At 47.6% G+C, this 213,726-nt stretch carries 190 protein-coding genes, 1 tRNA gene, 3 rRNA genes and 1 other RNA gene (1 of these 195 cut by a window edge); 124 read left to right on the top strand and 71 right to left on the bottom strand.

Annotated elements, in window-relative coordinates; all coding sequences use genetic code 11:
• The first annotated feature begins 482 nt into the window (after window positions 1–482).
• The 4 genes from rpmH (at window position 483) to mnmE (ending at window position 4,159) form a co-directional block, all read left to right on the top strand.
• Window positions 483–617, top strand: a complete 135-nt coding sequence (gene rpmH, locus F0U83_RS16920; protein ID WP_138985914.1) for a 50S ribosomal protein L34 — start codon at window positions 483–485, stop codon at window positions 615–617.
• A gap of 32 nt (window positions 618–649) precedes the next feature.
• Window positions 650–1,027 (top strand): ribonuclease P protein component, encoded by a 378-nt coding sequence (gene rnpA, locus F0U83_RS16915; RefSeq protein ID WP_138985913.1) that lies wholly within the window; start codon window positions 650–652, stop codon window positions 1,025–1,027.
• A gap of 13 nt (window positions 1,028–1,040) precedes the next feature.
• Window positions 1,041–2,711 carry a membrane protein insertase YidC gene (gene yidC / locus F0U83_RS16910; RefSeq protein ID WP_138985912.1) on the top strand — a complete coding sequence of 557 codons (1,671 nt, stop codon included), beginning with the start codon at window positions 1,041–1,043 and terminating at the stop codon, window positions 2,709–2,711.
• A gap of 80 nt (window positions 2,712–2,791) precedes the next feature.
• Complete coding sequence (gene mnmE, locus F0U83_RS16905; protein ID WP_138985911.1) at window positions 2,792–4,159, top strand: tRNA uridine-5-carboxymethylaminomethyl(34) synthesis GTPase MnmE; 1,368 nt, start codon at window positions 2,792–2,794, stop codon at window positions 4,157–4,159.
• A 16-nt stretch (window positions 4,160–4,175) separates the two neighbouring features.
• Here mnmE and yghU read toward each other — a convergent pair whose 3' ends face one another.
• From yghU to F0U83_RS16850, 11 genes are all read right to left on the bottom strand, one after another.
• On the bottom strand, window positions 4,176–5,021 hold the full coding sequence (gene yghU, locus F0U83_RS16900) for a glutathione-dependent disulfide-bond oxidoreductase (protein WP_138985910.1): 846 nt from the start codon (window positions 5,019–5,021) through the stop codon (window positions 4,176–4,178).
• A gap of 153 nt (window positions 5,022–5,174) precedes the next feature.
• On the bottom strand, window positions 5,175–6,518 hold the full coding sequence (locus tag F0U83_RS16895) for a hypothetical protein (RefSeq protein ID WP_138985909.1): 1,344 nt from the start codon (window positions 6,516–6,518) through the stop codon (window positions 5,175–5,177).
• 8 nt (window positions 6,519–6,526) lie between these two features.
• Window positions 6,527–7,507: a serine/threonine protein kinase gene (locus tag F0U83_RS16890; protein ID WP_138985908.1), complete on the bottom strand. Its 981-nt coding sequence runs from the start codon at window positions 7,505–7,507 to the stop codon at window positions 6,527–6,529.
• A 48-nt stretch (window positions 7,508–7,555) separates the two neighbouring features.
• Window positions 7,556–8,449 carry an EamA family transporter gene (locus F0U83_RS16885; RefSeq protein ID WP_246077562.1) on the bottom strand — a complete coding sequence of 298 codons (894 nt, stop codon included), beginning with the start codon at window positions 8,447–8,449 and terminating at the stop codon, window positions 7,556–7,558.
• Window positions 8,450–8,494: 45 nt separating this feature from the next.
• Entirely contained in the window at window positions 8,495–9,493 is a 999-nt protein-coding gene (locus tag F0U83_RS16880) for an adenosine deaminase (RefSeq protein ID WP_138986650.1), read from the bottom strand.
• A gap of 66 nt (window positions 9,494–9,559) precedes the next feature.
• Window positions 9,560–10,642: a BMP family ABC transporter substrate-binding protein gene (locus F0U83_RS16875; protein ID WP_138985907.1), complete on the bottom strand. Its 1,083-nt coding sequence runs from the start codon at window positions 10,640–10,642 to the stop codon at window positions 9,560–9,562.
• 30 nt (window positions 10,643–10,672) lie between these two features.
• Window positions 10,673–11,176, bottom strand: coding sequence for a xanthine phosphoribosyltransferase (gene gpt, locus F0U83_RS16870; RefSeq protein WP_138985906.1), 504 nt, complete (start codon window positions 11,174–11,176; stop codon window positions 10,673–10,675).
• A 97-nt stretch (window positions 11,177–11,273) separates the two neighbouring features.
• Complete coding sequence (locus F0U83_RS16865; RefSeq protein ID WP_138985905.1) at window positions 11,274–12,638, bottom strand: 8-oxoguanine deaminase; 1,365 nt, start codon at window positions 12,636–12,638, stop codon at window positions 11,274–11,276.
• Between the two features lie 73 nt (window positions 12,639–12,711).
• A complete protein-coding gene (locus tag F0U83_RS16860) occupies window positions 12,712–13,638 on the bottom strand; it encodes an ABC transporter permease (RefSeq protein WP_138985904.1) in 927 nt (308 codons plus the stop codon).
• Between the two features lie 4 nt (window positions 13,639–13,642).
• The gene (locus F0U83_RS16855; protein ID WP_138985903.1) at window positions 13,643–14,737 is read right to left on the bottom strand and encodes an ABC transporter permease; all 1,095 of its coding nucleotides are present in this window, start codon (window positions 14,735–14,737) and stop codon (window positions 13,643–13,645) included.
• Window positions 14,738–14,746: 9 nt separating this feature from the next.
• A complete protein-coding gene (locus F0U83_RS16850; RefSeq protein ID WP_138986649.1) occupies window positions 14,747–16,312 on the bottom strand; it encodes an ABC transporter ATP-binding protein in 1,566 nt (521 codons plus the stop codon).
• A gap of 339 nt (window positions 16,313–16,651) precedes the next feature.
• On the opposite strand from F0U83_RS16850, the gene F0U83_RS16845 reads away from it, so the two are divergent.
• The 15 genes from F0U83_RS16845 to F0U83_RS16775 all read left to right on the top strand — a co-directional run bounded on the left by F0U83_RS16845 (window position 16,652) and on the right by F0U83_RS16775 (window position 31,714).
• Window positions 16,652–17,839 carry a urate hydroxylase PuuD gene (locus tag F0U83_RS16845; RefSeq protein ID WP_138985902.1) on the top strand — a complete coding sequence of 396 codons (1,188 nt, stop codon included), beginning with the start codon at window positions 16,652–16,654 and terminating at the stop codon, window positions 17,837–17,839.
• A 102-nt stretch (window positions 17,840–17,941) separates the two neighbouring features.
• Window positions 17,942–19,543, top strand: coding sequence for a GMC family oxidoreductase (locus F0U83_RS16840; protein ID WP_138985901.1), 1,602 nt, complete (start codon window positions 17,942–17,944; stop codon window positions 19,541–19,543).
• Between the two features lie 722 nt (window positions 19,544–20,265).
• Complete coding sequence (mnmG, locus tag F0U83_RS16835) at window positions 20,266–22,164, top strand: tRNA uridine-5-carboxymethylaminomethyl(34) synthesis enzyme MnmG (protein WP_138985900.1); 1,899 nt, start codon at window positions 20,266–20,268, stop codon at window positions 22,162–22,164.
• Complete coding sequence (gene rsmG, locus F0U83_RS16830) at window positions 22,164–22,793, top strand: 16S rRNA (guanine(527)-N(7))-methyltransferase RsmG (protein WP_138985899.1); 630 nt, start codon at window positions 22,164–22,166, stop codon at window positions 22,791–22,793. Before mnmG ends, rsmG begins: the two co-directional genes overlap by 1 nt.
• 2 nt (window positions 22,794–22,795) lie before the next feature.
• A complete protein-coding gene (locus tag F0U83_RS16825; protein WP_138985898.1) occupies window positions 22,796–23,602 on the top strand; it encodes a ParA family protein in 807 nt (268 codons plus the stop codon).
• A complete protein-coding gene (locus tag F0U83_RS16820; RefSeq protein ID WP_138985897.1) occupies window positions 23,595–24,479 on the top strand; it encodes a ParB/RepB/Spo0J family partition protein in 885 nt (294 codons plus the stop codon). The genes F0U83_RS16825 and F0U83_RS16820 overlap by 8 nt, the downstream gene beginning before the upstream one ends.
• A 182-nt stretch (window positions 24,480–24,661) precedes the next feature.
• The gene (locus F0U83_RS16815) at window positions 24,662–25,078 is read left to right on the top strand and encodes an ATP synthase subunit I (RefSeq protein ID WP_138985896.1); all 417 of its coding nucleotides are present in this window, start codon (window positions 24,662–24,664) and stop codon (window positions 25,076–25,078) included.
• A 16-nt stretch (window positions 25,079–25,094) separates the two neighbouring features.
• Window positions 25,095–25,931, top strand: a complete 837-nt coding sequence (gene atpB, locus F0U83_RS16810; protein WP_138985895.1) for a F0F1 ATP synthase subunit A — start codon at window positions 25,095–25,097, stop codon at window positions 25,929–25,931.
• A gap of 95 nt (window positions 25,932–26,026) precedes the next feature.
• Complete coding sequence (atpE, locus tag F0U83_RS16805) at window positions 26,027–26,263, top strand: F0F1 ATP synthase subunit C (RefSeq protein ID WP_138985894.1); 237 nt, start codon at window positions 26,027–26,029, stop codon at window positions 26,261–26,263.
• A gap of 62 nt (window positions 26,264–26,325) precedes the next feature.
• A complete protein-coding gene (locus F0U83_RS16800) occupies window positions 26,326–26,796 on the top strand; it encodes a F0F1 ATP synthase subunit B (RefSeq protein WP_138985893.1) in 471 nt (156 codons plus the stop codon).
• Window positions 26,797–26,808: 12 nt separating this feature from the next.
• Window positions 26,809–27,345 (top strand): F0F1 ATP synthase subunit delta, encoded by a 537-nt coding sequence (locus F0U83_RS16795; protein WP_138985892.1) that lies wholly within the window; start codon window positions 26,809–26,811, stop codon window positions 27,343–27,345.
• A 15-nt stretch (window positions 27,346–27,360) separates the two neighbouring features.
• Entirely contained in the window at window positions 27,361–28,905 is a 1,545-nt protein-coding gene (gene atpA, locus F0U83_RS16790; protein ID WP_138985891.1) for a F0F1 ATP synthase subunit alpha, read from the top strand.
• Between the two features lie 72 nt (window positions 28,906–28,977).
• On the top strand, window positions 28,978–29,841 hold the full coding sequence (gene atpG / locus F0U83_RS16785; RefSeq protein WP_138985890.1) for a F0F1 ATP synthase subunit gamma: 864 nt from the start codon (window positions 28,978–28,980) through the stop codon (window positions 29,839–29,841).
• A gap of 36 nt (window positions 29,842–29,877) precedes the next feature.
• Window positions 29,878–31,254 (top strand): F0F1 ATP synthase subunit beta, encoded by a 1,377-nt coding sequence (atpD, locus tag F0U83_RS16780; RefSeq protein ID WP_138985889.1) that lies wholly within the window; start codon window positions 29,878–29,880, stop codon window positions 31,252–31,254.
• A gap of 34 nt (window positions 31,255–31,288) precedes the next feature.
• Window positions 31,289–31,714: a F0F1 ATP synthase subunit epsilon gene (locus tag F0U83_RS16775; RefSeq protein ID WP_138985888.1), complete on the top strand. Its 426-nt coding sequence runs from the start codon at window positions 31,289–31,291 to the stop codon at window positions 31,712–31,714.
• Between the two features lie 59 nt (window positions 31,715–31,773).
• Here the strand turns inward: F0U83_RS16775 and F0U83_RS16770 are convergent, their stop codons facing one another.
• Window positions 31,774–32,514, bottom strand: coding sequence for a TrmB family transcriptional regulator (locus tag F0U83_RS16770; RefSeq protein WP_138985887.1), 741 nt, complete (start codon window positions 32,512–32,514; stop codon window positions 31,774–31,776).
• 112 nt (window positions 32,515–32,626) lie between these two features.
• Between F0U83_RS16770 and glmU the strand changes: the two genes are divergently transcribed.
• The 10 genes from glmU (at window position 32,627) to F0U83_RS16720 (ending at window position 47,254) form a co-directional block, all read left to right on the top strand.
• Window positions 32,627–33,991, top strand: a complete 1,365-nt coding sequence (gene glmU, locus F0U83_RS16765; RefSeq protein ID WP_211343595.1) for a bifunctional UDP-N-acetylglucosamine diphosphorylase/glucosamine-1-phosphate N-acetyltransferase GlmU — start codon at window positions 32,627–32,629, stop codon at window positions 33,989–33,991.
• Between the two features lie 11 nt (window positions 33,992–34,002).
• Window positions 34,003–35,829 (top strand): glutamine--fructose-6-phosphate transaminase (isomerizing), encoded by a 1,827-nt coding sequence (glmS, locus tag F0U83_RS16760; RefSeq protein ID WP_138985885.1) that lies wholly within the window; start codon window positions 34,003–34,005, stop codon window positions 35,827–35,829.
• Between the two features lie 178 nt (window positions 35,830–36,007).
• Window positions 36,008–38,842: a type I restriction endonuclease subunit R gene (locus F0U83_RS16755; protein ID WP_138985884.1), complete on the top strand. Its 2,835-nt coding sequence runs from the start codon at window positions 36,008–36,010 to the stop codon at window positions 38,840–38,842.
• Complete coding sequence (locus F0U83_RS16750) at window positions 38,842–40,191, top strand: restriction endonuclease subunit S (protein WP_138985883.1); 1,350 nt, start codon at window positions 38,842–38,844, stop codon at window positions 40,189–40,191. The genes F0U83_RS16755 and F0U83_RS16750 overlap by 1 nt, the downstream gene beginning before the upstream one ends.
• Before the next feature lie 368 nt (window positions 40,192–40,559).
• A complete protein-coding gene (locus F0U83_RS16745; protein ID WP_246077559.1) occupies window positions 40,560–42,131 on the top strand; it encodes a Fic family protein in 1,572 nt (523 codons plus the stop codon).
• A complete protein-coding gene (locus tag F0U83_RS16740) occupies window positions 42,132–43,622 on the top strand; it encodes a class I SAM-dependent DNA methyltransferase (protein ID WP_138985882.1) in 1,491 nt (496 codons plus the stop codon).
• A gap of 235 nt (window positions 43,623–43,857) precedes the next feature.
• Window positions 43,858–44,424 (top strand): DJ-1/PfpI family protein, encoded by a 567-nt coding sequence (locus F0U83_RS16735; protein WP_138985881.1) that lies wholly within the window; start codon window positions 43,858–43,860, stop codon window positions 44,422–44,424.
• Window positions 44,425–44,512: 88 nt separating this feature from the next.
• Window positions 44,513–44,863: a ribbon-helix-helix domain-containing protein gene (locus F0U83_RS16730; protein ID WP_138985880.1), complete on the top strand. Its 351-nt coding sequence runs from the start codon at window positions 44,513–44,515 to the stop codon at window positions 44,861–44,863.
• 93 nt (window positions 44,864–44,956) lie between these two features.
• On the top strand, window positions 44,957–45,691 hold the full coding sequence (locus F0U83_RS16725) for a 2OG-Fe(II) oxygenase (protein ID WP_138985879.1): 735 nt from the start codon (window positions 44,957–44,959) through the stop codon (window positions 45,689–45,691).
• Between the two features lie 75 nt (window positions 45,692–45,766).
• Window positions 45,767–47,254, top strand: a complete 1,488-nt coding sequence (locus tag F0U83_RS16720) for an FMN-binding glutamate synthase family protein (RefSeq protein WP_138985878.1) — start codon at window positions 45,767–45,769, stop codon at window positions 47,252–47,254.
• Window positions 47,255–47,282: 28 nt separating this feature from the next.
• Here the strand turns inward: F0U83_RS16720 and F0U83_RS16715 are convergent, their stop codons facing one another.
• Both F0U83_RS16715 and hexR read right to left on the bottom strand, forming a co-directional pair.
• Window positions 47,283–47,489 carry a PA3496 family putative envelope integrity protein gene (locus F0U83_RS16715; protein WP_246077557.1) on the bottom strand — a complete coding sequence of 69 codons (207 nt, stop codon included), beginning with the start codon at window positions 47,487–47,489 and terminating at the stop codon, window positions 47,283–47,285.
• A gap of 167 nt (window positions 47,490–47,656) precedes the next feature.
• Entirely contained in the window at window positions 47,657–48,541 is an 885-nt protein-coding gene (gene hexR, locus F0U83_RS16710) for a transcriptional regulator HexR (RefSeq protein WP_138985877.1), read from the bottom strand.
• Window positions 48,542–48,845: 304 nt separating this feature from the next.
• Between hexR and F0U83_RS16705 the strand changes: the two genes are divergently transcribed.
• The gene (locus tag F0U83_RS16705; RefSeq protein WP_138986646.1) at window positions 48,846–49,865 is read left to right on the top strand and encodes a TRAP transporter substrate-binding protein; all 1,020 of its coding nucleotides are present in this window, start codon (window positions 48,846–48,848) and stop codon (window positions 49,863–49,865) included.
• Between the two features lie 204 nt (window positions 49,866–50,069).
• On the opposite strand, the gene F0U83_RS16700 is transcribed toward F0U83_RS16705, so the two are convergent.
• The gene (locus F0U83_RS16700) at window positions 50,070–51,449 is read right to left on the bottom strand and encodes a TRAP transporter large permease (RefSeq protein ID WP_150036819.1); all 1,380 of its coding nucleotides are present in this window, start codon (window positions 51,447–51,449) and stop codon (window positions 50,070–50,072) included.
• The gene (locus tag F0U83_RS16695; RefSeq protein ID WP_138985875.1) at window positions 51,446–51,997 is read right to left on the bottom strand and encodes a TRAP transporter small permease subunit; all 552 of its coding nucleotides are present in this window, start codon (window positions 51,995–51,997) and stop codon (window positions 51,446–51,448) included. Before F0U83_RS16695 ends, F0U83_RS16700 begins: the two co-directional genes overlap by 4 nt.
• Before the next feature lie 171 nt (window positions 51,998–52,168).
• On the opposite strand from F0U83_RS16695, the gene F0U83_RS16690 reads away from it, so the two are divergent.
• From F0U83_RS16690 to F0U83_RS16670, 5 genes are all read left to right on the top strand, one after another.
• Window positions 52,169–52,774 (top strand): YjaG family protein, encoded by a 606-nt coding sequence (locus F0U83_RS16690; protein WP_138985874.1) that lies wholly within the window; start codon window positions 52,169–52,171, stop codon window positions 52,772–52,774.
• Window positions 52,775–52,833: 59 nt separating this feature from the next.
• Window positions 52,834–53,034, top strand: a complete 201-nt coding sequence (locus F0U83_RS16685; RefSeq protein ID WP_338036379.1) for a hypothetical protein — start codon at window positions 52,834–52,836, stop codon at window positions 53,032–53,034.
• 20 nt (window positions 53,035–53,054) lie between these two features.
• On the top strand, window positions 53,055–53,477 hold the full coding sequence (locus tag F0U83_RS16680) for a hypothetical protein (protein ID WP_138985872.1): 423 nt from the start codon (window positions 53,055–53,057) through the stop codon (window positions 53,475–53,477).
• A 207-nt stretch (window positions 53,478–53,684) separates the two neighbouring features.
• Window positions 53,685–54,674 (top strand): GTP-binding protein, encoded by a 990-nt coding sequence (locus F0U83_RS16675; RefSeq protein ID WP_138985871.1) that lies wholly within the window; start codon window positions 53,685–53,687, stop codon window positions 54,672–54,674.
• 6 nt (window positions 54,675–54,680) lie between these two features.
• Window positions 54,681–55,331, top strand: coding sequence for a DUF8082 domain-containing protein (locus F0U83_RS16670; RefSeq protein ID WP_138985870.1), 651 nt, complete (start codon window positions 54,681–54,683; stop codon window positions 55,329–55,331).
• Between the two features lie 10 nt (window positions 55,332–55,341).
• On the opposite strand, the gene F0U83_RS16665 is transcribed toward F0U83_RS16670, so the two are convergent.
• The gene (locus F0U83_RS16665; RefSeq protein WP_138985869.1) at window positions 55,342–56,295 is read right to left on the bottom strand and encodes an NADP-dependent oxidoreductase; all 954 of its coding nucleotides are present in this window, start codon (window positions 56,293–56,295) and stop codon (window positions 55,342–55,344) included.
• Between the two features lie 134 nt (window positions 56,296–56,429).
• On the opposite strand from F0U83_RS16665, the gene F0U83_RS16660 reads away from it, so the two are divergent.
• A complete protein-coding gene (locus F0U83_RS16660) occupies window positions 56,430–56,657 on the top strand; it encodes a hypothetical protein (RefSeq protein ID WP_138985868.1) in 228 nt (75 codons plus the stop codon).
• 8 nt (window positions 56,658–56,665) lie between these two features.
• A complete protein-coding gene (gene cysZ, locus F0U83_RS16655) occupies window positions 56,666–57,409 on the top strand; it encodes a sulfate transporter CysZ (RefSeq protein WP_138985867.1) in 744 nt (247 codons plus the stop codon).
• On the opposite strand, the gene phoR is transcribed toward cysZ, so the two are convergent.
• The 4 genes from phoR to F0U83_RS16635 all read right to left on the bottom strand — a co-directional run bounded on the left by phoR (window position 57,406) and on the right by F0U83_RS16635 (window position 60,947).
• A complete protein-coding gene (phoR, locus tag F0U83_RS16650) occupies window positions 57,406–58,695 on the bottom strand; it encodes a phosphate regulon sensor histidine kinase PhoR (RefSeq protein ID WP_138985866.1) in 1,290 nt (429 codons plus the stop codon). The genes cysZ and phoR overlap by 4 nt on opposite strands.
• Window positions 58,696–58,720: 25 nt before the next feature.
• Window positions 58,721–59,416 carry a phosphate regulon transcriptional regulator PhoB gene (gene phoB, locus F0U83_RS16645; RefSeq protein ID WP_138985865.1) on the bottom strand — a complete coding sequence of 232 codons (696 nt, stop codon included), beginning with the start codon at window positions 59,414–59,416 and terminating at the stop codon, window positions 58,721–58,723.
• Between the two features lie 76 nt (window positions 59,417–59,492).
• The gene (gene ubiA / locus F0U83_RS16640; RefSeq protein ID WP_138985864.1) at window positions 59,493–60,383 is read right to left on the bottom strand and encodes a 4-hydroxybenzoate octaprenyltransferase; all 891 of its coding nucleotides are present in this window, start codon (window positions 60,381–60,383) and stop codon (window positions 59,493–59,495) included.
• Between the two features lie 18 nt (window positions 60,384–60,401).
• Window positions 60,402–60,947 (bottom strand): chorismate--pyruvate lyase family protein, encoded by a 546-nt coding sequence (locus F0U83_RS16635; protein WP_170221675.1) that lies wholly within the window; start codon window positions 60,945–60,947, stop codon window positions 60,402–60,404.
• 100 nt (window positions 60,948–61,047) lie between these two features.
• Here F0U83_RS16635 and F0U83_RS16630 point away from each other — a divergent pair, with 100 nt between their 5' ends.
• A complete protein-coding gene (locus F0U83_RS16630) occupies window positions 61,048–61,623 on the top strand; it encodes a DUF1415 domain-containing protein (RefSeq protein ID WP_138985863.1) in 576 nt (191 codons plus the stop codon).
• An 11-nt stretch (window positions 61,624–61,634) separates the two neighbouring features.
• Here F0U83_RS16630 and F0U83_RS16625 read toward each other — a convergent pair whose 3' ends face one another.
• From F0U83_RS16625 to F0U83_RS16600, 6 genes are all read right to left on the bottom strand, one after another.
• Window positions 61,635–63,149, bottom strand: a complete 1,515-nt coding sequence (locus F0U83_RS16625; protein WP_138985862.1) for a diguanylate cyclase — start codon at window positions 63,147–63,149, stop codon at window positions 61,635–61,637.
• 187 nt (window positions 63,150–63,336) lie between these two features.
• Entirely contained in the window at window positions 63,337–64,071 is a 735-nt protein-coding gene (gene phoU, locus F0U83_RS16620; RefSeq protein WP_138985861.1) for a phosphate signaling complex protein PhoU, read from the bottom strand.
• Between the two features lie 58 nt (window positions 64,072–64,129).
• Window positions 64,130–64,963 (bottom strand): phosphate ABC transporter ATP-binding protein PstB, encoded by an 834-nt coding sequence (pstB, locus tag F0U83_RS16615; RefSeq protein ID WP_138985860.1) that lies wholly within the window; start codon window positions 64,961–64,963, stop codon window positions 64,130–64,132.
• Window positions 64,964–65,002: 39 nt separating this feature from the next.
• Window positions 65,003–66,691 carry a phosphate ABC transporter permease PstA gene (pstA, locus tag F0U83_RS16610; RefSeq protein ID WP_211343593.1) on the bottom strand — a complete coding sequence of 563 codons (1,689 nt, stop codon included), beginning with the start codon at window positions 66,689–66,691 and terminating at the stop codon, window positions 65,003–65,005.
• Between the two features lie 27 nt (window positions 66,692–66,718).
• Window positions 66,719–68,992 (bottom strand): ABC transporter permease subunit, encoded by a 2,274-nt coding sequence (locus F0U83_RS16605; RefSeq protein WP_138985858.1) that lies wholly within the window; start codon window positions 68,990–68,992, stop codon window positions 66,719–66,721.
• A 146-nt stretch (window positions 68,993–69,138) separates the two neighbouring features.
• Window positions 69,139–70,110, bottom strand: coding sequence for a PstS family phosphate ABC transporter substrate-binding protein (locus F0U83_RS16600; RefSeq protein ID WP_138985857.1), 972 nt, complete (start codon window positions 70,108–70,110; stop codon window positions 69,139–69,141).
• Window positions 70,111–70,315: 205 nt separating this feature from the next.
• On the opposite strand from F0U83_RS16600, the gene F0U83_RS16595 reads away from it, so the two are divergent.
• Window positions 70,316–70,699, top strand: a complete 384-nt coding sequence (locus F0U83_RS16595; protein WP_138985856.1) for an acyl-CoA thioesterase — start codon at window positions 70,316–70,318, stop codon at window positions 70,697–70,699.
• A gap of 15 nt (window positions 70,700–70,714) precedes the next feature.
• Here the strand turns inward: F0U83_RS16595 and F0U83_RS16590 are convergent, their stop codons facing one another.
• The 6 genes from F0U83_RS16590 to F0U83_RS16565 form a co-directional block, all read right to left on the bottom strand.
• Window positions 70,715–71,302, bottom strand: coding sequence for a DUF938 domain-containing protein (locus F0U83_RS16590; RefSeq protein ID WP_138985855.1), 588 nt, complete (start codon window positions 71,300–71,302; stop codon window positions 70,715–70,717).
• A gap of 3 nt (window positions 71,303–71,305) precedes the next feature.
• Window positions 71,306–71,872, bottom strand: a complete 567-nt coding sequence (locus tag F0U83_RS16585; protein WP_138985854.1) for a lysophospholipid acyltransferase family protein — start codon at window positions 71,870–71,872, stop codon at window positions 71,306–71,308.
• Between the two features lie 57 nt (window positions 71,873–71,929).
• Window positions 71,930–72,193, bottom strand: a complete 264-nt coding sequence (locus F0U83_RS16580) for a DUF3144 domain-containing protein (RefSeq protein WP_138985853.1) — start codon at window positions 72,191–72,193, stop codon at window positions 71,930–71,932.
• 91 nt (window positions 72,194–72,284) lie between these two features.
• Window positions 72,285–74,492: a DNA helicase II gene (gene uvrD / locus F0U83_RS16575; protein WP_138985852.1), complete on the bottom strand. Its 2,208-nt coding sequence runs from the start codon at window positions 74,490–74,492 to the stop codon at window positions 72,285–72,287.
• A 42-nt stretch (window positions 74,493–74,534) separates the two neighbouring features.
• Window positions 74,535–75,512: a homoserine kinase gene (locus F0U83_RS16570; protein WP_138985851.1), complete on the bottom strand. Its 978-nt coding sequence runs from the start codon at window positions 75,510–75,512 to the stop codon at window positions 74,535–74,537.
• A 4-nt stretch (window positions 75,513–75,516) separates the two neighbouring features.
• Entirely contained in the window at window positions 75,517–75,798 is a 282-nt protein-coding gene (locus F0U83_RS16565) for a DUF2782 domain-containing protein (protein ID WP_170221674.1), read from the bottom strand.
• A gap of 107 nt (window positions 75,799–75,905) precedes the next feature.
• Here F0U83_RS16565 and polA point away from each other — a divergent pair, with 107 nt between their 5' ends.
• Window positions 75,906–78,665 carry a DNA polymerase I gene (gene polA / locus F0U83_RS16560; protein WP_138985849.1) on the top strand — a complete coding sequence of 920 codons (2,760 nt, stop codon included), beginning with the start codon at window positions 75,906–75,908 and terminating at the stop codon, window positions 78,663–78,665.
• 186 nt (window positions 78,666–78,851) lie between these two features.
• Here the strand turns inward: polA and yihA are convergent, their stop codons facing one another.
• Window positions 78,852–79,508 carry a ribosome biogenesis GTP-binding protein YihA/YsxC gene (yihA, locus tag F0U83_RS16555; protein WP_138985848.1) on the bottom strand — a complete coding sequence of 219 codons (657 nt, stop codon included), beginning with the start codon at window positions 79,506–79,508 and terminating at the stop codon, window positions 78,852–78,854.
• 203 nt (window positions 79,509–79,711) lie between these two features.
• Between yihA and F0U83_RS16550 the strand changes: the two genes are divergently transcribed.
• The 15 genes from F0U83_RS16550 to pbpC all read left to right on the top strand — a co-directional run bounded on the left by F0U83_RS16550 (window position 79,712) and on the right by pbpC (window position 100,470).
• Window positions 79,712–80,314, top strand: coding sequence for a c-type cytochrome (locus F0U83_RS16550; RefSeq protein ID WP_138985847.1), 603 nt, complete (start codon window positions 79,712–79,714; stop codon window positions 80,312–80,314).
• A gap of 115 nt (window positions 80,315–80,429) precedes the next feature.
• Window positions 80,430–81,065, top strand: coding sequence for a thiol:disulfide interchange protein DsbA/DsbL (locus tag F0U83_RS16545; RefSeq protein ID WP_138985846.1), 636 nt, complete (start codon window positions 80,430–80,432; stop codon window positions 81,063–81,065).
• Between the two features lie 134 nt (window positions 81,066–81,199).
• Window positions 81,200–82,741: a GGDEF domain-containing protein gene (locus tag F0U83_RS16540; protein ID WP_138985845.1), complete on the top strand. Its 1,542-nt coding sequence runs from the start codon at window positions 81,200–81,202 to the stop codon at window positions 82,739–82,741.
• A 67-nt stretch (window positions 82,742–82,808) separates the two neighbouring features.
• On the top strand, window positions 82,809–84,437 hold the full coding sequence (gene ubiB, locus F0U83_RS16535; RefSeq protein WP_138985844.1) for a ubiquinone biosynthesis regulatory protein kinase UbiB: 1,629 nt from the start codon (window positions 82,809–82,811) through the stop codon (window positions 84,435–84,437).
• Between the two features lie 88 nt (window positions 84,438–84,525).
• Entirely contained in the window at window positions 84,526–84,912 is a 387-nt protein-coding gene (gene hisI, locus F0U83_RS16530) for a phosphoribosyl-AMP cyclohydrolase (RefSeq protein ID WP_138986644.1), read from the top strand.
• Between the two features lie 10 nt (window positions 84,913–84,922).
• Window positions 84,923–85,252, top strand: coding sequence for a phosphoribosyl-ATP diphosphatase (locus tag F0U83_RS16525; protein WP_138985843.1), 330 nt, complete (start codon window positions 84,923–84,925; stop codon window positions 85,250–85,252).
• Between the two features lie 60 nt (window positions 85,253–85,312).
• The gene (gene tatA / locus F0U83_RS16520) at window positions 85,313–85,549 is read left to right on the top strand and encodes a twin-arginine translocase TatA/TatE family subunit (RefSeq protein WP_138985842.1); all 237 of its coding nucleotides are present in this window, start codon (window positions 85,313–85,315) and stop codon (window positions 85,547–85,549) included.
• Between the two features lie 14 nt (window positions 85,550–85,563).
• The gene (gene tatB, locus F0U83_RS16515; RefSeq protein WP_138985841.1) at window positions 85,564–85,932 is read left to right on the top strand and encodes a Sec-independent protein translocase protein TatB; all 369 of its coding nucleotides are present in this window, start codon (window positions 85,564–85,566) and stop codon (window positions 85,930–85,932) included.
• The gene (tatC, locus tag F0U83_RS16510) at window positions 85,929–86,756 is read left to right on the top strand and encodes a twin-arginine translocase subunit TatC (protein ID WP_138985840.1); all 828 of its coding nucleotides are present in this window, start codon (window positions 85,929–85,931) and stop codon (window positions 86,754–86,756) included. Before tatB ends, tatC begins: the two co-directional genes overlap by 4 nt.
• Window positions 86,757–87,285: 529 nt before the next feature.
• Window positions 87,286–88,825, top strand: a 16S ribosomal RNA gene (locus tag F0U83_RS16505).
• Between the two features lie 237 nt (window positions 88,826–89,062).
• A 23S ribosomal RNA gene (locus tag F0U83_RS16500) occupies window positions 89,063–91,952 on the top strand.
• A 114-nt stretch (window positions 91,953–92,066) separates the two neighbouring features.
• Window positions 92,067–92,182, top strand: a 5S ribosomal RNA gene (gene rrf / locus F0U83_RS16495).
• Together the 16S, 23S and 5S rRNA genes form the textbook arrangement of a ribosomal RNA operon.
• A 176-nt stretch (window positions 92,183–92,358) precedes the next feature.
• On the top strand, window positions 92,359–93,135 hold the full coding sequence (gene fabI / locus F0U83_RS16490) for an enoyl-ACP reductase FabI (RefSeq protein ID WP_138988000.1): 777 nt from the start codon (window positions 92,359–92,361) through the stop codon (window positions 93,133–93,135).
• A 114-nt stretch (window positions 93,136–93,249) separates the two neighbouring features.
• Window positions 93,250–98,145, top strand: a complete 4,896-nt coding sequence (locus F0U83_RS16485; protein ID WP_138988001.1) for an alpha-2-macroglobulin family protein — start codon at window positions 93,250–93,252, stop codon at window positions 98,143–98,145.
• The gene (pbpC, locus tag F0U83_RS16480; RefSeq protein ID WP_138988002.1) at window positions 98,146–100,470 is read left to right on the top strand and encodes a penicillin-binding protein 1C; all 2,325 of its coding nucleotides are present in this window, start codon (window positions 98,146–98,148) and stop codon (window positions 100,468–100,470) included. It begins immediately after the preceding gene.
• Here pbpC and F0U83_RS16475 read toward each other — a convergent pair.
• The 4 genes from F0U83_RS16475 to F0U83_RS16460 form a co-directional block, all read right to left on the bottom strand.
• Window positions 100,460–101,242: a TSUP family transporter gene (locus tag F0U83_RS16475; protein ID WP_138988003.1), complete on the bottom strand. Its 783-nt coding sequence runs from the start codon at window positions 101,240–101,242 to the stop codon at window positions 100,460–100,462. The two genes, pbpC and F0U83_RS16475, sit on opposite strands and share 11 nt — an antisense overlap.
• A gap of 61 nt (window positions 101,243–101,303) precedes the next feature.
• Window positions 101,304–103,544, bottom strand: coding sequence for a putative bifunctional diguanylate cyclase/phosphodiesterase (locus F0U83_RS16470; RefSeq protein WP_138988004.1), 2,241 nt, complete (start codon window positions 103,542–103,544; stop codon window positions 101,304–101,306).
• On the bottom strand, window positions 103,534–105,174 hold the full coding sequence (locus F0U83_RS16465) for a PAS domain-containing sensor histidine kinase (RefSeq protein ID WP_170221850.1): 1,641 nt from the start codon (window positions 105,172–105,174) through the stop codon (window positions 103,534–103,536). The genes F0U83_RS16470 and F0U83_RS16465 overlap by 11 nt, the downstream gene beginning before the upstream one ends.
• Before the next feature lie 196 nt (window positions 105,175–105,370).
• Window positions 105,371–105,446, bottom strand: a tRNA-Phe gene (locus F0U83_RS16460).
• Between the two features lie 215 nt (window positions 105,447–105,661).
• Between F0U83_RS16460 and F0U83_RS16455 the strand changes: the two genes are divergently transcribed.
• Genes F0U83_RS16455 through F0U83_RS16385 form a run of 15 tightly spaced genes read left to right on the top strand, consistent with a single transcriptional unit; the run spans window position 105,662 to window position 118,422 of the window.
• Window positions 105,662–106,567 (top strand): type IV pilus biogenesis protein PilM, encoded by a 906-nt coding sequence (locus tag F0U83_RS16455; RefSeq protein ID WP_138988006.1) that lies wholly within the window; start codon window positions 105,662–105,664, stop codon window positions 106,565–106,567.
• Window positions 106,567–107,169: a PilN domain-containing protein gene (locus tag F0U83_RS16450; RefSeq protein WP_246077814.1), complete on the top strand. Its 603-nt coding sequence runs from the start codon at window positions 106,567–106,569 to the stop codon at window positions 107,167–107,169. The genes F0U83_RS16455 and F0U83_RS16450 overlap by 1 nt, the downstream gene beginning before the upstream one ends.
• Window positions 107,166–107,837: a type II secretion system protein M gene (locus F0U83_RS16445; RefSeq protein ID WP_138988008.1), complete on the top strand. Its 672-nt coding sequence runs from the start codon at window positions 107,166–107,168 to the stop codon at window positions 107,835–107,837. Before F0U83_RS16450 ends, F0U83_RS16445 begins: the two co-directional genes overlap by 4 nt.
• Window positions 107,830–108,156, top strand: coding sequence for a hypothetical protein (locus F0U83_RS16440; protein WP_150036818.1), 327 nt, complete (start codon window positions 107,830–107,832; stop codon window positions 108,154–108,156). Before F0U83_RS16445 ends, F0U83_RS16440 begins: the two co-directional genes overlap by 8 nt.
• 10 nt (window positions 108,157–108,166) lie before the next feature.
• Window positions 108,167–109,771 (top strand): pilus (MSHA type) biogenesis protein MshL, encoded by a 1,605-nt coding sequence (gene mshL / locus F0U83_RS16435; RefSeq protein ID WP_138988010.1) that lies wholly within the window; start codon window positions 108,167–108,169, stop codon window positions 109,769–109,771.
• 44 nt (window positions 109,772–109,815) lie between these two features.
• Entirely contained in the window at window positions 109,816–110,736 is a 921-nt protein-coding gene (locus F0U83_RS16430; protein ID WP_138988011.1) for an ExeA family protein, read from the top strand.
• Window positions 110,733–112,097 (top strand): tetratricopeptide repeat protein, encoded by a 1,365-nt coding sequence (locus F0U83_RS16425; protein ID WP_170221852.1) that lies wholly within the window; start codon window positions 110,733–110,735, stop codon window positions 112,095–112,097. The genes F0U83_RS16430 and F0U83_RS16425 overlap by 4 nt, the downstream gene beginning before the upstream one ends.
• A gap of 15 nt (window positions 112,098–112,112) precedes the next feature.
• Window positions 112,113–113,870, top strand: coding sequence for a GspE/PulE family protein (locus F0U83_RS16420; protein WP_138988013.1), 1,758 nt, complete (start codon window positions 112,113–112,115; stop codon window positions 113,868–113,870).
• Between the two features lie 3 nt (window positions 113,871–113,873).
• Entirely contained in the window at window positions 113,874–115,103 is a 1,230-nt protein-coding gene (locus tag F0U83_RS16415) for a type II secretion system F family protein (protein WP_138988014.1), read from the top strand.
• Between the two features lie 4 nt (window positions 115,104–115,107).
• Window positions 115,108–115,635 carry a type II secretion system protein gene (locus tag F0U83_RS16410; RefSeq protein WP_170221854.1) on the top strand — a complete coding sequence of 176 codons (528 nt, stop codon included), beginning with the start codon at window positions 115,108–115,110 and terminating at the stop codon, window positions 115,633–115,635.
• Window positions 115,636–115,686: 51 nt separating this feature from the next.
• The gene (locus tag F0U83_RS16405) at window positions 115,687–116,199 is read left to right on the top strand and encodes a type II secretion system protein (protein ID WP_138988016.1); all 513 of its coding nucleotides are present in this window, start codon (window positions 115,687–115,689) and stop codon (window positions 116,197–116,199) included.
• Between the two features lie 32 nt (window positions 116,200–116,231).
• A complete protein-coding gene (locus F0U83_RS16400) occupies window positions 116,232–116,735 on the top strand; it encodes a pilus assembly FimT family protein (protein ID WP_138988017.1) in 504 nt (167 codons plus the stop codon).
• On the top strand, window positions 116,716–117,222 hold the full coding sequence (locus tag F0U83_RS16395; RefSeq protein WP_170221856.1) for a type IV pilus modification PilV family protein: 507 nt from the start codon (window positions 116,716–116,718) through the stop codon (window positions 117,220–117,222). The genes F0U83_RS16400 and F0U83_RS16395 overlap by 20 nt, the downstream gene beginning before the upstream one ends.
• On the top strand, window positions 117,222–118,019 hold the full coding sequence (locus F0U83_RS16390; RefSeq protein ID WP_138988019.1) for a PilW family protein: 798 nt from the start codon (window positions 117,222–117,224) through the stop codon (window positions 118,017–118,019). Before F0U83_RS16395 ends, F0U83_RS16390 begins: the two co-directional genes overlap by 1 nt.
• Window positions 118,009–118,422 (top strand): hypothetical protein, encoded by a 414-nt coding sequence (locus F0U83_RS16385; RefSeq protein ID WP_138988020.1) that lies wholly within the window; start codon window positions 118,009–118,011, stop codon window positions 118,420–118,422. Before F0U83_RS16390 ends, F0U83_RS16385 begins: the two co-directional genes overlap by 11 nt.
• 19 nt (window positions 118,423–118,441) lie before the next feature.
• Here F0U83_RS16385 and pyrE read toward each other — a convergent pair whose 3' ends face one another.
• Complete coding sequence (pyrE, locus tag F0U83_RS16380) at window positions 118,442–119,083, bottom strand: orotate phosphoribosyltransferase (protein WP_138988021.1); 642 nt, start codon at window positions 119,081–119,083, stop codon at window positions 118,442–118,444.
• A 147-nt stretch (window positions 119,084–119,230) separates the two neighbouring features.
• On the opposite strand from pyrE, the gene F0U83_RS16375 reads away from it, so the two are divergent.
• On the top strand, window positions 119,231–120,004 hold the full coding sequence (locus F0U83_RS16375; RefSeq protein WP_138988022.1) for an exodeoxyribonuclease III: 774 nt from the start codon (window positions 119,231–119,233) through the stop codon (window positions 120,002–120,004).
• Between the two features lie 53 nt (window positions 120,005–120,057).
• On the opposite strand, the gene rph is transcribed toward F0U83_RS16375, so the two are convergent.
• The gene (gene rph, locus F0U83_RS16370) at window positions 120,058–120,828 is read right to left on the bottom strand and encodes a ribonuclease PH (RefSeq protein WP_276469561.1); all 771 of its coding nucleotides are present in this window, start codon (window positions 120,826–120,828) and stop codon (window positions 120,058–120,060) included.
• 103 nt (window positions 120,829–120,931) lie between these two features.
• On the opposite strand from rph, the gene F0U83_RS16365 reads away from it, so the two are divergent.
• Window positions 120,932–121,795, top strand: a complete 864-nt coding sequence (locus tag F0U83_RS16365) for a YicC/YloC family endoribonuclease (RefSeq protein WP_138988023.1) — start codon at window positions 120,932–120,934, stop codon at window positions 121,793–121,795.
• A gap of 213 nt (window positions 121,796–122,008) precedes the next feature.
• On the top strand, window positions 122,009–123,322 hold the full coding sequence (locus tag F0U83_RS16360; RefSeq protein WP_138988024.1) for an ATP-binding protein: 1,314 nt from the start codon (window positions 122,009–122,011) through the stop codon (window positions 123,320–123,322).
• 65 nt (window positions 123,323–123,387) lie between these two features.
• Here F0U83_RS16360 and F0U83_RS16355 read toward each other — a convergent pair whose 3' ends face one another.
• The 5 genes from F0U83_RS16355 to F0U83_RS16335 form a co-directional block, all read right to left on the bottom strand.
• Window positions 123,388–126,528, bottom strand: coding sequence for a DEAD/DEAH box helicase (locus F0U83_RS16355; protein WP_138988025.1), 3,141 nt, complete (start codon window positions 126,526–126,528; stop codon window positions 123,388–123,390).
• Window positions 126,529–126,615: 87 nt separating this feature from the next.
• Complete coding sequence (locus tag F0U83_RS16350) at window positions 126,616–127,443, bottom strand: ion transporter (RefSeq protein ID WP_138988026.1); 828 nt, start codon at window positions 127,441–127,443, stop codon at window positions 126,616–126,618.
• A 96-nt stretch (window positions 127,444–127,539) separates the two neighbouring features.
• Window positions 127,540–128,064 (bottom strand): HugZ family pyridoxamine 5'-phosphate oxidase, encoded by a 525-nt coding sequence (locus F0U83_RS16345; RefSeq protein ID WP_138988027.1) that lies wholly within the window; start codon window positions 128,062–128,064, stop codon window positions 127,540–127,542.
• A complete protein-coding gene (gene hutX, locus F0U83_RS16340) occupies window positions 128,061–128,468 on the bottom strand; it encodes a heme utilization cystosolic carrier protein HutX (protein WP_138988028.1) in 408 nt (135 codons plus the stop codon). The genes F0U83_RS16345 and hutX overlap by 4 nt, the downstream gene beginning before the upstream one ends.
• Window positions 128,469–128,476: 8 nt before the next feature.
• On the bottom strand, window positions 128,477–130,498 hold the full coding sequence (locus tag F0U83_RS16335) for a TonB-dependent hemoglobin/transferrin/lactoferrin family receptor (RefSeq protein ID WP_138988029.1): 2,022 nt from the start codon (window positions 130,496–130,498) through the stop codon (window positions 128,477–128,479).
• Window positions 130,499–130,635: 137 nt separating this feature from the next.
• Here F0U83_RS16335 and F0U83_RS16330 point away from each other — a divergent pair, with 137 nt between their 5' ends.
• Genes F0U83_RS16330 through F0U83_RS16320 form a run of 3 tightly spaced genes read left to right on the top strand, consistent with a single transcriptional unit; the run spans window position 130,636 to window position 133,231 of the window.
• Window positions 130,636–131,448, top strand: coding sequence for a heme/hemin ABC transporter substrate-binding protein (locus tag F0U83_RS16330; protein ID WP_138988030.1), 813 nt, complete (start codon window positions 130,636–130,638; stop codon window positions 131,446–131,448).
• Window positions 131,445–132,470, top strand: coding sequence for a FecCD family ABC transporter permease (locus F0U83_RS16325; RefSeq protein WP_138988031.1), 1,026 nt, complete (start codon window positions 131,445–131,447; stop codon window positions 132,468–132,470). The genes F0U83_RS16330 and F0U83_RS16325 overlap by 4 nt, the downstream gene beginning before the upstream one ends.
• On the top strand, window positions 132,470–133,231 hold the full coding sequence (locus tag F0U83_RS16320) for a heme ABC transporter ATP-binding protein (protein ID WP_138988032.1): 762 nt from the start codon (window positions 132,470–132,472) through the stop codon (window positions 133,229–133,231). The genes F0U83_RS16325 and F0U83_RS16320 overlap by 1 nt, the downstream gene beginning before the upstream one ends.
• Window positions 133,232–133,321: 90 nt before the next feature.
• On the opposite strand, the gene phbB is transcribed toward F0U83_RS16320, so the two are convergent.
• Both phbB and F0U83_RS16310 read right to left on the bottom strand, forming a co-directional pair.
• Window positions 133,322–134,065 (bottom strand): acetoacetyl-CoA reductase, encoded by a 744-nt coding sequence (gene phbB, locus F0U83_RS16315; protein WP_138988033.1) that lies wholly within the window; start codon window positions 134,063–134,065, stop codon window positions 133,322–133,324.
• A 4-nt stretch (window positions 134,066–134,069) separates the two neighbouring features.
• On the bottom strand, window positions 134,070–135,461 hold the full coding sequence (locus F0U83_RS16310; RefSeq protein ID WP_138988034.1) for a malonyl-CoA decarboxylase: 1,392 nt from the start codon (window positions 135,459–135,461) through the stop codon (window positions 134,070–134,072).
• 157 nt (window positions 135,462–135,618) lie between these two features.
• On the opposite strand from F0U83_RS16310, the gene F0U83_RS16305 reads away from it, so the two are divergent.
• From F0U83_RS16305 to F0U83_RS16265, 9 genes are all read left to right on the top strand, one after another.
• Window positions 135,619–136,056 carry a MaoC family dehydratase gene (locus tag F0U83_RS16305; protein WP_138988035.1) on the top strand — a complete coding sequence of 146 codons (438 nt, stop codon included), beginning with the start codon at window positions 135,619–135,621 and terminating at the stop codon, window positions 136,054–136,056.
• A 1-nt stretch (window position 136,057) separates the two neighbouring features.
• Complete coding sequence (locus F0U83_RS16300) at window positions 136,058–136,603, top strand: hydrolase (RefSeq protein ID WP_138988036.1); 546 nt, start codon at window positions 136,058–136,060, stop codon at window positions 136,601–136,603.
• Window positions 136,604–136,632: 29 nt separating this feature from the next.
• Complete coding sequence (locus F0U83_RS16295) at window positions 136,633–138,270, top strand: acyl-CoA synthetase (protein WP_138988037.1); 1,638 nt, start codon at window positions 136,633–136,635, stop codon at window positions 138,268–138,270.
• Between the two features lie 45 nt (window positions 138,271–138,315).
• Window positions 138,316–139,536 (top strand): ATP-binding protein, encoded by a 1,221-nt coding sequence (locus F0U83_RS16290; RefSeq protein ID WP_138988038.1) that lies wholly within the window; start codon window positions 138,316–138,318, stop codon window positions 139,534–139,536.
• Complete coding sequence (locus tag F0U83_RS16285) at window positions 139,533–140,162, top strand: response regulator transcription factor (RefSeq protein WP_138988039.1); 630 nt, start codon at window positions 139,533–139,535, stop codon at window positions 140,160–140,162. The genes F0U83_RS16290 and F0U83_RS16285 overlap by 4 nt, the downstream gene beginning before the upstream one ends.
• 100 nt (window positions 140,163–140,262) lie before the next feature.
• A complete protein-coding gene (gene gmk / locus F0U83_RS16280) occupies window positions 140,263–140,883 on the top strand; it encodes a guanylate kinase (RefSeq protein WP_138988040.1) in 621 nt (206 codons plus the stop codon).
• A gap of 56 nt (window positions 140,884–140,939) precedes the next feature.
• Window positions 140,940–141,152 (top strand): DNA-directed RNA polymerase subunit omega, encoded by a 213-nt coding sequence (gene rpoZ / locus F0U83_RS16275; protein ID WP_138988041.1) that lies wholly within the window; start codon window positions 140,940–140,942, stop codon window positions 141,150–141,152.
• Window positions 141,153–141,234: 82 nt separating this feature from the next.
• Entirely contained in the window at window positions 141,235–143,346 is a 2,112-nt protein-coding gene (locus F0U83_RS16270) for a RelA/SpoT family protein (protein WP_138988042.1), read from the top strand.
• A 150-nt stretch (window positions 143,347–143,496) separates the two neighbouring features.
• A complete protein-coding gene (locus tag F0U83_RS16265) occupies window positions 143,497–144,807 on the top strand; it encodes an HDOD domain-containing protein (RefSeq protein ID WP_246077802.1) in 1,311 nt (436 codons plus the stop codon).
• On the opposite strand, the gene F0U83_RS16260 is transcribed toward F0U83_RS16265, so the two are convergent.
• Entirely contained in the window at window positions 144,804–146,723 is a 1,920-nt protein-coding gene (locus tag F0U83_RS16260; RefSeq protein WP_138988043.1) for an ATP-binding cassette domain-containing protein, read from the bottom strand. The genes F0U83_RS16265 and F0U83_RS16260 overlap by 4 nt on opposite strands.
• Before the next feature lie 23 nt (window positions 146,724–146,746).
• Between F0U83_RS16260 and F0U83_RS16255 the strand changes: the two genes are divergently transcribed.
• Complete coding sequence (locus F0U83_RS16255) at window positions 146,747–147,238, top strand: TIGR02444 family protein (protein ID WP_138988044.1); 492 nt, start codon at window positions 146,747–146,749, stop codon at window positions 147,236–147,238.
• A gap of 78 nt (window positions 147,239–147,316) precedes the next feature.
• Window positions 147,317–148,012 (top strand): BamJ family beta-barrel-assembly machinery protein, encoded by a 696-nt coding sequence (locus tag F0U83_RS16250; RefSeq protein WP_138988045.1) that lies wholly within the window; start codon window positions 147,317–147,319, stop codon window positions 148,010–148,012.
• 45 nt (window positions 148,013–148,057) lie between these two features.
• Here F0U83_RS16250 and F0U83_RS16245 read toward each other — a convergent pair whose 3' ends face one another.
• Both F0U83_RS16245 and rsd read right to left on the bottom strand, forming a co-directional pair.
• A complete protein-coding gene (locus tag F0U83_RS16245; protein ID WP_138988046.1) occupies window positions 148,058–149,038 on the bottom strand; it encodes a WD40 repeat domain-containing protein in 981 nt (326 codons plus the stop codon).
• Window positions 149,038–149,511: a sigma D regulator gene (rsd, locus tag F0U83_RS16240; protein WP_138988047.1), complete on the bottom strand. Its 474-nt coding sequence runs from the start codon at window positions 149,509–149,511 to the stop codon at window positions 149,038–149,040. The genes F0U83_RS16245 and rsd overlap by 1 nt, the downstream gene beginning before the upstream one ends.
• 137 nt (window positions 149,512–149,648) lie before the next feature.
• Here rsd and F0U83_RS16235 point away from each other — a divergent pair, with 137 nt between their 5' ends.
• Entirely contained in the window at window positions 149,649–150,053 is a 405-nt protein-coding gene (locus F0U83_RS16235; RefSeq protein WP_138988048.1) for a flagellar basal body-associated FliL family protein, read from the top strand.
• Window positions 150,054–150,058: 5 nt separating this feature from the next.
• Here F0U83_RS16235 and gshA read toward each other — a convergent pair whose 3' ends face one another.
• The 3 genes from gshA to pyk all read right to left on the bottom strand — a co-directional run bounded on the left by gshA (window position 150,059) and on the right by pyk (window position 155,453).
• Window positions 150,059–151,624: a glutamate--cysteine ligase gene (gshA, locus tag F0U83_RS16230; protein WP_138988049.1), complete on the bottom strand. Its 1,566-nt coding sequence runs from the start codon at window positions 151,622–151,624 to the stop codon at window positions 150,059–150,061.
• Between the two features lie 83 nt (window positions 151,625–151,707).
• Entirely contained in the window at window positions 151,708–153,951 is a 2,244-nt protein-coding gene (locus tag F0U83_RS16225) for a Tex family protein (protein WP_138988050.1), read from the bottom strand.
• A gap of 65 nt (window positions 153,952–154,016) precedes the next feature.
• Complete coding sequence (gene pyk / locus F0U83_RS16220; RefSeq protein WP_138988051.1) at window positions 154,017–155,453, bottom strand: pyruvate kinase; 1,437 nt, start codon at window positions 155,451–155,453, stop codon at window positions 154,017–154,019.
• A gap of 186 nt (window positions 155,454–155,639) precedes the next feature.
• Between pyk and F0U83_RS16215 the strand changes: the two genes are divergently transcribed.
• Complete coding sequence (locus F0U83_RS16215; RefSeq protein ID WP_249042190.1) at window positions 155,640–157,844, top strand: ATP-binding protein; 2,205 nt, start codon at window positions 155,640–155,642, stop codon at window positions 157,842–157,844.
• 11 nt (window positions 157,845–157,855) lie between these two features.
• Window positions 157,856–159,232, top strand: coding sequence for a sigma-54-dependent transcriptional regulator (locus tag F0U83_RS16210; protein WP_138988053.1), 1,377 nt, complete (start codon window positions 157,856–157,858; stop codon window positions 159,230–159,232).
• Window positions 159,233–159,274: 42 nt separating this feature from the next.
• Here the strand turns inward: F0U83_RS16210 and F0U83_RS16205 are convergent, their stop codons facing one another.
• Window positions 159,275–160,888 (bottom strand): methyl-accepting chemotaxis protein, encoded by a 1,614-nt coding sequence (locus F0U83_RS16205; protein WP_138988054.1) that lies wholly within the window; start codon window positions 160,886–160,888, stop codon window positions 159,275–159,277.
• A gap of 358 nt (window positions 160,889–161,246) precedes the next feature.
• On the opposite strand from F0U83_RS16205, the gene F0U83_RS16200 reads away from it, so the two are divergent.
• From F0U83_RS16200 to F0U83_RS16180, 5 genes are all read left to right on the top strand, one after another.
• Window positions 161,247–162,230: a TRAP transporter substrate-binding protein gene (locus F0U83_RS16200; RefSeq protein ID WP_138988055.1), complete on the top strand. Its 984-nt coding sequence runs from the start codon at window positions 161,247–161,249 to the stop codon at window positions 162,228–162,230.
• A gap of 123 nt (window positions 162,231–162,353) precedes the next feature.
• A complete protein-coding gene (locus F0U83_RS16195; RefSeq protein WP_246077805.1) occupies window positions 162,354–162,938 on the top strand; it encodes a TRAP transporter small permease in 585 nt (194 codons plus the stop codon).
• Window positions 162,938–164,335, top strand: coding sequence for a TRAP transporter large permease (locus F0U83_RS16190; RefSeq protein ID WP_138988056.1), 1,398 nt, complete (start codon window positions 162,938–162,940; stop codon window positions 164,333–164,335). The genes F0U83_RS16195 and F0U83_RS16190 overlap by 1 nt, the downstream gene beginning before the upstream one ends.
• Before the next feature lie 143 nt (window positions 164,336–164,478).
• Window positions 164,479–164,979, top strand: a complete 501-nt coding sequence (locus tag F0U83_RS16185; RefSeq protein WP_138988057.1) for a hypothetical protein — start codon at window positions 164,479–164,481, stop codon at window positions 164,977–164,979.
• Window positions 164,976–165,971, top strand: coding sequence for an RluA family pseudouridine synthase (locus F0U83_RS16180; protein WP_246077807.1), 996 nt, complete (start codon window positions 164,976–164,978; stop codon window positions 165,969–165,971). Before F0U83_RS16185 ends, F0U83_RS16180 begins: the two co-directional genes overlap by 4 nt.
• Here F0U83_RS16180 and ilvA read toward each other — a convergent pair.
• On the bottom strand, window positions 165,963–167,480 hold the full coding sequence (gene ilvA / locus F0U83_RS16175; RefSeq protein ID WP_138988213.1) for a threonine ammonia-lyase, biosynthetic: 1,518 nt from the start codon (window positions 167,478–167,480) through the stop codon (window positions 165,963–165,965). The genes F0U83_RS16180 and ilvA overlap by 9 nt on opposite strands.
• 164 nt (window positions 167,481–167,644) lie before the next feature.
• Between ilvA and rpiA the strand changes: the two genes are divergently transcribed.
• Window positions 167,645–168,316, top strand: coding sequence for a ribose-5-phosphate isomerase RpiA (gene rpiA / locus F0U83_RS16170; protein WP_138988058.1), 672 nt, complete (start codon window positions 167,645–167,647; stop codon window positions 168,314–168,316).
• A gap of 70 nt (window positions 168,317–168,386) precedes the next feature.
• Here rpiA and F0U83_RS17360 read toward each other — a convergent pair whose 3' ends face one another.
• Window positions 168,387–168,512: a hypothetical protein gene (locus tag F0U83_RS17360; RefSeq protein WP_276469562.1), complete on the bottom strand. Its 126-nt coding sequence runs from the start codon at window positions 168,510–168,512 to the stop codon at window positions 168,387–168,389.
• A gap of 292 nt (window positions 168,513–168,804) precedes the next feature.
• On the opposite strand from F0U83_RS17360, the gene F0U83_RS16165 reads away from it, so the two are divergent.
• Window positions 168,805–171,663: a DUF748 domain-containing protein gene (locus F0U83_RS16165; RefSeq protein ID WP_138988059.1), complete on the top strand. Its 2,859-nt coding sequence runs from the start codon at window positions 168,805–168,807 to the stop codon at window positions 171,661–171,663.
• A gap of 11 nt (window positions 171,664–171,674) precedes the next feature.
• Here F0U83_RS16165 and F0U83_RS16160 read toward each other — a convergent pair whose 3' ends face one another.
• Window positions 171,675–174,131 (bottom strand): ABC transporter permease, encoded by a 2,457-nt coding sequence (locus F0U83_RS16160; protein WP_138988060.1) that lies wholly within the window; start codon window positions 174,129–174,131, stop codon window positions 171,675–171,677.
• Between the two features lie 2 nt (window positions 174,132–174,133).
• A complete protein-coding gene (locus F0U83_RS16155; protein WP_138988061.1) occupies window positions 174,134–174,823 on the bottom strand; it encodes an ABC transporter ATP-binding protein in 690 nt (229 codons plus the stop codon).
• On the opposite strand from F0U83_RS16155, the gene F0U83_RS16150 reads away from it, so the two are divergent.
• Genes F0U83_RS16150 through F0U83_RS16130 form a run of 5 tightly spaced genes read left to right on the top strand, consistent with a single transcriptional unit; the run spans window position 174,822 to window position 180,708 of the window.
• A complete protein-coding gene (locus tag F0U83_RS16150; RefSeq protein WP_138988062.1) occupies window positions 174,822–175,442 on the top strand; it encodes an arylesterase in 621 nt (206 codons plus the stop codon). The two genes, F0U83_RS16155 and F0U83_RS16150, sit on opposite strands and share 2 nt — an antisense overlap.
• Before the next feature lie 38 nt (window positions 175,443–175,480).
• The gene (locus F0U83_RS16145; protein WP_138988063.1) at window positions 175,481–176,107 is read left to right on the top strand and encodes a DUF2799 domain-containing protein; all 627 of its coding nucleotides are present in this window, start codon (window positions 175,481–175,483) and stop codon (window positions 176,105–176,107) included.
• Window positions 176,108–176,125: 18 nt separating this feature from the next.
• On the top strand, window positions 176,126–176,962 hold the full coding sequence (locus tag F0U83_RS16140) for a fumarylacetoacetate hydrolase family protein (protein WP_138988064.1): 837 nt from the start codon (window positions 176,126–176,128) through the stop codon (window positions 176,960–176,962).
• Window positions 176,963–177,013: 51 nt separating this feature from the next.
• Window positions 177,014–177,613 carry a hypothetical protein gene (locus F0U83_RS16135; RefSeq protein ID WP_138988065.1) on the top strand — a complete coding sequence of 200 codons (600 nt, stop codon included), beginning with the start codon at window positions 177,014–177,016 and terminating at the stop codon, window positions 177,611–177,613.
• Window positions 177,614–177,624: 11 nt separating this feature from the next.
• Window positions 177,625–180,708, top strand: a complete 3,084-nt coding sequence (locus tag F0U83_RS16130) for a M12 family metallo-peptidase (RefSeq protein ID WP_138988066.1) — start codon at window positions 177,625–177,627, stop codon at window positions 180,706–180,708.
• 84 nt (window positions 180,709–180,792) lie between these two features.
• Here F0U83_RS16130 and F0U83_RS16125 read toward each other — a convergent pair whose 3' ends face one another.
• Window positions 180,793–181,377, bottom strand: a complete 585-nt coding sequence (locus F0U83_RS16125; RefSeq protein WP_138988067.1) for a superoxide dismutase — start codon at window positions 181,375–181,377, stop codon at window positions 180,793–180,795.
• A gap of 250 nt (window positions 181,378–181,627) precedes the next feature.
• On the opposite strand from F0U83_RS16125, the gene F0U83_RS16120 reads away from it, so the two are divergent.
• On the top strand, window positions 181,628–181,909 hold the full coding sequence (locus tag F0U83_RS16120) for a hypothetical protein (protein ID WP_138988068.1): 282 nt from the start codon (window positions 181,628–181,630) through the stop codon (window positions 181,907–181,909).
• On the opposite strand, the gene nudE is transcribed toward F0U83_RS16120, so the two are convergent.
• Complete coding sequence (gene nudE, locus F0U83_RS16115) at window positions 181,906–182,457, bottom strand: ADP compounds hydrolase NudE (protein WP_138988069.1); 552 nt, start codon at window positions 182,455–182,457, stop codon at window positions 181,906–181,908. The two genes, F0U83_RS16120 and nudE, sit on opposite strands and share 4 nt — an antisense overlap.
• A 55-nt stretch (window positions 182,458–182,512) precedes the next feature.
• Here nudE and yrfG point away from each other — a divergent pair, with 55 nt between their 5' ends.
• The 4 genes from yrfG to F0U83_RS16095 all read left to right on the top strand — a co-directional run bounded on the left by yrfG (window position 182,513) and on the right by F0U83_RS16095 (window position 186,235).
• A complete protein-coding gene (gene yrfG / locus F0U83_RS16110; RefSeq protein WP_138988214.1) occupies window positions 182,513–183,172 on the top strand; it encodes a GMP/IMP nucleotidase in 660 nt (219 codons plus the stop codon).
• Window positions 183,173–183,174: 2 nt separating this feature from the next.
• On the top strand, window positions 183,175–183,567 hold the full coding sequence (hslR, locus tag F0U83_RS16105; protein WP_138988070.1) for a ribosome-associated heat shock protein Hsp15: 393 nt from the start codon (window positions 183,175–183,177) through the stop codon (window positions 183,565–183,567).
• A gap of 67 nt (window positions 183,568–183,634) precedes the next feature.
• Window positions 183,635–184,507, top strand: coding sequence for an Hsp33 family molecular chaperone HslO (gene hslO / locus F0U83_RS16100; RefSeq protein WP_138988071.1), 873 nt, complete (start codon window positions 183,635–183,637; stop codon window positions 184,505–184,507).
• Window positions 184,508–184,687: 180 nt separating this feature from the next.
• Complete coding sequence (locus F0U83_RS16095; protein ID WP_138988072.1) at window positions 184,688–186,235, top strand: phosphoenolpyruvate carboxykinase; 1,548 nt, start codon at window positions 184,688–184,690, stop codon at window positions 186,233–186,235.
• Between the two features lie 78 nt (window positions 186,236–186,313).
• Here F0U83_RS16095 and ppx read toward each other — a convergent pair whose 3' ends face one another.
• Window positions 186,314–187,834 (bottom strand): exopolyphosphatase, encoded by a 1,521-nt coding sequence (gene ppx, locus F0U83_RS16090; RefSeq protein WP_138988073.1) that lies wholly within the window; start codon window positions 187,832–187,834, stop codon window positions 186,314–186,316.
• A 177-nt stretch (window positions 187,835–188,011) separates the two neighbouring features.
• Between ppx and trxA the strand changes: the two genes are divergently transcribed.
• The 4 genes from trxA to F0U83_RS16070 all read left to right on the top strand — a co-directional run bounded on the left by trxA (window position 188,012) and on the right by F0U83_RS16070 (window position 192,396).
• On the top strand, window positions 188,012–188,338 hold the full coding sequence (gene trxA, locus F0U83_RS16085) for a thioredoxin TrxA (protein WP_138988074.1): 327 nt from the start codon (window positions 188,012–188,014) through the stop codon (window positions 188,336–188,338).
• Between the two features lie 204 nt (window positions 188,339–188,542).
• A complete protein-coding gene (gene rho, locus F0U83_RS16080; RefSeq protein ID WP_138988075.1) occupies window positions 188,543–189,802 on the top strand; it encodes a transcription termination factor Rho in 1,260 nt (419 codons plus the stop codon).
• A 67-nt stretch (window positions 189,803–189,869) separates the two neighbouring features.
• Window positions 189,870–191,357, top strand: a complete 1,488-nt coding sequence (gene ubiD, locus F0U83_RS16075) for a 4-hydroxy-3-polyprenylbenzoate decarboxylase (RefSeq protein WP_138988076.1) — start codon at window positions 189,870–189,872, stop codon at window positions 191,355–191,357.
• On the top strand, window positions 191,344–192,396 hold the full coding sequence (locus F0U83_RS16070; RefSeq protein ID WP_138988077.1) for a 2Fe-2S iron-sulfur cluster-binding protein: 1,053 nt from the start codon (window positions 191,344–191,346) through the stop codon (window positions 192,394–192,396). The genes ubiD and F0U83_RS16070 overlap by 14 nt, the downstream gene beginning before the upstream one ends.
• An 81-nt stretch (window positions 192,397–192,477) precedes the next feature.
• Here the strand turns inward: F0U83_RS16070 and F0U83_RS16065 are convergent, their stop codons facing one another.
• The 4 genes from F0U83_RS16065 to hemC are packed head-to-tail and all read right to left on the bottom strand — an operon-like array spanning window position 192,478 to window position 196,820.
• Window positions 192,478–193,728 carry a heme biosynthesis HemY N-terminal domain-containing protein gene (locus F0U83_RS16065; RefSeq protein ID WP_138988078.1) on the bottom strand — a complete coding sequence of 417 codons (1,251 nt, stop codon included), beginning with the start codon at window positions 193,726–193,728 and terminating at the stop codon, window positions 192,478–192,480.
• Complete coding sequence (locus tag F0U83_RS16060; RefSeq protein WP_246077810.1) at window positions 193,728–195,068, bottom strand: uroporphyrinogen-III C-methyltransferase; 1,341 nt, start codon at window positions 195,066–195,068, stop codon at window positions 193,728–193,730. Before F0U83_RS16060 ends, F0U83_RS16065 begins: the two co-directional genes overlap by 1 nt.
• On the bottom strand, window positions 195,065–195,895 hold the full coding sequence (locus F0U83_RS16055) for a uroporphyrinogen-III synthase (protein ID WP_138988079.1): 831 nt from the start codon (window positions 195,893–195,895) through the stop codon (window positions 195,065–195,067). The genes F0U83_RS16060 and F0U83_RS16055 overlap by 4 nt, the downstream gene beginning before the upstream one ends.
• Window positions 195,876–196,820 (bottom strand): hydroxymethylbilane synthase, encoded by a 945-nt coding sequence (gene hemC, locus F0U83_RS16050; RefSeq protein ID WP_138988080.1) that lies wholly within the window; start codon window positions 196,818–196,820, stop codon window positions 195,876–195,878. The genes F0U83_RS16055 and hemC overlap by 20 nt, the downstream gene beginning before the upstream one ends.
• 186 nt (window positions 196,821–197,006) lie before the next feature.
• Between hemC and argH the strand changes: the two genes are divergently transcribed.
• Together argH and F0U83_RS16040 are read left to right on the top strand one after the other, a co-directional pair.
• Entirely contained in the window at window positions 197,007–198,401 is a 1,395-nt protein-coding gene (gene argH, locus F0U83_RS16045; RefSeq protein ID WP_138988081.1) for an argininosuccinate lyase, read from the top strand.
• A 96-nt stretch (window positions 198,402–198,497) separates the two neighbouring features.
• Window positions 198,498–199,553, top strand: coding sequence for a GGDEF domain-containing protein (locus tag F0U83_RS16040; protein WP_138988082.1), 1,056 nt, complete (start codon window positions 198,498–198,500; stop codon window positions 199,551–199,553).
• Between the two features lie 37 nt (window positions 199,554–199,590).
• On the opposite strand, the gene F0U83_RS16035 is transcribed toward F0U83_RS16040, so the two are convergent.
• Both F0U83_RS16035 and F0U83_RS16030 read right to left on the bottom strand, forming a co-directional pair.
• Window positions 199,591–199,845, bottom strand: a complete 255-nt coding sequence (locus tag F0U83_RS16035) for a GlsB/YeaQ/YmgE family stress response membrane protein (RefSeq protein WP_138988083.1) — start codon at window positions 199,843–199,845, stop codon at window positions 199,591–199,593.
• An 85-nt stretch (window positions 199,846–199,930) separates the two neighbouring features.
• Entirely contained in the window at window positions 199,931–200,446 is a 516-nt protein-coding gene (locus tag F0U83_RS16030) for a glycine cleavage system transcriptional repressor (RefSeq protein WP_138988084.1), read from the bottom strand.
• A gap of 91 nt (window positions 200,447–200,537) precedes the next feature.
• Here F0U83_RS16030 and F0U83_RS16025 point away from each other — a divergent pair, with 91 nt between their 5' ends.
• A complete protein-coding gene (locus tag F0U83_RS16025) occupies window positions 200,538–201,449 on the top strand; it encodes an AEC family transporter (protein WP_138988085.1) in 912 nt (303 codons plus the stop codon).
• Between the two features lie 217 nt (window positions 201,450–201,666).
• Window positions 201,667–201,798, top strand: a complete 132-nt coding sequence (locus tag F0U83_RS17355; protein ID WP_276469563.1) for a hypothetical protein — start codon at window positions 201,667–201,669, stop codon at window positions 201,796–201,798.
• Here the strand turns inward: F0U83_RS17355 and F0U83_RS16020 are convergent.
• The 4 genes from F0U83_RS16020 to F0U83_RS16005 form a co-directional block, all read right to left on the bottom strand.
• Entirely contained in the window at window positions 201,795–202,391 is a 597-nt protein-coding gene (locus F0U83_RS16020) for a 5-formyltetrahydrofolate cyclo-ligase (RefSeq protein WP_138988086.1), read from the bottom strand. The genes F0U83_RS17355 and F0U83_RS16020 overlap by 4 nt on opposite strands.
• A 7-nt stretch (window positions 202,392–202,398) precedes the next feature.
• Window positions 202,399–202,576: non-coding RNA, 6S RNA (gene ssrS, locus F0U83_RS16015), on the bottom strand.
• A gap of 114 nt (window positions 202,577–202,690) precedes the next feature.
• Window positions 202,691–203,014, bottom strand: coding sequence for a cell division protein ZapA (locus tag F0U83_RS16010; protein ID WP_138988087.1), 324 nt, complete (start codon window positions 203,012–203,014; stop codon window positions 202,691–202,693).
• Complete coding sequence (locus F0U83_RS16005; RefSeq protein WP_138988088.1) at window positions 203,011–203,220, bottom strand: TIGR02449 family protein; 210 nt, start codon at window positions 203,218–203,220, stop codon at window positions 203,011–203,013. The genes F0U83_RS16010 and F0U83_RS16005 overlap by 4 nt, the downstream gene beginning before the upstream one ends.
• 180 nt (window positions 203,221–203,400) lie before the next feature.
• Here F0U83_RS16005 and F0U83_RS16000 point away from each other — a divergent pair, with 180 nt between their 5' ends.
• From F0U83_RS16000 to F0U83_RS15960, 9 genes are all read left to right on the top strand, one after another.
• Entirely contained in the window at window positions 203,401–203,997 is a 597-nt protein-coding gene (locus F0U83_RS16000) for a UPF0149 family protein (protein WP_138988089.1), read from the top strand.
• Window positions 203,998–204,014: 17 nt separating this feature from the next.
• The gene (gene pepP, locus F0U83_RS15995) at window positions 204,015–205,346 is read left to right on the top strand and encodes a Xaa-Pro aminopeptidase (protein ID WP_138988090.1); all 1,332 of its coding nucleotides are present in this window, start codon (window positions 204,015–204,017) and stop codon (window positions 205,344–205,346) included.
• Window positions 205,343–206,596, top strand: a complete 1,254-nt coding sequence (gene ubiH / locus F0U83_RS15990) for a 2-octaprenyl-6-methoxyphenyl hydroxylase (RefSeq protein WP_138988091.1) — start codon at window positions 205,343–205,345, stop codon at window positions 206,594–206,596. The genes pepP and ubiH overlap by 4 nt, the downstream gene beginning before the upstream one ends.
• A gap of 8 nt (window positions 206,597–206,604) precedes the next feature.
• Window positions 206,605–207,840: an FAD-dependent oxidoreductase gene (locus F0U83_RS15985; protein WP_138988092.1), complete on the top strand. Its 1,236-nt coding sequence runs from the start codon at window positions 206,605–206,607 to the stop codon at window positions 207,838–207,840.
• A gap of 170 nt (window positions 207,841–208,010) precedes the next feature.
• On the top strand, window positions 208,011–209,114 hold the full coding sequence (gene gcvT, locus F0U83_RS15980) for a glycine cleavage system aminomethyltransferase GcvT (protein ID WP_138988093.1): 1,104 nt from the start codon (window positions 208,011–208,013) through the stop codon (window positions 209,112–209,114).
• Window positions 209,115–209,138: 24 nt separating this feature from the next.
• Entirely contained in the window at window positions 209,139–209,531 is a 393-nt protein-coding gene (gcvH, locus tag F0U83_RS15975; protein WP_138988094.1) for a glycine cleavage system protein GcvH, read from the top strand.
• Between the two features lie 178 nt (window positions 209,532–209,709).
• A complete protein-coding gene (locus F0U83_RS15970) occupies window positions 209,710–210,906 on the top strand; it encodes a class I SAM-dependent rRNA methyltransferase (RefSeq protein WP_138988095.1) in 1,197 nt (398 codons plus the stop codon).
• A 23-nt stretch (window positions 210,907–210,929) separates the two neighbouring features.
• Complete coding sequence (locus tag F0U83_RS15965; protein ID WP_138988096.1) at window positions 210,930–211,967, top strand: NADP(H)-dependent aldo-keto reductase; 1,038 nt, start codon at window positions 210,930–210,932, stop codon at window positions 211,965–211,967.
• A gap of 200 nt (window positions 211,968–212,167) precedes the next feature.
• On the top strand, window positions 212,168–213,726 hold the 5' portion of the coding sequence (locus tag F0U83_RS15960) for a FecR domain-containing protein (RefSeq protein ID WP_138988097.1). It continues 49 nt past the right edge of the window; 1,559 of the gene's 1,608 nt are visible here — the first part of the coding sequence; it begins with the start codon at window positions 212,168–212,170; its stop codon lies beyond the right edge, outside the window.

Genomic DNA, 213,726 nt, shown 5'->3' with positions numbered 1-213,726 from the left:
AAAGTCTCCGTCGTCTCAAACCCGTTTAACCAACGCTTTACACTTAAGTAACTGTTATATGTGGGTGATTCTACATTGATCCACATCAGTTATCCACATACTAACAGAAATAATTTTTAGGTTTTATTTCAATATTTTTATTTATTGCCAAACAGGGTGGTTTTGTAGCCATTTACCAGCAAAAAAGGCTTATAAACAAACAATATACAGCCTATCAATAGACTTATACACAACATAAACATATGAAAATATTGAAATATTGATGTTATGAACATTTTTATTCAGAAATCATGTTAAAAATTGCCTTTTGCCACTCCCAGCACCAAAACCACTCACTCATAACAATTAATCGCGCACTCTTTGTAAAAAGCATTTGAAAAGGCCGTTCAAATTCTCTAGAATCTCGCGTCTTCATTTTTGCTCTGTAGGCTTCAGCCAGCTAATAACCGAGCACAGAAACAAGCGTTAAGTAGGACTGACTGATGAAAAGAACATTTCAACCAAGCGTTTTAAAACGTGCCCGTGCACACGGCTTCCGCGCTCGTATGGCTACAAAAAGTGGTCGCGCGATCATTAACCGTCGTCGCGCTAAAGGCCGTAAGCGTCTGTCTGCCTAATTTTAGGTATGCAGCCTGGTCTGGTTAATTAAATGACCGAATTCGAATATCCCCGACAGTTACGTCTGTTAACTGCCGGGGATTTTCAGTTTGTATTTGATAAGGCTTTAATTAAGGTACCGGATCAGAAGATTCTTATCCTTGCCCGCCCTAACGAACTCGGCCACCCGCGCCTTGGGTTTGTCATTTCTAAAAAAAATGTGCGCAGAGCAGTGAAACGTAACCGCGTTCGGCGTATCATTCGCGAGTCTTTTCGCCTGAATCAACATAATCTTCCTGCGGTCGATATGATCGTCTTGGCGCGCCCAGGGCTTGGAGATATGGAATCAGCTGACTTGCAGCCACTTATTAAGAAGTGCTGGTCAAGGCTGAATAAACGAGCGAAACAAACTCTTAACAAGCAAGATTAACGGTCCCAAACCTATGGATGTACAGCGAGTCATATTGGTTGCCGCACTGGCGCTTATCTCATACATGCTGGTATTGCAGTGGAATGAAGATTACGGCAAGCCACAAACGGCACAAGCGCCCGTAGCCTCAGTTTCTGCCTATGGCAGCAGCACAGCTGCAGCAAGTAGCGACAGCGACCTGCCAACCGCCGATAGCAAAACACCAGCAGATATCCCGGCGACAACCTCAAGTGTTAGTAATGCACAAGCCCAGTTAATCAGCGTTAAAACCGATGTTTTGGATGTGCTGATCGACACCAAGGGCGGCGACATCATTCAGGTTGCACTGCCTGCTCACAAAGCCAGCATCGATAGTGATCTGCCTTTTGTGCTGCTTGAGCAAACCGTTAACCGTGTCTATGTATCTCAAAGTGGACTCGTTGGCCCAAATGGCCCAGACGCGAATCCAGAAGGCCGCCCGACTTACCGCGCAGAAAAATCTGAATATGTGGTAGATGAGAGCGGATCTGTGAATGTCGACCTGACATTTACTGATAAACAAGGCGTACAGATCACCAAGCGCTACACCTTTACTCAAGGTGCTTACACCATCGATCTGAACTACATCATTAACAACCAATCTGCTGCACCTTTCCAAGCGAACCTGTTTGGCCAGATCAAGCGTGACCGTAGTGCCGACCCGAATGCCTCTACCGATATGGGTATGCAATCTTACTTAGGGCCAGCTTTCTCTACATCCGAGGAAAAGTATAGAGAGTATGACTTTGACAATATAGATGAAGCCCAGTTTAAACAGACGTCACAAGATGGTTGGGTTGCTATGGTACAACACTATTTTATTAGTGCGTGGATTCCCTCACCCGGGGCAGAGTACACTTACAGCAGCCGTAAACTACATGATAAATACATTGTTGGTTTTGTTTCTCCAGTTCTAAGCGTTTCACCAAGTGAAGAGAAAATTATTAGCGCTTCTTTCTTTGTAGGCCCTAAAGATGAAGAGCAAATGGAAGCCGCAGCCCCTGGAAGAGAGCTAGACCTAACTCTTGATTTTAGTTGGTTATGGTGGATTGCAACTCCTTTGTACTCTGTACTCAAGTGGCTATATGGCATACTGGGTAACTGGGGCTTGGCAATTATTAGCATCACTGTTCTTGTTAAAGCAGCACTTTTTCAGGTCAATGCGAAAGCCTTTAAATCAATGGCGAAGATGCGTAAGTTTGGCCCAGAGATGACTCGCCTGAAAGAACTCTACGGCGATGACCGCCAGAAGATGTCCCAAGCAATGATGGAGCTCTACAAGAAAGAGAAGATCAACCCGCTGGGTGGCTGTTTGCCAATTCTGGCACAGATGCCAATCTTCATTGCACTGTACTGGGTACTGATGGAAGCTGTAGAGCTTCGCCACGCTGAATTCCTCTACCTGACCGACCTTTCGGTAAAAGATCCATACTTCATCCTGCCAATCATTATGGGTGCGAGTATGTTTATTCAGCAGATGCTGAACCCGACACCGCCAGACCCAATGCAGGCGAAGATCATGAAGATGCTACCTATCATGTTTACGTTCTTCTTCTTGTGGTTCCCTGCTGGTTTGACGCTGTACTGGGTAGTGAACAACATTCTGTCGATCGCACAACAATATGTGATCAACAAACAGATTGAAGCGGCGCCAAGCGGATCATAAGATACGCATAGGCACCACGAAAAGGCTCCTGCGGGGGCCTTTTTCAATGGTAGCAACGCAAAAAGAGTAAGGGAGCCCCTATGAGCCTGACACCCCAAGACACCATTGCCGCCCAAGCCACTGCACCCGGACGAGGTGGCGTTGGTATAGTACGTGTATCAGGCCCGAAAGCGGCAGCCATTGCAGAGCAGATGCTAGGCCATCTACCTAAGCCCAGATATGCACACTATGGCGCATTCCAAGATGAACAAGGGCAGGAGCTGGATGAAGGGATCGCACTGTTTTTCCCAGGCCCTAACTCGTTCACTGGGGAAGATGTTCTAGAGTTACAAGGTCATGGCGGCCCGATCGTGATGGATTTTCTACTGCAACGGGTACAAGCGCTAGGGGCTCGTTTAGCGCGCCCGGGTGAGTTCTCAGAGCGGGCATTCCTTAATGATAAAATGGATTTAACCCAAGCAGAGGCCATTGCAGACCTGATCGACAGCGCCTCTCAACAAGCCGCACGCTGCGCGCTACGCTCATTACAGGGAGAATTCTCCCGGCGTATCGATACGCTAGTGGAGTCCCTGATTCAGCTACGTATTTATGTAGAAGCAGCCATCGACTTCCCCGAAGAGGAGATCGACTTCCTCGCGGATGGCAAGGTACTCACCGACCTAAACGGCATTATTACCAATCTCGAAGCGGTACAAAAAGAAGCCAAGCAAGGCAGCTTGATCCGAGAGGGGATGAGTGTGGTTATCGCCGGCCGCCCCAATGCCGGTAAATCCAGCTTACTCAACGCACTGGCAGGGCGAGAAACCGCTATCGTCACCGATATTGAAGGCACAACCCGAGATGTACTACGCGAGCATATCCATATCGACGGGATGCCACTGCACATTATCGACACGGCAGGCCTACGTGACGCACCCGATGAAGTAGAACGCATCGGTATTCAACGCGCATGGGAGGAGATCCAAAAAGCAGACCGTGTGCTCTTGATGGTAGACAGCACGAAAACCCACGCCGACGACCCCCATCAAATCTGGCCGGAATTTGTCGATAAGTTGCAAGATGACAGCAAGATCACCGTTATTCGCAACAAAGCCGACCTAAGTGGCGAAACCATCGGCATAACAGAAGCCCATGGCTACCCACTGATTCACCTATCAGCAAAAGCCGATCTAGGCGTTGAGCAACTACGCGACCACCTCAAACAATGCATGGGCTACCAAGCCACCACCGAAGGCGGATTTTTAGCCCGTCGTCGCCACCTAGAAGCACTCAATACCGCCCACCAACTCCTTGAAACCGGCCGTGAACAGCTAACATTCCATGGGGCAGGTGAACTATTAGCCGAAGACCTACGCCAAGCACAACACGCCCTTGGCGAAATCACCGGCCAGTTCAGCAGCGATGACCTGCTAGGGAGAATCTTTTCGAGCTTCTGTATTGGGAAGTAACATTCCGCTGAGTATGCTACTTTTCCAGATCTGAAGCACTGTGCCGTTCTGGCACTTGTTCGGACTCATCTCCCCACGTACGGTTCACTTTGCGGCCTCGAATGACGGCAGGGCGTTGTCCGATCTCAGCGGCCCATCGCTGTAGGTGGGTGTATTCATGGGCAGATAAAAACTCCGCCGCATTGTAAGCAGTACCTTGTACTAACGCGCCATACCAAGGCCAGATGGCAATGTCGGCAATCGTGTATTCATCTCCTGCGATATAGCGTCGTTCAGCTAGTGCCGTGTCCAGCACATGTAGCTGGCGTTTGACTTCCATCGTGAAACGATTAATGGGGTATTCAAACTTTTCTGGCGCGTAAACATAAAAGTGGCCAAACCCGCCGCCAAGGTAGGGTGCAGAGCCCATTTGCCAGAATAACCAGTTCATCACTTCGGTTTTGGCAGCGGTATCCGTTGGCAAAAACGCGCCAAATTTTTCGGCTAAGTAGAGCAAAATAGAACCCGACTCAAACACGCGAATTGGCGTATCGCCACTGTGATCCACCAGCGCCGGGATTTTAGAGTTTGGGTTAATATCCACAAAACCGCTGGAGAATTGATCCCCCTCACCAATACGGATCAGCCAGGCATCATATTCCGCGCCAGCGTGGCCGAGTTCTAATAACTCTTCGAGCATAATGGTCGCTTTCACCCCATTTGGGGTTGCCATGGAGTAGAGCTGTAGCGGGTGTTCACCAACGGGGAGTTCTTTTTCGTGAGTTGCTCCCGAGATTGGCCGGTTGATATTCGCAAACTGGCCACCGCTAGGCGCTTCCCATGTCCAAACCTTGGGTGGTGTGTAAGTCGTGGTGTCGCTCATATTGTTAACCTCTCAAAAAACCATCATGCTTACATTAGTAGACTCTACAGTAAGCCATTAGTCTCAGGGTTGCGAGGGACTAAACAGACAAATTTCATATCGGGAATAACAGCTTTATGGTTACCGGCCAACGCATGTGCACGGTAAAGGGTATTAAAACAGGCTAGCCTGTTCATAAAGATGCAGAAAAATAATCTGCAATAACAGAAACTTAATGCTAAAAAGGCGGTTTCTCATAAATAACGTGTAGTTACTGACATTGAAACGCCCCGCCAACGTCAAATGCATACCCGATAAGGGAGAACCAATCACCCCGCCTGACCAGCACATTAAAAAGGTCATTGCCAGCAGATCAGGTGATGTATCTAAATTCGCCAGCAAACCTCCTGCCGTGGCTATAGTGATAACCGGGTGTACTCCCATTATCGATAGGAGTAGCGAGATCACCAATAAGCCACAGGCATGCCAAGCACTAAACACAGTGAGGCCAAGTGAAAAATGCGTAGTGCTGACTAAAGCCCCAATCCCAACAGCAAGCACACCTGCCGAAAGAAACAGTAACAGCTCAGACCCTATGTTCGGGATTACATGCAATATATGATGCCGATAAGCCGAGAGCCCATGGGATGTTCCCCGTTGCTGAATCGAGATGCGCGCAAGCATAAGTAACGGCAGCAAAATAGACACCAATGAAATCAATGTCAGAACAGGAACTGTCGGTAGAAGAAAATGACCTATCATGATGAAAAGTGCTAGCAAAGAAGGGATCCATAGAGCAGAGAGATCCAACGGATAACCCTTAAAGGCTTCTATTTGCGCATCTTTCGCCATGTCAGATCCACCTATCCACAGAGCACAGACGGCTATAGGCAAACCCGCTAGCGCCAGAATAAACAGATGTGCGCCGGGTGAGTTCGTCAGGGCTACCCCCATGGCTGCAAAGAACGGCGACCAGAGCGCCGCTGTGCCAAACCCTCGCGAGAGGGTAGCGGCCTGTGTCATTGTTAATGGCTGTCGCTGGCTTAGACGCTCAGCCATAATCACCATCGCCGATATATTGATCACCGCGCCAAATAGATGAACGCCCAACAGGGTTTTCCAAAATGCTTTAACGCCTTGCGGCTCAGACCGTTCACCTTGCATCTGGGAGGCGGCCACTAATCTCAAGAAACTGACAGCCGCCAACATGGTGACCAAAGCCTGATTAGCACTGAGCGCTTTTAGCCAGAGGGTTATTGCATCAGCCTCAGACAACCCCCACAGTAAGCAACTAACGCCTACCAATAGCATCACACCGGATTGCAGCAACTGCATGCGCCGCACACGACTGAGCAGCAGTAATGCCGCTAACCAGCCACACAGCCCTGCCCACCAACTGGGTAGCGCATCGGTTAGCCCTGCCAGCACTGACAAGGTAATCATCAAAAACAACAAGCCACCCGCGAGGGGAAAGAAGCGCGGGCTTACCGGCTCTGTTTGGCTCTGAGAATGAGACACTCGCTACCTCAGCGTAACTTTAATACCGGCTCTTGCAGGGCAGAAAACTGCTCTCGCAACTGCAAGAGATGTTCACCCCAGTAACGCTCAGTATTAAACCAAGAGAAGTTGTGGGGGAAGGCGGGATCATCCCAACGGCGGGCAATCCAAGCAGCATAGTGCATCATCCGCAGTGTCCGTAGCGCTTCGATCAGATGCAGTTCCCGCGGATCAAAATCCGCAAACTCGTTATAGCCTTCGATCACTTCGCCGATTTGTAGTTGTTGCTGTTGGCGATCACCTGTCAGAAACATCCACACATCCTGTACGGCAGGTGCCATACGCGCATCATCAAAGTCGACAAAGTGAGGGGTATCGTCTCGCCAAAGTATATTGCCTGCATGACAATCGCCATGCACACGTATCTGTTTAACATCACCGGCACGCTTAAACGCACTATCGATTTCGCGAAGCAAGTCACTTGTAAGGCTATCGTAAGCATTCTTCAGCGTCGAAGGGATAAATTCCCGGCTGATAAAGTCAGCGCTATCGATGCCATAGCTTTGAATATCTAGCGTAGGCCGATGAATAAAGGGGCGAGATTGACCCACTTGATGAATTCGCCCAATGGTTCGCCCTAGCTGAAATTGGTGTTCTGGATCATCCAATTCGGGGGCTCGACCACCACGGCGTTCAAACAATGAAAAACGAAAATCCTGAAAACTAAACAGGCTTTCACCATTCGCTTGCTGCATCGGCGCAACAACGGATAGTTCTTGCTCCACCAGCTCATACATAAACTGGTGTTCCTCTTTTATCTGCTCATCGCTCCAACGCTCAGGCCGGTAAAACTTGGCAATCAGCGGCGTTTCTTCTTCGATTCCGACCTGATAAACCCGGTTCTCATAGCTATTGAGTGCCATGATGCGACCATCACTGAGATAGCCCAGTGATTCCACCGCATCGATCACGGTATCAGGGGTTAGTTCGTAAAAGGGCTGTTTATTCATGGTTAGATCACAACATCCAAAAGAAGAGCCGCCACAGTAACCTAAAGATTAAGCTGCCGCCAGACGGTCAATTCTGCGCTGCATTAAAATAGCCTGCACTACACCCGATAATATAATCAACAAACAGCCTGATATTTGTAGCCACGAAAGTGTTTGCGCAAACAGAATCCAGCCAAAACTCACCACGGCAATCGGCTCCATATAGGCGAGAGTGCCAAAGGTCGCGGCAGGCAACTCACGCAATGCAATCACGGCAAACAAAATAGCCAGAAAACCAGGCAATAAACCTGCTGCTAATAACCAGCCCCACTGGGTGCTATTAATCGGCTCAGCGTGTTGTAGCATCAAAGGCAGTATGCAAAGCGCGCCAACCATTAATTGGTACCAGCTGCGGGTATAAACATGAACACCGGCGGGGATTGTACGGTTCACCAAAATAAAGCCCGCATAGGTGAAGAGCGCCAATGCAGCGAAGCCTAATCCAACGGCGTCATCTGAGCCATCGCTAAATTCCAAGCGAAACTCCATCATCATGGCAAAGCCAAATAGCGCCAATAATATGAGTACGACGGAGCTACGATTGAGCCTTTCCCCCATAAAAAAATGAGCAACGATTGAAGCGGCTACCGGTGCGAGATAAACCATCATAATGGCATTCGCCATGCTGGTATAATTCATTGCCTGAACGTAGAAAACGATAAACGCTGCTAGAAACACGCCGTTTAATAAAACTTGCCACGACGGCCACTGTTTTAACAGGTGGGCTTTACGGGTCAGAAGCAGAAATAACAGCATCAAACCACCACCGAAAAACAACCGATAAAAGGTGATAGTTTCAGCACTCAGTTGCGCATATTTTGAGATAACACCGATGGTGCCCATCAAAATAGCGGACATAACCGCCATGACTAAGTAGGGCAGGCGACTACTGCTGTTATTCACTATTTCTATTCCATAGAGGAAGTGAGCGCTTACATCGATCCAAATTTACACGAATTGTGACTGGGTGCGAGTAATGTACTTCTGTTTATCACTATCGGGGAGGAAACTGGCACGAATACTATTAGCTGCTAACTGCTTCGCCTGTTCGCAGGTCAGATCTAAAGCATCATGGAGTGCCATAAAGTTCTCTACAAGATACCCACCAAAGTAAGCAGGATCGTCCGAATTAACAGTTACCATAACACCCCTGTCCAACATTTCTAGCAGGGTATGATGGCGCATCTCAGCAAATACTTTTAGGCGGGTATTGGATAACGGGCAAACGGTTAGAGGGATCTGTTCCTGAATCAATCTTTGCATGAGGCGTTCATCCTCAAACGCGCGAACCCCATGATCAATCCGATCAACCTTTAAAAGATCTAACGCGCCCCACACGTATGAAGGCGGGCCTTCTTCACCGGCGTGGGCAACCGCTTTAAAACCTTCGGCCCGAGCTTTAGCAAATACCTGTTGGAACTTCTCTGGTGGGTGCCCGAGTTCTGAACTATCCAACCCCACGGCGATAAACTTGTCGCCAAACGGTAAGGCCGCTTCGAAGGTGGCAAAAGCCTCCTCTTCAGATAGGTGGCGTAAAAACGAGAGAATAAGGTAACTGCTCACCCCTAGCTCCGCTTTACCCCGTTGCAGTGCATGATCAATTCCTCGGATCACCACCTCTATCGGGATACCTCTTTGCGTATGGGCCTGCGGATCAAAGAAAGGTTCTGTATGTACCACGCCTTGTGCTTTGCATTTTCGCAGGTATGCCCATGTCAGATCAGAAAAGTCCTCTTCGGTTTGCAGCACACTTGCACCCTGATAATAGATGTCGAGAAAATCCTGCAGATTACTAAACTGATAAGCGCGACGTACCTCTTCAACGGTTTGATAGGGCAGCTGGACGCTGTTGCGTTCTGCCAACTGCATCATGAGTTCGGGTTCAAGGCTGCCTTCTAGGTGCATATGCAGTTCAGCCTTGTGGAGTTGATGAATAAAGTCCTGCATACTCATAACGATCCTCCACTCATCATAAAGGGGCTGTAGCCCAGCCCCTCTGGTTCATTAACAATATTACTTAGGAATATCGCCTTTAACGCCTTCAATGTACCAGCTCATGCTCGCCATTTCGCCGTGTGGCAGAATCTCACCTTCAGCAACTTTCAGCTCACCGGCTTGGTTCTTAATTGGTCCTGTGAAGGGGTGGAAGCTGCCCGACTTGATAGCATCAATAATCGCTTGAGCTTCTGTAGCAACCTCTTCTGGGATATTCGTGAACTCAGGAATGACGATCTCACCTTCAGTCATGCCTCCCCAGTGATCTTCTGACTTCCACGTACCATCCATAACCTGCTGAGTACGTTTGATATAGAACGGAGACCATTCGTCAACCACAGATAGGATGTGAGCTTTAGGGCCAAAGCTAGACATATCAGATGCCTGACCTACCGCAAAGACGCCACGACGATCCGCCGCTTGCATCGCTGCTGGGCTGTCGGTGTGTTGCAAAATCACATCCACACCTTGGTCCATCATCGCGTTTGCCGCATCGGCTTCTTTACCTGGGTCGAACCAGCTGTTTACCCAAATAATTTTTAGCTCAGCTTCTGGGTTGTACTTGTTCAATGCCATCTGTACCGCGTTGATATCACGGATCACTTCAGGGATTGGGAAAGAGGCGATGTAACCAATCTTGTTCGACTTGGTAACTTTTGCAGCCACAAAACCTGCTACATAGCGGCCTTCATAGGTGTTAGAGATATAGGTACCGACGTTTTTCGCTTGCTTGTAGCCTGTTGCGTGCTCAAAGGTCACTTTTGGAAACTGCTTCGCTACTTTCAGCGTTGGGTTCATAAATCCAAACGAGGTTGTAAAGATCAGATCGTGACCCGTTTTGGCTAAGTTACGGATTACACGCTCAGCATCCGCACCTTCAGGTACGTTCTCAACATATGTGGTCTTCACTTTATCGCCAAAATGTTTTTCCACCGCTAGGCGCCCCTGATCATGCTGGTAGCTCCAACCATGGTCACCAATAGGGCCAACATAGACAAAACCCACTTTAAATGGATCAGCAGCTTGAGCGGATAGGGTTGCCGCCAGACCTAGGCCTGCCACTAGGCCCGTTAGGATTTTTTTTAACACCGGTTTTTTCATTTTATCGTCCTCGTTAAACAATCTTGTTTGTTAGCTATTGGCACGATCAGCCAGCGGCGTAGAAAAAGCATACTCCATATCCCATGGGAAACGAATCCACGTATCTTGGCTGACTTCCATAACGTAGGTATCCACTAAGGGGCGGCCCGCCGGCTTGGCATATAAGGTCACAAAGTGGGCTTTGGGTAACATCTCTCGCACGAATTTTGCGGTTTTTCCTGTATCGACCAGATCATCCACCAGCAGAAAACCTTCACCATCACCTTCAACGGACTTGAGTACATTCAGCTCGCCTTGGTGCATCGCAGCGTCTCCCTCTTTGGCTGCGCCATAGCTGGTTACACATACGGTATCAATCAAACGAATATCCAATTCTCGTGCCAATATTGCCGCCGGTACGAGCCCACCCCGGGTGATGGCAATAATGCCTTTCCAAGGGCCTAGTTCGAGCAAGCGCCATGAAAGGGCACGGGAGTTACGATGTAGCTCATCCCACGATACCGGAAAGTCTTTGCTATAAGGCAGGTGCGCCATAGATTGTTCCTCTTTTCAAATAAGCTTCGCGCCTGCCACTAAATCATGACAATAACGTGAATTAATGGACAAATCATAACCTAATAGTCAGGATTTTCTAGCCTAATAGTTTGCGAGCCAATGTTTTTGCAAGCCTTGTGTGCTCGGCCATCAGCGCATCAGGGTCTAGTCCAACAATAGCGCCTTCTTTAACTGTCCATTTCCCGGCAATCATCACACGATCTGCTTTATGAGCGCCACATAACAGCAGCGCGGCCAGAGGGTCATGACTGCCTGAGAATCTCAGTTCATCCAGCTTAAACATAGCAAGGTCTGCCTGTTTGCCGACCGCTAGTTCCCCAACATCCGAGCGCCCCAACACACGAGCAGAGCCCTGCGTCGCCCATCGGTATGCATCAAAGTGGATCACACCCGCAGATCCATAGCGTAATCGTTGCAGATAGAGTGCTTGCCTGACTTCCATGATCATATTGGAGCCGTCATTAGAGGCTGAACCATCGACACCTAACCCTACAGGCGAGCCGGCGGCTTCCAGCTCTTTACATCGGGCAATGCCTGAAGCCAGCATCATGTTGGAGGTAGGGCAGTGGCAAACACCTACGCCAGCGCCACCAAGACGATTGATCTCTTCATTATCAAAGTGGATGCCGTGTGCCAACCAAGTGCGGTTATTTAACCAGCCAACACTCTCTAAATAATCGACCGTGCGCATACCAAAGCGCTGTTGGCAAAATGCTTCTTCATCTAGAGTTTCAGCCAGATGCGTATGCAAGCGTACATCAAACGCTTCAGATAACGCGGCGCTGGCTTTCATAATCTCTGGGGTGACCGAAAAGGGGGAGCAGGGAGCCAGAGCGATTTGGATCATGGCGCCATCATTTCGCTGGTGATACTGCTTAATTAAGCGTTCGCTGTCATCCAGTATCTGTTGCTCAGTTTGTACAGTGGTCTGCGGAGGCAAGCCGCCATCATCCTCCCCTAAGCTCATCGAGCCTCGGGTGAACATGGCACGCATTCCCAGTGTATTCGCCTCTGCTACCTGCACATCAATGGCGTTTTCCATCCCTTCAGGAAAGAGATAATGATGATCTGCTGCTAACGTGCAACCCGATAACATCAACTCCGCCATCGCTAAGCGTGACGCTGATGCCAACATCTCTGGCTCCAATCCGGCCCATAGTGGATAAAGCGTCTTTAACCAAGGAAACAGCTCTTTATTGAGCGCATCAGGATAAGCGCGAGTGAGCGTTTGATAAAAATGGTGATGGGTGTTGATTAAGCCAGGTAAAACCACATGTTCCCGTGCATCTACTATTTGATCAACTGGCTCAGCAGGGGTGGCACCACGCGCCACTAACTCAACAAGGGTATCCCCTTCAATGACCAAACCAGCCTCCGCATTGACTTTCGAGTCAACTAATATAGCCAGAGGGTCTTTAATCCAAATACGCTGTGGTTTCATATATCTAATCTATATTTTTCAGGGTGGGTATAGCGGGGTTAGTTTACCCCGCTATGATTAGGCCATACTGATATCAAGAGCTAGCATGGAAAGGCTTACCTAACGACACCGGAGCAAACAGTTTGCTGCGGCTCTGATTGCGGGATAGCATCACCAACACAAATACCGTTGCGACATAAGGCAGCATTGCCAATAGGTTAGGGGAGACGGCAAAACCTAACCCCTGAGCGACTAAGTGCAAGATACTGGCTAAACCAAACAGGTAAGCGCCCAACAAGACACGCTCTGCACGCCAGCTGGCAAATACCACCAAAGCCAGCGCAATCCAGCCACGACCTGCCGTCATGTTCTCAGCCCAAAGTGGTGTATAGGCCAGTGATAGATAGCCTCCCGCTAAACCAGCCATCGCCCCCCCAAAGGCAACGGCTAAATAGCGCGTGCGCATAACGGGCAGGCCTATCGCATTCGCAGCATCGGGGTTCTCTCCAACCGCTTTAACAATCAATCCTGTTCGACTACTACGGAAGAACCAATAAACAGCAGCGAATAGCCCAAATGAGAGATAGACGATCAGATCCTGAGCAAACAGCATTTTACCAATGACAGGGATGTCGCTAAGAACAGGGATCGCAATCGCGTTTAAACCATCAATCGGCTTACCCACAAAATCAGACCCGATAAAAGCCGATAACCCCGTGCCAAAAATGGTAAGAGCAAGGCCTGTCGCCACTTGGTTTGCACTTAGCCCTAAGGCAATCACGGCAAATAGTTGAGACATTAAAATTCCAGCAATAATCGCCAGCATAAAACCAAAGAAGATATTACCGGTCAGTAAGGTGGCGATAAATCCTGCGACCGCACCCATCAGCATCATCCCTTCCTGCCCCAGATTTAGCACACCACTTTTTTCACAGACCATCTCCCCAAGGGCAACAATCAACAAGGGTGTTCCAGTACGGACCATGGCGTAAAGTACATTTGTTATCAGATCAATATCCATCGTCTTACTCCGCGCCTGCCACTGGGCTAGTCGATTTTTTTAACCAAGGAAATTTAATTTTGAAGCCGATCAACACATCACAGGCTAATAGATAAAAAAGCAACATGCCTTGGAAAAGGCCAGTGATTGCCAACGGCATATTTAACTCAATTTGCGCCATCTCGCCGCCCATATAGATCAAAGCCATTAATAAGCTGGCAAAAAGAATACCCACCGGATGTAAGCGCCCTAAGAACGCGACAATGATTGCTGCATACCCATAACCTGGGGAGATTTGTGGTACCAGCTGGCCTAAAGGGCCCGCGACCTCTCCAGCACCGGCTAATCCTGCAAGTCCACCACTGATCAGCAGAGTAATCCATATCAAGCGCTTATGCTTAAAGCCTGCCAGTTTTGCTGCACTGGCATCTAATCCCAGCACTTTAATCTGAAAGCCCATAAAGCTTTTCGCTAATAACACCCACACCGCCACTACAGCGAACAGAGCAAATAGGATACCGGCATGGATTCGCGTATCTTCTATCAGAACCGGCAGCAGCGAAGCTTCACCAAACATCGCCGATTCGGGGAAGTTAAAACCGTTAGGGTCTTTGAGCGGTCCATGTACAGAGTAGATCAACAAATTGAGCGCGATATAGTTGAACATGATCGTAGTGAGAATTTCGTTTGCATTGAAGCGGGTCTTCAGCCACGCAGCTAATAGCGCCCAAAGTGCCCCTCCGGCAATACCGCAGAGTAAGACAGCAGGTAAGGCCCAAAAGCTCTCTATTTCTGTGATATTGACCGCCAAAGCGCTGGCAGCCAAACCACCCATTAATAGTTGGCCTTCAGCACCGATGTTCCACACTTGTGCTTTAAAAACCACCGCTAAACCAATCGCACACAAGAGAATAGGAGCAGTTTTCACACACCACTCTGCTAGCCCGTAGGTATCAGAGATAGGGGTATACAGCATGGTTTTTAATGCATGAATAGGATCATGCCCTTGCAAATAGAAAAACACACTGCTGGTTAATAATGTCAGAACACCCGCCAATATCGGAGACAGGTAAGCCATTGTGCGGGAGTGCTCACCCCGTGGTTCCAATTTAAATAACATAGCGTCTCCTTAATGGGATACAGCGGCAGACGCCGTGTCTGGATCAAAAACACCAGCCATCCATTGACCTACCTCTTCAAGGCTTGTTTCAGGCGTTGGCTTGATGGGCGACAACTCGCCATCACAAATTGCGCACAAGCGATCAGATATCAGGAATAACTCATCAATATCTTCTGATACCACTAAAATTGCAGCGCCTTGATTACGCAATTCGATTAAGGCTTGGTGGATCGCGGTTGCTGCGCCAATATCTACCCCCCACGTAGGATGCGCCGCAATAAGAAGTTGGGGTTTTTGCATGATTTCACGCCCAATAATAAATTTCTGTAAGTTACCACCCGAAAGGCTCTTGGCATGGGTTTCACTATTAGGCGTCTTTACCTTGAACTGCTTAATAATCTTTTTGGCAAAGCTTTCTGTGCCAGCATGATCAATCATCCCTTTTTTCACTAGCCCGGTAAGAAAGCCGGTTAACAGAGCATTATCCTTCAGGCTCATATCCGGTACCGCCCCTCGTCCGAGTCGTTCTTCCGGAACGAAGGCCAACCCTTGGCGGCGACGCTGCTCTGGGCAAAGATGCCCTACTGGGCCTGATGGAAAATGAATAGCATCGTGGTTTTCAACCGTATCTTCACCGCTAAGCGCTGCTAACAACTCCTCTTGGCCATTGCCCGCCACACCCGCTATACCAACAATTTCACCGGCATGAACATCCAGATTGATATGTTTTAAATCAACACCAAAGGGATCATGGGAGATACGATTCAGGCCTCTAACTTGCAAAAAGACGTTCTGGCCCAGTACTTTCTCATAATCCATGCTGATAGGGGTTTCATCACCTACCATCATACGTGCCATGCTCGAAGGCTCTTCTTCTGATGGTATGCAAGCACCAGAAACACGCCCACCCCGCAAAATCGTGGCACGATGACAAAGTGCTTTTACTTCATTTAATTTGTGGCTAATAAATAGAATACTGCAGCCTTCTTCGGCTAACCGGCGCAAGGTTACAAAGAGGGTCGTGACTTCCTGAGGTGTTAAGACAGAGGTTGGTTCATCCAAAATCAATAAGCGAATGTCTTGCACTAAACAACGTACAATTTCGACACGCTGCCGCTCTCCTACCGACAGGGTATGAACAGGTCTTTCAGGGTTCAATGCCATACCGTATCGCGCTGATACGGTACGAATCTTTTCAGCTAATGCTTTTAGATCACGGGCTTCATCGCCCAATGCCAAAGCGATATTCTCGGTCACCGTGAGCGTTTCAAACAAAGAGAAATGCTGGAACACCATACCGATACCCATCTGACGCGCCTGGGCGGGATCTTTGATGCGAACTGGTTCACCTTCCCAGATCATCTCCCCAGCATCCGGTTTAACCACCCCATAGATGATTTTCATCAGGGTACTTTTACCCGCACCGTTTTCACCTAGCAATGCATGTATCTCACCGGGGCCGATGTCTAGGTCGACTCGATCATTTGCTAAACAGCCGGGATACTGTTTTGTAATACCTTTCATGACCAGTCGCTTTGGGCGGTCTGGTTTTATCTCTACCGAGGGAGTCTTCATTCGCGTCCTCATCTGACCATTAAAGCCGTTACGCGTTGTGGCTAGCCACCACACCTTTGCTCTTCAGTAGAAAGCAAATAACTGGCCATCTAGTCAAAAAATTATTCTTATTTTTGGGGCACAATGGCAGAATTAATGCAAAAGCTGACTAATAAGACAAGTTTTTGAGTAACTTAGCTAAATTTTCTGCATAATTAATTTGGCAGAAAATATCTAAAATTTATTAAAAAACAATTAGTTATTTACAAGCCATAGATGATAACAAGCCTTTTAATAAATCGGCCAGTGCACCTCAAAAACACATTTTATCATGATAGTGGCTCAAAATGAGGCAGGAAAATGGATCCTTACTTAAACGACTGGATCAGTTTATTACTACGTTTTTTGCACGTAGTCACCGCAATCGCCTGGATAGGGGCTTCCTTCTACTTCATTTGGCTCGATAACACCCTGCAAACACCTCCTAAATGGAAGCAAGACAAAGGGGTTAGTGGCGATCTATGGGCAATACATGGAGGGGGCTTTTATGAGGTCGCAAAGTATCGTCTTGCACCCGAACAGATACCTGACACCCTTCATTGGTTTAAGTGGGAAGCCTACAGCACATGGATCACCGGCTTTTTATTGCTTATTTTGATCTATTATATCGGCGCTGATGCTTACCTTATTGATCCTAACAAGGTGGACCTTAGCCAAACCACCGCTATCTTAATCAGCCTGACGACACTGGCAGGAGGCTGGGTTATTTATGAGGCTGCTTGTCGCTCTCCCTTAATCCAATCAGGCTTAGGGTTTGGCTTGGTGATGCTGGTGCTTCTCACGCTGCTCGCTTGGGGCCTAGACCACATATTTAGCGATAGGGCAGCTTACCTTCATATTGGCGCATTAATCGGTACCTGTATGGCTGCAAATGTACTGACCGTCATTATGCCCTCCCAACGGGCATTGGTAGCAGCGGTCGAGAAGGGTGAAACTCCAGATCCACGCTTTGGCCTCAATGCAAAGCGACGCTCAGTACATAATAATTATGCGACCTTGCCTGTACTTTTTATCATGCTAAGCAATCACTACCCTATGACCTATGGTCATGAGTACGGCTGGCTAGTGCTTGGTTGCATCATTCTGATCACCGCTTGGGCAAGGCACTTTTTTAATTTGCGCCACCAAGGCGTGGTGAAACCTTGGATTCTTATCTCAGCATTTGTGGCCTTTGCCGCACTTGCATGGGTATTGATGCCACAATCCACCGCACAAAACACAACGACTGAACGGCTTAGTGATCGTCAAGCTATCGCCCTGATTAAAGATAAGTGTGCTAGTTGCCATAGCCAATCTCCCAGCGACGATGTTTTCACCGTTGCGCCAGCCGGGGTTACTTATGATACAGAACAAGAGATTCTCAACTGGCTACCTCGCATTCAGGCTCGCGTGATTATGAGTAAAGATATGCCGTTTATGAACAAAACACAGATGACAGAGCTACAGCGGTCACAGCTCGCTGATTGGATAGCCAACAAGCTACCCTAGTCATCAAAAAGCAACATCACTCTGTTTTTATACACAAAAAATTGATACAAAGTTTCTAAGAATAAAAATAAAAATGCCATATATGGCTCAAAGGAACAGCATATGTACCCATGCGAATATCAAGCTGACTATATTATCGTCGGTGGTGGTTCTGCCGGTTGTGTAATGGCAAACCGCCTTTCAGCAGACCCTAATAACCAAGTTCTATTACTAGAGGCGGGTGGGACAGATAGCTATCCTTGGATCCATATACCGATCGGCTATATCTACACCATGAACAACCCTCGAACAGATTGGTGTTTCAAAACAGAACCCGATAAGGGCTTAAACGGTAGGGCACTTAACTACCCTCGCGGTAAAGTCCTCGGCGGTTGCTCCTCTATTAACGGTATGATCTACATGCGCGGCCAAAAGCAAGACTATGATCACTGGGCGAGCCTAGGCAACGAGGGGTGGAGCTGGGATGACGTATTACCTTACTTTTTAAAATCCGAAGATCATTATCAAGGAGCCTCGCCGATGCATGGCGCAGGCGGTGAGTGGCGTGTCGATCAGCAGCGGCTCTCTTGGGTAATTCTTGATAAGTTCCGCAGTGCTGCTGCTCAAACGGGTATACCCTCCATAGAGGATTTTAATACCGGCGATAACGAAGGTTTCAGTTACTTTCAGGTCAATCAGAAAAACGGCCAACGGTGGTCAACCGCTCGTGGCTTTTTGCAGCCAGTAAAGAATCGTCCGAACCTCACTGTTATTACCCATGCCCACGCAGATCGTCTGCATCTTGAAGGCAAAAAGGTGAAGGGGATTGCTTTTGATATTAAGGGCATTCCAAGTTATGCCAAAGCCCGAAAAGAGATTATTCTCGCCGCAGGGGCAGTGGCTTCGCCGGCTATTCTTGAACGATCCGGCATCGGCCATCCAGATTACTTAAGAGAAAAAGGTATTCACGTTTTACACCCATTACCTGGTGTAGGTGAGAACCTACAAGATCATCTTCAAGTGCGTGCAGTCTTTAAAGTATCTAACGCAACCACCTTAAATGAGCAAGCAAACAGTCTGGTTGGAAAAGTTAAAATGGCATGGAACTACGCGATACATCGTCGTGGTCCGCTAGCCATGGCACCTAGCCAATTAGGTGGCTTTGCCAAAAGCTCTACACACTATGAAACGGCTAACTTGGAGTACCATATTCAACCACTTAGCTGCGATAAGCTTGGAGACCCCTTACACCCATTCCCCGCTATCACCGCATCGGTTTGCAACTTACGACCAAAGAGTCGTGGTAGTGTCCATATCCGCTCTATCGACCCTTATGATCATCCTGTAATACAGCCTAATTACCTGAGTCATCCTGAAGATCAGCAAGTCGCCGCCGATGCTTTAAAGCTCACACGGCGTATCTGCCAAGCCGATGCTTTACAACCTTTTAAACCCGAAGAGTTTAAGCCCGGTATCGATATTCAGAGTGATGAAGCTCTCATCAAGGCTGCTGGTGATATAGCAACCACGATCTTCCATCCGGTAGGAACCTGCAGAATGGGGCAAGATGATAATGCCGTTGTAGACCATCAATTAAAAGTGAGGGGCTTGTCAGGCATTCGAATCGTTGACGCCTCCGTCATGCCTACAATCACCTCAGGAAATACCAACTCCCCCACAGTCATGATCGCAGAAAAAGCATCAGATATGATCCTTAACCCCTAAAGCCTGAATGTTGAGGGTATGTTCGTAGCACTGTGGACATATCCTTTCTTTTAAAAATCCACGATTTGTGGGGATAAAATACGAGTTATTCACAATTAAATTCACAAAAGATACTCACATTAAAACTTATATACAAAAGTAACTATTTGTTTTTAATGTTAAATTTATAGATACTCCAGAGTTATCCAGTGTTAACATCTCTCATTAGCGAAATACTACCTGAATAAGTGTAAAAATCAGTGGAAGCAAACTATCAACACTTTACACAGATTTATTCACACATTACTCCAACATCTATCCCTAACTTTTCATTAAATTATTTGCTTGTGCATAACATCTGTTTCAATAGGTGAAGTTATTCATAGTAAGGGTGTGTATAATTACCCCTGTGCATAAAGTGTTGTTTTACACACACCTTATAAACGGGTTAAGCAGTGTTGCTTGACAGCTTAAAGGCCTAGTTTTAAATCACATAAGATAATGTAATTAAAGGAATTTTATGGTTTATATACATAAAAGGCCTTACCTAATAATAACTACAATAACTATCTTATATATTTATTCATATATTCTTTCTTTTTATTAATAAGCAAAAAGACCAAAAATAACATTGATCATTTTTTATACATTTCTTCTACTTCACTTGCGCTGTATAATGCATTCCCCTTTTTCAGCCAAACTTCTGATTAAGAAGTAGATTCGATTTTAATTGAGGTAAGTGAGTGGACTATCCTGATCGTTTTGATGTCATTGTTATTGGTGGTGGCCATGCTGGCACTGAGGCTGCTTTAGCAGCTGCACGAATGGGTGCACAAACCTTATTGCTTACCCATAACATCGAAACCCTAGGGCAAATGTCATGCAACCCAGCCATTGGCGGTATTGGCAAGAGCCACCTTGTTAAAGAGATAGATGCACTTGATGGCGCAATGGCTAGAGCAACCGATAAGGGTGGTATTCAATTTAGGGTACTTAACTCCCGAAAAGGACCGGCTGTTCGTGCTACTAGGGCTCAGGCTGATCGTATTCTTTACAAAGCAGCAATCCGTGAAATACTCGAGAATCAAGTTAACCTGTCAATTTTCCAGCAAGCCGCAGATGATTTAATTGTTGAACAAGATCAAGTTAAAGGAGTGGTTACACAAGCAGGTATTCGCTTTTTTGCAGAGCAGGTGGTTCTAACCGCAGGTACCTTTTTAGGCGGTGTTATCCATATTGGTATGGATAATTACTCGGGTGGTCGTGCAGGTGATCCACCATCGATAGCCTTAGCTAAGCGGCTTCGTGAGCTACCATTTCGTGTAGAGCGATTAAAAACAGGTACACCACCGCGTATAGATGCCCGCAGCGTTGATTTTTCTGTGATGCAAGAGCAACCAGGGGATACGCCCACTCCGGTTATGTCCTTTATGGGTTCTTTAGCTGAACATCCTCGCCAAATCAGCTGTTACATAACACATACTAACGAGCGTACTCATGATATTCTGCGCTCAGGTTTAGATCGCTCCCCCATGTATACGGGAGTCATCGAAGGTGTTGGTCCTCGTTACTGCCCCTCCATCGAAGATAAAATTATGCGCTTTGCCGACAAGGATCAGCATCAGATTTTTGTCGAGCCAGAGGGTTTAACTACGAATGAGCTTTACCCTAATGGCATATCAACCAGCCTACCCTTTGATATTCAGTTAGCTGCGGTTCGTTCCATTCGAGGTTTTGAAAACGCACATATACTGCGCCCGGGTTATGCTATTGAGTACGACTTTTTTAATCCGCAAGATCTAAAACACACCCTAGAAACCAAACATGTCAATGGGCTCTATTTTGCGGGCCAAATCAATGGCACAACCGGATATGAAGAAGCTGGGGCACAAGGGCTACTGGCAGGACTCAATGCAGCAGCCAGAGCACTAGACAAAACCCAGTGGTACCCTCGCCGTGATGAAGCATATATTGGCGTCTTGGTTGATGATCTAATCACCTTAGGCACGTCAGAACCCTATCGTATGTTTACCAGCCGAGCTGAATATCGCTTGATTCTGCGTGAGGATAATGCGGATCTTCGACTAACAGAAAAAGGCCGTGAACTGGGCTTAGTGGGTGATGAACGATGGGCCGCTTTTTGTAAAAAGCGCGAGGCTATCGCTTTAGAACAACAACGTTTAAAGACCACATGGATACAGCCAGGCACACCAGAAGCTGAAAAAATCAAAGATAAGCTCTCTTCACCAATGACACGTGAGTACAATCTAGCTGATCTTATTAAACGCCCTGAACTTACCTATAACGATGTAGCCTGTCTAAAAGGGGAAGTCGCTTCTGATGATCCACAAGTTGCCGAGCAGGTTGAAATACAATTCAAATATGACGGCTACATAAGCCGCCAAGTTGATGATATTGAGCGAATGCGTCAGCAAGAGAATACCGCTTTACCTGAAGACTTCGACTACGATGGTGTGGGTGGGCTCTCTAATGAGCTGAAAAGTAAGTTACAACAGCAAAAGCCGGTGTCTATTGCTCAGGCAGCACGAATACAAGGAATGACACCTGCAGCGATCTCGTTACTGCTCATTCACCTGAAAAAGAGACAGATGGTTAAGAAGCAGCAGAAGGTGCAGGCTTAATGGATTTGACACAAGAGCGTGATCTACTGGTCAAGCATACGAATAATTTAGCATTGACGCTCACGGATGAGCAGATCGATAGTCTGATAACCTATCTGCAATTGCTCGTAAAATGGAATAAAGCCTATAACCTGACTGCAGTTAGGGATCCAGCGGAGATGGTATCCCGTCACCTGGTCGATAGCCTGAGTGTTTTACCTTATGTCAAAGGCCCCAGAATTATTGATGTAGGTAGTGGTCCGGGACTGCCAGGGATTCCATTAGCGATCTGTCGTCCTGATTTGGCGATAACGACGCTCGACAGCAATGGTAAAAAAACACGCTTTCAGAATCAGGTGAAAGTCGAAATGGGGTTGACGAACCTGACTGTGATCAACGGACGAGCGGAGCAATGTAGTGCCGAGCCTTTTAATGAAGTGATATCCCGTGCCTTTGCCTCAATCTCTGATATGATCCACTGGACAGCTCAGTTATGTCGCCCGGATGGTGTATTTCTTGCCATGAAAGGCGTCTATCCTGATGATGAACTGGCTCAGCTACCCGATATTTACGAAGTGAAAAACAGTTTTAATCTGGACGTTCCGGGGACAGAAGGTGCGCGGCATTTGTTGGTACTTGGGAGAAGATAACCTTGGCAAAGACTCTGACAGTTACAAACCAGAAAGGCGGCGTAGGGAAGACCACCACTTGTGTAAATCTGGCAGCTTCTCTGGCAGCAACAAAAAAGCGTGTATTGTTGGTTGATCTGGACCCGCAGGGCAACGCCACAATGGGAAGTGGTGTTGATAAGCATGAATTAGAAAATTCAGCGTATGAACTTCTGACAGGTCAAACAGAGATAAAAGATGCACTGATCACGGATACAGACGTTGGCTACCACGTTATCGGCTCCAATGGTGATTTGACAGCGGCTGAAGTGGAGCTTCTTCAGATGCCTCGCCGGGAGTTTCGGCTGAAAATGGCATTAGAGCAGGTGGCCGATGATTATGACTTTATTCTGTTAGACAATCCGCCTTCTTTGAATCTACTAACCGTCAATGCGTTAGCCGCTTCATCTGGTGTCATCATACCGATGCAGTGTGAATACTATGCACTGGAAGGGATTAGTGCATTGGTAGGAACGATTGATAAAATCAACAAACGACTCAATCCAGAGCTTAAAATCGAAGGGATCTTACGAACAATGTTTGATCCTCGCATGAGTTTAACAAAAGATGTTTCCAATCATCTGGTTGAGTATTTTGGTGATAAGGTCTATCGCACGGTAATTCCGCGTAATATCCGTTTGGCCGAGGCGCCTTCTCACGGATTACCGGCGTTACTTTATGATAAAAACTCTCGTGGTTCGATGGCTTACCTTGCGTTGGCTGGTGAACTCATCAGAAAAACCGCTCAAGAAAAGCAAAAAGCGCAGCAGGAAGAAGTAAAAAATGGTTAAAAAAAGAGGCTTAGGTCGAGGATTAGACGCTCTGCTAGCTGGCGTTAATAGTGAACCACAAGTTGCTGAAGAAGCGGAAGTGTCTGCTAATAACGGTGACGGCTATCGACTGATGTCAGTCCACAATATTCAACGTGGCCGTTATCAACCTCGACGAGACCTCGAACCTGCTGCATTAGAAGATCTGGCAAACTCTATCAAAGTACAAGGGGTAATGCAGCCGATCGTTATTCGCCCCATAGAGAACGGCCGTTTCGAAATTATTGCAGGCGAGCGTCGTTGGCGTGCCTCCCAAATGGCAGGTCTGGATGAGATACCCGTAGTCATAAAAGATGTACCCGATGAAGCTGCAATCGCTATGGCGCTGATCGAGAATATCCAGCGGGAAAACCTTAATCCAATGGAGGAAGCGATCGCTTTGCAGCGGCTTCAGGATGAGTTTGAGTTAACCCAGCAAGAAGTGGCTGACGCAGTAGGTAAATCCCGCTCTGCAGTCGCTAACCTGCTTCGCTTGATGAAGCTTAGTGATGATGTCAGAAAAATGCTGGAGTATGGTGATATTGAAATGGGCCATGCGCGAGCGCTTTTAGCGCTTGAAGATGAGCAACAAGTCGCAGCTGCCCAAGAGGTGGTTGGAAAAGCACTTTCTGTAAGACAAACAGAAGAACTCGTGAGAAAGTGGCAAGCTGGGGAGCCGATTAAACCGGCGAGACAACCCAAAGAGGTTAATCCACAACTGGAAGAAATTGCAGGTAACCTGTCCAAGCGTTTGTCTACAAAAGTTCAGATTAACCAAACATCCAAAGGCAAAGGTAAAATAACCATCGCATTTGATTCACCTGACAGCCTTGAGGCCATTTTACAAACATTGGGATGAGTAAAGGGCTGAATTAGGCTTTGCGCATGTTTTTCATTCTTTAGAGTGATCTTTGTTAAGACATTAGTGCAAAACCCCTATTGGTCGGTTGAGTCTGTGCCGTTTACCCCATATAATCGGCACGCGAATTAAGATGAGCTGCACCAAATTAGGTATAATGGGCCAAAAAATCGAACGTATCTGTGAGTGACGCTAAAGACACAGCACCTAAGAGCAAGTTTGTAAAACGAACTCATAAAAAGGTGGTTAGAATTTTCCAGATACAGGTAGCTTTTACGGTAGCTGTCGCTTTTTTAGCAGCGTTTTATAGTATTACAGCTGCGTATTCAGCCCTTTTAGGTGGTTTGTTGTACTTGTTACCTAATATCTTTTTTGCGTGGCGTGTCTTAAGCCGTCAGAGCAACACTCCTAGAGGAGTACTGGCGGATATGTATATTGGTGAAATATGGAAAATGGCGATAACGATCCTCTTGTTTGCGGTGATCTTTATCTTAGTTCCGACGGTGAGCCCATTTTCCTTATTTCTTACCTTTATTCTGCTGCATATATTGAACTGGTATTTGCAGATGAAGATAGATTACCGATTCCTTAAACTTTGAAACGAGAGAACTGAGAATGGCTAGTAGCGGCGACACAGTAACATCCTCAGAGTATATATCCCACCACCTGACGAATCTGACATTTGGCTATCATGAGCAAACTGACATGTGGCGCTTTGTCGATACCGCTAACGGTATCATGCCAGAGGATTTCGGATTCTGGGCAATTCACGTGGATACTATGCTCTGGTCTATCGGTCTGGGTCTGTTTTTCATATGGTTATTTAAGAAAGTTGCAAGTGCTGCAACGGCAGGTGTACCTGGTCGTATGCAAAACTTTGTCGAAACAATCATCGAATTTGTTGATGATAACGTTAAGAGCATCTTTCATTACAAAAATCCGGTTATCGCTCCTCTGGCGCTAACGATTTTTGTATGGATTTTCCTGATGAACCTAATGGATTTGGTGCCAATCGACTGGATTCCTTTCTTTGCCCAACAGATGGGCGTTGGCTACATGAAAATTGTACCAACAACCGATCCTAATGCGACTTTGGGTATGGCGTTCAGCGTATTTTTCCTGATCGTTTATTACAGTATCAAACAGAAAGGCGTTGGCGGATTTTTAGCAGAGCTTTCTTTCATGCCTTTAGGTAAGTGGTTCCTGCCATTTAACCTGTTCCTTGAGATTGTTGGTCTATTGGCTAAGCCAATCTCTCTGGCGCTTCGTTTGTTCGGTAACATGTATGCAGGTGAGATGATCTTTATCCTGATTGCATTGTTACCATTCTGGGCACAATGGTTGTTGTCTGTGCCTTGGGCAATCTTCCATATCTTGGTAATCACATTGCAGGCCTTCATCTTCATGGTACTGACAATTGTATACCTAGCTATGGCTCATGATGATCACTAAATAGTGTACGGGTTTAACTGAACTTTTACCTAAGCGTAAAGATTTAACTTTAACTTTGAAACTTTAACTTTGAAACTTTAAGTGGAGAAAAACTGATGGAAATGGCTAACGCTTTAGTATTCCTGGCTGCTGCAATCCTGATGGGTCTTGCTGCAATTGGTGCCGCTGTTGGTATCGGTAACCTAGGTGGCAAATTCCTGGAAGGCGCTGCGCGTCAACCAGAACTGGTACCTCTGTTACGTTCTAACTTCTTCATCGTAATGGGTCTGGTAGACGCGGTACCTATGATCGGTGTTGGTCTTGGCATGTACTTGATGTTCGCTGTTGCGTAACTCCCAGATAGAAATATCTACATTGAGTTATTACGTAATAATTAACAGCGAGAGGTAATGGCGTGAATATCAATCTAACCATCATTGGTCAGGCCATCGCATTCGCTATCTTCGTTATGTTCTGTATGAAGTACGTGTGGCCGCCGATTACGGATGCCCTAGCAGAACGTAAAAAGAAGATTGCAGAAGGTCTGGACGCTGCTGAACGTGCACAGCGCGATTTACAATTGGCACAAGAGAAAGCCGTTGAAAACTTGCGTGAGGGCAAAGAGCAAGCAGCCGCCATCATCGAACAGGCTAATAAGCGGGCTAACCAGTTAGTCGACGAAGCCAAAGAGCAGGCGCGCCTAGAAGCGGAACGCATCAAGGCAGCAGCTCAAGCAGAAATCGAACAGGAAGTTAACCGTGCGAAAGAATCACTTCGCTCACAAGTTGCTGTACTTGCAGTAGCTGGTGCTGAAAAGATTCTTGAAACTTCGGTTGACCAGGCAGCCCACGCTAAGCTGGTTGATAAACTGGCAGCGGAGCTTTAAGCGAGGTTTACGATGGCTGAACTCAATACAGTCGCTCGTCCCTACACAAAAGCTGCATTTGAGTTTTCTTTAGGTAAAGGAAACTTGGATCAGTGGTCCACCATGCTATCAACCGCTGCAGTTGTAGCCAGCGATAGTGAAATGGTCAGTGTATTGGGAAACCCTGCGCTTACGAGCGAGCAAAAAGCAGGCGTTATGATTTCAGTGTGCGAAGAATACCTGGATGAATCCGGTAAGAACTTCATCGCACTACTTGCTGAAAATCAGCGTTTGGGTTTGCTTCCAAAGATTAGCGCGCAGTTCGAGCAGCTCAAAGCCAATCAGCAGAAGTCTGTCGATGTCGACGTGACAACTGCTTATGAACTGGATGAGCAGCAGCAACAGAAATTAACTCAGGCACTCAGCGCTAAGCTGGGTCGAGACGTAAAACTCACTTCCAGCGTTGATCAATCAATTCTGGGTGGTGTGGTAGTACGCTCTGATGACCTGGTAATCGACGGCTCAGTTCGCGCCCGTTTGGCGAAACTAGCTGAAGCACTGAATTCCTGAGTATGAGGAATAACCATGCAGCAACTGAATCCATCTGAGATCAGCGAGATTCTCAAGAAGCGCATCGAAAAGCTGGATGTGTCTTCTGAAGCCCGTAATGAGGGCACTATCGTCAGCGTATCCGATGGTATCATTCTGATCCACGGTCTAGCTGACGTAATGTACGGGGAAATGATCGAATTCCCTGGCGGCATTTACGGTATGGCGCTCAACCTTGAGCGTGATTCTGTCGGCGCTGTAGTTCTGGGTGACTACCAAAGCTTGGTAGAAGGTATGACGGCGCGTTGCACAGGCCGTATCCTTGAAGTACCAGTAGGTCCTGGCCTGAAAGGTCGTGTTGTTGACGCATTGGGTAACCCAATCGACGGCAAAGGTCCTGTTGAAGCGGTAATGACAGACGCTGTTGAAAAAGTAGCACCGGGCGTAATCGCTCGTAAGTCTGTTGACCAGCCTGTACAAACAGGTCTGAAAGCTATCGACGCAATGGTACCGGTAGGACGTGGTCAGCGTGAGTTGATCATCGGCGACCGCCAGATCGGTAAATCGGCAATTGCGATTGACGCGATCATCAACCAGAAAGACACTGGCGTTACTTGTATCTACGTAGCCGTAGGTCAAAAGCAATCCACAATCGCAAACGTAGTACGTAAGCTGGAAGAGCACGGCGCAATGGATCACACCATTGTCGTTGCAGCGGGTGCCGCTGATCCTGCAGCAATGCAGTTCTTGGCTCCATACTCTGGTTGTACTATGGGTGAATACTTCCGTGACCGTGGTGAAGATGCACTGATCGTGTACGATGACCTGACTAAACAGGCATGGGCATACCGTCAGATCTCTCTATTGTTACGTCGTCCACCAGGACGTGAAGCATACCCTGGTGACGTATTCTACTTGCACTCTCGTCTTCTTGAGCGTGCTGCGCGTGTAAACGCTGAGTATGTAGAAAAGTTCACTAACGGTGAAGTTAAAGGTAAGACAGGCTCTCTGACTGCACTGCCTGTAATTGAAACCCAAGGTGGTGACGTATCTGCGTTCGTACCAACCAACGTAATCTCCATCACTGATGGTCAGATCTTCTTGGAATCGAGCCTGTTTAACTCAGGTATTCGTCCAGCGATCAACGCTGGTCTGTCTGTATCCCGTGTAGGTGGTGCAGCCCAGACTAAGATCATCAAGAAATTAGGTGGTGGTGTACGTTTGGCACTGGCTCAGTACCGTGAATTGGCGGCATTCGCTCAGTTCGCATCAGACCTTGACGATGCTACCCGCGCACAGCTGGAGCACGGTCAGGCTGTAACTGAGTTAATGAAGCAGAAACAGTACTCACCAATGTCTGTAGCTGAAATGGGCTTGAGCCTTTACGCTGCAAACGAAGGTTTCCTGAGTGGTGTTGAACTGAACAAAATCGGTGACTTTGAATCTGCACTGATCTCTTTCTTCAACAGCGAATATGCTGACCTGATGAAAGATGTCAATGATGGCGGTAAGTACAGTGATGAAATCGCTGCACAGTTCAAAGCAGGCATTGAGAAGTTCAAGTCAACTCAAACTTGGTAATCACTCGTTGAGTGCAGGTCTGCTTAATTAGAGAGCGGACCTTTACTAAGTTAAGGTTATATAGGCGGAACTATGGCAGTCGGAAAAGAGATAAAGACGCAAATTGCGAGTATCGGCAGCACACGTAAAATTACTAGCGCTATGGAAATGGTAGCAGCAAGTAAGATGCGTAAGGCTCAAGATCGCATGCAGTCTTCCCGCCCGTACGCTCGCAGTATCCGTGGTGTTATTCAGCATTTGTCAAAATCAAATCCTGAATACAAGCACCTATATATGCAGGACCGTGAAGCGAAGCGCGTTGGTTATATCATCGTTGCTTCTGATCGTGGTCTTTGTGGTGGTCTGAACGTTAACGCGTTCAAAAAGACAATCGCTAGCATGAAAGAGTTCAACGACAAAGGCGTCGAAATTGACGTTTGCGCGTTGGGGGCTAAAGCAGTTTCTTTCTTTAAGAACTACGGCGGAAATGTAGTAGCAGCTAAAACCCATATGGGTGATCATCCAGAAGTGGCTGATTTGATTGGTGCTGTGAAGGTTATGCTGGATTCTTTTGCAGAAGGTAAGCTGGATCGTTTGTACATTGTGTCTAACCAGTTTGTTAACACGATGACACAGAGCCCGCAAGTTGAACAGGTGCTTCCACTGAAAGCAGAAGATGATGATGAACTACTGAATCATCACTGGGACTATATTTATGAACCTGACGCAAAAGAATTGTTAAACGCTCTTCTTATTCGTTACGTTGAGTCCGAAGTGTATCAGGCAGTGGTTGAGAACATCGCTTGCGAACAGGCCGCGCGTATGTTGGCAATGAAAAATGCAACAGACAATGCCGGCAACCTGATTGATGAGCTTCAAATGGTTTATAACAAAGCTCGTCAGGCAGCGATTACTCAGGAAATTTCTGAGATTGTAAGTGGTGCTGCGGCAGTTTAATGCGGTGAACGGGTTAAAATTTAAGAGGATCCGAACATGAGTAGCGGACAAATTGTTCAGATTATCGGCGCAGTTGTCGACGTGGAATTCTCACGTGATAACGTACCGAAAGTTTATGACGCGCTGACCGTAAGCAAAACCGGTCTGACGCTGGAAGTTCAGCAACAGCTGGGTGACGGTGTTGTACGTGCGATCGCGATGGGTCAGACCGAAGGTGTGAGCCGTGGCTTAGAAGTAGAAAATACTGGTGCGCCAGTTTCTGTACCTGTTGGTACAGCAACACTGGGTCGTATCATGGATGTCTTGGGTAACCCAATTGATGATTGTGGTGAAATCGGTGAAGAAGAGCGTATGCCTATTCACCGTAAAGCACCAACCTATGCTGAGCAGGCAGCTTCTAATGAGCTACTGGAAACCGGCATCAAGGTAATCGACTTGGTTTGCCCATTCGCGAAAGGTGGTAAGGTTGGTCTGTTCGGTGGTGCCGGTGTAGGTAAAACCGTAAACATGATGGAGCTTATCCGTAACATCGCGATCGAGCACTCTGGCTTCTCCGTATTTGCGGGTGTAGGTGAGCGTACTCGTGAAGGTAACGACTTCTACTACGAGATGAAAGAGTCCAACGTATTGGACAAAGTATCTCTGGTTTATGGTCAGATGAATGAGCCACCAGGTAACCGTCTGCGCGTAGCGTTGACTGGCCTGACAATGGCTGAGAAATTCCGTGACGAAGGTCGTGACGTACTGTTGTTCGTAGACAACATCTACCGTTACACACTGGCAGGTACTGAGGTATCAGCACTGCTGGGTCGTATGCCTTCTGCGGTAGGTTACCAGCCAACTCTGGCGGAAGAGATGGGCGTTCTGCAGGAGCGTATCACGTCTACTAAAACTGGTTCTATCACGTCTATCCAGGCGGTATACGTACCAGCGGATGACTTGACTGACCCGTCTCCAGCGACAACCTTCTCTCACCTTGACGCAACAGTAGTACTGTCTCGTCAGATCGCAGAGCTGGGTATCTACCCTGCGGTTGACCCACTGGACTCGACTTCTCGTCAGCTAGATCCTCTGGTTATTGGCCAAGAGCATTACGATACTGCTCGTCAGGTTCAGGGTGTACTACAGCGCTACAAAGAGCTGAAAGACATCATCGCGATCCTGGGTATGGATGAGTTATCTGAAGAAGATAAGCAGGTTGTAACACGTGCGCGTAAGATTCAGCGCTTCCTGTCTCAGCCATTCTTCGTTGCAGAAGTATTTACTGGTTCTCCAGGTAAGTATGTTTCTTTGAAAGATACAATCAGCGGCTTTAAGGGCATCCTAGCTGGTGATTACGACAATCTTCCAGAGCAAGCGTTCTACATGGTTGGCGGTATTGAAGAAGCGGTTGAAAAAGCTAAGAGCATGTAATTGCGCTTGGTAAACCTTTAAAAAGGAAAACAACATGGCTATGACTGTTCATTGCGACATCGTAAGTGCTGAAGAAGAGATCTTCTCTGGTCTTGTCGAGTTCGTATCCGTAACAGGTAGCCTGGGTGACTTGGGTATCTACCCAGGTCACGCTCCGCTTCTGACGGAACTAAAACCAGGCCCTGTCGAAATGCGTAAGCAGGGCGGCGAACAGGATATCTTCTACGTATCAGGTGGCTTCATAGAAGTACAGCCTAACAAAGTCATCGTTTTGGCGGATACTGCATTACATGCAGGTGATCTGGATGAAGCGGCGGCTATTGAAGCGCAGAAGCATGCTGAACAAGCGATTGGAGATAAGCAGAGTGAGTTCGAATACGGACGCGCTGCTACTCAACTGGCTGAAGCGGCGGCTCAACTCCGTACGCTGCAGCAAATTCGCAAAAAGCTCGGTAAATAATACTGACGTCGTCGAGTATCTACTCGTAAAAAAGGCAGCTTAGGCTGCCTTTTTTGTGTCTAAAGTAATCGCCACAAGGTATCAAAGATAATCTTCTGGGCGCTGGCTACCTCTTTAGAGTCAATGACCACCGCTGTAGGGTAATTGTTTGATGCTAAGGAAATAATCGCGCATTTAGGAGGATAAATGGCAATGTAAGCGGCATCTACGGAGCCTTCTGTTTTAATCCATTTTCGTTCAGAAAGGTCAGCATCTTCCCCCCCATCACCAATCGCAATCACTTTTACACTAATGCCCTTTTGAATTCTTTGGGAGGTGTAGTTAGGGAAAGGGCGATACAGGTGTGATCGAATGGGCTTCGAAGAGAAAACAGAATAGTTCTTAGATTTATTTTTAGAAACACTACTCAGAATATCTCTAAGTACAAACTCAATGCCATCGTCTCCCTCGTAAAATTGAACATTAGCCGTCGAGAAATCAGGTTTTAGGTGGTTTAGTTCAGGAATAATAGACGACTTGAGTTGCGAAATAGCTTGTTCAAGGTGATGTTGTTTTTGTTCTGCAAGCTCTAGTAAAACACTAGGGTCTCTAGGTGAGAAAAGTCTACGTTTACCTTTGGGGAGATAACTTACAAGTCCTTTTTGCAGAAGACTTTTTAAAGCATCGTAAGTGGTTCCTCGGTTGATACCGGATTTGTCAGCTATTTGGCGAATAGGGCTTGGTCCGAGGCTGATCAACGCGCGATAAATAGCCATTTCGCGCTCATCAAGGCCTAGATGTTTAGGATCAAATTTAAACATTTGTCAAAAAATTCCTGACAAAAACTATTGTATCCGTGACTCTATCATATAGATTGGTCAAATTAATAAACAAACTGTAATTTTTTGATTTAGGCGTAACAGGTTAATTTCTATGACAACGGATATTGTGATTCTTGCAGCGGGGCAAGGAAGCCGGATGAAATCCGCTTTGCCCAAAGTACTTCATCCCATTGCCGGTAAGCCCATGGTTCAGCATGTTCTTGATCGAGCCAGAGCAATACAAGCGGCAAATATGCATCTGGTTATTGGTCATGGTGCCGAACAACTTCGTACAGCCCTACAGCACGAGTCCCTATCTTTTTCTCTTCAGGCTGAACAGCTCGGCACCGGTCATGCGGTTACACAGGCATTGCCTAACATTGACACAGCAGGGGTAACCTTAATTCTGTATGGTGATGTTCCCCTGACGCGAACAGAGACAATGGAACGGCTTATCACAGCTGCTCGTAAGGGACACTTAGGTTTATTAACTGTACACCTGAATGATCCGACAGGTTATGGACGAATTGTCCGTAATGAAGTGAATGATGTAGTTGCAATTGTCGAGCAAAAAGATGCGAATGCTGCCCAACTAGCTATAACAGAAGTTAATACCGGCATTATGGCGGTGCCTTCGCAGCGATTAGCTGAATGGCTTCCTCGTCTATCCTCTGAGAATGCTCAGGGTGAATACTACCTAACTGATATTATTGCTATGGCCTCAGAAGAGGGTGTGCAGATTGAAGCACAGCACCCTTATTGCGAAGAAGAGGTGCAAGGTGTCAATAACCGATTACAGCAAGCAGCCCTAGAACGATGGTACCAAAGCCAGCTCGCCAATGAGCTAATGTTAGCAGGTGCTACGTTGGCTGATCCTAACCGCATCGATATTCGTGGCTCAGTGAGCGTCAGTGGTGACGTCTTTATCGATATTAACGCGGTATTCGAAGGTGAAGTCGTGCTTGGAAAAGGGGTTATTATCGAGCCTAACTGCGTTATTAAAAACTGCGCCATTGGCGATCATACTCATATTAAAGCCAACTCCCATCTTGAAGATGCTGAGATCGCAGCACAATGTGATATAGGTCCATTTGCTCGTATTCGCCCAGGAACCCGTCTGGCGGATGGGGCAAAAGTTGGCAACTTTGTTGAAACTAAAAAAGCACAGATCGGTAAAGGTTCTAAAGTTAATCACCTCAGTTACATCGGTGATGCCACTATCGGTGAAAACACCAATATTGGTGCCGGTACCATTACCTGCAATTACGATGGAGTGAACAAATCTCTGACGGAGATTGGTGATAATGCATTTATCGGCTCAAATACGGCGCTGGTAGCGCCCGTTAAAGTAGGTAATGGAGCGACGGTAGGTGCAGGGTCGACGATTACCAAGTCGATAGATGATGACCAATTAGCGGTTGCCCGCGGTAAACAACGTAACCTTTCAGACTGGCAGCGCCCGGTTAAAAAATCTTAAGGAGAAGAACCATGTGTGGAATTGTTGGCGCAACGGCGGAGCGTTCAGTCGCAGGCATTTTGTTAGAAGGGTTACGCCGTTTGGAGTACCGTGGTTACGACTCAGCAGGCATGGCCGTGTGGGATGGCGCAGCCATTAACCGCTTACGACGCGCCGGTAAAGTGCAAGCGTTAGCTGATGCTTTGGATAGTCAACCATTAGAGGGTAGTTCAGGTATTGCACATACCCGATGGGCAACCCACGGGAAACCATTGGAGCATAATGCACACCCACATATGTCAGGTGATAAGCTGGCAGTGGTGCATAACGGCATTATCGAAAACTTCGAAGCGTTGAAACAAGAGCTGGTAGATGATGGTTACCTCTTCACCTCTGAAACTGATACCGAAGTAATCGCTCACTTACTTGATAGATCAGTTAAAACAGGTATTAGCCTGCTAGAGGCGGTAAACTCTGTGGTTGGCTTCTTAGAGGGCGCATTTGCCTTAGGAGTGATTCACCAAGAGCGCCCTGGTGAGCTTTATGCTGCACGAAAGGGAAGCCCGCTTGTTATCGGCGTAGGTATCGGTGAAAACTTTATCGCTTCTGATCAGTTGGCGCTTCTGCCGGTTACAGATCGTTTTATGTTCTTGGAAGAAGGTGATACTGCCTTGCTCACCCAAGAAAATATACAGGTATGGGATCGAACCGGTGAGATTGTAGAACGAAAAGTCAGCCGCTATGAACATGGCGTATCTGCAGCGGATAAAGGTGGCTTTAAGCATTACATGCTCAAAGAGATCTATGAACAACCCGCTGCTACGCAAGCCGCATTCCATGATCGAATCCAGGATGGATTAGTCAATGAGAACGTATTTGGCGAGCAAGCCGCTAAAATTTTTGATCAGGTAAAGCAGATTCAGATCATCGCCTGTGGCACCAGTTACCATGCGGGTATGATAGCCAAGTACTGGATGGAAGGCCTAGCAGGTATACCTTGCCATGTGGAAGTAGCGAGCGAGTATCGTTATCGTCCTGTGGTGATTCAGCAGGGCACACTGTTTATCTCTATCTCCCAATCAGGGGAAACAGCCGATACACTGGCCGCCTTAAGGGATGTGCAAGATCAGATCCTCGCTAGCCTAACCATCTGCAATGTCCCAGGAAGTTCACTGGTACGAGAATCAGACCTACACCTCATGACCAATGCTGGGCCCGAAATCGGCGTTGCTTCAACCAAAGCTTTCACCACCCAGTTAGTGGCATTACTCTTAACCACGTTGGTCATTGGGCGTCGTTTCTCACTAACCCAAGAGAAAGAACGCGAAATCGTTAACGCACTCCAGCAGCTACCCTCACTGATTGAGCAATCCATAGCTATGGATGCTGAGATTGAGGAGATGTCCCAAGCCTTTGCAGAGAAACACCATTCACTGTTTTTAGGTAGAGGCACCCTCTACCCTGTGGCAATGGAAGGCGCGCTCAAATTAAAAGAGATCTCCTATATCCATGCAGAAGCCTACCCAGCAGGAGAGCTGAAACACGGCCCGCTGGCGCTTGTTGATAAAGATATGCCGGTGGTAACCGTCGCCCCGCGTAATGACATGCTGGACAAGCTCAAAGCCAATCTTCAGGAAGTTAGTGCCCGTGGGGGAGAGCTGTTTGTTTTTGCAGGCTGCACACAAAATCTACAATCGGCAGAAGGGGTACACGTACTGGGTATGCCGGAGATTCCCGAAATACTTGAGCCAATCGTATACACCGTACCCTTACAATTACTGTCCTATCATGTCGCAGTATTAAAAGGCACGGATGTAGACCAGCCTCGAAACTTGGCTAAGTCGGTGACGGTAGAGTAGTAAGCCAAATGGCACAAGCGTAGAAACAAAAAGCTGTCATACTTACAAAAAAGCATCATACTCAGGAACTGAACTATTCTTGATAAAACAGGAATAGTTCAGTTGTTTCCCGCATAATTATATTTCATTCACAAAGTACCAAGCGTTCGAAGCCAATCAGTAAACAGGGACGTGAAATATGGTCAACCAAAACCCCGAACAAAAAGCCCGTGACCAAATAGATGCTTTGCTGACCCACGCGGGATGGGTTGTGCAGGATAAGAAAAAGATCGACTTTTCTGCCGCCACTGGCGTTGCAGTTCGGGAGTACCAGACCGATGTAGGCCCGGCGGATTATGTACTGTTTGTAGATAAACAGGCCGTGGGCGTGATTGAAGCCAAACCCGAAACCTGGGGCGAGAAGATCACCACCGTTGAAGACCAGTCCCAAGGGTATGCCAACGCTACGTTAAAGTGGGTGAATAACAGCCAGCCTTTGCGCTTTGTTTATGAAAGCACCGGTGTGATTACCCGTTTTACCGATGGTCTAGACCCACGCCCACGCTCGCGTGAAGTGTTTAACTTTCACCGCCCCGAAACCCTTGCCAAATGGCTTAAAGAAGCGCTCGTTAACCATAAAAGTCTACGCGGGCGTTTACAGGATTTTCCGCCCCTGATTAAAGAAGGCCTGCGTGATTGCCAGATAACCGCCATCACCAACCTTGAAGAGTCTTTCAAACAAGATAAACCCCGCGCGCTGGTACAGATGGCCACAGGTTCCGGCAAAACCTTTACCGCCATTACGGCCAGTTATCGCCTGTTGCGTGAGCCAGTCAGTGCCAACCGTATTCTTTTTTTGGTGGACACCAAAAACTTGGGAGAACAAGCCGAACAAGAGTTTATGAGCTTTGTTCCCAACGACGATAACCGCAAATTCACCGAGCTATACACCGTACAGCGCTTAAAAAACCAATACATCGCCAAAGATGCGCAAGTGTGCATCAGCACCATTCAGCGCATGTATTCCATCTTAAAAGATGAACCACTAGACGAAGCGCTCGAAGAACAAAACCCCGCCGAGCAATACACTCGCCCCAAAGAGCCGCTGCCGGTGGTGTATAACGAAAAAATCCCGCCGGAGTTTTTTGATGTCATCATCATTGATGAATGTCACCGCTCAATCTACAACCTGTGGCGGCAGGTGCTGGAGTATTTTGATGCCTATCTGGTGGGCCTGACCGCCACGCCGGATAACCGCACCTACGGTTTCTTCCGCAAAAACGTAGTGAGCGAATACGACCACGAAAAAGCCGTGGCCGATGGCGTTAACGTCGGTAACGAAATCTTTGTTATCGAAACCGAAAAAACCAAACAGGGCGGCAAGATAGAAGCGAAGCAACAGGTTGAGCGCCGCGAACGAACCACCCGCAAAAAACGCTGGGAGGCACAAGATCAGGATGAAACCTACAGCGCCAAACAACTAGATCGCAATATTGTAAACCCCGACCAGATTCGTACCGTGATCCGCACCTTCAAAGATGCGCTGCCGACGATATTCCCCGGTCGTAAAGAAGTACCCAAAACCCTGATCTTTGCAAAAACCGACAGCCACGCCGATGACATTATTCAGTGCGTGCGCGAAGAGTTTGGCGAAAGCAACCAGTTCTGCAAAAAGATCACCTACCGCGTTGCCAACGACAAAACCGACAGCGACGGTAGCGTACTGGAAAAAGGCGAAGACCCAAAATCGGTACTGGCCCAGTTCCGTAACGACTACTACCCACGCATTGCCGTAACGGTAGATATGATCGCCACCGGCACCGATGTCAAGGCGCTCGAATGTCTGCTGTTTATGCGCGATGTCAAAAGCAAAAACTACTTCGAGCAGATGAAAGGCCGCGGCACCCGCACACTGGATAAAGACAGCCTGAACAAAGTCACACCCTCTGCACCCAGCGCAAAAACCCACTATGTGATTGTCGATGCCATTGGCGTTACCAAATCGGTAAAAACCGCCAGCCAGCCACTGATAACCAAACCCAGTGTGTCACTCAAAGACTTAGCCATGGGCGTGATGATGGGGGCAAGTGACAGCGATACTGTGTCATCACTGGCAGGGCGCTTAGCGCGCTTAGATAAACAATTGGATGACAAAGAGCGCGCCCGCATTGCCGACAAAGCCGGTGGCACGCCACTGCTGGTCATTGTAGGAGAGCTGTTTAACGCCATTGATGGCGACCGTGTCGAGCAAAAAGCGCTGGAAATAACAGGCCAACCCGCAGGCACCGACCCCGGCGAAGAGGCTCGCAACCAAGCCCAGCATCAGCTGGTGAGCGAAGTTGCTAATGTGTTTAATGGCGAGTGGATTGAACTGATCGACTCGATCCGCCGTGATAAAGAACAAACCATTGTGCACGAGGATCTGGATAAATTAATTAAAGCCGAATGGGCGGGCGAAACCACCGAAAACGCCAAAGCCCTGACGCAAGCCTTTGCCGACTACTTGAGCGAAAACGCCGACCAGATTGATGCGCTAACCCTGTATTTCCGCACACCGGCACGTCGTAGCGAAGTCACCTATACACAGATCAAAGCGCTGCTAGATAAGCTTAAGCAAGACCGCCCCACGCTGGCACCCCTGCGTATTTGGCAGGCGTATGCCCATTTGGATGGTGTTTCTGAAAAAAGAGGTCAGGGTGAAAATCCGCTGACCGAACTCGCAGCACTGGTAGCATTGATTCGCCGTGTTTGTGGAATAGATCAGCACATCACCCCTTTTAGCAACACCGTAAGAAAGAATTTTCAGGACTGGATAATGAAGTACCACGCCGGTGGCAGTAATAAATTCAACGAACAGCAGATGCAGTGGCTGCACGCCATCCGCGACCATATCACCAGCTCGTTCCACTTTGAGCGCGATGATTTGGAGATGACCCCCTTCGATGCCAAAGGCGGCCTAATGGGCATGTACCAGCAGTTTGGCGACAATATGGATTGGGTGATTGAAGAGCTGAATCGGGAGTTGGTGGCGTGATGGAAAAGCAATTTCCTGCTAACTGGACTAAAGCAACTATTGGCGATTTGGCTAACTACGTTAATGGACGTGCATTTAAGCCAACCGAATGGAAAACTAATGGAAAGCCAATTATTCGTATCCAAAATTTAAACAAACCGGATGCTGTTTATAACTTTTCGGATCAGAGTCACGAAGATAAATATTCTGTGAAGAAAGGTGATTTACTATTTGCGTGGTCAGCTTCTCTTGGGGCACATATATGGAAGGGTGATGACGCTTGGCTCAATCAACATATATTTAATGTAATGCCTAAAAGCGGCGTAGATAAAAATTATATTTATTACCTTTTATCTAAAATTACAGCTGAGCTATATGCTAAAGCCCATGGATCAGGAATGGTCCATGTTACTAAGGGGAAATTTGAAGAGACTGAGGTTTTGCTTTCTCCAACTAACGAACAAAAACGAATCGTTGCTAAAATCGAAGAGCTGTTCTCCGAGCTGGATAACGGTATTGCCGCGCTAAAAACCGCCCGCGAGCAACTAAAAGTCTACCGTCAGGCCGTGCTTAAACACGCCTTCGAAGGCAAACTCACCGAGCAATGGCGTGAGGACAATTGTGTCGATAAAACATCTTGGCAGGCTATAACTATCAAGGACATATCACTTCTAGGGCCATCCAATGGCCGCTCGGTGAAAGATAAAGCTGGAGGTTTCCCGGTTTTAAGACTAACTGCGCTGAAAAATGGCAAATTAGACTTGAATGAGTTCAAGGAAGGAGCGTGGAATAAGGATGAGGCTCAGAATTACATTGTAAAAGAAGGTGATTTTCTTTTTTCTAGAGGAAATGGAAGTAAGCACCTTGTAGGGAGAGGTGGGTTAGTCACTGGCCCAATAATTGAAGTTGCATTTCCCGATACCATGATGCGCATAAGACTTGATAAAACGAAGGTCATACCTTCCTTTTTTAGTTACCTTTGGGAATCCAGATTAATAAGAAACCAAATAGAAAGTTCGGCTAGAACTACCGCTGGTATTTACAAGATAAATCAACAGCACGTAAAAAGTTTCATACTTTCTTTACCTTCACTTGTTGAACAGAAAACGACAACTGACATTATTGATAAAAAATTATCAGTTGTTGATGCTCAGTTGTATGCATTAGAGCAGCAACTTATGAAAGCCGAAACCCTACGCCAATCCATCTTGAAAAAAGCCTTTTCCGGTCAGTTAGTGCCGCAAGATCCAAACGACGAGCCGGCCAGTGAACTACTGGCACGTATCCAAGCCGAGAAAGCCGCTTCGGACGTAAAGGCGAAAAAGGCACCCGCAAAGCGTGGTCGTAAAGCAAAGGAGGCCAGCGAATAACTAAATGTCTAAGCTTGCTTTGTTTAGACATTTTTAGCTATTTCTAAACATTTATCCTGCTTAGTTATCTTTTAACTAACTGAAAAATAAAAGCTTTTAGAATGTATAAATGGTGGGTGGTTAGATTTTTTAGACATTTTAGGTTTCATATAGAGCCATCACTAGCCAAGAAATTTGCTTGACCGTTGTTTGACTGAAAGGCGTAAAAACATCTCTTAATATTAAAAAGTTAATCTAAATCAAAGGCTTATAAAAATAAATTTGTTTGACGGTTGTTTGATTGGCATTGCGACATGGTTGTTTTTGCTGTGAAGTAGAAACCGGCACGTAAGGAAATTTGCCGATCACTTAGAACTCAGGGTTATAAAATGGATAAAGGCACTATGACGATAAAACTGCCGATTAATATTGAGGATTTGCTGCATCGTCGCACGGTGGAAAGCGAACGGATTGAGTACAAGGAAGGTTGGAATCCGGAGTCTATCCTGCGTACGCTTTGTGCCTTCGCGAATGACTTTCACAATTTGGGCGGTGGTTATGTGGTGATCGGTGTGGCAGAACAGAACGGTCAGCCCGTGATGCCGCCCGTTGGCCTGTTACCGGAACAGATTGATGCGATCCAAAAAGAAATCTTAAACCTTGGGAACGCTGCAATCAGACCATCCTATCACCCGTTAACGGCCACCTATGAGGTGCAGGGCAAAACCATCCTGGTGCTATGGGCACCGGGTGGCGAAACACGCCCCTATAAAGCCAAAACCAGCCTGGGCAATAAAGCCGATTGGGCTTATTACCTGCGTAAACACACCAGCACAGTAAAAGCCTCGGGTGAGGATGAGCGGGAGTTATTAACCCTTGCGGCAACAGTGCCGTTTGATGATCGCTATCGTCAAAATGCGACTTTAAATGATCTATCCGCCTATTTGATGCGTGATTTTCTGCAAGATATTGGTAGTGAGCTACTTACAGAAGCCCGTGATCTAGACATGGAAACACTTGGGCGCCGGATGAACGTGGTAGGTGGCCCAACGGAAGCGGTTTTTCCTAAGAATGTTGGCTTGCTGTTTTTTAACGAGCATCCTGAGCAGTTTTTCCCTGCGACCCAAATTGACGTGGTGTATTTCCCTGAAGGGGCGGGTGGTGATCGCTTTGAAGAGAAAATCTTTAAAGGCCCGTTAGCTCGCATCACCCAAGATGCGCTTACCTACATCAATAATCTGTATCTAAAAGAAGGTGTGATTAAGCACGCTGATCGCCCAGAAGCTGAGCGCTTTTGGAATTTCCCGTTGGCGGCGATTGAAGAAGCGGTGGTGAATGCCGTGTATCACCGCTCCTATGAAATTCGTGAGCCGATTGAAATCCGTATTGATGGTAACGAACTGGTGGTGCTGAGTTTTCCCGGCCCTGATCGCTCAATTCGTCTAGAGGATTTGCAGGCGGGTAAAGCGGTCAGCCGCCGCTACCGTAATCGCCGTATTGGTGAGTTTTTAAAAGAGCTGGATTTAACTGAGGGCCGCTCGACAGGCGTGCCGAAGATCCTGCGTGTCATGCGCGCCAATGGCTCTCCAAAACCTGAGTTCGAAACCGATGATGAACGCAGTTACTTCTTGATTCGTTTGCCGATTCATCAGGCTTTTGTCGAGCCTGAAATACCGACTACCCCGGAAGTCACCGGGGAAGTCACCGGGGAAGTCACCGGGGAAGTCACCGATGACATGATTCGTCTGCTAATGCTTATGGAAGGCGAGATGACTCGACGAGAATTGCAGGCCAAAATAGGCCTAAAGCATGATGAACACTTCCGTGAAACCTATATTAAACCGGCTTTAAACGCAGGCTTTATCGCTATGACTGTGCCAGATAAACCCCAAAGCCGACTACAAAAATACCGTTTAACTGATTTAGGCAAGCAGGTGCTTGCGACTAAGGACAAACCTTAAATGAATACTGCTTCGATTATTTCCCGTGTTTGGAGTTTTTGCACCACGTTACGTGATGATGGCGTGGGTTATGGCGACTATCTTGAACAGCTGACTTATCTGATCTTCCTGAAAATGGCCGATGAGTATGCCAAGCCGCCTTACTCGCGTGATGTGGGTATTCCGGCCAAGTACAACTGGCAGGCACTGACCAGCAAAAAAGGCGCAGAGCTTGAGGTGCTGTATGTGGAACTGCTAAGGGAATTGGGTAAGCAAAAAGGGATGCTAGGGCAGATTTTTACGAAGGCGCAAAACAAGATTCAAGACCCAGCTAAGCTATATCGTTTAATTGATATGATCGACAGTACCAGCTGGCTTGTGATGGGGGCGGATGTCAAAGGCGATATCTACGAAGGGTTGCTGGAAAAGAACGCGGAAGATACCAAATCGGGTGCGGGGCAATACTTTACGCCACGGCCTTTAATCCGCGCGATGGTGGAGTGTGTTCGCCCAGAACCCAACAAAACCATTGCCGATCCTTCGTGCGGTACGGGTGGCTTCTTCTTGGCGGCTTATGACTTTCTTACAAACCCAGAAAACTACGCGTTAGATAAAGAGCAAAAGCAGTTTCTAAAGCACAGCACCTTCCATGGTAATGAGATCGTCGCTAACACGCGCCGTCTGTGTTTGATGAATATGTTTTTGCATAACATCGGCGAGATCGACGGTGAGAGCCTTGTATCCCCCAATGATGCACTGATCGCGGCCAGCCCAGTTAATGTGGACTATGTGCTGGCCAACCCGCCATTTGGTAAGAAAAGCGCCATGAGCTTTACCAACGAAGAGGGCGAGCAGGAAACCGATGAGCTAACCTACAACCGCCAAGATTTTTGGGCGACCACCTCTAACAAACAGCTGAACTTTGTGCAGCATATTCGCAGTATGTTGAAAACCACCGGTAAGGCAGCGATTGTGGTGCCGGACAACGTGTTATTTGAAGGTGGCGCAGGCGAAACCATTCGTAAGAAGCTGTTAGAAAATACTAATCTTCATACCATTTTGCGTTTGCCAACAGGAATTTTCTACGCCAATGGCGTTAAGGCGAATGTGCTGTTCCTTGATAATAAGCCAGCAAGTCCAGAGCCGTGGACGAAGGAAGTCTGGTTCTACGATTACCGCACCAATATTCACCATACGCTAAAGAAAAAGCCGCTGCGCTTTGAGGATTTGGCCGACTTTATTGCCTGCTACAACCCGCAAAACCCTGCTCAGCGCGAAGAGACGTGGCACCCAGAAAATAACCCCGAAGGCCGCTGGCGGAAATATCCTATTGAGGAGCTGCTGGCGCGGGATAAAACCAGTTTGGATATCTTCTGGCTAAAAGGCAAAAGCCTGACCGATTTAGATAACCTGCCTGAGCCGGATGAGCTGGCCGAAGAGATTATCGAAAATCTTGAGGCCGGTTTGAACAGCTTTCGGGAAGTGCTTAGCGGTCTATCTCTGAAAGAATAAAAACAGTGGATTGTTTTTAATTTCATTATGATGCCCTTTGCTAACCCATAAAAAGCCTAATTCGCTTCAACCGAGTTAGGCTTTTCTATCCCATATAGCTAATCTTTTTCCTCATATTACTCATGTAGTATTCCCGTAATACCTGTAATTCATATCTCCTTGTTATCTTTTCTATGCGTTAAGAGCGGTTGCTGTGTTGGCAACAGTGGTTTAGTCAAAGCATCGGAGTAACGATATGAATAATAAAAAGATTTTGATGATTACGGGTGACTTTACAGAAGATTACGAAACCATGGTGCCTTTTCAGGCGTTGATGGCGGTCGGCCATTCGGTTGATGCGGTGTGTCCCGGAAAGCGAAAGGGAGATACGGTGGTTACGGCGATTCATGACTTTGAAGGTGATCAGACCTACACAGAAAAGCGTGGTCATAACTTTATGCTGAACGCCTCTTTCGATGAGGTTGATGTGACTACCTATGATGCTTTGGTGATTCCGGGAGGCCGTGCTCCCGAGTACTTAAGATTAGATGCAACAGTTGTCGAGATGGTAAAACATTTTTTCGTGACGAATAAACCAGTGGCGGCAATCTGCCATGGTGCACAACTGCTGGCGGCGGCTGGGGTGCTTGAGGGCAAGCTTTGCTCTGCGTATCCTGCCTGTAAGCCTGAAGTTGTTAGTGCGGGTGGGCGTTTTGCAGAGATTGATGTTGCCGAGGCGGTAACAGATGGTAACTTAGTAACGGCTCCTGCATGGCCTGCTCATCCAGCTTGGCTCGCCCAGTTTATGGCTTTACTTAGCTGATAGCCATTGATAAGGGGTGTCGCAACCTGCCGCTGTCTCTGAGTGTGTGGGTTGCGAGATAACATAACGACTTAATGTGGGGGTATCGATGTGTAAGCTTTTTATTCAGGCTGATTCGAATCTTTGGACGAGTAGCACACGCTCGTTACGCGTCGATGGTATGGTGACCAGTATTCGTTTAGAGAACTATTTCTGGTCAGTGCTTGAAGCGATTGCGCAGCGTGATGATATGAATATCCCGCAGATGATTACGCGGCTTTATCATGAGTCGATCGATGCAGAGCACGATCTAGGTAACTTTACCTCTTTTCTGAGAGTCTGCTGTATGCGCTATCTGGCTTTGCAGGTCAGTGGTGATATACCCCTTGATCATCGTATCTCGATTGCTTCGTTGGATGCTCAGGAGATTTTATCCCGTGAACGTAAAGAGATTCACTGATGTGGATCGATCAAATAACGCTATCACTCTGTCTTTGTGCTAAAAAATCGTGTCTAATTTTCTAAAAGGGAACGATATTTAGGCGGCTGATCTATGGATAAACCTCTTCGGGATGATTTCAGACCTTCAAGGAACGAAGCGTGTTTTTGCAATAGTGGACTTCGATTTAAAAACTGTTGCGGCTCTTCGGCATCAAACCGGCAGCCCCCCTATGGGGTTGTTGTCATTGAAAACTTCTTATCTCCTGATGAATGCCAGGCGCTGGTGGTGCTGGCTAAAACGTTAGAGAGTGAGCGTTTAACTATTGTCGATTTAGAACACACCAATGAAGATGAAGTGGTTCGAAAAGTAGATGAAGGGCGTGTTACCGAAAGAGTTGATATGTCTGCACACCAGAGTCGTCTTGATCAATTCGTAAAGCAAGCGCTGCTGGAAGTGGTTGAGCCGCACGTTAAGGATAAAGTGAGCTGGTTTGAGCAGCCGCAACTTCTCAAATACAACCCCGGTGGGTTTTATCTGCCGCATGCTGACAGTGAAAATTTTGATGAAAGTAGTCAGCGCTGGAGAAAAGATTTAGATCGGGATATTAGTTTACTACTTTACCTGAATAGTGATTTTGAAGGTGGACATATCTCCTTTGAAAACTTCGGCTATAAGATTAAGCCCAAAGCGGGGATGTTGATCTTTTTTCCATCAGATAGTCGCTATCTACATACAGCGGAAGCGGTGACGGAGGGAGTGCGTTACGCGATTGTTAGTTGGTCATCGTTATTGAGTTCGCCTAAAGTGAGACGATCACCACCACCTGATGCTATTTCGCTGATATGAAACTAAAAATTCGCTGTTTTATGTGATTACATGCTAGCTTTAGTAGATAGATCATAGCGTTTTGGAGTTTTAGCCGTGAACGATACCCTTACCTCATTTGCCATTAACTTTATCGCGACCGTTGGTATTATTTTCTTGATTGTCGTAGCCGGTTTATTACTCACGGCGGCCGTCATGTATTGGCAAGATAAGCATCAAACATCGCAGACTATTCGGCGTAACTACCCACTTATCGGACGTTTTCGTTACCTCTTTGAGCACTTAGGTGAGTTTTTTCGCCAGTACTTTTTTGCAATGGATCGGGAGGAGCTACCCTTTAACCGTGCGCAAAGAAGCTGGGTTTATCGTGCCGCGAAGAATCTTGATAACACCATCGCATTTGGCTCGACGCGTGATCTGCGCCGCCCAGGTACTTACTATTTTCTTAATTGCCCATTTCCTACGTTGTCCGAAGATTCAGCACAGTCGCAGCCGATGCGTATCGGACCTTATTGTGAACAGCCTTACGATGCTCCCTCTTTTTTTAATATCTCAGGTATGAGTTATGGTGCTCTCTCTAAGCCTGCGGTTCAGGCACTATCTTATGGTGCAGCGAAAGCGGGCTGCTGGATGAACACAGGGGAAGGTGGGTTATCGCCTTTTCACCTTGAAGGTGGGTGTGACATTGTTTTTCAGATTGGTACAGCCAAATACGGTGTTCGTGATTCAGCAGGGAATCTGTCGGATGACAAATTGAGAGAAAAAGCGGCGATAAGCCAAGTGAAGATGTTTGAGATCAAGCTTTCTCAAGGAGCAAAACCGGGTAAGGGTGGCATCTTGCCCGCCGAAAAAGTAAGTAAGGCGATTGCCGAAATTCGCGGTATTCCAGAAGGGCAGCCGTCAATCAGTCCAAATCGCCATGCGGATATCGCCTCTATTGATGATTTACTGGATACCGTAGAGCGAATTCGCCGAGTGACCGGTAAGCCCTGTGGTTTTAAACTGGTGCTAGGCACGACAGATTGGCTGGATCAATTCTGTGAAGCCGTAATTAAACGAGGCGTTGAGCGAGCTCCTGACTTCATTACGCTAGACAGTTCTGATGGTGGCACGGGCGCCGCCCCTATGCCGCTGATGGATAATGTCGGTTTGCCAGTACGTGAGAGTTTGCCGATTCTTGTTAATAAATTGGCACAACATGAGTTACGAAGTCGGATTCGTGTCATTGTGTCCGGAAAAATGATCAACCCGACAGATGTGGCAGCGGCTATCTGTATTGGTGCTGATTTTGTGGTTAGTGCCCGAGGGTTTATGTTCGCGCTAGGGTGCATACAGGCGCTGCAGTGTAATAAGAACACCTGTCCTACAGGTATCACCACCCATGATCCAGACTTACAGCAGGGCTTGGTCCCTGAGGTAAAAGCGGAAAGGGTTTTCCATTTCCACCAGAATCTGGTTCATGAGGTTGAAATGATCGCCCACTCGTGTGGAGTTCCAGAGCCGCGACAACTTAAACGTCATCATGCGGCACTGGTATTAGATGGCGGACGTTCTGTACCCCTCAATATTATCTACCCTGATTGATAAACCTTCAGGGTTTCAGGCAGGGTAGCTAGATATCATCAAACCAAGCTTCCCTGTCTATCTCTTTGGATAAACGAACCTCTTCACGGTGGGCTTCTATGGCTCTTCGGGCCGCTAGTAATCGCTTTGACGCTTGCTGCTTGTTGCGGATTTTTTCCTCTTCCTCAAAACCGATCAATGTATCAATAACCTCGATCTGTACATGACTCAGGGTGGCTGTTTTTTGATTCAGCATAATATCTCAACCTCGCGCTATACAATGAGTTAAAGCACTGAGGATCGTTAGCCTCAGTAAACTCAAGAGACATCAACAACTCTTTTTTAACTAAAAATTGGTCAGATTTCAACCAGTGAGGAATATAGCGAGGGGAAGTTGCAGTTTTGTTAAAGCTAAAACGGAGATTAGATATTATCTGGGCGGCGTGTAAGCATCCGTCTGTCATTCTGTCGTAAACTGCGTAGGCTGCGCTTAATCGTTTTAAGGTGATCTAGCAGTGCTGGGCCTAAGCGCATAGCTACGCCTACCGCTAATACATCAATTACCACTAAGTGAAGAACCCGTGAAGACATTAATGTACTGAGGTCTTTATCTTCTTCTACATCAATATGGATGGGCAGTGTAGCCAGTTCAGCTAGCGGAGTGTTGCTTGGGCACAATGATATGACGGTTGCGCCGGTATCGCGCACTAGCTTGACCGTATGCAAAAGATCTTTTGTTCGCCCTGTTTGGGATATAGCGACAACGACATCCCCCGGAACCATCGATACCGCGGAGATTGTTTGCATATGTGGATCGGAATAAGCGGCAGCAGAAATTTGCAGTCGATAAAACTTATGCTGCGCATCACTACAAACAGCAGCAGAGGCACCAAATCCATAAAACTCAATCCGCTTTGCTTTAACAAGAGCGTCAATGGCGCTTTCTAGCGTGTTGGGTTCTAGTTGGTCGCGGATGTGGATCAGATTTCCGATCATAGAATCAAAAATCTTTTGTTTAAACTCGGATACCGTATCTTTGGAATCTAATGAAAACTGCTCAAAACTGGCGTTACTGGCAAGCCCTTGGGCTAGCGTCAGTTTAAAGTCCTGAAAGCCATCGTAATGTAAAGCACGGCAAAAGCGTACGACGGTAGGTTCGCTGACATTCGCTTCAGAGGCTAAGTCAACAATCCGCATGTGAATGACATCCTGAGGATTCGCCAAAACAAAGTCCGCGACCTTCTGCTCTGACTTGCGAAGCTTTGGGCGCGCATCGGTAATGGATTTTAGTAAATTTGCAGAGTTCAAGTACGAATCTCATTGGATAGTGTCATTGTTAAGCAAGTATAACAACGAAACAAGTGACAGGGTAATTTTACAAAAAATCTTATTTGTCAGAATAGGTTAGGCGTATCTTGTTGGCATGGGTGATAACTTCTGGGTATTACCACGTACGTAATAAAAGAGCTGTTCCGAGTCATTGCAGGGGCTTATAGTGCATGCTATGTTCAATCCGCTATACTCATTAAAAACAATAAAGGGAGTAGACCTAGTGAAGCGTCGTTAATTTCTTAAAAGTGCTGGAGCTGCGACGGTAGCAACCGGTGCTCTAATGTCTACGGCTGCCAAAGCTGCGCCAGAATTTAAATGGAAAATGGTTACCACCTGGCCAAAAAACTTCCCTGGTCTGGGAACAGGTGCTAACAATCTAGCAAAACTGATCGGTGAGATGACCGGTGGCCGTGTACAGGTAAAAGTATACGGAGCGAAAGAACTGGTAGGTGCATTGGAGATCTTCGATGCGGTATCACGTGGAACCGCTGAAATGGGGCATGGGGCCTCATATTATTGGAAAGGTAAGAGTCGTGCTGCTCAATTTTTCGCTGCTGTACCTTTCGGTTTGACTGCTCAGGAAATGAACAGCTGGTTGTACCATGGCGGCGGAATGGAGCTATGGGAAGAGATCTATGCTGAATTTGGCTTGGTCCCAGGCGCTGCGGGTAATACTGGTGTGCAGATGGGCGGTTGGTTCAACAAAGAAATTAATACTGCTGACGACCTGAAAGGTCTGAAAATGCGTATCCCAGGTTTAGGTGGCGAAGTGCTTAAGCGTGCAGGCGGTACCCCTGTCCTGTTGCCAGGTGGTGAGATCTTCCCATCTTTACAGTCTGGTGCAATCGATGCCACAGAGTGGGTAGGTCCTTACAATGATGTAGCGTTTGGTCTGCACAAAGCGGCTAAATACTACTACTACCCAGGCTGGCATGAGCCAGGTACAACGCTGGAATGCTTTATCAACAAAGAAGCGTTTGAAAAGCTGCCTGCTGATCTGCAGATTATTGTACGTAATGCGATTCGCGTTGCTAACCAAGATATGCTGGCGGACTTCACAGCGAAGAACAACCGTGCGTTGGAGCAGTTGGTAAACGAGCACAATGTTGAATTGCGTAAGTTCCCTGATGAAGTGCTGCAGAAGCTCAAAGATCTGTCTGATAAAGTCGTATCTGAAGAAGCTGCGAATGATGAGAAGACAAAGAAAGTATTCGACTCGTTTGTTAAGTTCCGTGATCAGGCGACCAAGTGGCATCAAGTTTCTGAACAGGCATACTTGAACGCACGTAACCCGCTGTAATAGGTTACCTGTTGAGAGTTTAAACGCTCTCTTACAGTCCTTTAAAAACCCTGCCTTGGCAGGGTTTTTTGCGTTTGAGCGACCACCCAACAGACCTAACGAGAAGAATTATCTGCGATATCCAACTCACGTATTGTATCGCATATAAAAAAATACCCGCATCGAACGATGCGGGTATTTAAGTTAGTTATCAGGTTTTATCTATCAGCCATAGACGACTTCAGGCAGCCAAGTTGCCAAGCTTGGCCACAAGGCAAGGAGTCCCAGCATACAGAGCTGAATAATGATGAAAGGTACAACACCCCTATAAATCTGCATCGTACTAATAGACTCAGGCGCCACACCGCGAAGATAAAAGAGTGCAAAGCCAAAGGGTGGTGTCAGGAAGGAGGTCTGTAAGTTCAGAGCAATCATAATGCCTAACCAGACAGGATCGAGCCCCATTGCCAAAAGAATTGGGGCAACGATGGGAACAACCACGAAAGTGATCTCAATAAAGTCTAAGAAGAAACCTAAAAGGAACATCACCAACATAACGACGGCCAGTGCACCCCATACACCACCAGGCAGGTCGGTTAGGAAGTCTCTCACCATATCATCGCCACCGAATCCGCGGAAAACGAGAGAAAAGATAGAAGCACCCACCAATATGATGAATACCATAGAGCTGACTTGCGTCGTAGAGCGCATCACTTCTTGCAGTACGCTGAGGGAGAAGCTGCGTTTAGCCATAGAAAGAATGATAGCACCAACGGCACCAACCGCGGCTGCTTCGGTTGGTGTCGCTAGACCACCAAGAATCGAGCCTAGTACCAAGCCGATAAGAAGAATCGGGGGAAATAGAACGGTAAGCACTTTACCCCAGATATTTTCAACTGCATCGCGCTCCTCTTGAGGGATAGCAGGGACGGAACTGGGAGATACGACAGCCTTAAATATAATATAAAGGATATAAGCGACTACCAGTAATAAGCCAGGAATCAAGGCACCCAAAAACAGATCACCAACGGTCACGGTTTCAGGTGAGAAAATCCCTTGGTCGATTTGCGATTGCTGGTACGCTGAGCTGATCACATCGCCCAGTAAAACTAAAACGATAGACGGTGGAATAATCTGTCCCAGCGTACCGGAAGCACAGATCACCCCGGTCGCAACTTTAGGATCATAACCACGACGTAGCATGGTAGGTAGTGATAGAAGCCCCATGGTCACAACGGTTGCTCCCACAATCCCTGTGCTGGCGGCTAACAGCATACCTACGACTGTTACGGATATACCTAAACCACCTCGCATAGGCCCAAACAAAATGGACATCGTATCTAGCAGCTCTTCCGCTATCTTCGACTTCTCCAGCATAACGCCCATAAAGACAAATAGAGGAACGGCGACCAGTACCTCGTTGTTCATAACGCCGAACAACCGGTTGGGAATCGCCTCAAGGAACACACTATCAAAATGCCCTGTTAAAGCACCGATACCCGCAAAGACAAGACCTGTACCTGCCAAGGAGAAAGCAACCGAGTAGCCCATTAATAAGACAAAAACGGCAGCAAGGAATAGAAATAAAGAAAGGTACTCAATCATATTGCATGCTCCGTGACATCTTCTTCAAGCAAATGCCCCTGTCCGGATAGCACGAGTATACAGCGGAACAATTCAGCGATACCTTGCAGCACCATTAAGATGGGCATCGCAATTAAGGCGGATTTCAGTATATAGCGGTACTCAATACCTCCAGCTTCCTGAGAGCCTTCCATAAGAGACCAAGAGGTTGCTACATATTCCCATGAGATATAGCCAATAAATAAGGTCACAGGGAAAAGCAAAAAGAGGATACCGATGATATTGATAATCGCTTTACCGCGCTCACTGAGCGGCCGGTAAAAGATATCAACGCGTACATGTCCATCATGCTTTAGGGTATACGCGGCCCCTAATAGGAAGACAAAACTATGCATGTAGATAATCGATTCTTGAAGCGCGATGTTACCGGTTTCGAACACATAGCGCATGACAACAATGACAAAAGTAACAATAACCATCAGTAGGGTCAGCCAGGATATGATCCGGCCAGTCCATTCACTGAGACTATCGAGTAGTCTGACGCTCAGACTTAGAAAATTGCTCTGCATTATTCTTCTCGTTCTGGCAAGTTTGTTAATAAAGTGGTCACTGATCAAAAGTATAACAACAATATCCCGTTATATTTATCCGTATTTCCACCGGTTTACTACGCAGGAAGGCTGCAAAATCATTGAAAAGGCTTACAATAGGCCTAGTTAACCATCAACACGGGACCTGACATGACAGATAGATTGCCAGTAGAGTCGCAACTGCGTTCATTGGATCATAAGAAGTTAGCTGCTTACTGTGCAGCATTGACCGAACGGCAGTTTCCTAATTTTGCACTCTTTAGCAAGCTGGTGGAGTTTGGTGACTTCAAACAGCTGGAAACCATTCTGGATGGTGTCTGGCAGTCACTGATACCTGGTGGTGCTCAAATGAACTTTGAGGTGCAGTTGGATAAAGTAGAAGCCAACATGCCTGACCTTGATACTTTTGAAATGTATGGCGCTTCACCTGCATTGGATGCCGTGGTCTCTCTCTACTCTACGCTGGTATGCATCCTAGAAGCGGATGTTGATGAAGCGGTAGCCGTTGGTAATGTATCCCGAGAGTGTGTCGCGATGTTTATTGAGGTTTCAGAAGGTGATGATCAGATGTCGGATGAGGAGATCATCCGGTTTATTACCAATCATGAACTGATGCTCCAGGAAGATGAATTTCAAGAAGAAGTTGTTGAGCGTCTCACCCAGGTGAAGCAAATGGACAAAGCGTTTATTCAAAACTTGAGAGTGCTCGCTCGTAATGAGGGCGTTAGTAATATTGGAATTAGTGACGACGCCTAATGTTAAAACTTGGACTCACGTTATTGATAATACCTTGCCTTGCATTAATGGGGGGGTATATGTATGAACAATCATTGGTGGACGATTGTTTGGATATAGGTGGTTCTTTTGACTACCAAAATCTCATGTGTGATATGCAAAATAAACAGCCGTTTATACCCTATATGGCACGTTACCCTCTGTTTGTGAATGGGGGAATGCTGTTATCCGTATTGGGTGTTTTTATGACCGTAATTGGGCTTTATAGACCTCGCAGATAAAGCTATAGGGATATCTAACTTTGAAAAAAATACTGCTTATCTCTCTGGGTATTATCGTCGTGCTAAGTGTGTTGGGCTGGCTCAACCGGGAAAGCTGGCTGGCAGACTTTAATGCAGACCGTGCTTACCAAACAGCGGAATTTAAAAAAAGCGGTAGGCTGTTTGGGCAAGAGAATGACCAACAGGCATGCTTAGATAAAACCCTTCACTCGTTTGATGGCTGTTTAGGATTTAGTTGTACTGTTAATCAAGGTATTTTTCTTAGAGCTTGCCTTAGTGTAGCCAAAGCAAGCCCGGATTTCTGTGAAGGCGTGCCGCCTTATCGTGAGAAGCCAACAGAAGATGATAAATCTTGGGCTAAATATTATTGCTGGGACCGTAATATCCGTGGAGAAGGGTGTCGCTTGTTAATGAAACAGCAACAGTTTTTTTGTAGCCAATAAGTAACAGTTTTTGTGCTTTTACAACCTATGTTGACACTTATTTCACTAAGAACTTCATTTCTTTAGACTTATAGGCTATTTTTTAATCTCTGCTGAATAACACTTCTTGCAGAACACTGACGCGATTTCAATTGAGTGAGCGCGTTCACACAATAATAATATTAGCTGCTTTCGTTCGCCCAAGAACGAATCGCAGGGCTGCTGCGCATGGACTATCATAAATTACTCTTTATTGGCCCAGTAGGGGCAGGTAAGACTTCCGCTATTCGCTCGATAAGCGATGAGCATAAGAATATCGAAACAGAAGCAAAAGCTTCTGACATGACGGGCTTAAGAAAGGCGACCACTACGGTTGCAATGGACTATGGATCGCTCACACTCAGTGATCAGGAAGTGGTTCAGCTTTATGGCACGCCGGGACAGGCTCGTTTCAAGTTTATGTGGGATTTACTAGCGAACAACCTAGCTGCAGATTGTGCTGGTATTGTGTTTCTAGTGGATAACACACGCAATTATCCCATGAAGGACTTACGCTACTATGCCCATGAGTTCTCTGAGTTAATTGCTCGAAAACAAGTCATCGTGGGGGTAACCCGCTCAGACTTAAGGGACCACCCAACACTGCTGGAGTACGAACAAACATTGCAGGAGATGGGTATCGATGCGCCAGTTCGTTTTATCGATGCACGCCGGGCGGGCAGCGTATTACCTCTGGTTGAGGAGCTACTCAGAGGGAAAACAGAGTATAGCGAATGGTCGGAACTGATCAATCAAGCAGCGCAAAGGGATAGCGAGATAACCTTTGATGAAGTGGAGGAGGAAACGGACGACACCCACTTTGCTATTCAGGAATATCTGGGAGAAGAGGTCGTAATGAAGGACTCTATCATAGATGATGTAATGAACTTTAAGGGTGTCCGTGGCGCTGTTTTGACAGATGAAATGGGCGATATCGTCACCTCTTCCATTGAAACTAGCGAGGTGAATGACTTTGTTGGTTTTGTTGCTGGTGTTGTCAAAGTATTTGAAGAGGTTTCGGATCTCGGGCAAGTTCAAAGTATTATTTTGAAAAGCAATACAGAGGATAACCTATCGGTTTTCTTAGGCGGGGAGCAGGCTCTGGGAATTCAGTCTTCAAACCGGGTATCGGTAAGAGCATTAAAGCAGCAAGTTGATGACTTGTTGCAATGGGGCTGATGAGATATGGATAAAATACTGAAAGACTTAGAACTTTTTGGTGGTATCCATCATAGCTTCATACTCAAAGGCGATGAAAAGCAGGCATCGACCTTCCCAGATATTTTGGAAGAAAATATGGTGGGAGCTTGCCGTGTTATCAACCAGATTTTTATGGCGGTTGAAGGCATGGGTGGGGACCATAAAGAGATCAATATCGAGTTAGAAGAGAACCTATTGATTGGTTATCACGTCGCAGATGAAACCATCTTGGTATTGTTAACCGATAAAGATGTGAACTTAGCGTTGATCAATACCAGTGCACGTTCAGCTTTGCCGAAAATAGCTAAGCAGGTGCTTTCTCCTCAGGCAAGTGAGCCGCCTGTGGTACAAGCACAAGCAGGGGGTAATACGGCTAAAGCGGCAAGACCACAATCCGAGGCCGAGTTGCGAGCGTTAATGGATCAGCTACAAGAAGGTTTAGCTGAGTTTATCGGGCCAGCAGCGGGTATAGTATTTGATGAGGCTTATGAGCAATGGAAAGCACAGCATGGTGTTTATCGAAATAAAATTGCTGAGCTGATTAAAGTGTTGGCGGTTGAAATAGATGATAAGGCTGATCGTAGTCGCTATCTACAATCAGCCGTTAATACCGTGCGAAGCTTCTCAAGCCGATAAAGGTAATACGCTATAGCGTTGGCTGGGATACGGTTAAAACGACCTTGCCTCGGGTATGTCCTGAGGCAATATCCTTGAACGCTTGTGCCGCTTCTGAAAGAGAGTAACTTGTGGCTAGGTGCATTTTTAACTCACCTTCTGCTACTAAGCTTGCCAGTATGGATAACTGTTGGGCATTAGGTTCTACTCGAATGGGTAAAACCTGTTTGCCTTTCGCCTGACCTGCGGCAATTACCGCATCTTTTGTAACGCTAGGTAGCGTCACTAAGCACCCACCCTCAGCCAGATATTCAACTGCGTCGATACCTGTATCACCACCGACACCATCGATAATAAGATCAAAGCGACGATCACCACTCAGGCTGTCCGCTTGGTGATAGTCTAACACTTCATCGCATCCAATAGATGTTAGGAAGTCATGATTGCTTGAAGAGGCCGTACCGGTAACATGAGCACCTTTCCATTTGGCTAGTTGAACCGCTAGGTGCCCAACGCCACCAGCGGCAGCGATAATTAGAACCTTTTGTTTAGGCTTAAGTGCTCCTTTATCGAAGAGCGCTTGCCAAGCCGTTAATCCCGCTAGCGCTAATCCACCCGCCAGTTTTAAGTCAACCGAGGGTGGGAGCAAAGAGATCTGTTCGGCAGGCACGGCAATCTGTTCGGCGTAACAGCCAGCGGCTTCGGGAAAGCGTACGAAACCAAATACACCATCATCAGAGGTAAAGCCACTCACGTCGCTCCCACAGGCAATCACGTGCCCTGAAAACTCCCAGCCTGGTACAAAGGGAAGGTCACCAATAAAGGGTGCTGCTCCGCCACCGCTACAGGTCTTCCAATCAATGGGGTTAACCCCAACGGTATGCGTTTGTACAAGGACCTCTCCAGCTTTCAGCTGGGGTTCGGAGATATCCTCATAAACTAATGACTCAGGACCACCAAAAGCATGTATACGAATCGCTTTCATTATTATCACCTGTTTGAAAAATAGGGAACTGCGGCCAAAGTGGCAATGTCACAGAGACTAACGTTGCAGCTTGAACAAAGCAATTCTGGTAGGCTAGTTGCCTCACATTTGGGGATATTTGTAAGAGAGCATTTATGTACTATCTAGCAATACTAGAAACGATTCTGTTTTGGGGCGGCCTGCTGGTTTTTTTAGTGTCGTTGGCGATGTACGCCGGGAGAACGAAAGACTTCAAGTCTTTAATCATGTTTTGGCAACCGACCATTGCTTATAACGTCGTGGAATTCAAAGTTAACCGCACCGGCTTAGGTATGATGTTGATCGCCATTGTGATTCGATTTGCAGTGCATTTTTTAGCGTAGGAGAAAAAATGAAAGGTAATCCTGTTAAAGGTAGTGGTTATTTACTGAGAGGCTTCAGTATGCTTCCTGAACCTGGTATTCGACGTTTTGTACTGATTCCCATGATCATCAATATCTTTCTCTTTTCCGGTGCGATCTGGCTCTTGGTGAATGAGTTTGATGGATGGGTTAACTTTTGGTTGTCGAAACTGCCTTCTTGGTTATCTTTTTTAGATTGGCTCTTGTGGCCGTTATTTGCATTGCTGGTTTTGGTTTTTGTTTATTACGGTTTCTCATTAGTCGCGAATCTTATTGCTGCGCCTTTTAATGGTTTTCTTTCTGAAAAAGTAGAGAAAATGAAGCGTGGTGCAGTGATGCAGGACGAGGGTTGGAAAGGGCTAATTGCGATGATCCCTAGGGCTCTGCAGCGTGAGTTGGCGAAAATGGCTTATTACATTCCACGATTGTTTTTACTGCTGATCTTCAGTTTTATTCCGATCATCAATGTGATTGCGCCTTTTCTTTGGTTTCTTTTCGGAGCTTGGATGATGGCAATTCAGTATTGTGATTATCCGATGGATAACAACAAGGTGAGCTTCCGTCAGATGAAGATAATGCTGGCCGAAAGGCGACTGACATCTGTCAGCTTTGGCGCATTGGTTCAGTTGGGAATGATGATTCCTTTAGTTAACTTGATTGTTATGCCAGCGGCGGTGATTGGGGCAACACTCTATTGGATTGAGGAACATGTTGAGCGAGCAAGCGCTCACTAATGGGTTGTCAGCATGTCCACAGGGAAGTGGCAGATAAACGTGCTGCCATAGCCAATTTTACTCTCTATGGTTAGGCGAGCGCCGTGCCTTTGCAGGGCATGTTTGACGATCGCCAGCCCTAAGCCTGTTCCCCCAGTAGAGGATGAACGGCCCTCATCCACACGATAAAAGCGCTCAGTGAGTCTTGGGATGTGAATGGAGTCAATCCCTAAGCCATCGTCTGAAACGGAAACATGCCCACCCTCTAGATCAACCCACCACCGGATGGTTATATGTCCATTTTCCGGAGTATAGCGCACAGCGTTAAACACCAAGTTTGAGAAGGCGCTGTGTAGTTCTTGAGCTTGGCCTAGCAGGTCGTGATTCGATTCGACTTCTAGTGAAATTGTATGATGCTTATCACCGGAAAGTAGGAGAGCATCAGTACGAATAGCCTCTAAGACTTTATGAATATGAATAGGGTTCTCATCCGGTATATGCTGGCTGGCTTCTAGGCGAGATAGCAGTAACAAGTCAGCAACCAGGCTTTCCATGCGTGTAGCTTGTATTTGCATTTGCGTCAGAGCGCGATTCATCGGTTTGGGCAGCTCTTGGTCTAAGAAGGTTTCAAGATAGCCACGGATAACGGTGAGTGGGGTGCGAAGCTCATGGGAGGCATTGGCAACAAAGTCCTGACGGGTCTGCTCCAGTCTCACTAGGCGTGTTATATCTCGGGCGACCAACAGACGGTCGCTGATACCAAACTCTGTAATATGGTATTGCAGTACTAATTCACTATTGATGGGGCTAGATAGCTGCAAAGGCTCTTCATAGTTACCTTTTCGATAATAACGTATAAAACGAGGGTCTCTAAGCAAGTTCATAACTGGCTTACCCCGGTCTGATACGGATTTTAAGCCTAGTAAGTGATCTGCAGAACGGTTCCACCACTCTAAATTATTCTGATTATCAATAATTACGACAGCATCCGTTAGCGCTGAGGATGATTGTTGGAAACGGACGATGACATCCTTTAGTTCCCTAGTCCGTTTTTTATAACGTTTTTGTAAGCGTGCGAGATCATCAAAAATATCGCCCCAGTGGCCTGTAGCTTCTGGAGGGGAAGGTTCACTAGAGTCGTGTAGCCAGCTTTGAAGTTTTTCCATATGGCGAATTTGAATGGTTGCCCATATCAGCAAACCAATAACCAACCCCCAGCTCATAGAGCCTACAGCGAGGCCTAATGTAGCGGTAACCACCGTGATGATAAGCAAGCTACTTATAGCGGCATGTCGGGATTTTTGCATTGATTAGCAACGTCCTAGCGAAAAATCAGGCAACTTGTGTAGAAAAACGATAGCCTGTTCCTCGAACTGTTTGTACCAAGTGGTCATGTTGAGCGCCTAAAGCTTTACGCAGTCGGCGGATATGTACATCTACGGTACGTTCTTCAACATAAACATTCCCTCCCCATACCATATCTAATAACTGGCCACGGGAGTAGGCACGATCTTGGTGGGTCATAAAGAACTGTAGCAGACGAAACTCAGTCGGGCCAAGCTCTATTGGTTTTTCGTTAGCGGTTACTCTGTGTGAGATAGGATCAAGGGTTAGGCCCTCGACAGATACGGGCTCTTCTATTCCTTTTGGTGTTGCTCTACGTAGAACGGCTTTAAGTCGTGCAACCAACTCGCGAGGAGAGAAAGGCTTAGTGATGTAGTCATCTACGCCTGCTTCCAGCCCTTTAACTTTGTTTTCTTCCTCACCTTTTGCGGTAAGCATAATAATAGGGATATCAGCGGTGACTTCATCTTTGCGCAGTCGGCGAGCCAGTTCGATACCACTCATGTTGGGCATCATCCAATCCAGCAGAATCATATCGGGCTTTTGATCTACGATCATGGCATGTGCTTCTTGGGCACTCTCTGCTTCCAGACAGTCATAACCGGCCATTTCGAGAGCTACCGCGATCATTTCCCGGATGGGTGCTTCGTCATCGACGATAAGTACTTGTTTGCTTGCAGACATATTAGCCGCCTCTACGCTTAAAATAAGACGGGAGTATTACAAACATTTTTTATGACAATAATGTTACAGGGTGATACTAAATTGTCATATAGTGAATCAATATACCGACAAATACGACCATTCCTGCATAGTGATTATTTAAAAAGGCTTTAAAACATGCCTCGCGCTCGCGACTCCGAATTAGCCACTGTTGGTAGCAAAAGAGTCCAGCTGCTACAGCAACGCCAATATAGTAGGGCAATGATATGGACAACTGTAGGCCTACGATGACCAAAATAACGAGGGTTAATATCTGAAGTATACCGACAATGAGCTTATCTAAATCGCCAAACAAAATGGCTGTTGATTTGACGCCAATCTTTAGATCATCATCACGATCCACCATGGCATACATCGTGTCGTAGGCAATCGTCCAAAGAATTTTTGCAATATAGATTAACCAGGCGATGGTAGGTACGTCTTCACTGACGGCGGTGAATGCCATTGGGATCGCCCAACCAAAAGCGGCACCAAGGACCACTTGGGGAAGGTGGGTGTGGCGCTTCATAAAGGGATAAAGTGATGCCAGAAATAGGCCGCCAAAGGACATGGCTATTGTCATTGTATTGGTGAATAACACCAAAATAAACGCGCTTATCATTAAAAAGGCAAACAGCGCTAAGGCTTCTTTGCTACTTATTTTACCTGTTGCCAAGGGGCGTGCGGCGGTGCGTTTAACATGGCCGTCAATCTTTCGGTCGGCAAAGTCGTTGATCACGCAGCCGGCTGAACGAGTTAGGAAAACCCCACCGATAAAGATGATTAGCAGTTTGATGTCGGGGACGCCATCTGATGCAATCCATAGTGCCCATAAAGTAGGCCATAGCAGCAAGTAACTACCAATGGGGCGATCAAATCGTGTGAGATCGATATAAATTGCCAACCGTTCTCGTAAAGACAGTGAAGAATTAGCGTGAGTATCTTCCATGGTTTTTACCTAAGAGACTTATGGGCGGTAGTTTACCTGCTCCAGCGCTGGGAGAAAAACCTCGCACACTAATAATGGCTTGCCTGACAGATAAAACTTTGAGCGGCGAGCCCACACGGATTGATCTTCAGGAAGGGATAAGCGGCTGATCTCTAACGGCCCTCGTTTCATGGTAGGGTCTCTAAAAAGTACGCTACCCAGAGAGCGCGAACCGACATGATTGAGTTGGCGCTCTTTACCTGTGAGTGTTGATGCCGGAATCACTGATCGGGCATACACCCAGGTTTGTTCTTTGCCCATCAGGCGAACTTCACGAATCAGGGCGAGTTGTCGAAAAGAGATGCCCAACGCTGATGCTTCCGAGCGGGTAGGTCTTGCCCATCCTTGTCGCACCACTTCGACCCTAAAGTGCCCTTCACTGGCTTGAATCAAATGCTGGGTTAGTGATGCTCGGTCTGTTAACCAGCGCTGCCAGCAAAGTGGCGCATGAATACGGCTTAAGCGCCTTAACGCTGTCCAACGCGTATCAAAATTCATCGATGTCAGAGCTGTAGGGATTGGCACAACGACTTCCTTATACAAACTGTTATTTATTTTACCCTTATCTGCCGTGAAACAATATCTTAGTCTGGCACGATGACATTGATTCAATTAGGATGCGGACATGCAAAATCAAAGTTCTCTATACACAGTTGAAGAAGTCGAAGCACTGACCCGCCAGTGGGTTGAGACCATGGTCGTTGGGTTGAATTTGTGCCCGTTTGCTGCGCCTGTCGTTAAAAAAGATACGTTGCGTTACGCCGTCACAGAGGGACAATCCGAAGAGGACTTAGCCCATGCTTTCTTATCTGAGCTGGAAAAGATCCAGAAAGCCAACGAAGTCGATATAGCGACCTCGTTAGTGATTATGCCCAAGGCCTTGACCGACTTTTATGATTATTTGGATATGTTGGCGGTCTTTGAAAATCTATTGAAAGTGTCTGGTTTGGAAGGCACATTTCAGTTAGCAAGCTTTCATCCCAACTACCAGTTTGCAGGTGTTGCAGCAGAGGACTTGAGTCATTGGACTAATCGCTCCCCTTTTCCTATGGTGCATATTATCAGGGAGGGGCAGATGGAGAGAGTGTTGGCTCATTACCCAGATCCAGATGCTATCCCTGAGCGTAATATTAACCTTCTGCGGGAGTTAGGTCGTGAAGAGCTTATCAAGCGCTTTCCCCCTTTTGCAGAGTATACCTAGGCACTCGTCTTTCACGCGGCAACAATGACGCAGTTTCTGGTCGATTTTTTCCCCTTATAGAGCGCTTTGTCAGCAAGCTCCACTAGCTCATGTGGGCTGTTAGCGGAAGAGGGCACCATCGTAGCAGCACCTTGGCTGACAGTAACCACTAAGCCTGTACTGGAACGATCATGCGTGATACCTAGCGCCATCACTTGATCCCGTATGGCATTCGCGACCTTTTTCGCGCCAGCTTTATCGGTATCAGGAAGTAAGACAACAAACTCTTCCCCACCATAACGACACACGGCATCATGGGAGCGATTGACGACACTGGCCATTGTGGTTGCCAGGCGGCGCAAGCAGCTATCACCGGCTAAATGGCCGTAGCGGTCGTTAAAGGCTTTAAAGTGATCGACATCGACCATAATGAGCGAGAGAGGCTGCCGTGTTCGGGAGCTACGTCGCCATTCCATCTCCAAAATTTTCTCAAACTCGCGACGGTTATTAACGCCCGTTAAGCCATCTATACGTGCAGAACGCTCTAAAATATCCCGGGAGCGTTTCAGCTCCAGCATCATGCGAATTCGGGCACGTACGATCCCCGCTACCCGACCCTCAATAATGTAATCCGATGCGCCATTAGCATAAGCTTGCAGTTCTAATTGGTCATCGTTTGGTGCACCAATTAAGGCGATGGGGATAAAGGCATTGTGAATCTTTTGAATGAGTCGCTGGCACATCAATAGGTTGTTAAGGCCATCATCATTGGCATGAATCAGTATAAGGTCCGGTGTTTGTTCAGGGGATTCTAGGTGCTGCTTTAAATCTTGAAGGGATGCAGGTAACAGCAGGTTATAATCGGCACGTAGTGCATCCATCACTTGCCATACAGGCGAAATACCATCGCTTGCGAAAACGGCAATGTTGTGGCGATCCGAGTATTTCTGACTCTGACGAGAATCAAATTCGATTTGACTATCGCTGCCTTGTAAAAACGCCTGTAACTCTTCTGTTGAGGCAAGGCCGATCAGTTTTCGTTTATCTGGCGCTAAGATAACAGGCACTTTTGATTGTGTTGAGATACTTTCCCACGCATCTTGCCACTCATCTAAGATCTCCTCGCACTCCATATCGATAGAAAGCTCGGTGGGTAATCCTGCTTTTTCCAAGCACTCAAAGATAACGGTAGGGCTAGCGATATCCAGTCCATCCACCCATAGGGCTTTATAGAAAAGGTCACGAAACACAAAAGCTTTGTCGGAGTTTATTTGTTCAGCGGCGATAACACATAGAATAGCAAAACGGCTATCGGGGCGTTCAGGCGGCAACGCAATGGCAACATCATTGGCATAGCTGCGCACAGAAAAGACATCACTCGCCAGCTCCGTTAACATGTCCGGAGTATTGCCGTAAAGACCGATATCCTGTGCGTGCTCCACTAGGCGATACTCGACCTGATCAAACAGCTCTAGCTGTTTCAAACGCTCGTGGAGTGCGTAGCTATAGGGGCAGTTTAGATCCCCATAAACAATATATCGACTCATCGTTAGGACCTTAGCTCATGTTGTTATTCTGATCGCTGGTCTAGATGTTATCGGCAAACAGATCTAAAACTTTTGGAGAAACGAGGCGAGCTTGATGGGGGGGGGAGATGAGCTTACAAGCCCTTATAAGAAATATGAAAGCGGCCGGCAAATAACCGGCACGCTTTATTGCAAGGTATGCAGGTAGCTATTGGTCGTCGTCGCTAACACCAATGGTCTGCTTCATTTCTGAAAGTGATTGGTGGCGTACATCTGTGCCGCTAACCAGATAGATCAAATGCTCAGCCATATTACGGGAGTGGTCGCCTATACGCTCCAGACTGCGTAGTACCCATATAACATTTAGACAGCTAGAGATGGCGCGAGAGTCTTCCATCATATAGGTCATCAATGAGCGCATTGCGGTACGGTATTCTTGATCAACGGCTTTGTCCTGCTTAGCAACATGGTAAGCCATTTCTGTGTCATTACGGGCGAAAGCCGTAAGCACATCTTTTACCATAGAGCGGACAAGGTTACCGATGTGGCGGATCTCTTGGTAGCCGCGTTGGGATTCACCTTCTTCCACCAGCTCAATCGCATGGCGGCAGATACGACTGGCTTCATCACCCATACGCTCCAGATCGTTGACGGCTTTTGATATCGCAACAATCAGGCGTAAATCGCTAGCAGCGGGTTGGCGACGAGCAATAATGGTGGTGCAGCGCTCATCGATCATCAGCTCCATTTCATTGGTCTGCTTGTCAACACGGCGCGATTGCTCTGCGAGCTCTGCGTCTCCTGTTAGGAGGGCTTCAATGGCGTCATGAACCTGACGCTCAACAATACCACCCATCGTGAGAAGTTCGGTACGGATCTGCTCCAGTTCATCATTGAACTGTTGAGAGATATGGGTAGAAAAGTTGTCCTTATTGAGTTCCACGATTTTGGTACTCCGTCATATTAGTTATTTTACAGACTGCAATTAGAGAGAACAGCGCTTAGCCGTATCGTCCTGTAATGTAATCTTCGGTCTGCTTCTTCTCTGGATTGGTGAACAGGGTATCGGTTACACCAAACTCAATGAGATCACCCATATACATGAAAGCAGTATAGTCTGAAACACGTGCTGCCTGTTGCATGTTGTGGGTTACGATAACAATCGTGAAGTCGTTCTTCAGCTCATGGATGAGCTCTTCAATCTTCAGCGTGGAAATAGGATCCAGAGCAGAAGCTGGCTCATCAAGCAGCAAGACCTCAGGTTTTACCGCAATGGTGCGAGCGATAACCAAACGTTGCTGCTGACCGCCCGACATACCTAACGCACTCTCATGCAATCGGTCTTTGACTTCTTCCCAGAGCGCTGCAGATTTGAGCGCCCATTCGACGGTTTCGTCAATTTCACGCTTTTTGTTGATGCCTTGAATACGTAAACCGTACGCAACATTTTCATAGATCGATTTGGGGAAAGGGTTAGGCTTTTGGAAAACCATACCCACGCGACGGCGTAAGTCAGCCACTTCGACCGTACGATCATAAATATTGTTGCCATCAAGAAGAATCTGCCCCGTAATGCTGCAGCCATCTACCAGGTCATTCATACGATTAAAGCAGCGCAGCAGGGTGGATTTACCACACCCAGATGGGCCGATAAAAGCGGTAACGCGCTTCTTCGGTATATCCATGTTAATGCCGTGCAGTGCTTCTTTATCATCATAAGCTAAGCGCAAGTCTTTAACTTGCAGCGTTGTCGTTTCAGTGCTCATGCTCAAATTACGAGATTCACGCTGCAACGAGGAGATATCCATGCCGTGAGTTTTAGCGTTCGTGGTCATCTTCATTTAAACCTTTTCAAAGTTATTCGTTTAACAGCGTTACATTTCAAGCGATTTGTATTTTTCGCGCAGGTGGTTACGTATCTGTACTGCCGAGATGTTTAACAGTGCAATAACCGCCACCAATAACAGAGCTGTTGCATACACCAAAGGGCGTGCGGCTTCTACGTTGGGGCTTTGGAAGCCTACATCATAGATATGGAAGCCTAGGTGCATAAATTTCTGATCCAAGTGTAAGAACGGGTAGTTTCCATCCAAAGGCAAGCTTGGTGCTAATTTAACGACGCCAACCAACATCAGAGGAGCAACCTCACCGGCAGCACGGGCAATAGCAAGGATAACACCTGTCATCATAGCGGGGCTGGCCATCGGTAACACCACTTTCCAAAGTGTTTCAGCTTTTGTTGCCCCTAGCGCTAGTGATCCTTCACGGATAGCACGAGGAATGCGGGTTAAGCCTTCTTCAGTAGCAACGATAACCACAGGAACCGTAAGCAGCGCCAGTGTGATCGAAGCCCACATAAGTCCACCGGTACCAAAGGTTGGTGACGGTAATGCTTCAGGGTAGAAGAGGCGGTCAATATTTCCACCCAAGAAATAGACAAAAAAGCCTAAGCCAAATACACCATATACAATGGAAGGTACGCCAGCTAGGTTGTTCACTGCGATACGGATCAGGCGAGTCGTGAAGCCTTGCTTCGCATATTCTCGTAGGTAAACCGCAGCAATTACCCCAAAAGGCGTAACCATAACTGACATGATGATTACCATCATGACTGTACCAAAGATTGCAGGGAAGATACCGCCTTCTGTATTGGCTTCGCGAGGCTCGTCAGACACAAATTCCCAGATTTTGCTGGCATAGTGTCCAAGCTTATCGCCAATACTCATATCGTTAGGGCGAAATGCCCGAACAATTTTCGCGACAGAGATGGTTATCGTTTGGCCGCCAGAAACCTCAGCCTCGATGCTGTCACGATTGATCTCATTATAAAGTGCCAACAGTTGGCTTTGCAGGCCTTCATACTCGGCATTGAGCTGATTACGTTGTGCTTCTATTTTTGAATAGGGAGCAGGGTCATTAACCTCTTTCAGTGTTAAAGAGCGCTCCTGTAAGCGTAATCTTTCAATCTCATGGTTGATGGCACCAATTTCATGTTTTTCGATCTTGTAGATCTCTTCATGGATCGATAGTGCGCGATCAATGCTGGCTTCAAAGGCTTCCCACAACGCTAGGTGCTCGGGTGTTTTTTCATAGCCATCATACTGCTTAACAATCGTATCGCCTTCTCTAAGCGCACGCAGATAACCATAAAAATTACCCCATTCACGTCTTTCTGCCGCAAACAACATCTCTGGATAGGCTTGCTCAGACAAGTTGTTTGCTAATACCCAAGTAAAGTCGGTGCCGCCAACGTCTCGGTTACCTACCTTCATCAGGTTACGGCGCATAAACTCCATACCCTCAGGGACATTAACGCCTACATCACGCAGTTGTTCTGCTGGTACGTTTTCAGAGTCAACCACTTCGCCAATGACGCGGGTTTTCTGATCATTTACGCTGTATGTGGCTTGCAAGATATCGGCAGGCCAAAAGTGCCCTAAACCTCGAACAGCGATCAAGGCCAACAAACCGACCACCATGATAATACAGATGGCGACAGCCCCGGCGTTTAACCAAACCCATGGTGAACCGGACTTCGTCCATTCAGTAAAAGAGACTTTCATCGTCTTTATTCCTCAAACATCAATGGGTTACAGTGAACCGTACTTTTTACGTAAATGCTGTCGTACCAGCTCTGCCAAGGTGTTCACAACAAAGGTGAACAGGAAGAGCACAAAAGCAGCAAGGAACAGAATTCGATAGTGAGTACTACCCACTTCTGATTCAGGCATCTCAACCGCGATGTTGGCGGCTAGGGTGCGCATACCTTCAAAAATATTCATATCCATGATCGGTGTATTACCTGTTGCCATAAGTACGATCATGGTTTCTCCGACAGCGCGCCCCATACCAATCATCAGCGCTGAGAAGATACCTGGGCTGGCAGTTGGAAGCACAACGCGAGTCAGTGTTTGCCAAGGTGTTGCACCAAGCGCTAATGAGCCGTAGCTCAAATGTTTAGGCACTGCAAAGATCGCATCCTCTGTAATAGAGAAGATGGTAGGAATAACAGCAAAGCCCATGGCAATACCGACAACCAATGCGTTACGTTGATCGTAGGGAATACCCACTTCGTTGCTGATCCATAGGCGCATATCGCCGCCGAACATTAACACTTCGATACCGTCTGCTACCGATAAGCTAAAGAGTGTAGCAAGGATGACAACAGGGACAAGGAGTGCTGCATCCCAGCCTTCAGGAATCAGAAAGCGGATACGATTAGGAACTTGTGCCCAAACAAACCCGAATGCCACAATGGCAATGGGGACAAGCAGGATTGTGACAAAAATACCGGCGAGCTGGTCTTCCATGAACGGTGCTAGCCAAAGACCGGCTAAGAAACCTAAGATAACCGTCGGAAGTGCTTCCATCAATTCGATAAAAGGCTTCACCTTGCGACGCATAGCCGGGACCATGAAGTAAGCGGTATAGATGGCACCACAAATAGCTAAAGGCGTTCCGAGAAGCATGGCATAAAAAGCTGCTTTCAAGGTGCCAAATGCCAATGGCATTAAGCTATATTTAGGTTCGAAGTCGTTATTAGCGGCAGAGGATTGCCAAATAAACTCAGGTTCTTCATAGCCTTCATACCAGACTTTTTCCCAAAGAGCAGACCATGAAATATCAGGGTGCTCGTTATGTATTGCCCAGAGGCTCATGACGCCATTCTGTTCTAATAACAAGGCATTAGAGCGAGGTGCATAAGCGATACGATCAGCAATTGTTTGCGTGATGGTTTCTGTTAATGACTTACGTGCAGCCGTTGTGTTGAACAGTCTTAGTGTGCCGTCGGCGTCTAATGAAGCAAACCCTTTACGGCGATGTTCAATAGCCATATCGACGATTGGGCTTTCGCCACCTTCAAACTCACGAATTCTTGTCAGTTTCCAGTCGGTTGCTTCGTCCCGAACAAGGAACCATTGAGAAATCTTTCCATTAGAATCACCAATCAGGACAGCGTTACCACCCAACAACATTTGGAAGCTTGTGATTTCCCCTTTGGTTACCTCAAGTACTTGAGTGGTTTGTGGCCCGCCTTGTGCTTTGAGGTCAACTACGGCAAGTTTGCTTTTCCCTGCGATCATTAACCAACGACGGTCTGGGAATAACAGTAGATCTTGTGCTTTAAGGTTAAACGACGGTAGCGTGTCGGTTTCTGAGGAAACGTCTACTTCACCCGTCATCATATTTTCTTCTACGGTAAGTTGGGTCTGCTGCAGACCTGTTTCGTCTCCGCCTACGAAGTTCCAGCTTTCCTCATTATGGGAAACACTAAGTAACTTAAGTGGCTTGTCACCAACTTTGATGGGGGCTTCCCCAACAGGGTATTTAATGGATGGGGTAATAAGACGTACGCCGTTCGGGTAGGTCGACTTATAGTCGTGCTTAAGTACCAGCGCTTCACCGTTACTAAAACCCAAAGCGAAAAGATGCTGAGCCTCTGAGATAACCGCGTGGCTCTCGATACGGCTACCGGCAGGAAGCTTAATCTGTTGCTTTTGGATAGTTTCCCCAGTGCGAACATTGAAGAATATCACTTCCCCTGAATCGGAAACACGCAAGCCAATCTCTGCTTGCTCTTCCATCGCTAGATAAAGTGTCTTACCTGTACCAGGGGCAGCATAATCTTCAATCTGCTGTTCGTTTACTTTCCACTTTTCTATCTGAGCTGATTGGAAAAGGGGAGCCACTTCATACAGGAGATAGAAAAATATCAATAGGATCGCAATGATGACGCTAATGCCGCCAAACGCGATACCCATGGTAGCCAGTTTGTCCTTCAATGCTCGCACCTTACGCAAACGTTTCTGCGCAGGGGTATTGAAGTCTATCTGAGGAGGGTTGGATGTGTTTTCAATACTCATGGGAGTTTCAGTCCTAGTGGATCCATGATGACAGTGATCGCAAGGATAAAGTCTTTATGTGACACTAATATTACAGTGCGTTATAAACGCCAAAAGGGAGTACCTTTCGGCACTCCCTGCGTCAGCGATTGTCGCTGGTTTGAGTCTTATAGACCCAAATCAGCCATCTGCTTCTCTACTACTTTCGCAGGCAGAGGGATGTAGCCATCTTTGACGACTACTTCCTGACCTACTTTAGCCATTACCATTTTCAGGAACTCACGCTCCATAGGTGGCAGTGCTTGGCCAGGCTTTTTGTTCACATAAACCCACAAGAAGCGAGACAGTGGGTAAGTACCATTTACAGCATTTTCAGGCGTTGCTTCTACGAATGCATCACCTTCTTTTTTCGCTAATGGCAAAGCGCGAACAGATGAAGTTTTATAACCGATACCTGAGTAGCCTAGGCCGTTCAGGGATGTAGAAATTGACTGTACAACCGAAGCTGAACCAGGCTGTTCGTTTACATTGTTTTTGAAGTCGCCTTTACATAGCGCTTTGGATTTGAAGTAACCGTACGTGCCTGATACAGAGTTGCGACCGAACAGCTGAATGCTCTTGTCAGCTAATGTTCCTTCAACACCTACTTGGCCCCAAGTTGTAGCATCTTCAGTAGCTCCGCACTTACGCGTAGAAGAGAAGATTGAGTCAACCTGTGGAATTGATAAGCCTTTGATTGGGTTATCTTTATGAGCGAAAACCGCCAAGGCATCAATTGCTACGGCAACCGGTGTAGGCTTATAACCGAATTTCTTCTCGAATGCTTCGATCTCTTTATCTTTCATCTTACGAGACATTGGACCCATGTTAGAGGTACCTTCAGTCAGCGCAGGAGGAGCAGTTGAAGAGCCTGCAGCCTGGATCTGAACGTTCACGTTTGGATACATACGTTTGAACTCTTCAGCCCAAAGAGTCATCAGGTTCGCCAGCGTGTCAGAACCAACGCTAGACAAGTTTCCGGAAACACCAGAAGCTTTAGTGTAAGTTGGTAGATTCTGATCCAGTAGATCAGCAGCGTTAGCAGTCAGGCAGGTAGCTGTCATAGCTACAGCGGCGAATAACTTCTTCATTGGTTTCATCACTTGCTCCAAAGAGACAATGGGTTTAATAAATGGAATGAGCGTAATATAGGGCGGGTTTGTGACAAGAATGTGACAGCGGCATCGATATTATATGTGGAGCTTTATAAAAAGATCGGTTTTTGATGCGGCTCGTTTAGACTTTCGTATAGAATCCAATATCTATGTTAGCCCATAAAAATAGCAAAGTGGCGTCTGTAACCATATGAATGATGAAATAGAATTAACGCCGACAGGCGAGTTAACGCTCAAGCGCCCGGCTGATCATACAGCGACGAATATGTTTGGTGATGTTTACGGCGGTTGGGTTGCATCACAGGTGGTGCTTGCTGCTGAGATGCGAGCAGGCCGGGATACCGCCGGTCGTGTAGCAACCGTGTCCGTGGGTGAGATGGAGTTTATGTCGCCGGTGCTTGTCGGTACGGTTCTAAGTTTCTATACCGATCGTATTGAAACAGGGAGCAGCTCTATCCGTATTCGTATCGAGGTGTGGGGGCGTTGTCCTGATGGGCGTGCGCTAAGAAAAGTTACCGAAACAGAGTGTGTGCAAGTAGCGATTGATGAAGAAGGGCATATTCGCACCATCTGATGTAACTTTTGGCGATTATCCGCGCTTAAATACCAAAAGCTGATTATTGGCGGGCATGGAAATATCAGTGTTTAAGGTAAAGCCTTGTTGTTCAGCTAGCTGTGTTATTACGTTGATATCACGAATTCCACTGAGAGGGTCTCGTGCTTTAAGCCATTGATCAAACTGTGCATTGCTGGTCGATGTATATCGGCCTTGGTAGCGAAAGGGGCCATACAGAAACAGTCTTCCAGAAGCATGAATAGCTTTTCCTACGCCGAGAAACAGGTTTTCAACGGCACTCAAGCTCATAATATGCAGTGTATTCGCTGTAAAGAGCGCATCATAGTGGTTATCAGGCCAATGGTGGTTAACATTCAGAGTGTAAGGTTCAAGAATGTTTTTGTGTCGGTGCTCTTTCAGGTTTGTCTGCAATGCCGCTAAATAGGGAGCCTGCTCTGTCGGCTGCCAAAAAAGGTGCGGAAACCGCTTAGAAAAAAAAAGGGCATGCTGTCCTGAGCCGCTGCCCACTTCAAGGACTGAGCAGATATCCGACAGATAGACAGATAAAGCATCAGCAATGGGTTCTTTATTGCGCTCACAAGCTTCGCTAAAGTTCAGCATCCATCACAACTCTTCAAATGGGCGATAAAATTCGCGGATCTCCACCATATCTGCATCGTAACTACCGCTGGTGTTGATAATTTTTCCGATGCCTGCGCAACGATTTTTATAATCCACAAAGCCTAATGCTAAAGGAACACCGGCCCCATGGGCAATATGATAAAAGCCAGACTTCCAAGCTCGCACTTTTGCGCGAGTGCCTTCCGGTGCCATCATAATACGTAGTTCTGAGTATTGGGCAAATGTTGCTACGGTGGCGGCCACCATATTATTCGACTGAGAGCGATCCACAGGTATGCCGCCCATCCAGCGCATGAGCCCTCCAAAAGGGAAGCGGAAAATGCTGCTTTTACCAACCCAATGCAAGCTGGTATCGAGTGAGAAGGCGACCATTAAACTGACAGGCATATCCCAATTTGTGGTGTGAGGGGCTGCAATGATCACACATTTTTGGAGTTCTTTAGGAATCCCCCCCGTGACTTTCCAGCCGAATAGCTTAAGTAAAAACTGCGATAGCCCCCTCAAAAGTGGACGGGCTATCGGGGAGTTAAACATCGTGCGGGTTTGCATAGCCGGAAGCCTTATAATAGAGCCGTCGCTGTCTTCCTGACTTGTGACGCGGAATTATCAGCTAGCTTTCGCGGCTGCTTTTTTAACCTCTTGAATATAGGTGAGGTTCTCTTTATAGCGAGCAGCTACTTTGTCGACCCCTGCCTGTTGGAGATAGCCTTGATCTCCAGCCACGGTATAGGTGGTGTAAATGCCAGATGCACTCATCAATGCGGCGGCAATAAGCTCAATGTCGTGTCCTTTATCTTTTAGCTGGTTGGCGAGATCGATAAATTGAGTGGTTACTTTGTTGTGTTCGTCGCGGGTATTTTTTTTAGCCAAAATGGTCACCAGTTGCTTCTTAAAAAGAAAATAAATATAGGTTAGGCAGAATTGTCTCTGAAATGTTCATGCTTTGCCACTATCTTAGGACCTAAGCGGGTTCTAGTTTAGCAAAGCCCAGCACCAGCCATTTCATACCTTCGCTGTCAAAGTTGACTTGCACGCGAGCCTTTGGGCCGTTGCCTTCGCAGTTTAATACGATGCCTTCACCGAAGATCGGGTGGCACACTCGCTGCCCGATATAGATAGGTGGAGTGCCATCGTCCTGCTGCACGTTATTGAATAAACCGTTAGACGAGTTGCTATAGTCATTGCGTGCGGTCATTGGTCGACTCACCGTTGCGTTAAGACGAACCTCTTCCACTAATTCCAGAGGTATCTCTTGGATAAAGCGCGATGGACGGTTGTAGTTATCTTGGCCATGCATACGGCGTGCTTCGGCATAGGTAAGAAACAGCTTTTGCATGGCGCGAGTGATGCCTACGTAGCAAAGACGGCGCTCCTCTTCCATACGCCCCGGCTCTTCTGCCGACATGCTGTGGGGGAATAGTCCCTCTTCCATTCCGGCCAAAAAGACCAAAGGGAACTCCAGCCCTTTGGCTGAGTGTAAGGTCATCAGCTGGACGCTGTCTTGATGATCATCAGCTTGCGCTTCGCCAGCATCAAGGGCTGCCTGATCAAGGAATGCGGAGAGTTCAGTAACATTTTCCTCTTCTGCCGTGGCTTCCCACTGACTAGTAAACTGTTTGGCGGCGTTGATCAGTTCTTCCAAGTTTTCTAGGCGGGACTGAGCTTTGTCGCCTTTCTCTTTCTTGTGGTGCTCGATTAGCCCGCTAAGTTGAATCGCATGGTCTGTCAGTTCGTGTAACGAGGTGCCCGTGGATTCGGTATCGATCCGATTGATAATATCTAAAAACGCCTGCAGTGCAGAAAGCGCACGTGCGGGTAGTTTTTTGTACTCTACCACTTCATTGGCGGCGCGCCACATGGGGATATTTTCTGTTCTGGCTTGTTCGCGAACAACTTCAATCGTTCGCGTGCCAATACCGCGAGTAGGAACATTAATAATACGTTCCATAGCGGTATCATCATCGCGGTTAGAAACCAATCGTAAATAGGCAAGTGCGTTCTTGATTTCAAGGCGATCATAGAAACGATGGCCGCCATAAATGCGGTAAGGCACGCCACTGCGGATCAGCGCTTCCTCTAAGACCCGTGATTGGGCATTGGAGCGGTAAAGAATAGCTGACTCTGCGCGAAGACTCCCGTTCTCTACCCATTTCTGAATTTGCCCGACAATAAAGCGGGCTTCATCTTGCTCATTGAAGGCTGAGTAGAGGGATATTTTTTCGCCATCTTTACCCTCGGTCCAGAGTTGTTTGCCCAAGCGTCCGCGATTGTTTGCGATAACCGCGTTGGCCGCTTCCAAAATCGTTTGAGTGGAGCGGTAGTTTTGTTCTAATCGAATAACCTCGGCACCAGGGAAGTGCTCCGGTAAATTTTGGATATTTTCAATGCGGGCGCCACGCCAGCCATAAATGGACTGATCGTCGTCGCCAACCGCCATCAGTTTACGATCATTGCCCGTCATTAAACGTAGCCATGCGTACTGAATAGCATTGGTATCTTGGAACTCATCTACAAGGATGTAGCGAAAACGTTCCTGGTAGTGACGAAGCAATGTTGGATTATGATCTCTCAAAAGCTCAAGGCAACGAAGTAGAAGCTCGCCAAAATCGATCATGCCGCCACGATCACAGGCGTCTTCATAGGCCTCATACATGCCGATCATCATCTTATCGTAGGGGTCGCCGGTTCGCTCGATATGTCGGCTGCGCAGCCCTTCATCTTTCTGTGCATTGATGTACCACTGAAACTGACGAGCAGGCCAACGGTTCTCGTCCAGATTCATCTCTTTGCAGAGTCGCTTGATCAGGCGTAGCTGGTCTTCGCTATCCATAATCTGGAAGTTCTCATTAAGCCCTGCGTCACGCCAATGAGCACGTAACAAGCGATGAGCAAGCCCGTGAAAGGTGCCGACCCACATGCCGTGTGGGTTAACGCCAAGTAGCTCTTCAATACGACCACGCATTTCTCTAGCGGCCTTGTTGGTGAACGTTACCGCCATAATGGAATAAGGTGACATACCCTCGGTTTGTACTAACCAACCGATGCGATGCACCAATACGCGGGTTTTACCTGAACCTGCACCGGCCAATACTAAGAGGTTTTGTACAGGTGCTGTTACAGCAGCCCGTTGCGCGTCGTTTAAACCATCAATGATTGCTGTAACGTCCATCCGCTTGAGGTGATTCCTGTATGAGTGAGTGAACTACCCGCATTAGCTGGGTAGACTTGAAGGGTTGGCGATGCGCTGGAGTAAGATGCGTTTGAGTTCACCGGGATCTTTAATCACCATGTCACTGCTTTCGCGTCCTGCCTGCTGTACGCCGTAGGCTGGGATGAGACGGGAGAGCCAGAAACGCATAGCGGCAGTACGGGTCATCTGTGGCCAAGCTTTGTGCTCGTCATCGGTGAAAGGCCGCTCGGTTTTATAAGCATCTAACAGCGCTTGTTCTCTTATGGTATCAATACTGCCATCCGGTAAGGTGCACCAGTCGTTGGCGACAATGGCCAGATCGAACAAAAGAAACGCTGTCGCGGCGTTGTAAATGTCTAAAATGGCAGAGACTTGAGATCCGTCGAACAGTGCGTTGTCGTGAAACAGATCACCATGAACAATCCCCATGGGTAACCCCCAAGGTTGTTCACGAAGTTCGTCAAACAGACGTACTTCCTGAGTCAACAATTCACCATCTTCAGGGCTAAGAAAGCGTTGAATGGTTTGGCTTTCCCGTCGCCACCAAAATACACCGCGATGGGCTTGTCTACGCAGGTAAAAATGTTCAGCAGCCAAATGGAAGCGTGCCAAGTGCCCTCCAATAGAGGCGCAGTGCTCTGCTGTGAGCTCAGTTTGGGCCACATGGTGGCCGCTAAAACGTGGTTGCAGCATGGCCGGGCGGTTGTGAATCTTCTTGAGCGCAATACTGTTTTTGTCTTGAAACGGTGCAGGAACAGGAATGCCTTTACCTGCTAACCAAGTGGTTAACTCAACAAAGAATGGCATCTCTTCCATGCCAAACTCTTCGAATAGTGTGAGCACATACTCCGTTTGCTGAGATTTCTGCGCCAGCGTTACAAAGTAGTTGGTATTTTCAATACCCCCTTCAATGCCTTTAAACGAAACCAACTCTCCCAAATCAAATTGAGAGAGTAGGTTTTTCATGTCACTTTGTGAGAGTTGTGTATATACAGCCACGATATTACCAGCGGAAAATAACCCATTTAGGGATCAATAGTGTGGATTCTTCAACACGCGTCATGGAGTCGTGCCCTTCAGAAGGGACCAGATAGTAGGGCTTTCCTACCGCAGGTACCACCTTAATTTCTTGTAACACGCCATTGATTCGATATTCATAATAAGTGTTATCGTCTTGGTGATGGATACGAATATCCGGCTCACCTTCTTCCGGATCTCCGGGTAAGCCAGCAGCCCAACTGCTTAGTGACAGTAAGAGGCCGAGTGTAAAAAGTAACTGTTTCATCATTCCTTCCTTTTGCCATTGGTCTGACAGCTTCAGATTGACTATGATTGTGGGCTGGGATAATCGCTCTGTAAAGCATCCCGGATAACTTAACTGATGGATTGAACATGACTCAGCCAGCTTCCCCCCTTATTTTAGTCGACGGATCTTCCTATTTGTACCGAGCCTTTTTCGCCTCTCAGCAAGCGGATTTACGTACCAGTGACGGTCAGCCTAGCGGCGCTATTCGGGTAGTTACTTCCATGCTAAGAAGCCTGATTAACGCCTATCCCCAAGGTCGAATAGCGGTGGTGTTTGATGCTAAGGGTAAGACATTCAGAGACGAAATTTTTGCTGAGTATAAAGCCCATCGGCCACCGATGCCGGACGATTTACGCGCTCAAGTCGATCCCATCCATCAGATTATACGCGCAATGGGGTTGCCGCTCATCATTGAAGACGGAGTAGAGGCGGATGATGTTATTGGCACCATGGCGCGTCTGGCGAGTGCGCAGGGCTGTGAAACGATCATATCCACGGGCGATAAAGATATGGCGCAGCTGGTGGATGAGCATGTCACACTTATCAATACCATGAATAATACAACGCTGGATGTTGCAGGCGTTGAAGAGAAGTTTGGTATACCTCCTCATTTGATTATTGATCTCCTCGCACTCATGGGGGATAAAGTTGACAACATCCCAGGTGTTCCAGGTGTTGGTGAAAAAACGGCATTGGCTCTGCTGCAGGGTATCGGGGGCATCTCTGAGCTGTACTCGCGCTTAGGTGATATTGAGGGCTTAGGGTTTCGTGGTGCCAAAACGATGGCTAAAAAGCTCGAAGAGCACCGTGAGGCTGCTGAGCTATCTTACCGGTTGGCGACAATCAAAACCGATGTGCCATTAGATTTTGATTTGCCTGATATTGGTATGCCTTGCCAAGATAAAGACGCCTTATTAGCGCTTTTTAAAACCTACGAATTCCGCAGCTGGGTACAAGAGCTAGAAAGTGGTGTGACAGGTGCTGGTGCTGCTAGTACCGCAGAGGCTGAAGCACATACAGCACCGCAAGGACCGAGTGACTTGCGCTATCAAGTTGTGACCGAACAGAAGGCGTTAGATGAGTGGCTCGCTCGCTTAGCGTCTGCCGAGTTATTTGCCTTTGATACGGAAACGGACCGCTTAGATTATATGGAAGCGGAGCTAGTCGGTGTTTCCTTTGCGATCGAAGCGGGTGAAGCCGCTTATGTACCGCTAGCTCATGACTATGTGGGTGCTCCAGAACAGCTGGATCGTAATGATGTGCTAGCCCAGTTAAAGCCTTTGCTGGAAAGTGATACTCACAAAAAAGTGGGCCAGCATATTAAATTCGATATGAATGTTTTAGCACGCTACGGTATTACTTTGCGCGGTGTCGCTTTTGACACGATGTTGGAATCCTATGTGTTGAACTCTACAGCAACACGCCACGATATGGACAGTCTTGCCGATAAGTATCTGGGGGTAAAAACGGTTAGTTTTGAGGAAATTGCGGGCAAGGGTAAAAAGCAACTGACATTCAACCAAATTGATCTAGAGCAAGCAGGGCCCTATGCCGCAGAAGATGCCGATATTACCTTGCGGCTCCATCAAACCTTGTACCAGCAACTCAGTAGCGAACCTTCCCTAGAGAAGGTATTTATTGATATAGAAAAACCTTTGATCCCTGTGCTCTCAGGCATGGAGCGTCAAGGTGCGCTGGTGGATGCGAACCTGTTGGGTAAGCAAAGTGTAGAGATAGAACAGCGGCTCACAGAACTAGAGCGTGAAGCCCATGATATGGCGGGTAAAGTCTTTAATTTAGCCTCGACCAAGCAGTTACAAGAGATTCTGTTTAACGAGCTTAGCCTGCCGGTATTGAAGAAAACGCCAAAAGGTGTGCCATCAACCGCAGAAGAGGTGTTGCAAGAACTTGCGCTGGATTACCCGTTGCCGAAGCTGTTGCTGGAGCACCGCAGTCTAAGCAAGCTTAAATCGACCTACACCGATAAATTACCATTAATGATTAATGGGCGAACGGGGAGGATACATACCTCCTATCATCAGGCGGTGACCGCAACAGGGCGGCTTTCGTCAACTGATCCGAACTTACAAAACATTCCCATTAGAACGTCTGAGGGTAGACGTATTCGTCAAGCGTTTATTGCGCCAGAAGGGTACCAGCTTGTGGCGGCTGACTATTCACAGATTGAATTACGCATTATGGCGCATCTATCCGGTGATAAAGGTTTGCTAAACGCATTCTCCCAAGGCGAAGATATACACAAAGCAACGGCATCAGAAGTATTCAAAACAGCGATCGAGCAGGTGACCTCTGAGCAGCGCCGCAGCGCTAAAGCGATCAACTTTGGTTTGATCTATGGCATGTCTGCATTTGGCTTGGCGAAGCAGCTGGGTATAGGAAGAAACGAAGCGAAAGAGTATATCGAGCATTACTTTGCGACGTATCCCGGTGTTCAGCATTATATGGAAGATATTCGCGAAAAAGCCAAGACACAGGGCTACGTTGAAACGGTTTTTGGCCGCCGTTTATATCTACCGGGAATTAGCGCTCGAAATGCGATGGTTAGACAAGCGGCTGAACGAACAGCAATCAATGCACCGATGCAGGGCACCGCGGCGGATATTATTAAACGCGCAATGATTTTAGTCGATGCTTGGCTACCAGAAAGTCATTTTGATGCGCGTATGATCATGCAAGTTCATGATGAGCTGATTTTTGAAGTAAAATCGGATCAAGTTGTTGAATTTAAAGATACTGTCGTTGCAAAAATGCAATCGGCGGCAGAGCTATCCGTGCCCTTAATCGTTGAAGCGGGAAGCGGAGATAATTGGGATCAGGCGCATTAAATAAAAAAATTGTATTTTTTTTGAACAATTGGGGAACTAAGGAGAAATACAGGTGGTCAATAATAAAACACATCCTGGAGTTCCCCTTCATATCAGTATTCAGTGATGTGTGTGAATTGTGTTGCAGGACGCCTTGCCCCCAGCTAAAGCCTTCCCCTTCAGTGCTTTATCTGGGGGCTTATTTTTTTAAGCTTCTGATTGCTCGTGATCTTCCTCGCTTACGGCTGGCAACGTGAGCCAGTTATCTAGCTGGCGGCTCAGGCTATCAATGCCTGTACGCTTTAATGCAGAAAACAACTGAATAGTCACCTTATCGCCGAGAATATCCGTTAGTTCTTTTCGCAGCTTCAATAAGGTTGACTGAGCAGGCCCTTTTTTCAATTTGTCGGCTTTAGTCAACAAAACGTGTAAGGGGACCTCAGTTGATTGACACCACTCCACCATCATTTCGTCAAACTCTTTCATGGGGTGGCGTATATCCATAACCAATACAACGCCTCTTAAGCTGTAACGCTGTTGCAGATACTGATCAAGATGCTTCTGCCAGTGCTCTTTCATGGCGATAGGTACTTTTGCATAGCCATAGCCAGGTAGATCGACTAATCGACATCCCTCAACATTCAGATCAAAAAAATTGATCAGCTGTGTTCGGCCGGGGGTCTTGGAGGTCCTCGCCAGTTTTGTATTGTTAGTGAGTGCATTAATTGCACTGGATTTACCCGCGTTGGAACGGCCCGCAAACGCAACTTCAGCCCCGGTATCTTCTGGACACTGGCTCAGTTTACTGGCACTGATCAGGAAGCGAGCAGCGTTGTAATGGATTGTTTTCTGGTTATCAGTCATAGACTTTAGGTTACCGAATGGGAGTGGTTACACATTAACCGTTCCAGTTTGTGTGGATATTAAGTTATAATGCCGCCAAATTTTACCCGTGAATAGAGTCGACCTCTAGTGGCTGGGCATAATAAGGTTTCCGGTTTGTACTGATATCAACCATGAATCGGTGCAAGCATCCATTTTTTGAATGACAAGAGTCTGGGTTAATCATGAACAAACTACTGATCAGCTTACTGTTAACCTTAGGTATAACTGGTATGGCGAATGCGGCTGGCGATGCAGCAGCCGGACAAGGAAAAACAGCTGTATGTGCAGCGTGTCACAGCGCTGATGGCAACAGCATGATTGCTAACTTTCCAAAACTGGCGGGCCAGCATGAATCTTATCTGCTCAAGCAGATGAAAGATATCAAAAGCGGTGCGCGCCCAGTGGTTGAGATGACGGGCTTACTGGATAACCTGAGTGATCAAGACTTAGAAGATATTGCTGCATACTTTAGTAGCAAGAAAATTCAGGGTGGTAAAGTTGCTAAAGATCAGTTGGAACTAGGTCAGCAAATTTACCGTGCTGGTTTAGCGTCTAAAGCGGTTCCTGCATGTACAGCGTGCCATGCAGCTAATGGGCAAGGCATGTCAGCAGCGGGCTTCCCAGGATTAAGCGGCCAACATGCAGCTTACTCCGAAAAGCAGTTGAAAGACTTCCGCGTAGGTGCTCGTAATAATGATCCGCAAGCGATGATGCGTGACATTGCAGCGAAGCTGAGTGATGTTGAAATTAAAGCTGTTTCAAGCTACTTGCAAGGTCTTTACTAAGCCTGATAGATAGCGAGGAAAAGGCAGCTTGAGCTGCCTTTTTTTATGTTTTCCTGAACCCTTTTAGTTTGCAGCGGTCACAGGAAAAAATAGAAATTCATTGGAGTACTAGGTTATGTGGAAGACATTATTGTCTGCTTTTTTATTTCTAGGTATGAGTTTGTCTGCCCAAGCTGCAGAGAACGAGTATGTGGCAGGGCAGCACTATATTGAGCTGGAAACGGCGGTAAGAACAGCTGACCCTTCTAAAGTTGAGGTGACGGAGATGTTTGGCTACCCGTGTCCTCACTGTAATACATTTGAACCTATGTTAAATGCATGGCACCACAAACAAGCTGACGATGTTGACTTTAAAAGGGTTCCTGTTGTCTTTGGCCGTAGCTGGGAGCCGATGGCGCGTGCTTATTACACGGCTGAACTTTTGAAAGCCGTTGATAAAACACACCAGCCGATGTTCGATGCAGTTCATCTACAAAAAAAGCGCTTTCGTAACGCGGAAGAGTTAGCTGACTTTTATGCTAGCTTAGGGGTTGATAAGGAGAAGTTCGAAAAAACCTTTAACTCCTTTGCTGTGAACACTAAGCTTGGTCAGGGCGACTCAAAAGTGCGTAGTTATCAGGTAGACGGTGTTCCATCGTTGGTTGTTAATGGCAAATACCGCATAACGGCTGCTACCGCTGGTGGGCAAAAAGAGATGTTAGATGTTGTAAATTATCTTGTTGAAAAAGAGCGTGCTGCATTGGAAAAGTAACCTTTTCGAATCAGTAGACTGAGCCGCCCATCGAAAGATGAGGCGGCTTTTTTGTGTAACAAGTATTTCGCTGGTTCGATGGAGATCTTTGATCTACCATTAATAGAAGTCTTATCAGACACAGGACATAGGGTGTGAGTAAGGAACAAATCGACTGGAAAAAGAAGTATAAAGAAGCTGCGATGGAGCTGGAACGGTTGGAAAACAGCCGAGAAGGTGAGTTGCTAAGGCTGGCTATTTCCCAGTTAATGATCGGACTGCAGGGCCAATCTCCTGATCTGGATAAAGCATTAGTGCTTTTACGTTCCTCTCTTCATGATGAAAAAGCACCCATCAGTCGTAAAATTTTGACGCCCGTTGAGCGAAGTATACGCAGTTTGGACGCATCAAGGGAGTCATCATCAAAAGCCCTGCTTGATGTGTTACACAGATGGCTGCTGAGTATCAAAAAAGCTTTGAATGCAGAGTCGCCGCTTAGTGATAAATTGCTTGAGCTTGAAAGAAGCGTCGCGGGGGCCTCTGAATCACTCTACCAGTTACCGGGTTTTATTTCTCAGCTTGTTGAGTTGCAGAGTGAACTGATATCCATTGGGCACACACCTGCAGAGGGCAGCGAGGCATCAGGCGAGGATACAAGTGTTCAGCTAGAGATGATAGCTGATGAGCTACTGCAGCTGGTCGGTGTGCTGAACTTAACAACTGATGGCCGTAGAGCAGCGGATGATCTGTCGCGCAAGATTGATAAAGGGATTTCCATTGCTGATTTGGCGCCTATACTGACGCGTATCTGTGAGTTGATTCAGCAAGCGACTGATGCCAGTCAAGAGGATTTCGAAAGCTACCTTCTCAACCTGAACTCCCAGCTGGCTGAAGTGCAGGGCTTTTTGCAGGAGAGCCACTCAGAGCAGCAAGTCTCCAGCATTGCGCATCGTGAACTCGATTTACAGGTCAGGGCGGATGTAGGGCAGATCCATCAGGCGGTTGAGGATTCTAATGACTTGAGTGAGCTTAAAGTATCGGTGTCCCGTCAGTTGGCGGGTATTGTGAAAGCGATGGATCACTTCAAGCAGGGAGAGGAACAAAGGGATAACCGCTTGCAGAAGCGTTACGATGACTTGATGGCGCATGTGACTGAAATGGAAGAGGAAACCCGTCGCGTTAAGGCGCACATGGAGGAGGAGCGTCAAAAGGCGCGAACGGATGCACTTACAGGGTTACCCAATCGCGCCGCTTATGATGACCATATGGCGAAAGAGTTTGAACGCTGGAGTCGTTATCAACAAAGCTTCTCTGTCGCGATAGGGGATTTGGACTTCTTTAAAAAGGTAAATGACACCTATGGTCACTTAGCTGGCGATAAGGTGCTCAAGTTAGTGGCGCGGGTGTTATCAAAGAATTTACGTACATCAGACTTTATTGCTCGTTTTGGCGGTGAAGAGTTCGTTGTACTCATGCCTTCCACAACCGCTGAAGAGGGCGCGCGTGCCATCGATAAGCTGAGGGCATCCATCAGTAAAAGTCCGTTTAACTTTCATGGCAAGCCTGTCACGATTACGATGTCCTTCGGTATCACACAAACACAGGACGCTGACACGCCGGACGACCTGTTTGGTCGGGCTGATAAAGCACTCTATGAGGCCAAACAGAAAGGCCGGGACCGCGTTTGCATTGCCTAGGCTTTACCTAGGCTTCAGGAAAGGGCAAACTTGTGGCCGCTGATCAGCTGTATATAGGATAGTTCCAGTGCGACGCCTTTCCCGTAGTTTTAAAATCGCTCATACTTTTGTTCGTTATCGTCTAGATACTTTCTTCGAGGAGTTGCCACTCCCTTGGTATCTACGAATGTTGCTTTACCTGATGCCGTGGCGTTATCTGGTTAAAGCTGAGCTGCCTAGAGGTGTTCGGTTACGCCTCGCGCTAGAGTCGTTGGGCCCTGTTTTTATCAAGTTTGGGCAGATGTTATCTACACGGCGAGACTTATTGCCCGATGATATAGCAAATGAATTAAAGCGATTACAGGATAATGTGCCACCCTTCGCCGGCAAAGATGCACAACGCATTATCGAAAAAGCCTTGAATCAACCCGTTTCGCAGCTTTTCTCTGCATTTGACGTGGAGCCTATGGCGTCGGCGTCGGTAGCGCAGGTACATAAATCAACGTTGCTAGATGGCCGTGAGGCTGTTGTAAAAGTGATTCGACCTGGAATTGACAAAACCATCCGCAAGGATATCGCCTTACTTTATACCCTAGCTCGTGCAGTACATGCCGCATGGCACGAAGGGCGAAGACTAAGGCCCGTAGAAGTAGTAATAGAGTATGAACAAACGCTGATTGATGAACTGGATCTTCGTAAAGAAGCGGCAAATGGATCACAACTACGTCGTAATTTTGAGTCATCCGACATACTTTATGTGCCAGAAATCTACTGGGATCTAACGCGGCAAAATGTGTTAGTCATGGAACGTATTCACGGTATACCGGTAGCCGAAGTTGAGCAATTGGTTGCGCAAGGGACTGATCTTAAGTTGCTAGCAGAGCGGGGCGTTGAAATATTTTTCACCCAGGTATTTCGCGATAGCTTTTTTCATGCTGACATGCATCCGGGGAATATTTTTGTATCCCGAACAACACCCTATGATCCAAGATATATCGCGGTAGATTTCGGTATAATTGGCTCGCTAACCGCAGAAGACCAAAATTATCTTGCGCGTAATTTCCTTGCCTTTTTTACGCGTGATTACCGCCAAGTCGCCCAGCTACATATTGATTCGGGTTGGGTGCCTGCTAATACGAATGTGACAGCATTTGAAACTGCGATTCGTAGTGTTTGCGAGCCTATTTTCAACAAGCCACTAAAAGATATCTCTTTTGGCCAGGTATTACTCGGTTTATTTCAAACGGCGCGGCGCTTTAATATGGAAGTGCAGCCCCAGCTTGTGCTCCTTCAGAAAACGTTACTCAATATCGAGGGACTCGGGCGACAGCTGTATCCTGATTTAGATCTTTGGCAAACAGGAAAGCCGTTTCTGGAACAATGGATGAAAGATCGGGTTGGTCCTAAAGCGGCTTATCAGGCGGTGAAAACTCAGGCTCCAGATTGGCTGGATAAAATGCCCCATGTGCCTCAATTGGTGTTTGATGCTTTGGCGCAGATTAAGAATCAGCCTTACACAGAGCATCAACGTGCAGTGGAGCAGCAAGCCAAGAGAGAGGCAGAGCGAAAAACACGCCGCAACAAACGGGTAGCAGCGTGTATGATTATTGTGATGGGCTTATGGTTTGGGCACGATGGCGCACGCGAATGGATGGATAATTTAGCGCCTATTGGCTGGGCTTTAGGTGGTCTTGCGGTGTGGCTGCTGGCCGGCTGAATTTAGGGGTGTGCGTAGTTTATGGGATGGAGCTTACTTACCTGATCCGGTATGCTTGCAGGCACTAGAGAGAATAGAGATTAAGGCGATGACCGACAATTGGCTCAAGCAAGTTAAGTGGGATGAAAAAGGCCTTATTCCGGCGATAGCCCAAGACTTCCAGACAGGCAAAATTTTGATGGTTGCGTGGATGAATGAAGAGTCATTGAAGTTGACGGTGGAAGAAAACCGGGCTATTTACTGGTCACGCTCCCGAAATCGCTTATGGCGAAAAGGGGAAGAGTCTGGGCATGTACAAGTATTACACGAGGTGCGCTTGGATTGTGATAGCGACGTGTTACTTTTACAGGTTGAACAGAAGGGCGGGATCGCCTGTCATACAGGCAGGGAAAGCTGTTTCTATAGCGTCTTACGCGAAGGTGAGTGGCAGCCGGTCGATCCGGTGCTAAAAGATCCTCAAACGATTTATAGTTGATAGGTTAACCATGAGTGAAGTTTTAACCCGTTTGGGCGATATTCTCGAGGCGCGTAAGGGTGCAAGTCCTGATAGCTCTTATGTAGCAAGCTTGCATGCGAAAGGGCTTAATAAAATCCTAGAAAAGGTTGGCGAGGAGTCAATCGAGACGATTATTGCAGCCAAAGATGCAAAGGTGTCCGGCGATAATTCGGATGTCATCTACGAAACGGCGGATGTGTGGTTCCATACTTTGGTGATGCTTTCTCATTTGGGAGAGTCACCTCAGTCTGTTATAGATGAACTGTCTAGGCGCTTCGATATATCGGGTATAGAAGAAAAAGCATCCCGAAACAAATAGTAACTATCCCGTAAAGGGAGCTTTGTAGCCTGAGTGCTAAAACAACAAGAGGAATAAAAAATGGGTTTTGGTGGAATCAGTATTTGGCAGCTCGTTATTGTACTTGGCATTATCATTCTTTTGTTTGGTACTAAAAAACTACGCAATCTTGGTGGAGACGTTGGTAGTGCGGTGAAAGGCTTCAAAAAAGCCATGAAAGAAGAGCCAGAAGACGCGAAACAGTTGGAGCAGGATGATGCTACTTTTGATGCGGCAGAGAAGCCAGCAACAAAGCAGCAATCGACTGACCAGAAGTAAGCGGCTGCTCAGCGATGTTTGATATTGGCTTTGCAGAACTGTTGATGATTGCTGTGGTAGCGCTATTAGTGTTAGGGCCAGAGAAACTGCCTACCGCCATCCGGACATTAGGCTTATGGCTTGGTCGGGCCAAGCGGACAGTGAGTAGCATTCAAAGCGAGATATCCGAAGAGCTCAGAATAGAAGAGATGCGGCGCACGGCGGCCATCAAGAAAGAAGCCTTAGATAAGGAACTGAGCGAAATGAAGCAGCCCTTTGGTCAGGCCTTTGATGATGAATCGCCCCTATCCCAATCGGCTAAAGCTCCGGAAAGTGTTGAGCAATCAGACACGGCTTCCCCTTCGGTCGCTAAGGCCACACCAGATAGAACACAGAATACATGAGCATGCAGGAAAATAGCTTACCCGATCAAGATCAGGAACAAACGCTGGTTTCTCACCTTGTCGAACTTCGACAACGAATGATGAGAATTGTATTGATAGTGCTGGCCGTATTCTTAGGGCTCTTTTACTTTGCCAATGATCTTTACGAGTATCTATCTGCTCCCCTAACGGCTCTGTTACCCCCAGGGACCAGTATGATCGCCACGGACGTGACCTCGCCGTTCTTTGCGCCCTTTAAACTGACGCTCGTCACAGCCATCTTTGCTGCCATCCCTTTCATCCTTCATCAGGTATGGGGGTTTATTGCGCCGGGGCTATATAACCACGAAAAGAAAGTTGCTGTTCCGCTTTTGGTTTCTAGTATTTTTCTCTTCTATGCAGGTATTGCTTTCGCTTACTTCGTCGTGTTTCCGCTGATATTTGGATTCTTTACCAGTGTGGGTCCTGAAAACGTAGCGGTGATGACGGATATTAGTAGCTATCTTAACTTTGTGCTTAAGCTGTTCTTTGCATTCGGTATTGTCTTTGAAATCCCTATCGCTACGTTATTACTTATTTGGAGTGGCGCAACAACGGCACAGAGCCTGACATCAAAGCGAGCTTATGTAATTGTATGCTGTTTTGTTGTCGGTATGCTGCTAACCCCACCGGACGTTATTTCGCAAAGCCTCTTAGCTATTCCGATGTGGTTGCTATTTGAGTTAGGGATATTGCTCTCCAAGGTATTCGTAAGAAAATCAGAAGATGATGAGATGGATGAAGAGTTGGAGGCGGCCATTCAAGAAGAGAATGAGCAACATGATTCTCAGTCTAAAAATGATTAATCCTCATTGTGATTGGATCTGGTAAAGGCGCTCTAAGAGCGCCTTTACTGTTTTGTAAGATCGCTAGCCAATATTTCATATTTTTTACAACTTTTTGCGAATAAGGTGTTGACACTTTTTGGGGTGTCTGTAGAATGCGCACCTCTTCCGGCAGAGAGCGCCAAACTGGCGAACTTGGGCAGGAAGGGTTTAATAAATAAGTACTTGATAGTTAATGATTTTTAAGAACTTATTTGTTGAAAGCTAAGTCAAGCGTTGCAGCAAAATGATTCAAAAAAGTTGCAAAATAAAGGTTGACATTAGCGAGGCGCTCGGTAGAATATGCGCCTCACTTGAACGGCAAGTTCAAGCGCTCTTTAACAGATTGGTCAGATAATTCGTGTGGGCGCTTGCTAGGATGAAGCTACAAAAGCTTTATTCAGGTAAGCAACCAAGTGAATTCATTGAAACATACGTTTTATGAAGTAATTGTTAGCGAACCTGAGCTAGATTTGGTTACTGCTTCTTTGGAGTAGTGGCTACAGATTTTAAACTGAAGAGTTTGATCATGGCTCAGATTGAACGCTGGCGGCAGGCTTAACACATGCAAGTCGAGCGGTAGCATTTCTAGCTTGCTAGAAGATGACGAGCGGCGGACGGGTGAGTAACGCGTAGGAATCTGCCGAGTAGTGGGGGATAGCCCAGAGAAATTTGGATTAATACCGCATACGCCCTACGGGGGAAAGGAGGGGATCTTCGGACCTTTCGCTATTCGATGAGCCTGCGTGAGATTAGCTTGTTGGTGAGGTAAAGGCTCACCAAGGCGACGATCTCTAGCTGGTCTGAGAGGATGATCAGCCACACTGGGACTGAGACACGGCCCAGACTCCTACGGGAGGCAGCAGTGGGGAATATTGCACAATGGGGGAAACCCTGATGCAGCCATGCCGCGTGTGTGAAGAAGGCCTTCGGGTTGTAAAGCACTTTCAGCAGTGAGGAAAGGGTGTAGATTAATACTCTGCATCTGTGACGTTAACTGCAGAAGAAGGACCGGCTAACTCCGTGCCAGCAGCCGCGGTAATACGGAGGGTCCGAGCGTTAATCGGAATTACTGGGCGTAAAGCGCGCGTAGGCGGCTAAGTCAGTCAGATGTGAAAGCCCCGGGCTCAACCTGGGAATTGCACCTGATACTGCTTAGCTAGAGTACAGAAGAGGGTGGTGGAATTTCCTGTGTAGCGGTGAAATGCGTAGATATAGGAAGGAACATCAGTGGCGAAGGCGGCCACCTGGACTGATACTGACGCTGAGGTGCGAAAGCGTGGGGAGCAAACAGGATTAGATACCCTGGTAGTCCACGCCGTAAACGATGTCAACTAGCCGTTGGGGAACTTGATTCTTTAGTGGCGCAGCTAACGCGATAAGTTGACCGCCTGGGGAGTACGGTCGCAAGATTAAAACTCAAATGAATTGACGGGGGCCCGCACAAGCGGTGGAGCATGTGGTTTAATTCGAAGCAACGCGAAGAACCTTACCTACTCTTGACATCCAGAGAACTTTCCAGAGATGGATTGGTGCCTTCGGGAACTCTGAGACAGGTGCTGCATGGCTGTCGTCAGCTCGTGTTGTGAAATGTTGGGTTAAGTCCCGTAACGAGCGCAACCCTTGTCCTTATTTGCCAGCACTTCGGGTGGGAACTCTAAGGAGACTGCCGGTGACAAACCGGAGGAAGGTGGGGACGACGTCAAGTCATCATGGCCCTTACGAGTAGGGCTACACACGTGCTACAATGGCCGGTACAGAGGGCTGCAAACCTGCGAGGGTGAGCTAATCTCACAAAACCGGTCGTAGTCCGGATTGGAGTCTGCAACTCGACTCCATGAAGTCGGAATCGCTAGTAATCGTGGATCAGAATGCCACGGTGAATACGTTCCCGGGCCTTGTACACACCGCCCGTCACACCATGGGAGTGGATTGCACCAGAAGTAGATAGTCTAACCTTCGGGGGGACGTTTACCACGGTGTGGTTCATGACTGGGGTGAAGTCGTAACAAGGTAGCCGTAGGGGAACCTGCGGCTGGATCACCTCCTTAAACGATAAGCGGATTCCTAGCATAGCGTTCACACGAATTATCTGACTGAAAGTTAAAAGTGGTAAGTCATAGATTTTCTGATCATCAGATTGTCTATCGCTTAAAGCTTTTTGCTTTAACGCTCTTTAACAATGTGGATTTGATGAAATAAAGTCTTGTTTTTAAACAAGCGCCAAATATGGTGATTTTATCGTTACGAGAAAATCTGTTTCTTGTCCAAACGCCTTCGGGTTATATGGTCAAGTGACAAAGCGTGCACGGTGGATGCCTTGGCAGTCAGAGGCGATGAAGGACGTTGTAACCTGCGAAAAGGTTTGGGGAGCTGGTAAACAAGCTGTGATCCAAACATGTCCGAATGGGGAAACCCACCTATTTATAGGTATCTTTAAGCTGAATACATAGGCTTTTAGAGGCGAACCCGGGGAACTGAAACATCTAAGTACCCGGAGGAAAAGAAATCAACCGAGATTCCCTTAGTAGCGGCGAGCGAACGGGGACCAGCCCTTAAGCTGTGTTGTAGTTAGAAGAACGCTCTGGAAAGTGCGGCCATAGTGGGTGATAGCCCCGTATTTAAAAACTTATACACAGTGAAATCGAGTAGGACGGGACACGTGTTATCCTGTCTGAACATGGGGGGACCATCCTCCAAGGCTAAATACTCCTGACTGACCGATAGTGAACCAGTACCGTGAGGGAAAGGCGAAAAGAACCCCTGTGAGGGGAGTGAAATAGATCCTGAAACCGTGTACGTACAAGCAGTGGGAGCGGTTCTTGAGACCGTGACTGCGTACCTTTTGTATAATGGGTCAGCGACTTAATTTCAGTAGCAAGCTTAACCGTTTAGGGGAGGCGTAGGGAAACCGAGTCTTAATAGGGCGTATAGTTGCTGGGATTAGACCCGAAACCGAGCGATCTATCCATGGGCAGGTTGAAGGTTGAGTAACATCAACTGGAGGACCGAACCGACTACCGTTGAAAAGTTAGCGGATGACCTGTGGATCGGAGTGAAAGGCTAATCAAGCTCGGAGATAGCTGGTTCTCCTCGAAAGCTATTTAGGTAGCGCCTCGTGTCTCACCATTGGGGGTAGAGCACTGTTTCGGCTAGGGGGTCATCCCGACTTACCAACCCGATGCAAACTCCGAATACCAATGAGTGCAATCACGGGAGACACACGGCGGGTGCTAACGTCCGTCGTGGAAAGGGAAACAACCCAGACCGCCAGCTAAGGTCCCAAAGTTCTAGTTAAGTGGGAAACGATGTGGGAAGGCTTAGACAGCTAGGAGGTTGGCTTAGAAGCAGCCACCCTTTAAAGAAAGCGTAATAGCTCACTAGTCGAGTCGGCCTGCGCGGAAGATATAACGGGGCTAAAACTAGACACCGAAGCTGCGGATGCCATTTATGGCATGGTAGAGGAGCGTTCTGTAAGCCGTTGAAGCGGAAGCCGGGAGGCACCGTGGAGGTATCAGAAGTGCGAATGCTGACATGAGTAACGATAAGGGAGGTGAAAAACCTCCCCGCCGGAAGACCAAGGGTTCCTGTCCAACGCTATTCGAGGCAGGGTGAGTCGGCCCCTAAGGCGAGGCAGAGATGCGTAGTCGATGGGAAACGGGTTAATATTCCCGTACTTTTTATAACTGCGATGGAGGGACGGAGAAGGCTAGGCTAGCGCGGCGTTGGTTGTCCGCGTTTAAGGTAGTAGGTTTAGGACTTAGGCAAATCCGGGTCCTTTTAAGACTGAGAACTGATGACGAGCTCCCATGTGGAGTGAAGTAGTTGATGCCATGCTTCCAGGAAAAGCTTCTAAGCTTCAGGTTATAAAGAACCGTACCCCAAACCGACACAGGTGGTCAGGTAGAGAATACTAAGGCGTTTGAGAGAACTCGGGTGAAGGAACTAGGCAAAATGGTGCCGTAACTTCGGGAGAAGGCACGCCGCTGATGGTGATCGGATTTACTCCGTAAGCTGTTGGTGGTCGAAGATACCAGGTGGCTGCGACTGTTTATTAAAAACATAGCACTCTGCAAACACGAAAGTGGACGTATAGGGTGTGACGCCTGCCCGGTGCCGGAAGGTTAATTGATGGGGTTAGCTTCGGCGAAGCTCTTGATCGAAGCCCCGGTAAACGGCGGCCGTAACTATAACGGTCCTAAGGTAGCGAAATTCCTTGTCGGGTAAGTTCCGACCTGCACGAATGGCGTAACGATGGCCACACTGTCTCCACCCGAGACTCAGTGAAATTGAACTCGCTGTGAAGATGCAGCGTACCCGCGGCTAGACGGAAAGACCCCGTGAACCTTTACTATAGCTTCACAGTGGACTTTGACATTACTTGTGTAGGATAGCTGGGAGGCTTTGAAGCGTGTACGCCAGTATGCGTGGAGCCAATCTTGAAATACCAGCCTGGTACTGTTGAGGTTCTAACTCAGGTCCGTAATCCGGATCGAGGACATTGTGTGGTGGGTAGTTTGACTGGGGCGGTCTCCTCCCAAAGAGTAACGGAGGAGCACGAAGGTACCCTCAGGCTGGTCGGAAATCAGCCAATGAGTGCAAGCGCATAAGGGTGCTTAACTGCGAGACAGACACGTCGAGCAGGTACGAAAGTAGGTGCTAGTGATCCGGTGGTTCTGTATGGAAGGGCCATCGCTCAACGGATAAAAGGTACTCCGGGGATAACAGGCTGATTCCTCCCAAGAGTTCACATCGACGGGGGAGTTTGGCACCTCGATGTCGGCTCATCACATCCTGGGGCTGAAGCCGGTCCCAAGGGTATGGCTGTTCGCCATTTAAAGTGGTACGCGAGCTGGGTTTAGAACGTCGTGAGACAGTTCGGTCCCTATCTGCCGTGGGCGTTTGAGATTTGAGAAGAGTTGCTCCTAGTACGAGAGGACCGGAGTGAACGAACCTCTGGTGTTCCGGTTGTCACGCCAGTGGCATTGCCGGGTAGCTACGTTCGGACGGGATAACCGCTGAAAGCATCTAAGCGGGAAGCCCCCTTCAAGATGAGATCTCGCTGGGGCCTTGAGCCCCCTAAAGAGCCGTTTAAGACTAAGACGTTGATAGGCTGGGTGTGGAAGCGTTGTGAGGCGTTGAGCTAACCAGTACTAATTGCTCGTGAGGCTTGACCATATAACGCCAAAGGCGTGTGGAAGAGACAGAGTTGACGTAAAGAAGATAGAGTCCCATAGGGCTTGTGTTAGAGACAGGTTGTTATTCATCGAATCCGTATTGTGACAGTTTATGCTTGGCGACCATAGCGAGTTGGCCCCACCTGATCCCATCCCGAACTCAGTAGTGAAACGACTTAGCGCCGATGGTAGTGTGGGGTCTCCCCATGTGAGAGTAGGTCATTGCCAAGCGCCTTTTAGAGAACCCCGGTTACGCTGTAGCCGGGGTTTTTGCTTTTTGGGCTTATTTTTGCTGCGCTGCACATCCACCATTATTTTGTAATAAAAAAGTAAGCTTTTTGACTTGCGTGTCAGCTATGCTGATCTATATTGCATTGCAGCATTTATAATTTCTGTGGAGTTAATTAATGAGTATTCCCTTTTCATTAGAAGGAAAACGCGGCATCGTATTAGGTATCGCAAATCGTCACTCTATCGCATATGGATGTGCTGAGGTATTAAGTGAGCAAGGTGCTGAACTTTGTATTACATACCTGAATGAAAAGTCAAAATCTTTCGTTTCTCCACTTGCGGAGCAGTTGAATAGCCGTCTGTTTCTACCATGTGATGTGAGTAATCCAGGTGAGCTAGAGTCTGTGTTTAATGAGGCTGAAAAGGTGTGGGGGACAATTGACTTTGTCATCCACTCAATTGCATGGTCGCCGCTTGATGAGCTTCATGGCCGACTTGTTGATTCGACCTCTGAAGGGTTCAGTAAGGCGATGGATATTTCCTGTCACTCTTTTATTCGAGCATCACGTCTTGCCGAGTCTTTGATGAAAGAGAAGGGGGGCACCCTTATCACCATGACCTACTACGGTTCTGAAAAAGTGGTAGATCATTATAATATGATGGGGCCGATTAAGGCGGCTTTAGAGAGTTCAGTTCGCTATCTTGCAGCAGAACTTGGAGCAAGTAACATTCGCGTTCATTCAGTATCCCCAGGCCCTATGCCCACTCGGGCCGCGTCAGGTATTGAGGCTTTTGATGGTTTGATGTCTGATGCGGTTGAGCGCTCTCCGTTGCATCGCTTAGGCAGCCCAGATGATGTAGGCAGGTTGGTTGCCTTTTTGATAAGTGATTGGGCTAAAACCCAGACGGGTAGCCAGATGTTTGTGGATGCAGGCCATCATATAATGGCGTAGCTTCGTGTTAATCTGAAAGCCTCCTCGCGAGGCTTTTTTTGTGCCTCTTGATGGTGAAACTTTTCTAAGATGGGCATACTAAAGGGACTAAGGGTATCAAAAAAGGGATGAGCGATGCGTAGGCTGTTAGGTTATTTTTCGGTGCTTTGTTTGTTGGTCTCGCTGACTGGCTGCAATGCGGACAAAAAGGTGTCGGATGTTACTCAGTCATCCTCAACAGAGACTGCGTCTGAGCCGACAACATCGGCGATTAACGAAGTAGACTCCCGTTATAAAGAAGTTCCCTTTATCGTTTCTGATATCAGTATACAGCAATATCAAGGCCGACAAGCGGCTGCTATCACCTTTTCCGCCCCCCTTTCATCTGAACAGTCGTTGGTTAACTGGTTGCAGATTGAGTCAGCTTCAGGAGAGAAACTGGATGGTAGTTGGGTTCTAAGTGATCAGGGTACGGCGCTCTATTTCCCAGGGCTTTCCCCAGAAACTGACTACAATATTAGGGTATTGAGAGGGCTTCCTTCTGAATTAAATAAATCGCTTACACAAGATTTTTATCAATTGGTATCTACACCGGCGTTATCTCCAATACTAGGTTTTGCCAGTAAAGGGAATTTATTAGCACATCAGCTCAAAGAGGGATTGCCTGTATTGACGGTTAATGCCCCTCAAGTGGATGTTGACTTCTACCGTATACCTATAGCGCTCCTCGCAGGCTTTTTGACGGAAAATGCTCGAGGAGGGCAATTGGATTTTTGGCGTGTTCGGGAATCTATCCCCTCTTTTGAGTTGGTATATAGTGGTCGTTTTGATCTGAATGTTGATAAGAACGTTCAAGCAACCCGCTACCTTCCTATAAATAAAATTGAGCCGTTAAAGAACTCGGGTGTTTATCTTGCTGTCATGCGACAGGCGGGTGCTTATGAATACGAGTACCCTGCAACGTGGTTTGCAGTAACGGATCTAGGGGTTCAATTAAAACAGTATAGCGATCAGATTGATGTGGTGGTGAATGCACTATCAACGGCGTTGCCGGTAGCTGCTGCATCGGTGACATTACTGGATAGCCAAGGTGAGGTGCTTGTGACCCATCAAAGCTCTCCAGAGGGATTGGTTAGCTTCAGAGCTATCTCGACACTGAAAGGAAGTCCGGCTCTATTGATGGCCCAGGTAGGTAGTGATACCACCATAGTGAAGCTTTTTGGACCGGCATTAGATCTTTCGGAGTTTCCTGTAACTGGGCTTGCTCCTAGTACGCAAACGCTCTACCTCTATTCTAACAGGGACTTGTATCGCCCAGGGGAGCAGATAACGATTAGTGGGCTATTGCGTGGGCTGGATGGTGAGATGGTTGCTGCTAGTGTCTTACGGGCCTCGTTGCAACAGCCTGATGGCCGCGTGGTGGGTACTCAGCGTGTAGGGGCGAATGAACTGAATTACTATGAGGTCTCTTTCCCGTTAACATCGGATGCGCCTACCGGTGAGTGGCGTGTAACTTTCAAGTTGCCTGATAATCAGCAAGTTGACTATCCGTTTCAAGTGGAAGACTTTTTACCGGAGCGTATGACGGTAATGCTTGATGCGCCCACCCAGCTTAAACCGCAAGATGCCTTGACCGTAAATGTTGTCGGTGAATATTTGTACGGTGCACCAGCTGCCGGCAATATGCTGCAATCTCGTTTAATCACCAGCATGGAGCCCCACCCTTTTGATGAGTACACCCAATACCACTTCGGTGATGTGCGGGAGCGCCGATTTGATCGTCAAGTGGATCTTCCTACGCTGTCATTAAACGATCAGGGAAAAGTAGAGGTTAAGCCAGACAACTTCTGGGCCACGACGCAAGTACCTTTACGCTTAAAGCTGTTTGAAAGCGTGTTGGACTCAGGTGGACGCCCTGTCAGTCGCAGCATCACATCTCATGTACTACCTGCTCCTCAGCTTGTAGGGATTCGCCCCCTGTTTGCTGAAGATACCGCAGATTATAACGGCACAGCGTCCTTTGAACTGCTCTATACCGATGGCAACAAAAAACTGTCAGTATCAGATACGAAAGTCACGCTAGTGAGAGAGGAGCGTCGCTATCACTGGGTTTATGCAGAGGGTGAAGGGTGGCGCAATAATTATACAGAACGCCATTACCCCGTCTTTGAGCAAACAGTCAGTATCCCCGCTGATTCAACAAGTACAGTGGATCTTCCGGTGGAGTGGGGCTATTACCGATTAGAGGTGAAACATCCAGAAACAGGATTGATCTCCAGCTATCGTTTTCGAGCAGGGTGGAGCGAGCAGGAGCAGACACTATCTGGGCGGCCTGATCGCATAGGTATGTCTTTAGATAAATCCGCTTATTTGCCCGGAGATACCCTCAGTTTGAGGTTGCAACCTCCTGCAGGAGGACAAGGTTATCTCGTTGTTGAGGGGGATCAGCCCCTTTATTGGAAAAAAATTGATGTGCCTGCCGACGGTGCAACCATTGAAATTCCAGTGAATAAAGAGTGGGCACGTCATGACCTTTATATCTCGGTCACATTAATTCAGCCGGGTGAAGAGCGTGATGAAAAGATGCCTCGACGGATGATGGGGATTCAGCCTTTACCTATCGACAGAGAAAGCCGCCGTCTACAGGTTGATATAAACCTTCCCGAGCAGGTTCGGCCAGAAACCCGTATCACGATTCCCTTAACGGTTAAAAATGGCAATGCTATACCTGAGTCGTTACAGGTGACGTTGGCTGCGGTTGATATGGGAGTGTTAAATATCACCAACTTCCCAACACCCGACCCATTTAAAGGCTTCTTTGGACAACGGCGGTATCAAGTAGAAAACCGCGATAGTTATGGTGATTTGATTGATGCTGCGGAAGGTGGTGTCGCTGAACTTCGATTTGGCGGTGATGCCGACCTGCAACGAGGAGGAACAGAGCCACCTACGGATGTGCAAATCGTATCGCTATTTTCCGGTGTAGTAGAGGTTGATGACGAAGGTCAAGCCTCTGTTGATGTTCAGCTTCCGGATTTTAATGGCAAGTTACGCTTAATGGCTGTGGCATTTGGTGAGAAGACGTTTGGTTCAGCTGAGGCTGAGTTGACCGTTGCGGCTCCTATCGTAGCACAGCTGACAACGCCGCGTTTCTTAGCGGTTGGCGATCAGTCTGAGTTAGCACTGGATCTGCATAATCTGAGTGGGCAAGCTCAGAACTTAACCGTTTCTCTGGTGTTGGACAGCGGGTTAGAGGTGCTAAGTGAACATGTACTATCGCAGGCAATTAGCCTTCAGGATAAGCAAAAAACCACTCTACGTATTCCCGTTCGTGCCGCAGCTGCATTAGGGTTGAATGGGGTTGAAATGACACTTACCGGCTTGGTCGGTATTGAGCAAGAAAGCATTACGCGAACGTGGTATCTGGGCACTCGCCCAGCTTGGCCGGGTATTGAACATCGTTGGCAGCAGCGTTTGAGTGACGGTGAAGCGTTTACGTTACCCCAAACACCGCTTACCTCGCTGATCCCCAACAGTGTTCAGGCATCTGTAGCGGTGTCCTCTAAGCCCCCTTTGAACATTGCTAGCCACTTACAGGCCCTGAAAGCTTACCCCTACGGGTGTTTAGAGCAAACAACCAGTGGTGTATTTGCACAAATTTATAGCGATCAAGCATTACTGGCTCAGTTAGGTATCAAAGGTGAAAACGATGAAACGCGTCAAGCGGCTGTGCAGTTAGCGATTCAACGCTTAATGGGTATGCAAAAAAGCAGTGGCGGGTTTGGCTTGTGGGGGCAGCAAAGCCCAGAGGAGTATTGGCTCACCGTATACGTTACGGACTTCCTGCTTCGAGCACGCGATCATGGTTATGCAGTCCCAGCTGATAACCTTGAGCAAGCATTGCAGCGCCTGAAAACGTATCTGAGAACCCCGCGGCGTATTAACAGCGAGTATGCTCAAAATCAAGAGCTGACGCGCTTTTCTGTGGCAGCCTATGCCGCTCAGGTATTGTCTGGTCGTGACCAAGCGCCGTTGGCCGAACTGAGAAACCTATACGATTTAAAAGGGCAGAACTGGACTCCGTTAGGATTGTTACAGTTAGGCTTAGCTTTAGAGCGAAGTGGTGACTCTGTTCGAGCGAAAGACGCGTTAAGTGGTGCGCAGGTATCCCTATTAGGGGAAACGTCACTGTCTACTGAGTATGGTAGTCGCACCCGTGACCTATCACTGGCTCTTTTTTGGAGTTTAGAAGCCAAATTACCAGACGAGTACTGGGAGCCTCTGCTTTTTGCACTGCAAGAGCGTCTTGCTAGCCGGCAATGGTTAAGCACGCAAGAGCGTAACGCGCTGTTTTTAGCGGGAAGGCTGCTCGAAACAGCGGCGGGTCAAATGTTGGATATAGCCGTTATACAAGGAAGCGGAGAGTCGAGAATCGGGCAACGGTCAGCCTTGCGTGAGCATTTTAGTATTGAGGATCTAAGTGGTGGCCTGATTGTTGAGAATAGGAATGAGGTTCCTGCTTATTTGACGGCACGCCTATCGGGATACTCCCTTGAAGCACCTACCCCGTTAGATCAAGGCATTCAGCTTGAGCGGCGCTATTTTGATTTGAAAGGCTCTCGGTTGAAAACCACAGACTTTAAAGTGGGTGAGCTACTGCTTGTAGAGCTGGCGTATAAGGTAGAGGAGGCGATGCCGCATCTACTGATAGTTGATCTACTGCCTGCTGGCTTGGAGCTAGAAAATCAAAATCTGGCGACAGCATTTGACCTACAGGATGTGAAGCGCGATGGAGAGTCTATCGTTTCTCTGATGCAATCATTAGATATTCGCTACCAAGAGTTCCGTGACGATCGTTACGTAGCCGCTGTTAATACGGGGTGGCGAAGGAATGGGCGTTTGTATTATCTGGCCCGGGCTGTGTCATTGGGTGAGTTCACCATACCACCGACATTTGCTGAAGATATGTATCGACCGGAGCTGCGGCACATGGGTGGAGCGGCAGGTAAGGTGCGTGTTCGGTTGGATTAAATGTACCTACGTAGGCTTAGACGCTGGGTTGAGCGCTGTGCGCTCAGTCTGGTGGTGTTGGTGCTCATTGCTTGGGGGTTAGACCGACTCTACCCTTTAGCGGATGTGCCAGCTGTCAGTACATTAGTGCTTGCTGAGGATGGTACGCCGCTACGTGCCTTTCCGGGTGAAGATGGTCAGTGGCGCTATCCGATACAGCTTGATCAGGTTGCCCCTCAATATATTGATTTACTGTTGGCGTATGAAGATCGCTGGTTTTACTACCATCCAGGTGTTAACCCTATCGCCTTAGTGCGTGCGCTTTGGCAAAACGCCTATACAGGCAAGGTAGTGTCGGGAGGGTCAACATTGACCATGCAGGTAGCGCGCCTGTTGCATCCTCATGAGCGTACCTACAGCGGCAAGTTGCAGCAAATATTGCGTGCCCTGCAAATTGAATGGCACTTTTCCAAGCAGGATATACTCCGCCAATACCTTAATCTTGCCCCTTTTGGAGGTATTTTGTCAGGGGTACAGGCGGCCAGCTATCACTATTTTGGCAAACCGGCTAATCGCTTGAGTGATGCCGAAGCCGCACTTTTAGCCGTGTTGCCACAAAGGCCGAGCCATCTTCGTCCTGACCGACATCCCGCCAGAGCTAAAGCAGCACGCAATAAAGTATTACAGCGTATGGCTGACCTGCAGATCTGGCGAGCTGATCGAGTTAATGATGCACTTTGGGAGCCTCTTAATATCACGACGCAGGGTACGCCAATCGTTGCCCCTATTGTGAGTCGGCGTTTATACCAAGCCTGCCCCGAGTGCGAGGTGATCCACTCTACAATCGATTATGAACTTCAGCTCACGCTAGAAGGCTTAACGGAGCAGTTTCGCCACCAGTTATCAGATCAGCAATCGTTGGCGATTGTGGTGATGAATAATCGTGATGGTGCGATAAAGGGCTACGTGGGATCAGCGGATTTCTGGTCACAGTCAAGAAGTGGGCAGGTGGATATGGTGCGCGCTGTGCGATCACCTGGCTCTACGCTTAAGCCGTTTCTCTATGGTATGGCTATTGACGATGGACTTATTCATGCGCAGTCCATGTTGATTGATGCACCGCGTCGACGTAGCGAGTACCGCCCCCGAAACTTCACGGATCAATTTAATGGCCCTATTTCCGTGACGCAAGCGTTACAGCGCTCATTAAATGTTCCTGCTGTGCAGTTGCTGGAGTTTTTCGGTTCAGGACGGTTTCTATCACGCTTACAAAACGCAGGCCTTAGTGCCTATGGTCCAGGTGCCATTCAACCCAATATCTCCATGATTCTCGGGGGGGTGGGGGTACGTCTGGAAGATATGCTAAGTCTTTATAGTGGTCTTGCTCGTGAAGGGGTAGCTATCTACCCTCGATTGACTCAAGAAGAACCGCGTGCTGAACGCTATCTCATGTCGCCAGGTGCTGCTTGGATTACATGGGATATTCTTGCGCAACACCCCTATCGACGTTTACAAGATAAAACACAACAGGGTTGGAATCTGGCGTGGAAAACAGGCACCAGCTACGGATATAGAGAGGCATGGGCGCTCGGTGTGTCGCCCGAATGGACCATTGGTGTTTGGGTCGGGCGCCCAGATGGTAGCCCTAGCCCCGGTCGGCATGGACGGATCGCTGCTGCGCCACTCCTTTTCCGTGTTCATGCTGCATTGCGCCAGAGCCATGAGCGTCTACCTCAGCCACAAAGTGTATCTGAGCAGTTGATATGCTGGCCTCTTGGAACTCATGCTCGACGTGGGGAGAACCAGATGGGCAATTGTGTGGTACAGCGACTGGCGCTGTTATTGAATGACGTAGCCCCTCGTACTCTTCAAGAAGTGCCAGAAGTCTCGCTCGAAGGGTTATTAAAAATGATTTGGATTGATCCTGAGTCGGGCCTTCGGGCAGAGCCTACCTGTTTTCAGGGTAAGGCAGTTTTGCAGCCTCGTTCAGTAGCGCTTTGGCCCGTTGCGCTGGCGCCTTGGCTACCTTCAGCGTGGCGTAATCAGTCTCGCCTACCTACGCTGCATCCGGACTGTCAGCAGCTTGTGGGTGAACAGGTGCCTATTCGGATAACGAGTTGGGCTGATGGGGCGATTATTCGCGTGCCCCAACCTGATGAGCCGTTCAGTCTGGATTTGATCGCTGAAGGGGGAAGTGGTTATCGTGATTGGTATGTAAATGGCGGATATATTGGCAGAAGTGAGCACTCGCTATCATTTGAGGTTATTGAATCAGGCATGTATCAGATCAGTGTGATTGATCAGCAAGGTAGTGCGGATCAACTCACAATCAGGGTTAACTTGTAATCCAGTAGAACCATTCTGGGTGGTCTTGCCATAGGAGCCTGATGCACATGATGATGCACACGCTGACTAGCAAGGGGCGAATAAGTTTAACCCCTTTGCTAACAACCAGACCTGAGCCAATTCGTCCGCCTATAAATTGGCCTATCGCCATCGTTAATCCAATCCCCCAAGCCACATGTCCTCCCATTGTGAAAAAGAGCAAAGAGGCTATGTTTGAGGTGAAGTTGAGCAATTTTGTGTTAGCAGTCGCTTTCGCCATGCCAAAGCCTGCCAGAGAGACAAATGCAATCGCAAAAAATGAGCCGGTACCTGGTCCAAAAAAGCCATCATAAAAGCCAATGCTAGTACCAAATAGCAAGCCGAATGCAGCATCGCTCAGACGACGCTGACTGTCCTCATCTCTGATACGGGGCGAAAAAAGAAAGTAAATCGCGAAGCCTGCCAGCAGAAAGGGTAAGAGTTTACTGAGGATGCCAGGATCTATTTTTTGAACGAGTATCGTGCCGAGCGCGCTGCCAATAAAGGTACACAGAATCGCTAAACGCATCTGTTTAAGATCAATCAGCCCGCGTTTTAAGAAGTAACGCGTCGCCGCAAAAGAGCCAAAGCAACTCTGTAGTTTGTTGGTACCCAAGGCTGTCGCAGGTGGAAGACCCGTAGCTAATAATGCAGGTACCGTAATCAGTCCACCACCCCCGGCGATGGAGTCTACGGTACCTGCAACTAAGCCCACGAGCGCTAAAATAACTAAGGTGGCTAGATCCAGTTCCATCGTCGAGATTACCCACAAGTAAAACGACGATACTATCAGCCTTTAGCAGTTGATCCTATGCTCACACGGTGATGGGGCGATAGGTTCTCAACCACTCATAGAGTGCTTCTTCGGGCATCGGTTTCGCGTAAAAGAAGCCTTGTGCAACCTCACAGCCGAGTTGCCTGAGAAAACGCGCCTGTTCCTGTGTTTCGACGCCTTCGGCCACCACTCTCAAATTGAGTTTATCCCCTAGGGTGACGATCGTATCGGCAAACACGCCACCTTGGAGTTGCCCATCTTTTAAGACGATCTCCTGAATAAAGCCTTGATCGATTTTTAGACAGTCGATCGACAGCTTGCGCAGGTAGCCTAGCGATGAATACCCTGTTCCGAAGTCGTCTATAGAGGTCTGAATACCGGCTTTGCGAAGCTGTAGTAGGCTCTCAATTACTAGTTGAGGGTCATCCATGGCTAAGCTTTCTGTGATTTCCAGGTTTAGCGCTTTCTGTGGCATTTGATGAGTGCTCACGAGTTGCGTGGCTTTTTTGACCATGGCTGGGTTTTTAAATTGCGGCACGCTTACATTCACAGAAACACTGGCGGGTGCTAAACCAGATTCCATGAGTGATTTATAGAGTTTGCAGGATTCTTCGAGTGCCCAATCACCTAACTCAACAATGAGCCCCGAATATTCTGCTAGAGGAATGAAGACGCTGGGTGGTTGAACAAAGCCCCCTTGCTCATCCGGCCAGCGCATCAGTGCTTCTAAACCACAGACTACCCCAGTTTTCAGGTTAATTTGTGGTTGATACCAGAGCTCTAGTTGGCCGTTATAGAAATCTCGGTGGAGTTTTTGGATGATGTCTATTCGCCAACGCGTGTCGTTTTCCATGTCCTCCATAAAGTATTCATAGCTACGGGAAGTGCTTTTCTTCGAACGGGTTAAGGCGATATTAGCGCGTTTGAGTAGTGTCAGGCCTTTCATCTCTCCATATAGTAGACGACAAAAACCGGCACTGAAGCGTACCTGTATGGCCATTTGCTCAACCATAAAGGGTGCGAGAAAAACGGACTCAATGGTATTTGAGTTAATGGCATGCTGAGGGCCTATCAGGCCGAACACATCGGCACCTGTTCGAGCGATAAAGCAGGTGCTTCCGACTTCCTCGGTTAGCCTAGAAGCAACAGCTTGCAGTAGGGTATTACCCGCATCAATACCCAAGCCCTCGTTTAAATCGGCAAAATGTGAGATGTCTAATAGCGCAACGACGGTATTGGTATTTTGTGATTGAGCAACCTTATCCAGCTCTAAAATAAATCGGGTGCGGTTAGGAAGACGTGTGAGAGCGTCGTGGTAAGCCACATAGTTTAGTTTGTCGACAAGTTGTACATTGCCATAACAGCTCGAGATATTGGTTGCGAATACCTCAATGAGCCTTTGCTCGTCATACCCCAGTGGACGACCTGTGTGAAGATAAATTACCCCCTCCATATGACTGCTTTGCAGATACAGGGCGACATGTTCGTCATCAAATATATGGTTTTTTGTATCCAAGCATTGCTGGATAGAGAGCATGACATCGGGGCGCTTGAGTTCAAAAATAGGTCGGGATATGTAATGTGTGAGTGTTCCTACGGCGCCGACAATATAGAGCTGTTCATGTTTAGCATCTTTGATTGGAATAGAGCGCTGCGCACAAACGATGCCGTCATCCTGAAGGCTCATCAATGACGCAAGCTGAGTGAGAATACCTTCTGCAAATGAATGAATCGCCTTTTTTTCCATAAGGTCTGATGAGGCCGCTATAACTTTTTCCAGCCCTTCTCTATGCTTGCCAAGCGCCGTGATTTGGCGATAGGAGCGTAGTGCTGCGGTAATGCAGGTAATTAACCGTGTACGGGTGAGTTCTGATTTTGTTCGATAATCGTCGATATCGTAGTCATTAAAAATATTCAGCTCGGGAGCATAGCCCGGTTGCCCTGTTCGCAAAATAATACGGCAGGTTTTCAAGCTTACCTCATCCCTTATGAAGCTGATCATTTCAAGGCCCGCTCGTTCACTTTCCATGACGACATCCAGCAGGATCACTGCAAAGTCTTTATCTTCGAGAAGTTTACTGCGCGCTTCTTTAGCGCTGTAGCAGTGATGTAGCTCCAGTGGCCGGTCATAAATATCCACATTGTTCAGAGCGAGTGTTGAAGCTGCGTGGACTCCCTCATCATCATCCACTATCAGAATGCGCCATGCGGGTTTGCGTGGCGCACCCTCTAACTCTTCTGTGTCATCGATTATTTCTAACAGGTCATCATCAGTGATCATAAACAGTACCGTCGCTTTGGGTGCGTTCAGGCGATGTCAGGGGGAGTGATATAGTATAGGTGGTGCCTTGCCCAAGCGTACTGTCTACTTGAATTGTCCCGCCTAAAATCACTGTCACAATGTTATAAGTAATATACATTCCTAAGCCGCTGCCCCCGTTACCTAGAGAGGTCGTGAAAAAAGGATCAAATAATTTACGTTGGGTATCTGCGTCCATACCTCGGCCATTATCACTAAAGGAAAGCACGAGATGCTCGTCCATGGCTGAAGCGGTAATCGTTATACAGCCGTCTTCGTTACTGTTAGCAAAGGCATGAATACAGGCATTATTAATGAGGTTGGTAAGCACCTGCTCTAATGGGCCAGGGTAGCTTGTCAGCCGAATAGTGTCTGGTATATCAAATTGTATGTTGTGGTGCGTTTGTTTTAGCATTGGCCGCAGTGTTGTTAGCACTTCTTCTACGGTTTTCTTTAGCTGAAAGTTACGTATTCGAGAACTGCTTTGATCGACCGCAACCTGTTTAAAACTACTGATCAGGTCGCCGGCTTTACGTGCGTTGTGTTCGAACAGCTGGGTGGATTCCTGAACTACAGAAAGGAAGTTATCTAAGATCGACCGCTTTAACTGATTTTGGGTGATTTTCTCTTGTAGTTCGTGGGCGTGTTCGTTGAGTGTTGTGGATAGGGTCAGCATATTACCAATAGGGGTGTTCAGTTCATGGGAAACTCCGGCAACCAAGCTACCAAGCGATGCCAGTTTCTCGGACTGAACCAATTGCTGCATAGCTTGTTGAAGCTCCTGTGTTTTTTGTTGAATACGACTTTCCAGCGCATCGTTTAAGTTTTGCACCTCCGTTTCAGCGCGCTTTTGCTCGGTAATATCGATCAGGGTTTCAATAGCCCCAATGATTTCACCCTCAGCATTTCTGATAGCCGTTGCTGTAAAGTAAAGCCAACGTCCCTCCTCGCCAAAGTGAGGGAAAAAATCTTCAGCCTCGTATGTTCCAGGCAGTATTTCAGAAGGACGAAACTTGCTGCCATAGTATCTAGGAAGCAACCCCTCCTCATCTTGATCAAGTACTAAGTCAGCCATTACGGGGCGTGGGTCTTTATAAAAAGGTTTCCACTGATTACTGGTACCAATCATCTCAGCCGCTTTGGCTCCGAAAAATATTTCGCAGGCATGGTTCCAGTGGGTAATGAGATGCTCTTTATTAAGTACGATAACAGGCTGCGGAAAGCCCTCTATGATTTGATCGATGTGTTTGGCACTTGCCTGTAGGGCCTTTTCAGTTGCCCTTAAAGAGGATTGATCCTCTACATGGGCAATGTAAATAGATGTTTGCCCGTCATTATCGGTTAGGGAGGATAGTTTGATGTGCCGAGCAAAGCTTCGACAGTCACGTAGCGCTGTAGTCAGTTCAAGCGTTGTCGCGTTTGATGCTAAAAAAGCTTCCCACTCGGGAGTGGGCTCTCTACTTGGAAGGGTAACGTCATGAAACAGGACATTACAGCCAATCAGCTCATCTTTTTGGAGTCCGGTCATCTCTAGATAGCGCTGGTTTACATCGGATATACACCCGGATGCATCCGCAATGAGAATACCCTCATGGGAATGCTCAAATAACAAAGAAGCTATCTTATATGTTTGATTCTTACTATCTAAGCACGGAATAAGCGCTTGAGTAGTATCGTGGAGCTCCATCGCACCGACCTAAAATCTGACTAATTGTCTTAAACATAGACCAGTTTGGGAGAATGTGTGAAATGCTGACTGGCGTCAGGCAGACAAAAAAGGCCTGCGTATGATCGCAAGCCTTTGATGATGGTGCCCGGAGGCGGAATCGAACCACCGACACGAGGATTTTCAATCCTCTGCTCTACCGACTGAGCTATCCGGGCATTTAAGTGGGGCGTATTCAATCATTTACGCCGACCAAGTTCAAGTATTCGTACAACTTTTTTACTAAGAAATTCATCAAGCTAAACTCGATGTATCAACTAAACTATGAGTAGGGTCAGCCGATAAGTTGTTTGTTAGGATTGTTTTGGCATTCAAATTAGCCGTATGTAATGATGTGTGTGGCGTTCTGGATATCACTTGAGGGAATGATGTGTTGTCATTTAGGAAAAAGAGCACTCGCCAAAAGGGGATAACCTCGATTCATGTACAGCCGGATGGTATTGCTTTTGCCCATGTGAGCAGAGGGGCTCAAGGAGCTGAACTGACAAGGGTCGAGTTTATTGAGATCGATCAACCCTACACTAGTATACCTTCCGTTGTGGCGCAGTTTGAGAAAGCGCAATTGAGTGGCAATCAATGCTCTTTGGTGCTTTCGTTGGGTGAATATCAGTTACTGCTTGTTGAGGCGCCTGAGGTACCCAAAGAAGAACTGAAAGAAGCGCTGCTTTGGCGAATTAAGGATTTGATTCATTTTTCACCTGATGATGCGCTTCTAGACTATGTAGAGCTGCCCGAAGATGCATACAGAGGGCGCGGAGCCATGGTCTATGTTGTGGTAGCAGAAAAGCGCCTTATTAACCAACGAGTTGAGTGGCTTGAGGCGATTGGGTTGGTTCCTCGCTATATCGATATACCTGAGCTGGCACTCTTAAACATCACCGAATCTGTTTGCGAGTCGGAAGCTGGGACGGCAACCCTATTTTTAGAACAACAGCAGAGTGTCGTGAATATGATGTCCTCAGGGGCGTTATATATGTCGCGTACCCTGAATTACCCCCATGAAACTCACATTGACAATACGGTTTTGGATTTACAAAGGTCTATGGACTACTTTGAAAGCCAAATAGGTAAGCCGCCCTGTGTACGCATAGTGGTTATGCCGTTGCAGGTGGGTGAAACACCTTTGATGATGGAGCTACGCAATAATTTGGGGGCGGATGTTCAGTCATTAGATTTGGGCGACTTCGTTCAATCTCAAATATCCTTGAGTGTGGATTTGCAGCAGCGTTGTTGTCTGGCCATTGCTGGTGCCTTTAGGGAATCAGGAGTCGAGGTGTGATGAAACAGCGAATTAATCTCTTACCTCCCCGGCCTAAAGTTCAGAGGGACTGGCTACTTGCCAAAAATGTGGGAGCTGGACTAGTCGCCGTAGTACTGTGTTGCGCTCTGATGTCTGGATGGCTTTGGTATACATTGCAGAACAGCAACACTGCGCTAGCAGAACTATCGGGAAAAGCGAGTGAGCAGCAAACACATATAGAGGCGTTAGAAACAGAGTTAGCGGCCCGAAAACCCGATGCTTCCTTAGTGAATGACCGCAACGCGCTGATTCAAAAAATAGAATCGAAGCGCTACCTGACAACGCTGTTAGCCTTGGTGCAACCTGGTAACCAGCACGGCTTCAGCAGTGCCATGCGAGGCTTTTCACAGAGTGTGCCCGAAGCGCTTTGGTTAACAGAGTTTACTCTTGACGCAACTGGTGGAGAGTTACAGTTATCTGGGAGCAGTGCACAGGCTGATCGTGTGCCTGTTTTTCTCCGTCAATTGGTAAAACAGAGTGCTTTTCACGGCGTGCATTTTTCAGAGCTTTCAACAGAGCTCTCCGATAACGTGTACTCCTTTAAAACAACGGGTGTTCAAGCGGTAGGGAGCCAACCATGATAAAAGGTGCTCTGGATAAGTTTGACCAACTAAGCCGCCGTGAACGACTCTTGGTTGCCATAACCATATTGGTACTTATTATTGCGGCATTCTTTGTTTTAGCGTCAGAGCCACTCTATAAAGCGCAGGAGTCTTCACGCTTACAAATAGAGCAAGCTGAGCGAACGATTAGCAATCGCGAGATCGAAAAAAACGCGTTGATTCAGGCAAAAGCTGCAGATCCCTCTTTAGCGATTCGAAAGGAAGTGCAGAGCTTAATGCAGCAGGATAAACAGCTGACGGCTGAGCTTAGTCGGCAATCGGTATTTCTGACCGATCCTTCGCAGATGACGCACGTATTAGAAACTGTTTTGGAAAAAAGCCCCGGTATCACGCTACAAAAACTGACTTCCTTACCTGTCGAGCCTTTAAAGCTTGCGGCCTCTTCTGTCCAGACTTCGGATGAACAAGAGAAAACATCTCCTCCCGCTCCGGTGTATCAGCATCGTTTTGAGTTACAAATTCGGGGTGAATATCAGGATGTGTATGATTACCTGCTTCGCTTAGAATCGCTGTCATCGGCTTTTTTTTGGGATGTCTTAGAATATCGTGTGAGCAAACATCCTGAAGCAGAGGTTCTGCTTCGAGTCTACACCTTAAGCGCTGAGGAGGGTTGGCTTGGTGGTTAAACAATGGATGGTCTGTATAGGTATGTTGTATACCCCGCTGGTCTTCGCAGAGGCAATCAACGATCCCACGCAGCCTTGGCGAAGCGAATCTGTTGTGGAGAGCGTCACTCAAGAAGATGTTACCTATCAGGTATCTTCGATTATCAAACGGCGGGTGGGCAGTTCGGCTATTGTAAACGGACAACAGGTAGAAGTTGGAGACGTTATTGAGGGTGCTCGAGTCCAAAAAATTGAAAGGGGTCGGGTATTGCTGCAAATAAAAGAGAGACAACATTGGGTCGTACTTTCCCAGGTCTCAGGGCTTAAGAAAAGCCGTTAAGGGTTAGCTCATGAAACAGATAATGAAATATGGAGCCCTAGCTATCTCGGGGCTATGGCTCTTGGGATGTCAGAGCATAGGGCATGTAACTGAAGAGCCGCCACAGCAGGCATCAGAGCAGATACTCTCAGAAGCGATTGAGCAAAGCCAAGTCTCAGCCTCTGTTAGCGTGCCTAAGCCACTTGCGTTGCCGCCGGTAAGCTTACAGTCTTTGGCTGATGTTCAGGAGGAGCGCTTTGATGTCTCCGCTAATCAGCTATCTGTGCGGACGTTCTTTATGGGGCTGGTGGAAGGTACGCCTTATAATATGATTGTCCATGAATCGATTAGTGGTGATATCTCCCTGCATCTTAAAGATGTCACTGTGCCCGAAGTCATGAAAGCAGTGCGCGATGTCTACGGCTACGAATTTAAGCGCAATGGCAACCTGTTTCAGGTTGTTCCGGCTACATTAGAAACTCGCTTGTATCAAGTGAATTATCTGGATATTGAACGTACCGGTGAATCCCAGACATCTGTTAGTGCAGGCTCAGTAACCCAAGCGGGCACGAGCAGCAGTGGAGGCAGTAGCAGTGACAGCAGTGATAGCTCATCCAGCAGCAATGGCGAGGCCGCGCTCGTTGGCACTCATATCAGAACCCGGAGCAAGACCGACTTTTGGGGTGAGCTGCAACAAACCCTAGAGGCGATCATAGGCACTGATAAAGGTCAGCGAATTGTTGTTACACCACAAGCCGGTGTTGTCGTGGTAAGAGCGTTCCCCAGTGAGCAGCAAACCGTAGAAAACTACCTGCGCAAAGCTGAACTGATTTTGCAGCGCCAAGTGGTTATCGAAGCGAAGATCTTAGAAGTTCAGCTCAATAATGGCTTTCAGGCGGGTATTGAGTGGGCATCTATCGGAAATCTTGGTCGTAGCCAGTTTACGCTAGGGCAAACGGCCGAATCTCTCGTCAATAGTGATAATACAGGCGGTGTGTTTAGTGCCACCCTGAGTCGATATGACTTTGCTGGGTTGATCGAGTTGTTGGGGACCCAAGGCAATGTACAAGTGTTATCTAGCCCCCGTGTATCCACAATGAATAACCAAAAAGCTGTGATTAAAGTGGGAACGGATGAGTTCTATGTGACTGAAATTGAAAACACCACCACGACCGGCACATCAACGACAAACACGCCAAAAGTTGAGCTGACGCCTTTCTTTTCAGGGATTGCTCTGGATGTAACCCCTCAGATCAGCGAAAACAATGACATCATTTTGCATATCCACCCCTCTGTCAGTGAGGTTGAAGATCAGCAGAAACTGATCAGCATTGGTGGCGATAAACTGGATATCCCTCTCGCGCAAAGCTCTATTCGAGAATCAGATAGTGTTGTACGTGCCCAGAGTGGACAGGTGATAGTGATTGGCGGGCTGATGACATCGGGCAGTTCCGATAAGAAAGCCCAAGCGCCGGGCTTAGGGGATATTCCTGGCATTGGTAAGTTGTTTCAGCAGCGCAGGCAAGGGTCGAATAAAAGCGAACTTGTGATTCTATTGCGCCCTGTTATTGCAAATTCACAAGGCTGGCAACAAGAGCTGCAACGTAGTTTGGATGGCTTCCGCTCTTTACGATAGCGGCCAAGCTTAGAGAAAAACTCACAGGAGCAGACCAAAGAGACATGTATATAGAACACTTCGGAATGCGGGAGTTGCCGTTTACTTTAACGCCCAATACTCGCTTCTTTTTACAACTACCGACGCACCAAGAAGCGTTGAATCTGCTGCTGGTAGCGCTGAGCAGTGGGGATGGCTTTATTAAGGTGGTAGGTGAAGTGGGCACCGGTAAGACTATGCTGTGCCGTATGCTGTTAAACGCTTTGGAAAAAGAATCCTGTGTGAGTGCCTATTTGCCAAATCCTTATCTAAGCCCTGAAGCGCTGCGCCGGCATTTTGCCTTAGAAATTGGTGTAGAAAATGCGCTGCAGCTGCGGGATTTTGAGTTGATTACCCGAATCAATGAGCGCCTTGTCGAGATTGCAAAAGAAGGGCGTTTTACGGTATTGATCGTTGATGAAGCGCAAGCGATGCCTGAAGAGACGATCGAAGCATTACGGTTGCTCACCAATTTAGAGACCGAGTCAGAAAAACTATTCCAGGTGGTTTTATTTGGCCAGCCCGAGTTGGATCAGTTATTGGCGAGGCCATCTTTACGGCAATTAAAACAGCGCATCACCTTTAGCAGCCAGCTTCAGGTGCTAACGCAAACGGCGGTTGCGCAATATTTGGAACAACGCGCCAGTAAAGCAGGCTATGAAGGCTTATCCCTGTTCAGCAAAAAAGCCGCCAGCTTGATTGCAAAAGCATCAGGAGGTGTGCCGAGACTAGTCAATATACTGGCCCACAAGTCGTTGATGAGTGCTTATGGCAAAGGAGAACGGCAGATTAATCCTCAGCATGTAGTCCATGCCATTGAAGACACCGAAGGCGTTAAGGTACCCCGCGTTGCGAGTGGGCTTTCATGGTGGTTGAGTTCAGCCCTGCTGGCTGGGGTATGTGCCGGGGCGGCTTACGTGCTGAGTGTTCGGGGACTAATAGGATGAGTCTTGTTAATGATATGCTGCGCGATTTGGATGAGCGCCAGCGCACAGAAGGCAGAGCCTATACGACGGTGGCTAATAAACCCAAAAGCCACTGGCCACGCACGATAATTATTTTACTACTTTTATGCGTAATAGCCGTTCTGGCCCTGAATTACTGGCCTCTTTTACACCGTTACTGGGCGAACATGACGCAAGAAGTGGCACCGAAGTCACAGAGCACACTAGTTAACCAGCCAAACCCCATTGTTGCAGCGCCGCCTGAAGAGGTTATAGATAACGCAAGGCCTGAGACGACACCGCTTAACCAGATACGTGTTATCAACTGGACGCAGACAACATCCCAGCATGGTGTGCTGACTTTGTGGCTGGATCAGGTTAAGCCTTTTGTGGTGTATGGTAAAACCTCCACATCCTTAGATATTGCCCTTGAGGAAACCCAGTTAAGTAGTGGGTTACCTGATAACTTAGCGCCTTTGTTGTCGACTGTAGAGATTGTTCCGCAGGCCGATAAAAGCCGCTTTCGCATGGTGGCGAGCGAGCCTGTCAATTTCCTGATAGAACTAAAGCAAAAACCTGCGCGCTTGATGATTGAGGTGCAGACAGCACCTAAACGTGACGTTACCCGCTCGATAGGCGAGACAGCATTGGCACAAGAACAAGCGGCTAAGCCGATAGTAGATGCGCCCGCAATACCCGAACCATCGGAGGCAGCAAAACCCGCTGTTAGCGTCACTCCACAGCCAACGAATGCATCGGGTGTCATTGGCGCCTCCACCGGGGCTATGCAAAAGTCGTTAAAGCCACAACCTACCGATGCAGCGACTGTGCGCCAAGCAAGACGTATGCTGGCAAAGCAGGAGATATCGCAAGCGCAATCTCTGCTCCGAACATTTATTGAGCGCCAGCCAAAGTCATCGTGGCAGAGTCGCTACCTGCTGGTGCAACTGTTGCTTGCGACAGAGAGCTATGAAGAAGCGCGAACCCAACTGCAGCCTGCGCCGAATAACCTCTCTTGGGCATTACTACGCTCAAGATCTCATCTACAGCAGGGGGAGGCGACAGAGGCGATCACTTTACTGAGGGCGTTTTCGGAGGGAGTGACGCGCCAGGATTATCTGGAGCTATTGGCATCTGCGTATCAGCAAACAGGCCAACATGATCTTGCAGTACAGCAGTACCTATCTCTGTTGACATTGAACGCACAAGAGGCGCGCTGGTGGGTATCCATGGGCGTATCGCTTGAGCATCTTGGGCAGCAGCAGAAGGCGTTAGAAGCCTACCAAAGTGCCTTAGCGATCCCTGGGCAGGATCGTTCATTGAGGCAATATGCCCAGTCGCAAATAGCGCGACTGACTCAGTAGAAAGGGCGAGGATAGATGGCATCTCCTAAAATGAAAATACGCATCGGCGACTTGCTTGTCCAAAATGGCGTTATTTCAGAACCACAGTTGATGGAGGCATTAAGCCGCCAGAAAGAGACGCGTCAAAAGCTTGGGCGCACATTGATCTCTTTAGGCTATGTGCAGGAACAGCAGTTTTTAGAGTTTCTTGCCCAGCAGTTAAGTGTGCCTTTGGTGGATTTAGCTCATTATAATTTCAATCAGCAAGATGTATTACGTCTTTCTGAAACCCATGCACGTCGTTTCCGCTCAATTGTCCTGAAAGAGAATCCAGACCACTTTTTGGTGGGGATGTCAGATCCGCTAGATATTTTCGCGTTTGATGAGCTTCAACGACTACTGCCCAAAACCATTGAACTAGCAGTCGTTGCCGAGAGCCAGCTGCTGCAAACTCTGGATCTGATGTACCGCCGTACCAGCGATATCGATACTCTGGCGGATCAGCTGAATGAGGATATTGTTGAAGATAGTTTTGACCTCTCACAACTGACCGCTGCCGATGAGGTGGATGCGCCGGTTGTTCGTTTGCTCAAAAGTTTATTTGAAGATGCGGTACAGGTTGGAGCATCGGATATTCATATCGAACCGGATGAAACCGTACTGCGTATTCGCCAGCGTGTTGATGGTGTGCTCCATGAGCATGTGGTCAAAGAGACTCGTATAGCGGCGGTTTTGGTGTTGCGACTTAAACTGATGGCCGAGCTGAATATCTCTGAAAAGCGCCTGCCACAGGATGGTCGCTTCAATATCACCGTAAAAAACCACAGTATTGATGTGCGTATTTCTACGTTGCCTATTCAATATGGTGAGTCGGTGGTAATGCGTTTACTTGACCAGAGTGCGGGTAAAATCGGTTTAGATAAATCGGGTTTACCACCACGAATGTTACAGAGAGTACGACGTATTATTCGTGAACCCCACGGTATTTTACTGGTAACAGGCCCTACGGGTAGTGGTAAAACGACAACACTTTATGGGGCGCTAAACGAACTTAATGATGCATCGAAAAAGATCATCACCGTAGAAGATCCAGTTGAATACCGTCTGTCACGTATCAACCAAGTACAGGTTCATCCTCAAATTGGCCTGACATTTTCCAAAGTTTTACGTGCCTGCTTGCGACAAGACCCTGACATTTTGCTGGTGGGTGAGATTCGTGACCTAGAAACTGCCGATATTGCGATGCGTGCCGCCATGACTGGTCACTTTGTACTCTCAACTTTACATACCAACGATGCGATTTCCAGTGCAATGCGTTTGGTGGATATTGGTGTAGAGGGGTATCTTGCAGGCACGGCCTTAAGAGGGATTCTGGCGCAACGACTGGTGCGCCGCATTTGCAATAATTGCGAAGAGCCTTACCAGCCCAGTGTTCAGGAGCAAATCTGGTTAGATATCAAAGCGGAAGAAGCCGGTGTTACAACGACACAGCTTAAGCATGGTAAAGGCTGTACCTACTGCAACAACACAGGCTATAAAGGGCGTGTGGGTATCTTCGAGCTACTGGAACTCAACGATGAAATGGCAGATGCCTTGCGTCGTAATGACAGTGCTGCCTTTGCTAAAGCTGCAAGAGAGAGCGATGAATATCAGCCTTTGGTGATCAGCGCGCTGCAACTAGCTTCTCAGGGGGTAACCTCCCTTGAAGAGGTATTCCGGGTCACTGAACAAATGGATGAGCAGGCGTATGAAGATTTGGATATGCCCACCCCGTCTGGTTTAGAGTTGGAGTAACGGATGGCTTCGTTTCAATACAGCGGTCGATATCCAGATGGCTCCTCAGCGACAGGCCGCATGGAGGCACTGAATAAAACAGAAGTGGCCAGCCAACTTTTAGAGAAAGGCATCACACCGGTCAAGGTGGAGCCAGTAAACGATACTTCAACGACGAAAAAAGCATCCAAAGGGAGTGAGCTACGTTTATTTGAGAAGGTGACACTGGATGAGATGATCATGCTCAGTCGTCAGCTGTCCAGCCTCACACGAGCAGGTGTGCCTATCACCAGCGGTATGCGAGGGTTGGCGAATACCATTAAAAACCCGCTGCTTAAGAATACCCTCAATCAGATCGCCGATGATCTGGAAAAAGGTAATGCGTTATCTACAACGCTGAATAAACACCCCAAGCTGTTTAATGATCTATATGTCAGCATGGTGCATGTGGGAGAAAATACAGGACGCTTGGATGAGGCGTTTAAGCAGATGGCCGCTTATCTTGAGTTGGAGCGGCAAACCATTCGAAGTATTAAGCAGGCCACCCGCTACCCCATGTTTGTCATGATTGCGATCGCAGCAGCGGTAGGGGTTATTAATGTTTTTGTTATCCCAGCATTTAAGGGCGTATTTGAGAATTTTGGCGGAGAGATGCCCTGGCAAACCCGCATATTAATCACCATCTCTGATTTTACGGTGAACTGGTGGCCCGCATTATTGGTAGGGTTAGTGGGTGGTATTTATGCCTTTATTCGTTGGACAAAAACGGAAAAAGGCCGCCTGAAATGGGATCGTATAAAACTCAAATTACCTTTGGTGGGCGGGATTTTTTATCGTGCTATCCTAGGGCGATTTGCGCGAACGTTCAGTGTGGTACTCAAAGCGGGAATCCCCATAGAGCAGGGGTTGTCTATTGTGTCGCGTGCTATGGGCAATGTTTATATTGGCGGAAAAGTAGCAGAGATGCGCCAAGGGATTGAGCGTGGTGAAGGGTTCACCTCCACCGCTCACCGAACAGCGATGTTCAGTCCGCTTGTCATGCAGATGCTGGCGGTTGGTGAAGAAACAGGCCGAGTCGATGAGATGCTAGAGGATGTTGCCAGCTTCTATGAAGAGGAGGTGGAGTATGACCTTAAGAACCTCTCCAGTGTCATTGAGCCGATTTTGATTGTCGCGATCGGCATTATGGTTTTGGTTTTAGCATTGGGGGTCTTCCTGCCGTTATGGGAGCTAAGCACCACCATCAATGGTTAATGCCATGAGACGGAATAACCGAGGTTTTACACTGTTAGAGCTGGTGATTAGCCTATTGGTAATAGTGATTCTTTATGGTGTGTTATCGGTTTATCTGGGGCGTATTGCTGAATCAGCCGAGCGGGCTGCTGTACAGGGGATGTTAGGGCAGTTGCAAGCACAAATTAATATCAGGATGACAAAATTCTATATTGAGGGACGCCCTGAAAAAGCGAGCGCCTTGCTCTTGGAAAATCCTTTTGACTGGATACCTTCCCAAGCAAAGCTATATGCGGGTGAGATCAATAAAAATGTTAATAGCACGATGCTGGAAAAAGGTTTTTGGTACTTTGATAGCGATGCTAACGAGTTGATTTATAAAACTAGACGAAATACTTACCTAAAGGTAGGGGAGGGAGACGGCAGCGAGTTGAGATTTGTGCTTAAATTAAATCATGCAATGGCCGATAACCCAGCTAATGGTGCGAATTATAATGTGAGTGTCGCTCCGCTGTGGCCGTACACTTGGAAAATCAAAGCTTCGTCAAAGTAACCGAAGCTCACTAAGAACGAATTTTTATCTTTCGAGAATGGAGTAGTAAAAATGAAACGACAAGCGGGTTTTACAATTATTGAACTGGTCGTGGTAATCGCCTTATTAGGTATTTTGGCGGCTGTTGCGTTACCACGCTTTATTGATGTAACCGAAGATGCTCACAAAGCGTCGGTACAGGGTACTGCGGGTGCATTAGGTGCGGCTGTGGCGTTAGTGAAAGCGCAGGCCATTGTTGATAATGTGGATACAGGTAATACTGTCGCTATTGATGGTTTGAATATTATTGTCAATGCTACCCGTTACCCTGTAGGTACGAGTGGTTCGGCGATCACAGATGGTTCTGGCACAACGACAGCAAGCGCGGCGGGCTGTGTGGCTTTATGGGGTGCTATTTTACAAGCTAATGCACCAACTGTTGCTACGGCTACAGGTTCTGATTATCTTGTGACGGCTGCAGCTCCAGACTGTGTATTTGCTTATCAGCCGGATACGTCAACCTCTGGCACTCGTACGATTACTTACGATACGGCGACGGGTGAAGTTACGACGAGTAATCTGTAAAGGTAGGTTAGCCGTGTGTGGCGTAGGTTAGTATGTTTTTAAACTTGCGTTTGCAGCGCGGCTTTTCGCTTGTCGAGTTGGTCACAGTGCTTGCCCTCTTGGGGATTATCAGTGCTGTGGCCTTTGCTCGTTTAGGGGATGTGTCCTCTTTTCGGTCTTCTGTCTTTCAGCAACAAATGTTGTCTTATCTTCGCCTTGCTCAACGCACAGCGGTTGCCCATCAAGGTAGTGGTGCACAGTTAGTTATTGGCCGCACATCCAATACGCAGTGGCTGTTGACCCTGCAGTTTGCAGGTCAGACGGTGTCTTATCCGTTAGAAGGCCGTTACCGTTTTAGTTATGCTGGCAGTGGGGCTAGCGGTATGTTAACCGCTGGCGACAGCCTGACATTGGTTTATCAAGACACCGGTGATCTGGTGCAGTTACAAACGCCAACTGCTCTCCCTGTTAATGGGAGCGTTACGTTCGCTATCGAGGATGCACGCTATTTATGCACCTCTCCAGCAGGATTTTCCTATGATGGCGCCTGTCTCTGAAAAGGGGTTCTCGCTAATCGAGAGCATCCTGACGATTGTCATTATCAGTATCTCGCTGGTGGTGCTGATTTCAGCATGGAGTGGCGCCGCCAAGCGTAGCGGTGATCCCTTTTGGCATGCGAAAGCAGCCTACCTCGGCCAAGCTTATATCGAAGAGATTTTGACAAAACGTTTCGATGAAAATACCCCCGTCGGTGGTTCACCTCCGTGTAGTTCTGTGAGCTGTTCGAGCACATTAGGGCCTGAGTCTGAAACCCGTAGCCAGTATGATGATGTGGATGATTACAACAACCTCAGTGAGTCGCCATCGGAGAATACATTAGGTATTGTGCGCCCTGAGTATCAGCGCTATCACGTTGCTGTGCAGGTGACCTATGCTGGTGCAGACTTTAGCCGCCCGGTACGCACACTCAAAAAAATAGTGGTAACCGTGACGCCCCCCGAGGAAGCGCCTCAGCGCTTTGTTGCGTATCGAGGTAACTACTGATGCGTATGAGTAGTAGGCAGCGGGGCTTTACGATGGTAGAGCTGGTCATTGCGATTGTACTCATGGGGATTATCGCCGTTGGTGCTACGGGTTTTATTATTAGCTCAGTGAAGGGATATAGCGATATGTCTCGCCGTGAGGGGATTGCTGGCACGAGCCGGGTTGCCATTGATCGGATATTACGAGAGGTGCGCAATGCCTTGCCAAACAGTGCAAGGACGGATGCCAGCGGTTACTGCCTAGAGTTTGTACCCATCCTAGCGGCAACACAGTATGTCAATATCCCTTTGAATGCGAATAATACCAATATTCAGATCATCCCGTTTGCGGAAGCGCCTACACTTGGTCAAGCCGCGGTTTATCCCATTACGACGGCGGCGGTTTATCAAACTGGCTCGCCTGCGGTGATCTCGCCAGACATTACCTCTGCGGCCTCTGATTTGTTAGGGCCTGGCGTTGAGACTATGACGCTCGCCAGCGGACATCGGTTTCCTGCCGAATCACCCTCTAAGAGGTTGTTTGTGGTGGATACGCCTGTGAGCTACTGTCTGGTGGGTGATCGTCTCTACCGGTATCGCAACTATGCACGCTCTGCTGTACAACCTAGCCCCAGCAGTTTGCCGACGGGGGAACCTAATCGGGTTTTATTAGCTTATCCTGTCACCGCCACACAGCCTTTTACCGTAGTGGATGCAACGCTACAACGTAACGCACTGGTGTTGGCCGAGTTCAGTGTTGAGCAAGCCGGTGAGCGGCTGCTTATTCAGCAAGAGGTGCAGATACGCAATGCGCCTTGACTATGCTAACTATCCAAAATCTGAGCAGGGGTTGGGGTTGATCTCCGCGATCTTTGTCATCGTTGTGCTGGCTGTTTTGGTGGTGGGAATGAACAGTATGCTACGCACCAGTCAAACCTATAGGGCACAAGAGGTTTTGGCCGCCAGAGCGTTGCTTGCTGCTCAATCGGGTGCAGAGCTGCATTTATCGGAACTGCTACACCCTGAGAATCCACAGGTCTGTAACAGTGACGCTTCGCCGGTGTTATTTACGGTCAGCGGATTAAAAAACTGCAGCTATCAGGCAACCTGTAGCCTCATTACTCTGGCAGGGCAGGACTATTATACGATTAAGAGTACGGGGCGTTGCGGAAGTGGTGTGGATTCAGCCACACGTATTGTCAAAGTTCGGGTAGCGCCTTAGCTGCTACCCTTTTAATTGATCAAATACCGTATTCAGCACGGTATTGGGCAATCGCAGCAATCGCCTCATCATAGCCGCCTACGTCGGTCAAATAGACCACGATATCCTCAAGTGACACAATACTGATAACGTGCATGCCGTAATCACGCTCAACTTCCTGAATAGCTGATAGCTCCCCTTTACCGCGTTCCATACGGTTAAGAGCAATCATCACAGCCGCAGGTGTTGCTTGGGCGGCGTTGATAATCTCCATCACTTCACGAATAGCTGTACCCGCTGTGATAACGTCATCGATAATCATCACTCGGCCTTCGAGTGGCGCACCTACCAGATTACCGCCCTCACCATGGTCTTTCGCTTCTTTACGGTTGAATACATACGGCACATCGCGGTTGTAGTCATTTGAAAGCGCCACCGCTGCTGAGGCTGCAAGAGGAATACCTTTATAAGCAGGGCCAAAGAGCACATCAAAAGGAACGCCAGCATCCTCAATAGCGGCTGCGTAGTAACGGCCTAACTTCGCTAAAGCCGTGCCTGTATTAAATAAGCCAGCGTTGAAAAAATAAGGGCTGATGCGACCGGATTTTAAGGTGAATTCACCAAAGCGCAGAACGTTCTGTTCAATAGCAAACTCTATAAATTCTCGTTGGTAGTCGCGCATCACTGTATCCCATCTTGGTTAAAAGCCGTATTCTAACACCTGCCATGCGTTGTAACGAGATTTTCCACGATGCTAAAATTTCCTTTTGCTGCGCTTCGCTATACAATTCCTCTTTAATTTTTAGTGCGCTTCACAGGAATAACCAACATGCGTGTTATCACCTTCAATGCCCAGGGTATTGAACAAGCAGCTGACCGAGGCTTCTTTGACTGGATGGTCCAGCAGGATGCAGATGTAATCTGCATTCAGGATCTACGTGCTAAAGAGTATCAGTTAGACGGTGATCGTTATCATCCCGAAGGATACTACCCTTACTTCTTTGATGCCTTTGAAGATGGTTACAGTGGTGTAGCCATCTATACACGCCATCTACCCAAGGCAATTATGACCGGTTTGGGCTTTGAGCTATGTGACTACCAAGGGCGTTTTATCCAAGCTGACTTTGATAAGGTTAGTGTGGCATCTTTGTATATTCCTTCCGGGTTGAAAAGCCACGAAGCGCAGCAGAAAAAAGAAGAGTTCATGAGCCACTTCATGGGCCATCTGAAAAAAACACTGCGTAAGCGTCGCGACTTTATTTTCTGTGGCACCTTTAACACGGCTCACCGCACAGAAGACCTGAGTAACTGGTATGTTAACCAAACGGTTTCTGGCTTTCTGCCGAGCGAACGGGCATTTATGGAAGAGATGTTTGGCGAGCTAGGCTATGTCGATGCGTTTCGAGAGATAAACAAAGCGGAACGCCAGTTTACCTGGTGGCCTGATTACAATCGTGCACGTACCTTAAACGAAGGCGCACGTTTGGATTATCAGGTAACAACGGCGAATATGCGCAAAATGATTAAGAATGTCTCTATCTATAAAGAGGGCATGTTTTCTGAGCACGGCCCGCTAATCGTCGATTACGACGGTGATTTCTAATAAAAAAGGGTGCTTTTAGAGCACCCTTTTTTTGCCTGCGATATGTATACGTATTAGCTTTCTAAGGCGGCTTTCTGTAAAGCGATAATCTCTTTAATACCTTTATCAGCCAGTGCCAGCATCTTATTTAGCTCATCCTGAGTATAAGGTGCGCCCTCTGCCGTGCCCTGTACTTCGATAAAGCCGCCTTTGTCCGTCATGATGACATTCATATCGGTTTCAGCTGAGGAATCTTCGGCATAATCCAAATCTAATACTGGCTCGCCTTTATAAATGCCCACGGAAATAGCCGCCAGCATGTACTTAACCGGGTTGCCCTTCAGCGCACCGTGTTTGTCTTTCTTTAGAACATTAATAGCATCAATTAACGCCACACAAGCACCCGTAATAGAAGCTGTGCGTGTGCCGCCATCTGCCTGGATCACGTCGCAATCGATGGTGATGGTGTTCTCGCCAAGCTTGTTCAAATCCAGTGCAGCACGCAGAGAGCGGCCGATTAAACGCTGGATTTCAATGGTACGGCCACCCTGTTTGCCGCGAGCGGCCTCACGATCATTACGGGTGTTAGTGGAGCGGGGCAGCATGCCATACTCTGCTGTCACCCAGCCCGAGCCGGAACCGCGTAAAAAACGTGGTACACCACGGTCGACTGTCGCCGTGCAGATCACCTTAGTATCACCAAACTCCACCAATACCGAACCCTCGGCATGCTTGGTAAAATTGCGAGTGATGCGGATCTCACGAAGCTGATCGGGTTGGCGACCACTCGGGCGCATGCTGGCAAGACCAAGATTCTGAAGTTGATCGGAAATGGTAGGACTCATCTTTAATAAAACCTTATTAATATTGCCAAAACGCTGCATAGAGCATCCGGCGTTGGACTGCTAAACTATCGGAATAGGACAATTCTAATCGAGATAAGACAATATGACACGCAGTATGACGGCTTTTGCCCGACAGGAGAGCCAACACAGTTGGGGAACACTGACTTGGGAAGTTCGATCGGTAAACCATCGCTTTCTAGAACCTCACCTGCGTTTGCCCGAACAGCTCAGGGAGATCGAAGGGATACTGCGTGAAACCCTGCGCAAACGCCTAAGCCGAGGCAAAGTGGAATGCACATTGCGCTTTGTACCCGAAGCCCAAGCGCAAACGTTACAAGTCAACGAAAGCTTTGCTCGCCAACTAATTGCAGCAACCGAGCAAATGGAGCAACTGATGCCAGCCTCGCAAACGCTGAACCCACTCGATTTACTGCGTTGGCCGGGCGTGTTGCAAGATGTACGCATCGACATGGAGCAAGTTAAAAAAGAAGCCCTTAAGCTGTTCAATAACGCTCTAGACGACCTTACCAAAGGCCGAGAGCGTGAAGGTAAAGAACTTGCAGCACTTATTGAACAAAGACTCGATGCGATTTCCGCTGTGGTAACCGATGTACGCGCCAAGTTACCACTGATTTTAAAAAATCAACGCGACACCCTCTGCGCCCGTGTTGCTGACTTAGGCGTCGACCTTGACCCGCAGCGACTAGAACAAGAAATAGTACTGCTTGCACAAAAAGCGGATGTGGATGAAGAGATGGACCGCCTCAATACCCATGTTCAGGAAGTACGTCGGGTGTTAAAGCAAAAAGAACCCGTAGGTCGTCGCTTGGACTTTTTAATGCAAGAGTTAAACCGTGAAGCCAACACGCTTTCATCCAAGTCGATAGTAACCGACACCACGCAGAGTGCGGTAGAGCTCAAGGTGCTGATCGAACAGATGCGCGAGCAGATTCAAAACATCGAATAGGTTCTTAAATAGAGAGTTACCCATCCAAGAATGCCTTAAATGCTAAGATCTTAGAGGGCAATTTTTCCGTTTTGCTGAGCCGCTACGTTAACGGGAAATCTAAAAACACTTTTATGCGCATAAAAATGTAAGATCTCACACTTTTATGCGCGTAAAAGTGTGCACTGAGTTATACTATAGACCGTTAACAATCTTTATTGGCGGGAAATGACTATGCAGCGTAACTTACTCAACGCCTTAATTGCATGGAAAAAACAACCTGTGCGCAAGCCATTATTGATTGATGGCGCAAGACAAACGGGCAAAACCTATCTATTGCAAGAGTTGTTTGGTAACACCTTTGCCAACATCCTTCGTATCGACTTCCTTGAAAACCCTGCTTACAAAGAGGCGTTCGATGGCTCACTGTCACCTGACGAACTAATAATGAATATTGAGCTTTTGACTAATCAGGCGTTCAACCCAGAAACCGACTTGCTGATATTAGATGAAATTGGCGAATGTGAACGAGCCGTTACTTCGCTTAAATATTTTGCCGAAAAAGCACCGTCCTATTTTGTCGCAGCCAGCGGCTCGAACATTGGTTTGCTCAACACCTTCCCTGTGGGTAAGGTTGAACAATACAATTTACGACCACTGACCTTCCAAGAATTTATTTACGCATCCAACGAGCAAGCACTGATCAAAGCATTTGATAGTCAAGCAAGCACACCGGCGGTGCATACTAAATTGATGGATAAACTAACCGACTACTTTTTTACCGGTGGTATGCCGGAAGCGGTTGCTGCTTGGTATCAGTATAAGGATGCAAGCATTCTAGAGCGTGTTGAAAAAGTCACAAAAATTCATGCCGATTTAGTTGAAGGTTATCGCCGCGATTTTGGTAAGTACGCGGGCAAGGTCGACGCCACACTGATTGAATCGGTATTTAATAGCATTCCAGCGCAGCTATCACTAGTAAACGATGAGTCTGTTAAACGCTTTAAATTTAAGCATGTGCATGAGCGGAAATCTCGTTATAGCGACTTTGAAACCGCGATCCATTGGCTTAACTGCTGCCGCTTAGCTTTGCCAAACTACCCTGTTGAAGGATTGCCGAAATCTCCGTTGGCGGCCTATAAAAAAGAGAATATGGTTAAACTGTTTCTGTTTGATGTGGGCCTGCTCAATCATATGCTAGGCAGCAGTTATAAAGAGATTAAGCAACAAAACTATGAATACAAAGGCTATGTGGCTGAAAACTTTGTGCAACAAGAACTCACTGCTATTGGCGTTGACCCAAGCTATTCTTGGAATGACGCCCGCGCCGAAATCGAATTTATTTTGGCAACAGATGAAGGAAATATCATCCCTGTCGAAGTCAAAAGTGGCAAACGTACAAGAGCAAAATCGTTGGCATCTTACATTGGAAAATGCGCACCCAGTAAAACCTTTAAGTTAACTGGCACACAAGGCTCATCAGCTTTAGAACAAACCAATATCGTGATGCCCTTGTATTTCACGCAGTATTTGACACAGCGATGGTAAGAGCGCGTTGGTTAGACCCCGAGGTCTACACAAAGTTACATTATAGATAACAATTTGTAGATCTATTAACCCACAGCCAGCTTGGCCGCTTGCTGCCACATAAAGTGCGGCATAGGCTCTTTTAGCTTCCAGGTAATGTTCATCGGCTGTGAACCAGTGTGTGATACATATTCTACCTCGCCGTAATTAACAAAGCCTATAGTACGACCACATTCATCTTTGGTTTGCTCACGTACAAATAAGAACAGACGTTTGCCAATTCCTTGATGCCGAATGTAATCCAAACCACGTCCTCTATCGGGTCTTGCGCTATTTTGAGACTGCCAATGGAAGAGGTGTTCGTTAATCGCGTAATCGTGATACATGGTGGTTGGCGAGAACTGCTGTTCGTTTTTGTCTAAGGTAACAAACATCAGTTCAATATTTTGCTCTTTTAGAACAAATACACCTTCTCGCGCTGGCGCTTGGTGCTCGAAAGTTGTTGCGCCAAATGCGACCAATATTTGTTCACGCGCATAGCGTGCATGTAATCTTAACGAAACATCAGGCAACGCATGCATTGTTGGTTGCTCATGCTTGGTTTGTGCAAGTTGCCAGTTTAAAACGTCTAATAACTCTGTTTTTATTTCGTAAGAGTTTAGTTCCGCTAAGCTTTGTTTGATGGAATCAAAACCACACTCAGCTCCTGTTTTTTGCCAGAAATCGTAATGACACATCAATCCATAACGATGACTCGTATCTGCAATAGCAAAATCATTTTGGCAAAGCTGCTTTAAAAAGCTTAAATAAGCATAATCATCACAGGTCAGAATCCGGTTATGAATGGTCTTTTTAAGCATTTTTAAGAGGCTATCATCTGGCATATTTTCGTTGATTTCACCTTTGGCTTGCTGAACAAGCTGTGACCAACACCCTCGCTTATATAGTTCATTTAAGTTGATATGAGGGTTCAGGGCTAAGAAGTTAGATAGAGTTAACGGTAGTGTGGAATGCTGAGGAAACTGGCGGATCATCGCCACTAAACGCTTCAATGTTAGTGAGGCTTGGCGAATATTACTGAGTACCATTTCTTGAGTGCGTTGACTCAACTCAATACGACAACCAAGTGGCACATGAGGAAACCCTTGCCTTATCTCATCACTGATGGCGCGGTTACTTTTACCCACTAAGGCTCTAAATTTATTGGCAAAATCATATTCAGGACGTGAGTTGCCAACAAAATCTAATACAGTACAACACTCTTTACCCTCAGCTAAACGCAAACCTCGGCCAAGTTGTTGCAAGAAAATAGTCAAACTTTCTGTTGGTCGTAAAAACAGCAAAGTATCAACTTCGGGAATATCGACGCCTTCGTTGAATATATCGACTACACAGAGCACGTTAATGTTTCCTGAGCGAATGGCTTGCTGCTTTTGTTGTCGCTCATAACTGTTATCGCTGGTCAACACATCTGCTTTAATGCCTTTCAACAAGAGTTGCTGCGTCATGTACTGCGCATGCTCTTTGCTTACGCAGAAAGCTAACGCCTTCATTTTGCCTATGTCAGTGACGATCTCCTGCACACTGAGTAGAATCTTGTCAAAACGCGCTTGGTTGTGGGTATATAGGTTGGTTAGTTGAGCAATGTCGTAACGCCCCCGACTCCAAGGAATGGTTCGCAGGTCAGTATCATCATCAATGCCAAAGTACTGAAATGGACAAAGATGACGGCGGTTAATCGCTTCGGGCAAACGGATTTCTGCCGCAATAACTCCGCCAAAGTCAGCCAAAATATCACTACCATCATGGCGCTCTGGCGTTGCAGTAAGTCCTAGTAATATAGAAGGTGAGAAATATTCTAGAACCGCTCGATAACTTGAAGCAGCTATATGATGCACCTCATCGATCACGATATATTCATAAAAATCAGATGTCAGGTTAAGCTCACCAAGCTGATTGTTTAACGTTTGAATTGACACAAACAGTTGCCGATAATGCTCTGGTGAGTGCCCACCAACCCATAACTCACCAAAAGCACTATTTTTCAATACTCCACGGTAAGCCGCTCTTGCTTGCTTTAATATTTCTTCTCGGTGTGCAACAAATAGGAAGTTTGCTTGCGGTTTTTCTTTAATAAAGCGTGCAAAGTCAAAGGCAGAAATCAGGGTTTTTCCGGTGCCTGTAGCTGCCACCACTAAATTACGAAAGCGTTGGTGAATACTGCGCTCAACGGCCAGTTGTTCTAAGATTTCGCTTTGATGAGGAAAAGGTGAGATATCAAAAAAATGCGTTGAGCTAGCCTCGTAGTTACCACGTTGTTGGTTCAAAGCCTTTTTAAGTTTTTCGCTACTTGTAGCATCATCATTAAATAGCTCAAAATCATGAGATGCCCAGTAAGTTTCAAATGTACTCAATGACTTTTTAATAATATGTGGGATTTCCTGCGAGGTGATTTTCAAATTCCACTCTAAACCGTTCGTTAAAGCGGAGTGTGAGAGGTTAGATGAACCAATGTACCCAGTATGGTAGCTAGAATTGCGAAGGAACAGATAACTCTTAGCATGTAAACGCTCACGCTCGGTGTTATAACTCAGCTTGACTTGGGTATTCGGTAAGTTGGCCAAATACTCAACTGCTTTAGCATCGGTCGCACCCATGTATGATGTGGTAATGATTTTGAGCTCACGACCACTAGAGGTGAATTCTTCCAATTCTTTTCGAAAAATGCGTATCCCTGCCCACTTAATAAACGACACTAACCAATATATTTTGTCCGCTGACAAGATCTCTCGCTTTAATTCAGCTTCAAGTGAGAGCCCTGCATTACTGCCACAAAACAGCTCACTTTGGCTTAAGCCGGTTAAAGGATATATGTCATTGATGTAGGCTTTTAAATCGCTAGAGACAGGGTTTTCTAATTTGTATAGCGCGGTCAGAATTTTACCTTGGCTGGCAAGCAAATTATCTTCGATAAAGTCGTTATCTTGAATTTGTTCTTTTAACCAAAGTAATAATTTATTGGATAAGGCAATTTGCTGTTGCAGACGGTCATCACTGGTTGGTACGGACTCAATGGCGAACTCAAGGATGTGTGACAGGAAACGAGACAGCCAAGTTGATGCTTCACTGCTATTGAGTTCACGTTCACCTACAAAAAATCGCTTACGATCAATTCTACTTGCGATAAGTTGTGTTATCAGCTGTTCGTAAATTCCGGTCTGCTGCATAAATTCCCTTTTGTTCTAATGGCTGGATTAGCAATAGTATAGGTTGATATAGCTACTACGTTGCTAATCTGATCCATGCTGACTACCTCATTGCTTCTTAATCTCGCTTCGCAGTTGTGCTACTTCATGTCGTAGTTGCTGCATTTGGTTGAGTATTTGTTGCTGTGTGGCTTGCTCAATATCGTGTATCTCTTTGCTTTCTTGCTCATGCATGGTTTGTACGGCATTGACAATCACGGCGATGAACAGATTCAGCATGATAAAGGTGGCTGTCAGAATAAAGGGTATGAAAAAGGCCCAAGCGTAAGGATATTGTTCCATAATGGGGCGTGCGATACCCATCGACCAGCTTTCTAACGTCATAATCTGGAAGAGTGTGTACAAGGATGCGCCCAAGCTACCGAACCATTCTGGAAAGGCTTCTCCGAACAGTTTGGTCGCCATAACAGCGGAGACGTAGTAAACCAGCGCGAGCACCATGGCGATAGATAACATGCCATTGAGTGATTGGATGAGTGCCCCAACAATGTTGCGCATCGAGGGTATAAAGCTCAGCACGCGCAAAATACGTAGTACCCTCAGTGCGCGTAGTACCGCGAAAGGGCCGCTGGCGGGTAGCAGTGCAATCCCTACCACGGTAAAGTCAAATAGGCTCCAGCCATCCTTGAAAAAAGCGAGCCGATGCACAAATAAGCGGACGAGTATTTCAATGACAAATACCGATAGTATGGCTTTGTCTAGGGCTAACAAGTAGGGGCCTACGGCCGTCATCACCGAAGGGACGGTTTCCAACCCGAGCGTCACGGCATTGACTATTATAAGCCCTAGTAAAACTCGCTGTACGGTATTGTGTTCAATGAGTCGTTTTAAACGTTGCCGAATCGAATTCGCTGCAATAACCGATGTTCCAGTCATTTATCACCTCAGGGGTTAACTGGCGCTATTGTATGTTAGTGCGGCATAAGCGCAATCTACAATTCGATGCGGCCATCACAAAATATTTGATTTACCCTAAGATGCCCGTTTTTTATGCCCATCCCTGAGGTGGTCTACGAGCTCTCCTGCTAGGGTTTCACCCGTTAGTGTAAAAGCACGTCCGAATCCTTTGACATAACGCCCAGCTTCTGGTGTTAAGCGGAATAGTTTGAAATCAGCGAGCTGGCTGAGATTACCGATCCGTTGACCATGTCGATGCGTTAGTAGGTTTATGCCGTGTTCCCATTCTGCTTGGTCAGGTGCAATGTGAGTGGCGCTGACTTGATAGCTGACACGCTTGCGTGCGAATAGCTCTTTGGCGCTATCCTCATCCTCGATAATCATGACCGAGGCTTTCGGGTGGGTGGCTAGGTTGATAGCATGAATGGCGATTTCACTAATCAGTACATATAAACAGGTTTGATCTAGTGCAAAAGGCGCGTAGGAGGCATAGGGCGTTTCTCCATCGGTCATTAAGCTGGCGATCTGTAAACTCTTACGACTGTTAATGAAATCGAGCACTTCTTGCTGAATTTTTTGGGTATGTTGTGGATTACTCATGATTCGGTTCCGTCGCTGTTGTTAACCCGTAGGTGTTGTTGGATCGCTTTGAACTGTTCAACTTGATTGTCCAGCAGTTTGCCGTCAGTGTCGCGACCGACAAAAACTTTGAAAATGGCCGCGCCCTGTTCATCCTCAAAAACAAAGGCGTAGCTTTCTTTCCCTCTATGGGGCTTGTCTTGAAAACTGACCTGTTTAATGGTGGCTAGATTGAGATGGCCTTCAAATCCTTTTCCATGGCTGTTGAGGTTATAGTAGCCGTGGCTGAAAGAGCCCGCTGGAAAGGGGCCTTTGAATTCGAATACGCATCCTCCATGAAGAACAATAACGGTACAGTAGTGCCATTGGCTGAGCGCTTTAAGCAGCGGTTCGACCTGATCTGAAGGTAGTGCTGGGGTTGTCATATAGGCTCCTAAAAATCATAGCGAAGCGAAGCGATCACTTCACGGCCCGGTTCGTAAAGCTCCGACCATGCGACACGATAGTACCTGTTGCTGATATTGTTAAGGGTAATATCCAGACTTAAGCCGTCGATGCTGGGAGAGTTCCAAGATGCGTAGAGGTCGGTCAGTGTGTAGCCATCATAGACTCGACCCTGACCATCACTGCCGTCCCATGTGCGTTTATTGGCCAATGCGTGCGTCAGGCGTACGCCTGCTCGCCAACCGTTATTAAAGGCATAGCTGAGGTCTGCTTTGAGTGTGTCTGCCGGGATATTCGTTAGGTCATCTCCCGTTTTTTGATCTTTGCCTCGGGTCATACCGTAAGATGCAGTGGCCAAAAATTGCTGATAACGGTAGTCTGCGGCAATCTCAAAACCAGACAGTTTTGCTTCATCGACATTGATATAGGTTGCGTTCCCGGGAATAAAGGCGAAGCTAGGGAAGTAAGAAAAACGTGACGTTGATACCTGCTCGATAAAGTTATCAACACGGTTTTCAAACAGGCTGGCGCGTATTCCTAATTGCCCCCCGTGACTCATGTTATCTAGATTGAGCGCAATATTGAGTTCGGTGTTTGCCGACTTCTCGGAGGCAAGGTCGGGGTTGGGTTTAAAGGTTTCACAGCCAGCAGGGGGAATACAGTAGTGTGTACCTGTGGTGTATAGCTCTTCTGAGCTAGGTGAGCGAAAAGCGCGGTCGTGACGAAGCGTGAAGGCTAGCTCATCACTGGCCTGCCATATCAGTGCGGCTGAGGGGGAAAAAGCGCTATCTGAACGGCTGCCGATGGTATCTGCCTGCGTTTTGAAATGATCATAACGCCCACCTAGCTCGAGTTTCCATTGGGGAGTTAGCGCCAGAGTACCTTGTACAAAAGACCCCCATACGGTGGTGTCACCATCGGGTGGATTAGGCCGGTTGCCACCGCTTCGAGTGGCTGAGAACTGCTCTTGATAACCATCTATACCATAGCGTAGCTGGAGCGTGTCTAGTTGAGAGAGGTTATTGATATTAAAGCCAAAAACATCCAGCTCGGTACGGTCGAGTCGGCCATCACTGATACGCGCCTCGTTCATGTTAATACGATTCCAGTAGGTGCTGACATCGGCATTAACCCAAGGAGACTCAGAGTCGATGTTGTAGCCTATTAAAACATTGTGAGTTTTTTGCTTACGATCAATTAGCGGGTTGCTTCTACCGGGGTTGGCTGCGCCATTAGAGGGTACAGCACCGTCATCGTTGGCTGCACGGTAGCTGAAGCGAAGTGTTTGGTCTGTATCAATGTACCAATGTCCTTTAGCCAGTACGCCTATGTCTTGGGAGCCTGAGTGGTCTAATTCCATCCCGTTACCCATTTCTAGGTCGTTACTGTCACGGTAATAGCTGCCAAATAACCAGTCAAATTGGCTAGTCTGGCCTGCGAGTGTTAGAACGGTGTTCGATTCGTCGTTATTGGTATTAAACCCTGTCTTTATGAATCCACCCACGGTTTCTTGTGATTCGAGAAGATCCCAAGCATTAAGGGTTCTCTGAGCAACAACCCCACCTAATGCACCGGAGCCCCAAATAGAACTTGAGGGCCCTTTAACCACCTCTACTTCCCTAAGCAGCGAAGGATCCAGCAAAAAACTGGGGCGGTGGCCTGACTCAAATGTCTGACGGACACCGTCAACCGTTTGCAGAATACGGTTGGCTTCTAAGCCTCGAATATTTACCGTTTGATTATTGGCGCGTGAGCCGCCGGAGGTTGTGACGTTGGGATGATGTTTGACGGCTGCGGCAACAGAGTTTGGCTGCAACTGCCGAAGCATCTGCGGCCCAGTGATCTCTGTGTTGCGAGTTTTGTGAGTTTCCTCCAGTGGGTTAGAAACGATATTAATCTGATCTAGCTCACGAGGCTCGGGTGCATTGGCAGCTTCTGCAATGCAGGCGCTCAAGGGCGTTAGGCAGAGTGACACCAGTGGCAATAGGCTGCTCTGAAATACAGACTTCATAAATAATTCCCTGAGTTTCTCATGGTTAGTGTTGGGTGGTGCTGCTGTCGTTTATTTTTCAAAAATACAATATCGACTTCCATATGTAAATAATAACAATTATCATTTGTATTATTCTTAATCTGTGGAGGTGTTTTATGCAGCGTCTGATAGCTCTGGGTTGTTTGCTGTTAGTGTCCATGCTGAGCTGGGCTGAACCTAGTCGTGTTATTAGTACGGATGCTCGGGTAACAGAGATGTTGCTGGCTCTTGGGGCTAAGCAGCAGCTAGTGGCTGTGGATGTGACGAGTGCGGTGCCTGACTTACCTAGCATTGGTTATCATCGGCAATTACCGGCAGAAGGGCTGCTAAGCCTACAACCTGATCTGATCATCGGTAGCGAACACATGGGGCCCGAAAGCACGCTAGAAGCGCTTAAGCGTGCCAAGGTTGATGTGCTGCAACTGCCGACGGCAGCCCATGCCGCCGACTTGAGTAAACAGTTGATGATATTGGGGCAGCGATTGGGTCGCCAAGCCCAAGCACAGCATTTAACGAGTCAATTAGCGATGGAGCTCGATCAGTTGCGTGCCCATGACCTTCAGGGTCGCAAGGTGGCTTTCTTGCTGATGTTGGACTCGACAAAGCTGAGGGTTGCCGGGCAAAACACGGCAGGGCATGCATTTATTGAGATGTTAGGTGGTCAGAATGCCGTTGATTTTGCCAACTACCGTACACTGTCTGCTGAGTCGTTGATTGCATTACAGCCTGAAGTGCTACTCGTAGCGTCAAATAGCAAAGGGTTTAGCATGGCTAAATTACTGTCGGATTTGCCTGTTCTCAACGCGACGGCCGCAGCAAAAAACGACCATATCTATCAAGTTGATGGTAGTACGTTGGTGGCTGGGTTGAGTATGGGGGCTGTGCAACAGGCGCTGGATATTCATCGCCAGTTTGCTAAACCGTTATGACGCGTTGGCCCGTTGCACAGCATGCTTTTGTGCTGGGTGCATTGCTATTACTGGGATTATTAACATCCTTGGTGCAAGGGGCGATCAACCTGCCTGCAGGTAATAGCCTTCTCGCGGTTTTGGATGCCTTGGTTGGAAGTCGCTACAGCACGTTGTTGGATTACCAACAGGTTGTGGTGGTGGATCTGCGCTTACCCCGAGTACTTTTGGCGGTTGTAGTCGGGGCGCTGCTCGCCCAGTGTGGCGCGGTAATGCAAGGCCTCTTCCGAAACCCTTTGGCTGATCCGGGCATTGTGGGCGTGTCATCGGGGGCTGCGGTTGGAGCGATTCTCGCTATTGCTTGGTTAGTACCCTTGCTAGGTGATTGGACGATACCGGTGTGTGCTTTTGCCGGTGGTTTAGTGGTTACCTTGTTGGTATATCGTTTGGCGAAAACCCATAACGGTACTTCTGTCATGATGCTGCTGTTGGCGGGTATTGCGGTATCAGCCTTTGCTGGGGCGGTTATTGGGTTTGTTAGTTATATTAGCAATGATCAGGTACTGCGTGATCTGAGCTTATGGCAGATGGGCTCTTTAGCGGGCGGTGATCGCTTTAATTTGGCGATAGCCTATGCGACCTTACTCATCTTACTGGTTGCTTTTCAGCGCCGGGCGGCAGCACTCAATGCGTTGTTGCTGGGAGAGCCGGAGGCGCGCCATCTGGGTATTCGAGTAGAACGTTTAAAAATAGAATTGGTTGTTCTCACCGCGATTGGCGTCGGTGTTGCGGTCTCGTGTAGCGGCATAATTGGCTTTGTAGGTCTTGTCGTGCCGCATTTGGTGCGCTTAACGGTAGGGCCGTGCCATCACACCTTGTTGCCACTATCTGCACTGATGGGGGCAGTGCTTTTATTGTATGCCGATCTTATGGGAAGACTTCTGCTACAGCCAGCAGAACTGCCCGTGGGGTTAGTCACGGCGTTAATAGGGGCGCCTTTTTTTCTCGTATTGCTGTTACAAATGAGGCGACGGGGAGCGTAATGCTGGAGTTGAATCAGGTTGTAGGTCTGCGAGGAAAGACGCCTTGCTTAACAGTGAGTGTTTTATCCCTCAAGAGCGGGGAAGTGTTGAGCTTGATGGGCCCCAATGGTGCAGGGAAGTCGACATTGTTAAAAGTGATCACAGGTGAATTGCCCCATAAAGGAAGGATTGATTTTCATGGTCGCCGGATAGGGGATTGGGCAGATAACGAGCGAGCTTGCCATGTTGGGGTTCTGCCTCAAGCGAGCGAGCTGGCGTTCCCATTTACTGCAGCGGAGGTCGTGACGTTAGGGTTGATTCCCTTAAGCATCGGTAGTCGCCAAGCTGGTATGTTGGTACGTGAGCAGATGCGTCGTACCGACAGTATTCATTTGTCTGATCGACTGTATAGCGCTTTATCCGGTGGTGAACGTCAGAGGGTGCATCTTGCTCGGGTGATGGTGCAACTAAGCCAAGCAGAGCAGGCGCCTTTGCTGTTATTGGATGAACCAACCTCTGCGCAAGATTTGGGGCATCAGCACCAGGTGTTAAGGTTGGCAATGGAGTTAGCTCATCATCAAGGGTATGCCGTTTTGAGTATACTCCACGATATGAATCAGGCGGTCCGCTATACGGATCGTTGTGGGTTGTTGGCTGATGGCTGCCTGCAGGCGTTCGGGGCACCACAGCAGGTGCTCAGTGCGGAGAATATCCAGCGTTACTGGCACTATGATGCCGAGGTGTTTGAGCATCCTACACAGGGGCGTGCGATCATTCTATAAACACCGATAAAAAAATCCCCGCATGTAGCGGGGAGAAAAATTGCTAACAAGTTGTCAGCAAGTAAGGAATCGGGTGATCAAGGCTGGCGTTTACGCCATGTACTGGCCGCCGTTAACCGACATATTTGTTCCGGTAATAAAACCTGCGTTGTCGTCCGTTAAGAAAGCAACAGCGCGAGCAATCTCTTCTGGCTGGCCTAGGCGACCGACAGGGATGCCTTCTACGATCATGTCCAGTACTTTTTCAGGTACTTGGCGTACCATCGGTGTGTCGATGTACCCAGGGGATACGGAATTGACCGTTACGCCTTTGCGTGCACCTTCTTGAGCAATGGCTTTGCTGAATCCGTAAATGCCTGCCTTAGCGGCTGAGTAGTTGGCTTGTCCGAATTGACCTTTCTCGCCATTCAGAGATGAGATATTTACGATGCGGCCCCAGCCTCGGTTACACATGGCTTCGAATACCGGTTGGCACATATTGAACATGGAGTTCAAGTTAGTTTGAATAACGGCTTGCCATTGCTCTGGCTGCATTTTCTTCAAAGGAGCGTCCCGCGTGATCCCCGCATTATTCACAAGGATATCCACAGGACCTAATTCGTTTTCAACTTCTTCCAGTAGTGCTTTACAGGCACTGTAATCGGCCACATCAACCGCTTTCATTGTGATGTCAAAACCTTGTTGTTTCATGCTCTCTTGCCAGCTGTTTGCAGCCTCTTCGTGGCCTGGTATGTAAGTGCCGACGACTTTTCTATCTTGTTGGATAAGTGCTTTGCACATTGATTCGCCGAGCCCGCCATTGGCGCCAGTGACGATTGCGATACGTTGAGTCATGTTGTTATCCTTTTAACGAGTGATTGATAAGGGTTTTAATTGAGGAGGAGACAGAGCGTGTGCCTTGGCTGATATAAGCTTGGCTGCGTTCCTCAATTCTGGGTAAGTCGTAGAGATAGTTCACCATAAATCCGGCAGACTGCTTGAGGCCGTTTTTAGAGGTGTCTGCTAACCAGTTGAGCTGGGCAATTTGTGAGCCGTTGCTCAGATGGAAATGCGTAACGGGATCTGCTGCTGTGTTGCTGTTCTTGCGCTTGGCTTTGACAAGGTAGTAGGCAACTAAACTGCTCAGCGGTGCTTTGAGTGTCGAGTCCAGTAGCGACTCTAAAGTGTTGAACTCTTTACCTGTTTTCCCTTTCTCGACTAGCTCTTTTCCGCCAGGCAGCGTTGCCAGCTCTTCTTCGCTTTGGTTGCTTAGCCAGCGTAAAAAACCAGGGATAGGGGATAGTGTTGAGAACTGCGTCAGCTGAGGGAAATCATGCTGTAGTTCTTTCACTACACGCTTGATTAAAAAGTTACCAAAACTGATTCCTGCCAAGCCCTTTTGAGCATTAGATATGGAGTAGAAAATGGCCGTATCTGCCTCTTCAATATCCAAGACCGGCGCTTTTTCGTCTAAGAGTGCTTGTACGTTATCGGCTAGGCCTTTTACCAACGCAACCTCAACAAATATCAATGGTTCGTTGGGCATATTGGGGTGGAAAAAAGCAAAGCAGCGTCGATCAGAATCCAGCCGATTTTTTAAATCATCCCAGCTCTTGATGGCGTGTACTGCTTCATAGGCTATTAGCTTTTCTAGTAGTTCTGCGCTGGAGTGCCAGTTGATCTGTTCAAGTTGTAATAAACCGATATCGAACCAGCTGATCAATAGCCGTTTGAGATCTTCTTCAAGCGGCTTTAGTTCAGGGTGTTCTGACTTGAGGGAGAGTAGCTGTGCTCGCATATCCACAAGAAACTTGATCCCCTCAGGTAGCTCATTAAAGAGCTTAAGTAGCTTCATACGTGGCGGCTCTAAAGCCTTACGTAAATGCAATGCTGCTTCTGCTCTATCCTCTGCCGCAGCCGTTTGCCATTGGCTAATTTGCTGTTCTACTTGTTGGCAGTCGGTGTCGTAATGTTGGGAAAGTACTTTAAGAAAACGTAATTGCCCTTCAGAGCTTAGAGCCAGATAGCTTCGGCCAAGCGTCGCTGCTCTGACGCGTGCAGCAACTTCACCGCCTTTATCTGCCAAGCAATGATCGATCCAAAGCTTTAATGTCTGCTCATCATCCTTGCTCAGCTCAGGGGAGAGGTTTAGTTGCTCCTGGGTAGCTCGGTTTTCTGTTGCCTCGCGCCATACATGTCGCAGGCGACCTAAGGTGCGTTCCAAAAAACTGTGATTGACGGTTGTTGGCATACCTACCTCATCGTTCGAAAACGTGTTTGTTTCGTTGCTCTACTATTCAAGCTATCAAATAAAAATTAAAAAACCAAGTAAAAACCCTTGGTTTTTTGAGATAAAACCATTAGTTTAAAAAGCAGTTAATGAAAAAGTATTGAAAAAGAGGTCTTTTATGCAGGAACTACACGGCTTTTATTTAGAGGATTTAGAGGTTGGTCAGAGCGCGAGCTACGCCAAAACGATTACAGAAGCAGATGTAATCTTGTTTGCGGGTATTTCTGGTGATGACAACCCAGTGCATATCAATGCGGAGTATGCCGCAGAGACCATGTTTAAAGAGCGTATCGTGCATGGCATGTTCAGTGCTGCACTAATTTCGGCGGTATTAGGTACTCGCTTACCAGGACCGGGAGCTATCTATATTGATCAACAGATTAAGTTTAAGGCGCCTGTCCATATCGGTGATACTGTAACTGCGACGGCGCGTGTTCTTGAAATTAACCATGAGCGCCGTCGTGTGACCTTGGAGACGATTTGTACAGTTAAAGGCAAAGTCGTGGCTGAGGGTGTTGCAACGAATATGGTCGATCGTCGACCAGAGGGGTGTTGAGATGATGTTAGAGAAAGATAATTCCTGTTTGATGGTTATTGATGTACAGAGTCGCCTGTTACCCGGTATCCATGAAAGCGAGAAGTTGGTTCAGTACTGCGATTCGTTGGTGGAACTAGCTCAGGCATTGAACATTCCCGTACATGGCACAGAACAGTATCCAGAGGGTGTTGGCCCAACGGCAGATGGCTTACGTGAGCGGGTAGGTGAAGGTCAGTTTACGGGTAAAACCTTTTTCTCTTGTGTGGATGCGCCACAGTTTGCGGATAAGTTAGCGAGCATTACACAGGATCAGGTTGTTATCTGCGGAATGGAAGCTCATGCCTGCGTTTTACAAAGCGCGCTAGGTTTTAAAGCGATGGGTAAAGAGGTATTTGTTGTTGCGGACGCGATCTCATCACGAAACCCTGTTGATACTGAGCTGGCTATCGCTCGTATGCGTGAAGAAGGCATCAAAATTGTTACCCGTGAAATGGTCGGCTTTGAATGGCTGCGTCGCTCGGATGCAGAGGGCTTTAAACTGTTCAGCATGAAGTTTCTGCGATAAGCCAAACGAGCGCTACAAGGAGATTGAGGATGCAAAATAATAATAACAATCCGTATGAAACAGGTTTGGACAAAGGCCCTGCAAATTTTGAAGCCTTAAGTCCCTTGCCTTTCATTGAGCGGGCGGCGTCTGTTTATCCAGACCGTCCCGCTGTGATTTATGGAAAATTAACACGTTCATGGCAGGAAACCTATGAGCGTTGTCGACGGGTCGCTTCATCCTTAGAACAGCGTGGCGTAGGGAAGGGCGATACGGTTGCGGCACTCCTTCCGAATATACCGGAAATGCTAGAACTGCACTTTGCTGTTCCTATGATTGGCGCGGTTTTGAATGCTCAAAATATTCGACTGGATGCTGAAACTATCGCCTTTATGCTCAATCATGCTAAAGCGAAGGTATTGCTGGTGGATGGTGAATTTGCCCGTGTTGCCAGAGATGCGCTGGCGCTATGCGAGCATGAGGTACAGGTGATTGATGTACTGGATCCAGCCAGTGAAATTGAGCATCGTTTAAGTGAATTGAGTTACGATCAGTTAGTGGCTGATGGTGATCCAGAGTATCACTGGCAACTGCCAGATGATGAGTGGCAGGCGATTGCACTGAATTACACATCGGGTACGACGGGGAATCCCAAAGGGGTTGTTTATCACCATCGTGGGGCTTATCAAAATGCACTGAGCAACATTCTGGGTCAGCAGTTGCCTGCACATGCGGTATACCTGTGGACGTTGCCGATGTTCCATTGCAATGGTTGGTGCTACCCTTGGGCTGTCACCGCGGTCGCTGGCACTCACGTATGCTTGCGCCAAGTACGCCCTGAACTGATCTTTGCGGCTTTGAAGCGGGAAAATGTAACCCATTTTTGTGGTGCGCCGATTGTTCTCAATCTTATGTTGAACGCGCCTGAAGCGAAGGGTTTTGTATCTGAACAGCCCATTACTGTGACGACGGGAGGTGCTGCGCCACCGGCTTCTATTATAGAAGGCATGGAGCGTATGGGTATCCAAGTGGTACATGCTTATGGCCTGACGGAAACCTATGGACCCAGTGTGTTTTGCGACTTCCAGCAAGCGTGGGCTGGCCTGCCATTGAGCGAAAAAGCGCGAATGATGTCTCGCCAAGGGGTTAGGGCGCCGGCAGTTGGTGCCCTAATGGTGGCGGATCCTATCTCCATGCAGCCGGTTGCAAAAGATGCGCAAGCGATGGGTGAGGTCTTTATTCGTGGCAACACGGTTATGAAGGGCTACTTAAATAATACTGAAGCGACGGGGTCTGCGTTTGAAGGAGGCTGGTTCCATACAGGCGATTTAGCGGTATGGCATCCTGACGGTTATATTGAAGTTAAAGACCGCACAAAAGATATTATCATCTCAGGTGGTGAAAATATCTCCACACTGGAAGTAGAGGATACCTTGTTCCGCCACCCAGACATTCTTGAAGCAGCCGTGGTTGCGCTTCCTGATGAGTATTGGGGGGAGGTGCCTTGTGCGGTGGTAACGTTAAAGGCCGAGGCTGAAGTGACCGCTGAGGATATCATTGCCCACTGTCGTGCTCATCTGGCCCACTTTAAGTGTCCTAAACGTGTGCTGTTTTCTCCCTTACCCAAGACATCCACTGGCAAAGTGCAAAAATTTGCATTGCGAGAGTTGGTCAAAGCGTCCTTTTAACAGGGCGCTTTATTTTCGCGAGTTTTGTTATCATGGAGCTGGGCAATGATACTTAGTCATGGGAAAAAACAGAGCGTAATGAACCCCTCAAATAACAAGTATGGCGTCAGTGAGCTGACGGGTGATGCTGAGCGTAACCGTTTGTTAGCTGAGATGGCCGAGCAGTCCACCGATATGATCTCCCGCCATACGCCAGATGATTGGCGTTTTATCTATGCCTCGCCTGCCGTTAAAGTGGTTTTGGGGTTTGAAGTAGATGAGATTATAGGCATGTCGGCTTATGAACTTTACCACCCGGATGATGTTGATGACTTTAAGCGTCGTCGCCCGAGTGTCATCTACGATCAAGGGTTCTATACGCATACCTATCGCTTTCGTCGTAAAGATGGTTGCTATACGTGGCTAGAAAGCACCAGCCGGACGATTCGAGATATTGATACAGGAGAGCTGCGTGAGATCCTTGTAGTATCCCGAGATGTTAGCCATCGTGTAGATGCTGACGAGCGTATGCGGCAATATCAGAATGAACTGAATCGGGCATCCCGTATGGCGGCCATCGGAGAGATGGCTTCTGGTTTAGCCCATGAGCTCAACCAGCCGTTAACGGCGATCATCAATTATGTCCGCGGAATTGAGAGACGAGTGGCAACCAACCCTAAGTTGACGCTGGATGAATTACAAACTCCCCTAGCACGCATCGCCTCAACCGCTCAAAGGGCTGGGGATATTTTACACCGCATGATGGATTTTGCCCGTAAACGCGAACCTAAGCGCGAGCCGCTCGATCTGTTTGAGCTGGTGACAGGGCTAATAGAATTCTGCGGTAATACGGCTAAGCAGCATAATGTACAGATTGAAAGTCGTTTGCCAAGCCCGTTGCCAGGTGTGATGGCGGATCGTGTTCAGATAGAGCAAATATTGTTGAATTTGCTCCTGAATGGGATTGAAGCGAGTCAGCGCCCGGCCGATCAGCTTTGCGGAAAAGTCTGGATCGAAGCTTCTCTCTATAAAGGGAAGCAGGTTATGATTTCAGTTTGTGATCAGGGCGAAGGCATACCTGATAACGATGCGGAACCCCTGTTTGAACAGTTTTTCACAACCAAAGAGAATGGGTTGGGGATGGGGTTACCCATCAGCCGTTCGCTGGTGGAAGCACATGGCGGCCAACTGATTGGCGAGAATCTGGCAGAAGGCGGTGCGGCTTTTCGTGTTATTCTGCCAGAGGTTGTGGATAACAACGCTTTGATAAATAAAGAGAGCAGATGAGTACAGAGGCTAACCCGACGGTTTTTGTGGTTGATGATGATGCGGATGTGCGTGATTCCTTACAGTGGCTATTAGAATCTGTAGGCTTGTGTGTACAGACGTTTGAGACTGGGCAAGCCTTTCTGGATGCGGCCTCAGCAAAGGCCCGAGGCTGTATACTTATGGATGTGCGTATGCCGGGTATCAGCGGCTTAACGGCGCAAAAACAGCTATCAGAACAGCAAATAAGTATTCCTTTAATTATGATCTCTGGCCATGCGGATGTGGATATGGCTGTTACCGCCATGACTCAAGGTGCTAAAACTTTTTTGCAAAAACCATTCAGTGATCAAGCCTTAATCGATCATGTTCAGCAAGCATTGCTGATAGATGAGCAGCGTTGGCAGCAGCAATCACAGATACATGACCTACAAGCGCACTACGACAGTTTAACGCGACGAGAGCGCCAAGTTTTTGAAGGTGTTGTCTCCGGTATGTCGAATCAAGAAATTGCTGATCATCTCTCAATTAACCGTAAAACGGTTGAGGGACATCGTAGTCACATGATGGCTAAAATGCAGGCCAGCTCGTTGTCTGAGTTGGTTCAGATGTCAGTTCGCTTAGGGCTTATGCAGCCTTTCAGTTAACGTAGACGCAGCTTCTCCTAGTGTCTAAGGTGTCAGCCTGATTCTGACCGGGTATAATACGGGGCTATTTCTCACTGACGTTTTAAAAGCGAGCCTCCTAATGAGCGTAACTGGCACACTCTATATTGTATCTGCCCCTTCTGGCGCGGGTAAAACCAGCCTTGTTAAAGAGCTACTGAAGCAAGATGGCGGTATTCGTGTATCGGTATCCCATACCACTCGCCCCACTCGCCCAGGAGAAGTTGATGGTCAGGATTACAATTTTGTCTCCATGACGGAGTTTGATCAGCTGATCGAAACCCATAGCTTCTTAGAGTATGCCGAGGTCTTTACCAACAAATATGGTACTTCACGTATTTGGGTTGAAGAGCAGCTAGCAAAAGGAACCGATGTTATTCTGGAAATTGATTGGCAGGGCGCGCAGCAGGTTCGTAAGCTCATGCCTGAGGCTGTTTCTGTTTTTATTCTCCCACCGTCTCGGGAAGAATTACGTCGTCGTTTGACTGGCCGGGGCCAAGATGCAGAAGAGGTGATAGACCTGCGTATGTCTCAGGCGGTCAGCGAGATGGTGCATTTTGATGAGTTTGATTTTGTTGTCATCAACGATCAGTTTGATAAAGCCTTGGCTGAGTTACACGCCATCTTTAAAGCGCAGAGGCTTCTGCTGACTAATCAGCGGGTCAGACAGGCGTATCTATTGGCCGATCTCTTGTCAGAATAAGCCTTTTTAGGTACAATCGCCGGTCCTTTAAAGTACCAAATTCTCCGAGGTTTAGCATGGCACGCGTTACTGTTGAAGATTGCCTGGAAAATGTAGATAACCGTTTTGAACTCGTAATGGTTGCCGCCAAGCGTGCTCGCCAGCTGGCTACCGGTGGTAAAGATCCAAAAGTGGATCGTGAAAACGATAAAGATACGGTTGTTGCTTTGCGTGAAATCGCAGAAAACCTAGTCAATAAGTCTATTTTAGACGACGTTGGCAATCATTAATCTCCCCATTTTGATCGGCGTTATTCCATCTGAAGGCATTTGTCAGTAGATTATTAGCAGAGCCCGAAGTATTGGAGGAATAATGCCGACGATTGACGCCCTTTCTGAACGTCTATCTGACTATCTTGATCTACAGCAGATCGACGAAGTTCGTCGCGCCTATTTCTATGCTGAGCAGGCCCATGACGGGCAGCGCAGAAAAAGTGGTGAGCCCTACGTCACCCACCCTTTAGCCGTTTCAAGTATTCTTGCCACGATGCATATGGATCATCAAAGTTTGATGGCTGCCATGTTGCATGACGTAATTGAAGATACTGAAATTAGCTATGAGGCAATTGAAGCTCAATTTGGAACCTCCGTTGCAGATATCGTTGATGGCGTATCTAAGCTGACGCATCTTGAGTTTGAAACCAAAGCAGAAGCGCAGGCGGAAAACTTCCAAAAGATGGTGCTGGCGATGGCTGAGGATATCCGGGTCATTCTTGTGAAGCTGGCTGACCGTATGCACAACATGCGTACGTTAGGCTCGATGCCGGCCGTTAAACAGCAGCGTATCGCACGAGAAACCATGGACATTTACGCGCCGGTCGCAGCCCGTCTAGGTATGCGGGATATGCAGGTGGAGTTAGAAGACCTGGCGTTCCAAGCGTATTACCCGATGCGGGCTAAGCACATACGCCGTGCGGTTGTGCAGGCGCGTGGGCAGCGCAAAGATGTCATCAGTTCTATTGAACAGGCGATTCGCGAACGCCTGCACCAAGAAAAACTGCCAGGTTTGGTAACGGGGCGAGAAAAGCACCTCTATAGCATCTATACCAAGATGAAAGCACAGCGCAAATCCTTCTCCGATATTATGGATGTGTTTGCGTTTCGTATTGTCACGGAAACCGTTGACGATTGTTATCGCGTATTGGGGGCTGTGCATAACTTATACAAACCCGTGCATGGGCGTTTTAAAGACTATATTGCAATCCCCAAAGCGAATGGCTATCAATCCTTGCATACGGAATTATTCGGTGCCAAAGGTATTGCCATCGAAGTACAGATTCGTACACACGAGATGGATGCCGTTGCTAGCCAAGGGATAGCAGAGCATAGCCATTACAAGGTCTATGGTGACTCAGACAGTGCGGTAGGCTCCTATAACCGTGCGCGTAAATGGGTACAAGGTTTGTTGGAAATGCAAAAGCGCGCGGGTGACTCCATGGAGTTTATCGAGCACGTTAAAAAAGACCTGTTCCCCGATGAAGTCTATGTTTTTACTCCCAAAGGTAAAATCTTGGAGTTGCCTCGTGGTGCGACACCTGTTGACTTTGCCTATGCGGTGCATACGGGAGTAGGTAATTCCTGCGTATCATGCCGTATTAACCGTCGTTTGGCTCCGCTATCTGAGCCGCTGGAAAGTGGTGAAACGGTCGAGATCATTACGACGCCCAGCGCCCAACCCAACATGGCGTGGTTGAATTTTGTTGTGACCGGAAAGGCGCGATCCAGTATTCGCCACTTCCTCAAGAACCAGCAGCGCCATGAGTCGGTAGAGCTTGGTCGCCGTTTGCTGAATCAATTCCTCGGGCACTATGGCACCAGTGTCGACGAAGTTAACCCTGAAAAACTTGATACTTTGCTGCAAGAAGCGGCTTTTGAAAGCATCGAAGACCTGCTTGAAGATATCGGCATGGGGAATCGCATGGCTTATGTGGTTGCCCGTAAATTGAAGCCCGATGAGCATGAGACCTTGGAGGTAGCACAAAACCAAAAGCCGATTGCGGTTCAAGGCACTGAGGGGATGGTGATTCAATATGCGAAATGCTGCCGTCCTATACCGGGAGACAAAATTATTGGCCATATCAGCAGTGGCCGTGGTTTAGTTATTCATCGTACTGAGTGTCGCAATATCCGCTATATGAAAGATGATCCGCAAAAGTGTATCTATCTTGAGTGGTCGGAAGCGATGGAAGGCGAGTTTACGGTTATGCTTAAATTAGAGGTAGCATCTCAGCGTGGTGTGATTGCTAACTTGGCGACCACCGTCTCTGCGACTGGAGCCAATATTCTCAAAATTGATATGGGTGATAAAGAGGGACAGCTTGCTGCTGTTGATATGGAAATCGCGGTCACAGATCGTATCCATTTGGCTCGGGCCATCAAGAAGCTACGAGCGTTACGCACGGTTTCCCGGGTTATTCGGCTGTAAGGCGCTCGCATAGCCTGCTTTTTCTCTCTTTTTTAACTTTTTTGCGATCAAAACAGTCAATTTGGTGACTATTAACCCATATCGCCTATAATTTCTCCAAGGAGAAGGGTTAGCAACCCTGATAATCATTTTGTGAGCGGAGTATAGCTTTTGGCCGTTGGTGTAAATACATTGGGATGTGATGCTGCAGACCCGTCCGCAGCACGGTTGGTTTTATTGCACGATAACCTTGGAAAAGTGTTAGTGCTGTTACATGCATCAAAGTTGCTTAATTTGGTTAGCATATGGCGTGCAACGGAACGGCATCTACAACCGGTCAAAGGTGAGGATGTGCGGCGGTTTTTCAGCCAAGAAAAACTACAAACATCCGAAGGACAAAAGCGGCTTTTTTCCTTACCTGTGTTTGTTGATCCAGAGTGTGAGGCACAGGAGTCTTTAAGTGTTATTGAGCCTCATAGCGGTTTACGATTTGTAGCGGATCGTGCTTGGTATCTGTCTACGATGCAACCGATGCGAGTGGGCTTAAGTGTTTCCGATATTGAGCGTGCACAGCCTCAGGGTAATGACGAGCAAGTGATCACGCATGCAGTAGAACGCTTCACTGCGCTACGTATACGGCAGCGACTAGAGGATACGTTAGGTTTACCAAGTCTGGCGCCCACGACACAAAAAATTATTATGCTTCGCTCAGACAGCTCTGCTGGGGTTGATAGACTGGTTCCTGTGGTCAAGGTTGACCCTAGTCTATCCGCGCAAGTGATGAGCTGGTCGGTCTCTCCTTACTATGCGGCTCCTGGCAGCATCCAATCGATAGATGATGCCATTATTCGTGTGTTAGGGTTTGATTTAGTGGTCAATTTGGCATTAGGCATTGCGATGGGTAAAACCCTGACGCTGCCTGACGATGTACCTAGAAATCAAACTCCCTATTGGCTACAAGCAGTTTATACCGCCACCTTGGCAGAACGTCTTGCTAAGAAGATGCCGCTCGATATGCGGCCTAAGCCCGGTTTGGTTTACCTAACAGGGCTTTTACATAATTTTGGCTATATCGTGTTGGCTCACCTCTTTCCTCCTCACTTCTCATTATTATCGCGCTATATCGAGGCGAACCCACATTTGCGTTTTGATTATATAGAGAAGCATTTATTGCATGTGACGCGAGAGCAAATAGGTGCGTGGCTTATGGAAAGCTGGGCACTGCCTGAAGAGGTGTACCGTGGTGTTCGTCACCTCAACGATCCTTTACATCCTCAAGCTGATGCGTTCTCTCAGGTTGTTCATCTGGCTAACCGGGCTTTACGTCAAGCAGGTTGGGCAGATGGCCCAATCGAGCCCCTAGACACTGAATTGTTGGCTAAGACCGGCCTGACGCAAGCGCAAATCACAGCAGAACTAGAGCAGATGCGTGCAGATGATGAGGCTTTGCAAGAGCTAACAAGAACGCTGGCAGACCACTAAGGGGCTACCAGCGCTGCTTCTAAGGACTCCAGTTGCTCGAGTTGCTCCATCCATTCCATCTCGATGGCTTCGATCTGCTGGTTTAACTCCGCTTGGGTCGAGAGCACCTGTTTAAGCTTATCCTTGTTAGCCGCTTCGTATAGGCTGTTATCGGCTAATAACAACTCCGCTTCATTAAGCTGCTGTTGGTGTTTTGCGAGCTGATTTTCGAGCTTTTCAATCGATTTCTTGAGTGGGCTGAGTTTCTTTCGTTGTTCGGCGGCTTCGCGTTTTTGCTCTTTGCGTTCAGCGGCTGATAACGAACGACTCTCGCGCTCTGTTGGGCTTTCAGCCTGCTGCTCAGATTTACGTTGGTCTGATAACCATTGTTGATAATCGTCTAAATCACCGTTGAAATCGCTGACAGTGCCGTTGGCAACCAATAGAAACTGATCAACGGTATTGCGCAGCAAGTGGCGATCATGGGATACCAGAATAACCGCCCCTTCGAACTCCTGCATAGCCACAGTAAGTGCGTGGCGGACTTCCAAGTCTAAATGGTTGGTTGGTTCGTCAAGCAGTAAAAGATTGGGTTTCTGCCATGCGATCAACGCGAGGGCTACGCGAGCTTTTTCGCCACCAGAGAAGCGCTTCACCGGTGCTAAGGCATCATCACCAAAGAAACCAAACGAGCCCAGATAGTTTCGTACTTCTTGGTCTGAGGCTTGCGGGGAGATACGCATGATATGCAGCAGAGGTGATGCTTCAAGATCTAGTGCTTCCAGCTGGTGCTGGGCAAAATAACCAATACGCAAATGCTCACCGCAATAGCGCTCCCCCTCTAGAAGAGGGAGGTCGCCCATCAGGGTCTTAATCAAGGTCGATTTGCCCGCGCCGTTTGGTCCTAGTAAGCCGATACGTGAGCCGGGTGTCAGTGTTAAAGAGATATCCGCTAAGATCGCTTTATCGGCATATCCACAATTCACATGGCGAAGGGATAGCAGGGGATTGGATACCTTGTCGCTACTATGAAAATGAAAGCTAAAAGGGCTGTCCACGTGGGCAGCGGCGATCCTTTCCATGCGTTCCAGCTCTTTGATTCGGCTCTGAGCTTGTTTGGCTTTGGAGGCTTTTGCTTTAAAACGACGTACAAAACCTTCTATTTCGGCGATGCGAACTTGCTGTTTCTCAAATTGTGCTTGTTGTTGCGCCAAGCGTTCGGCCCGAGCGCGCTCAAAGGCGCTGTACTGGCCTTTGTAGATAGTCAGCTTCTGTTGATGCATGTGGGTAATATGGGTAACCACTTCATCTAGAAAGTCACGGTCATGGGAGATCAGCAAAAGCGTTCCTGGGTAGGTTTTTAGCCACTGTTCGAGCCATAAGGTCGCATCTAGGTCTAAATGGTTTGTGGGCTCGTCGAGAAGCAATACATCTGAGCGACACATCAGTGCCTGTGCAAGGTTGAGGCGAATCCGCCAGCCACCGGACAGCGCTTTTACTTCTCTTTGCATATCCGACTGTTTGAAGCCCAATCCTGCTAGTAATTGTTCGGCTCTGGCTGGTGCGCTGTAGCCGTTGATTGAGTCCAGTGCTGCATGGAGCTCTCCCAACTTCTCGGGTTGGTTTGCGGCTTCAGCCGCTGCAATCGCTGCTTCTATCTGACGCAGCTGTGGGTCTCCATCGAGTACATAGTCAAGGACGCTGCGATCAATGGCCGTGACCTCTTGCGCCATGTGGGCAATAGTCATATTCGTTTGCAGGAAGCACTCACCTGCATCGGGATGGAGTTCGCCAAGTAGCAGCTTGAAAAGACTAGATTTACCAACGCCATTGGCGCCGATAATACCGACTTTCCAGCCAGGATAGATGGTCAGGTTGGCTTGCTCTAGTAAAAACTGAGTGCCACGGTGTAAGCTGAGTTCTGTTAACTGGATCATAGGCGCGGGATTCTACCATAGCTATGCAATTACAAAATCCTCTTTGGGACTATGCATTAAAACTTTATGCATCAGATGTTGTGCAAGCACTCTGTTTACGCCTGCAGGATGAGCAGGGGTTGAGCGTTAATAGACTATTATATGCGGGCTGGCTAACCCAACAACACTGTTTATTGGATGCGTCGTTATTGGACCGCTCCAGTGCCCGTTACTGGCAGCAGCAGATCACCTCCCCTCTACGTGCTATTCGTTATCAGGTGAGAGAAGCCAAGCAGAGTGAGCCGCACCTAGCCTCTTTGTACAAGGCGCTACGAGAGGCAGAATTGGAAGCTGAGCGTGTTGAGCTTGCGCATCTATACTCACTTAAACGCAGGCATGATTATACAGGGTTGCTTTCTTCGCATTTAATGGAGCGTAATCTGGGTGAAATCGCTTTATTGGCGGGGCAGCAGGAAAATACTCAATGCTTGGAATTATTGAGGGCATTGGGTGAGGCGTTATTAAAACCGCTTTAAGATTGGCTAATCGATGAACTTTACGGTTTAATCAGGCACTAACGCTGTACTCAGTCTTTCGGTAACAAGGAAAATAGAATGAAAAAAACTCTACTGGCAATGACTCTGGCGACGACGATGGTGGCTGTTTCTTCTGCTCAAGCATTTGAATTGAAAAATGATGAGCAGAAGTTGAGCTATAGCTTGGGTTTGGTGCTAGGTGAAAAGCTGAAAATGGATCTGGAAACAATGGATCTGGAAGCGTTTCAGGAAGGTATTAAAGCGATTTATAGTGGTACGACTCCCTTGATGGATAATCAGCAAGTGAATGAGACCATGCAGGCTTTCCAGGTGCGTAAGATGGAAGAGCAGCGTCAAGCGGCGGCAAAAATTGCTCAGGGTAACCTTGAAGCAGGTCAGGCGTTCTTAGCTGAAAATGGCAAAAAAGAGGGCGTTAAGACAACAGAAAGCGGTCTGCAATATGAAGAGCTAACAATGGGTACGGGTAAGCAACCAACGGCAGAAGATACGGTAAAAGTACATTACCGTGGTACGTTGATTGATGGTACAGAGTTCGATAGCTCCTATGCCCGCAATGAGCCTGTTTCTTTCCCGCTAAATGGAGTGATTCCTGGCTGGACAGAGGGTTTGCAGTTGATGAAGGAAGGTGGAAAAGCGCGTTTGGCGATTCCTGCTGGCTTAGCATATGGCCCAGGCGGTATGGGCAATGCGATTGGGCCGAACTCAACTTTGCTATTTGACGTTGAGTTGTTGGAAGTTAATCCAGCACCTTAATATGTAGATAGGTAAGATGAAAATGGCCGCTAATGCGGCCATTTTCTATTTTAGGATATTCATAATACCGTTTGAGCCTGCGGCATAGTATTCGCCATTGCCGAAGCCAACCGCGTAAATACTGGTGCTGGTCGGGCCATAAGGGTCTTTTTTATGAGCGCGCCAGCGTTTTAATTCGGAGCCGCTTGATACATCCCAAAGCTGGATTAAGCCTGAGGCTGTTCCGGTTAACAGCTGTTCATTGTTTGCCGAAAAACGTGCGGCTACAAAGCTGACACGCTTGGGGAAAAACCCATCGCTACCTGATAGCGTATGTATCACTTCTCCTGTACGTGTATCCCATAAAATCGCTTGATCTAGATTGCTTGCGCTAAAGGCAACATGGGCGTTGGGAGCAAGTGCGACAACATCAATGATGTTATTGAGTGTAATCTGTTGTAGCGGCTTGCCACTACGCATATCCCATAGGGTTGTTGTGTAATCATCTGAGCCAGTTACTGCGGTTAGTGTATCTTGGCTTAAAGAAACGCTTCTCACACGGCCTTCGTGCCTTAGTGTTTGTCGAACACCGCCATTTTTAATATCAAAGTAGACCGCTTCATGATTGCCTAGCCCAAGCAAGGCATAGTCGCCCTCAGGTGCAATATCCAGATCCAAAATCTCACCCGGTGAACTCCAGAACCATTCAGCCTGCCCAGTATCCGTATGCCATAGTACCAAGTCTTGCTGATTCGCGGTGACTGCAAACTTTGCTTCTGGGGAGAAGCCAGATTCTGCAATAATAGAGCGCTCCCCAGCTTTGTGGTTCCAGTCGAACAGGCGGGCATTTTTCTGGATATCCCAAAGGCTACCCCCCTCTTCTTGTGACCCAATTACAGCATACTGGCCATCTGAAGAGATGTCGGCACTGTAGGTGCCCAGTGTGGCGTACTGATGCCAAGCAGCTGGTTTGTTTGCACTATCGCAACCGCTGAGTAGCATCGCCAAAATGGATAAACCCGCTAGTCGAAGCGTACCTTTCCTCATCAAGCGTTTTCCAGAATCATATCCTTGTGGGCGGTATGTAAAATCTCTATTAGCTGATCTTCCAGAGCAAAGCGCTCCTCTAATACTTCCCCGAGCTTTGACAGCTGGAAGGAGAATTCACGAATCTGTTGCACGGTTGGAGATGCGAATGTTGCATAATCATCATTAAAATCCAAAGCGGCATCGGTTGTCGGCTGAATTTTAGGGAAAATCTGTTGCGCTTTTTCGAGGCTGCCATCGTTAAACTCGCTACCTTCTCGAAGTAGTTGTTCATAAACCTCAAAATGACCTGACGAGAGGTAATCCATCATCGTTGTGCAAAAAGTAGATAGGTGGTCATCCAGTGTATTGACATTAACGCCAGGCAGCGCAACAAATTGGCTAATCAGTGTGCGGCGATGCTCCAGCCAGTTATCAATAATTTCGTTGACCCCACCCCAGCGTTCTAGGGAGGTTTGGCATTTTTCCAGCATAAGTGGATCCTTAATTATCTATCTCTGCTTTAATACTAATCCTAAGGATGTTTAAGGTGCAAGAAAGATCGCCTGACGAAGGCTAAAACGATGGTTATACTTAGGGAAACTTGATTTGTCGCATAGGGAGCGCTCGAATGGTGTTTTTACGTTTTATTGGAGTTTTGTTAATTAGCTGTTGGTTGCCGTTTGCGGTAGCTGCGGATGAAGAAAAGCCCAAAGATGATTATGTTGGGTATATTGAGCTTAAACCGTTTATTGCGAATTTTGGTGGGCCGGGGAAAACGCGTTTCCTAAAGTGTGAAATCACTATTCAGGTTGGAACTGAAGATGCTCACCATGCGGTCAATCACCACATGCCACATATTCGTAATGATCTGGTATTTCTTTTGAGTGCGCAGACCGATGCGGATGTTGCTACGGTAGAAGCGCAGCAGACGCTGGCGAAAAAAGGATTGCAGCTGGTGCAAAAGTTGTTGGTAGAAGAAGAGGGTGAGGCGATGGTTAATGACCTCTTCTTCACCAGTTTTGTTGTTCAGTAACGCGTTTAGCTCTCTAGGTAGTTTTGCAAGTAGTGGTCGAAGTCGAGGTTGTCGTTGGCTTCGATCGCCGCTTGGGCCGCGAGAGAGTCTTCTACCTGTTGGCTGAAAGCGATTTGGGCCTGAGGGGCAAGCTCTGATGCGGTGATGGATTGACGGTGCTCCATGCTTTTTTGCACTAACCATTGCGTATGATTGAGCCCCGTATCCATCAATGCTTTAAGCACTTGAGCCGACGGTGTTTTTGAAACGTCATCCAGTTTGCTCTGTTGACTGCCTATCGCTTTTTTGTAGTCCTGAGTACCGTGTAGCAGATCTAGCACCTCGGCGGTTTCTGTAATCCAGCTAAGTACTTCGTTGCCTGCGTCTCTGAGTAACATCTCCCCTGATGCGGTTTCCAGTGTAATACCTGGCTCTCGACCGCGCGTGATGACTTTTTCCATGTTATCACTGATAAGTTCGCACTCTTGGTCACTGATCTCTTCATCACTGACCAACAGGCAGCTAATGAGAAAAGCATCTAAAAAGCGCGCTTGCTCAGCATCGATCCCGATAGGCATAAATGGATTAATATCGGTATTGCGGACTTCAATATACTCAACACCTCGTTGCTGTAATGCATGAAGCGGCTTTTCACCCGACTTTGTCACCCGTTTTGGACGTATATCGCTGTAGTACTCATTTTCTATCTGCAAAATGTTGGTGTTGAGTTGGCGGTATTGCCCGTAAACTTTAACCCCTAGCTTTTCATAAGCCGGATAAGAGGTATGAATCGCTCTGTGGAGTGAGTGAGTATAAGTATTTAAGTGATTAAAGCAGATGTTCAGAGTCGATTGCGCTTTGTTGGAGTAGCCTAGGTCGCTCATACGCAGTGAGGTTGCATAAGGAAGATACAGCGTATGATCATGAAGATGTTCAAGGTTGTGAGGCTTACCTTCTAAAAAGGAGTCGCATAGCGCTGGGGATGCGCCAAATAGGTAAAGAAGCAGCCATGAATGTCGGCGGAAGTTACGGATTAAACGAAAATAAGAAGCCGACCTAAACGCTTGCAGTGAGCCCGTATCGCCTTGTTGTGCTTGTAATGCAGCCCAGAAGTCATCAGGCAGGGAAAAGTTGTAATGGATACCGGCGATGGTTTGCATCATCTTTCCATAACGATGTTCCAGCCCCACGCGATAGATATGTTTCAGTTGGCCAACATTGGAACTACCGTAGCGTGCGATCGGTATTGATGCCGCATCATGGATATGGCAAGGCATACTGCCGCCCCAAACCAGCTCCTCTCCGAGGTGCTGGTAGCTAAAACGATGCAGATCAGTTAAGTAAGAAAGGGCATCTTCGGGGCGTTCAAAGACCGGTGTTATAAACTCCAATAATGACTCAGAGTAGTCCGTCGTGATATGCCCGTTGGTGAGTGCCGAGCCAAGACCGATGGGATGATCCGTCTGGGCGAGCTCTCCTCTTGGCGAGACGCGAAGTCCTTCTTTTTCTATGCCGTGAAGAGCGCCTTTGAGAAGCTGATGGTTGCCACTGGAAACCAGTTGGTTAAGCTGTTGTTTGAGAACGGATGCCAAAACTGATTCCTTCTAGAGTAAAAACATGATGCGACATTATAGACCAGAGTGATGTAAAAGCGGCACTGAAACAGAGCGTTGCATTATTTGATTTTAAATCCGGCGGCTTTAAGCCCCGCGGTTAGACTGCCTGTAGGCTTATTATGGGGTTGCGCTTTAGGTCGTGGAGCTTGCTGGCCGGTTTGGCTTTTCATGCTCAAGGCTATACGGCGTCGAGCCGTATCGACTTCAACCACGCGAACCTGAACGATATCCCCTGCCTTAACGATCTGATGTGGATCTTTGACAAATTGATCAGCTAGCTGAGAGATATGCACCAACCCATCTTGATGGACGCCTATATCAACGAAAGCGCCAAAATTGGTGACATTAGTGACCACGCCTTCAAGTTGTATCCCTTCGTGTAGATCATTGAGTGTTTCTACGCCTTCGGCAAACTGGGCGGTTTGAAATTCAGGGCGTGGGTCACGACCGGGCTTTTCCAGCTCTGCAATCACATCTTTAACCGTGTAACTACCAAACTGATCGCTCATGAACTGCTCAGCTTGAAGTTGTTGAATGAGCGCACTGTTGCCGATGAGAGCAGAGGTTTTGCAGTTAAGTGCTGCGGCCATCTGCTCAACCAATGGATAGGATTCAGGGTGTACGGCAGAGTTGTCGAGTGGCTGTGTGCCATGACGAATACGTAAAAATGCTGCGCATTGTTCAAACGCCTTCGCGCCTAATCGCGGCACTTTGATGAGCTGCTTTCGATTATTGAAAGAGCCGTGCTCGTCTCGATAGGTGACGATGTTTTGAGCGGTTGTGCGGTTCAGGCCAGCTACTTGAGTCAGTAGCTCGCAGGACGCACTGTTTAAATCAACACCGACATGATTCACACAATCTTCGACTACATTTTGTAGGGATTCGGCAAGGGATTTTTGATCTACATCGTGTTGATATTGACCTACGCCAATCGCTTTTGGATCGATCTTTACAAGCTCAGCCAAGGGGTCTTGCAGACGACGAGCGATAGATACGGCGCCGCGGATGGTGACATCAAGGTCTGGGAACTCTTCACTGGCAAGCTGTGACGCCGAATAGACGGAGGCACCTGCTTCGCTCACCATCACGGCGGTGAGCGCAAGCTCAGTGTGTTGTTTGATCAGTGCTTTAGCCAGCTGCTCCGTTTCACGCGAAGCTGTGCCATTACCAATACTGATTAAAGAGACCTTGTGCTTTTTGGCTAGCAAGGCCAGTTGGTGGATTGCCTCGTCCCAGCGCTTATGAGGTGCATGAGGATAGAGCGTACAGTAATCCAATAACTTGCCTGTCGCATCGACCACGGCAACCTTTGTACCGGTACGTAAACCCGGGTCTAATCCAATCGTGACTTTGGCCCCTGCAGGAGCGGCAAGTAGCAGATCTTTGAGGTTTCGTGCAAAGACTTTAATGGCTTCTTGCTCAGCTTCTTCCCGTAAACGTTTTAATAGATCGGATTCGAGCTGTTTGTGCAGCTTCTGTTTCCAGCACTCCTGTGCTGTTTGTTGCAGCCATTGCGCGGCGGGTGAGTGCCCTTGGGAAAGCTGGTTGAAGTGGGAAATACGCTGTACCGCTTCGTGGCTATCAGGGTTTTGTGGCATCAAGTGAAGTTTAAGTTCGCCTTCATTTTGTCCACGAAAAACAGCTAAAGCTCGGTGAGAAGGCATTTTTTTTATCGGTTCTTCATGTTGGAAGTAGTCACGAAACTTACTGTCGTCAGATGCCTTTCCCTTCACAACGGTGGAAACTAAGTTCCCCTCCTGCCACAACCACATGCGTAGGGACTCGATGAGGTCAGCCTGCTCTGAGAACTGCTCTATCAGGATATGTCGAGCGCCTTCTAATGCACTGTGGCTATCATCAATGCCTTTGTTCGGGTCGATAAACGATGCCGCTAGCGTGTCAGGTGCTGTATTGGCCTTAAGTAGTTGGTCCGCTAAAGGTTGTAAGCCCGCTTCTCTGGCAATTTGTGCTTTGGTACGGCGTTTGGGGCGAAAAGGAAGGTAAAGATCCTCAAGGCGGACTTTTGTATCCGCTTCGCTTATCGCCTTTTCAAGGTCGGGGGTTAGTTTGCCTTGCTCTTGTATGCTTTTCAGGATGACTTGGCGGCGGCTATCTATCTCACGCAAGTAGGTTAACCGTTGTGCCAAAGTACGCAGCTGACTATCGTCTAGCGCTCCAGTGACCTCTTTACGATAGCGCGCAATGAAAGGCACAGTATCGCCATTATCAAGTAGGTCAATGGCAGCGCTGATTTGGCGAGGATGTACGTTTAATTCTTGGGCGATGTGTGTTGCGATAGTCATAGTCGTTTCCGAAAAACAAAGGAGGCCGTAGCCTCCTTACTTATGCAAAGATAGTCGTGGTCAGATTAAGGTACTTGTAGTACCTGCATAGAGTTTGTGCCGCCATGTTCACCAATATTGGCACCTCGTGTCAGAATGACAAGGTCGCCGCTTTCAAGCAGCTCTTTGGCCTTTAAACCCGCGATGACTTCGTCATTTAAGCGGTTGTCTTCTAGCGTTGTCGCGTCAAAAAACATGGCTTCAACGCCGCGATATAGAGCCATACGTCGCATGGTACGGTCATGTCGGGTTAGGGCATAAATGGGTAACCCTGAGCGAATGCGTGACATCCAGCGAGGTGTGGAACCCGATTCAGTCAAACAGATAATCGCTTTTACGCCCACGAGATGATTCGCCGTATACATGGCAGAGCGAGCGATGGTTTCATCGATGCGCTCACCTCGTCGGGTAATGCTGGTAACGGTAGGTTTGGCTGATTGATGCTTTTCTGCGCCCCGGCAAATGTCTGACATGGAGCGAACCACTTCTACAGGGAAATCACCTGCGGCGGTTTCTGCAGAAAGCATCACGGCGTCGGTGCCATCAAGAATGGCGTTAGCGACATCGAACACCTCGGCGCGGGTAGGCATAGGGCTTTTAATCATGGTTTCCATCATCTGAGTAGCCGTGATAACCGTGCGGCTCAACTCACGTGCCCGATTGATGATTTTTTTCTGTACGCCAATCAGTTCGGCATCGCCGATTTCGACGCCTAAGTCTCCGCGTGCAACCATGACGCCATCGCTTGCAAGAATGAGTGAGTCTAGTGCTTCATCGGTTGCAACCGTTTCTGCTCTCTCTATCTTGGCGATAATTTCTGCACGACTGCCGGCTTCCTGAAGTAGATGACGCGCTTCTTCTAAATCTGCGGCTGAACGAGGGAATGAGACGGCGACGTAATCCATATCTAGCTCGGCAGCTACTAGGATATCGCGTTTATCTTTATCCGTCAGTGCTGCTGCTGAGAGGCCGCCACCTTGCTTGTTGATCCCTTTATTGTTGGATAAAGGGCCATTTAACAACACTTCTGTGTTAACCCGTGTGCCTTCGACGCTGAGGACTTTTAATTGCATGCGGCCATCATCAAGCAACAATACATCACCCGTCTGACAATCTTGCGGTAATGCCTTATAGTCCAAGCCAACTTGATGTTGGTCACCTGCGGTGCTGCTAAGGTCGCTATCCAGTGTGAACAGCTCACCGGCTTTAAGCTCGATCTTATCGTTCTGGAATTTGGCAATACGAATTTTTGGGCCTTGCAGATCTCCCAATACGGCAACTACTTTACCTAAACGGCGAGCGGTCTCTTTCACTTCTTTGGCCCTGCGGCGGTGATCATCGGCACTTCCATGAGAGAAGTTAAGACGAACCACGTTGACCCCCGATCGAATCAGCTCTTCGAGAATGCCTGCTTTGTCGGTGGATGGGCCTAGTGTTGCTACAATTTTGGTCCGTTTTAGCATAGAGAGACTCTCAATCTGTATAGGTTGACGATAGATGCCTGGCTCTCAACGTGTCGAGAACCGTCGAATCGTATAGAATCATATCAGTAGCTGATGTCAGCTTCATGTATTAATTGCTTTGAGGGGTGTCAGACTCTGGCTAAGTATTTTTCCTCCTATCGGCCTTATATAGCCTTGGCGCTGCTGGTGGTTTTTATATTGCTGTTGGTGCAAGTGGCTCACTTGAGCCGCCAACAAGCGATGGAGCATCTTCAGCAAAAGAGCTTGGCCGATATGAATCGTTACATGCTCAGCCTGCAACAAAAGCTGGATCGCTATAAAGATTTACCCCGTCTACTTTCAACACACTCTGAGTTAGTAAATGCGCTCATTTATGATCGTAGCCATGACGGTAGCATGAGGGCAAATCTCTACCTTGAGCAGGTTAATGAAGTGATTGGCGCTTCGGATACTTACTTGATGAATGCCCTTGGTAAAACTATTTCGGCTAGTAACTGGGCGGATGAATTGTCATTTGTAGGGAGGGACTTTAGCTTCAGGCCCTATTATCAAGATGCTATGCAAGGGAGGACAGGGCGTTATTTTGCATTAGGGACGACCTCTCTCAAACGTGGCTACTTCTTCTCCTACCCAGTAAAGCATCGTGGCGAAATTATTGGTGTTGTTGTGGTTAAGATTGATCTTAATGAGATTGAACAGGACTGGAATGATGAGGCTACCGATATTCTGGTCACGGATGAGGATGGTGTGATTTTTATTTCGACCCGTCAAGATTGGAAGTTTCGAACCCTATCCCCGTTATCTGAGTCGGATATGCAGCGTATCGTTTCGAGCTTGCGCTACGGGGATAATCCGCTGACCTCTCTGGATATGATAAAAAAGCAGCAATTATCACATGGCGCGGAGCTGATTACGTTGATTGAAGGCGCAATTGACGCGAAGAGTGCATTGGATAGCGTTAATGCGGCTGAATATCTTTTGCAAACTACCGCTGTAGAAGGTGCCGGTCTGAATGTTTCCATTCTGGCAAGTATGAAGCCCGTCCAGCGACAGGTTTTGAATGCGGTGATGTTAGCTGCGTTTATTTATATTGCCCTTGTCCTGTTAATGATGGTGATTGTAACCAGACGGCGCATTGTTAAGGAAAGACAGCGCTTTAAAGCGCGTGAGTTGCAATCGTTGGAGGAGAACGAAGGGCGTATTCGAGCAATTATTGATAACACGCAAGCAGGTTTAATTACCCTAGATAAAGAAGGGCGTATAGAGTCCTTTAATCGAACAGCAGAAAAGTTGTTTGGCTATCGGGAGGAGCAGCTCAAAGGGCAATACTTTAGCTTGCTATTGTCCCAGACTGATCGTCCTATTTGTTGGGAGCACTTAGTTCAGGGAAATCTTATTACCCAAGACCTAATGGTGGAGGCATCGGGGAAGCGAGAGAATGGTAGTTATTTTCCGATTGAAGTCACTATTGGTAAGATGCCGCGCCAGGGTGCACTGCACTTTATTGTTACGATTCATGATATTACCCAGCGCAAAGAATATGAACAGGCGCTACAACGTGCGCAGGCCGAGTTAGAGAGTCGTGTTGAAAAGCGCACTCAGGATCTGACTTTGGCGAATGAAAAGCTTCGCGAGGAGATGAACCTGCACAAAGGTACCCAGAATGAGTTGATTCAAACAGCAAAACTGGCCGTACTGGGGCAGATGTCAGCGGGTATCAACCATGAGCTAAACCAACCTTTAACAGCTATCCGTGCTTACGCAGACAACGCAAAACAGTTCCTCAAGATGGGACGACTCGACCCTGTTGAAACCAATCTTAGCGAGATCGGCTCTTTAACTGAGCGAATGGCAAAAATTATCCACCCGCTTAAGGAGTTTTCCCGTAAAACCAGCGGGCAGCTTGAATCGGTGTGCATGAAATCGGTCAGGGATGGAGCGATGTCCATTATGTATGGGCGTTTAAGTAAGGAACATGTTGCAATACATTGGCCGCAAAATCTGGAACATTGCTATGTTTTAGGTGATATTGTGCGTATCGAACAGGTGCTGGTGAATCTTATTGGCAATGCGATACAGGCCATGGAGAACCAGCAGGTTAAAACGATTGATATCTCGCTAAGCTGTGAGCAGAGACGGCAAGTACTGTGGATCCGAGATTATGGTCCGGGTATCCCCGAAGAGGAGTTATCGCGAGTTTTTGAGCCTTTTTATACAACAAAAAGCGCAGGGCAGGGGCTTGGTTTGGGCTTGTCTATCTCCTATCGAATCGTAGAAAGCCTACAAGGGGAGCTCAGTGTGACAAACCACCCAGAGGGAGGCGCTGTGTTTAAACTGGCGTTACCTACCGACCCTCACCGAAACTTTAATCAGCAGCTTACCAGCCTCTAAATGGAATCCGTATGCAGTCTTTAGAATTGAACCCAACACCCTCGATTCTTCTTGTTGACGATGAGAAGCATATTCGCTTGTCTGCAGGGCAAACGCTGGAGTTGGCCGGGTATGATGTCATCGCGCTTGATAGTGCAGAGAAAGCGCTGGAACTGATTAATGATGAATGGAGTGGGGTATTGGTTTCAGATATCAATATGCCCGGGATGGATGGCTTGGCGTTGCTGAAACGCGTACAAGTCATAGATCCCGACCTTCCTGTTATATTGATTACGGGTCACGGCGATATCTCAATGGCTGTTGGGGCAATGCGTGATGGGGCCTATGACTTTATCGAAAAGCCTTTCTCAACAGATTTGCTGTTGGATATTGTGCGAAGAGCGGTAGAAAAGCGCGCCTTAACCATTGAAAACCGTCGCCTTAAGTTGGATCTGGAAGCGCAAAGTGCGCCGGGCCCTCGTATCATCGGAAATACGCCTAATATTCAACAGCTCAGACGGCTGGTTCATACCGTGGCAGATACGCCAGCGGATATTTTGATATTAGCCGAAACTGGCTCAGGGAAAGATCTTTTGGCGCGGTATATCCATGAACATAGTCGGCGAAGGGATAAGAACTTTGTAGCGATTAATTGTGGTGCTGTGCCCGAGAGTCTGATTGAAAGCGAGCTTTTTGGTCATGAAAAAGGTGCCTTCACGGATGCAAAATCACAGCGTATCGGTAAATTCGAGCACGCTAACGGCGGCACGCTGTTTCTTGATGAGATAGAAAGTATGCCGTTGGCTCTGCAAGTCAAATTGCTGCGGGTGTTGGAAGATAGAACGATTGAACGTTTGGGGTCTAATCAGCTGATTCCGCTGGATATCAGAGTGGTGGCTGCCAGTAAGGTCGACCTGAAAAGCCAAGCAGAGCGGGGAGATTTCCGAGAAGATCTCTATTATCGGTTGAATGTGGTACGTATTGAAGTGCCTCCGTTAAGAGAGCGATTAGATGATATTCCCCTATTATTTCAACATTTTGCAATCCTTGCCTCTGCACTTTATGGTCGTGAGGTGCTGCCCTTAAGTGCAGAGCGTATGCACAGCCTTGTAACCCATGACTGGCCAGGTAATGTTAGAGAGCTAAGGAATTTGGCAGAGCGTTATGTGCTGTTGGGTGAGAGCTGTACGTTCGATTTTGATAACCGCCCAATTACAGAAAATGCTGAAGCTGGAAAAATGACTTTGCCTGAGCAAGTGGAGCGGTTTGAAAAAATGCTGTTGCAAGCGGAGTTATCACGTCATGGCGGCTCAATCAAAGATACGCTAGTGAGTTTAGGGCTACCGCGTAAGACACTCTACGACAAAATGAAGAAGTATGGCTTAGATAAAAACGATTATAAGCCTTAACGAAAAAAGGCCTCTTAGAGGCCTTTTTATGCATGTGTAAGCTTAAAGTTTAAAGCGACTTACCAGCTTCTCTAGCTCTTGGGCTAATGAGCCAAGCTCAGCGGAAACAGAGTTTAGCTGCCCGGCCCTGTCCGCGGTTCGATTTGCGCTTTGGCTAATATCCATAACACTTTCTTCAACGCTTGAGGCCATTTGAGTCTGCTCACGAATAGCGCTGGCAACTTGGTGGTTCATGTCATTAATGACGCGTACCTCTTCGGCGATATTCACAAGCGCGTCTGATGTTTTCTGAACACTAACCACTCCGTCTTCAGCGCTTTGCATCGCAGCCTGCATAATAACCACAGCCCCCTCAGCATCCGATTGAAGCTTAGCAATAATGTTATTGATCTCTTCTGTTGAGTTATGAGTGCGGCTGGCCAGCGTTCTAACTTCGTCGGCAACCACGGCAAATCCACGGCCTTGCTCACCCGCTCTTGCGGCTTCAATCGCAGCATTGAGGGCTAGAAGGTTGGTCTGCTCAGCTATTTTTTGAATAACTTCAAGAACGGTGCCGACATTTTGGCTTTGGTCATTTAGTTGCTGAATGGCGCTAGTCGCTTGAACCATATTTTCTTTCAGTTTCTCGATAGCACTTAATGCATCTTGAGTAATTTTTGTGCCTTTATCGCTTTCACTCAGTGCAAGATCGGAGGCGGAGACTGTATTCTCAGCATTGTTCTCAACGCTGCGTGTTGCCGCTTCCATCTGCTCCATCGCGGAGGCTACAGAGCTGGTTTGCACTTGCTGATTGTGTACCGCTTGTGCCGCCATATCGGCAATGCTATTAATCTGCTTACTCGATGATCCCAGCCTTAGAACGGTACTGCTGACTTGCTTCATGCTGTCATGTAGATGCTCCAGCATCGAGTTGAATGCCTGAGACATACGGCCAATTTCATCATTAGAGTTGACTTCAATTCGCTGATTTAGATCGGCATCTCTTTGAATCGTATGGATCGTGTCATTTAAGTGATTGATGGGAGAGATGACAATACGGCGCAGAAGAAGGCTGATAACAATAATACCTACCACAAACAGGCCGAGTTCTACCAAGGCAACAGAGGTAATATTACTGGCAACGGTATTATCCAGACTCTCAAATGAATAAGTCACACGTACTGCACCGATGACATCACCTTCTGGTACCTGGTGACATAGTAAACAGTTGGTGCCTTTGTAATCACTGAGGGCCTTCATTGGCGTGACAACGACGAGCCGGTGTCCTTTATCATCGTTTATCTCTTCGACGATATGTTCGCCTTGCATTGCGCGACGATCAAAATCATCCTGAATCCCCGAATCTTGAGAGCCTGGGCCATACACGGAGCTTACGGCGTCACCACGAATGATTCTTGCCTCGGTAAGATCCTCATTGGCTACGATTTTGCTTTGTAACGTAGCACGATTCGACATAGCACCGCTTAACATCAGGATATTGATACTGTCGAAGTAGGAATCAGCGGTTGCCAAGGTGGTTTTTTTGGCGACCTCCATACTGAGGTTGGTTTCGCTGCGATAGATAGCGCTGAGACTGCTGACGAGCACAATCAAAAAAACGACAACCAGCGACAAGTTGATTTTTGTCTGAATAGACATTCCTTTGGTTGAGTTCACACTGGCTCCTAGATCCTTGCATTCTGAACAATAGCTTAATAATTTGTCGGCAAAATGTAACGACTCTTTAACAGTTTGTCACGTACGTAGATCAACAAACCGAGCTTTAGGTAAGCATAGTCAAAATTATTGAAAAATAAATGTGCGGTTTTCCACCACTTTTTGCAGTGCCGTATGGGTGGGTATACCCCCAATATGCCTACCTATTAGATTGGTGATTTTTATATCTCTTTGTTTTGGTTGTAGAAAAATATTCTGGCTTGAAGTGTGCAATAACTTTAATGGATCGTTAAGTCTCTAAAGATGCTTGGCGATAAAACGCAAAAAACAGAATAAGTCCAAAAACAGGAGAAGCGTCATGCGTTTATTAACTGCTGCAGTTACCTCAATAGCTCTAGCCTTGGGTGCACAAGCTGCCGTTGCCGCACCGGTAGAAATCAAGTTTTCCCACGTAGTTGCTGAAAATACGCCAAAAGGACAAATGGCGATCAAGTTTAAAGAGCTGGTCGACGAGCGTTTGGCTGGTAAAGTCGAAGTGAGCGTCTTCCCTAACTCTCAGTTGTTCGGTGACAACAAAGTACTGGAGGCTATGTTGCTGGGTGATGTACAGATGGCAGCGCCTTCACTCTCCAAATTCCAGAAGTACACGAAATCATTACAGATCTTTGACTTACCTTTCTTATTTAAGGATATGGAAGCTGTAGAAAAATTCCAGCAAGGTCCTGACGGACAAAAACTCCTAAGTTCATTAAAGAAAAAAGGGTTGATTGGTTTAGGCTATCTTCATAACGGTATGAAGCAGATGTCAGCAAGTAATCCTCTTAAAGTACCCTCAGATGCTTCAGGTAAAAAGTTCCGCATTATGACTTCGGATGTATTGCAGGCGCAGTTTGAAGCGGTGGATGCTGTTCCACTGAAAAAGCCATTCTCTGAGGTCTTTACACTACTGCAAACTCAGGCAATCGATGGCCAGGAAAACACATGGTCAAACATCTACTCTAAAAAATTCTTCGAGGTTCAACCTTACATCACAGAGACTAATCACGGTGTTTTAGATTATTTGGTGGTTACGTCAACTGAGTTTTGGATGTCTTTAGACGATGACCTGCGTACGGAGATCCAAAAAGCCTTAAACGACGCTATTGTTTACGGTAACGGCATCGCTGCACAAAAAGGTGACTCTGATAAGCAGTTGATTATCGACTCTAAGCGTTCGGAAGTTCTGACGTTAACAGCAGAAGAGCGCCAGCAGTGGGTTGAAGCAATGAAACCTGTTTGGAAAAAGTTTGAAGATGAGATTGGCGCTGACCTGATTAAAGCGGCGGAAGCGGCTAATAACTAAGCGTTGAATGAAGGGAGATGACCGAGGTTATCTCCCTTCATCTTCTAGAGGAGAGTGTCACCTAGTGTGAAGGTGGGCTGCCCTGTAGATGTTGTCTCTCGATAACAAGAATAGGTGGGGGTCATGATGATTAAAAGAGTGGTATCGCAATTCGAGGAGGGATTCCTTTCCCTTCTCCTTGTCTCAATGACGTTATTGGTGTTCGCAGAAGTGATAGCACGCTTCGGATTTAACGCAGGAATTCACTGGGCGCAGGAAGTTACGCTGCTATTGGCTGCTTGGTTTGTCCTGTTTGGTGCTTCTTATGGCGTCAAGGTTGGTGCGCACATTGGTGTAGATGTCTTTGTGAAAATGATGCCGCCAGGCACACATCGCTTCTTTACACTGGTTGCGATTGCATTGTGCTTGGTTTACTGCGGATTGTTTTTGTATGGATCTTGGATCTACTTAAGCAAGATGAAGATGATTGGCATTGAACTGGAAGATCTGCCCGTGCCTAAGTGGATACCCATGAGTATCTTGGTGATTGGCTTTGTCCTGTTAATTTTCCGCTTCCTACAACTTGGCTGGAAAGTGGTTAAAGGCGAAGCAGATGGTTTTCATTTCGCGGATGAAGCTGAAGAGTCTATGGAGCTTGCCAAAGAGCTACAAGAGACCGCTTTAGGCGATGAGCCCTCTATTAACAAAAACACTAAGGAGGGTAAGTAATGACGATTGCCGTACTCTTTATCACACTCTTTGGTTGTATGCTGATTGGGATGCCAATTGCCGTTGCACTCGGTTTGTCATCAGTGACTACGATTCTTCTATTTTCTAACGATTCATTAGCATCGATTGCGCTGAAGTTATTCGAGGCGACGTCAGAGCATTATACCTTGCTCGCGATCCCTTTCTTTATTTTGTCTTCCGCCTTTCTCTCAACAGGGGGAGTTGCTAAACGCTTGATCAACTTTGCAGTGGATTCGGTTGGCCACATTCGTGGCGGTCTGGCCATGGCATCGGTGATGGCCTGCATGTTGTTTGCTGCGGTTTCTGGTTCTTCGCCGGCAACGGTTGCGGCGATTGGTACGATTTGTATTGCAGGCATGGTTCGCTCTGGGTATCCGCAGTCATTTGCAGCAGGCGTTATCGCTAATGCAGGCACTTTGGGGATCTTGATCCCGCCGTCTATCGTTATGCTGGTTTATGCGGCTGCCACTGAGGTTTCAGCTTCACGTATGTTTATGGCAGGTTTCATACCTGGCCTGATGATGGGCTTCATCCTGATGATCGCCATCTATATCGTTGCGCGTATCAAAGGGCTGCCATCGCAGCCGTTCCCGGGATTTAAGGCACTTGCTAAATCTGGCGTGATTGCGCTCGGCGGCTTGATGCTGATCATTATTGTACTTGGCTCCATCTATGGCGGTGTGGCTTCTCCTACTGAAGCGGCTGCCGTGGCTGCTGTATACGGCTACTTCATTGCTGTTATGGGCTATCGCGATATTGGACCTATGAAGGGTATGCCGTGGAAGCATGAAGGTGAAGGTGTTGCGGCGGCATCCGTGCGTAACCTGTTCCAAATGCTGGTGGCGTTGCCGAAGTCTGTTTTTGATCCTGAGGTACGCAAAGTCATTCTGGATGCATCCAAAGTGTCCATGATGCTGTTGTTTATCATCGCCAATGCGATGCTGTTTGCCCATGTGTTAACGACAGAACGTATTCCCCATACGATTGCCAGTGCGATCATGGAATGGGGTTTACCGGCATGGGGCTTCCTGATTGTCATGAATATCCTGCTGTTGATTGCCGGTAACTTCATGGAGCCATCAGCGATTCTTCTGATCATGGCACCTATTTTGTTCCCGATTGCAATGCAGCTTGGCATCGATCCGATCCATTTAGGGATCATTATGGTGGTGAATATGGAGATCGGTATGTTAACGCCACCTGTGGGGCTCAATCTCTTCGTGACCGCAGGGATTACCGGACAAAATATGATTTGGGTAATCAAAGCCTGCTTGCCATGGTTGTGTTTGCTTTTAGGATTCTTGATGTTAATTACCTATGTGCCTCAGATCTCTTTGTTCTTACCGGAATATATCGATCAGCTCAAAGGGTATTAGTTTCCTGGCTAGAGGGGCGGCCTGAAGCTCCTGACGTTAATAAAACGTGCACTTCGACCGCCCTTAGGGGCGGTTTTTTTATGCTGTCTTTAGCAGAGTTGGTACAATATGGAACTTTCATTGTTTAGAGCAGAGATACGAACGTGTTGGGTTATATGGCGGCACTGTGGGGAATTACGGGTATTGGCTTGCTGTTGGGCAGTGCTATCTACCGGTTGAGTTCCATTGGTTGGCAAACATTCAATTATGAGCTGTTATGGTATCACTGGCTGGCGCTTGCTCTTTGTGTGCTGTTTATGGGATTCGCCGAGGGGTATCGTGGCTTCCAAAAAGCGTGGTCTCCCCGCGTTGCTGCTCGAGCGCTGTACTTATCACAGAATGTATCCCCTGTACGTTTTGTTCTCGCCCCTTTGTTTTGTATGGGGTTCTTCTCAATTGTCAGAAAGCGGATGATTGTTACCTACTGCCTCACTTTAGGTATCTTGATGCTTGTCCTTCTTGTACACCAACTTGAGCAACCTTGGCGCGGGATTATTGATCTGGGGGTAGTGACGGGCTTAGTTTGGGGGCTTACCTCTTTGCTGGTGTTTACCTACCAAGCTTTTTCTAAGGAGAGTTTTGCCTACTCTGCGGAGATGCCTTGATCGCTGGGCAAAGAGCACAGCCTAGCCTTGTAGGGGAGGTTGACTGCTTTAGGCTAGCCTTTACGGTGTTTTCAGATACGCAAAGTACAGTGTTTGAATTTCTGACCTGCCGTGTCACTCAACACCATGGACTGCAGCTATTACAGCTGTGCGAAAAGGGAAACGTTCGTATCGAAGGCGAAATCGTGCCTGCAACGCACTCTGTGAGGAAGGGTCAAAAGGTGACCCTCGATCTACCTAATCATTATGAAGATCCGGTGAATACAGGCTGGCATATGATTTGGCAGAACGATGAAATAATGAAAGTTTATAAGCCGCCATTACTGCCTGTGAGTCGAACAACGCGTAACCTCTATCATACCCTTATCTCCTTGATTCGCCGTGAAACGCCTTATGGCGAAGCTCAGTTGTTACATCGAATGGATACAGAAACCTCGGGTGAACTACTGATTGCCAAACATAGTTCTGCGGACAGAAAGTGGAAGAAACAGCTGGATCGCCTTATCGTAAAAAAGCGCTACCATGCGTGGGTAGAGGGTGTGCCGGTCTGGGATAGCACGACACTGGAGTGTTTGTTGTCAGAGAAAGAGGATAGTCTCATTCGAAGTCAGATGTATGTAGTTGATCCTGATGATGTGGCGCTATATCGCAAGCCTAAATTTAGCAAAACTGCTTTCAGTGTATTACAGCGTTTAGATGGAAGGTCGCTCATAGCGTGTGATCTCTTTACAGGACGAAAGCATCAAATTCGTGCTCATTTGGCGCATTTAGGCCATCCCATCGTGGGGGATAAAATATATAGTTTGGGTGGGAAATATTATCTCAAGCGGCTTTGTGCAGCGCTCACGGCTGAGGATTATGCCGCGTTAGGGGCAGAGCATCATTTGTTGGAAGCGGTTGCTCTGGAGTTAGACGAAGCCTTGTTGCTGAGGAAGGATGATTTGGAGGAGGCCACAGTGACCTCCTCTCGTGTTCAGCAGGGGTTACCCTAGGAACAGTTGATACGCCGCGTTATCGGTCTCTTCCCAGAAGTTATAACCAATCTCTTTTAAGAACATAGCTACCTGATCGCGCTCTTCTTGAGGCACTTGCATCCCAACGAGTACGCGTCCGTAGGCTGCCCCATGATTACGGTAATGGAACATGGAAATATTCCATTTGCCACCCAGCTTGCTTAAAAAGTTCATCAGCGCGCCCGGGCGTTCAGGAAACTCAAAGCGGTAGACCACCTCGTTATTAACAGCTGAGGGTGCATGTCCCCCTACCATATAACGGACATGCAACTTAGCGGTTTCGTCATCGGTTAGGTCTACGACTTCCTCTATATGCTCCCGTAACTCTTCGAGCAGCTCCTCTTTTCCGTCATTGTTGGGTTTGATCTGTATGCCAGCAAATACCACCGCTAAATTATCGTCGCTGTAGCGATAGTTAAATTCGGTGATGTTACGCCTGCCCAAAGCTGTACAGAACTTTTTGAAGCTGCCTGGCTTCTCGGGAATTTTTGCAGCGATAATCGCTTCGCGCTTCTCCCCAAGCTCTGAACGTTCCGCAATATGGCGTAAACGGTCGAAGTTAACATTGGCTCCAGAATCGATGGCGATCAAGGTTTTGTGCTCGCAGGCTTCGCGGGCGACATATTTTTTCATCCCTGCAACGCCAAGCGCCCCGGCGGGTTCGCAGATAGAGCGGGTATCGTCGTAGATATCTTTGATGGCGGCACAAATCTCATCGGTGTTAACAGTGATCACTTCATCTACAAATTGTTGGCAGATCTCAAAGGTGTTTTCCCCAATCAGCGCAACAGCCACGCCATCAGCAAAAATACCAACCTGAGAGAGCGTGACGCGTTTACCTGCTTCTAAAGCTGCAGCCAGACAGGCAGAATCTTCTGATTCGACACCAATAACCTTGGTTTCAGGGCGCAGGTACTTTACATAAGCTGCGATTCCTGAGATCAAGCCGCCTCCACCAACGGGGACAAAAATAGCGTCGATCGGACCAGACTCTTGGCGCAAGATCTCCATGGCCACCGTGCCTTGCCCCGCAATAACATCAGGGTCGTCAAATGGGTGAACATATGTCAGTCCCTTTTCTGCAACCAACTTTTGTGCGTGGGCGGAAGCCTCATCAAACGCATCGCCATGCAGTACAACCTTGCCGCCTAAGCGTCTGACGTTGTTAACTTTGACATCAGGGGTGGTTTTAGGCATGACGATAGTGGCTTTCACGCCGAGATGGCGAGCTGCCATAGCGAGCCCTTGGGCATGATTGCCCGCTGAAGCGGCAACGACGCCGCAAGCACGCTCTGCTTCGCTGAGTTGAATCATCTTATTATAGGCGCCGCGAATCTTAAAAGAGAAAACCGGTTGCTGATCTTCGCGTTTTAATAGGACACGATTATTCAGGCGCTCAGAAAGGCCTTTGGCGTTATCCAATGGTGTCTCGACAGCAACGTCATAAACGCGTGCCTCGAGTATTTTCTTTATATATCGGTGCGGCATAATGATAATTCGATCTAATGAGCAGATGGCTTGCACAAATTCTGTCGACTGAATGTGCAAGAAGAGGCAGAAATCCTACAAGTTGTCGCGCTTTTCGTCTACCAGTCAGGGTGAATGAGCGTATAATTTACACAAATACTCCTAAATAAGAGACTAGAGACCCCATGACACAGGATGAAATGAAGCAAGCTGTTGCTCAGGCGGCTGTAGAGTATATCCGACCAAAGCTAAATACCGACTCGATTGTTGGTGTAGGCACAGGCTCCACTGCCAATTGCTTTATTGACGAGCTAGCAAAGATTAAACATCTTTTTGATGGAGCAGTTGCCAGTTCGGAAGCAACGGCTGAGCGTCTAAAAAGCCACGGTATTGAGGTCTATGACTTAAATGAAGTTAACCAAATGGATGTCTATATCGATGGGGCTGACGAATTTGACCCGCACCTAAACCTGGTTAAAGGCGGTGGTGGAGCGTTGACCCGTGAGAAAATCGTAGCGGCGGTTGCTAAAGAGTTTGTGTGTATTGTGGACTCATCTAAACAGGTTGATATCCTAGGGGATTTTCCGCTACCGGTTGAAGTGATTCCAATGGCGCGTTCGTATGTCGCCCGTGAGTTGGTTAAGTTACAAGGGGTACCGGAATATCGCGAAGGTTTCGTGACCGACAATGGAAATGTGATTCTAGATGTTTATGATCTGGATATTCTGAGCCCTAAAGCGTTGGAAACTAAGCTGAATAACCTCGTAGGTGTGGTTACCAACGGATTATTTGCCAATAGAGGTGCTGATGTAGTGCTGATGGCAACCCCGGAAGGGGTGGAGACGCTAAAAAATTAAGCACTCTAGCTAATTAAAAAGCCGCCCACTAAGAGGCGGCTTTTTCGTAGATTTGCTAGCAAGCAAGACCCTACCACTGCACTATTTGAGTTAGCGCAATACTGACAGGCATCGTTACCCACACAAGCGCAGCTAAATTAATAACAATCCAGCCAAAGCCTGAAGTGTCACGAAAGTTCTCGTCATGTTGAGCCATGATATTCACCCTTTTCAAATTTAAAATTGCATAGATCTGTATTTGTTATCATGCGATTTTAGCAGTTGTTTATCGGGCTTTATAGCTTTTTGGAATAACCGTATAGTTTGTGATGATACTTTGGAATAGCTGTCGCTGAGTTGAATCCTGTGGTTGAAGTGACTTACCTAGAGTATGTTATTGTCTTATCGGTATTCAGGTAGCTATCAGGCAAGCTTGTTTAAAATAGAAGTATCGTTTTTTAATCTGTTTCGGTGCTTTCTCAACGAAAGGGCTTCTACTAGGTCAGCGTATGAAAATTGTTATCTCATTGATTGTTTTTTTATTGCTCAGTTTACATGTCTTGCCTTATATCATTCGGGATCAGGTTGTCATTTGGTTACAAAAACAGGGTGCAGAAGCGGTCTCGTTTGAAGCGTTAGATGTACGTTGGCTAAGTGGCTCCATTGAAGTTCAGTCTTTAAAGGCGAAAGGGGGAGATACGCCGCCTCTGAATATTGGCCGCTTTAAAGTAGCGATAGATTATCCCTCCTTGCTGGATAAGCGTGTGTTGATTAAAGCGCTGGAAGTTGATCAGGTGAAAAGTGGTTTACACCAACAGGGCGATGATCTTTGGTTAGGGCCGATTAACCTATCTAAGCTGCAAACGAACGAAGAATCGCCACCAAAGGCATCAGAACCAACGGATTGGCGTGTTGGGATTGAAAATGTCCAACTACAGCAGATCCAGTGGTCACTCAACCTGCCGCAGCAGCAACAGAGCTGGGTGATTGATAATGCTCGTTTAAATCGGCTGGCACAATGGAATGAAAATGAGCCAACGCAGATCACGCTTGACGGTGTCTTAAATGGTTCACGAGTGGAGCTTAATACTGAAGCAACGCCGCTGCCTGAGCAGAAACGTTCAGTGTTGCACCTGAAGTTGGATCAATTCCCCTTGGAAAGCGTACTTAAATATTCGGCACCGCAGCTTCAGGGGCGTCTTACCGCAGACTTGGAGGTTGAGCTGGATCTAAAGGGTTTGGACGGCTCAGTGAAACATAAAGGTACTGTGCAACTTGATGGTCTTAACTGGAAAGATGAAAGCGTTATCATTACCGACCAACAAGTCAATTGGTCAGGAGAGGGGAGCGTAATATTGGCGCAAGGTGCGCCCCAATCCATTGATGTCGAAGGTAAAGTTACCAGTCAGGGCTTGTCGTTAAAACTGAAAGAGCAGTTATCAGCGCTGATCGGTGGTTTAAATTGGGCGGGTAAGCTCAATTTGGGTTTTAAAGAGGCGCAGTTAAGTCGCATAGAAGGGCCGCAACGGCTCGATGTGAAAGGGCTGGAAGTTAAGCAAAGCGGAATGACAATAAAAGCTGATAGTGTGGCGCAACAAGGGCCACTTGCAATCGCTTTTGCTCAGGGCGCTCCGACAGAGCTAAAAACGACAGTTGATTTAGGCGTTTCTAAACTCCTGTTCTCACAACCGAATCTACAGCTTAACAGCGAAAACTTGACGGTATCTGCACCGTTAACCTTGGCGTGGCAGGGGGGAGTCTTATCAAGTATTAGCAGCCAAGCGGGGATTGAGCTGACTAAGCTAACGGTAGAACAGCAGAAGAATGTTGCTATTACTCTAGAGTCAGCCACGCTAAGTGGTGTGCTGGATAAGATGAAGCCGGATCAGCCGCAGGTGCAGGCGATTAACGCGGATCTGAAAGGGTTAAATGTAGTAACGCAGGTGCGACCTTTACAGGTTTTAGCCTTAGACAACGGCATTCTGAAAAACCTGAACTATCGCCAAGAACAGATTACTCTGGATCAGGCAAATTTTGCTGGCGTCGTGGTTAATCAGCCAACAGGGGCGAAACCGATGACAGCGATTGATAAGCTGTCTGTCTCTGGGTTGAGCCTGAAAGAGCTAAATCAGTTAAAGATCAACGCTATTAAGTTGTCAGGTAGTGAAACGATGCTAACGGTATCGAAACAGCAGTCACTGCTGGAAATTGAACGTCTGACGGCAGCGTTATCTGCAGGCGAAACACAAGTAACCCCTGAGTCGGCTAAGCCGTCAGTTAATGCTAAGCCGTTTGTGACGTCTATTGGCAAATTTGAGATGATTGGAAAAAATGGAATCAGCGTAACTGACCAAAGTGTTAAGCCGACCTTTAAGTCGGCGTTAGACATCTCGAACCTAATGATCGCCAATATCGACACGGCTGCAAGTAAGTTAAGCCCGTTTTCGGTGAAGGCCACGATCAATAAGCATGCTCAACTAGGCGCAGAAGGACAAATTAACCTCTTTGGTGGGGCGAAAAACGGTGATTGGAGTTTATCATTGAAAAATGCTGAGCTGCCGGTAGTTAGCCCGTATTCAGGTAAGTTTATTGGCTATTACTTGCAAAGTGGGCAAATGGACTTTACCAGCAAAGGCGCTCTGAAAAAAGGTGTGTTGTCGGGCGAAAATCATATCGTGCTGAATCGACTGGAAGTACAGCCTGCCAATAGTAAAGAGACGGCTAACTTCAATAAAACGCTGAGTATGCCTTTAGGTACCGCGATTGCTGTATTGCAGGATACAGACGGCAATATTGTATTGGATGTTCCGGTAGAGGGCTCTTTAGATGATCCTAAATTTGGCTATCAAAGCGTCATTAATCGCTTAGCGAGCAAAGGTTTGAAAAAAGCGGCCTTTGGTTTCCTGACAAAAGCATTACAGCCTTATGGTGCGCTAATTAGTATTGCCAGCTCTGCTATATCTGCGAATGAATCGGGTGCTTTTATCAACTTGGCTCCCGTCGCCTTTACCGCTGGCAGTGATCAGATGCTACCAGAGGCTGAGGGTTATTTAGGAAAAATAGTAGAGATGATGAATGCACGTAAAGGACTGCGTTTAAACATCTGTGGTAATGCTGTAATGGATGACCGGCTGGCTTTGTTGCCCACCTTGGAAAAGGCAAACAACGAATCTGATAAGCCTCTACCACCGGCTGAATTGGAGGTGAAAGTGGCTGAACAGTTGCAGAAGTTAGCCTCCGATCGAGGCGAGCAGGTGTTGAGCCTGCTCTTACAGCGTGGATTGATCAAGGATCGTTTGTTCACGTGCTTCCCGGTTCCAGACCTTGAGAATAAAGAGCTGAAACCGGGAGTGATGTTGGGACTGTAGTCAGTAAGCCATCATCCTTTACTTCTTAAAAGATGATAACTGTCGGGTAGGGATAGGGCTTTTCGGCTAAGAAATCCCATTGCACCAAACAAACATGTCGCAATCATCGGCAGCATAAACCAAATAATCACATGGGGCTGAGGTGGAAGCTTCAGCCACTGTTGGTAGATCAGCAGCAGGGTAGCCTCAGTGATTAAGGTTGCTATTATCCCGCAGCTGAGCCCCATGAGTAGGTATTCAAAGGTATCCAGCTGTCGTGTCTGTTGTGCAGAAGCACCTAAGGTTCGCAGAAGGGCGACTTCATACTGACGTTTGGCTAAATCTTGCTGCAGCGTTGTGATGAGTAACACCAATCCACTGAGTAGCGTTAACAACATAATCAATGAGGCGCTATCACTGAGGGTGTTAATTAGGTTTTGTACTTGTTTTAGCAGTTGCTCGATATCAATCAGCGTTAGGGTTGGGAAGGCTTTCAATAATTCGCCTGACAGGTGAGATTGCCCTTCTCCTGTTCGGTAGCTGGTAATATAGGTTGCCGGTAGCTGATCAATGACGCCCGGAGAAAAGATGACATAAAAATTGGGTCTGAACGACGCCCATTCTACTTTTCTCAAACTGGTAATGGTGCCCTTAAACAGTTCGCTTCCCACTCGAAAATCCAATTGATCCCCAAGCTGTAGGCCTAACTCTTGTGCCATAGACGCTTCTACCGAAATGGCATTTGCATCTAAACGCCACTCGCCTTCGATAAGCTGGTTGTGGGCTGGGAACTGATCACTCCATGTCAAGTTAAGCTCTCGGTTTAGGGTATTATGCTGTCGTTGCTCAGTGTTGAACGCCTTATCGATAGGTGTGCCATTATAGGCTTCGATACGTCCACGAATCATGGGATAAAGCTGTGCTTTTACATCGGCATCACGCAGCCATTGGGAAACATTGGCCGACTCCCACGGCTGGATATTGATAACAAACTGGTTTGGCGTGTCTTCTGGGAGCTGGCCTTGCCAGTCGCTTAACAGATCTTGTCTAGCAAACAGGATAACGGTCATCAGAGCAAGCAGGAGCGATAGAACACCTCCTTGGACGCGATGCCAATGGCGTTGTTGTTTGATGCGTAGTGCCAGCAACGGTATCGGGGTCGCGTAGCGGACAAGTTGTTGACTAAAGAGCTTTATCAACTGTTGAACGGCAAGGCCTGCTAGCCCGCCAAAGAGCAGCAAACCTAGGGTGAGTACTAGCGCCAGTTGAGGCGAAGGAACAAAGAAAGACGTGACAATAACAATTAAGGCCGCCAAAACCCACTTCAGCATAGGGTTTGCGGTGGATGCGTGATCTTCTGACGATTTTATTAAGCTAAGTACCGTTGTTCCACCTAGCGGTAGTAAAGTAGCGATGCCAATGGCAGCTATGAGTAATCCGCACAATAACAGGCTACTGATAGCGGTTAACACACTGATGGAAGGCAGTGGCTGCGGCAGTAAATCAGAGAGGCTCGACATTAAAAATTCATGGGCTATCCAGCCAAGTAACGAGCCGGGTATGGCTGCCATAAGCCACCCTGCGCCCAGTATCAGCGAAAACAGCTGAAACAGCTGGTAACGAGATAGTCCCAAGCTCATCAGTAAAGCTGTGCGAGCTTGTTGTGCTTGCGCAAAGCGCCTGAGGCTAAGGTATATAGAAAAACTACCAATGAGTACCGCCATTAAAGCACTCAGCTTGAGATAACTGGATGCATTGCGGAGCGAGTTTTGTGTTGTGGGTTGGTCACCATGCGCAGAGTAAAGCCGTTGCCAGTCTGCTAGTGTCGGTTTTAGTGTTTGCTCCGCTGTTGCAATGGCTTGGGGAGTACCTGAAATTAACAAGCGGTATTGGGCGCGGCTGCCAGGAGAAATAACTTGTGTGGACGCCAGATCCGTTTCTCGCATAATGATTTGTGGATTAAAGCTTCGAAAGCCGCTGCCGCGATCAGGGCTGCTGAGAAACACGTTATCAATCAGAAAGTCTTGGTAACCGATGCTTAAGGTGTCGCCGACGGCAATATTCAAGCGCTCTAGCACGGCAGGTTCCACCCAGACCCTGCCGGGTGAGGGAAGCGGGGTGGGGGAAGAGGTTTGGGTTGTGATCTCTCCCCGTAACGGATACGGAGAGCTGACCGCTCTAACCGACGATAGAAGCATCGATTCACCGGCATTGACCATGGTTGCAAACTGGGTAACTCGGCTGGTGGATAGCCCAGACGTGATTAATGACGCTTCAATCTGTTCCTCCAAAGGGCGGCTGCTACTAAGCACTAAATCAGCTCCGAGCATCGCTGCACCACTGACCACTAAACTTTTTTGCAAGCGTTCAGCGGTGAGGTTTAACAGTGTTAAAAGGCTGGTCATTAAAAAAATAGACAGCAATAACGCCTTCCAGTCAGGTCGCTGCCATTGGCTTTTGCTTTGGCGAATGGCCATCTTTGCAATCATAGCTAAACCTCTTTCTCGGCCAGTTGGCCTTTATCTAACACAAACTGGCGTTGGCAGCGCGCGGCCAAGGCTGCATCATGGGTGATAAGGATCAACGTGGTTTGGGTTTGCTGATTCAATGTAAACAGCTGATCGATAATCTTCTGGCCCGTATCTGAGTCGAGATTGCCGGTGGGTTCGTCGGCAAAAAGAATCGAGGGTTGTGTTACAAATGCTCTGGCAATCGCTACGCGTTGCTGCTCCCCCCCTGATAACTGTGACGGGAAGTGCGTTTGTCTGCCTTCTAAGCCTACCTGTGTGAGTAGATTGGCTGCTTTGTCAGCAGCTTCTGATTCACCACGTATTTCTAATGGCAGCTGCACATTTTCTTGGGCATTCAGCTCAGGAAGTAAGTGGAAGGATTGAAAGATAAAGCTGATGTTGTTGGCTCTCCATTGCGCGCGCTCTTTATCTGAGAGGTTGTGGAGCTGTGTGTTTAGCAAACTGACGTTCCCTTTTGAAGGCGTATCTAACCCGGCTATAATGCTCAGTAATGTTGATTTTCCTGCACCAGATTGGCCAATGATGGCGACGCTTTCTCCTTTTTGAACCTGAAAGCTGAGATTTCGAAATAAACTGATCTCTCCACCTTGAGTTGAGAAGCTTTTTGCGAGATCGTTGGCCTCGATTGCATAAGAGATCGGTTGAGTCATGTTTAATATCCGTTTTTTGCCACTGTTGCTGTTATGGTTCAGTAGTTCTGCTTTTTCCGCAAACCTATTGGTGATGGGGGATAGCTTGTCGGCCGCTTATGGGCTACAACCCTCTCAAGGGTGGGTGGCGTTGCTTGAGCGGCGCCTCGATGAGGAGTATCCCAATGTCAAAGTTATTAATGCCAGTATCAGTGGCGAAACGACACAAGGCGGCATCACACGCCTGCCTGCCCTTCTGGAAAGACACCAGCCGCAATGGATAGTTCTGGAGCTTGCTGCAAATGATGGTCTGCGAGGCACGCCAATCCCCTTAATTGAGCGCAATTTACGTACGCTGATCGAGCTTAGCCAGTCTCATGGCGCTATACCCTTGTTAGTGGGGGTCCGTTTGCCGCCCAACTATGGTCCGGCTTATACAAATCGCTTTTTCGATTTATTTGATACGTTATCAAAAGAGTATCAGATCAGTCGCGTCCCTTTTCTAATGGATAAAGTGGCGCTGGATCGACAACTGATGCAGCCTGATGGATTACACCCTAATGCACAAGCTCAGCCCTACTTGCTTGAAAATGTATGGCCATTCTTAAAGCCGCTTTTGGATGAATATCCTACAGAATAAAGCGGCTTGCGTAAGCTGATGTTTTAAAAAGGTAACTTATGAAAAAAAGATCACATTGCTTATTAGCTGCTGTAAGTCTGCTATTGCTATTGAGTGGTTGTAGCACCATGAACCAAGCCGAGTGTGTACAAGCCGACTGGCAGATCATTGGGCAAGCGGACGCGTCAAAGGGAGAGCACTCTGCTATTTTAGATGAGTATCGAGCAGATTGTGCCAAATTCTCTGTGGTTCCCAATCGCGAGGCCTATTTTTTGGGTTATGAGCAAGGCTTACAACAGTTTTGTACGCGAGCAAGTGGGTTTTACTTTGGCAAAAAGGGAGGTGTTTATTCAGGCATCTGCCCTAAATCGCTAGAAGCGGCATTTCTTGAAGGGTATAACCCTGGTCATGAACTTTTTATGATTCGTGATGAGCTGGTTGATTTACGCTCCTCTTTATCAAGTGCCGAAGGTGAAATTCGATCAATCGAGCGTAAAATTAAGCGTAAAGAGGATCAGTTGGTCAGTGATAAAAGTACCCAAGCCGAACGCGAGCGTTTATTAAGGGAAATTCGCGAACATCATCGTGAAATTTTTTGGTTGCGTCAGGATGCACGGGATGCTCAGGATCGTATACTGATCAGGCAGATGGAATATGATCGCAAACAGCAAGCAAGTCCTTTGTAAGATAATGTTGGAGAAACAATGAAACTAGCCTCCTTTCTCGTAGGGGATCGGGCCGCCTATGGGGTTGCGACGCCTACTACGGTGATTGATCTCTCTTTAGTCGATCCGACGATCCCTGATCTAAAAAGTTTGTTAGCCGTATTGCCCCAAGTACCTGACATGCTAAAGAATGCCCCTATTTATGCTTTAGAGAGCGTGCAGCTTCTTCCGGTAATACCCAATCCAGAAAAAATTCTCTGTGTAGGGCTTAATTATGAGAGCCATCGTATAGAAACAGGTATGCCGGAGATGGAACATCCCGTGCTTTTCACCCGTTTTAGTTCTACTCAGGTTGGACACCAAGGGGCTATTGTGCGGCCGAATGTTTCTGAGAAGCTGGATTTTGAGGGAGAGCTTGCGGTTATTATCGGGCAAGGAGGGCGTCATATTAAGCGGGAAGATGCGCTTAAGCATGTAGCAGGCTATAGCTGTTACAACGATGCGAGTATTCGTGATTGGCAGATGCATACCCAACAGTTTACAGCGGGTAAAAATTTTGATGCCACTGGTGCCTTTGGTCCTTGGATGGTCACTCCTGATGAAATGCCAGACCTGTCATCATGTACCGTCACAACGCGTCTCAATGGCGAGCAGGTGCAACATGCGCCGTTTAGCGACCTTATTTTTGATGTGCCCGCATTAATAGAATATATCTCAACGTTTTGTACCCTCTCCGTAGGGGATGTAATCGTAACCGGTACTCCAGGTGGTGTTGGCGTAAAACGCAAGCCTCGCCTGTATATGAAGCCGGGAGATTTGATCGAAGTCGAGATCAGTGGCCTTGGGGTGTTAAGTAACCCTATTGTCGCCGAATAGGGTGTTATGATTTAGAATTTAATAAAATCACACTTTTCTAGGGAAAGAAGTATGTTGCTCTCAATCACTAAAAGGCTGTTGCTATCTGTCTTATGTACAGTGGCTTTTACAAGCTTTGCGCAAGAATCTGTCACGCTAATAACTCCAGCACCTGTATTGAAGTCGACCTTAAGTGGTGAGACTGAAGCTACGAAACCACAACCTGCGTACATAAAACGAACGGGAGCTATTCGGTTGAATACATCACTGTTGTTGCCGGCGGGAGCCGCTCCAGCACTGTTAAGTGATCTTGAGCAGCAACAGGAACGACCTTCTTTTTTCCAAAATACACTGTTTGAGCTTAGAGTGTTTGACGATCTTGGGTTTAGTGTGGTGATTGATAGAGCTAATTATCACTCTGAAAAATCTGTGTCTTTACTGGGGCGGCTCAAAGGTGGTGATGGCGTAATAGCGACGTTAACTGTCACTGATAGCTCATATTTGGGCACCATCAGAGATGTCAAAAGTGGTCTTATCTATCGAATTTCAGGGGACTCCTCTACTGGAGAGGGAAGTGTATCAGAGGTTGACCTATACGCTATGCCTCCTCGTATTCATGAGCACGAAACCCTACATATCAATTCAATTAAGCCAAAGAAGCAAGGATCCTAAGGAGCGTTTAAATGGAAATTTACGGGCAATACTTACGCAAGTTAGGTCGGTTTAAAAAGGCTTGGAAGTATCATGTCCTTTCTGCTTTTTTGATGGTGTTTGTTACTCGGGTAGATGCTGCAACCATTGATATCATGGTGGTTTACGATACCACCGCTGCGAGTTGGGTTGCGAATAACGGAGGAATGGAAACGTTTTCTCTTGATGCGGTTAATAGATTAAACCAGACCATGGTCAATAGCGGTATCGATTTGTCCCTCAATCTGGTTCATTACATGTCTGTGCCTTATACGACAGCCTCCACTCCAAATGGCTCGTTCAGTACAGATATAGACGCCTTAGAGAGTGGCCAAGGTGCGTTTTCGGCGGTGAGTTCCGCAAGGGATACTTACGGAGCGGACCTAGTGGCCATGTTCATTGATCATGGGCAAGCATATGGCATAGTCGGTACAGGAAATCTTCTATGGGCCTGGGGAGGTGATCCGAGTGCGGCGTTTAGTGTTAATGCTATTCGTGCAGTTGCTTTAGATGACACGTTAACCCATGAGGTTGGCCATAATCTGGGTGCCGCTCATGCCAAGAGTCAGGTATCAGCTCCAGGTCCTAACCGCTCCTTGGATAACCAATACTCAGCAGGTTGGTACTTCAAAGGGGATGATAGTGTGGATTACCATACCATAATGGCGTACGGGAACGATGGGCAAGGAGGCAGTTATTTTCCTGTCCCTATCTTTTCCAATCCCTTGGTTCTACACAAAGGTACGTCTGTAGGACATGCTCAAGATGGCGATAATTCACGCTTAATCAGAGAAACGATGGGCGTAGTCTCCAGCTATCGCGAGTCCACTGTCACACCTGTACCACCCCCCACGGTTACAGAAGCTTTAGACAATACAAGTTTAAATTTTGTTCTAGGGGGCGACGTCCAGTGGCAAGGGCAGACCTCTATCACTTCCGATGGTGAGGATGCGGCTTTCTCGGGGTATCTGGGGCATAACCAGTCCAGTTGGATTGAAACCACGATTACAGGGCCGGGCGTCCTAACATTTGATTGGTCAGTGTCATCAGAAGATTATAATTCCGGAGCCTCTTGCTGGGACTCCTTGAACTTTACCTTGGATGGCCTTCCCTCATCTGAAGTATATAACGGGAAAAGTCAGATTTGTGGTGTTGTACCGGGGAATCCATTCATCTCAGAAGAGGTCAATATCCCAGCTGGAGTTCATACGATTAGATGGACTTATATTAAAGACTCAAGCGTTGATAAGGGTTTAGATCGAGGCTGGCTAGATAAGGTTGTCTATACGCCTCGTTTGTTCGATTCGGATAATGATGGTTTAGATGATGCTTTCGAAACGGCAAATGGTCTCAATCCTAATGATCCGTCTGATGCCAATGGCGACCGTGATAATGATGGTCTAACTAACCTTGCGGAATACCAACAGGGCACGGGTATCAACAACCCGGATAGTGATAATGACGGGGCTCCTGATGGTTATGATAGCCAGCCGTTAAATCCTCAGTACTTAGGTCATGGGCAACTAAATGCGCAAGTTACTCAAAATTGGAAAACTATCGACTTCCCTAGCCAGTTTGCGCAGCCGGTGGTGATCGCCGGGCCGCCAAGTTTTAATGGCTCGGATCCCGGTGTTGTACGTATTAAAAATGTAAATAACACCGGCTTTGAAGCTAAATTCCAACTGCGCTTTCAAGAGTGGGATTACCGTATCGCGAGAGGTGATACTACGCATGCTGAAGAGACAATACCACACCTGATTCTGGAAAAAGGTCGACACCGAATGTCCGATGGCTCTATCTGGGAAGTTGGTACATTTGAACTCAGCGGCAGCGGCACCTTTGCATGGAACAGCTTTACCGAGAAGTTTGCTGGCGTTCCACAAGTCTTCTTAACGATACAAACCAGTAATGGAGGACAAGCCGTTACTGCGCGTGTAAAGAATGTGTTTGCTGGTGGTTTTAATGCGGCGCTATTTGAAGAAGAAAGGCTAACCGATGGTCACAGTGCGGAGACCGTAGGTTACCTAGCGATCTACAATCCGGCGGGTTCTGGTCGTACTTATATCGGAGGTAAGGCGCTACCATACACGCTGCAACAAGTGCCAGTAGGCAGCCACTGGCGTCCGGTGCTACATAGTGCTCTGCTCGTACAAGAGGAGCAATCGAAAGATAATGAAGTTTATCACCTAGATGAAACTCTTGATGTGCTTGCAGTAGGCGGACAAGTCTTTGCCCAAGATATCAGCACAAAAGGCATAGATACGGCAGCCTTACGTCAGAACGCCCAGCCTAACTCGGGCAAGCTGGCATGGGGAGTAGTCGAAGGCGTAACAGACCAATGGACAACGGTCCCATTGAACAAAGCCTATACATCTCCGGTAGTGGTTGCATCGCTAGGTGAACGAAAAGGGGAGCTAGGCACTGTGCAAGTACGTAATGTCACTACTGACAGCTTCGAAGTGCGTTACCGTGAGTGGGATTATCTAGATAAAGTACATAGTGTCGGTGAACAAGTCTTCTATCTTGTGGCGGAAGCTGGAGAGCATACGGTGGGAGGACTTGAAGTGAAAGCTGGTACTCATACGTTAAGTAAAATAGCCCCGCAAGCGGATGTTATCAGCTTTGGCAATGCCTTTGGCGGTCTGCCTGGGCTCTTTACGGGTATGATGACTAGTAAAGGTGGAGAATTAGCCGTTCCTCGTGTCCTGACTCATAGTACTGGCCAGTTTCAGCTTGGCCTTCAAGAACAGGAAAGTCTGACAGATGGGCATGGTAACGAAACAGTTGGTTGGATCGCCATTCAATTGGGTAAAGGTGTGTCAAACGGCCGCCGCTTTGAAGTGGTTAATCGCCAAGTTGATGATCAGGGAGCACAGTATGACTTTACCCAGAATATACGCCGACGCTTCCCTGTTACCCTGCAAAGTGTTGCTTCGATGCAAGGAGGGGATCCTGTGATAGCAGAGCAAAAAGACTTAGGGGAAAAATCAGTTGTTATCTATCTTCAGGAAGAAAAATCAAAAGATAGTGAGACTGCTCACGGTAAAGAAACGGTAGGGATATTTATAGGAGAGTAGAGAAGCTTTACTATTTTGATCGCAAACTTTGACTAAAAATAATAAAGGCACCCTAAGGTGCCTTTATTTCTCGCATAAATAAATTTATACGCTGAGGCTTTCGTTTACGAAGTCCCAGTTTACTAAAGCCCAGAAACCTTTCAGGTAGTCAGGACGTACGTTGCGGTAGTCGATGTAGTAAGCGTGTTCCCACAGGTCGCAGGTTAATACAGGGCGCTGACCGTTTGTCATTGGGTTGCCCGCGTTGCTTGTATTAACAATCTCCAGAGAAAAGTCATCATTTTTCACTAGCCATGTCCAGCTAGAGCCAAAGTTGTTAACGGCTTTGTCGTTAAACTCTTCTTGGAATGCTTCAAAAGAGCCCCATTTTGCTTTAATCGCGTCAGCGATTGGGCCTGTTGGCTCGCCGCCACCGTTTGGTGATAGGCAGTTCCAGTAGAATGTATGGTTCCATACTTGGGCAGCGTTGTTAAAGATACCGCCTGCTGGAGCAGTTTTGATGATGTCTTCCAGAGACTTGCCTTCAAACTCAGTGCCAGGAACTAAGCCGTTTAGTTTTACAACATAAGTGTTGTGGTGCTTGCCGTGGTGGAACTCCAGCGTTTCAGCGGAGATGTGTGGTTCCAGGGCATCCTTTGCGTAAGGCAGTGCAGGTAATTCAAAGCTCATAAGTGTTCACCTTCTTGTCGACACGTTCAGCATATCACTGTTGTTATGGAAGCAAGCACGCGTGTACTTGCTATCTGATCAGCTTGGCATCATAACACCCTTGGATTGTCTTTTCATGACACATTTTGTGTGTGATTAGGGTAAGCTGCGACTAAAGTTGCCTGCCAATTGTTGGGGGGCTCTCTAGAATGATGCTGCGCTGGCATTTGCCGGTTCTTAATAACGATAACTACAAAAGACCTTCTATTTTATGTCAAAAATACTCCTGTGGATTTCGGCAGTGATGCTGGCTATTTTCGTCGTTAAAACTCAGTATTTGACCTCAAAAACCTACCAGCCGTTTGTGGATGGGTGTATGGCGTCACCTAGCGCAACACAAGGCCAATGTGAATGCTTGTCTGATTACATGCACAAACGGTATAGCGATAGAGAGATGCAGGCGATTATGGATAACCGCCTCGGGGATGAGTTATCAAAGCAGAAAGTTGAACTCGATATTAAGCAGGGGTCTCTGCAGTGTGCTGCCCCTTAATCTTTATTGTTAAGCAGGTAGTGCCGTGTCATATAAAGTGCTGCAATCGCTCGGCCTTCGGTGAACTCAGCTTTTTGTACTAGAGTATCGATATCAGATAGTGGCCAGAGCACAACCTCAAGGGGTTCTGGTTCGTCTCCTTCAAGCTTGCATGGGTAGAGATCGCGGGCGATGATGGCGGTGAGTTTGTGACCCATATAGTTAGGGGCTGCCGTCATCTCTTTGAGTATGTGTAGATTGCGAGCTCCAAAGCCCGCTTCCTCTTTTAGTTCCCGGTCGGCTGCTGTGGGTAGATCCTCCCCAGGGTCGACCAGTCCTTTTGGCAGCGTCAGTGTATAGTCGTCAATGCCGCCTGCATACTCGCGAATGAGAATGACGTGGTCGCTCTCATCAACAGCGACGATCATCACCGCTCCTCTTCCCCGGCTGGCGAGGCGTTCGTAAGTGCGTTCCACCCCGTTGCTAAATCGTAATTCAAGCTCTTCGACCTGAAAAAGTCGGCTCTTAGCGGTGGGGGTAACCTTCAAAATTTCCGGTTTCACGGGCATACTGATAAGCCTTCCTGACTGACTAACAATAGGTATTCCTTTGATTGTACCTGCTATGCTCGATTGGTCTAGTGTTGATACCGTATTACTGGATATGGACGGCACTTTATTGGACCTTCATTTTGACTCTTACTTTTGGTTGGAGTATTTGCCCATTCGCTATGCAGATATCCACCAAATTGATCAGCACGAAGCACAGGCATGGCTCCATCAACGCATTATGCAGGAGCAGGGCACATTAAATTGGTACTGTCTTGACTATTGGTCGCAAGAACTCAACGTCGATATTGTTGCGCTCAAACGAGAGGTTGCAGACCGAATCGCGTTTCGTCCGTCCGTGTTGGATTTTTTGGATGGGATTCGCCGGGAAGGAATGCGCTCAGTTATTGTGACTAATGCGCATCGGGGCAGCTTGGGTTTGAAATTAGAGAAAACGGATCTGGCTGAGCGAGTTGATGCAATCGTCTGCTCCCATGACTTTGGTTTGCCTAAGGAGCAAATCGCATTTTGGGAACGGCTGCAAACGGTGGAACCCTTTAACCCACAACGGACTTTGTTGATTGATGATAGTCTGCCGGTTTTGAAATCTGCGCAGGCGTATGGTATCCGTTTTTTGCTATCCATCGCACAGCCAGATAGTCAGCAACCGGCGAGAAATGTAACCGAGTTTGAAGCCGTACAGCATTTTAGTGATATTTTCCCGAAAGGAGAGTAAACGTGGAGCCAGGCAAAATTCGACTGGATAAATGGCTATGGGCAGCCCGATTTTTCAAAACCCGAGCAATAGCAAAGCAGATGATTGAGGGTGGAAAAGTCCATTATGACGGTCAGCGAGCGAAATGTAGCAAAGTGGTGGAGTTGGGGGCGACTCTGAAGATTCGTCAAGGCTGGGATGAGCGTGTCGTTGTTGTCAAGGCGTTGTCGGAACAGCGCAGAGGCGCAGCAGAGGCGCAGCTCTTATATGAAGAGACACAAGACAGTATTGAGCGCAGAGAGAAAGAGGCGCTGCAACGAAAAGCCAACAAAGGTGCAGAGCTGAGCCCTGGACACAAACCTGATAAAAGAAGTCGGCGCCAATTGCTTGGCGTTAAAGAGATGCAAAGGGGGTGATTTAGGATGTTTGTGATAAAATGCTCCCAATTCAAAACGATCTCTAACGAGGTGAGATAGCGGTTTTATGAGTAATCCTGAACAGATTCAGCGCATTATGTTTGATGAGCTGGATATTCGTGGTGTTTTAGTTGGGTTGGAAAGCTCTTATCAAGAGATCCTAGCACTTCATGAGTACCCAGTTGCCATTCGAAATGCCTTGGGTGAAATGCTAGCGGCTGTAGCGTTGCTAGGTACAACGCTGAAGTTTGAAGGGCGTGTGCTGCTGCAGGCACAAGGCTCAGGTAACGTACAAATCTTGATGGCTGAAATTAATCATCGCGGCGAGTGCCGGGCCGTTTCTCGATATGAAGGAGATGTTGCTGAAAATCTCAGTGCGGTGGAACTGATCGAAGATGGACATTTGGTAATCACGATTGAGCCTGATGATGGGCAGCGTTATCAGGGGATTGTTCCATTGGAAAAGGAAACTCTGTCAGGTTGCCTGACCGACTACTTCCTTCAATCTGAACAGTTGCCTACACAAATTCATTTGGCAGCGGATGGAAATAAAGCCGCAGGCTTTTTATTGCAGGTCATGCCGGCGGCGGGGACCAGTGATAGTGACTGGGAACATATTTCGCAAATTGGCGCTACGCTCAAATCTGAAGAGCTGCTGTCTCTCGATAATGAAACCTTGCTGTATAGGCTGTTCCATCAGGAAGCCTGTCGCTTATACGACCCTGATACATTGGTTTTTAAGTGTGATTGTTCGCGGGAAAGAAGTATGAACGCTTTGCAGTTTTTGACACAAGATGAACTGCTGGAAATGCTCGAAGAACAGGGTTCGATTGAGGTAGGTTGTCAGTTTTGTAATGCCCTCTATCGCTTTGACGAAGCGGATATTCGTGCACAATTCAGTGATACAGCACACATCCCGCAATCAGATCAGCTTCACTGATTGAGCAACTCCGTAACGTGCCATGCATATTCGCCGTTTTGAGCATGGCACACATTTTGACTTTTTGTGATAATATGCAACCCCCCAAATAAGAACGCACCGCAAGTAGTCGGCAGAATTTACGGGGTCTATTTGCTATTTAGGTAACGATTTTTGGCGCCGAGCCAAGGGAATCCAGTAATGACCAAAGAAACTGAGAATACCGTCCATCTTAATCTGAGCCGTGCTGAGCTCGTTGAACACGCTATAAGCCGTGGCGAAGGTACGCTAGCAGATACCGGCGCTCTGGTTGTCACTACCGGTAAGCGTACAGGGCGTTCTCCGATGGATCGCTTCATCGTAGAAGAACCAAGTACGGCTGATGCTATCGATTGGGGCAACATCAACCGCCCATTTGATGCGGATAAGTTTGATGCGCTATGGAGTCGTGTCGAAGAATACATAGCGGAGAAAGAACACTTTGTCGCGAATGTGCATGTAGGGTCTGATCCTAACCACTATCTTCCTGTGAAAATGTCGACAGAAACAGCGTGGCAAAACCTGTTTGGTCAAAATCTCTTTATCCGCCCGGCTGAATTCAACCCGAAAGCGAAAGAAGAGTGGCAGATTCTAAATGCTGCAGGCTTTGAGTGTGACCCTGAGCGTGATGGTACAAACTCAGAAGGTTGTGTGATTCTAAACTTTGCGAAGCGTAAAGTTCTGTTAGCTGGTATGCGCTACGCGGGTGAAATGAAGAAGGCGATGTTCTCTGTGCAGAACTTCCTGCTGCCTGAGAAAGATGTATTACCAATGCACTGCTCTGCTAACGTTGGTGAAGATCAGAGCACGACGCTGTTCTTTGGTCTATCAGGTACGGGTAAAACAACCCTGTCTGCAGATCCTGAACGTTACCTGATCGGTGATGACGAACATGGCTGGGGCAAGGGTGTTGTCTTTAATTTAGAAGGTGGTTGCTACGCTAAAACAATCAACTTATCTCAAAAAAATGAACCGATTATCTGGGACGCCATTCGTTTTGGCGCCATTGTTGAGAACGTAACACTTAATGAGCAGCGTACCGCTGATTATGATGATACGACGCTAACAGAAAATGGGCGTTGTGCTTATCCTCTGGAACACGTTGAAAAACGTACAGAAACCAATATGGGTGGCGAACCTAAAGCGATCGTTTTCCTGACATGCGACCTGACAGGTGTATTACCTCCAGTGTCTATCCTGTCTAAAGAAGCTGCTGCTTACCACTTCTTGTCCGGTTACACTGCGCTTGTAGGGTCTACAGAAATGGGCTCTGGCGGCGGTATTAAGTCTACTTTCTCTACGTGTTTTGGCGCACCTTTCTTCCCTCGTCCAGCGGCTGTTTATGCTGAGTTGCTGATGAAGCGTATTGAAGAGTTTGGCTCGCAGGTTTACTTAGTGAACACCGGCTGGACTGGTGGTTCATACGGCACGGGTTCGCGTTTCAGTATTCCTACCACTCGCGGCATCATCTCTGCGATTCAAAACGGTGCTTTGGTGGGCGCAGAAACACTAGCATTGCCAGGTATCAATCTAACTGTACCTAAAGCAGTGCCAGGCGTTAACTCTGCATTGCTGAACCCTCGTGAAACATGGTCCGACAAAGCGGCGTATGATGCAGCGGCTCGTGACCTGATTGGTCAGTTTGTGACTAACTTCACGAAATTCTCTGGTGTATCAGAAGATATTATTGCTGCAGGCCCACAGGCTTAGTTTTAGCAACATCTATTAAAAAGCCCCTGTTGATCAGGGGCTTTTTTTATGGGCGTTTTTAACTAACTTTTCCTGATATCAAGTGATTGTCAGTTTAATATCCGCGTTTTTCAAATATTCGATCTCTTGCTCCAAATCCGCATGAGTCAGGGGATGATGGGTTAGCCATCCTTCAGGAAACGTGAGATCTAACTTTTTGTTGTCGGCTGTCAGAGAGAATGCCGGTAAACGCTCTGTGCTTCGGCTACGGTTCAAAATAACAGAAAGTCGCAATAGGACGCAGAGCCGTTTAAAAGGCTCTTTTCTTCCTTCAGGCAGTTGCCGGTAGTCCTCTTTGGGAAATTTACGGCGATGCCCTCGTACTAGAAATGCCAAAAGCTGCTGCTCTGAGTTAGAAAACCCTGCAAGGTCTGAGTGCTGTAGCAGGTAAGCGCTATGCTTATGGAACTGACTGTGAGCAATCGTCAGGCCGATCTCATGGGTGCAGGCTGCCCAACTGAGCATTTCATGGAAATCAGGGTGGTTGAGTTTCCAGCTAGCTTTGACCTGCGCAAGCGCAAGCAGTGCGGTTTGTTCTACTCGTTGAGCGTGTGCTTCGTCGACGTAATAACGTTGGCTTAATGCGGAGATAGATCGCTCACGAACATCTTCATGGCGGAGGCGTCCGGCCATGTCGTAGAGTAAACCTTCCCGTAGGGCTCCATCGGAAAACGCCATCTCTTCAATCCCGAGTGAGTCGAAGAGAGCGATTAAAATCGCCAGACCCGCTGGTAGAATCGCCATCCGTTCAGGTTTTATACCGGGGATCTCCAACGTCTCTATGTCGGCAAAACTAAGTACTCTGCTTTTCAGTTGCTCAAGCGCTTTTCGGGTAATGAATTCGTCGTTGAGCCCACAGCTGACCACGGCATTCTTGATGGCTTTAATAGAGCCGGAAGAGCCAACGCAGCTGGTCCAGCCTGTTTGCCTATAGCGCTCACGAATGGAGAGCAGTTCACGCATGGCGGCGTTTTCTGCCTTGCGGAAGCTTTGCTCGCTTAATATACCATCGCTAAAGTAGCGTTGGGTATAACTGACGCAGCCCATATGTAAGCTTTCAAGCTCTTTTGGTTCAAAGCGCTCACCGATAATAAACTCTGTGCTGCCGCCGCCTATATCGACAACAAGGCGCGCACCGGCTGTGTCGGCCAATGTATGGGACACGCCAAGGTAGATAAGTCGTGCTTCCTCTCGTCCGGCAATAATCTCAATGGGTACGCCAAGCACCTTTTCTGCTTTTTCTGCAAAGTCGCGCCGATTAGCGGCTTCTCGTAGCGCATTAGTGCCTACAATTTTCACTGAGCTGGGGGGGAGATCCCCGAGTCGTTGTGCAAAACGGCTTAAGCAGGCCAAGCCGGACTCCATCGCCTCATCGCTCAGATGCTTCTTATGATTGATCCCTGCGGCTAACTGCACTTTCTCTGACATGATGTCGAGCGTTGTCAGCTCTCCCTGAGAGAGGCGGGCAATAACCATATGAAAACTGTTGGAACCCAAATCAATCGCGGCCAACAGGGAGTCTTCACGTTCTTGCTCAATAGGTGATTCTGTTTTCTGCATGCAAACTATCTTCTATCCATCCACACCGAAGAAGCCAAGAGTACCAGAAGAAGGTTACACAATCAGTGAATTACAACAATGGTGTAAGTAGAGTTCACATTTTTTTTCTTCAGATGGTATGATCTGGCTTTGTTTTAGAAGCACTTAACGTTTCTGGTGTGTTTGGAGAGGGGTTCAATGAGCGAAAATATCGTTAATGTTACTGATGCATCTTTTGATGAAGATGTACTGAAAGCAGAAGGCGCAGTGCTGGTAGACTATTGGGCTGAGTGGTGTGGCCCATGCAAAATGATTGCGCCTGTGCTGGAAGAGATCGCTAAAGATTACGAAGGTCGGTTGAAAGTCTGCAAACTGAATATCGACGAAAATAGCGATACGCCACCGAAGTTCGGTATTCGTGGCATCCCAACTTTGATGTTATTCAAAGGTGGTAATGTAGAAGCAACAAAAGTAGGGGCTTTATCCAAGTCTCAGCTGGCGGCTTTTATTGATTCAAACCTATAATTAGGTCGATATTGGAGGAGAAAATAGCATTTATTGCTTTTTCTTCTCCATTTTACTAGACACTCACCGAACAACCTTTTATATTTGATCCGTCTGATGCTCCTGATCAGTTTTTGAGCACCTAAGGCGAGTCATTTTTCTTTTTGTATTTCTTCTTATTTTTTTCTTCAATTTCAGCCTACTCAGGCACTCACTTCAAAGCATATGAATCTTACCCAATTAAAAACTAAAAGCGTTCCTGAACTTCTCGAAATCGCTCAGGAAATGGGACTCGACAATCTGGCCCGCTCACGCAAACAAGATGTCATTTTCGCAATCCTTAAAAAACACTCTAAGAGTGGCGAAGATATTTACGGCGATGGTGTCCTGGAGATTCTTCAGGATGGTTTCGGTTTCTTACGCTCTGCGGACTCTTCTTATTTAGCGGGCCCTGACGACATCTATGTTTCTCCAAGCCAGATCCGTCGTTTTAATTTGCGTACCGGCGATACCATTGCAGGTAAAATTCGCCCACCAAAAGATAGCGAGCGTTATTTCGCACTGTTGAAAGTTAATGAAATTAACTACGACCGTCCTGAAAATGCTAAGAACAAAATTCTATTCGAAAACTTAACGCCCTTGTTTGCGCAACAGCGTCTTCGAATGGAGATTGGTAACGGCAGTACTGAAGATATCACAGCGCGTGTACTGGACTTAGTTAGCCCAATGGGTAAAGGTCAGCGTGCATTGGTGGTTTCACCGCCTAAAGCGGGTAAAACGCTGATGTTACAGAACATTGCTAACAGTATTACGCGTAACAACCCTGAATGCCATTTGATCGTACTGTTGATCGATGAGCGCCCAGAGGAAGTAACGGATATGCAACGCACCGTTCGTGGCGAGGTTGTCGCGTCAACCTTTGATGAGCCGCCAGCCCGACATGTGCAAGTGGCCGAAATGGTGATCGAGAAGGCTAAACGTCTTACTGAGCACAAAAAAGATGTCGTGATTCTGCTGGACTCTATCACCCGTTTAGCACGTGCTTACAATACGGTTATTCCATCATCTGGTAAGGTGCTTACAGGTGGTGTGGATGCCCATGCGCTTGAGCGTCCGAAGCGCTTCTTTGGTGCTGCTCGTAATATCGAAGAAGGCGGAAGCTTAACGATCATTGCAACGGCATTGGTAGATACGGGTTCTAAAATGGATGAAGTTATCTTTGAAGAGTTCAAAGGTACGGGTAACTCGGAAGTTCATTTGGACCGAAAAATAGCTGAAAAGCGTGTCTTCCCTGCCATTAACATTCGTCGCTCCGGTACTCGTCGCGAAGATCTGTTAACGACTGAAGATGAATTGCAACGGATGTGGATCCTACGCAAGTTGCTAGACTCTATGGACGACTCTGCTGCTACTGAATTCGTTATTGATAAATTGAAAGACTTCAAAACGAATGATGAATTCTTCATGTCAATGAAACGCAAATAATAGAATCATTGTGATTAGAAAGGGTAAGCGGCTGCTTACCCTTTTTTATGGATAAGAAATCAAGCCTATGTCGAATCCAAAGTATAAAGACCTGCGAGATTTTATCGCGGCGCTTGAGGCAAAAGGGCAGCTCAAGCGAATTTCGCAAGAGATCGACCCTCATCTGGAAATGACAGAAATCTGTGATCGCACGTTACGTGCGGGTGGTCCGGCTATTCTCTTTGAAAACCCCAAGGGATATGACTATCCCGTACTGGCGAATTTGTTCGGGACACCTGAACGTGTGGCTTTCGGTATGGGGGAGGATAGCGTTGAGGCACTTCGTGAGGTTGGTAAGCTGCTGGCAATGCTTAAAGAGCCAGAACCACCCAAAGGGATGAAAGATGCTTGGGATAAATTACCTATCTTCAAGCAAGTGATGAATATGGGCCCTAAAAAGGTGCGTAACGCGCCTTGTCAGGCTCATGTTATTGAAGGGGATGATGTCGATCTGGGTAAACTACCCATCCAGACATGCTGGCCAGGCGATGCAGGGCCGTTGGTAACATGGCCATTAGTGATTACTCGAGGACCTAATAAAGAGCGCCAGAATCTCGGTATCTATCGGCAGCAGCTGATTGCTAAGAATAAGCTGATCATGCGTTGGTTGGCGCATCGAGGCGGTGCGTTAGATTTTCGTGAATGGAAATTGCAGCACCCTGGGGAGCGTTTTCCTGTAGCGGTTGCACTGGGTGCGGACCCAGCAACTATTCTGGGTGCTGTCACACCGGTGCCTGATACGCTCTCTGAGTATGCCTTTGCAGGCTTACTGCGTGGTGGAAAAACCGAGGTTACTCAGTGTATTGGATCTGATCTTCAGGTGCCTGCGAGTGCTGAATTTATTCTCGAAGGGTATATTGACCCTGATGAGATGGCAGATGAAGGCCCGTTTGGTGATCATACTGGTTACTATAACGAAGTTGACAGATTTCCCGTATTCACGGTGGAACGGATTACTCACCGTAACCGACCTATCTATCATAGCACCTATACCGGCCGGCCGCCCGATGAGCCTGCCATTTTAGGTGTTGCGCTTAACGAAGTGTTTGTGCCTATTCTGCAAAAGCAGTTTCCAGAAATCGTTGATTTCTATCTACCACCTGAGGGCTGTTCCTATCGTATGGCCGTAGTGACGATGAAGAAACAATATCCAGGCCATGCTAAGCGTATTATGTTGGGGGTTTGGTCTTTTTTACGTCAGTTCATGTATACCAAGTTTGTGATTGTCTGTGATGATGATGTGAACGCACGGGACTGGAATGACGTTATTTGGGCAATCACCACGCGAATGGATCCATCTCGTGATACCGTTATGATAGATAACACACCGATCGACTACTTGGATTTTGCTTCCCCAGTATCGGGCCTTGGCTCAAAAATGGGTATGGATGCCACCAATAAGTGGCCCGGTGAAACGGATCGTGAGTGGGGTGAACCGATTAAAATGTCTGATGAGATCAAGCAGCGCGTTGACGACCTGTGGGATGAGCTGGGAATAATGGATGACGCCCAGTAGGTTTAGGGTCCGTTTAAATGATCAGCCGCTGTGGTTAGACGTGGAGCCTGGTGAAACTTTGTTGCAGCTTTTGGAACGGCATGGTTACCGTATGCCACGTAGCTGCCGTAATGGTGTCTGCGAAATTTGCGAGTTTGAGCTGATCTTGGGAGAGATTCAACAACACTATCCGAAAAAGCATCTCCATGCGTATAACAATAAAAAGGAGAGCGATATTGTCGGGCTGGCGTGTACGTCAGTCCCGTTAAGTGACCTATGGGTGAATATAAAAGGGCTGAAGCGCCCTGGAGAACAAACAGTGAAACGTTTGAATTGTGATATTGCACAGGTTGAGAAGCTGAATAACGACGTTTATCGAGTTTCGTTAGTGCTGCCTGCAACGGCATCTCAGGCTGTAGCATTCTATGCAGGTCAGTATTTGGAGATTATCTTGCCGGATGGGCGTCAGGCGGCGTTTTCTATCGGCAGTGCCCCTGAAGCTGGGCGAAATTTGGAACTTCATATTCGAGAAGTGGCTGGCAGTGATATGTCGAGCGCTATTCTTCATCATTTGCAGACAAAAAAGCAGGTGGAGATAGAGATTCCAAAAGGGGAATGTTATCTGCGGGCAGATCAGCTTGCTGAGAACACCCCTGTTATCTTAGCCGCAGCAAGTACAGGGTTTGCTCAAATCAAAAGCATCATGGAGCATCTGTTAGCCAGTGGCAAGAATAACCCCATTTACCTTTATTGGGGCGCGCGCGTCGCAGGTGATTTATATCACCTTGAATTGCCCCTTGAGTGGGCCGCTCAAAATCCTAACGTAACGTACCATCCCGTTGTTAGCGAACCCGGTGATCAGTGTGGTTGGACGGGGCGTGTTGATCTGTTGCCCAATGCAATCAAACAGGATTTTGATTCATTGGAAGATGTGGTTGTTTATACCAGCGGGTCTCCAGCGATGGTGTATGCGCTATTGGATGCATTAGAAGAGAAAGGGCTGAAAGAGGAGCAGATGCATTCTGATGTATTTGCTTATGCGCCGAGACCTAAAAAATAGTGAGTCACAAATAAAGACAATCAGTAAAAAGCTCGAACCCGTTTTAGGCTTCGAGCTTTTTACTAATCAAGGCATCGCAGATTATGGGGTTGGGCGTTTGTCGGGCAAAGGTAAGCTAGGAAGCTCTTCACCCATCAGTGTTAACCCTTCTTGCATAATGCTAAGTGAGCGCTCGCTATCACCAAGGTGCTGCAGAAGGCGTGTAAGTTCACCGTAAGCCTCTGGGGACTTCTCGATTGCCAAACTCTCTTCTAGGTAGTCAGCCGCTTTTCCCCAGTGCTCATTACGCATAGAGAGGCGGCCGAGTGTCAGTTTCAATGCAGCGCTTTCCGGATATTTCTTCAACCAGCCTTTAGCGACTTCCAGTTGTTTGTGTGCATCTTCACCCTGAACGCGACCATACATTTTAACGAGACCTTCATCCCACTGGCGTTTGATTTGCTCTCGTAAGAACTGTTCGGCTTTAGCTTCGGAGCCGGCTTCAACTAGTAGCTCGACATAGTTGCGTACCAGTGACTCATCACGGGCCATGCCACTGGGGATGCTTTGCCACTCTTTGGTGAGAGTCTTCAGGCGGGTGTCGTCATCCGCTTCTACAGGCAGTTTCGCCAAGGCGCTACCCAGCAAGTTGGCATAGCAGGTTTGCTCAAGGGATGCGATCTCCTGCTCATCTAGAACTTTGAGTTTACGAAGCTCAGGGATGAGGCTGGTTAACTCTTGCCAATCTTGTAGGCGAACATAAACATCTTTAAGCAAGCGCAGTACATAAGTATGTTTAGGAGCTAACCGGCGTAAGCGCAATAGCGTAGCTAAGCAGGGCTCTAATTGGCCTCTTTCCAATTGTATCTGGACTTGAGTTATACCAATGGCAAGTTCTGCTTGAGGGACGCTGTTGCGCGCTTGTTGCAGAAGCTCATCCGCGGCTTTATCTTCGCGTTGTTCATGGGCAGCACGAGCAGCGGCGATATAGTTAATCAGAGGTTGCCCTGATACTTCCGCCGACTGTGTGAGCAGGCGTTGAGCTTTCCACCAACGGCCCTCAGATAGAGCCAACAAGCCTTTGAGTGTTTTGCCTTGTGCTAGCTTAGCAGAGCGACGTTCACGCCAGTCGCGTAACTTAGCGGTCGGGAATCGGGCTTTAAAAAACAGATTAACGGCCCAGTGAGCCAGTAAAAAGCCCAGAAATAGTGCGACCAGTAGAACCCACAAACTGGTTTCAATCGTACTCTCGTTATAAGCGATTAAAACATAGCCTGGGTCTTGCACCATTTTTTCGCCTACCCAAGCGCCAAGGGCAAGAACGATTAAGAGAAGCAGAAACAGTTTTTTCATTAGGCTGCTCCTTCTTCCTTAAGTTTGGTCATCTGTTGGAGATAGCTTTTGAGCGCATTAAGTGAGCCGCTGATATCGGGCATCTCTGGAGAGATTTTCAGACTTTTCAGTTCACCTATGCCTCTAAGCAGCGCTTGTGTTGTAGGGTCTTTCTCTTCGAAATAAGTATTAATCCAGCCTTCTGCTTTCTCGAGGCTGCGATCAAACGCCGTTTGTTTTTTCTGCAGTAATGACAATTGGGCTTGCTCTAGCATCAGGTGCAGATTTTGCTGTAGATAATAGGTTTGCTCTGGTGAGAGTAGTGGTTCTATCTTTTCATCGCGATGCTGAATAACAATCAGTTTTTCTAGTTTGTCGACAGCCTTCGCCCAAGACTCTTTCAAGTCTTGTGTCCACGCTTCACTAACACTCTCTGGTGTAACTTCTTTAATTAAGGAAGGCAGTTTATTCTTGTCGGTTAGTGGAATGAGACGCAAATTGTTCACTTGCTCATTCAGTGCGGCTAGCTTCAGGTAGCTGCCTTCCAGATCAAAGGTTGGTACAGATTCTAGGGCTGCGATATCGGATGCCAGTGCTTTTCGTACGGCATAGATAGAAACATCATCAGTTTCTTTTAAAATCTTATCAGCAGACTTTAGTAGCGCTAAAGCACCTTCAGAGGTGTTTTCCATCAAAATCCGTTGATTGGCTAGGCGTAAGAGGTACTCCGTTTCTGCGAGGAGCCAATCTTTGCGGCTGTTGGTTTGTTTAGCCATGACCTGCTGGATGCTCTGGGTCAGGCGTGCTTGTAGCTCCTCAATGCCCTTTTGCTCCTTGCTGCTTTGATTTTGCAGCATGGTAAGGTTTTGGTTAACCGAGTTAACTTGGGAGGTGACAAGGGCTTTAGCGTCGGTTACTTGGGCTTTGGCTTCTTCGACGGCTTGTTTCATGTCTGATTGGAGCGAAGCAATAGTAGATGTGTCAGACTGCATCTTCTGCATGGATTGCCAGTAAAGATAACCACTGGCCCCTAGAGCGATGATCGAAACAACGAGTGCGAGCTTTCCAGGCCAGGTGGCACCTTGTTTGGCTTCTGCAGGGCTAGTTGCCGGTGAAGAGGCCATGATGGGAGCTTCTGGGGGTGTTGTTGGCTCAGAAGCGGTTTCATCGGCGATCTTTTCAGTGCTTTGCGGAGCTGGTTCGCTGTCAGCAGAAGCTTCCTTAGATTCATGATCTGCTGTGTCCATGGTTGACTCAGCTGATTCGGTAGTGGTTGGTTCGGGTGCGTCTACGGATGCCTTCTCTGGCTCGTTTACGTCGTTATTCTTCGTATCTTTCGGTGTATTCTCGGTCTTTTTCATGCGTCGGTTTCCGAGTCGTTTACTGGGTTTAGCGCTTTTACCATGGAGATATCATCCGGTCCTTGCGCTACCTTTATTCGTGTAAATCCCATCAGTCGGGCTTGCTCAGCAATGCGTGCACTAGGAACCACAAGATAGAGTCCGTGCAGTGAATCAGTGCTGAATTGTTTGTGTTGCCCTGCAGCAACTGTAACAAAGTTGGCGAGTGCTTCGCCACTGGTAATCAGGATAGAGGAAAGGGCGCTATTATAAATAGTACTTTTGATATGACTATCACCATAAACCGGTGTTTGTCGATCATATAAGTTGGCGTACTCAACATGGGCGCCGCGGCTTGTTAATGTTTCTGCGAGTGTGGTTCGTCCACTGTTGCCTCTTAGAATCAGAACTTTTTTATTGTTCAGTGACTGTAGCGCAGGCATGGTAAGCATAGCCTCAGAGTCAAAACCTGCCGGAGAGTATCGGGCAGGAATGTCAAAACTATTCAGTAAAGCCGCTGTTTTTTTTCCAATTGCATACCAGTCAATGTTGATAGGCAGTTGTGGCCAATATTGGTCAATCCATTCGTGGGCTAATGTGGCTGCATTAGGGCTGATACAGATGATGATATGATAGAGGTCCAGATTCATCATCTGTGTTTTTAAAAGGCCGTAACGAGCATCGTTGCTGTCTATTGGCGATATATCCAGCATAGGAAGGTGGGTAACTTCTGCGCCACAGCTTTCAAGTAGACGGATTTGTTCTGCCGCTTGATGGTTCGGTCGTGTCACTAAAACATGCTGCCCAGAAAGATCTGGCAGGTCGTTATTAGTTGTTGTTGCCGGCATAGACTTCACTCAAAATTTCATCAGCCCCAGCCGCGAGTAGCCGTTCGGCAAGGCGAATGCCGATCTGTTCGGCGTCTTCAGGTGCGCCTCGCTCTTCATCGCGTAATACAGTCGTTCCGTCAGGGCGTGCAACTAAGCCCCTAAGGTAGATTTCATTACCGGCGTCGTTGAGTGTTGCATAGCAGGCGATAGGGACCTGGCAGCCGCCTTCTAAGCGCTTGTTCATGGCGCGCTCTGCGAGTACACAGTATGCCGTTTGCGGATGGTGTAAGGGGGCTAGCAGTGCCTTGATCGCGTCGTCATTTGTACGGCACTCGATACCGACAGCGCCTTGTCCGCCTGCGGGTAGGCTAATATCATCGGACAGTTCACTGCTGATTCGGTCTTGCAGGCCTAATCGTATCAGCCCCGCTGTTGCTAGAATGATGGCGTCATATTGACCATCATCTAATTTGCCTAGGCGTGTTTGTACGTTGCCTCGCAAATCTTGAATCTCTAAGTCGGGACGTTGTTCTCTAAGGAGTGCCTGACGGCGAAGTGAAGAGGTGCCGACTATGGCGCCCTGGGGTAATTCAGATAATGATTGGAATTTATTAGAGACGAAAGCATCCGTCGGCTTTTCGCGGGGGCAGATAACGGATAGTCCGAGTCCGTCTGGAAACTCCATAGGAACGTCTTTCATTGAATGAACAGCAATGTCGGCTCGATCTTCCAGCATGGCGACTTCTAACTCTTTGACAAACAGGCCTTTACCGCCAACCTTGGCAAGTGGCGTATCCAGAATCTTGTCTCCCCGTGTTGTCATGCCCAGCAGCTCAACTTGAATACCTGGATGGTGTTTTTCCAATTCTGCCTTTACGTATTCAGCTTGCCATAGGGCGAGCAGGCTTTTCCGGGTTGCAATGCGCACGAGGTTTTTCTGCATAATCCTGTCCTGAAGTAATAACGTCTACCAGCCTGTTACGGCGAATTAGGCGATTGTAACAGATCATCACCATTGTGGGGGCTGGCATATATCAAGAGATGGCTCCATCTGAGCAGAAAACTGCTATAATCGCGAGATTCTTCAGACCAGAAAGGTCTGTCCTGATTGAGTAATGAGGTCCTTCGCATGAGCAATAAAACCAACCAGCAATGGGGTGGTCGTTTTAATGAACCTACCGATGCGTTTGTCGCACGTTTTACGGCATCTGTTGAGTTTGATCAACGTATGTATCGACAAGATATTCAAGGTTCCGTTGCTCATGCCACCATGCTGACAGAGGCGGGTGTGCTTACAGAAGAGGAGCGTGACGCTATTATTCAGGGATTGTCTGAGATTCAGCAAGATATTGAGGCTGGGCGCTTTGAATGGTCTATAGCGCTGGAAGATGTTCATATGAACATCGAAGCTGCATTAACAGCTAAGATCGGGATTACAGGTAAAAAGCTGCACACCGGCCGTTCGCGTAATGATCAAGTAGCAACCGACATTCGTTTGTATGTGCGCGATGAGATTGATCTTATTTTGTCCGAAATTACGCGTTTGCAAGAAGGCTTGCTGATGTTGGCTGAACAAGAGGCTGACACGATTATGCCTGGTTTTACGCATTTGCAAACCGCGCAGCCAGTCACGTTTGGGCATCACTTGCTGGCATGGTTTGAAATGTTGAGCCGCGACTATGAGCGCTTCGTAGATACTCGTAAGCGGGTCAATATTATGCCGTTAGGAGCAGCAGCCTTGGCAGGCACGACTTACCCTATTCAACGTGAGATTACTTGTAAGTTGTTAGGCTTTGATGCACCGGCAGAAAACTCACTAGATGCCGTATCAGACCGTGATTTCGCTATTGAATTTTGTGCAGCCTCCAGTGTGTTGATGATGCATATGACACGTATGTCGGAAGAACTGGTGCTGTGGACCTCTGCACAATTCAATTTCATTAACTTGCCAGATCGTTTCTGTACAGGCTCCTCCATTATGCCGCAGAAAAAGAACCCCGATGTGCCGGAGTTGGTGCGTGGTAAGTCAGGTCGTGTTTATGGGCATTTAATGAGTCTTCTGACGCTAATGAAATCTCAGCCTTTGGCCTACAACAAAGATAACCAAGAAGATAAAGAGCCATTGTTTGATGCCATTGATACGGTAAAAGGTTGCTTACGTGCTTTTGCTGACATGGTACCAGCCTTGGAGTCACGCAAAGAAAACATGCGAGAAGCGGCGCTACGAGGTTTCTCAACAGCAACCGACCTAGCGGATTATCTGGTGCGTAAAGGTATGCCGTTCCGTGATGCCCACGAAGTGGTTGGTAAGTCTGTAGCTTATGGGATTGAATCAGGCAAAGATTTAGGTGAAATGTCACTTGAAGAACTTCAGCAATTTTCTGACACAATCGGTGCCGATGTATTTGAGGTTCTGACACTAGAAGGCTCTGTTTCTGCGAGAAATCATATAGGTGGCACAGCACCCAGTCAGGTTAGGGCAGCGGTGGCCCGCGGCAAATCACGGTTGCAACAGCGCGTCTAGTTGACTCTCAAAGCGGGCTGATGTCCGCTTTTTTATTGCTAGTACTTTTTCGTGTGAATGAATACACTCTGAAGTTTCAAACTGCGCAAGGGACATATGTTGTTTGACAGAATTATAGCACGCTACAAAACCTCTCGACCTGATAGTTCGCCTGAAATGGACTTGATGCGTATGCAAGGGGCGCTTGGGGTGGTTGCGATACTCCCTTTTAGTGTGTGGCGATTTATTCAGGGTGAATATACGTTAGGCCTGATTGATCTTCTTATTGTTATTGGGATGGTGATATTGGTGGCGCTTTCAGGCAACCGAGCTTACTTTAGATTAGTAAGCCTTCTCTTTACCTTAGTTTATACGGTAGGGATGCTAACAGTAACCATACTCAAGGGCGCTGACATGCTGTTCTGGTCTTATCCGACAGCTGTTGCAGGTTTCTTTATGGTTCGCCTGCGCGAAGCTTTGATAATTAGCGTACTTTCGTTGCTGGCGCTGTCTTATATTGTCCTTGATGAGTTGGGTTGGTTGCAGTTATTCAGCTTTCAGGTCTCCTACGTGCTCGTTTGTCTGTTTTCGTCAATTTTCTCAGTGCGAATGGCACGAGATCGGCGTCGCTTATCTCAAGAGGCGACGATTGACCCTCTGACCGGTGCCTATAACCGGCGCTCTTTGGATGACGATATAGAGAAAGCTGTTTCCAATTACCAAAACAGAAAAAACGCTGTTTCTCTGGTGTTATTTGATGTTGACCACTTTAAACAAATTAATGATCAGTTTGGGCATGCGACGGGTGATATTTTCCTACAGAGGTTCGTTGATTTTCTGAAGGGAATGATCCGAGAAGAAGAGAGCTTATACCGTTTTGGTGGAGAAGAGTTTGTTGTCTTAACCAATGGCGGCTTAGAGGATGCGCTTAGCTTAGCTGAGCAGGCAAGAGGCCTGCTGGAACAAACGAAGCTGATCTCAGGCCACTATGTCACTGTGTCGGTCGGTGTGGCAGAGTTGGGCGAGATCGAATCAGCCCGAGAATGGATGAAAAGAGCGGACGATGCGCTATATAGGGCAAAGCATTCAGGCCGAAATAGGGTATGCCAAGCAGAGTTGCCAGTTGATTGGGCGATGATAAAACTGGAAGAGTTAACAGCAGATAATGATTAACAAGGTGGCTATGAGGTTTAACCACCTTGTTGTCAGCTTAGCTGCGACCTTTGATATTGCGGTAGATAAATAACAGCAAGACTGCTCCGGCAGTGGCTAGACCAAAACTGCCTAAGTTGAAGCCATCTACCTTACCAAACCCAAGCATAGTGCCTATATAACCACCAACGATACCGCCGGCAATACCCAGAATCATGGTGATAAAAAATCCGCCTGGATCCTTACCTGGCATTAACCATTTGGCAACAGCGCCCGCTAGTAGACCCATGATGATCCAAGAAAAAACTCCCATATTTCTGCTCCGAAAAGTTAGTGAGATAGTCTATAAAACGCTATGCTGGATTAACCTTCGATGAAGCAAGCACGCGCAGGGGTATTTAGTCGTTTAGTGTAATATCCACCATCAGGTCGCTGGCGATCCCTTCAATTGCTCCCTGTAGTTCGTCCATGTCAAAATCCGCAGGTGCTAGTAAGTGCGCTTCGGCTTTAAATAGTAACTCTGCAGACATGGAGCCTGATACTAGTTCGGTTTTTAACGTCTCCACATTGATGTGCCGTTGTGCGAGCGCCTGGGATATTTCACGCACGATCCCCGGTTTGTCGTGTCCCACTAATTCTAATGTAAAAGGTCGCAAGTCGGTGGCTCGTTCCTGATCATCCGCAGACTCAGCAATAATTTTCAGGCCGCTGTTTTGTAAATCTTGCAGGGCTTTATGTAGCGCAGTAACCTGCTCATCAGGCACTTGGATAACGAGGATGCCAGCAAATTTGCCTCCAAGGCGGGACAGACCGGATTCCAGCCAATTACCTTCGTGCTGGGCAATCGTATGGGATAGGCGTTCAACGAGCCCAGGTTTGTCGGGCCCAATAACGGTTAATACCAGTGATGTCATAAGACGGTTTCCTTAACAATAATAATGCTGTGTGCCACAGTAGGGCTCAATCAGTCCATAGAAATACTCTTACTTAGGGATGTTCGCAAGTATGTTTTCGGTTCTTAGCGCATTATGGCCAGTGTTTGCATTGTTAATGATCGGGTTTGCCGGACGTAAAAGTGGTTTTCCTGGAGATGGCTTTTGGGAACCAGCTGAGAAGCTCACCTACTTCGTATTATTTCCTGTGCTGTTGGTTAGCAAATTAAGCACAGCGGATATGGCGGGGATCGCCTTTGATAACATTGCTCTGGCAATTATTGTCCTACTGGTAGTTGGAAGCATCCTCTGTTTGTGTTTGAAGCCGATTATGCATTTGTCATCAGCTGCGTTTACATCGTTCTATCAGGGAGCTATTCGTTTTAATACCTATGTGGCCTTAGCTGTCGCTACGGCAATATTTGGTGAAGATGCCATTGCGTTGTCGGCAATTGTGGTTGCTTTGATGATTCCGTTGATCAATTTGCTGTGTGTTTTGGTGTTCTCTATCCATATCCCTTCTGGGAAAGGTGTATCAGGCTTTCTTCGTACATTGGTCAAGAACCCGCTGATATTGGCTTGTATATTGGGCATTGGGCTGAACGTGTCTGGCGTGGGGTTGCATGCAGAACTGCTTTCTGTGGCGCAATTACTCGGCCAGATGGCGCTGCCTCTAGGCTTGTTAGCGGTTGGCGCTGGTTTGAACATTGCGTCGTTACGCTCGGCGCAAAGTGCGATGTGGTTGTCAGGAATCATTAAATTATTGTTATTTCCGCTATTTATACTGTTTTTTGCTCAATGGATGGAACTTTCTCCGCTGGTTACGGGTCTGCTGGTTGTGTTTGCTGCAGTACCTACCGCGCCTTCTGGGTATATTTTAGCTCGTCAGCTAGGTGGGGATGCGCAGATGATGGCCGCAATTATTACGGGCCAAACCGTATTGTCCATACTGACACTGCCTTTGGTTCTTTGGTTGGCATTATGATTTTGACGATATTGTGACAAATGTTGCGAAAATCGGGGAAAATCAAGCTGTATCAAGGAGCTATTTGTGGTTTTTTGTGCGATCTGTCAAGAAAATCGTTTAACTTGCTGCTATAGTTAAAAGAAGCCTTGATTTATTTTGAGAGTATGGAAAACTTGCAGCGGTTTTACTGGGATGTTTCCACATTAACGAAATAATAAGAGAAGAAGTGCAGGGTATGAAAAAAGGTCCTGATCTTGTCATGGTTGTTGTTATTGCCTTTGTTGTTGGTTCTGTTATTACAGGCGTATTCTCTCAGGGGGATTTTCAACTGTCATCGATGGTAGAGCAGGTGTTTAGCTTGCGCTAAAGCCGATTTTTGGGCGCATAGATAGCGGCGTCTGTCACTACAAGTGTGAGAGGTACGTCCCAACTCGCTACTGGTAGTTTTTCTACTTTCTGAAAATCATGAGCTAAGCCTATGAGGCGTGGCTTGGATAGGTTGAATTGCCTGATAAAGCTAAAAGTTCGATCATAATATCCCCCTCCCATACCTAAACGCCCACCCTGTGTATCAAACGCGACCAAAGGGAGCAACACCGTATCCAGTGCCTTAGCGGGCCGTATAGATCGATAGGGCGATTTCGGCTCTGCAATGCCGTAACAATTCTTGGTCAGAGGTGTTCTGGGTGTGTAGCGTACAAACCATAAACGATTATGGGCAAGTGGGTGTAGCACCGGCAAGTAGATGATCTTGCCTTGTTTCCAACACCACTGGGCCACTTCATTTGGATCAATCTCGCCATCATTACCCAAATAGAGGGCAAGATGCTTGGCTGTGCGAAACTGGGGTGCTTTTTTAAGTTGTTTGAGCAGATTGCGGGCAGCGGACTTCTGCTGCAAAGGTGATAATGCGCGGCGAGCTGTTCGCATTTTTTTGCGCAATACGTTTCTGGCGTCCATAAAATGGAGGCTCCCCAAGATGCCGTTACTGGTTGTGGCCCTGAACCCGAAGGTTCAAGGAGGAGATTTCCGAAGTGCATTAGGCTTTCCGAAGACGGACATGCGCACAACACCTGCTGAAAAAATCCATACTGGTAATTATCGGCTCGAGGGACTTAACCAATGGACAAACACCCCAGGGAGCAGATTAATTATACCTTGATAATGCAGAAAGTCAGGTCTTGTATTTTTTTAAATTAATGCTATGAAAAATATGCAACTGTATGAAATTTATACGTTTATCTATTTGTTTCTAATTGTTAATCGTTGCTATCGATGTTCTCAGATGCAGACATGCGAGCCATGGAATGATCAATTTTCTCGCCAAGGCGTTGGATTCTTTCTTCAACCTTCTCCCTCTGCTGTTCTTTGCTTTTGATTAGTTCGTGGGAAATATTTAGTGCAGCCATAACCGCAACACGTTCTAATCCAAGCACTTTTCCGCTATCTCTAACCTCGCGCATTTTTTTGTCTAGATAGTCAGCAGATGCAAAAAGCTCTGCCTCTGCACCATCAGGACAGCCAATTAGATACTCTTTATCCATAATTTTAATAGATACTTTGTGGCCGCTATCCTGAGTCATATATTTTGCTCCAGTGTTTTGAGTCGCTGAATCATTTTCTCCACCTGTGAGCGAGTTTGGTCGTTCACTTGCAGTAAACGGGATTTTTCCTGGCGAGCCTGAAGTTCCAAAGAGCGTAATTGTTGGTTCTCACGCTCTAGTTGTTCACAACGAGCTAGCAGTTGATCAATCTTTTGTTCAAGCGCAATAAAATAATGGTCTGTCATGGAAGGATCCGGCATAAAAAACAGAAAGACTATAAACAGCCTGATGCAGGGGGTCAATTGCTCCTACATAGCTCTATATAGAGTAGAATGCTAGGATTATCAAAAAATACCATTTTTAATCGACCAATGAGCTGGATTCGTAATGACAGCCATCATATTTATAAAATAGAGAGTACTTGCATGACAGTAGAAGTGACGGGGCAAATGATTGGCTTTGATGAAATAGCCAACCTGCTGGTGAGTGAAGAGGTATTTATTATCTCTCCCGCTGAGTTACATGGTTTTTTATGTGGTCAGTTGTCATCTGGTGCTCGTATGGTCCCCGACCTTTGGCTGAAAACGATGGCTGAATTATTAGAGCGCGAAACGGTGAGGCACGAATCCAGTAAAGTGGGCTTGGTTGGGCTTTATGAGCAGTCTTTAGGCCAGTTGGAAAGCTTCGGGCTTGAACTCACCTTGCTGCTACCGGATGAAGAAGTCCCGTTAGCCCAGCGTGTCGAGTCCCTAGGCTTATGGTGTCAGGGGTTCATGACGGGGTTTGGTTATCAAGGTAAGCAGACCGATAATAGTTTGTCTGAAGAAGCGAAAGATGCATTGAATGACCTCTCGCAAATAGCGCAAGTGGCGTCTGAAGTTGAAGACGATGAGGATAATGAGTCGGACTTGATGCAACTGGAGGAATACGTTCGCATGGTGGTGTTGATGTTATTCAGTGAATGTAATGCCTCTGATAATCAGCAAACAGGTGAAGTTGCTGATAAACCTCAATTACACTGAGCGGTTCAGGAGTCAATATGGCAGCCCCAAGGATTGATCAAACTGAGTTTGCAGGCCGTAGGCAGCGTTTAATGGAAGCGCTGCCTATCAACAGTGCCGTGATTGTGCCTTCTGCGAACTTGCAGTCGCGTAATAGCGATGTGGAGTGGCCTTTTCGCCAGGACAGTGATTTTTATTACTTGAGTGGTTTTGATGAGCCGGATGCGCTGATTGTACTTTTGAAAAACGGCTCTCAGGTGCGATATCACCTTTTTTGTCAGCCCCGCGACCCTGAAATGGAGATATGGAATGGTTATCGGTCAGGCCCCTCGGGTGCGCGAACTCACTACCATGCAGATCAGGCGTGGTCCAGTGAAGAGATTGATGAGCGGCTGCCACAGCTATTAGATGGCATCGAAACGCTGTTCTTCTGTATGGGTGGCCCTTATGACACAGAAATACGCATCGATGCTTGGTTAAAGACGATGCGCAGAAAGCGTCGGCAAGGGGTGAGGGCACCCTACCGACAAGAAGACTTATCCCCAAGACTGCATGAGATGCGGTTGTTCAAATCTCCTCAAGAAATAGCGGTCATGAGCCATGCTGCAGAAGTGTCGGCGCAAGCGCATATCAAAGCGATGAAGCTCTGTCGCCCAGGTTTGTTTGAGTACCAGTTGGAAGCGGAAATTATCCATCATTTTATGCAGAACGGCTGTCGTTTGCCTGCTTACTCCAGCATTGTGGGAGGTGGCGAAAACGCTTGTGTTTTGCATTATGTATCCAATCGTCATGAGCTTAAGCAGGGTGACCTCGTGCTGATCGATGCTGGATGTGAATGGGATTACTATGCGGGAGATATCACCCGAACCTTCCCGGTTAGTGGCAAGTTTAGTGACGATCAGAAAGCGCTTTATGAGCTGGTGCTCAAAGCACAGCTGGCTTGTCTGGATGCGATTCGCCCAGGTTTATTGTGGGAAGAAAGCCATGATCTTTCGGTGCGTATTATTACAGAAGGTTTGGTGGCGTTAGGTATTCTCGAAGGGAATGTGGGCGAGTTAATCGAGCAAGGTGCTTATAAAGCTTTTTATATGCATCGTCTCGGACATTGGTTGGGTATGGATGTGCACGATGTTGGAGACTACAAAGTTGCTAACGAGTGGCGGCCTCTTGAAGCGGGCATGGTGATGACGGTCGAGCCGGGTATCTATATTGCGGCGGATAATCAGAATGTTGAACCACGCTGGCGGGGTATCGGTATTCGCATCGAAGATGATGTGCTGATCACTGAGGATGGCAATAAAGTACTAACAGCCTCTGTGCCCAAAACCATTGCAGAGATTGAAGCGTTAATGGCAGAAGGTGCACAATGAAAAAAGAGTACGATCTCGTCATTGTCGGGGGTGGTATGGTCGGTGCTAGTCTGGCCGCCTCTTTGTTGCCTGTGGCCGCTGAGTTGGGTTTAAGTATGGCGGTGGTCGAAGCGGTGGCTATGCCACGAGATTCCCTATCGGTTTATCAGCCAAGCTATGATGCCAGGGCGACAGCACTTTCCTATGGTACGAGAAAGCTATATGAGCAGATCGGTGTTTGGCAAACGATTTCAGAACATCTGTCACCTATATTACATATCCATGTATCCGATAAAGGCCACTTTGGAGCCACTCGTTTGAATGCAGAGGATGAGCAGGTGCCTGCGCTGGGTTATGTAGTGGAGAACCATTGGCTAGGTAAATCCTTACTTAGGCACATTATCGAACATCCGGCTTCTCCTGATCACCTTGATTATCTCTGTCCTGCTGAAGTGATATCCGTCTCACCTCAAGAAACAGGGATGCAGTTGCATATTCGTGCAGGCGAAAACCAATCATCAATACATGCTGGTCTGGTGGTTATGGCCGATGGCGGCCGTTCCGACTTAAGGGAACAGTTGGGCATCGGTTATCAGCAAGTTACTTATGATCAGTATGCTGTTGTCACTAATGTGAGTGTGGACCGGCCTCATCAACACGTCGCCTACGAACGTTTTACAGATACAGGACCTATTGCCTTGCTGCCTTTGCAAGATCAGCAAGGGGCTGCTCGCTGTGGGCTTGTCTGGACGATACCAGACCAAGACCTAGAAGAGGTGATGGGGCTAGATAATCAAGCTTTTCTAGCATGTATACAGCAACGCTTTGGTTATCGAGCAGGCTGTTTTACTCGCGTAGGTGAGCGTTTTAGTTACCCCCTAAAACGAGTATTGGCTGATGAGCAGGTAAGACCAGGGTTGGTAGTGTTAGGCAATGCCGCGCATGCTTTACACCCAATTGCTGGGCAAGGGTATAACCTCGCATTACGTGGTGTGGTCGCTTTGGCTCAACAGTTGATTGACGCGAAACGACAGCAACAAGAAATTGGTGACCTGTCTGTATTACAGTCCTATTTGGATGCAAGAGTTGCCGACCAGCAGCGCACCATTGGGCTGAGTGATAAGACGATGAGGCTATTTTCAAATCGTAATCCATTGTTGAGTTTTGGTCGTAATCTGGGATTGCAACTGATGGATGTATGCCCTACTGCCAAGACGCTCTTTGCCCGCGGTGCGATGGGGCTGGATATTCCTGCCCCCCGTTTGAAATAAGGTGAAACATGACACGACATACAGCTGATATTGTGATTGTTGGTGCGGGTATGGTTGGGCTGACAGCTGCCTTGGCACTCGCGCCCTCAGGCTTAAAGGTTGTTGTGCTTGAGAATCGGTCGCTAGATAACGATGTGCCGGAACCTCAAGGTTATGATCCACGGGTTAGTGCGCTGACCTGTGCCTCGCAGCAACTGCTCTGTCATGTGGGTGTGTGGCCATTGATGGAGCAAGCACGTGTCAGCCCTTACACCGATATGGACGTGTGGGATGGTGAGGGTAGCGGCAAAATTCATTTTTCCTGTCGCGATCTGCATGAAGATGTATTAGGCCATATTGTTGAGAATCGGGTCACCGTGTCTGCACTACTGGAGGTGGCGAGCCAAACGGCCAATGTTACAGTGGTGGGTGATGCTCAGGTTAAAGCAGTGTCAGAAGTCGATGCTAACGGACAGAGAGTCCTGACATGCGAAGATGATACACAATGGTGCGCAGCGTTGGTGGTAGCTGCAGACGGTGCTCTCTCCAAAGTGCGCCAACTAGCTAACATTCCTTTGTGGGAATGGGATTATGGGCACCATGCTATCGTTACCACGGTTAGAACGGAGCAACCCCATCAACAAACGGCATGGCAGCGTTTCACCGAAGATGGCCCGCTGGCTTTTCTACCCTTGGATGATCCCTACTTCAGCTCCATTGTTTGGTCAACCTCTCCTGATCATGCGCAATCCTTAATGGCGCTTGCCGATGATGAGTTTTGCCATGCGCTGAGTCGCGGCTTCGAGCATCGCCTTGGTAGGATTATTAGTACGGAACAACGATTTTGTGTGCCTTTACGCCAGCGCCATGCAAAGTACTATGTGAAGCAAGGATTGGCGGTGATTGGCGATGCAGCACATACTATTCATCCCCTTGCCGGACAGGGTGTTAATTTGGGGTTGATGGATGCGGCAGCGTTAGCCGAGCATGTTTTGTCGGCGCTTTCTCGCGGTGAAGCGCTCGGTAGTGAGCGTGTTCTAAAACGTTTTCAGCGCCAGAGACAAGGGGCGAACCTGCAGATGTCTGCTGGTATGGAGATGTTTAAGCAACTCTTTAGCCATCAGCAACCCTTGTTGAAATGGGTGAGAAGTGCAGGGATGAACACGCTAAACCAGTTATCTCCACTTAAACAGCACATTGTCATGCAAGCAATGGGATTAAGAGGCGAAGTGCCGAAGTTGGCTCGACGTCCTATCGATCAATAATAAGGCGGCGAAGTACGCTATCTGATTATGCATAAGTCTTAAAGTGCATGAAGCGCGCCGATCAGAGATTGATCTGTTCGGCAAATCCCTATAAATTGTCATCCCTTTTTCTGCATCTGGCGAGCCTACCGGGCGCCTTTATTGCGTTAACAACCATGGGTTTTTATACAATGGCAAGTAAAACCGCTTTATATGATCAGCACCTTGCCATGGGTGCAAAAATAGTCGACTTTGGTGGCTGGGATATGCCGCTAAATTATGGCTCTCAGATCGAAGAACACCATCAGGTACGTACTGCGTCAGGCATGTTTGATGTTTCACACATGACTATTGTGGATGTTACGGGTGCAGATGCAGCTGAATACCTGCGACACCTTCTGGCTAATGATGTGGCACGTCTTGAAGTGAAAGGCAAAGCGCTTTATTCCGCCATGCTGAATGATGATGGTGGTGTGATAGATGACCTTATTGTCTACCGAATGACGGATCCTCACGTTCCTGGAGAGTGGTTTCGGGTAGTCGTGAACTGTGCAACCCGTGAGAAAGATCTGCGTTGGATGGCAGAACAAACAGCACGCTTTGATGTAGCGCTTACGGAGCAGCCTGAGTTATCTATGATTGCTGTGCAAGGGCCTGAAGCGATCGCTAAAGCCAAGGTTGTGCTGAGCGAATCCCGAGGTCGCCTGATTGACGGTTTAAGCCTTTTTCAAGGAGCAGAATCCGAAGGCTGGTTTATTGCTCGAACAGGCTATACCGGTGAGGATGGATTGGAAATCATCATCCCTGAAGAAGAAGTGGTTGCGTTTTGGCAAGCATTGGCTGATCAAGGCGTTACTCCATGCGGCTTGGGTGCTAGAGACACACTTCGCCTGGAAGCAGGTATGAATCTTTATGGGGCAGATATGGATGAACAGGTGTCCCCGTTAGTTTCCGGTATGGGGTGGACTGTTGCATGGGAGCCTGAGACACGTCAGTTTTGTGGTCGAGCAGCGTTGGAAACAGAGAAAGCCGCGGGTGTGGAAAGCAAGCTCGTTGGTTTGGTTATGGAGTCTCGCGGTGTACTACGCGGACACCAAAAAGTACTCGTGGATGGACTCGGTGAAGGTGAAATCACCAGTGGTACTTTTTCGCCTACACTCAATATGTCCATTGCGTTGGCACGTGTGCCTGTTGGTACCGGCAAAGAGGCGGTAGTAGATCTGCGCGGCAAACTTGTACCAGTGAAAGTTGTACGTCCGCCGTTTGTGCGTAATGGTAAAAAAGTTTTTTCTTAACCCTCTAATTCAGGAAACGAAAAGATGAGCGATATTCGTAACGATTTGAAATATGTTGCCAGCCATGAGTGGATTCGTGACGAGGGTGACGGTACCGTAACCATCGGTATTACTGATCATGCACAGGATCTATTGGGTGATGTGGTGTTTGTTGAGTTACCGGAAGTCGGCTCTGACGTCAGCGCCGGTGATGACGCTGGTGTTGTTGAGTCGGTTAAAGCCGCATCTGATATTTATGCTCCGGTCTCTGGTGAAGTTATCGAGATTAATGAATCCTTAGAAGATGCTCCTGAGCAAGCCAATAGCGACCCTTATGGCGATGGCTGGTTCTTCCGTGTAAAGCTATCAGATGCCAGCGAACTTGACGACTTACTGGATGCAGAGGCTTACAACACGCTCTGCGAAGAAGAAGCATAACGTTCGACCTGCTGAACGACTTGGTAGCAAGTACAGTGTTTGTTTTCGCTGTGCTTGCCGCCTCAAATTTAATATCCTGATCGACACCCATGCCCCTCCCCGTGTAAGCTTAACAGTTCATCAATAGCCCCTTTTCCCTTTTGGGTTGAGGCGGTAAGTCACTATCTTCGGAAAAGCTATGTCGTTAAATACACTGATTCTTAATCCAGGGGCTGAGCGTCGTTTGCGTGCTGGGCATGTCTGGATCTACAGTAACGAAGTTGATAATAAGCGAACGCCTATTAAACAGTTCGAACTGGGTGAACAAGTGCTCGTAGAAGCGAGCAACGGTAAATCGTTGGGCATTGCGTATGTGAACCCGAATACCTTGATTTTTGGACGCCTGATCAGTCGTGATACGAAGCTCCGCTTAGATCGCTCCTTGCTTGTTCATCGCTTGAATATCGCACTCTCCTTGCGGGAAGCGTGCTTTGATAAGCCTTGCTACCGCTTGGTTTTTGGTGATAGCGATGCACTACCAGGGTTGGTGATTGACCGTTTCTACGACCTATTTGTTGTGCAAATTTCCACGGCGGGAATGGAAGCGGTTGTGGATGAGATTGTTTCAGCCCTCAATAAGGTTTTCACACCCTCGGCAATCGTTTTACGCTGCGATGGAAAAATGCGCAGTACTGAAGGCCTAGAAAGTTATATTGAAGTTGTTCAAGGCGAAGTGCCGGAGCTATGCCCACTCGAAGAGAATGGCGTGTCACTGCTTGCCCCTGTTTTAACGGGACAAAAGACGGGCTGGTTCTACGATCACCGAAACAATCGTGCGGCCATGCAAAAGCACGTTGCGGGTAAACGAGTACTGGATCTATTTAGTTATGTGGGTGGTTGGGGCGTACAAGCATTAGCCGCTGGAGCTAAAGAGGTGACCTGCGTAGATGCATCGGAAACTGCATTAGAAGTGGCATTGGAGAACGCTCGAATTAACTCTGCTGAAGATCGCTTTATTGGTTTACAAGGTGATGCATTTGATACCTGTAAGGCGTTGATTGCAGAGAAAGAGAAGTTCGATGTCGTCATTGTTGACCCGCCTGCGTTTATTCAACGTCGCAAAGATGTGCGTAACGGCGAGCGCGCCTATGCTCGAATTAATAATATGGCAATGCGTTTGTTAGATCGTAATGGCATTCTGGTGAGCGCCTCCTGCTCTATGCATTTGGAGCGAGCGAGCTTGATCGATATTATCCGATCAAATGCGAGAGAGTTGGATCGTTTTGCGCAGATCTTCGACCAAGGTCATCAGGGCGCTGACCATCCAGTGCATCCTGCGATTCCAGAAACTGATTATTTGAAGTCGTTTTGTGTCAGGGTTTTACCAAGTAGCTAATTTCACGATAGGGAGATGTGAAGATGCATTATCGTCAGTTGGGACATAGCGAGCTAAACGTTAGCCGCATCTGTTTAGGGACCATGACTTTCGGTGGTCGTAATACGGAGGCGGAAGCACAGCAACAATTGGACTATGCCTTTGCTCAGGGTGTTAACTTTTTAGATGCTGCTGAAATGTACCCGATCCCTACTAGCGCCGAATATCAAGGGAGAACGGAGGCATATATTGGGAACTGGCTCAAAGCGCGAGGTTGTCGTGAGCGGGTTATTATAGCCACCAAGGTGGTAGGTCCCGCGGAGATGGTAAATTACTTGCGCCCTGATATTCACTTGGATGAAAAAAATATTCGTGCCGCAATTGAGGGCAGCTTGGCACGTTTGCAGACTGATTATATAGACCTCTATCAGCTACATTGGCCTGATCGCAAAACTAACTTTTTTGGCCAGCAAGACTATCAACATGATGCCTCCAAAGATGGGACGCCGATTTTAGAGACGCTAAAGGTATTAAAAGCGCTCATCGATGAGGGCAAAGTACGTTACATCGGACTATCTAATGAGTCGCCTTGGGGCGTCATGAGCTTTTTGAAGTATGCCGAAATGCTGGGGCTTCCTCGGGTTGTCTCTGTGCAAAACCCTTATAATTTATTGAATCGCTCAGATGAAATTGGTTTGACTGAAGTGCTAATGCGCGAAGGTGTCGATTTACTTGCTTACTCACCCTTAGGATTTGGGGTGCTATCTGGCAAATACCTGAACGGCCAATTCCCAGAAGGGGCGCGTCTGACCCTATTACCTTCTTACGGCCGTTACTTGAAGCCCAAAGGAGTTGAAGCGACCGAAGCATATGTGCAGATAGCACGGGAGTTTGGTCTGGATCCGGCACAAATGGCACTAGCGTTTGTGAATAGCCGTCCGTTTGTCGGCTCGAATATTATTGGTGCCACGAACCTAACGCAATTGGCCAGTAATATTGCAGCTGATGCGTTGGTGCTACCTGAGGAAGTGCTGCAGCGAATAGACGCTATACACGGTAATCTACCTAACCCGTGTCCATGACATTAACGACCCTACGCCCCTGAAAAGAGTCGTTATTAATAGACATAATTTTCTTATATGACTGTCAGCTTAACAATTCTTGTGCTAATTTTTAATTAGGCCGGCTGCGCTTTGAGGATGTACGCGCAGCCGAACGTACGTGGCCGGTAATAACTTTTGAACTCAAGAGCAGGTCGCGGTAACTAAATAGGGATTTTGTCATGCGTTACCTTCTGCTCTGTCTCACGTTTCTTCTAGCCCCTGTTTCTCAGGCGTCTGATTGGATTTTTGTTGTTAACAAAGACGACACGCTCTGGGGTTTTAGTCAGGACAATCTGAAAGATGTTAATCGCTGGAAAGACTTGCAGCGCATCAACAATATTGCTGACCCCAAGCGCTTACTCCCTGGTACACGCATTCGAGTACCCCTGGATTGGATAAAAGAGCAGACATCTAAAGCGGAAGTGGTAGCGTTAGTTGGTTCAGCTACGTATATTCATCAAGATGAAATTGAAAAACCACTGAGGGCTGGAGATCAAATCAGACTGGGGGATGAGGTTGTGATTTCCGCCGGTAGCAGTGCATCGATTCGATTTGCAGATGGCACTCAGATCACACTGCATGAAAATAGTCATGTGCGCTTCAATTACTTAAGTCAGTATGGCGAGTCAGGCATGGTTGATACGCGTTTCAGACTGGAACGTGGTCGTGTTGACACCCGAGCAAAGCCTGCCGTTGGAAAAGCCTCTCGTTTCGAAATCCAAACCCCGTCAGCGACAGCGGCTGTGAGGGGAACGTCGTTTCGGACAACACTTAAAGAGAGCGACAATATTTCCCGTATCGAGGTGCTTGAAGGCGCGGTTGCTGTGGCTGGTACTGGGGGGCAACGTAAAATAGCTGCGGGATACGGCACGCGGGTAGAACCCAATAAAGCCCCCGTGCGACCGAAAAAGCTCTTGCCTGCGCCAGAGTTTGATTTGACGCCATCGCCTGTGCGTGAAGCGCATCGCCTATTGCACTGGCAAGCAGTGGAGGCTGCCAGTCATTATCGTTTGGAGCTATCTACAACTTCTTCTTTTGAAACGATTATTTGGGCTCGTGATGCCGAACAGGCAAAGTCGGCATTGCCGGATGTACCCGATGGCGAATATTTTATAAGGGTTCGAGGTGTTGATGCATTGGGTATAGAAGGTTTTTCTAGCACTAGGCCGTTGACACTGGATCTGCATCCTAGCCCGCCTTTTTCTCTGGCCCCGACTAATCACAAGACGCTTTATGGTGATGTGCCCGTGCTGCGGTGGACGGCCGCAGACGAAGCGGCTGAATATAAACTACAGGTAGCGCAATCAGACGACTTCTTAAGCCCACTTATCACTCAACAGCTTTCAACAACGGATTACACGGCTAACCAGCTTCCGGAACAGGGGGCATTTTTCTGGCGAGTAGCGAGCGTATCTACATCCGGAGAGCAGGGTCCTTTTGGTATTACTCAACAGTTTCGTCGATCTCCTATTCCAAACGCCCCTGAGGCGTCTGTTGAGCAAGAGGGTAAGCGGATCTCCTGGGGTGCTGGCGAGAAAGATCAGCGTTTTCAGTTGCAAGTGGCAACGGATGAAGACTTTGCTGAGCTGGTGAGTGATCAGATATTGCAGTCTCATTCTTGGCATATGGATGAAGAGATCAACCAGGTTCATTACTTGCGCGTGCGGGTTATAGAGCCTGACGGTTTCGCTGGCCCTTGGGGGGCGCTCCAGCGTCTTTATCCGCCGCAGGATTATGA

The sequence above is a fragment of the Neptunomonas concharum genome (genome assembly GCF_008630635.1).
Lineage (GTDB): Bacteria > Pseudomonadota > Gammaproteobacteria > Pseudomonadales > Balneatricaceae > Neptunomonas > Neptunomonas concharum.
The sequence above is the reverse complement of the archived record's forward strand: the minus strand, read 5'-3'. Positions and strand labels throughout refer to the sequence as shown.

Excerpts from the sequence above, each read along its gene's own strand:
- F0U83_RS16355 (WP_138988025.1), bottom strand. The coding sequence starts at position 126,528 with ATGCAGCAGACCGGAATTTACGAACAGCTGATAACACAACTTATCGCA.
- rnpA (WP_138985913.1), top strand. The coding sequence starts at position 650 with ATGACCGAATTCGAATATCCCCGACAGTTACGTCTGTTAACTGCCGGG.
- gmk (WP_138988040.1), top strand. The coding sequence starts at position 140,263 with ATGAGCGTAACTGGCACACTCTATATTGTATCTGCCCCTTCTGGCGCG.
- F0U83_RS16735 (WP_138985881.1), top strand. The coding sequence starts at position 43,858 with ATGAATAATAAAAAGATTTTGATGATTACGGGTGACTTTACAGAAGAT.
- F0U83_RS16310 (WP_138988034.1), bottom strand. The coding sequence starts at position 135,461 with ATGCCAACAACCGTCAATCACAGTTTTTTGGAACGCACCTTAGGTCGC.
- glmS (WP_138985885.1), top strand. The coding sequence starts at position 34,003 with ATGTGTGGAATTGTTGGCGCAACGGCGGAGCGTTCAGTCGCAGGCATT.
- ubiH (WP_138988091.1), top strand. The coding sequence starts at position 205,343 with ATGAAAAAAGAGTACGATCTCGTCATTGTCGGGGGTGGTATGGTCGGT.
- F0U83_RS16120 (WP_138988068.1), top strand. The coding sequence starts at position 181,628 with ATGTCAAAAATACTCCTGTGGATTTCGGCAGTGATGCTGGCTATTTTC.
- F0U83_RS16225 (WP_138988050.1), bottom strand. The coding sequence starts at position 153,951 with ATGACTATCGCAACACACATCGCCCAAGAATTAAACGTACATCCTCGC.
- F0U83_RS16670 (WP_138985870.1), top strand. The coding sequence starts at position 54,681 with ATGGATAAAATACTGAAAGACTTAGAACTTTTTGGTGGTATCCATCAT.
- F0U83_RS15970 (WP_138988095.1), top strand. The coding sequence starts at position 209,710 with ATGTCGTTAAATACACTGATTCTTAATCCAGGGGCTGAGCGTCGTTTG.
- F0U83_RS16545 (WP_138985846.1), top strand. The coding sequence starts at position 80,430 with ATGTGGAAGACATTATTGTCTGCTTTTTTATTTCTAGGTATGAGTTTG.
- ubiD (WP_138988076.1), top strand. The coding sequence starts at position 189,870 with ATGTCGAATCCAAAGTATAAAGACCTGCGAGATTTTATCGCGGCGCTT.
- F0U83_RS16040 (WP_138988082.1), top strand. The coding sequence starts at position 198,498 with ATGTTGTTTGACAGAATTATAGCACGCTACAAAACCTCTCGACCTGAT.
- F0U83_RS16425 (WP_170221852.1), top strand. The coding sequence starts at position 110,733 with ATGAGTCTTGTTAATGATATGCTGCGCGATTTGGATGAGCGCCAGCGC.
- F0U83_RS16415 (WP_138988014.1), top strand. The coding sequence starts at position 113,874 with ATGGCTTCGTTTCAATACAGCGGTCGATATCCAGATGGCTCCTCAGCG.
- F0U83_RS16450 (WP_246077814.1), top strand. The coding sequence starts at position 106,567 with ATGAAACAGCGAATTAATCTCTTACCTCCCCGGCCTAAAGTTCAGAGG.
- pyk (WP_138988051.1), bottom strand. The coding sequence starts at position 155,453 with ATGCTAAAACGGACCAAAATTGTAGCAACACTAGGCCCATCCACCGAC.
- tatA (WP_138985842.1), top strand. The coding sequence starts at position 85,313 with ATGGGTTTTGGTGGAATCAGTATTTGGCAGCTCGTTATTGTACTTGGC.
- F0U83_RS16485 (WP_138988001.1), top strand. The coding sequence starts at position 93,250 with ATGCGTAGGCTGTTAGGTTATTTTTCGGTGCTTTGTTTGTTGGTCTCG.
- mshL (WP_138988010.1), top strand. The coding sequence starts at position 108,167 with ATGAAACAGATAATGAAATATGGAGCCCTAGCTATCTCGGGGCTATGG.
- tatC (WP_138985840.1), top strand. The coding sequence starts at position 85,929 with ATGAGCATGCAGGAAAATAGCTTACCCGATCAAGATCAGGAACAAACG.
- F0U83_RS16525 (WP_138985843.1), top strand. The coding sequence starts at position 84,923 with ATGAGTGAAGTTTTAACCCGTTTGGGCGATATTCTCGAGGCGCGTAAG.
- F0U83_RS16010 (WP_138988087.1), bottom strand. The coding sequence starts at position 203,014 with ATGACTCAGGATAGCGGCCACAAAGTATCTATTAAAATTATGGATAAA.
- F0U83_RS16350 (WP_138988026.1), bottom strand. The coding sequence starts at position 127,443 with ATGACTGGAACATCGGTTATTGCAGCGAATTCGATTCGGCAACGTTTA.
- hemC (WP_138988080.1), bottom strand. The coding sequence starts at position 196,820 with ATGCAGAAAAACCTCGTGCGCATTGCAACCCGGAAAAGCCTGCTCGCC.
- F0U83_RS16060 (WP_246077810.1), bottom strand. The coding sequence starts at position 195,068 with ATGAAAAAGACCGAGAATACACCGAAAGATACGAAGAATAACGACGTA.
- F0U83_RS16795 (WP_138985892.1), top strand. The coding sequence starts at position 26,809 with ATGGCTGAACTCAATACAGTCGCTCGTCCCTACACAAAAGCTGCATTT.
- F0U83_RS16345 (WP_138988027.1), bottom strand. The coding sequence starts at position 128,064 with ATGAGTAATCCACAACATACCCAAAAAATTCAGCAAGAAGTGCTCGAT.
- F0U83_RS16625 (WP_138985862.1), bottom strand. The coding sequence starts at position 63,149 with ATGAGTCGATATATTGTTTATGGGGATCTAAACTGCCCCTATAGCTAC.
- F0U83_RS16020 (WP_138988086.1), bottom strand. The coding sequence starts at position 202,391 with ATGGACGCCAGAAACGTATTGCGCAAAAAAATGCGAACAGCTCGCCGC.
- F0U83_RS16325 (WP_138988031.1), top strand. The coding sequence starts at position 131,445 with ATGACGCGTTGGCCCGTTGCACAGCATGCTTTTGTGCTGGGTGCATTG.
- F0U83_RS16705 (WP_138986646.1), top strand. The coding sequence starts at position 48,846 with ATGTCTACGGCTGCCAAAGCTGCGCCAGAATTTAAATGGAAAATGGTT.
- F0U83_RS16385 (WP_138988020.1), top strand. The coding sequence starts at position 118,009 with ATGCGCCTTGACTATGCTAACTATCCAAAATCTGAGCAGGGGTTGGGG.
- hisI (WP_138986644.1), top strand. The coding sequence starts at position 84,526 with ATGACCGACAATTGGCTCAAGCAAGTTAAGTGGGATGAAAAAGGCCTT.
- rpmH (WP_138985914.1), top strand. The coding sequence starts at position 483 with ATGAAAAGAACATTTCAACCAAGCGTTTTAAAACGTGCCCGTGCACAC.
- ilvA (WP_138988213.1), bottom strand. The coding sequence starts at position 167,480 with ATGCCGCACCGATATATAAAGAAAATACTCGAGGCACGCGTTTATGAC.
- F0U83_RS16665 (WP_138985869.1), bottom strand. The coding sequence starts at position 56,295 with ATGAAAGCGATTCGTATACATGCTTTTGGTGGTCCTGAGTCATTAGTT.
- phoR (WP_138985866.1), bottom strand. The coding sequence starts at position 58,695 with ATGCAAAAATCCCGACATGCCGCTATAAGTAGCTTGCTTATCATCACG.
- F0U83_RS16235 (WP_138988048.1), top strand. The coding sequence starts at position 149,649 with ATGGTGTTTTTACGTTTTATTGGAGTTTTGTTAATTAGCTGTTGGTTG.
- gpt (WP_138985906.1), bottom strand. The coding sequence starts at position 11,176 with ATGGCGCACCTGCCTTATAGCAAAGACTTTCCGGTATCGTGGGATGAG.
- F0U83_RS16125 (WP_138988067.1), bottom strand. The coding sequence starts at position 181,377 with ATGAGCTTTGAATTACCTGCACTGCCTTACGCAAAGGATGCCCTGGAA.
- pyrE (WP_138988021.1), bottom strand. The coding sequence starts at position 119,083 with ATGCGCGACTACCAACGAGAATTTATAGAGTTTGCTATTGAACAGAAC.
- F0U83_RS16700 (WP_150036819.1), bottom strand. The coding sequence starts at position 51,449 with ATGATTGAGTACCTTTCTTTATTTCTATTCCTTGCTGCCGTTTTTGTC.
- F0U83_RS16000 (WP_138988089.1), top strand. The coding sequence starts at position 203,401 with ATGACAGTAGAAGTGACGGGGCAAATGATTGGCTTTGATGAAATAGCC.
- F0U83_RS16190 (WP_138988056.1), top strand. The coding sequence starts at position 162,938 with ATGACGATTGCCGTACTCTTTATCACACTCTTTGGTTGTATGCTGATT.
- pepP (WP_138988090.1), top strand. The coding sequence starts at position 204,015 with ATGGCAGCCCCAAGGATTGATCAAACTGAGTTTGCAGGCCGTAGGCAG.
- F0U83_RS16245 (WP_138988046.1), bottom strand. The coding sequence starts at position 149,038 with ATGAGGAAAGGTACGCTTCGACTAGCGGGTTTATCCATTTTGGCGATG.
- F0U83_RS16005 (WP_138988088.1), bottom strand. The coding sequence starts at position 203,220 with ATGACAGACCATTATTTTATTGCGCTTGAACAAAAGATTGATCAACTG.
- nudE (WP_138988069.1), bottom strand. The coding sequence starts at position 182,457 with ATGCCCGTGAAACCGGAAATTTTGAAGGTTACCCCCACCGCTAAGAGC.
- polA (WP_138985849.1), top strand. The coding sequence starts at position 75,906 with ATGACTCAGCCAGCTTCCCCCCTTATTTTAGTCGACGGATCTTCCTAT.
- F0U83_RS16820 (WP_138985897.1), top strand. The coding sequence starts at position 23,595 with ATGGTTAAAAAAAGAGGCTTAGGTCGAGGATTAGACGCTCTGCTAGCT.
- ubiA (WP_138985864.1), bottom strand. The coding sequence starts at position 60,383 with ATGGAAGATACTCACGCTAATTCTTCACTGTCTTTACGAGAACGGTTG.
- pstB (WP_138985860.1), bottom strand. The coding sequence starts at position 64,963 with ATGACCACGAACGCTAAAACTCACGGCATGGATATCTCCTCGTTGCAG.
- F0U83_RS16470 (WP_138988004.1), bottom strand. The coding sequence starts at position 103,544 with ATGATCACTGATGATGACCTGTTAGAAATAATCGATGACACAGAAGAG.
- F0U83_RS16695 (WP_138985875.1), bottom strand. The coding sequence starts at position 51,997 with ATGCAGAGCAATTTTCTAAGTCTGAGCGTCAGACTACTCGATAGTCTC.
- F0U83_RS16250 (WP_138988045.1), top strand. The coding sequence starts at position 147,317 with ATGAAAAAAACTCTACTGGCAATGACTCTGGCGACGACGATGGTGGCT.
- F0U83_RS16770 (WP_138985887.1), bottom strand. The coding sequence starts at position 32,514 with ATGTTTAAATTTGATCCTAAACATCTAGGCCTTGATGAGCGCGAAATG.
- atpG (WP_138985890.1), top strand. The coding sequence starts at position 28,978 with ATGGCAGTCGGAAAAGAGATAAAGACGCAAATTGCGAGTATCGGCAGC.
- F0U83_RS16070 (WP_138988077.1), top strand. The coding sequence starts at position 191,344 with ATGACGCCCAGTAGGTTTAGGGTCCGTTTAAATGATCAGCCGCTGTGG.
- F0U83_RS16360 (WP_138988024.1), top strand. The coding sequence starts at position 122,009 with ATGCAGCGTAACTTACTCAACGCCTTAATTGCATGGAAAAAACAACCT.
- F0U83_RS16675 (WP_138985871.1), top strand. The coding sequence starts at position 53,685 with ATGGACTATCATAAATTACTCTTTATTGGCCCAGTAGGGGCAGGTAAG.
- F0U83_RS16430 (WP_138988011.1), top strand. The coding sequence starts at position 109,816 with ATGTATATAGAACACTTCGGAATGCGGGAGTTGCCGTTTACTTTAACG.
- rsmG (WP_138985899.1), top strand. The coding sequence starts at position 22,164 with ATGGATTTGACACAAGAGCGTGATCTACTGGTCAAGCATACGAATAAT.
- F0U83_RS16775 (WP_138985888.1), top strand. The coding sequence starts at position 31,289 with ATGGCTATGACTGTTCATTGCGACATCGTAAGTGCTGAAGAAGAGATC.
- atpB (WP_138985895.1), top strand. The coding sequence starts at position 25,095 with ATGGCTAGTAGCGGCGACACAGTAACATCCTCAGAGTATATATCCCAC.
- F0U83_RS16550 (WP_138985847.1), top strand. The coding sequence starts at position 79,712 with ATGAACAAACTACTGATCAGCTTACTGTTAACCTTAGGTATAACTGGT.
- F0U83_RS16095 (WP_138988072.1), top strand. The coding sequence starts at position 184,688 with ATGACCAAAGAAACTGAGAATACCGTCCATCTTAATCTGAGCCGTGCT.
- F0U83_RS16745 (WP_246077559.1), top strand. The coding sequence starts at position 40,560 with ATGGATAAAGGCACTATGACGATAAAACTGCCGATTAATATTGAGGAT.
- F0U83_RS16285 (WP_138988039.1), top strand. The coding sequence starts at position 139,533 with ATGAGTACAGAGGCTAACCCGACGGTTTTTGTGGTTGATGATGATGCG.
- F0U83_RS16260 (WP_138988043.1), bottom strand. The coding sequence starts at position 146,723 with ATGATCCAGTTAACAGAACTCAGCTTACACCGTGGCACTCAGTTTTTA.
- F0U83_RS16630 (WP_138985863.1), top strand. The coding sequence starts at position 61,048 with ATGCAAAATCAAAGTTCTCTATACACAGTTGAAGAAGTCGAAGCACTG.
- F0U83_RS16730 (WP_138985880.1), top strand. The coding sequence starts at position 44,513 with ATGTGTAAGCTTTTTATTCAGGCTGATTCGAATCTTTGGACGAGTAGC.
- pbpC (WP_138988002.1), top strand. The coding sequence starts at position 98,146 with ATGTACCTACGTAGGCTTAGACGCTGGGTTGAGCGCTGTGCGCTCAGT.
- F0U83_RS16840 (WP_138985901.1), top strand. The coding sequence starts at position 17,942 with ATGTACCCATGCGAATATCAAGCTGACTATATTATCGTCGGTGGTGGT.
- F0U83_RS16290 (WP_138988038.1), top strand. The coding sequence starts at position 138,316 with ATGATACTTAGTCATGGGAAAAAACAGAGCGTAATGAACCCCTCAAAT.
- F0U83_RS16420 (WP_138988013.1), top strand. The coding sequence starts at position 112,113 with ATGGCATCTCCTAAAATGAAAATACGCATCGGCGACTTGCTTGTCCAA.
- hslO (WP_138988071.1), top strand. The coding sequence starts at position 183,635 with ATGAGTAATCCTGAACAGATTCAGCGCATTATGTTTGATGAGCTGGAT.
- F0U83_RS16750 (WP_138985883.1), top strand. The coding sequence starts at position 38,842 with ATGGAAAAGCAATTTCCTGCTAACTGGACTAAAGCAACTATTGGCGAT.
- cysZ (WP_138985867.1), top strand. The coding sequence starts at position 56,666 with ATGAAAGGTAATCCTGTTAAAGGTAGTGGTTATTTACTGAGAGGCTTC.
- F0U83_RS16865 (WP_138985905.1), bottom strand. The coding sequence starts at position 12,638 with ATGAAACCACAGCGTATTTGGATTAAAGACCCTCTGGCTATATTAGTT.
- F0U83_RS16335 (WP_138988029.1), bottom strand. The coding sequence starts at position 130,498 with ATGAAGTCTGTATTTCAGAGCAGCCTATTGCCACTGGTGTCACTCTGC.
- yihA (WP_138985848.1), bottom strand. The coding sequence starts at position 79,508 with ATGACTGATAACCAGAAAACAATCCATTACAACGCTGCTCGCTTCCTG.
- F0U83_RS16565 (WP_170221674.1), bottom strand. The coding sequence starts at position 75,798 with ATGAAACAGTTACTTTTTACACTCGGCCTCTTACTGTCACTAAGCAGT.
- phbB (WP_138988033.1), bottom strand. The coding sequence starts at position 134,065 with ATGACTCAACGTATCGCAATCGTCACTGGCGCCAATGGCGGGCTCGGC.
- rho (WP_138988075.1), top strand. The coding sequence starts at position 188,543 with ATGAATCTTACCCAATTAAAAACTAAAAGCGTTCCTGAACTTCTCGAA.
- F0U83_RS16475 (WP_138988003.1), bottom strand. The coding sequence starts at position 101,242 with ATGGAACTGGATCTAGCCACCTTAGTTATTTTAGCGCTCGTGGGCTTA.
- F0U83_RS16395 (WP_170221856.1), top strand. The coding sequence starts at position 116,716 with ATGATGGCGCCTGTCTCTGAAAAGGGGTTCTCGCTAATCGAGAGCATC.
- F0U83_RS16155 (WP_138988061.1), bottom strand. The coding sequence starts at position 174,823 with ATGACTCAACCGATCTCTTATGCAATCGAGGCCAACGATCTCGCAAAA.
- F0U83_RS16255 (WP_138988044.1), top strand. The coding sequence starts at position 146,747 with ATGCAATTACAAAATCCTCTTTGGGACTATGCATTAAAACTTTATGCA.
- fabI (WP_138988000.1), top strand. The coding sequence starts at position 92,359 with ATGAGTATTCCCTTTTCATTAGAAGGAAAACGCGGCATCGTATTAGGT.
- atpD (WP_138985889.1), top strand. The coding sequence starts at position 29,878 with ATGAGTAGCGGACAAATTGTTCAGATTATCGGCGCAGTTGTCGACGTG.
- F0U83_RS16165 (WP_138988059.1), top strand. The coding sequence starts at position 168,805 with ATGAAAATTGTTATCTCATTGATTGTTTTTTTATTGCTCAGTTTACAT.
- F0U83_RS16025 (WP_138988085.1), top strand. The coding sequence starts at position 200,538 with ATGTTTTCGGTTCTTAGCGCATTATGGCCAGTGTTTGCATTGTTAATG.
- phoB (WP_138985865.1), bottom strand. The coding sequence starts at position 59,416 with ATGTCTGCAAGCAAACAAGTACTTATCGTCGATGACGAAGCACCCATC.
- F0U83_RS16740 (WP_138985882.1), top strand. The coding sequence starts at position 42,132 with ATGAATACTGCTTCGATTATTTCCCGTGTTTGGAGTTTTTGCACCACG.
- F0U83_RS16445 (WP_138988008.1), top strand. The coding sequence starts at position 107,166 with ATGATAAAAGGTGCTCTGGATAAGTTTGACCAACTAAGCCGCCGTGAA.
- F0U83_RS16585 (WP_138985854.1), bottom strand. The coding sequence starts at position 71,872 with ATGCAAACCCGCACGATGTTTAACTCCCCGATAGCCCGTCCACTTTTG.
- F0U83_RS16690 (WP_138985874.1), top strand. The coding sequence starts at position 52,169 with ATGACAGATAGATTGCCAGTAGAGTCGCAACTGCGTTCATTGGATCAT.
- F0U83_RS16375 (WP_138988022.1), top strand. The coding sequence starts at position 119,231 with ATGCGTGTTATCACCTTCAATGCCCAGGGTATTGAACAAGCAGCTGAC.
- F0U83_RS16295 (WP_138988037.1), top strand. The coding sequence starts at position 136,633 with ATGCAAAATAATAATAACAATCCGTATGAAACAGGTTTGGACAAAGGC.
- glmU (WP_211343595.1), top strand. The coding sequence starts at position 32,627 with ATGACAACGGATATTGTGATTCTTGCAGCGGGGCAAGGAAGCCGGATG.
- F0U83_RS16300 (WP_138988036.1), top strand. The coding sequence starts at position 136,058 with ATGATGTTAGAGAAAGATAATTCCTGTTTGATGGTTATTGATGTACAG.
- yidC (WP_138985912.1), top strand. The coding sequence starts at position 1,041 with ATGGATGTACAGCGAGTCATATTGGTTGCCGCACTGGCGCTTATCTCA.
- F0U83_RS16590 (WP_138985855.1), bottom strand. The coding sequence starts at position 71,302 with ATGCTGAACTTTAGCGAAGCTTGTGAGCGCAATAAAGAACCCATTGCT.
- F0U83_RS16600 (WP_138985857.1), bottom strand. The coding sequence starts at position 70,110 with ATGAAACCAATGAAGAAGTTATTCGCCGCTGTAGCTATGACAGCTACC.
- pstA (WP_211343593.1), bottom strand. The coding sequence starts at position 66,691 with ATGAAAGTCTCTTTTACTGAATGGACGAAGTCCGGTTCACCATGGGTT.
- F0U83_RS16135 (WP_138988065.1), top strand. The coding sequence starts at position 177,014 with ATGTTGCTCTCAATCACTAAAAGGCTGTTGCTATCTGTCTTATGTACA.
- F0U83_RS16055 (WP_138988079.1), bottom strand. The coding sequence starts at position 195,895 with ATGCCGGCAACAACAACTAATAACGACCTGCCAGATCTTTCTGGGCAG.
- trxA (WP_138988074.1), top strand. The coding sequence starts at position 188,012 with ATGAGCGAAAATATCGTTAATGTTACTGATGCATCTTTTGATGAAGAT.
- F0U83_RS16725 (WP_138985879.1), top strand. The coding sequence starts at position 44,957 with ATGGATAAACCTCTTCGGGATGATTTCAGACCTTCAAGGAACGAAGCG.
- yrfG (WP_138988214.1), top strand. The coding sequence starts at position 182,513 with ATGCTCGATTGGTCTAGTGTTGATACCGTATTACTGGATATGGACGGC.
- mnmE (WP_138985911.1), top strand. The coding sequence starts at position 2,792 with ATGAGCCTGACACCCCAAGACACCATTGCCGCCCAAGCCACTGCACCC.
- F0U83_RS16660 (WP_138985868.1), top strand. The coding sequence starts at position 56,430 with ATGTACTATCTAGCAATACTAGAAACGATTCTGTTTTGGGGCGGCCTG.
- hutX (WP_138988028.1), bottom strand. The coding sequence starts at position 128,468 with ATGACAACCCCAGCACTACCTTCAGATCAGGTCGAACCGCTGCTTAAA.
- F0U83_RS16605 (WP_138985858.1), bottom strand. The coding sequence starts at position 68,992 with ATGAGTATTGAAAACACATCCAACCCTCCTCAGATAGACTTCAATACC.
- atpE (WP_138985894.1), top strand. The coding sequence starts at position 26,027 with ATGGAAATGGCTAACGCTTTAGTATTCCTGGCTGCTGCAATCCTGATG.
- F0U83_RS16270 (WP_138988042.1), top strand. The coding sequence starts at position 141,235 with ATGCCGACGATTGACGCCCTTTCTGAACGTCTATCTGACTATCTTGAT.
- F0U83_RS16130 (WP_138988066.1), top strand. The coding sequence starts at position 177,625 with ATGGAAATTTACGGGCAATACTTACGCAAGTTAGGTCGGTTTAAAAAG.
- F0U83_RS16140 (WP_138988064.1), top strand. The coding sequence starts at position 176,126 with ATGAAACTAGCCTCCTTTCTCGTAGGGGATCGGGCCGCCTATGGGGTT.
- F0U83_RS16410 (WP_170221854.1), top strand. The coding sequence starts at position 115,108 with ATGAGACGGAATAACCGAGGTTTTACACTGTTAGAGCTGGTGATTAGC.
- F0U83_RS16145 (WP_138988063.1), top strand. The coding sequence starts at position 175,481 with ATGAAAAAAAGATCACATTGCTTATTAGCTGCTGTAAGTCTGCTATTG.
- rpoZ (WP_138988041.1), top strand. The coding sequence starts at position 140,940 with ATGGCACGCGTTACTGTTGAAGATTGCCTGGAAAATGTAGATAACCGT.
- F0U83_RS16330 (WP_138988030.1), top strand. The coding sequence starts at position 130,636 with ATGCAGCGTCTGATAGCTCTGGGTTGTTTGCTGTTAGTGTCCATGCTG.
- F0U83_RS16160 (WP_138988060.1), bottom strand. The coding sequence starts at position 174,131 with ATGATTGCAAAGATGGCCATTCGCCAAAGCAAAAGCCAATGGCAGCGA.
- gcvH (WP_138988094.1), top strand. The coding sequence starts at position 209,139 with ATGAGCGATATTCGTAACGATTTGAAATATGTTGCCAGCCATGAGTGG.
- F0U83_RS16035 (WP_138988083.1), bottom strand. The coding sequence starts at position 199,845 with ATGGGAGTTTTTTCTTGGATCATCATGGGTCTACTAGCGGGCGCTGTT.
- F0U83_RS16065 (WP_138988078.1), bottom strand. The coding sequence starts at position 193,728 with ATGAAAAAACTGTTTCTGCTTCTCTTAATCGTTCTTGCCCTTGGCGCT.
- F0U83_RS15985 (WP_138988092.1), top strand. The coding sequence starts at position 206,605 with ATGACACGACATACAGCTGATATTGTGATTGTTGGTGCGGGTATGGTT.
- rpiA (WP_138988058.1), top strand. The coding sequence starts at position 167,645 with ATGACACAGGATGAAATGAAGCAAGCTGTTGCTCAGGCGGCTGTAGAG.
- F0U83_RS16855 (WP_138985903.1), bottom strand. The coding sequence starts at position 14,737 with ATGTTATTTAAATTGGAACCACGGGGTGAGCACTCCCGCACAATGGCT.
- F0U83_RS16845 (WP_138985902.1), top strand. The coding sequence starts at position 16,652 with ATGGATCCTTACTTAAACGACTGGATCAGTTTATTACTACGTTTTTTG.
- argH (WP_138988081.1), top strand. The coding sequence starts at position 197,007 with ATGAGCAATAAAACCAACCAGCAATGGGGTGGTCGTTTTAATGAACCT.
- F0U83_RS16150 (WP_138988062.1), top strand. The coding sequence starts at position 174,822 with ATGTTTAATATCCGTTTTTTGCCACTGTTGCTGTTATGGTTCAGTAGT.
- F0U83_RS17355 (WP_276469563.1), top strand. The coding sequence starts at position 201,667 with ATGAAAAAAGGTCCTGATCTTGTCATGGTTGTTGTTATTGCCTTTGTT.
- tatB (WP_138985841.1), top strand. The coding sequence starts at position 85,564 with ATGTTTGATATTGGCTTTGCAGAACTGTTGATGATTGCTGTGGTAGCG.
- F0U83_RS16405 (WP_138988016.1), top strand. The coding sequence starts at position 115,687 with ATGAAACGACAAGCGGGTTTTACAATTATTGAACTGGTCGTGGTAATC.
- F0U83_RS16880 (WP_138986650.1), bottom strand. The coding sequence starts at position 9,493 with ATGCAGGACTTTATTCATCAACTCCACAAGGCTGAACTGCATATGCAC.
- F0U83_RS16320 (WP_138988032.1), top strand. The coding sequence starts at position 132,470 with ATGCTGGAGTTGAATCAGGTTGTAGGTCTGCGAGGAAAGACGCCTTGC.
- rph (WP_276469561.1), bottom strand. The coding sequence starts at position 120,828 with ATGAGTCCTACCATTTCCGATCAACTTCAGAATCTTGGTCTTGCCAGC.
- ppx (WP_138988073.1), bottom strand. The coding sequence starts at position 187,834 with ATGCAGAAAACAGAATCACCTATTGAGCAAGAACGTGAAGACTCCCTG.
- F0U83_RS15965 (WP_138988096.1), top strand. The coding sequence starts at position 210,930 with ATGCATTATCGTCAGTTGGGACATAGCGAGCTAAACGTTAGCCGCATC.
- F0U83_RS16890 (WP_138985908.1), bottom strand. The coding sequence starts at position 7,507 with ATGAATAAACAGCCCTTTTACGAACTAACCCCTGATACCGTGATCGAT.
- F0U83_RS16200 (WP_138988055.1), top strand. The coding sequence starts at position 161,247 with ATGCGTTTATTAACTGCTGCAGTTACCTCAATAGCTCTAGCCTTGGGT.
- F0U83_RS16715 (WP_246077557.1), bottom strand. The coding sequence starts at position 47,489 with ATGCTGAATCAAAAAACAGCCACCCTGAGTCATGTACAGATCGAGGTT.
- F0U83_RS16305 (WP_138988035.1), top strand. The coding sequence starts at position 135,619 with ATGCAGGAACTACACGGCTTTTATTTAGAGGATTTAGAGGTTGGTCAG.
- F0U83_RS16400 (WP_138988017.1), top strand. The coding sequence starts at position 116,232 with ATGTTTTTAAACTTGCGTTTGCAGCGCGGCTTTTCGCTTGTCGAGTTG.
- rsd (WP_138988047.1), bottom strand. The coding sequence starts at position 149,511 with ATGCTGGAAAAATGCCAAACCTCCCTAGAACGCTGGGGTGGGGTCAAC.
- F0U83_RS16595 (WP_138985856.1), top strand. The coding sequence starts at position 70,316 with ATGAATGATGAAATAGAATTAACGCCGACAGGCGAGTTAACGCTCAAG.
- F0U83_RS16850 (WP_138986649.1), bottom strand. The coding sequence starts at position 16,312 with ATGAAGACTCCCTCGGTAGAGATAAAACCAGACCGCCCAAAGCGACTG.
- F0U83_RS16860 (WP_138985904.1), bottom strand. The coding sequence starts at position 13,638 with ATGGATATTGATCTGATAACAAATGTACTTTACGCCATGGTCCGTACT.
- F0U83_RS16030 (WP_138988084.1), bottom strand. The coding sequence starts at position 200,446 with ATGACATCACTGGTATTAACCGTTATTGGGCCCGACAAACCTGGGCTC.
- F0U83_RS16755 (WP_138985884.1), top strand. The coding sequence starts at position 36,008 with ATGGTCAACCAAAACCCCGAACAAAAAGCCCGTGACCAAATAGATGCT.
- F0U83_RS16390 (WP_138988019.1), top strand. The coding sequence starts at position 117,222 with ATGCGTATGAGTAGTAGGCAGCGGGGCTTTACGATGGTAGAGCTGGTC.
- yghU (WP_138985910.1), bottom strand. The coding sequence starts at position 5,021 with ATGAGCGACACCACGACTTACACACCACCCAAGGTTTGGACATGGGAA.
- F0U83_RS16875 (WP_138985907.1), bottom strand. The coding sequence starts at position 10,642 with ATGAAAAAACCGGTGTTAAAAAAAATCCTAACGGGCCTAGTGGCAGGC.
- F0U83_RS17360 (WP_276469562.1), bottom strand. The coding sequence starts at position 168,512 with ATGGCTCAACATGACGAGAACTTTCGTGACACTTCAGGCTTTGGCTGG.
- F0U83_RS16365 (WP_138988023.1), top strand. The coding sequence starts at position 120,932 with ATGACACGCAGTATGACGGCTTTTGCCCGACAGGAGAGCCAACACAGT.
- uvrD (WP_138985852.1), bottom strand. The coding sequence starts at position 74,492 with ATGGACGTTACAGCAATCATTGATGGTTTAAACGACGCGCAACGGGCT.
- gcvT (WP_138988093.1), top strand. The coding sequence starts at position 208,011 with ATGGCAAGTAAAACCGCTTTATATGATCAGCACCTTGCCATGGGTGCA.
- F0U83_RS16195 (WP_246077805.1), top strand. The coding sequence starts at position 162,354 with ATGATGATTAAAAGAGTGGTATCGCAATTCGAGGAGGGATTCCTTTCC.
- F0U83_RS16210 (WP_138988053.1), top strand. The coding sequence starts at position 157,856 with ATGCAGTCTTTAGAATTGAACCCAACACCCTCGATTCTTCTTGTTGAC.
- F0U83_RS16685 (WP_338036379.1), top strand. The coding sequence starts at position 52,834 with ATGTATGAACAATCATTGGTGGACGATTGTTTGGATATAGGTGGTTCT.
- atpA (WP_138985891.1), top strand. The coding sequence starts at position 27,361 with ATGCAGCAACTGAATCCATCTGAGATCAGCGAGATTCTCAAGAAGCGC.